The organism is Micromonospora sp. NPDC093243, assembly GCF_044753725.1.
Lineage (GTDB): Bacteria > Actinomycetota > Actinomycetes > Mycobacteriales > Micromonosporaceae > Micromonospora.
The window spans coordinates 230,687-461,372 of sequence record NZ_JBIVNT010000006.1 but is presented as its reverse complement, the minus strand read 5'-3'; the positions used below and the strand labels follow the sequence as shown (position 1 = coordinate 461,372).

The 230,686-nt window shown below is 72.0% G+C and carries 189 protein-coding genes, 1 pseudogene and 1 riboswitch (2 of these 191 cut by a window edge); of the genes and pseudogenes, 83 read left to right on the top strand and 107 right to left on the bottom strand.

What is annotated here, in order from left to right:
- A protein-coding gene (locus ACIP9D_RS22720; RefSeq protein WP_350874905.1) for a molybdenum cofactor biosysynthesis protein crosses the window boundary here: on the bottom strand, nt 1–10 show its 5' portion. The gene continues 515 nt to the left of window position 1, outside the view; only the first 10 of its 525 coding nucleotides appear in the window; it begins with the start codon at nt 8–10; the stop codon falls past the left edge of the window.
- A gap of 136 nt (nt 11–146) precedes the next feature.
- Here ACIP9D_RS22720 and ACIP9D_RS22715 point away from each other — a divergent pair, with 136 nt between their 5' ends.
- On the top strand, nt 147–854 hold the full coding sequence (locus ACIP9D_RS22715; protein WP_350874906.1) for a carbonic anhydrase: 708 nt from the start codon (nt 147–149) through the stop codon (nt 852–854).
- A gap of 58 nt (nt 855–912) precedes the next feature.
- Here ACIP9D_RS22715 and ACIP9D_RS22710 read toward each other — a convergent pair whose 3' ends face one another.
- Together ACIP9D_RS22710 and ACIP9D_RS22705 are read right to left on the bottom strand one after the other, a co-directional pair.
- A complete protein-coding gene (locus ACIP9D_RS22710) occupies nt 913–1,791 on the bottom strand; it encodes a DMT family transporter (RefSeq protein ID WP_350874908.1) in 879 nt (292 codons plus the stop codon).
- 338 nt (nt 1,792–2,129) lie between these two features.
- On the bottom strand, nt 2,130–2,978 hold the full coding sequence (locus ACIP9D_RS22705) for a hypothetical protein (protein ID WP_350874909.1): 849 nt from the start codon (nt 2,976–2,978) through the stop codon (nt 2,130–2,132).
- A gap of 107 nt (nt 2,979–3,085) precedes the next feature.
- Here ACIP9D_RS22705 and ACIP9D_RS22700 point away from each other — a divergent pair, with 107 nt between their 5' ends.
- Nucleotides 3,086–5,788 (top strand): wax ester/triacylglycerol synthase domain-containing protein, encoded by a 2,703-nt coding sequence (locus tag ACIP9D_RS22700; RefSeq protein ID WP_350874910.1) that lies wholly within the window; start codon nt 3,086–3,088, stop codon nt 5,786–5,788.
- Nucleotides 5,779–6,528, top strand: a complete 750-nt coding sequence (locus ACIP9D_RS22695) for an SDR family NAD(P)-dependent oxidoreductase (RefSeq protein ID WP_350874911.1) — start codon at nt 5,779–5,781, stop codon at nt 6,526–6,528. The genes ACIP9D_RS22700 and ACIP9D_RS22695 overlap by 10 nt, the downstream gene beginning before the upstream one ends.
- 85 nt (nt 6,529–6,613) lie before the next feature.
- Here ACIP9D_RS22695 and hpnH read toward each other — a convergent pair whose 3' ends face one another.
- The 10 genes and pseudogenes from hpnH to ACIP9D_RS22645 all read right to left on the bottom strand — a co-directional run bounded on the left by hpnH (nt 6,614) and on the right by ACIP9D_RS22645 (nt 18,327).
- Nucleotides 6,614–7,615: an adenosyl-hopene transferase HpnH gene (gene hpnH / locus ACIP9D_RS22690; RefSeq protein ID WP_350875076.1), complete on the bottom strand. Its 1,002-nt coding sequence runs from the start codon at nt 7,613–7,615 to the stop codon at nt 6,614–6,616.
- 2 nt (nt 7,616–7,617) lie between these two features.
- Nucleotides 7,618–8,589 carry a 4-hydroxy-3-methylbut-2-enyl diphosphate reductase gene (gene ispH / locus ACIP9D_RS22685; protein WP_350875078.1) on the bottom strand — a complete coding sequence of 324 codons (972 nt, stop codon included), beginning with the start codon at nt 8,587–8,589 and terminating at the stop codon, nt 7,618–7,620.
- 48 nt (nt 8,590–8,637) lie between these two features.
- Nucleotides 8,638–9,129: pseudogene (locus ACIP9D_RS22680) on the bottom strand (hypothetical protein); the annotation flags it as partial.
- 47 nt (nt 9,130–9,176) lie between these two features.
- Entirely contained in the window at nt 9,177–11,171 is a 1,995-nt protein-coding gene (shc, locus tag ACIP9D_RS22675; protein ID WP_350874912.1) for a squalene--hopene cyclase, read from the bottom strand.
- On the bottom strand, nt 11,171–12,178 hold the full coding sequence (locus tag ACIP9D_RS22670; RefSeq protein WP_350874913.1) for a polyprenyl synthetase family protein: 1,008 nt from the start codon (nt 12,176–12,178) through the stop codon (nt 11,171–11,173). Before ACIP9D_RS22670 ends, shc begins: the two co-directional genes overlap by 1 nt.
- Nucleotides 12,175–13,548: a hydroxysqualene dehydroxylase HpnE gene (gene hpnE / locus ACIP9D_RS22665; protein WP_350874914.1), complete on the bottom strand. Its 1,374-nt coding sequence runs from the start codon at nt 13,546–13,548 to the stop codon at nt 12,175–12,177. Before hpnE ends, ACIP9D_RS22670 begins: the two co-directional genes overlap by 4 nt.
- Nucleotides 13,545–14,414, bottom strand: coding sequence for a presqualene diphosphate synthase HpnD (gene hpnD, locus ACIP9D_RS22660; protein ID WP_350874915.1), 870 nt, complete (start codon nt 14,412–14,414; stop codon nt 13,545–13,547). Before hpnD ends, hpnE begins: the two co-directional genes overlap by 4 nt.
- Nucleotides 14,411–15,268 (bottom strand): squalene synthase HpnC, encoded by an 858-nt coding sequence (hpnC, locus tag ACIP9D_RS22655; protein WP_350874916.1) that lies wholly within the window; start codon nt 15,266–15,268, stop codon nt 14,411–14,413. Before hpnC ends, hpnD begins: the two co-directional genes overlap by 4 nt.
- Before the next feature lie 43 nt (nt 15,269–15,311).
- Entirely contained in the window at nt 15,312–17,150 is a 1,839-nt protein-coding gene (locus ACIP9D_RS22650; RefSeq protein WP_400450734.1) for a 1-deoxy-D-xylulose-5-phosphate synthase, read from the bottom strand.
- Between the two features lie 301 nt (nt 17,151–17,451).
- Nucleotides 17,452–18,327 (bottom strand): NAD(P)-dependent oxidoreductase, encoded by an 876-nt coding sequence (locus ACIP9D_RS22645; RefSeq protein ID WP_400450731.1) that lies wholly within the window; start codon nt 18,325–18,327, stop codon nt 17,452–17,454.
- A 122-nt stretch (nt 18,328–18,449) separates the two neighbouring features.
- On the opposite strand from ACIP9D_RS22645, the gene ACIP9D_RS22640 reads away from it, so the two are divergent.
- The 4 genes from ACIP9D_RS22640 to ACIP9D_RS22625 all read left to right on the top strand — a co-directional run bounded on the left by ACIP9D_RS22640 (nt 18,450) and on the right by ACIP9D_RS22625 (nt 22,283).
- Nucleotides 18,450–18,917, top strand: coding sequence for a hypothetical protein (locus ACIP9D_RS22640; protein ID WP_350874919.1), 468 nt, complete (start codon nt 18,450–18,452; stop codon nt 18,915–18,917).
- Between the two features lie 244 nt (nt 18,918–19,161).
- A complete protein-coding gene (locus ACIP9D_RS22635; protein WP_350874920.1) occupies nt 19,162–20,025 on the top strand; it encodes a hypothetical protein in 864 nt (287 codons plus the stop codon).
- A gap of 78 nt (nt 20,026–20,103) precedes the next feature.
- Nucleotides 20,104–21,033, top strand: a complete 930-nt coding sequence (locus tag ACIP9D_RS22630) for a diacylglycerol kinase family protein (protein WP_350874921.1) — start codon at nt 20,104–20,106, stop codon at nt 21,031–21,033.
- 134 nt (nt 21,034–21,167) lie between these two features.
- Entirely contained in the window at nt 21,168–22,283 is a 1,116-nt protein-coding gene (locus tag ACIP9D_RS22625) for an aldo/keto reductase (protein WP_350874922.1), read from the top strand.
- Between the two features lie 77 nt (nt 22,284–22,360).
- Here ACIP9D_RS22625 and ACIP9D_RS22620 read toward each other — a convergent pair whose 3' ends face one another.
- Both ACIP9D_RS22620 and ACIP9D_RS22615 read right to left on the bottom strand, forming a co-directional pair.
- Complete coding sequence (locus ACIP9D_RS22620; protein ID WP_350874923.1) at nt 22,361–23,878, bottom strand: hypothetical protein; 1,518 nt, start codon at nt 23,876–23,878, stop codon at nt 22,361–22,363.
- Nucleotides 23,879–23,898: 20 nt separating this feature from the next.
- On the bottom strand, nt 23,899–24,444 hold the full coding sequence (locus ACIP9D_RS22615; protein WP_350874924.1) for a hypothetical protein: 546 nt from the start codon (nt 24,442–24,444) through the stop codon (nt 23,899–23,901).
- A gap of 151 nt (nt 24,445–24,595) precedes the next feature.
- Between ACIP9D_RS22615 and ACIP9D_RS22610 the strand changes: the two genes are divergently transcribed.
- Nucleotides 24,596–24,922, top strand: a complete 327-nt coding sequence (locus ACIP9D_RS22610; RefSeq protein ID WP_350874925.1) for a hypothetical protein — start codon at nt 24,596–24,598, stop codon at nt 24,920–24,922.
- 71 nt (nt 24,923–24,993) lie between these two features.
- On the opposite strand, the gene ACIP9D_RS22605 is transcribed toward ACIP9D_RS22610, so the two are convergent.
- The 4 genes from ACIP9D_RS22605 to ACIP9D_RS22590 all read right to left on the bottom strand — a co-directional run bounded on the left by ACIP9D_RS22605 (nt 24,994) and on the right by ACIP9D_RS22590 (nt 29,879).
- Nucleotides 24,994–25,899, bottom strand: a complete 906-nt coding sequence (locus tag ACIP9D_RS22605; protein ID WP_350874926.1) for a siderophore-interacting protein — start codon at nt 25,897–25,899, stop codon at nt 24,994–24,996.
- Nucleotides 25,896–27,956: an iron ABC transporter permease gene (locus tag ACIP9D_RS22600; protein ID WP_400450845.1), complete on the bottom strand. Its 2,061-nt coding sequence runs from the start codon at nt 27,954–27,956 to the stop codon at nt 25,896–25,898. Before ACIP9D_RS22600 ends, ACIP9D_RS22605 begins: the two co-directional genes overlap by 4 nt.
- A gap of 74 nt (nt 27,957–28,030) precedes the next feature.
- Nucleotides 28,031–29,011 carry an iron-siderophore ABC transporter substrate-binding protein gene (locus ACIP9D_RS22595; protein ID WP_350874928.1) on the bottom strand — a complete coding sequence of 327 codons (981 nt, stop codon included), beginning with the start codon at nt 29,009–29,011 and terminating at the stop codon, nt 28,031–28,033.
- A 34-nt stretch (nt 29,012–29,045) separates the two neighbouring features.
- Complete coding sequence (locus ACIP9D_RS22590; protein ID WP_350874929.1) at nt 29,046–29,879, bottom strand: ABC transporter ATP-binding protein; 834 nt, start codon at nt 29,877–29,879, stop codon at nt 29,046–29,048.
- Nucleotides 29,880–30,500: 621 nt separating this feature from the next.
- Here ACIP9D_RS22590 and ACIP9D_RS22585 point away from each other — a divergent pair.
- Nucleotides 30,501–31,016, top strand: a complete 516-nt coding sequence (locus ACIP9D_RS22585; protein ID WP_350874930.1) for a winged helix-turn-helix domain-containing protein — start codon at nt 30,501–30,503, stop codon at nt 31,014–31,016.
- A 149-nt stretch (nt 31,017–31,165) separates the two neighbouring features.
- Here the strand turns inward: ACIP9D_RS22585 and ACIP9D_RS22580 are convergent, their stop codons facing one another.
- Nucleotides 31,166–35,536 (bottom strand): S8 family serine peptidase, encoded by a 4,371-nt coding sequence (locus ACIP9D_RS22580; protein ID WP_350874931.1) that lies wholly within the window; start codon nt 35,534–35,536, stop codon nt 31,166–31,168.
- A gap of 334 nt (nt 35,537–35,870) precedes the next feature.
- On the opposite strand from ACIP9D_RS22580, the gene ACIP9D_RS22575 reads away from it, so the two are divergent.
- Complete coding sequence (locus ACIP9D_RS22575) at nt 35,871–36,422, top strand: winged helix-turn-helix domain-containing protein (RefSeq protein WP_400450725.1); 552 nt, start codon at nt 35,871–35,873, stop codon at nt 36,420–36,422.
- 58 nt (nt 36,423–36,480) lie between these two features.
- Here ACIP9D_RS22575 and ACIP9D_RS22570 read toward each other — a convergent pair whose 3' ends face one another.
- Complete coding sequence (locus ACIP9D_RS22570) at nt 36,481–37,377, bottom strand: diiron oxygenase (protein ID WP_350874933.1); 897 nt, start codon at nt 37,375–37,377, stop codon at nt 36,481–36,483.
- A 48-nt stretch (nt 37,378–37,425) separates the two neighbouring features.
- On the opposite strand from ACIP9D_RS22570, the gene ACIP9D_RS22565 reads away from it, so the two are divergent.
- The 3 genes from ACIP9D_RS22565 to ACIP9D_RS22555 all read left to right on the top strand — a co-directional run bounded on the left by ACIP9D_RS22565 (nt 37,426) and on the right by ACIP9D_RS22555 (nt 39,377).
- Nucleotides 37,426–38,154 (top strand): TetR/AcrR family transcriptional regulator, encoded by a 729-nt coding sequence (locus ACIP9D_RS22565; protein ID WP_350874934.1) that lies wholly within the window; start codon nt 37,426–37,428, stop codon nt 38,152–38,154.
- 70 nt (nt 38,155–38,224) lie between these two features.
- Nucleotides 38,225–38,521: a DUF4873 domain-containing protein gene (locus ACIP9D_RS22560; RefSeq protein WP_350874935.1), complete on the top strand. Its 297-nt coding sequence runs from the start codon at nt 38,225–38,227 to the stop codon at nt 38,519–38,521.
- Complete coding sequence (locus ACIP9D_RS22555; protein ID WP_350874936.1) at nt 38,511–39,377, top strand: SDR family oxidoreductase; 867 nt, start codon at nt 38,511–38,513, stop codon at nt 39,375–39,377. Before ACIP9D_RS22560 ends, ACIP9D_RS22555 begins: the two co-directional genes overlap by 11 nt.
- Nucleotides 39,378–39,414: 37 nt before the next feature.
- On the opposite strand, the gene ACIP9D_RS22550 is transcribed toward ACIP9D_RS22555, so the two are convergent.
- Nucleotides 39,415–39,975 (bottom strand): isochorismatase family protein, encoded by a 561-nt coding sequence (locus tag ACIP9D_RS22550; protein ID WP_350874937.1) that lies wholly within the window; start codon nt 39,973–39,975, stop codon nt 39,415–39,417.
- Between the two features lie 177 nt (nt 39,976–40,152).
- On the opposite strand from ACIP9D_RS22550, the gene ACIP9D_RS22545 reads away from it, so the two are divergent.
- Nucleotides 40,153–40,662, top strand: coding sequence for a VOC family protein (locus ACIP9D_RS22545; protein WP_350874938.1), 510 nt, complete (start codon nt 40,153–40,155; stop codon nt 40,660–40,662).
- Nucleotides 40,663–40,770: 108 nt separating this feature from the next.
- On the opposite strand, the gene ACIP9D_RS22540 is transcribed toward ACIP9D_RS22545, so the two are convergent.
- The 10 genes from ACIP9D_RS22540 to sigK form a co-directional block, all read right to left on the bottom strand.
- Nucleotides 40,771–42,012, bottom strand: a complete 1,242-nt coding sequence (locus tag ACIP9D_RS22540; protein ID WP_350874939.1) for a DUF1501 domain-containing protein — start codon at nt 42,010–42,012, stop codon at nt 40,771–40,773.
- Between the two features lie 9 nt (nt 42,013–42,021).
- The gene (locus tag ACIP9D_RS22535) at nt 42,022–43,323 is read right to left on the bottom strand and encodes a DUF1800 domain-containing protein (protein ID WP_350874940.1); all 1,302 of its coding nucleotides are present in this window, start codon (nt 43,321–43,323) and stop codon (nt 42,022–42,024) included.
- Between the two features lie 73 nt (nt 43,324–43,396).
- A complete protein-coding gene (locus ACIP9D_RS22530; protein WP_350874941.1) occupies nt 43,397–44,611 on the bottom strand; it encodes an OFA family MFS transporter in 1,215 nt (404 codons plus the stop codon).
- 121 nt (nt 44,612–44,732) lie between these two features.
- The gene (gene nrfD, locus ACIP9D_RS22525) at nt 44,733–45,830 is read right to left on the bottom strand and encodes an NrfD/PsrC family molybdoenzyme membrane anchor subunit (RefSeq protein WP_350874943.1); all 1,098 of its coding nucleotides are present in this window, start codon (nt 45,828–45,830) and stop codon (nt 44,733–44,735) included.
- Nucleotides 45,827–46,870: a 4Fe-4S dicluster domain-containing protein gene (locus ACIP9D_RS22520; RefSeq protein WP_350874945.1), complete on the bottom strand. Its 1,044-nt coding sequence runs from the start codon at nt 46,868–46,870 to the stop codon at nt 45,827–45,829. Before ACIP9D_RS22520 ends, nrfD begins: the two co-directional genes overlap by 4 nt.
- Before the next feature lie 2 nt (nt 46,871–46,872).
- Nucleotides 46,873–50,145, bottom strand: a complete 3,273-nt coding sequence (gene fdh / locus ACIP9D_RS22515) for a formate dehydrogenase (protein WP_350874946.1) — start codon at nt 50,143–50,145, stop codon at nt 46,873–46,875.
- Between the two features lie 90 nt (nt 50,146–50,235).
- On the bottom strand, nt 50,236–51,813 hold the full coding sequence (locus ACIP9D_RS22510; protein WP_350874948.1) for a molybdopterin-dependent oxidoreductase: 1,578 nt from the start codon (nt 51,811–51,813) through the stop codon (nt 50,236–50,238).
- A 2-nt stretch (nt 51,814–51,815) separates the two neighbouring features.
- Nucleotides 51,816–52,448, bottom strand: a complete 633-nt coding sequence (locus tag ACIP9D_RS22505) for a fasciclin domain-containing protein (RefSeq protein ID WP_350874950.1) — start codon at nt 52,446–52,448, stop codon at nt 51,816–51,818.
- A 219-nt stretch (nt 52,449–52,667) separates the two neighbouring features.
- Nucleotides 52,668–53,399 carry an anti-sigma factor gene (locus ACIP9D_RS22500; protein WP_350874952.1) on the bottom strand — a complete coding sequence of 244 codons (732 nt, stop codon included), beginning with the start codon at nt 53,397–53,399 and terminating at the stop codon, nt 52,668–52,670.
- The gene (gene sigK, locus ACIP9D_RS22495; protein ID WP_400450715.1) at nt 53,396–54,013 is read right to left on the bottom strand and encodes an ECF RNA polymerase sigma factor SigK; all 618 of its coding nucleotides are present in this window, start codon (nt 54,011–54,013) and stop codon (nt 53,396–53,398) included. Before sigK ends, ACIP9D_RS22500 begins: the two co-directional genes overlap by 4 nt.
- Nucleotides 54,014–54,336: 323 nt before the next feature.
- Between sigK and ACIP9D_RS22490 the strand changes: the two genes are divergently transcribed.
- From ACIP9D_RS22490 to ACIP9D_RS22465, 6 genes are all read left to right on the top strand, one after another.
- The gene (locus ACIP9D_RS22490) at nt 54,337–57,369 is read left to right on the top strand and encodes a S8 family peptidase (RefSeq protein WP_350874954.1); all 3,033 of its coding nucleotides are present in this window, start codon (nt 54,337–54,339) and stop codon (nt 57,367–57,369) included.
- Nucleotides 57,370–57,460: 91 nt separating this feature from the next.
- Nucleotides 57,461–59,923, top strand: a complete 2,463-nt coding sequence (locus ACIP9D_RS22485) for an AAA family ATPase (protein WP_350874956.1) — start codon at nt 57,461–57,463, stop codon at nt 59,921–59,923.
- 210 nt (nt 59,924–60,133) lie between these two features.
- Nucleotides 60,134–61,681: a multiple monosaccharide ABC transporter ATP-binding protein gene (mmsA, locus tag ACIP9D_RS22480; RefSeq protein WP_350874958.1), complete on the top strand. Its 1,548-nt coding sequence runs from the start codon at nt 60,134–60,136 to the stop codon at nt 61,679–61,681.
- Complete coding sequence (gene mmsB, locus ACIP9D_RS22475; RefSeq protein WP_350874960.1) at nt 61,678–62,976, top strand: multiple monosaccharide ABC transporter permease; 1,299 nt, start codon at nt 61,678–61,680, stop codon at nt 62,974–62,976. The genes mmsA and mmsB overlap by 4 nt, the downstream gene beginning before the upstream one ends.
- A 43-nt stretch (nt 62,977–63,019) precedes the next feature.
- On the top strand, nt 63,020–64,120 hold the full coding sequence (locus ACIP9D_RS22470) for a sugar-binding protein (RefSeq protein ID WP_350874962.1): 1,101 nt from the start codon (nt 63,020–63,022) through the stop codon (nt 64,118–64,120).
- A gap of 110 nt (nt 64,121–64,230) precedes the next feature.
- Nucleotides 64,231–65,463 (top strand): ROK family protein, encoded by a 1,233-nt coding sequence (locus ACIP9D_RS22465; protein ID WP_400450709.1) that lies wholly within the window; start codon nt 64,231–64,233, stop codon nt 65,461–65,463.
- Between the two features lie 33 nt (nt 65,464–65,496).
- On the opposite strand, the gene ACIP9D_RS22460 is transcribed toward ACIP9D_RS22465, so the two are convergent.
- Together ACIP9D_RS22460 and ACIP9D_RS22455 are read right to left on the bottom strand one after the other, a co-directional pair.
- Complete coding sequence (locus tag ACIP9D_RS22460; RefSeq protein WP_350874964.1) at nt 65,497–66,558, bottom strand: PQQ-dependent sugar dehydrogenase; 1,062 nt, start codon at nt 66,556–66,558, stop codon at nt 65,497–65,499.
- A gap of 227 nt (nt 66,559–66,785) precedes the next feature.
- Entirely contained in the window at nt 66,786–67,484 is a 699-nt protein-coding gene (locus ACIP9D_RS22455) for a TetR/AcrR family transcriptional regulator C-terminal domain-containing protein (RefSeq protein WP_350874966.1), read from the bottom strand.
- Between the two features lie 115 nt (nt 67,485–67,599).
- Between ACIP9D_RS22455 and ACIP9D_RS22450 the strand changes: the two genes are divergently transcribed.
- Nucleotides 67,600–67,827 carry a hypothetical protein gene (locus tag ACIP9D_RS22450; RefSeq protein WP_350874968.1) on the top strand — a complete coding sequence of 76 codons (228 nt, stop codon included), beginning with the start codon at nt 67,600–67,602 and terminating at the stop codon, nt 67,825–67,827.
- Between the two features lie 92 nt (nt 67,828–67,919).
- Here the strand turns inward: ACIP9D_RS22450 and ACIP9D_RS22445 are convergent, their stop codons facing one another.
- The 3 genes from ACIP9D_RS22445 to ACIP9D_RS22435 all read right to left on the bottom strand — a co-directional run bounded on the left by ACIP9D_RS22445 (nt 67,920) and on the right by ACIP9D_RS22435 (nt 70,162).
- On the bottom strand, nt 67,920–68,753 hold the full coding sequence (locus ACIP9D_RS22445; RefSeq protein WP_350874970.1) for a cytochrome c oxidase assembly protein: 834 nt from the start codon (nt 68,751–68,753) through the stop codon (nt 67,920–67,922).
- Nucleotides 68,753–69,304, bottom strand: a complete 552-nt coding sequence (locus tag ACIP9D_RS22440; protein WP_350874972.1) for a DUF2243 domain-containing protein — start codon at nt 69,302–69,304, stop codon at nt 68,753–68,755. Before ACIP9D_RS22440 ends, ACIP9D_RS22445 begins: the two co-directional genes overlap by 1 nt.
- Nucleotides 69,305–69,460: 156 nt before the next feature.
- Nucleotides 69,461–70,162 carry a GAF and ANTAR domain-containing protein gene (locus tag ACIP9D_RS22435; RefSeq protein WP_350874974.1) on the bottom strand — a complete coding sequence of 234 codons (702 nt, stop codon included), beginning with the start codon at nt 70,160–70,162 and terminating at the stop codon, nt 69,461–69,463.
- A 318-nt stretch (nt 70,163–70,480) separates the two neighbouring features.
- Here ACIP9D_RS22435 and ACIP9D_RS22430 point away from each other — a divergent pair, with 318 nt between their 5' ends.
- The 3 genes from ACIP9D_RS22430 (at nt 70,481) to ACIP9D_RS22420 (ending at nt 71,776) form a co-directional block, all read left to right on the top strand.
- Nucleotides 70,481–70,837 (top strand): STAS domain-containing protein, encoded by a 357-nt coding sequence (locus ACIP9D_RS22430; RefSeq protein WP_350874976.1) that lies wholly within the window; start codon nt 70,481–70,483, stop codon nt 70,835–70,837.
- Between the two features lie 268 nt (nt 70,838–71,105).
- Nucleotides 71,106–71,264 carry a hypothetical protein gene (locus ACIP9D_RS22425; protein WP_350874978.1) on the top strand — a complete coding sequence of 53 codons (159 nt, stop codon included), beginning with the start codon at nt 71,106–71,108 and terminating at the stop codon, nt 71,262–71,264.
- A gap of 104 nt (nt 71,265–71,368) precedes the next feature.
- On the top strand, nt 71,369–71,776 hold the full coding sequence (locus ACIP9D_RS22420; RefSeq protein ID WP_350874980.1) for a four-helix bundle copper-binding protein: 408 nt from the start codon (nt 71,369–71,371) through the stop codon (nt 71,774–71,776).
- Nucleotides 71,777–71,901: 125 nt separating this feature from the next.
- Here ACIP9D_RS22420 and ACIP9D_RS22415 read toward each other — a convergent pair whose 3' ends face one another.
- The gene (locus ACIP9D_RS22415; protein WP_350874982.1) at nt 71,902–72,426 is read right to left on the bottom strand and encodes a YetF domain-containing protein; all 525 of its coding nucleotides are present in this window, start codon (nt 72,424–72,426) and stop codon (nt 71,902–71,904) included.
- Nucleotides 72,427–72,686: 260 nt separating this feature from the next.
- Between ACIP9D_RS22415 and ACIP9D_RS22410 the strand changes: the two genes are divergently transcribed.
- From ACIP9D_RS22410 to ACIP9D_RS22395, 4 genes are all read left to right on the top strand, one after another.
- Nucleotides 72,687–75,119 carry a nitrate reductase gene (locus tag ACIP9D_RS22410; RefSeq protein WP_350874983.1) on the top strand — a complete coding sequence of 811 codons (2,433 nt, stop codon included), beginning with the start codon at nt 72,687–72,689 and terminating at the stop codon, nt 75,117–75,119.
- A 3-nt stretch (nt 75,120–75,122) separates the two neighbouring features.
- The gene (locus ACIP9D_RS22405; protein ID WP_350874985.1) at nt 75,123–75,581 is read left to right on the top strand and encodes a hypothetical protein; all 459 of its coding nucleotides are present in this window, start codon (nt 75,123–75,125) and stop codon (nt 75,579–75,581) included.
- Nucleotides 75,582–75,765: 184 nt separating this feature from the next.
- Nucleotides 75,766–76,605, top strand: a complete 840-nt coding sequence (locus ACIP9D_RS22400) for a manganese catalase family protein (RefSeq protein WP_400450843.1) — start codon at nt 75,766–75,768, stop codon at nt 76,603–76,605.
- A gap of 169 nt (nt 76,606–76,774) precedes the next feature.
- Complete coding sequence (locus tag ACIP9D_RS22395; RefSeq protein ID WP_350874989.1) at nt 76,775–77,383, top strand: hemerythrin domain-containing protein; 609 nt, start codon at nt 76,775–76,777, stop codon at nt 77,381–77,383.
- A 114-nt stretch (nt 77,384–77,497) separates the two neighbouring features.
- Here the strand turns inward: ACIP9D_RS22395 and sthA are convergent, their stop codons facing one another.
- Nucleotides 77,498–78,901, bottom strand: coding sequence for a Si-specific NAD(P)(+) transhydrogenase (gene sthA / locus ACIP9D_RS22390; protein WP_350874991.1), 1,404 nt, complete (start codon nt 78,899–78,901; stop codon nt 77,498–77,500).
- A 175-nt stretch (nt 78,902–79,076) separates the two neighbouring features.
- Here sthA and ACIP9D_RS22385 point away from each other — a divergent pair, with 175 nt between their 5' ends.
- Nucleotides 79,077–79,718 carry a CG0192-related protein gene (locus tag ACIP9D_RS22385; RefSeq protein WP_350874992.1) on the top strand — a complete coding sequence of 214 codons (642 nt, stop codon included), beginning with the start codon at nt 79,077–79,079 and terminating at the stop codon, nt 79,716–79,718.
- Nucleotides 79,719–79,767: 49 nt separating this feature from the next.
- On the opposite strand, the gene ACIP9D_RS22380 is transcribed toward ACIP9D_RS22385, so the two are convergent.
- Nucleotides 79,768–80,517, bottom strand: coding sequence for a glyoxalase (locus ACIP9D_RS22380; protein ID WP_350874994.1), 750 nt, complete (start codon nt 80,515–80,517; stop codon nt 79,768–79,770).
- Between the two features lie 166 nt (nt 80,518–80,683).
- Between ACIP9D_RS22380 and ACIP9D_RS22375 the strand changes: the two genes are divergently transcribed.
- The 6 genes from ACIP9D_RS22375 (at nt 80,684) to ACIP9D_RS22350 (ending at nt 85,513) form a co-directional block, all read left to right on the top strand.
- The gene (locus ACIP9D_RS22375; protein ID WP_350874996.1) at nt 80,684–81,610 is read left to right on the top strand and encodes a hypothetical protein; all 927 of its coding nucleotides are present in this window, start codon (nt 80,684–80,686) and stop codon (nt 81,608–81,610) included.
- Nucleotides 81,607–82,062 carry an ABA4-like family protein gene (locus tag ACIP9D_RS22370; protein WP_350874998.1) on the top strand — a complete coding sequence of 152 codons (456 nt, stop codon included), beginning with the start codon at nt 81,607–81,609 and terminating at the stop codon, nt 82,060–82,062. Before ACIP9D_RS22375 ends, ACIP9D_RS22370 begins: the two co-directional genes overlap by 4 nt.
- Nucleotides 82,063–82,115: 53 nt before the next feature.
- Nucleotides 82,116–83,339, top strand: a complete 1,224-nt coding sequence (locus ACIP9D_RS22365) for a sensor histidine kinase (protein ID WP_400450840.1) — start codon at nt 82,116–82,118, stop codon at nt 83,337–83,339.
- Nucleotides 83,336–83,962 (top strand): response regulator transcription factor, encoded by a 627-nt coding sequence (locus tag ACIP9D_RS22360; RefSeq protein WP_350875002.1) that lies wholly within the window; start codon nt 83,336–83,338, stop codon nt 83,960–83,962. Before ACIP9D_RS22365 ends, ACIP9D_RS22360 begins: the two co-directional genes overlap by 4 nt.
- A 148-nt stretch (nt 83,963–84,110) precedes the next feature.
- Nucleotides 84,111–84,680 (top strand): sigma-70 family RNA polymerase sigma factor, encoded by a 570-nt coding sequence (locus tag ACIP9D_RS22355; protein ID WP_350875004.1) that lies wholly within the window; start codon nt 84,111–84,113, stop codon nt 84,678–84,680.
- An 80-nt stretch (nt 84,681–84,760) separates the two neighbouring features.
- Nucleotides 84,761–85,513, top strand: coding sequence for a zf-HC2 domain-containing protein (locus ACIP9D_RS22350; protein ID WP_350875006.1), 753 nt, complete (start codon nt 84,761–84,763; stop codon nt 85,511–85,513).
- 46 nt (nt 85,514–85,559) lie between these two features.
- On the opposite strand, the gene ACIP9D_RS22345 is transcribed toward ACIP9D_RS22350, so the two are convergent.
- Complete coding sequence (locus ACIP9D_RS22345; protein ID WP_350875008.1) at nt 85,560–86,921, bottom strand: hypothetical protein; 1,362 nt, start codon at nt 86,919–86,921, stop codon at nt 85,560–85,562.
- Between the two features lie 6 nt (nt 86,922–86,927).
- Nucleotides 86,928–87,386 carry a hypothetical protein gene (locus ACIP9D_RS22340; RefSeq protein ID WP_350875010.1) on the bottom strand — a complete coding sequence of 153 codons (459 nt, stop codon included), beginning with the start codon at nt 87,384–87,386 and terminating at the stop codon, nt 86,928–86,930.
- Nucleotides 87,387–87,488: 102 nt separating this feature from the next.
- Here ACIP9D_RS22340 and ACIP9D_RS22335 point away from each other — a divergent pair, with 102 nt between their 5' ends.
- Complete coding sequence (locus ACIP9D_RS22335) at nt 87,489–88,325, top strand: copper resistance protein CopC (protein ID WP_350875012.1); 837 nt, start codon at nt 87,489–87,491, stop codon at nt 88,323–88,325.
- 83 nt (nt 88,326–88,408) lie between these two features.
- Nucleotides 88,409–90,856, top strand: coding sequence for a glycosyl hydrolase 2 galactose-binding domain-containing protein (locus ACIP9D_RS22330; RefSeq protein WP_350875014.1), 2,448 nt, complete (start codon nt 88,409–88,411; stop codon nt 90,854–90,856).
- Nucleotides 90,857–90,860: 4 nt separating this feature from the next.
- Here the strand turns inward: ACIP9D_RS22330 and ACIP9D_RS22325 are convergent, their stop codons facing one another.
- Together ACIP9D_RS22325 and helR are read right to left on the bottom strand one after the other, a co-directional pair.
- Nucleotides 90,861–92,438, bottom strand: coding sequence for an alkaline phosphatase D family protein (locus ACIP9D_RS22325; RefSeq protein WP_350875016.1), 1,578 nt, complete (start codon nt 92,436–92,438; stop codon nt 90,861–90,863).
- A 155-nt stretch (nt 92,439–92,593) separates the two neighbouring features.
- The gene (gene helR, locus ACIP9D_RS22320; protein WP_350875084.1) at nt 92,594–94,738 is read right to left on the bottom strand and encodes an RNA polymerase recycling motor ATPase HelR; all 2,145 of its coding nucleotides are present in this window, start codon (nt 94,736–94,738) and stop codon (nt 92,594–92,596) included.
- Nucleotides 94,739–95,258: 520 nt separating this feature from the next.
- Here helR and ACIP9D_RS22315 point away from each other — a divergent pair.
- Complete coding sequence (locus ACIP9D_RS22315; RefSeq protein WP_350875018.1) at nt 95,259–97,649, top strand: alkaline phosphatase family protein; 2,391 nt, start codon at nt 95,259–95,261, stop codon at nt 97,647–97,649.
- On the opposite strand, the gene ACIP9D_RS22310 is transcribed toward ACIP9D_RS22315, so the two are convergent.
- The 3 genes from ACIP9D_RS22310 to ACIP9D_RS22300 all read right to left on the bottom strand — a co-directional run bounded on the left by ACIP9D_RS22310 (nt 97,582) and on the right by ACIP9D_RS22300 (nt 100,103).
- Nucleotides 97,582–98,163, bottom strand: a complete 582-nt coding sequence (locus ACIP9D_RS22310) for a VTT domain-containing protein (RefSeq protein ID WP_350875020.1) — start codon at nt 98,161–98,163, stop codon at nt 97,582–97,584. The two genes, ACIP9D_RS22315 and ACIP9D_RS22310, sit on opposite strands and share 68 nt — an antisense overlap.
- The gene (locus ACIP9D_RS22305) at nt 98,160–98,921 is read right to left on the bottom strand and encodes an MBL fold metallo-hydrolase (RefSeq protein WP_350875022.1); all 762 of its coding nucleotides are present in this window, start codon (nt 98,919–98,921) and stop codon (nt 98,160–98,162) included. Before ACIP9D_RS22305 ends, ACIP9D_RS22310 begins: the two co-directional genes overlap by 4 nt.
- A 105-nt stretch (nt 98,922–99,026) precedes the next feature.
- Nucleotides 99,027–100,103: an NYN domain-containing protein gene (locus ACIP9D_RS22300; protein WP_350875023.1), complete on the bottom strand. Its 1,077-nt coding sequence runs from the start codon at nt 100,101–100,103 to the stop codon at nt 99,027–99,029.
- A gap of 218 nt (nt 100,104–100,321) precedes the next feature.
- Here ACIP9D_RS22300 and ACIP9D_RS22295 point away from each other — a divergent pair, with 218 nt between their 5' ends.
- Both ACIP9D_RS22295 and ACIP9D_RS22290 read left to right on the top strand, forming a co-directional pair.
- Nucleotides 100,322–100,924 carry a dihydrofolate reductase family protein gene (locus ACIP9D_RS22295; protein WP_350875025.1) on the top strand — a complete coding sequence of 201 codons (603 nt, stop codon included), beginning with the start codon at nt 100,322–100,324 and terminating at the stop codon, nt 100,922–100,924.
- Between the two features lie 157 nt (nt 100,925–101,081).
- Entirely contained in the window at nt 101,082–103,067 is a 1,986-nt protein-coding gene (locus tag ACIP9D_RS22290; protein WP_350875027.1) for a sigma-70 family RNA polymerase sigma factor, read from the top strand.
- 32 nt (nt 103,068–103,099) lie between these two features.
- Here ACIP9D_RS22290 and ACIP9D_RS22285 read toward each other — a convergent pair whose 3' ends face one another.
- Nucleotides 103,100–103,840, bottom strand: coding sequence for a YoaK family protein (locus ACIP9D_RS22285; protein WP_350875029.1), 741 nt, complete (start codon nt 103,838–103,840; stop codon nt 103,100–103,102).
- 70 nt (nt 103,841–103,910) lie between these two features.
- Here ACIP9D_RS22285 and ACIP9D_RS22280 point away from each other — a divergent pair, with 70 nt between their 5' ends.
- The gene (locus tag ACIP9D_RS22280) at nt 103,911–104,597 is read left to right on the top strand and encodes a GntR family transcriptional regulator (protein ID WP_350875030.1); all 687 of its coding nucleotides are present in this window, start codon (nt 103,911–103,913) and stop codon (nt 104,595–104,597) included.
- On the opposite strand, the gene ACIP9D_RS22275 is transcribed toward ACIP9D_RS22280, so the two are convergent.
- The 6 genes from ACIP9D_RS22275 to ACIP9D_RS22250 are packed head-to-tail and all read right to left on the bottom strand — an operon-like array spanning nt 104,594 to nt 111,957.
- The gene (locus ACIP9D_RS22275; protein WP_350875032.1) at nt 104,594–106,384 is read right to left on the bottom strand and encodes a gamma-glutamyltransferase family protein; all 1,791 of its coding nucleotides are present in this window, start codon (nt 106,382–106,384) and stop codon (nt 104,594–104,596) included. The genes ACIP9D_RS22280 and ACIP9D_RS22275 overlap by 4 nt on opposite strands.
- A complete protein-coding gene (locus tag ACIP9D_RS22270) occupies nt 106,381–107,382 on the bottom strand; it encodes an oligopeptide/dipeptide ABC transporter ATP-binding protein (RefSeq protein WP_350875034.1) in 1,002 nt (333 codons plus the stop codon). The genes ACIP9D_RS22275 and ACIP9D_RS22270 overlap by 4 nt, the downstream gene beginning before the upstream one ends.
- Entirely contained in the window at nt 107,379–108,437 is a 1,059-nt protein-coding gene (locus ACIP9D_RS22265; protein ID WP_350875036.1) for an ABC transporter ATP-binding protein, read from the bottom strand. The genes ACIP9D_RS22270 and ACIP9D_RS22265 overlap by 4 nt, the downstream gene beginning before the upstream one ends.
- Entirely contained in the window at nt 108,434–109,321 is an 888-nt protein-coding gene (locus tag ACIP9D_RS22260; RefSeq protein ID WP_350875038.1) for an ABC transporter permease, read from the bottom strand. Before ACIP9D_RS22260 ends, ACIP9D_RS22265 begins: the two co-directional genes overlap by 4 nt.
- Nucleotides 109,318–110,274 carry an ABC transporter permease gene (locus tag ACIP9D_RS22255; protein WP_350875040.1) on the bottom strand — a complete coding sequence of 319 codons (957 nt, stop codon included), beginning with the start codon at nt 110,272–110,274 and terminating at the stop codon, nt 109,318–109,320. Before ACIP9D_RS22255 ends, ACIP9D_RS22260 begins: the two co-directional genes overlap by 4 nt.
- 6 nt (nt 110,275–110,280) lie before the next feature.
- Nucleotides 110,281–111,957: an ABC transporter substrate-binding protein gene (locus ACIP9D_RS22250; protein WP_350875041.1), complete on the bottom strand. Its 1,677-nt coding sequence runs from the start codon at nt 111,955–111,957 to the stop codon at nt 110,281–110,283.
- 262 nt (nt 111,958–112,219) lie between these two features.
- Between ACIP9D_RS22250 and ACIP9D_RS22245 the strand changes: the two genes are divergently transcribed.
- The 3 genes from ACIP9D_RS22245 (at nt 112,220) to ACIP9D_RS22235 (ending at nt 115,020) form a co-directional block, all read left to right on the top strand.
- A complete protein-coding gene (locus ACIP9D_RS22245) occupies nt 112,220–113,350 on the top strand; it encodes a hypothetical protein (RefSeq protein WP_350875043.1) in 1,131 nt (376 codons plus the stop codon).
- Nucleotides 113,337–114,263 (top strand): hypothetical protein, encoded by a 927-nt coding sequence (locus ACIP9D_RS22240; protein WP_350875045.1) that lies wholly within the window; start codon nt 113,337–113,339, stop codon nt 114,261–114,263. Before ACIP9D_RS22245 ends, ACIP9D_RS22240 begins: the two co-directional genes overlap by 14 nt.
- Before the next feature lie 127 nt (nt 114,264–114,390).
- Nucleotides 114,391–115,020: a class I SAM-dependent methyltransferase gene (locus tag ACIP9D_RS22235; RefSeq protein WP_350875047.1), complete on the top strand. Its 630-nt coding sequence runs from the start codon at nt 114,391–114,393 to the stop codon at nt 115,018–115,020.
- Nucleotides 115,021–115,174: 154 nt separating this feature from the next.
- Here the strand turns inward: ACIP9D_RS22235 and ACIP9D_RS22230 are convergent, their stop codons facing one another.
- From ACIP9D_RS22230 to ACIP9D_RS22220, 3 genes are read right to left on the bottom strand one after another with little or no spacing between them, the layout of a single operon-like run.
- A complete protein-coding gene (locus ACIP9D_RS22230; RefSeq protein WP_350875049.1) occupies nt 115,175–116,638 on the bottom strand; it encodes an NYN domain-containing protein in 1,464 nt (487 codons plus the stop codon).
- Nucleotides 116,625–116,747: a hypothetical protein gene (locus tag ACIP9D_RS22225; protein WP_350875051.1), complete on the bottom strand. Its 123-nt coding sequence runs from the start codon at nt 116,745–116,747 to the stop codon at nt 116,625–116,627. The genes ACIP9D_RS22230 and ACIP9D_RS22225 overlap by 14 nt, the downstream gene beginning before the upstream one ends.
- A complete protein-coding gene (locus tag ACIP9D_RS22220; RefSeq protein ID WP_350875052.1) occupies nt 116,744–118,342 on the bottom strand; it encodes a hypothetical protein in 1,599 nt (532 codons plus the stop codon). The genes ACIP9D_RS22225 and ACIP9D_RS22220 overlap by 4 nt, the downstream gene beginning before the upstream one ends.
- Before the next feature lie 75 nt (nt 118,343–118,417).
- Between ACIP9D_RS22220 and ACIP9D_RS22215 the strand changes: the two genes are divergently transcribed.
- Entirely contained in the window at nt 118,418–118,543 is a 126-nt protein-coding gene (locus tag ACIP9D_RS22215) for a hypothetical protein (RefSeq protein ID WP_350875054.1), read from the top strand.
- Between the two features lie 155 nt (nt 118,544–118,698).
- On the opposite strand, the gene ACIP9D_RS22210 is transcribed toward ACIP9D_RS22215, so the two are convergent.
- From ACIP9D_RS22210 to ACIP9D_RS22195, 4 genes are all read right to left on the bottom strand, one after another.
- The gene (locus tag ACIP9D_RS22210; protein WP_350875056.1) at nt 118,699–119,595 is read right to left on the bottom strand and encodes a hypothetical protein; all 897 of its coding nucleotides are present in this window, start codon (nt 119,593–119,595) and stop codon (nt 118,699–118,701) included.
- Between the two features lie 147 nt (nt 119,596–119,742).
- Nucleotides 119,743–120,276 carry a hypothetical protein gene (locus ACIP9D_RS22205; protein ID WP_350875058.1) on the bottom strand — a complete coding sequence of 178 codons (534 nt, stop codon included), beginning with the start codon at nt 120,274–120,276 and terminating at the stop codon, nt 119,743–119,745.
- A 94-nt stretch (nt 120,277–120,370) separates the two neighbouring features.
- Nucleotides 120,371–121,084: a hypothetical protein gene (locus tag ACIP9D_RS22200; RefSeq protein WP_350875060.1), complete on the bottom strand. Its 714-nt coding sequence runs from the start codon at nt 121,082–121,084 to the stop codon at nt 120,371–120,373.
- On the bottom strand, nt 121,077–121,658 hold the full coding sequence (locus ACIP9D_RS22195) for an RNA polymerase sigma factor (RefSeq protein WP_350875061.1): 582 nt from the start codon (nt 121,656–121,658) through the stop codon (nt 121,077–121,079). Before ACIP9D_RS22195 ends, ACIP9D_RS22200 begins: the two co-directional genes overlap by 8 nt.
- 75 nt (nt 121,659–121,733) lie before the next feature.
- Between ACIP9D_RS22195 and ACIP9D_RS22190 the strand changes: the two genes are divergently transcribed.
- The 3 genes from ACIP9D_RS22190 (at nt 121,734) to ACIP9D_RS22180 (ending at nt 128,064) form a co-directional block, all read left to right on the top strand.
- The gene (locus ACIP9D_RS22190; RefSeq protein WP_350875063.1) at nt 121,734–122,987 is read left to right on the top strand and encodes a hypothetical protein; all 1,254 of its coding nucleotides are present in this window, start codon (nt 121,734–121,736) and stop codon (nt 122,985–122,987) included.
- A gap of 268 nt (nt 122,988–123,255) precedes the next feature.
- A complete protein-coding gene (locus ACIP9D_RS22185; RefSeq protein ID WP_400450681.1) occupies nt 123,256–125,136 on the top strand; it encodes a Xaa-Pro dipeptidyl-peptidase in 1,881 nt (626 codons plus the stop codon).
- Nucleotides 125,137–125,454: 318 nt separating this feature from the next.
- Nucleotides 125,455–128,064, top strand: a complete 2,610-nt coding sequence (locus ACIP9D_RS22180; RefSeq protein WP_350875065.1) for an IPT/TIG domain-containing protein — start codon at nt 125,455–125,457, stop codon at nt 128,062–128,064.
- A gap of 129 nt (nt 128,065–128,193) precedes the next feature.
- On the opposite strand, the gene ACIP9D_RS22175 is transcribed toward ACIP9D_RS22180, so the two are convergent.
- Nucleotides 128,194–132,189: a discoidin domain-containing protein gene (locus ACIP9D_RS22175; RefSeq protein WP_350877420.1), complete on the bottom strand. Its 3,996-nt coding sequence runs from the start codon at nt 132,187–132,189 to the stop codon at nt 128,194–128,196.
- A 228-nt stretch (nt 132,190–132,417) separates the two neighbouring features.
- Here ACIP9D_RS22175 and ACIP9D_RS22170 point away from each other — a divergent pair, with 228 nt between their 5' ends.
- From ACIP9D_RS22170 to ACIP9D_RS22160, 3 genes are all read left to right on the top strand, one after another.
- The gene (locus ACIP9D_RS22170; RefSeq protein ID WP_350877444.1) at nt 132,418–133,398 is read left to right on the top strand and encodes a LacI family DNA-binding transcriptional regulator; all 981 of its coding nucleotides are present in this window, start codon (nt 132,418–132,420) and stop codon (nt 133,396–133,398) included.
- A gap of 249 nt (nt 133,399–133,647) precedes the next feature.
- Entirely contained in the window at nt 133,648–134,940 is a 1,293-nt protein-coding gene (locus ACIP9D_RS22165) for a GTP-binding protein (RefSeq protein ID WP_350877421.1), read from the top strand.
- The gene (locus ACIP9D_RS22160; RefSeq protein ID WP_350877422.1) at nt 134,937–135,200 is read left to right on the top strand and encodes a type B 50S ribosomal protein L31; all 264 of its coding nucleotides are present in this window, start codon (nt 134,937–134,939) and stop codon (nt 135,198–135,200) included. Before ACIP9D_RS22165 ends, ACIP9D_RS22160 begins: the two co-directional genes overlap by 4 nt.
- A gap of 150 nt (nt 135,201–135,350) precedes the next feature.
- Here ACIP9D_RS22160 and ACIP9D_RS22155 read toward each other — a convergent pair whose 3' ends face one another.
- The gene (locus ACIP9D_RS22155; RefSeq protein ID WP_350877423.1) at nt 135,351–136,058 is read right to left on the bottom strand and encodes an SDR family oxidoreductase; all 708 of its coding nucleotides are present in this window, start codon (nt 136,056–136,058) and stop codon (nt 135,351–135,353) included.
- 105 nt (nt 136,059–136,163) lie between these two features.
- Here ACIP9D_RS22155 and ACIP9D_RS22150 point away from each other — a divergent pair, with 105 nt between their 5' ends.
- Entirely contained in the window at nt 136,164–136,541 is a 378-nt protein-coding gene (locus ACIP9D_RS22150) for a MerR family transcriptional regulator (protein WP_350877425.1), read from the top strand.
- Between the two features lie 92 nt (nt 136,542–136,633).
- Nucleotides 136,634–137,995, top strand: a complete 1,362-nt coding sequence (locus tag ACIP9D_RS22145) for a serine hydrolase domain-containing protein (protein ID WP_350877427.1) — start codon at nt 136,634–136,636, stop codon at nt 137,993–137,995.
- An 89-nt stretch (nt 137,996–138,084) separates the two neighbouring features.
- Here the strand turns inward: ACIP9D_RS22145 and ACIP9D_RS22140 are convergent, their stop codons facing one another.
- The 6 genes from ACIP9D_RS22140 to ACIP9D_RS22115 form a co-directional block, all read right to left on the bottom strand.
- Nucleotides 138,085–139,164, bottom strand: a complete 1,080-nt coding sequence (locus tag ACIP9D_RS22140; protein WP_350877429.1) for a glycoside hydrolase family 19 protein — start codon at nt 139,162–139,164, stop codon at nt 138,085–138,087.
- A 143-nt stretch (nt 139,165–139,307) separates the two neighbouring features.
- The gene (gene pdxY, locus ACIP9D_RS22135; protein WP_350877431.1) at nt 139,308–140,159 is read right to left on the bottom strand and encodes a pyridoxal kinase PdxY; all 852 of its coding nucleotides are present in this window, start codon (nt 140,157–140,159) and stop codon (nt 139,308–139,310) included.
- 75 nt (nt 140,160–140,234) lie between these two features.
- Complete coding sequence (locus ACIP9D_RS22130) at nt 140,235–142,118, bottom strand: KUP/HAK/KT family potassium transporter (RefSeq protein WP_350877433.1); 1,884 nt, start codon at nt 142,116–142,118, stop codon at nt 140,235–140,237.
- 331 nt (nt 142,119–142,449) lie between these two features.
- Nucleotides 142,450–144,264: a serine hydrolase gene (locus ACIP9D_RS22125; RefSeq protein WP_350877436.1), complete on the bottom strand. Its 1,815-nt coding sequence runs from the start codon at nt 144,262–144,264 to the stop codon at nt 142,450–142,452.
- Between the two features lie 10 nt (nt 144,265–144,274).
- Complete coding sequence (locus tag ACIP9D_RS22120) at nt 144,275–145,582, bottom strand: DUF1343 domain-containing protein (protein WP_350877438.1); 1,308 nt, start codon at nt 145,580–145,582, stop codon at nt 144,275–144,277.
- 10 nt (nt 145,583–145,592) lie between these two features.
- Nucleotides 145,593–147,410: a glycoside hydrolase family 3 protein gene (locus tag ACIP9D_RS22115; protein ID WP_350877440.1), complete on the bottom strand. Its 1,818-nt coding sequence runs from the start codon at nt 147,408–147,410 to the stop codon at nt 145,593–145,595.
- Between the two features lie 221 nt (nt 147,411–147,631).
- Here ACIP9D_RS22115 and ACIP9D_RS22110 point away from each other — a divergent pair, with 221 nt between their 5' ends.
- Nucleotides 147,632–148,099 (top strand): hypothetical protein, encoded by a 468-nt coding sequence (locus tag ACIP9D_RS22110; RefSeq protein ID WP_350877442.1) that lies wholly within the window; start codon nt 147,632–147,634, stop codon nt 148,097–148,099.
- Nucleotides 148,100–148,187: 88 nt separating this feature from the next.
- On the opposite strand, the gene ACIP9D_RS22105 is transcribed toward ACIP9D_RS22110, so the two are convergent.
- The 3 genes from ACIP9D_RS22105 to ACIP9D_RS22095 all read right to left on the bottom strand — a co-directional run bounded on the left by ACIP9D_RS22105 (nt 148,188) and on the right by ACIP9D_RS22095 (nt 150,768).
- A complete protein-coding gene (locus ACIP9D_RS22105; protein ID WP_400450673.1) occupies nt 148,188–149,270 on the bottom strand; it encodes a hypothetical protein in 1,083 nt (360 codons plus the stop codon).
- Entirely contained in the window at nt 149,267–149,839 is a 573-nt protein-coding gene (locus ACIP9D_RS22100) for a sigma-70 family RNA polymerase sigma factor (RefSeq protein WP_350873927.1), read from the bottom strand. The genes ACIP9D_RS22105 and ACIP9D_RS22100 overlap by 4 nt, the downstream gene beginning before the upstream one ends.
- 125 nt (nt 149,840–149,964) lie before the next feature.
- A complete protein-coding gene (locus tag ACIP9D_RS22095; protein WP_350873926.1) occupies nt 149,965–150,768 on the bottom strand; it encodes a DeoR/GlpR family DNA-binding transcription regulator in 804 nt (267 codons plus the stop codon).
- Between the two features lie 139 nt (nt 150,769–150,907).
- On the opposite strand from ACIP9D_RS22095, the gene ACIP9D_RS22090 reads away from it, so the two are divergent.
- The 5 genes from ACIP9D_RS22090 to ACIP9D_RS22070 are packed head-to-tail and all read left to right on the top strand — an operon-like array spanning nt 150,908 to nt 156,036.
- On the top strand, nt 150,908–152,230 hold the full coding sequence (locus tag ACIP9D_RS22090) for a four-carbon acid sugar kinase family protein (RefSeq protein ID WP_350873925.1): 1,323 nt from the start codon (nt 150,908–150,910) through the stop codon (nt 152,228–152,230).
- Nucleotides 152,227–153,693, top strand: coding sequence for an FGGY family carbohydrate kinase (locus ACIP9D_RS22085; RefSeq protein ID WP_350873924.1), 1,467 nt, complete (start codon nt 152,227–152,229; stop codon nt 153,691–153,693). Before ACIP9D_RS22090 ends, ACIP9D_RS22085 begins: the two co-directional genes overlap by 4 nt.
- A complete protein-coding gene (locus ACIP9D_RS22080; protein ID WP_350873923.1) occupies nt 153,690–154,580 on the top strand; it encodes a hypothetical protein in 891 nt (296 codons plus the stop codon). Before ACIP9D_RS22085 ends, ACIP9D_RS22080 begins: the two co-directional genes overlap by 4 nt.
- Complete coding sequence (locus ACIP9D_RS22075) at nt 154,580–155,383, top strand: TIM barrel protein (RefSeq protein ID WP_350873922.1); 804 nt, start codon at nt 154,580–154,582, stop codon at nt 155,381–155,383. The genes ACIP9D_RS22080 and ACIP9D_RS22075 overlap by 1 nt, the downstream gene beginning before the upstream one ends.
- Nucleotides 155,380–156,036 (top strand): aspartate/glutamate racemase family protein, encoded by a 657-nt coding sequence (locus ACIP9D_RS22070; protein ID WP_350873921.1) that lies wholly within the window; start codon nt 155,380–155,382, stop codon nt 156,034–156,036. The genes ACIP9D_RS22075 and ACIP9D_RS22070 overlap by 4 nt, the downstream gene beginning before the upstream one ends.
- Before the next feature lie 75 nt (nt 156,037–156,111).
- On the opposite strand, the gene ACIP9D_RS22065 is transcribed toward ACIP9D_RS22070, so the two are convergent.
- The 12 genes from ACIP9D_RS22065 to ACIP9D_RS22010 form a co-directional block, all read right to left on the bottom strand.
- Nucleotides 156,112–157,500, bottom strand: a complete 1,389-nt coding sequence (locus ACIP9D_RS22065) for a GH1 family beta-glucosidase (RefSeq protein WP_350873920.1) — start codon at nt 157,498–157,500, stop codon at nt 156,112–156,114.
- The gene (locus tag ACIP9D_RS22060) at nt 157,497–159,380 is read right to left on the bottom strand and encodes a hypothetical protein (RefSeq protein WP_350873919.1); all 1,884 of its coding nucleotides are present in this window, start codon (nt 159,378–159,380) and stop codon (nt 157,497–157,499) included. Before ACIP9D_RS22060 ends, ACIP9D_RS22065 begins: the two co-directional genes overlap by 4 nt.
- Nucleotides 159,380–161,917: a glycosyl hydrolase 2 galactose-binding domain-containing protein gene (locus tag ACIP9D_RS22055; RefSeq protein WP_350873918.1), complete on the bottom strand. Its 2,538-nt coding sequence runs from the start codon at nt 161,915–161,917 to the stop codon at nt 159,380–159,382. Before ACIP9D_RS22055 ends, ACIP9D_RS22060 begins: the two co-directional genes overlap by 1 nt.
- Nucleotides 161,914–164,544, bottom strand: coding sequence for a glycoside hydrolase family 38 C-terminal domain-containing protein (locus ACIP9D_RS22050; protein ID WP_350873917.1), 2,631 nt, complete (start codon nt 164,542–164,544; stop codon nt 161,914–161,916). The genes ACIP9D_RS22055 and ACIP9D_RS22050 overlap by 4 nt, the downstream gene beginning before the upstream one ends.
- A 40-nt stretch (nt 164,545–164,584) precedes the next feature.
- Nucleotides 164,585–165,178, bottom strand: a complete 594-nt coding sequence (locus tag ACIP9D_RS22045) for an SIS domain-containing protein (protein WP_350873915.1) — start codon at nt 165,176–165,178, stop codon at nt 164,585–164,587.
- Nucleotides 165,175–166,146 (bottom strand): ROK family protein, encoded by a 972-nt coding sequence (locus ACIP9D_RS22040; RefSeq protein ID WP_350873914.1) that lies wholly within the window; start codon nt 166,144–166,146, stop codon nt 165,175–165,177. The genes ACIP9D_RS22045 and ACIP9D_RS22040 overlap by 4 nt, the downstream gene beginning before the upstream one ends.
- A 6-nt stretch (nt 166,147–166,152) precedes the next feature.
- Entirely contained in the window at nt 166,153–166,947 is a 795-nt protein-coding gene (locus tag ACIP9D_RS22035) for a carbohydrate ABC transporter permease (protein WP_400450666.1), read from the bottom strand.
- A 133-nt stretch (nt 166,948–167,080) separates the two neighbouring features.
- The gene (locus ACIP9D_RS22030; RefSeq protein WP_396695382.1) at nt 167,081–168,040 is read right to left on the bottom strand and encodes a carbohydrate ABC transporter permease; all 960 of its coding nucleotides are present in this window, start codon (nt 168,038–168,040) and stop codon (nt 167,081–167,083) included.
- Nucleotides 168,040–169,395, bottom strand: coding sequence for a sugar ABC transporter substrate-binding protein (locus tag ACIP9D_RS22025; RefSeq protein ID WP_350873911.1), 1,356 nt, complete (start codon nt 169,393–169,395; stop codon nt 168,040–168,042). The genes ACIP9D_RS22030 and ACIP9D_RS22025 overlap by 1 nt, the downstream gene beginning before the upstream one ends.
- Before the next feature lie 207 nt (nt 169,396–169,602).
- Nucleotides 169,603–170,742 carry a LacI family DNA-binding transcriptional regulator gene (locus tag ACIP9D_RS22020; protein WP_350873910.1) on the bottom strand — a complete coding sequence of 380 codons (1,140 nt, stop codon included), beginning with the start codon at nt 170,740–170,742 and terminating at the stop codon, nt 169,603–169,605.
- Complete coding sequence (locus tag ACIP9D_RS22015; RefSeq protein WP_350873908.1) at nt 170,726–172,546, bottom strand: hypothetical protein; 1,821 nt, start codon at nt 172,544–172,546, stop codon at nt 170,726–170,728. The genes ACIP9D_RS22020 and ACIP9D_RS22015 overlap by 17 nt, the downstream gene beginning before the upstream one ends.
- Nucleotides 172,543–174,357, bottom strand: a complete 1,815-nt coding sequence (locus tag ACIP9D_RS22010) for an MBL fold metallo-hydrolase (RefSeq protein ID WP_350873907.1) — start codon at nt 174,355–174,357, stop codon at nt 172,543–172,545. The genes ACIP9D_RS22015 and ACIP9D_RS22010 overlap by 4 nt, the downstream gene beginning before the upstream one ends.
- Before the next feature lie 109 nt (nt 174,358–174,466).
- Between ACIP9D_RS22010 and ACIP9D_RS22005 the strand changes: the two genes are divergently transcribed.
- Both ACIP9D_RS22005 and ACIP9D_RS22000 read left to right on the top strand, forming a co-directional pair.
- Complete coding sequence (locus tag ACIP9D_RS22005; RefSeq protein WP_350873906.1) at nt 174,467–175,300, top strand: PIG-L family deacetylase; 834 nt, start codon at nt 174,467–174,469, stop codon at nt 175,298–175,300.
- 165 nt (nt 175,301–175,465) lie between these two features.
- Complete coding sequence (locus ACIP9D_RS22000) at nt 175,466–176,041, top strand: sigma factor (RefSeq protein ID WP_350873939.1); 576 nt, start codon at nt 175,466–175,468, stop codon at nt 176,039–176,041.
- 113 nt (nt 176,042–176,154) lie between these two features.
- Here the strand turns inward: ACIP9D_RS22000 and ACIP9D_RS21995 are convergent, their stop codons facing one another.
- Nucleotides 176,155–176,865, bottom strand: a complete 711-nt coding sequence (locus ACIP9D_RS21995) for a YcnI family protein (RefSeq protein WP_350873905.1) — start codon at nt 176,863–176,865, stop codon at nt 176,155–176,157.
- A gap of 203 nt (nt 176,866–177,068) precedes the next feature.
- Between ACIP9D_RS21995 and ACIP9D_RS21990 the strand changes: the two genes are divergently transcribed.
- The 4 genes from ACIP9D_RS21990 (at nt 177,069) to ACIP9D_RS21975 (ending at nt 179,630) form a co-directional block, all read left to right on the top strand.
- On the top strand, nt 177,069–178,511 hold the full coding sequence (locus ACIP9D_RS21990; protein ID WP_350873904.1) for a PepSY-associated TM helix domain-containing protein: 1,443 nt from the start codon (nt 177,069–177,071) through the stop codon (nt 178,509–178,511).
- The gene (locus ACIP9D_RS21985; protein ID WP_350873903.1) at nt 178,508–178,711 is read left to right on the top strand and encodes a hypothetical protein; all 204 of its coding nucleotides are present in this window, start codon (nt 178,508–178,510) and stop codon (nt 178,709–178,711) included. Before ACIP9D_RS21990 ends, ACIP9D_RS21985 begins: the two co-directional genes overlap by 4 nt.
- A 13-nt stretch (nt 178,712–178,724) precedes the next feature.
- Complete coding sequence (locus ACIP9D_RS21980; protein ID WP_350873902.1) at nt 178,725–178,883, top strand: hypothetical protein; 159 nt, start codon at nt 178,725–178,727, stop codon at nt 178,881–178,883.
- 63 nt (nt 178,884–178,946) lie between these two features.
- Nucleotides 178,947–179,630: a hypothetical protein gene (locus ACIP9D_RS21975; RefSeq protein WP_350873901.1), complete on the top strand. Its 684-nt coding sequence runs from the start codon at nt 178,947–178,949 to the stop codon at nt 179,628–179,630.
- 64 nt (nt 179,631–179,694) lie between these two features.
- Here ACIP9D_RS21975 and ACIP9D_RS21970 read toward each other — a convergent pair whose 3' ends face one another.
- The gene (locus tag ACIP9D_RS21970; protein WP_350873900.1) at nt 179,695–181,113 is read right to left on the bottom strand and encodes a protein kinase domain-containing protein; all 1,419 of its coding nucleotides are present in this window, start codon (nt 181,111–181,113) and stop codon (nt 179,695–179,697) included.
- A gap of 43 nt (nt 181,114–181,156) precedes the next feature.
- Nucleotides 181,157–181,309 carry a hypothetical protein gene (locus ACIP9D_RS21965; RefSeq protein WP_350873899.1) on the bottom strand — a complete coding sequence of 51 codons (153 nt, stop codon included), beginning with the start codon at nt 181,307–181,309 and terminating at the stop codon, nt 181,157–181,159.
- Between the two features lie 164 nt (nt 181,310–181,473).
- Between ACIP9D_RS21965 and ACIP9D_RS21960 the strand changes: the two genes are divergently transcribed.
- The 5 genes from ACIP9D_RS21960 to ACIP9D_RS21940 are packed head-to-tail and all read left to right on the top strand — an operon-like array spanning nt 181,474 to nt 185,686.
- Complete coding sequence (locus tag ACIP9D_RS21960) at nt 181,474–181,989, top strand: Rrf2 family transcriptional regulator (RefSeq protein WP_350873938.1); 516 nt, start codon at nt 181,474–181,476, stop codon at nt 181,987–181,989.
- Nucleotides 181,986–183,005, top strand: coding sequence for a sulfate ABC transporter substrate-binding protein (locus ACIP9D_RS21955; RefSeq protein WP_350873898.1), 1,020 nt, complete (start codon nt 181,986–181,988; stop codon nt 183,003–183,005). Before ACIP9D_RS21960 ends, ACIP9D_RS21955 begins: the two co-directional genes overlap by 4 nt.
- Entirely contained in the window at nt 183,002–183,850 is an 849-nt protein-coding gene (cysT, locus tag ACIP9D_RS21950) for a sulfate ABC transporter permease subunit CysT (protein ID WP_350873897.1), read from the top strand. Before ACIP9D_RS21955 ends, cysT begins: the two co-directional genes overlap by 4 nt.
- Nucleotides 183,843–184,676, top strand: coding sequence for a sulfate ABC transporter permease subunit (locus tag ACIP9D_RS21945; RefSeq protein WP_350873896.1), 834 nt, complete (start codon nt 183,843–183,845; stop codon nt 184,674–184,676). Before cysT ends, ACIP9D_RS21945 begins: the two co-directional genes overlap by 8 nt.
- The gene (locus tag ACIP9D_RS21940) at nt 184,673–185,686 is read left to right on the top strand and encodes a TOBE-like domain-containing protein (protein WP_350873895.1); all 1,014 of its coding nucleotides are present in this window, start codon (nt 184,673–184,675) and stop codon (nt 185,684–185,686) included. Before ACIP9D_RS21945 ends, ACIP9D_RS21940 begins: the two co-directional genes overlap by 4 nt.
- Before the next feature lie 56 nt (nt 185,687–185,742).
- Here the strand turns inward: ACIP9D_RS21940 and ACIP9D_RS21935 are convergent, their stop codons facing one another.
- Nucleotides 185,743–187,143, bottom strand: coding sequence for a PLP-dependent aminotransferase family protein (locus tag ACIP9D_RS21935; protein WP_350873894.1), 1,401 nt, complete (start codon nt 187,141–187,143; stop codon nt 185,743–185,745).
- Between the two features lie 28 nt (nt 187,144–187,171).
- Here ACIP9D_RS21935 and ACIP9D_RS21930 point away from each other — a divergent pair, with 28 nt between their 5' ends.
- Complete coding sequence (locus ACIP9D_RS21930) at nt 187,172–188,158, top strand: DMT family transporter (protein WP_350873893.1); 987 nt, start codon at nt 187,172–187,174, stop codon at nt 188,156–188,158.
- A gap of 72 nt (nt 188,159–188,230) precedes the next feature.
- Here the strand turns inward: ACIP9D_RS21930 and ACIP9D_RS21925 are convergent, their stop codons facing one another.
- Nucleotides 188,231–193,708 (bottom strand): carboxyl transferase domain-containing protein, encoded by a 5,478-nt coding sequence (locus ACIP9D_RS21925; RefSeq protein WP_350873892.1) that lies wholly within the window; start codon nt 193,706–193,708, stop codon nt 188,231–188,233.
- 343 nt (nt 193,709–194,051) lie between these two features.
- Nucleotides 194,052–194,287, top strand: a riboswitch (cobalamin riboswitch).
- 204 nt (nt 194,288–194,491) lie between these two features.
- Between ACIP9D_RS21925 and ACIP9D_RS21920 the strand changes: the two genes are divergently transcribed.
- Together ACIP9D_RS21920 and ACIP9D_RS21915 are read left to right on the top strand one after the other, a co-directional pair.
- A complete protein-coding gene (locus tag ACIP9D_RS21920) occupies nt 194,492–196,813 on the top strand; it encodes a ribonucleoside-diphosphate reductase subunit alpha (protein ID WP_350873937.1) in 2,322 nt (773 codons plus the stop codon).
- Nucleotides 196,814–196,850: 37 nt separating this feature from the next.
- The gene (locus ACIP9D_RS21915; RefSeq protein WP_350873891.1) at nt 196,851–197,870 is read left to right on the top strand and encodes a ribonucleotide-diphosphate reductase subunit beta; all 1,020 of its coding nucleotides are present in this window, start codon (nt 196,851–196,853) and stop codon (nt 197,868–197,870) included.
- Nucleotides 197,871–197,959: 89 nt separating this feature from the next.
- Here ACIP9D_RS21915 and ACIP9D_RS21910 read toward each other — a convergent pair whose 3' ends face one another.
- The 4 genes from ACIP9D_RS21910 to ACIP9D_RS21895 all read right to left on the bottom strand — a co-directional run bounded on the left by ACIP9D_RS21910 (nt 197,960) and on the right by ACIP9D_RS21895 (nt 200,106).
- Nucleotides 197,960–198,283, bottom strand: coding sequence for a plasmid stabilization protein (locus tag ACIP9D_RS21910; protein ID WP_350873890.1), 324 nt, complete (start codon nt 198,281–198,283; stop codon nt 197,960–197,962).
- A gap of 138 nt (nt 198,284–198,421) precedes the next feature.
- The gene (locus tag ACIP9D_RS21905) at nt 198,422–198,916 is read right to left on the bottom strand and encodes a hypothetical protein (RefSeq protein ID WP_350873889.1); all 495 of its coding nucleotides are present in this window, start codon (nt 198,914–198,916) and stop codon (nt 198,422–198,424) included.
- Nucleotides 198,909–199,484 (bottom strand): NADAR family protein, encoded by a 576-nt coding sequence (locus ACIP9D_RS21900; RefSeq protein ID WP_350873888.1) that lies wholly within the window; start codon nt 199,482–199,484, stop codon nt 198,909–198,911. Before ACIP9D_RS21900 ends, ACIP9D_RS21905 begins: the two co-directional genes overlap by 8 nt.
- 67 nt (nt 199,485–199,551) lie before the next feature.
- Nucleotides 199,552–200,106 (bottom strand): hypothetical protein, encoded by a 555-nt coding sequence (locus ACIP9D_RS21895; RefSeq protein ID WP_350873887.1) that lies wholly within the window; start codon nt 200,104–200,106, stop codon nt 199,552–199,554.
- A 232-nt stretch (nt 200,107–200,338) separates the two neighbouring features.
- On the opposite strand from ACIP9D_RS21895, the gene ACIP9D_RS21890 reads away from it, so the two are divergent.
- From ACIP9D_RS21890 to ACIP9D_RS21870, 5 genes are all read left to right on the top strand, one after another.
- On the top strand, nt 200,339–200,680 hold the full coding sequence (locus tag ACIP9D_RS21890; RefSeq protein WP_350873936.1) for a metalloregulator ArsR/SmtB family transcription factor: 342 nt from the start codon (nt 200,339–200,341) through the stop codon (nt 200,678–200,680).
- 513 nt (nt 200,681–201,193) lie between these two features.
- Complete coding sequence (locus ACIP9D_RS21885; RefSeq protein ID WP_350873934.1) at nt 201,194–201,631, top strand: DUF6069 family protein; 438 nt, start codon at nt 201,194–201,196, stop codon at nt 201,629–201,631.
- Nucleotides 201,632–201,645: 14 nt separating this feature from the next.
- The gene (locus tag ACIP9D_RS21880; protein ID WP_350873886.1) at nt 201,646–202,788 is read left to right on the top strand and encodes a sensor histidine kinase; all 1,143 of its coding nucleotides are present in this window, start codon (nt 201,646–201,648) and stop codon (nt 202,786–202,788) included.
- On the top strand, nt 202,788–203,396 hold the full coding sequence (locus ACIP9D_RS21875) for a response regulator transcription factor (protein WP_350873885.1): 609 nt from the start codon (nt 202,788–202,790) through the stop codon (nt 203,394–203,396). The genes ACIP9D_RS21880 and ACIP9D_RS21875 overlap by 1 nt, the downstream gene beginning before the upstream one ends.
- Nucleotides 203,397–203,663: 267 nt before the next feature.
- On the top strand, nt 203,664–205,940 hold the full coding sequence (locus tag ACIP9D_RS21870; RefSeq protein WP_350873884.1) for a penicillin acylase family protein: 2,277 nt from the start codon (nt 203,664–203,666) through the stop codon (nt 205,938–205,940).
- Nucleotides 205,941–206,092: 152 nt separating this feature from the next.
- Here the strand turns inward: ACIP9D_RS21870 and ACIP9D_RS21865 are convergent, their stop codons facing one another.
- On the bottom strand, nt 206,093–207,652 hold the full coding sequence (locus ACIP9D_RS21865) for an acetolactate synthase large subunit (protein WP_350873883.1): 1,560 nt from the start codon (nt 207,650–207,652) through the stop codon (nt 206,093–206,095).
- Nucleotides 207,653–207,783: 131 nt separating this feature from the next.
- The gene (locus ACIP9D_RS21860; protein ID WP_350873882.1) at nt 207,784–208,803 is read right to left on the bottom strand and encodes an aldo/keto reductase; all 1,020 of its coding nucleotides are present in this window, start codon (nt 208,801–208,803) and stop codon (nt 207,784–207,786) included.
- Between the two features lie 157 nt (nt 208,804–208,960).
- Here ACIP9D_RS21860 and ACIP9D_RS21855 point away from each other — a divergent pair, with 157 nt between their 5' ends.
- A complete protein-coding gene (locus ACIP9D_RS21855; protein WP_350873881.1) occupies nt 208,961–209,548 on the top strand; it encodes a TetR/AcrR family transcriptional regulator in 588 nt (195 codons plus the stop codon).
- A 27-nt stretch (nt 209,549–209,575) separates the two neighbouring features.
- On the opposite strand, the gene ACIP9D_RS21850 is transcribed toward ACIP9D_RS21855, so the two are convergent.
- Entirely contained in the window at nt 209,576–210,250 is a 675-nt protein-coding gene (locus ACIP9D_RS21850; protein WP_350873880.1) for a response regulator, read from the bottom strand.
- Nucleotides 210,247–211,965 (bottom strand): ATP-binding protein, encoded by a 1,719-nt coding sequence (locus tag ACIP9D_RS21845; protein WP_350873879.1) that lies wholly within the window; start codon nt 211,963–211,965, stop codon nt 210,247–210,249. The genes ACIP9D_RS21850 and ACIP9D_RS21845 overlap by 4 nt, the downstream gene beginning before the upstream one ends.
- A gap of 72 nt (nt 211,966–212,037) precedes the next feature.
- On the opposite strand from ACIP9D_RS21845, the gene ACIP9D_RS21840 reads away from it, so the two are divergent.
- Genes ACIP9D_RS21840 through rraA form a run of 4 tightly spaced genes read left to right on the top strand, consistent with a single transcriptional unit; the run spans nt 212,038 to nt 215,747 of the window.
- Nucleotides 212,038–213,045 (top strand): tripartite tricarboxylate transporter substrate binding protein, encoded by a 1,008-nt coding sequence (locus ACIP9D_RS21840; protein ID WP_350873878.1) that lies wholly within the window; start codon nt 212,038–212,040, stop codon nt 213,043–213,045.
- A 5-nt stretch (nt 213,046–213,050) separates the two neighbouring features.
- Nucleotides 213,051–213,701 carry a tripartite tricarboxylate transporter TctB family protein gene (locus tag ACIP9D_RS21835; protein ID WP_350873877.1) on the top strand — a complete coding sequence of 217 codons (651 nt, stop codon included), beginning with the start codon at nt 213,051–213,053 and terminating at the stop codon, nt 213,699–213,701.
- A complete protein-coding gene (locus ACIP9D_RS21830; protein WP_350873876.1) occupies nt 213,701–215,206 on the top strand; it encodes a tripartite tricarboxylate transporter permease in 1,506 nt (501 codons plus the stop codon). Before ACIP9D_RS21835 ends, ACIP9D_RS21830 begins: the two co-directional genes overlap by 1 nt.
- A 58-nt stretch (nt 215,207–215,264) precedes the next feature.
- Nucleotides 215,265–215,747: a ribonuclease E activity regulator RraA gene (gene rraA, locus ACIP9D_RS21825; protein ID WP_350873875.1), complete on the top strand. Its 483-nt coding sequence runs from the start codon at nt 215,265–215,267 to the stop codon at nt 215,745–215,747.
- A 64-nt stretch (nt 215,748–215,811) separates the two neighbouring features.
- Here the strand turns inward: rraA and araA are convergent, their stop codons facing one another.
- The 10 genes from araA to ACIP9D_RS21775 form a co-directional block, all read right to left on the bottom strand.
- The gene (gene araA, locus ACIP9D_RS21820; RefSeq protein WP_350873874.1) at nt 215,812–217,326 is read right to left on the bottom strand and encodes an L-arabinose isomerase; all 1,515 of its coding nucleotides are present in this window, start codon (nt 217,324–217,326) and stop codon (nt 215,812–215,814) included.
- A complete protein-coding gene (locus tag ACIP9D_RS21815) occupies nt 217,323–218,078 on the bottom strand; it encodes an L-ribulose-5-phosphate 4-epimerase (protein ID WP_350873873.1) in 756 nt (251 codons plus the stop codon). The genes araA and ACIP9D_RS21815 overlap by 4 nt, the downstream gene beginning before the upstream one ends.
- A complete protein-coding gene (gene araB / locus ACIP9D_RS21810) occupies nt 218,075–219,814 on the bottom strand; it encodes a ribulokinase (RefSeq protein WP_350873872.1) in 1,740 nt (579 codons plus the stop codon). The genes ACIP9D_RS21815 and araB overlap by 4 nt, the downstream gene beginning before the upstream one ends.
- A 50-nt stretch (nt 219,815–219,864) precedes the next feature.
- A complete protein-coding gene (locus ACIP9D_RS21805) occupies nt 219,865–220,923 on the bottom strand; it encodes an ABC transporter permease subunit (RefSeq protein WP_350873871.1) in 1,059 nt (352 codons plus the stop codon).
- On the bottom strand, nt 220,920–222,005 hold the full coding sequence (locus ACIP9D_RS21800) for an ABC transporter permease (RefSeq protein WP_350873870.1): 1,086 nt from the start codon (nt 222,003–222,005) through the stop codon (nt 220,920–220,922). Before ACIP9D_RS21800 ends, ACIP9D_RS21805 begins: the two co-directional genes overlap by 4 nt.
- Complete coding sequence (locus tag ACIP9D_RS21795; protein WP_350873869.1) at nt 222,002–223,579, bottom strand: sugar ABC transporter ATP-binding protein; 1,578 nt, start codon at nt 223,577–223,579, stop codon at nt 222,002–222,004. Before ACIP9D_RS21795 ends, ACIP9D_RS21800 begins: the two co-directional genes overlap by 4 nt.
- 132 nt (nt 223,580–223,711) lie before the next feature.
- Nucleotides 223,712–224,704, bottom strand: coding sequence for an ABC transporter substrate-binding protein (locus ACIP9D_RS21790; protein ID WP_350873868.1), 993 nt, complete (start codon nt 224,702–224,704; stop codon nt 223,712–223,714).
- Between the two features lie 703 nt (nt 224,705–225,407).
- Entirely contained in the window at nt 225,408–226,253 is an 846-nt protein-coding gene (locus tag ACIP9D_RS21785) for a hypothetical protein (RefSeq protein ID WP_350873867.1), read from the bottom strand.
- A gap of 254 nt (nt 226,254–226,507) precedes the next feature.
- Nucleotides 226,508–227,512, bottom strand: a complete 1,005-nt coding sequence (locus ACIP9D_RS21780) for a LacI family DNA-binding transcriptional regulator (RefSeq protein WP_350873933.1) — start codon at nt 227,510–227,512, stop codon at nt 226,508–226,510.
- 866 nt (nt 227,513–228,378) lie between these two features.
- Nucleotides 228,379–230,686: the 3' portion of a beta-L-arabinofuranosidase domain-containing protein gene (locus ACIP9D_RS21775; protein ID WP_350873866.1), read on the bottom strand. 791 nt of this gene lie beyond the right edge of the window; the window shows 2,308 of its 3,099 coding nt (coding positions 792–3,099); its start codon lies beyond the right edge, outside the window — the gene reads right to left on this strand; the stop codon is at nt 228,379–228,381.

The window sequence follows — 230,686 nt, the reverse complement described above, 5'->3', positions numbered from 1 at the left end:
CCCGGGTCACCCGCCCGACGGTAGTCGCCCGCCGGACCCGCCGGGTCGGAACCCCGACCGAACCGCGGCGGACGTGGGCCGCACCACACTGGACAGACGGCGATCGATGGTAGGAAGGACCCGAATCCTCACCTCAGGAGATCATCGTGACGCGTCCATCCCTCTCCCGCCGCTCGCTGCTGGCCACCGGCGGCGCAGCCGTCGTCGCCCTCGGCGCGGCCGCCGCCGCCCCGGCGGCCGCCGCCGCACCGGCCGAACCCGCCCCGGTCACGCCGGCCGAGGCGCTGCGCCGGCTGCTGCGCGGCAACCACCGCTTCGTCACCGGGCACAGCCGGCACCCCCACCAGAGCCTCGACGACCTGCACGAGCTGGCCGCCGGCCAGCACCCGTTCGCGGTCACCATCGGCTGCGCGGACTCCCGGGTGGCCCCCGAGCTCCTCTTCGACCAGGGGCTGGGCGACCTGTTCGACAACCGGGTGGCCGGCAACATCGTCGACGACCTGCTGCTCGGCAGCGTCGAGTTCGCCGTCGAGGAGTTCGGCAGCCCGCTGATCGTCGTCCTCGGGCACGAGCGCTGTGGCGCGATCACGGCCACCATCGACGCCATCCGCTCCGGCGGCACCGCACCGGGCCACATCGGCGTCATCGTCGACAGCCTGCGCCCGATCGTGGAGCCGGTGCTCGCCGGGCCCGGCGACCCGGTCGAGAAGGCGGTCCGGGCGAACGTCCAGGCGCAGGTACACACCCTGCTCGACCGCAGCCCGATCATCTCCGAGAAGGTGCACGAGGGCGCGCTGAGCGTGGTGGGCGCCCGCTACGACCTCGACAACGGCCGGGTCGCCCTGGTGGGCTGAGCACCCGATCACGCCGGTCGGCGGTTCGCCCGCCGGACCGTCGACCGGTGGCCCGAGATCAGCCGCCCTTCACGTGGGGGGCGCGCCGGGCGAGCAGGAACACCGCCAGCACCACCACGAGGAGGGAGCCCACCTGGCCGAAGATCGGCAGCGGCCCGCTCCGGATCGACTCGTCCAGCCAGACCAGACCGACGGAGATGGCCACCAACGGGTCGGTGACGGTGATGGCGGCCAGCGCGGGAGCTCCCAGCGGGCCGGCCTGGTACGCGTTCTGGCTGAGCAGCACCCCGAACGGGCCGAGCACCAGGATGGCGTACGCCTGCCAGTGCAGGAACACCTCGAGCGGGCTCTCGGTCAGGTGGAAGGCCAGACTGCTGATCAGGCCGGCGGTCACGCCGTAGCAGATGCCGGCCGCGATGGCGAGCGGCATCGGCCGCCAGCGCCGGTCGAGCTTCACCGTCGAGAGCACGCAGAGCCCCACCGAGACGACCACCGCCACCCCGAGCAGCAGGGCCGACCAGAAGGACTCGAGCCCCCGCCCCTGACCGCGGCCCGGCTCGGCGATGATCAGGAAGGCGGCGAGCCCGAACAGGCAGAGCGTCGACTCGAGCAGGATCTTGCGGTCCGGACGGTCGTGCTCGGCCGCGGCGAAGAGCAGGACGTACCAGACCAGCCCGGTGACCAGCAGCGGCTGCACCAGGATCAGCGGGATCAGGCTCAGCGCGGCCACCTGCAGGGCGAACGCCGCGATCGCGAGCACCACCGACCAGCGCCAGATCGGAATGCGGACCAGCCGGGCCAGCAGGCTCGGCCGGCCGGGCTGCTCCTCGGGCACCAGACGGCCCGCGCGGAACTGCAGCACGCCGGAGGCACCGAATGCCGCCGCGGCGGCCAGCGCGATCGGTACGCCGGCGAACAGCTCTCCCGCCGTGTTCACCGCATGCCAACCGGACCGGTCACCCTGGTTCCCCCTCCGTTGCCGTTCGCTCATCGACCCGCGGGCTCCGCCGCCGCGGGCGCTGCCCGCACGGTGGACGAGGCAGGTCGCCCGGCCGCGGCTTCCCGATCCGGCGGGGGCTAAACGGCCGTGCCCTCCCGGCCGCGGTTGCCCGAGAGACGGCCCGCACCGCCGGCAGTGCCGGCAATCTCCCCAAGAATACGCAAATTGGTCATTAGGCTGATGATTGTTCCGAAGGGGCAGCTAATCGGGCCCCTCCGCCGCGTCACCGCCTGGGAGCACCCGACATGTCAGCGATCGCCCCCGCGCGCTCGGCGTCAGCGCCGCTCGTCGGCAGGGCGCTGCGGCGCATGCGGCTGGGCGTGCCGGGCGAGAGCGACCGCACCGGCGACCGCGAACGCGAAACCCAGCACCGCGATCGGGGTGAATCCCGGCCGGACCCGGTCACCCAGCAGCAGCCAGCCGGTGAGCGCCGGCGCCACGGTCTGCCCGACGATGGCCGACGCCGAGGCCACCGTGACCGAGCCGCGCTGCAGCGCGGCCGCGTAGAGCAGCACCCCGGTCAGACCGGCGAGCACCACCGCGTACGTGGCCGGGCTGGCGAGCACCGAGCCGACGCTGTCGACCCGGCCGAGCAGCCGGGCGCCGAGCGCCGCCGAGCCGAACGACAGCCCGGCCAGCACGCCCGGCAGCGCGGGGCCACACATCCTGGGACTGCCGAAGTACGCGCCGACGGCCACCGAGACCACCGCCGCGAGCAGCCCCCAACCGGCCGCCGCGGAGACCTCGCCCGGCGGTCCGGAGTTCGCGGAGAGCACCAGCAGCACCAGCCCGGCGATCACCCCGGCGATCGCCGTCCAGTCCAGCACGGTCAGCCGGACCCGCAGCACGAGCATGGCGATGAGCGCCACCATGCCGAGGTTGGCCGCCCCCACCGCCTGCACCGCGAAGATCGGCAAGGTCCGCAGCGCGGTGAAGGTCAGCAGCGAGGACGCGCCGTCCAACACCAGTCCCATGGCGTACGGCCCGTTGCGCACCAGGCGCAACAGCAGCCGCGGGTCGAGGTGCGCGGTGGCGGACAGCCGGCGCGCACCGATCGACTGCAGGATCGCAGCGGTCGCACTGCACAGTGCGGCGATGATCGCCAGCACGAAACCCACAGCCATGTCAGGATCCCGGAGTCGACGGCGCCGGACTCGGCCGGCGAAGGCACCTGCGCATACCCGTCTTCGCCCAGGTATCGCACCGATCGGCCAACTCCGGCAGGCGGACCATGAGCGCACCTGACCGTCCGGGCGTCCCGGGCCCCGTCGAACCGATCGCCCGGCGGGTGCTGGTCGTCTCCGCCGACATCGGCGGTGGGCACGACGCCACCGGCCGGGCACTGGAGGAGCGGATCCACGCGATCTGGCCGGGCAGCCGGGTGGGCTGGGTGGACACCCTCGAGGTGATGGGCCCCGGGGTCGGCCGCGGGTTCCGGCGTACCTACGTGACCAATGTCGCGATGACGCCGTGGTTGTACGAATTCTTCTGGTCCTCGCTGTGGCGGCACCGGTGGTTCGCCACCGCCGCGAAGTGGTTCACCGGCGCCTGGGCCGGCTACCGGCTCGCCCCCGTGGTCGAGGAGTTCGACCCGGACCTGATCGTCTCGACCTACCCGCTGGGCAGCGCCGGCCTGGCCTGGCTGCGCCGCCGTCGTGGCCTCGGCGTGCCGATCGGCGCCTGGGTGTCGGACTTCGCCCCGCACCCGTTCTGGGTCTACCCCGACCTGGACCTGAACGTGGTGGTGCACCGGGCGGCGGTACCGGTGGCGGCTGCCGCCGCGCCGGGTGCCCCGCTGGGTGTCTGCGCGCCGCCGGTGCTCGACATGTTCCGTCCCGGCGACCGGGCGGACGCCGCCCGGCGCTGCGACCTCGACCCGGACCGGGCGGCCGTGGTGGTCGCCTGCGGCTCCTACGGCTTCGGCGCGGTGGAGGAGGCGATCCAGGCGCTGGTCGGCATCGGCGACGCGGTGCAGGTGGTGGCCGTCTGTGGTCGCAACGAGCAGCTGGCCGCTCGGCTCGCGGCGCTGGACGCCCCACCGGGGCGGCTGCTGGTGCGGGGATGGGTCGACGACATGCCCACCCTGCTGCAGGCCGCCCGGCTGCTGGTGACCAACGCCGGCGGAGCCACCGCGCTGGAGGCGCTGGCCACCGGCACACCGATCGTGATGTACCGCCCGATCGCCGCGCACGGCGCGGCGAACGCGGCGCTGATGGCCGCCGCCGGGCTCGCCGAGACGGCGCACACCCCGCAGGCACTCGTCGCCGGGGTGCGCACCCGGCTCGGCCAGCCGGCCCGGCCGGTCGAGGCCCCGGCGGAGGCGTGGCTGCCCGACCTCGGGCTGCCGGCGGTCGCGCAGGCCCGGCAACCGACCGGCACCAGCCCGGGCGCCGGTCCGCCCCGGCGGAGTTCGGCGGCGGGTCGGCGGGCCAGCTGGCCACTGCGCGCACAGGACGCCTTCTTCCTGCACGTCCAGACACCCCACGAGGCCCAGCAGATCGGCACCGTCCTGGAGCTGGACCCTCGTCCGGACGGCCGGCCACTCACCCGGGCGGAGCTGACCGCGCTGCTTGCCCGACGGCTGCCGGCGATCACCACGCTGCGCCGTCGCCTGGTCGACCGGGGCTGTTGGCGCCGGCCCGGCTGGGTGGTCGAACGGTCCGTCGATCCGGAAGCCCACGTCGAGGAGGTCCGCGTCCCCGCCGGGGGCGACGGCAGCGCCGAGGTCGACCGGTTCTGGTCGGAGCCGCTGCCGCTCGATCGTCCGCCCTGGCGGATACTGCTGGTCGGCGACCTACCGGAGGGGCGGACCCGAGTGGCGATCAAGCTGCATCACAGCCTCGGCGACGGGTTGTCCGCGATCGCCGTGCTGCAGCGACTGCTCGATTCGGGCGAGCCGGCGACCCGGGCGGGGCGCCCCGCGCCGGCCGGCGTCGGCCGCACGCCCGCGGCCGTCCGGCTGGGCACCGGCGACGACCGCGGCGGACGGGACCGGACCCGGGAGGCCGCCCGGCTGCTCGGGCGGACGGTACGCGGTCTGGCCCGGCTGGCCACGCAGGGGCCGACCCCGCGTACGCCGCTCAACCGGCCGATCGACTCGCCGCGCCGGCGTCTGGTGACAGCGTCGCTGCCGGCCGCCGACGTGCTACGCGCGGCGCGCGGCTGCCGGGCCCACTCCAGCGAGCTGATGCTGGCGCTCGCCGCCGGCGCGCTCGGCGCGGCCCACCCGGCCCCGACGCCGGACCGGCTGCGGGTGATGTTCGCGGTCTCCCGCGACCCGCGCCGGCGGGCACCCACCCACGGCAACTGGACCGGGGCGGTCACCCTCGACCTTCCGGTGGGCCGGATTCCGCCGCAGGAGCGGATCGCCGCCGTGCGCCGGGCGCTGCGGGCCGCGCTCAGCAGCGGCGAGGCCGAGGCGGCCGGCCTGGTGATGCGGGCGATGGGCGCGCTGCCCGCGCCGGTGCACGCCGCGCTGGCCCGGCGCGTCTACACCAGCCGCCGGCTCAACGTGGTCGTCTCCTACATGCCGGCGCTGTTCCACCCGCGGCTGCTCAGCGACGCACCGATCCGGTCGGCCACCCCGGTGGTCGCCCTCGCCCAGGGCGTGCACCTCGGCGTCGCGGTGCTGCGCAACGAACGCGCCTTCGAGGTCGGCGTACTGCTCAACGAGGGGTTGGCCGACACCGGTGACGCCGTCGTCGCTGCCATGGTTGCCGGCCTGGCCGAACTGCTCACCGAGATCGACGGCGGACGGTCCGAACGTGGTCGCGGCGACGGCACCCGGGGCGAGGGCGGCCTCGCGTCGGCCGGCGCGCGCGTCGAGCCGGCAGGCGTCGGCCTCGACCGTGTGGACCTGGGCGGCCCGGGCGGCGGCCGGTCCGAGCGGCGGGTGCCGGGTGCCGTGCCGCCCGGAGTGCCCCGATGCGCCTGACCGGCGCGGTGGCGCTGGTGACCGGCGCGTCGTCGGGGATCGGGGCGGCGGTGGTGCGACGCCTCGTCGAGGCCGGCAGCCATGTCGTCGCGGCCGGCCGGGATGCCGACCGGCTGGCCCGGCTCGCGGCGCAGACCGGCGCCACCGCACTGGTGAGCGACCTGAGCCGGCCGGGGGCCGGACGTGAGCTGGCCGAGTGCGCGCTCGCCCGGCACACCCGGGTCGACGTACTGGTCAACAACGCCGGCGTCGGCTGGGCCGGGCCGTTCGTCGGGATGGCGGACGCGCTCACCGACGAACTTCTCGCGGTCAACCTGCGGGCGCCGATCGAGCTGACTCGGGCGTTGCTGCCCGGCATGTGTCACCGCGGCGGGCACGTGGCGTTCGTCGGTTCGATCGCCGGTCGCCTGGGCGTGGGCAACGAGTCCGTCTACTCGGCCAGCAAGGCCGGCCTGGACGCCTTCGCGCAGAGCCTGCGGCTGGAACTCGCCGGCCGCCGGGTGGGCGTGAGCACGGTGGTGCCCGGCGTGGTGGACACCGAGTTCTTCACCCGCCGGGGCCAGCCGTACCGGCGACGCCGGCCTCGGCCGCTGGCGCCGGACCGGGTGGCCGAGGCGTTGGTCGACGCGATCGCCCGCGACCGCGCCGAGGTCTACGTGCCCGGCTGGCTGCGCCTGCCGGTGGCGGTACGCGGGCTGCTGCCGGGGATGTACCGCCGGATGGCCAACCGGTTCGGCTGAGCCCGCACCCGGTCACCGCGGCGACGGCCGGGCGGCTGACCTGCCGTGTCCCGGCCGGCGGTGCCCGGCCGGGTGGACCGCCGGCTCAGGTGGTGGCCCGCGCCGCCCGCAGCGACTCGCGCAGCGAGGACATGGTGGCCAGCACCGCGGTCGGCTCGTAGCCGCAGTGCGCCATGCAGTTGGCGCAGCGCGCGTCCCGGCCCCGGCCGTAGCTGTCCCAGTCGGTCTCCTCCACCAGCTCCCGGTAGCTGCCGGCGTAGCCGTCGGACATCAGGTAGCAGGGCTTCTGCCAACCCAGCAGCGAGTACGACGGGATGGCCCACGCGGTGCACGGGAAGTCCACCTTCCCCTCGAGGAAGTCCAGGAACAGCGGCGAGTGGTTGAGTCGCCAGCGTTTGCGCCGGCCACCGCCGAACGCCTTGCGGAACAGCTCGCGGGTCTCCGTGACACCGAGGAAGTGCTCCTGGTCCGGCGCCTTCTCGTAGGCGTACGCCGGGGAGAGCATCATCTCGTCCACGCCCAGGTCGTCGTTGAGGTAGTCGAGCACCTCGATGATCGTCTGCGGGGTGTCGGTGTTGAAGAACGTGGTGTTGGTGGTGACCCGGAAGCCGCGCCGCTGGGCGTCGCGTACCGCCTCCACGGCGGCGTCGAAGACGCCGTCCTTGCACACGGAGGCGTCGTGCCGCTCCCGCAGCCCGTCGATGTGCACGGTGAAGGCGAAGTACGGCGATGGCCGGAACTTCTCGATCTTCTTGGGCAGCAGCACCGCGTTGGTGCAGAGAAAGACGAACTTCTTGCGCCGCACCAGCTCCGCGACCAGCTTGTCGATGTCCGGGTGCATGAGCGGTTCGCCACCGGCGATCGAGATCATCGGCGCGCCGCACTCCTCCACCGCGGCGAGCGCCTGCTCCACCGGCATCCGCCGCTTGAGCAGGTCGGCCGGCTGCTGGATCTTGCCGCAGCCCGCACACTTCAGGTTGCACGCGAACAGCGGCTCCAGCTCCAGCAACAGCGGGAACCGCTTCCGTCGACGTATCTTCTGTTCGGCCAGGTACCTGGCGACCCGCAGGCTCTGGCGCAACGGCATACTCACGGCTGGCGTACCTCCTTCGGCAGGGTGAAAACCACGTCCTCCACGGCAGCGGTGTGCTCGCTCACCTCCTTCGCCCCGAGCGCGGTGAGCGCGGCGACGACCTCGTCGACCAGCCCGGGCGGCGCCGAGGCGCCGGCTGTGATTCCGACCGTCGACGCGCCGGCCAGCCAGCGCAGGTCGATGTCGCCGACGCCGTCCACCAGGTGGGCCCGCGCCCCGGCCCGTTCGGCGACCTCCACCAACCGGCGCGAGTTCGAGGAGTTGGCCGAGCCGACGACCAGGACCAGGTCGGACTGTGCGGCCACGGTGGTGATGGCGCGTTGCCGGTTCGTGGTGGCGTAACAGATGTCGTCCGATCCGGGCCCGGCCAGCGCCGGGAAGCGCCGGCGCAGGGTGTCCAGGATGCCGTCCGCCTCGTCCGCGGCGAGGGTGGTCTGGACCAGGTACGACACCCGGGCCGGGTCGTCCACCTGCACCGTCTCGGCGGCGGCCGGGTCGGGCACCAGCCGGATCCGCTCGGGCGCCTCCCCCAGCGTGCCGTCGGTCTCCTCGTGACCCGGATGCCCGATCAGCAGCACCGTGTCACCCCGGCCGGCGAACCGGCGCGCCTCGGCGTGCACCTTGGTCACCAGCGGGCAGGTGGCGTCGATGACCGGCAGTCGCCGCTCGGCGGCCTCCGCGCGTACCGCGGGCGCCACGCCGTGGGCGGAGAAGACGGTCAAGGCGCCGTCCGGCACCTCGTCGAGTTCCTCCACGAAGACCGCGCCCTGGGCGCGCAGGTCGGCCACCACCCGGGCGTTGTGCACGATCTGCTTGCGGACGTAGACCGGTGGGCCGTGCCGGCGCAGCGCCTGCTCCACCACCGCGATCGCCCGTTCCACCCCGGCACAGAAGGAGCGGGGCGAGGCCAGCAGCACCTGCCGCAGGCTGCCGGTCGCCGCGGCCCACTCGGTGAGCGCCTCCGCCACCACCGGCAGCACCCGCAGCGCGCTGCGGACCCGGCTGAGGGTGGCCGGCCGGTACAGCGACCCGGTCGCGGTGTCGGCGACCACCCGGACGCAGGCCGTCGGCCGGTCCGCGCAGCCGGCCAGCAACCAGGCCGACTCCTGGTCGGCGACGAGCGCGCCGTCCCCGGCCAGCCGGGCCCGGGCTGCGCCGTCGACCAGCCGGTCGGTGCTGACCACCGGGCCGACGTGCACCCGCAGTCCGCGGCGGCGCAGCGCGGCGGCGAGCAAATCGGCGTCGGGCATCGTCAGCTCGCCCGCCGGTGCGTCGGGAGCCAGCGGGTCCGCGCGTACCGTGCTGGCCACCACCACGTCGCCGGTGGCCAGGCCGGGAGCCAGTCCACCGCCGACGCCGGCGACGGCGACCGGGGCGGTGCCGCCCGGGCGGCGAGCGGCGGTCGAGCGGGCGCGGCGCGGCCCGACGCCGGTACGGCACAGCGTCAGCCGGCCGTACGGGTCGAGGTCGCCCAGCCCACGGCGCAGCGCCGCTGCCTCCGGCCGCATCGGCGCGTACAGCGTCCAGGCGGGAGCGTCCGGGAAGGCGGGCCGGATCACGCGGTCACCGTGGCCTCTAGACCGCCGGCGGTCGCCTCCAGGCCGCCGGTCGTGGCCTCCAGGCCGCCGGCCCGCGCGTCGAGGATCCGGCCGAGCGCGCTGATCGGGAAGACCAGCCGGTACAGCCCGTAGTTGATGTAGAAGTCGCCGGGAAAGCCGGTACCGGTGAACTGCGGCTCGTCCCACCCACCGTCCGGCCGCTGGGTGCCGACCAGCCAGCGCACCGCCCGGCCGGCCGGCTCGCCGGTGCCGTGCCCGGCCGCGTGCAGGGCGAGCAGCGCCCAGGCGGTCTGCGACGCCGTGGACTCACCCCGGCCGATCCAGGCCGGGTCACGGTAGGAGCGCAGGTCCTCGCCCCAACCGCCGTCGTCGTTCTGGTGCGCCAGCAGCCAGTCCACGGCCCGGCTGATCGCCGGGTGGTCGCGCCGGACGCCGGCCGCCACCAGGGCCGGGACCGCGGCGCCGGTGCCGTAGACGTGGTTGGCGCCCCACCGGCCGAACCAGGAGCCGTCCGGTTCCTGGGCGCGCAGCAGCCAGTGCACGCCGCGGCGCACCGGCACGGTTCCGGTGAAGTTCTCCGCCGCCAACGCCTCGACGATGTGCGCGGTCACGTCGGCGCTGGGCGGGTCGATGACCTCACCGAAGTCGCAGAACGGCAGGTCGCCGAGGATCGCCCGGGTGTTGTCGGCGTCGAACGCGGCCCAGCCGCCGTCGCGGCACTGCATGCCGAGCAGCCAGCGGCTGGCGCGCAGCACCGCGCCCTCGGCCGGTACGCCGGTCCGCCGCAACGCCATGATCACCTCGGCGGTGTCGTCGGTGTCGGCGTACCCGTCGTTGTCGAACTCGAAGGCCCAGCCGCCCACCGGGGTCTTCGGCCGGCGTACCGCCCAGTCGCCGCGGACCCGGATCTCCTCGTCGAGCAGCCATCGGCCGGCCCGGTCGAGCGCGGGATGCCCGGCCGGCAGCCCGGCGTCGGAGAGCGCGATGACGGCGAGCGCGGTGTCCCAGACCGGGGACTGGCACGCCTCCAGCCGGCGGACCGGGCCGTCCGGGGTCTCCTCGCGCACGGTGAACCGCTCCAGCCCGGCCAGGCCGGCGCGCAGCACCGGATGGTCCAGCGGATAGCCGAGCAGGTGCAGTGCCATCAGCGAGTAGACCCAGGGCGGCTGGATCCCGCCCCAGGACCCGTCGGCCTCCTGGCGGGCCACGATCCACTCGGCGGCCCGGCGCAGGGCGTGCCGGCGCACCGGCCCGCGGGCGACCCGCTCGTACGAGCTGGCCAGCCGGTCGAGGCGGTACAGCACGCCGGAGCGGGTGCGCAGCCGGGGCCGTCGCGACGGCGGCGTGGCGGTACGCAGCTCATCGACGGTGAAGCCGAGCGGACGCACCGGACGCAGCGCCCGGACGATGGAGAGCGGCACGATGGTCTGCCGGGCCCAGCAGGCGAAGTCGTAGACGTTGAACGGCACCCAGGACGGCAGCAGCACCAGCTCGGGCGGCACGGCGGGCAGCTCGGACCACGGCCAGTGGCCGAAGAGGGCCAACCAGAAGCGGGTGAACACCCGGCTGGCCGCCAGCCCACCGTGCGCGCGGACGAAGGCCGCGGCCCGCGCCATGTGCGGCGTCTCCAACTCGTCGCCGGCCAGCCGCAGCGCGAGGTACGCCTCGATGGTGGTGGAGAGGTCACCGGGGCCACCGTGGAACGTCGCCCAGGATCCGTCCGGACGCTGCTGGGAACGGATCCAGCGGGCCGTCTCGGCGGTCTGCTCGGCCGTCCGGATGCCGAGGAACTGCCGCAGCAGCAGGTCCTCGGCGTCCATGGTGACGTTGGTGGCCAGCTCACCCTTCCACCAGCCCGCGTCCTCCTGCAGGCCGAGCAGGTGGTCACGGGCACGGCGCAGTGCCTCCCGCGCCGCGGCGGGGTCCGGCGGGTCGGCGGCCCGGTCCACGCCGACGGACGTCGTGGTCTTCGGGGAGAGCAGCTCGGTCATCAGTGATCCCGCCCGGGAATGAAGTCGGCCACGTCGGCGAGTTCGGCGCGCACGTCGTCCGGCAGGTCCAGCGCCTCCAGCTCGGACCGGGCCAGCTCGGTCTCCTGCCACGCCCGCTGCTGCGTCCACTCGCGGGCCCCGCTCGCCTCGACGAGTCCGCTCGCCCGGGCCACGTCCTCGTCGGTCAGCGCCGCCGGCGAGCGGTACAGCTCGGCCAGGGCCTCGCCGGCGGCGTCGCCGCCGGTGAGCGCCCGGACGACCGGGATGCTGCGCTTGCGCGCGCGCAGGTCCGACCCGACGGGCTTGCCGGTGCGCCGCGGGTCGCCCCAGATGCCGAGCACGTCGTCGACGAGCTGGAAGGCCAGCCCCAGGTGGTGGCCGAACCGGGACAGCCCGTCGACCAGCCCGGGTGGACCGCCGCAGACCAGCGCCCCGAGCGCGCACGAGCCGGAGAGCAGGGCCGCGGTCTTGTTGCCGACCATGGTCAGGCACTCGTCGAGGGTCACGTCGTCGCGCTTCTCGAAGGTGAGGTCGGCCATCTGCCCGGCGATCAGCGCCCGCACGTCCTGGGCCAGCCGCAACGCCGCCGGGTTGCCGCCGGGCACCTCGACGAGCGCCTCGTAGGCGAGTCCGATGAGGGCGTCGCCGGCGAGGATCGCCGGGCCGACACCGAAGACCGTCCACGCGGTCGGCCGGTGCCGGCGCTCGGTGTCGCCGTCCATCACGTCGTCGTGCAGCAGCGAGAAGGTGTGTGCGAGCTCCACCGCGACGGCCGCCGGCACGCCCGCCTCGGGCTCGGCGCCCGTGGCCCGGGCCGACAGCAGCGCCAGCGCCGGCCGCAGGCCCTTGCCCTGGCTGGCGGCGGGTGAACCGTCGGCGTCGCAGTAGCCGAGCTGGTAGGCGGCGACCAGCCGATTGCCCGGGTCCAGACGGTCCAGCAGGGCCCGGATGGCCGGCTCGACATAGGTCTGGATCTGGTCGCTGCCGCGGCTGCGTACAACGGTCATCGTGCGGCCTCCGTGTGGTGTCGAGGCCGGGACACGAGCTGCCGGGCGAGGGTGTCGGCGGCCTCCTGGCCGCTGCGCACCGCGCCCTCCATCGTGTCCGGCCATCCGGTGTCGGTCCATGCGCCGGCCAGTACCAGCCCGGGCAGCCGGGTGGTCGGAGCCGGCCGGTACGCCCGGGTGCCGGGGTTCTGCCGGAAGGTGGCCCGCGGCTCCCGGCTGACGAACGCGTCCCGCACCGCAGTGGTCCGGGCCGCGGGTAAAAGCTCGGCCAGCGCCCGGCGCTGCGTCTGGACCAGCTCGGCGGCCGGCTGGTCGATCTCGGCGTCGGCCGCGGACAGCGACACCACCAGGTGCTGCTCGTCGCCGGCGTCCGGTGCCGACCGGTCGAAGATCCACTGTGCCGGGGACTCGACCGCGGCGGCCATCACCAACCGGGTGACCCGGCGGGCGTAGCGCAGGTGCACGTTGACGATCGGGGACGCGCCCAGCCGGTGCCACTCGCCGGCGCCCGGGGCCGCCGCCGGCGGGACCAGCGCGGCGGCCACCTGGTGCGGCACCGCCAGCACGACGCCCTCCGCGGCGAGTTCACCACCGTCCACCCCGACCCGGAAGCCGCCCGGTTCCGGATGGATCCACCGGACCCGGGCCCGGGTGCGCACCCGGGCGCCGAGCTGGTCCAGCACCCGCCGGGCGGCCACCGCGTGCAGGTCGACCAGGGGAACCACGGGGCGTCCGATGTCGCCGGCGTCGGCGGCCTCGAGCAGCCCGGTGCGGAACACCCGGGCGGCCAGCGCCAGCGATGCCTGCCCGCAGGGCACGTTCAACGCCGCCACGGTGATCAGATCCCAGAGCCGGCGCACCGCGCCGTCGCTCTGGCCGTGCGCGGCGAGCCAGTCGCCGAAGCTGTGCCGGTCGGTGTCCGGCAGGTCCGGGTCGACCTGGCGCAGCGCCGCGCAGGCGCGTACCGCGGCGAGCCGCTGCGCCGGGCTGAGCAGCCGGTAGCCGGCGAGCGCCGGCAGCAGGTGGGCCGGTGCGGGCAGCCGGCGTCGGGTCAGCCACTGCGGCGCCCGGCCGGGGAGCAGCACCGGCACCGCGAAGCGTGGTTGCACGACGGCGCCCGCGGTGGTGCCGAGCCGGTCCAGCAGGCCGCGGTAGGCGCGGTAGCAGCGCAGGAAGACGTGCTGACCGGTGTCCACGGTGAGCCCGTCGCGGCGAAACGAGTAGGTGGCCCCGCCCAGCTCGGGGCGGCTCTCCAGCAGTGTCACCGGCAGGCCGAACTCGGCGAGGCGGATCGCCGCGGCGATGCCGGCGAGACCGCCGCCGACGACGACCACCCCGCCGCCCGGCGGCGTCTGCGCCGACGCGCTCATCTGGTACGCCCGACGAGCGCGCGGGCGGCCACCCAGGCCTTCTCCCGCCCGGGCAGCGACACCCGGCTGTGGGTGACGGCCAGCGGGTCGGCCGCGATGCGGGCGAGCAACCTGCGGTAGATGCCGGCCATCGCGGCGGTGCAGGCGGCGCTGCGCCGGTCGAGCAACGGCAGCAGCCGCAGCCCGGTGTCGTACCAGCGGGCCGCCCGGGCGGCCTCGAAGCGGACCAGGTCGATCAGCCGCCGAGGCGGATCGGTGAACCCGGTGGCGCCCAACTCCAGCGTGCAGCCGAACCGCGCCAGGTCCTCGGCCGGCAGGTAGATCCGCCCGTCGGCGCGGTCCTCGACCAGGTCGCGCAGGATGTTGGTCAGTTGCAGCGCCACGCCGAGCGCGTCGGCCAGCGGGGCCGCCGGTCCCGGCTCGGCGGTGCCGAACACGCCGAGGGAGAGCCGGCCGATGGACCCGGCCACGCAGCGGCAGTACCAGTGCAGGTCGTCGAAGGTGTCGTAGCGGCGGCCGGTGACGTCCGCGGCGCAGCCGTCGATGAGTTCGTCGAAGGCGGCCAGCGGGATCGGCATCCGGGTCGCGGCGTGGCCGAGCGCGGTGAGCACCGGGTCGTCGCCGCCGTCGGCCGGCAGGCGGTGCAGCGCCGCCCGGGTCTGCGCCAGCCGGTCCAGCTTCTCCTCCGACGGCAGCTGACCGTCACCGATGTCGTCGATGCGCCGGGCGGTGGCGTAGATGGCCGAGAGGGCGCGGCGCTTGGCCCCCGGCAGCAGCCGGATGCCGTACGCGAAGTTGGCGGCCTGGCTGCGGGTGATGTCCTCGCAGCGACGGTAGGCCGCTTCGACGCCGACGGTCGCGGTCATCCGGCGCTCCGCACGGTGGCGCTGGCCCAGCGGCGCAGTACCCGCCGGCGCTGGGGGCGCACGGCGGTCCGCAACGGGTCGTGGTCGGCCGCCGCCAGCGCGTCCAGCGTCGCCCGGCCGCCGGCCAGGTAGCCGCTGACCGCGACCCGGGCCCAGCCGCGCAGCGCCGAGACCAGCGGGGCGCCGGAGTCGAGCCAGGCTCGGGCCCGCTCCGCCTCGAAGGCGATCAACTCCCGCAGCGGCCGGGTCGCGGCGGGTCGGGCCAGGTCGGCCTCGCCGACGCCGAACCTGTCCAGGTCCTCCGCCGGCAGGTAGATCCGCCCGCGCCGGTGGTCCTCGGCCACGTCCTGGAGATGTTCGATGAGTTGCAGCGCGGTGCAGACCCGGTCGGAGAGTTCCCCCTGCGTCGGCCCGGCCTGCCCGAAGACGTGCAGCACCAGCTCACCGACGGGGTTGGCGGAGAGGGTGCAGTACTCGACCAGCTGCGCGAAGGTCGCGTATCGGGTGACCCGCTGGTCGACCCGGTTGGCCTCGACGAGGCGGACCAGCGCGTCGAGCGGCAGCCCGCACTCGGCCACGGTGGGCGCGAGCGCGCGAACCACCGGATGGCTCACCGTCCGGCCGGTGTACAGCGCGCGCAGTTCGGCCTCGATCCGGTCCAGCTCGGCGATCCGGTCGACGCCGGGAGCCAGGGGTTCGTCGCCGACGTCGTCGACGTACCGCGCGTACCCGTAGACGGCGATGAGGTGGCGGCGGTACCGGGCGGGCAGCACCCGCAGCGCGACGGGGAAGTTCTCCTCCGCCCGGGCCTGGGCGAGCCGGTGCACCGCGGGGACAACGGTCTGTTGACTCATCCCAGGTTCCCTTCCTCTCGTGCGCGGGGTCGACGGTCGTGGTTCATCCGGGCAGCGGGCTCAACGGCTTTTGCGCCCGGTTCCGGTTCCGCACCCGCGCGTCCAGGTCGGCGGGGAGGGTGGACACCTGGTGCAGGACCGCGGCGCAGATGCCGGGCGGGTCCAGCCCGTGCTCGGCGAGCAGACCGGCCCGCTCCCCGTGGGCGATGAACGACGTCGGCAGGCCCAGCACCCGCACCGGGGTGCCGACGCTCTCGTCGGCGAGCGCCTGGGCGAGGGCGGAGCCGATCCCCCCGTCGCGGATGCCGTCCTCGACGGTGACCACCAGGGCGTGCTCGGCGGCCAGACCGGCCAGCGCCGGGTTGACCGGCCGGACCCAGCGGGGGTCCACGACGGTGCACTCCACACCGGCCTCGGCCAGCAGGTCGGCCGCGCGCAGCGCGGGTGCCGCCATCGCGCCCACCGCGACCAGCAGCACCGGCGCGGCCGTCGCGGTACGCAGCACGTCCACCCCGCCGGTCCGATAGAGCGCCGGGATCTCCTCGCCCACCCGGGCCTTGGGGAACCGCAGCGCGGTGGGGCCGTCCTGCTCGGCGACCGCCTCGCGCAACTCCTCGCGCAGCGTCGCCTCGTCGCGTGGCGCGGCCACCCGCAGGCCCGGCACCGCGCCGAGCAGCGACAGGTCCCACATGCCGTGGTGGCTGGGCCCGTCGGGGCCGGTGATGCCCGCGCGGTCGAGCACCAGGGTGACCGGCAGCCGGTGCAGGGCCACGTCGAGCAGGACCTGGTCCACCGCCCGGTTGAGGAAGGTGGCGTAGACCGCGACCACCGGGTGCTTCCCGCCGAAGGCGAGCCCCGCCGCCGAGGTGACGGCGTGCTGCTCGGCGATGCCGACGTCGACGGTCCGGTCGGGGTAACGCGCGCCGAAGCCGGTGAGACCGGTCGGGCCGAGCATCGCCGCGGAGACCGCGACCAGGTCGGGCCGGTCCTCCCCGATGGCGACCAGCTCGTCGGAGAAGGCGTCGGTCCAGGTCCGCCCCGGCGCGGTCGCCGGCAGCCCGGTGCCGGGGTCGACCACGCCGACGGCGTGCAGCCGATCGGCCTCGTCGGCCTCGCTGGGCGCGTGCCCGTACCCCTTGCGGGTGACGCAGTGCACCACGACCGACCGGTCGGCGGCGTCGGCGGCGCGCAGCGCCGCCTCGACCTGGTCGACGTCGTGGCCGTCGACGGGGCCCAGGTAGGTGAGGCCCAGCGCCTCGAAGAGGCTCGTCCGGCCGGCCGGGTCCGCCGCTGTTGCGGCCCGCAGGCCGGTGAGGTGCGTGGCCAGGCCACCGACGGTCGGGGCGTACGAGCGGCCGTTGTCGTTGAGCACGATCACCACCCGCCCCGGTGAGGTCGCCAGGTTGTTCAGCGCCTCCCAGGCGAGCCCGCCGGTGAGCGCGCCGTCGCCGATGACCGCCACCACCGCCCGGCGCGTCCCGTCGAGCGCGTACGCCCGGGACAGCCCGTCTGCGTAGGAGAGCGCGGTCGAGGCGTGCGAGTTCTCCACCAGGTCGTGTGCCGACTCGGCCCGCCGCGGGTATCCGGAGAGGCCGCTGCGCCCGCGCAGCGCGGCGAAGCCCTGCTGACGGCCGGTGAGCAGCTTGTGCACGTACGCCTGGTGGCCGGTGTCGAAGATGATCCGGTCGTCCGGAGAGCGGAACACCCGGTGCAGCGCCAGGGTCAGCTCGACCACGCCGAGGTTGGGCCCGAGGTGTCCGCCCCGCCGGCAGACCGTCTCCACCAGGAACGCCCGGATCTCGTTCGCGAGCAGCCGGAGCTGGTCGCCGGTGAGCCGGTTGAGGTCTGCGGGCTGGTTGACATCGTCAAGCAGGGACATCATCTCTCCGTCCGGGCACACGCAACTCCACGGCGACAACCGGGTGGATCGCCGACCGGCGGGGCGGCCGCCGGCGTGGGTCGTGCTGCGACGCTCGTCCACCGCACGCTGCGGGTGCGGTGGCCCGCGCCGCGAGTGCTACGGGTAGGGCCGGGGACAACGGGCCGCTTGGAACCTGCGCAAAATCACCTTAACCCTACTGATCACTCCTACCGCCTGAAATCGGTTCGAATACCTCGACCAGGACCGCGGCGAGAGCGGACCGAACAGGGGCGGAGCGAAGGGCCGGCCGGGCTCGGCCCCGTCAGTGTTCGAGGGCGCGGGTGACCACGGTGACGTCCTCGCCGCCGAGGCCGCGCTCCATCGCCCGCTGCCACTGCGCGGCGAGGCTGTGGGCCACGGCGAACCGGTCGGCCTCGACCTCGCGCAACGCGAGGTTCACGTCCTTGACGGCAAGGCTCAGCGGGTACTGCGCCGAGTAGTCGTTGCGGCCGATGCGCTCCAGCTTCTCCGCGGCCCACGGGCCGACCAGAGGGCTGCCCTGGAAGGCGCCGAGCACCGCCGCGTGGTCCAACCCGAGCGCGTGACCGAGCGCGATCGACTCGGCTAGCCCCTCGGCGAGGAACGCGAGCAGCAGGTTGTTGGCCAGTTTGAGCCGGGAGCCCGCGCCGGTCGGCCCGACCCACACGGTGCGTTGGCCGACCGCGTCGAAGACCGGTGCGACGCGCTCCTGGACCTCCGCCGGGCCGGACGCGAGGACGACCAGCTTCCCCTGCTCGGCCGGGCCCCGGCTGCCCGCCACCGGGGCGTCCACCAGGACGACGCCGGGTCGCTGCTCGGCGACGAGCCGGGCGAGGTGTTCGGTGCCGGTGACCCCGATGGTGCTCATCTGGGCCCAGATCGCCCCGTCCGGCAACGCGGACAGCATGCCCTGCCCGTCGGCGATCGCCAGCACGGCGTCCGCGTCGGTAACCATCGTGATCACCACGTCCGCGCGGCGGACCGCGTCGGCCGGGCTGTCGGCCACCTCCGCGCCCTGCTCGCCGAGGCGACGGGCCGGCTCCGGACGGCGGTTCCAGACGGTCGTGGGCAGACCGGCCCGCAGGATGTTGGCCGCCATCGGCTGGCCCATCCCGCCGAGCCCGAGCACCGCCACCCGCTGCGTTCGCGCCATCCGCACCACCCCTCGTCTCCGGCAGCGTAAGCTGCGCACCGGCCGGCGGTGGCGGGAACGACCAGGGTGGTACGCCTTCGTACCCGCGCTCCCGCGCCGAGTGGTAGTCCTGTCCTAGCCTCGGCGGCATGGCCGCCACCCCCGCTCGCCGTCGTCGCTCATCCCGGCTGTTCCAGGGCGCGGGCACGCTGCTGGTCGCGGCGCTGTCGGCGGCGTCGTGGTACGCATGGCTGGGCTGGAACGACAGCTACCGGCTGGACCCGGCGACCGGGTCGGTGAGCGGCCCCTACCAGACCCGGCAGGTCGTCGGGGCCGCACTGACGTTGCTGGTGGTGCTGGTCGCGGCGCTGCTGGCCGGCGTACGGCCGGTGCCCGCCGGAACCGCGCTCACCCTCTCGTTCACCGCCGCCTGGGCGTCGACCTGGGCGACCCGCTCGGGGCTGCTCGCGATCGGCGTCGTGCTGTCACTGGTCGGGCTCGCCGTGGGCAGCGCGATGGTGTCGGGCGTGGTGCATCTGGTGCACCGGGTCTGGGCGACAGACCCCCGGTCGGCCGGACCACCTCGCGGGCCTCACGGCGGGCGCGCCCACCGGTAGGTGCCGGCCACCAGGCGGCGGACCACAGAGGAGCCGGTGACGGGTCCTCCCCTGCCGACGCCGGCTGGCCCGGCTCGCGCCTCGGTGACCACCGACCGACCGGGCCGAGGGCGACGTCCATCCCGGACGCCGACTTGAGTACGCTGCCGCGCCGCCCTGGGACAGTTGCCGGGCGGCCCTAGAATCGACGCGGATCGCTCGCGGCGGCGGGGCCCGGGTGGCTACCGCGGAGGGCGGTGCGGACATGAGGCCGGAGCAGCGGGACGCGTTGTTCGAGCAGGCACGTGAGCGATCGATGCGGCAGCAGTCCTGGGCGGAGGCCGACCGACTGTGGGCCGAGGTGATCGACGCCTATCAGCGGGCCGTGCAGGCCCCCGGGCCGGGCGACCGTCGCGACCAACAGCAGTTGGCCCGGGCGCTGTGGCGCCGCGGGATGCTGTCGTCGGCGCGGGGCCGTCCCGCCGAGGGCGTGACCCTCGGTCGCGAGGCGGTCGGCATCTTCGAGCAGGTCAACGACGCGGCGGTGGCCGAGGATCGGAACGCCACCGGTCCGCGCCGGGACGAGGCGCTGGCCGAACTGATCACGGCCATGGTGGACCTGGCCGAGGCCGCCTTCGCCGCCGGTGAGCCGGCCACCCGCGTCGAGTTGTTGGAGCAGGCGCTCGCGACCGGGCTGCGGACGGCCGGGCCACCGCCGGGCGCCGGACCGAAGACCCGGGAGGCCATGGGCACGGCCTACCACAACCAGGCGACCGCGCTGCTGCACCGTGCGCTCACCGCCGCCTCGCCGGCCGCCGACGCGCGGGAGGCGGCGATGGCGGCCTCCCGGGCGAGCGAGCTGCGCCAGAACCTCGCCGATCCCGGCCGACCGCTCAGCCTCTGGGAGCTGGCGAACACGTACGCGGTCTACGCGCAGTGCCTTGCGCTGATTCACGACTTCGACCGGGCCCGGATGGTGCTGCAGCTGGGCAACGGGCTGGCCGGCTTCCTGGGGCCGGCCGGCGCGGAGATCGTGGCCAAGCTGCGGGTGGCGGCCGGGATGGTCGAGCGGGAACAGGCCTCGACCGCCGGCGCGGGCCAACGGCGCCGCTGGGGCTGGCGGCGGTGAGCCGGTCGGCCGGTCCGCGCTGACCGGCATCCACGGATCGCGCGGGCGAGCCCTCCACTGAGGATAAAGTCGGGGCTCATGCGGACGAAACAGGAGCTGAGCGCGGCCATCCGCCAGGACCGTCGTGCGGTCCTGGTCGTCAACGCCCACTCCCGTTGGGGACGCCACCTCTACGAGCGGGCCTGCGAGCTGCTGGCGACGGCGGGCTTCGACCTGCTCGCCCGGTATCCGGTCGAGCAGCCGGGTGAGCTTGAACGCGTCCTCGCGGCGGCGGCCGACCTCGGGCCGGACCTGCTGATCGCCGGCGGCGGCGACGGCACGCTCAGCGCGGCGGCGCGCCTGCTCGCGCACCGCGACATCGCGCTGGGCCTGCTGCCGCTGGGCACCACCAACAACTTCGCCCGCACGGTCGGCATCCCGCTGCAGCTCGACCAGGCCGTCGCGGTCCTCACCGGCGGCAAGGTGGTCGACGTCGATCTCGGCCTCGCCGGCGACATCCCGTTCACCAACCACGTCGGCGTCGGCCTCTCCGCCACCATCATGCTCCGGACCCCGCCGCGGCTGAAGCGCCTCACCGGGCGGGTCGCGTATCCGCTCACCGCGCTGGCCCTGCTCGCCCGGCAACGCCCGCTGCGCGTCAGGATCCGCGCCGCCGGGTCGGAGCACGCCTTCGTCACCCACCAGCTGTACGTGGCCAACGGCGGGTTCCACGCCGGGCGGCCGATCACCGCCGACGCCGACGCGGACGACCGGCTGCTGGTCGCGTACGCCGTCGGCGGCCCGACCCGGGGTGGCCTGCTGCGTGACACCCTCCGCAACGCCACCACCGGGCACCGCCGGACGTTGCACGAGGAGCCGTTCCTGGCCGTAAACGAGTTGTGGCTGGAGACCGACCAACCCGCTCGCGTCGAGGTCGACGGCGAGCTGCGCGGCCGGACGCCGATCCGGGTCGGCCTGGCCGCGAACGCGCTGCGCGTGATGGCTCCCGCCGACACCCGGGACCGCTGAGCCGGCTCCTTCGTCAGCGCGGTGCGGCTCGCGACGACCGGCCGAGGCTTTGGACTTGCCGGTCCATTTTTGTCGCGTCAGGGTGGTGGACCAGGTGGTCCTGTCCTGGGCCGCCGACGAACAGTCTGACGAGCATGCGGAGTTGTCTGGTCATGAACGACTACTACCTGCTGGGCCGGTCCGGGCTGCGGGTCAGCCGGCTGGCCCTGGGCACCATGAACTTCGGCACCGGCGGCTTCCACGCCGCGTACGGCAAGACGGAGGCGGCGGCGGAGCCGATCTTCCGGCGCTACGTGGAAGCCGGGGGGAACTTCATCGACACGGCTGATTTCTACACCGCCGGGGAGAGCGAGCAGATCCTCGGTCGGTTGATCGCTTCGGCGGGGCTGCGGGACCGGCTGGTGTTGACGAGCAAGTTCACCAACACCGTGGACCCGGCGGATCCCAATGCCGGCGGCAACGGCCGTAAGCACATGATCCGGGCGGTGGAGGCGTCGCTGCGGCGGCTCGGCACCGACTATCTCGACCTGTACCTGCTGCACACCTGGGACCGGATCACGCCGGTGGAGGAGGTGGTGCGTACGTTCGACGACCTGGTGCGGGCGGGGAAGATCCGCTATGCGGGGCTGTCCGACGTGCCGGCCTGGTACGCGGCGCGGGCGCAGAGCCTGGCCGAGGCGCACGCGATGGCACCCATGATCAGCCTGCAGTTGCCGTACTCGCTGATCAACCGTGGCATCGAGGCGGAGTACGCGCCGATGGCCCAGTCGTTGGGGATGGGACTGACCGCGTGGAGCCCGATCGGTGGTGGGCTGCTCAGCGGCAAGTACCGGCGGACCGCCGACGGCGTGGCCGGTGAGGGGCGCCTGAGTTCCGGCGGCGGGCAGCCGATCAGCGACCGCGACTGGCAGGTGATCGACGCGCTGCAGAGCGTGGCGGACGAGCTGGGCCGCAGCATGGCACAGGTGGCGATCAACTGGGTGGCCAACCAACCGGGCGTCGGGTCAGTGATCATCGGGGCGAGCAGCGCCGAGCAGGTCGACGGCAACATGGCCGCCCTCGACTTCGAGATCCCGGCGCCGGCGCGTCGGCGACTGGACGAGGCGAGCGCGCCCGCGTTGAGCGCGCCCTACATGATGTTCACCCCGGCGTACCAGTCCTGGATCGTCAGCCCGGGACTCGGCATCGGCGACAAGCCGGCCGGCTACGCGCCACCGGTGTTCAACGGCGCGGCCCAGCCGGTCGACTGACCCGGTCGGAACGGCCGTCGGGCGCCCGCACCGATCGACGCGCGAGCCGGGCGGAGTCCCGACTCCGCCCGGCTCCGTCAGCCGCGGCAGATCTTCGCGTCCGGTTGGACGTCCAGCTTGTTGAAGACGTTGTCCACCCGACCGATGCCCGCCTGCTCCTCGATCGGCCCGGCGTTGACCAGGTCCAGGAAGGCGTTGATCGCCTTCACCAGGCCGGCGGGAATGCGGTAACCGACGCCGTATTCCAGGAAGAGGCCGAGCTGGGTGCTGCGGCACAGCTCGATCGGCGCGCCCAGGGCGGAGCCGACGGTCAACCCCGCCGTGGCGGTGACCGTGCTGTACAGGCCGGCGGTGAACCCGAACGCGCCCAGGCCGACCCGGAACGCCGCCTGGTAGTGGACGATGATCCCGCTGACCCCGACGGACGGCCCGAAGATCGAGTCGGTGATGCTGTTTCGGACGGTGAGCTCCCACGGCTTGGTCACGCCGAAGGCGCCGTCGGCGTAGCCGAACCCGAGGGAGCCGCCCAGCGACCACTCGCCCGCCGCCTTGATGTTGCCGTCCTTGGCGCTGAACGCGGTCTGCACCCCGATGAGCTGGTTGGCGGTGACCGCGAACGGTACGCCGAGGATCTCGCCGATCGGCACGCTGAAGTCCAGCGGGATCGGGATGCGCTTGTTGATGTTGCGCCCCGCGTTCGTGGCGCCGGCGATCTCGATGCGCAGCCCGGCCAGACCGTCGATCCGCAGCTCCGCCCGACGCACGGCGCCACCGCGGATCTCCAGGTGGAACCGGGCCGACGGGCTCTTCATCAACAGGGTGACCGTGCCGGCGATGCGGATGCCGCCGCCGTCGTGGCTGAACCGTGCGCCGACCCCGTCGGCGCAGCAGATCGGCGTGACCGCGAAACCGCCGACCTGCTGCCGACCGGCGGCGGCAACCGAGGCCGGCGCGCCGTCGCGACGGGCGCCGGCGGGGTGGGCCGATCGGGCGGTGCCGGCCCCGGGGAGCGCCGCCGTCGTCACCGTCACCGGGGGCGTCCCCGGCTCCGTCCGGGCCGCCATGCTGGTCGCGGACGCCGCCGCCCCGCCTCCACCCGACTCGCCGTCGTACTCGGCCCAGAAGGGGGTGCCGGCGTCGTACCGGGTGGGCGAGTCGAGGGAGACCGGCCGCTGTCCGCCGAAGGTGCCGTCCCGGATCACCTCGGTGATGTCCACCGGCCCGAGGATGACCGCCAGGTCGCCGCCGTCCGGGCGGACGTCGAGCACCCGGCCGACCGCCCGTCCGGTCAGGAACATCACCCTGCCCCGGGCGAGCTGGTCGGCGCCGCTGGCGTCGGGGTCGATGCGCCAGGTGAGGGCGTCGTCGGAGACGCCGCGCACCGATCCGCTGCCACCGCCCACGAAGACCACCTCGGGCTGGTAGGTCACGTCCTCGGCGGGCCTTGGGGCCGCACCGTACCGCTGGTCGCCGCCGCTGGGCGCGTCCGGTGGCGTGCGACCCGGTTCCGCGCTGTCGCAGGCCGCGGGTACCAGCAGGGTCAGGGCGAGCAGCGCCGCGGTCGCGCGGCTTCGCCGGATCGCGAATGGCCGCACGTCGACTCCCCCGCCGCTGCTCAGAGCCGGCCCGCGACCGTACGGGCCAGCTCCGCCAGGGGCGCGCGGTAGGTGGCCGGGTCGTCGGTGCGGACCAGTCGGACGGCGACCCACACGCCGCCCTTGTTGACGAAGACCGCGCCGTCCTCGGCGTACGCCTCGTCGCCCGCCCCGGGGATCGGGGTCAGCTCGTGCCCGAGTTCCCGGTCGATGTCGAGGATCTTCTTCGCGCCGTCGCCGACGTACACCTCGAGCTGCGCGGTGGGTCCGCTCACCGGACCGGTGTACGAGCAGCTCTCCCGGGCGGGCACCGCGTCCTCGAGCGGGGTGCCGGCGACCTTCTCGGCCTCCTGTTTGGGCACCAGGGCGCAGGCGTCGACCGTCGGCGCGGTTGACGGTTCCGCCGGCGCGGCCTCGGTCGACGGATCGCCCGCCGCCGCCCTGCCCTGGTTGCCGCCGGCCGCCGTGGCGCCCGCGTCGGAGCCGTCGGTCATCGCGCAGCCACCGGTGGCGGCGGCCGTGAGCACGGCGGCGAGGGCGGCGATGGCGAGGCGGTTGCGGGTCATGACCCGAGGCTAGGGCGGGACAGCCGGCGAGGAATCGGGTGTTTCCCTATGCTTCGACGTCCCGAGGTGAATCCTTTCGCTGCGGATACTTGCGGTCGCAAACAACGTAGACCACGATCCAGAGGTATCCATCGATGCTCTGGAGGTACTCATGCTGCGAACGCGCGTACGGATCGGCGCGGGTCTGGTCGCGTCCACGGTCATGGCCGTCGGGCTCGGCGTCGCCGCGTCGCCCGCCTCGGCGCAGCCGTCCGGCCTCACCTTCTACAGCACGTCCTTGACTGTGGAGGTGTTGCACGTGGACACCCCGACCGGCGAGTGCACGCCGCTGCCCGCGACCGCGAGTGGCCACGTCGGCTGGAGCGGCTTCACCGACGTCGTGCTCTACCGGAGCACGGACTGCTCCGGGTACGCCACCAGCACCGGGACCCTCCGCACCTACCGGGCGGGCGAGTTCGCGAGCTTCCGGGCGCACTGACGGCAGCGCCCGCGGGCCGGTGAGGCCGGCGGCCCGGGAACGGACCTGGTGCGACCCGGTCCGGGCCCGGGTCACGCGGGGTCGGCGCGGCCGATCCGCCAGTAGCCCATGAAGGCCACCGCACGCCGGTCCAGCCCCCGCTCCCCCACCAGATGGCGGCGCAGCGACCGGATCACCCCTGCCTCCCCGGCGAGCCACGCGTAGAGCGGCGCCGCTGGCACCGGATCGGGCACGTCCCAGAGGATCTCCGTGTCCACGTCGATGTCGGCGACCGGCGCGACGGCCACCGGGTCCGGCGCGGCCAGCAACTCCCCCGCGGCCGCGGCGACGGCCGGAACGAGCTCGCTGCCGTGCGCGCCGACGCCACGGGCCAGCCAGGTCAGCGCGACGCCGGGCGGCGCCGTCAGCGCCAGCGCGTCCGCCGAGTCCGGCACCTCCAGCAGCACCCGGCCGCGCGCGTCGAGCGGCAGGCGTTCCAGGATGGCGGCGATCGCCGGTACCGCGGTCTCGTCCCCGGCCAGCAGCAGCTGCCCGGTCGAGGGCGGCCGGAACTCGACGCCGCCGTGGTCCCCGTCGAAGCCGGCGTCCGGGCCGAGGATGGCGATCTCGTCGCCGGGGCGGACCCGACGGGCCCACCGGGTGGCCGGGCCGCTGTCGCCGTGCACGACCAGGTCGACATCGACCTCGGCCGCGTGCGGTCGCACGGCGCGGACCGTGTAGGTACGGATCGGGTTGCGCTCCGGCTCCGGCAGGGCCCGCCACTGCGCGTACCAGTCGGGCCCGTCCGGCAGGCGCACCCCGTGCCGCCCGGGCAGCGGAAGCGCGAGTTTGATCCGCTGGTCGTAGCCGTTGTCGGCGAAGCGGTGCAGGTCGGGCCCGGTGAAGGTGACCCGGACGAAGGACGGGCTGAGCTGGCGTACCGCCCGGACCTCGACGGCGAACACGCGCCAGGGTGCGATGGGCAGGGTCTCGGTCATGGTGCCTCTCTTGGTCGACGCGGCGCTACCGAAGATGGGCTCGCCGCGGCGCGGGAGCGCCACAGCAGCCAGACGAAGTAGGGGGTGCCGATCAGTGCGGTGACCAGGCCGGCGGGGACCTGCGCGGGGGCGATCACGGTGCGGCCGAGCGTGTCGGCGATGCTGACCAGCGCCGCGCCGAGCAGCGCGGCGACCGGCAGCACCCGGGTGTGCCGGCCGCCGACGAGCGCCCGGGCCATGTGCGGCGCGACCAGGCCGACGAAGCCGATCACGCCGACGGCGGAGACCGCGGTGGAGGTGAGCAGCGCCGCGGCCCCGAGGGCGACCAGCCGGGTGCGCTCCAGCCGGACGCCGAGCACCCGTGGGGTGTCGTCGTCGAGGGCGAGCAGGTCGAGCTCCCGCCGGGCCGCGACCACCGCGGGGGTGAGCACCAACAGGGCGATCGCCACCGGCAGCACCTGGGTCGCGGTACGGCCGTAGGTGGAGCCGGAGAGCCAGGTGAGCGCCTTGCCGGTGTTCCACGGGTCGAAGGCGACGATCAGGAACGTGATGACGGCCATGCCGCCCTGCCAGGTGCCGAAGCCGATCAGGACCAGCCGGTCGGAGCTGAGCCCGCCGCGCCAAGCGGCGCCGTAGACGAGCGCGAAGGCGAGGATCGCGCCGAGCCCGGCGACACCGGAGACGGCCCACACGCCGGCGAGCGGAACGAAGGTGAGCAGGGAAACCGCGCCCAGGCCGGCGCCGGCGGTGATGCCCAGGATGCCCGGCTCGGCGAGCGGGTTGCGGCAGACCGCCTGCACGGTGGTGCCGGCGACCGCGAGCGCCGCCCCGGCCAGCACCGCCGCCGCGACCCGCGGCCACCGTTGGTCCAGCACGAAGGTGTACGCCGGCCCGGTGCTACCGCTCAGCCAGTTGACGATGTCGCCGAGCAGCACCCAGGTGTCGCCGGCGAGCATGCCGACGAGCACCGCCGAGACGGTGAGCACGGCGGCCGCGGCCACCACGGTGCGGTGGAACGTCGCGGAGCGGACCGCCGCGTGTCCGCCCGGCGGACGGCGGGTGGGGCCGGCGTCCCGGTGCCGCCGGGCGAGCCAGATCAGGACGGCCGCGCCGAGCAGGGTGGTGACCACGCCGGTGGGGATGTCGACGCCGGCCTGCCCGCCCATGACCGCGCGCAGCAGCACATCGGAGCCGAGGACGACGAGGACCCCGGCGATACCGGAGAGCGGCAGCAGGATGCGGTGCCGGTGCACGCCGGGCACCAGGGGGGCGAGCAGCCGTACGATCACCGGCGCGCAGAGTCCGACGAAGCCGACCGGGCCGGTGAGGGTGACCGCGGCGGCGGAGAGCAGCACGGCCAGCAGGGTCACGATCAGCCGGGTGCGCCGCACGTCGAGGCCGAGCACGGTCGCGGTGTCGTCGCCGAGGGCGAGGATGTCCAGCCGCTGCCCGAGCAGCAGCAACGCCACCACCGCGACGCCGATCACCGGGGCGAGCTGGGTGAGCGCGGTCAGGTCGCTCTGCACGAGCGAGCCGTTGCCCCAGGCGAAGAGGCCGATGGTGGCCTGCTCGAACAGCAGCAGGAGCAGGGTGGTGACCGAGCCGAGCGCCAGGGCGGTGGCCGAGCCGGCGAGGATGAGCCGGGTGGTGCTGGCCTGACCGCCACCGGACATGGCCAGCACCAGCGCCGCCGCCGCGAGGCCGCCGCCGAGGGCGAGGCCACCGGCGGGCAGCACGGGCAGGGAGATGCCGAACGCGGCGACGGTGACGATCGCCAGGTGGGCGCCGGCGTTGACCGCGAGGGTGTCCGGGGAGGCGAGCGGGTTGCGGGCGATCGACTGGAGGGCGGCGCCGGCGAAGCCGAGCGCGACGCCGATGGTCAGCCCGGCGAGCAGGCGTGGCAGCCGGGCGGCGACCAGGACCCGGGCCGCCTCGTCGTCGGTGCCGGTGACGAGCCGCACCAGGTCGAGGGCGCCGACCGTGGAGGTGCCCTGGGTGAGGTGCACGGCCGCGACGACGAGCACGAGCAGGGTCGCGGCCAGGAAGACCCCGAGCACGCGGGGAGTGACGAGGCGCCCGGCCGGGGCCGGCCCGACGGCCGGCCCCGGGCGCGGGGGTGCGGTCAGCGTGGTCACACCGTGTAGGTCTTCACGAGCTGGTCGATGTACTGCTTGCCGGAGAGCGGGCCGCCGAAGGTCCAGATGCCGTTCGGCAGCCGGTGCAGGTTGCCCTGCTTGACGAAGGGCAGGGACGTCCAGATGGCGTTGCCGGCGAGGCCGTCGGCGAAGACGTCGGTGCCGTCCGAGGCGTTGTAGAAGAAGTGCAGATTCGGATCCTTGAGCCCGGTGAGGCCCTCGACGTCGGTCTGACCCAGGCCCCACGCCGCGTCGGTCTTGCCGGTCCAGGCGTTGGTCAGGCCGAGCTGGATGCCGATCTGGGAGACGAGCGAGCCCTGCCCGAACATCCGGATGCTGACGGTGCTGCCCTCCTTCCAGCCGTCGGCGATGACGAACGGACGGCCGGCCGCACCCGCGTCGGCGATCTTCTTCTTGCCGTCGGCGAGCGCGGTGTCGAAGTCGGCGAGCAGCTTCTCGGCCTCGGCGGTCTTGCCGACCGCCTTGGCGATCATGTTGAGGTCCGCGCGCATCCGGCCGAGGTTGTCCGCGGCGTCGCTGCCCTTGGCGACCAGCACGGGGACGTACTTCTCGAGTTGGGTGACCAGGTTGGCGCCCCGGTCGTCCTCCATCACCACGAGATCCGGTTGGAGGGCGACGATGGAGTCGACACTGGGCTCGCCGCGGGTGCCGACGTCCTTGACGCTCGGGTCGAGCTTGGCGGCACTGACCCAGGTGGCGTAGCCCTTGGGGTCGGCGACGCCGACGGGCATGACGCCGAGACCGACGAGCATCTCGACCTCGCCCCACTCCAGGCCGACCACCTTGGTCGCCGGGGCCTTCAGGGAGATCTCCTTGCCGCGGCTGTCGGTGACGGTGACCGGTCCGGCCGGCGCGGCGGAGGTCTCGGGAGCGGCGGTGTTCTCGGTGGTGCCGCAGGCGCTGAGCAACAGCACGGCCGCCGCGGCGACGATGGCGGTGACACGGATACGGGTCATGGCAGTCTTTCTGGTGAGATGTGCGAGCGGTCGTTCAGACCGGGATGCGGGTGGCGTGCCGGCCCATCGGACGGGTGTTCACCACTCCGTTGACCGGATCGGTGCTCACCTCGATACGGATGCCGTACGTCTCGGTGAGGGCCTGTTCGGTGAAGACGTCGGCGGGGCTGCCCGCGGCGCGGACCCGGCCGTCGTGCAGCAGCACCACCTCGTCGGCGACCGCGGCGGCCTGATTGAGGTCGTGCAGCACCACGCCGACCGCGACGTCGTGGTCGTCGGCGAGATCCCGGACGAGGTCGAGGATCTCCACCTGGTAGCGCAGGTCGAGAAAGGTGGTGGGCTCGTCGAGCAGCAGCACCGGGGTGTCCTGGGCCAGGCAGGTGGCCAGCCACACGCGCTGCAGCTCGCCGCCGGACAACTCGTCCACCGGGCGGTCGGCCATCGCGGCGACGCCGGTGACGTCCATCGCGCGGGCGATGACGGCGGGGCCCTGCGGGTCGTCGGCCCGCCAGCGCCCCCGGTACGGGTGCCGGCCGTAGCCGACCACGTCCCGGACGGTGACGCCGTTGGGCACCGGCCGGCTCTGCGCGAGCAGGGTGACCCGGCGGGCGAACTCCCTGGCCGGCAGGCCGGCCGCGGCGGTGCCGCCAGCGAGGTGCACCGCGCCGGCGGTGATCGGATGCAGCCGGGCCAGGGCCCGCAGCAGGGTGGACTTGCCGCTGCCGTTGGGGCCCACCAGAGCCGTGACGACGCCGGCGCGCAGGGTGATCGCCGCTTCGTGCACCACGGGCACCCCGTGGTAGCCCAGGCGAAGGTTGCTCCCGCGCAGGCTCTGCTCACCGTCGGTCGACGGCGCTCCACTCGACATGAGGTTAGGCTAACCTAAGCTCATGATCGGTTGTCAAGGCGGCCCAGTTCGGGCACCCGCGCCTCCGATCGCGGCGCCGACCGGCGCTGCCCGCGCTGCGGCAGGTGGACCTTGGCGTCCTCGTAGCTGGCGTCACCGTGTGTCGGGGCCGGGGCGTAAACGAGCTTGAGCACACCCGTCTTGAAGGTCTGCGACGAGATGAGGCTCAACGGAATCGAGGGCTCTACAGCGCGGTGACCGTCTCCACCAGATCGCCCTGCGGTTGCTCAAGTTGCGCCAGCTGAACCTGCGAAACCTGCCGCCCGCCGGGCGCGACCCGATTCCGATCGACGTGTCCACCTCATCCGGACTTGTCGCCGCCGAGCCTAGAGTAGGGACGGCACGCCGGGGCGCAGCGACGCGTTGACCACCGCAAATTCCCAGCAACCCGGCCAAGCCACCGCGAATAGCTTATGTCACCATCGGCACTCCTCTTAACGGACATTCAAATGCTTACATGCAACTATTTTTAACCCGTCCGAGATGAGTCGCCACTATGGTCAGAACAGATTGATAAGTTTCTTGGTCGGCAGCATGGAATAGCCGTCCGGAATTGGTGGGGGAACCGGAAGGGGTTGGGGAATGCGGGGTATCCCGGTCGCGTCCCTGGTCATCGGCATCGCGTCATCGCCGGCAGAACGCCGACAGCTGGCGCAACTACTGGGCGGTAGCAATGCGTTCCTGATCGTCTCCAGCGTCGATCAGGCGCGGGAGTTCCTCGGGGTGGTCGAGAGGCACCCCACGACGGCGGGCTCCGCCCCCGTCCAGACCGTGATCACCGAGGCCGCGGCGATGGTGGACACCCCGCCGCCGCCCGGCCTGACCGTCGACTCCGACCGGCGGGTGCTGCGCTGGCGGGACCAGGAGATCGAGTTGACCCGCCTGGAGCACGACTTCCTGCTCTGTCTGGTCGGCGCACCCGGTCAGGTCTGGACCTACGAACGACTGCACCTGAAGGTCTGGGGCAACAAGCACCTCGGCCGCGGCTCCGACATGCACTCGGTGGTGCGGCGGGTACGCAGCAAGCTGGCCCGGCTGGACGCCGCCGCGACCATCCACGCGGTCCGTGGGGTCGGTTTCCGCCTCGCGCCGGTCTGACCGCTCTCCCGATCCGTCCGAGGGGGACGTCGCCGCAGCGGCGTCCCCCTCGCCGGTCGTGCCGCCGCCGCTCGCCGCCGGTGAACACGGTCCGGCCCGCCTGGTCACAGCGACCAGGCGGGCCGGATCTGTCAACTAGCGATCAATTGTCAACACCGGATGGGAGCCAGCGCGAAGTTCTCCACCGTGGGCGCGCTGGTGTCGATCCTCGCCTGACGGGTCTGCGGCTTCCAGCCGTCCTTGGCGACGATCATCGTCAGCGGGTTGTTCCGACGGTCCATCCAGTAGGCGTACTTACCTTCGGCATCGGTGGCGAAGGTGAACGACATCGCCCACGAGTCGACCTGGACCACCGCGCCGGGGAGCGGCGAACTCGCACCCTGGCAGCTGGTCCCGGTCACCGTGCCCATGAGCTTGCCCCAGGTCTTCGGAGGATTCGCGGTCATCGTCACCGCCACCGGCGGCACCGAGTACGGCGTGTTCTCCTTGATCGCGACCGAGCCGGAGTAGGTGCCCGGCTGGTCGACGTTCGCCGTCATGCCGACGGTTACCGTGACCTTCTCACCCGGCGCGAGCGTCGCCGCGGTCTTGTCGATCGTCATCCAACTGACATCGGCCGCCGCCTCGGCGCAGCCCTCGAACCCGGGCAGCACCTCGCTGTCCGGCATCGCGCTGAAGCTGCCGGACGAACCACCGACCTTGTAGAAGCCGCACGCCGCGCCACCGCGGTACCGCGGGGTGTTGGCGTTCGGCAGGTTGGACCACGCGTCGGTGGCCGGGTCGTAGGCGAAGCCGACGTTGGTGATGGCTCCACCCTGCGAACCGCCGACGACGAGGAGCTTGCCGCTCGCGACAGCGAATGAGCTCGCCCAGTTGTCGGCCGGCGCATCGGCGATGGCGGTCCAGGCGTTGGCACCCGGGTCGAAGGCGTAGCTGGCCTTCTGCGAGGCCGACCCGTCGTTGCCGCCGGTGCAGTAGACGATGCCGTCGATCCCGCCGCAGGAGGCGAAGGCCACCGACTTCGGGTACTCGGCCATCGTCTCCCAGGTGTCGCTGCCCGGGTCGTACCGGACGACGGTGCTGGACATCGGCGTACAGGCCGACGTGGTGCAGCCACCGATGGCGTACAGCTTGCCGTCGACGACCGCCTGTCCGGCCGCGGCGCGCGGCGCCGGGTTGTCGGCCTTCTCGGTCCAGGTGTTGGCTGCCGGGTCGTACGACCAGGTGGTGCCGTCGGGGCCGGCGGCCGCCCAGCCGCCGGTGGCGATGATCTTCCCGTCCAGGACGCCCACCGTCACGGCGTTGCGCGCGCCGGGAAGGTCGGCGATCGCCGTCCAGGTCTGCGCGGCCGGGTCGTAGACGTAGTTCTTCGTCGTGGACGCCGATCCGTCGCCGCCGGCGATCGAGTACACCTTGCCGTCCAGGTTGACCACCCGGTTGTCCATGATGTTCGACGGGTAGTCGGCGATGTCCGTCCACGGGTCGGCCTGCGGGGCCACCGTGGCGGGCGCCCCCGTCACCGCCCTGCCGGACGCCTTGGCGGCGACCGACGTCTCGACGGTGAGCCGCTGCACCGGTGCGCCGCTGGCCGCGAGCACCTGCTGCTTGTTGATCCGCGCCCCGTCGGCCCGGAGAATCTCGAACCCGCCGTCGCGCTCACTGAACTCGACGTCGACCGGGGCCCCGCCGGTGTTGGTCACGGTGAACGTCTTGTTCACCTTGCCGGTCGGCATCTGGACCGTTCCGCTCACCGAGGTCGGCTGCACGGACAGTCGGCCGGCCGCGAGCTGGAAGTTCGCCGCGGTCGCCCAGTCGGCCTGGACGTCGACCTGCTTGCTCTGGCTGACGTAGTTGCCGGCCGCCGCGGTGAACTTGTGGGTGCCGGTCAGCGACGAGAAGAACCAGTAGAAGCCGTCGGCCAGTCCCGGGTCGTCCGGGGTGGCCTTCGTGGTGGCCTTCTCCGCCGGCCGGTCGTTGCTGGTGACGGTGGCGCCGTTGACGTAGCCGTTGTCGTTCTTGTCACGGACGTGCCCGAGCACCAGGCCGCCGTCGACCGGAACGCAGGTGACCTGGCTGCCGATCAGTACGTTGTCGACCTCCCACCACCACTCGTACGAGGCGTCGTAGTAGTGGAACCGCACCTGCACCTGCGCCTGGCCGGCGGCCTGCGGGATCGGGATCTCGGTCACCCGCGGTCCACGGGCGTCGGCCGCCTGCCGGAGCACGTTCGTCCAGGTGGCACCGCCGTCAAGGCTGAGGTCGACGTCGGCACGGTCGTCGCCCAGCCAGTTGAAGTCCTGGTTGAACCGGACGACCGGGGCCGTCACGTCGGTCAGGTTGACGATCGGGCTGACCAGCGAGGTGTCCTGGTCCCCGCCGGGGCCGTAGTTGTCGCTGTCGATCATCGCGAAGTTGCCGGTGCCGCCGGTCAGGTTGCCCCGGTTGCCGTCGTCGGTGAACTTCCAGACCTGGCCACTGTCGGCGTGGTCCACCACCGACCAGCCGGCCGGCGTGGTGGTGCCGTCGAAGGTCTCGTACTCCCCGTCGGAGCCGAAGGTGTAGCCGGGCGCCGTCGTGCAGGCGGTGGTCTCCACCGGTACGGCGACGTTCAGGGTCTTGTTGCCCGAGCCGACCACGACCTCCTTGGTCACGGTCTGGTAGCCCGGGTACTGCGACTCGACCTTGAGGCTGTAGGTCGCCCCGGCCGGCAGCTTGAGGCTGTAGCGACCGTTGACGGGCGTGGTGTAGTCGGACACGCCCGACGGACCCTCCACGGTCACCTTCGCGTACAGCGGCCAGCCGTGTCCGGAGCCGTCGGTCACCGATCCGCTGACCGTGACGCTCGGCACCGCGGTGAGCGCGACGTTTACCGTCGTGGTCGCGTCCGCGGTGATCGTCGCCGGCGTCGTCTTGCCGCCGTAGCCGAACGCCGCCACGGCGACCTGGTAGTCACCGGCCGGCAGGAGGGTGGAGAACTTTCCGTCGGCACCGGTGGTCACCTGGCGGTCGGCCGGGCCGGTGATGGTGACCGTGGCGCCGCCGATCGGCGAGCCGGTGGCCGCGTCGGTGACCGTGCCGGCCAGGGTGCCGGTGTCACCGATCGGGGCGGAGTTGAGCAGCGCGAGGGCGTCCAGTCGGCCCTCGCCGTAGACGTTGTTGTCGTCCGTGGTGCCACCGCACTGGGCGTCGGCCTTGTCGACCGCGGCACCGTCGAGCAGCGCTCGGGTCGCGTCGATCTCACCGACCAGCGCCGGCGCCGCCGACCACAACAGCGCGATCGCGCCGGCCAGGTGCGGGGCCGCCATCGAGGTGCCGTTGAAGCTGGCGTACGCGCCGCCCGGAACGCTCGACCGCACGTTCACACCGGGAGCGGAGATGTTCGGCTTGATCCCGCCGTTCTGCCCGGTGCCGCGGCCCGAGAAGCCGGCGACGTTGTTGTTGATGTCGTAGGCACCGGCCGAGTAGTTGCTGACCAGGCTGCCCGGGGAGCCGCTGCTCTGGCACCCCGGCCCGCTGTTGCCGTTGGACCAGACCCCGAAGATGCCCGAGTCGGCCCAGGCCAGGGTCACGTCCTCCATGAACGGGTCGTTGGAGGGCAGCTGGCTGCCCCAGGAGTTGTTGATGATGTTCGGCCGCTTGCTGGCGTCCGGGTTCTGACCGTTGAGGTCCGTCGGCTCGAGCATCCACTGGCCCGAGGTGACCAGGGCGGCGTCGCTGGGGCAGCAGCCGTTCGCCGCGATCCACTTGACCTTCGGAGCGACACCGATCTGGTTCGCGCCGTCGGCGCCGGCCATCGTGCCCATCGTGTGCGTGCCGTGGCCGTTGCCGTCACAGGGGGTGGCGCAGGTCCCGGCGGCGTTGAACCAGTTGTAGTTGTGGTCGAACGTGCCGTCGCCGTTGTTGCCGCGGTAGGAGTTCACCAGCGCCGGGTGGTCGAACTGGACCCCGGTGTCGATGTTGGCGATGGTGATGCCCTCGCCCTCGACGCCGTACTGGGACCAGACGTCGTCGGCGTTGATGTTCGCGATGCCCCACTCCAGGGCGTTCACGGTCTTCTCGTCGGTGCCCTTGCTGACCTCGGGCACCTTGTAGGCGATCGGGGCGTAGAGGGCGTCGACCTCGGCGCGGGCGGCGAAGTTCTGCGCCATCGCCAGCGAGCCGCTGCTGACCCTGATGGCGTTGGTCGCCCAGAAGGTCTGGTACTTGGCGCCCGCGCGGTCGAGCTCGGCCCGGATGCCGGCCTGGCTGTCGTCGGCGGTCTTGCGCAGCGCCTGGGCGACGGCGGTGCCGCGCTCGGCCCAGTCCTTGACGGCCTTGGCCTTGCCCAGGTCCGCCCGAGCCTTGAAGCGGATCCAGAAATCCCCCTCGCTCTTGGCCTGGAACTGCTTCGCGAGCTCCGGTCGGATCTTGTCCGCCGGCGACGCCGCGCCCGCTCCCGTCCCGGTCGGCGCGGCCTGCGCGCCGGTTGCGGTACTGGCCAGAGCCGTTGCGGCGAGGACCATCGCCGCGCCGGCGCTCACCAGTGATCTGGCTGTGCGCCTCCAGTGTGGACGTCTGAACATCGGTGCTGCCTCCTCCAGAACGACCCAGAGTGAAATGAGCCATGGCGAAGGTGCAGGAGGTTCGTCTCGACGGGGTAAGCCGAACGGACGAGCCCCCTTTGTGCCCCCCCATGCACCGCGCGGGTCACGCCGGTTGCCCGTCTGGACACTATGATCGAGAAGAAAGGACGATCAAGAACTTGCCGTAAGCAACTTGTCGCTAACGGTTGCCAGGCTGGCGGCACGCCTGCCAGTCATTGTCACGACCATGACGAGAGCTGGGCAGTATGCCCGTCGATTCCGGGTGGGGGCTGTGGTCGACGACGACGAAATGACGCCGGACGGACCCGATCCGGCCGACGAGCCGTTCCCCCTGCTGATCGCGGTGACGGCGTCACCGACCGAGCGGATCCGGCTGGCGGAACGTCTCGACGGCATCGCGCCACTGCTGTTGGTGGCCGACCTCGACGAGCTACGTCGGCTGATCACGGCGCCGCAGCAGGTCCCCGACGCGCCGGCCGGGCCGGCGACCGCTCTCCCGGCCGCGTCGCCGGACAACACTCTGGTGATCGACTCGGGCCGGTCCACCGCCCGGTGCGGGGAGCGCGAGATCGAACTGACCCGGCTCGAGCACGACCTGCTGACCTGCCTGACCACCGAGCCGGTCCGGGTCTGGAGCTACGCCGAGCTGCACCGGTCGGTCTGGCGGGACGAGGGACGGGAACGCAAGGCGGACGTGCAGTCCCTGGTGAAACGGCTGCGGCGCAAGCTGCACCAGCTCGGCACCGACGCCACCATCGACGCGGTGCGGGGTGTCGGCCTGCGGCTGGCGGCTCACCAGCAACCGCGACTCGGGCGGGCCTGACGCCCGGCCGATGCGGGCGCCCTCGCGGGTGGAGCGCCGCAGTGGGTGGCGACGACAGTCAGATCAGCCCGGCACGGGACCACAGCAGCCGCCCCGGACCGGCCACCAGGCCGAGACCGGCCAGGTGGGCGTGCACTCTGCCGGCCGACCAGCGCAGGGTGGCCCGCCAGTGCGGATTCGCGCGAGCGGCGGCCCGACCGACCGCCGGCGGGATGCCCACCGCCGCGTACACCTCGGGGTGGACCAGACGGTTGGCGATCGTGTGGGCGGAACGCCCGATCAACAGCCGGGCGTACGCCATCGCCGGCGGGCCGGCCGCCGTCACCTGGCGAGCCAGCTCCTCGCGGGCGAACCGGACGTGTCGAGCCTCCTCCACCACGTGGATGCGCGACACCATCCGGATGAGCGGCTGCAGCGAATCGTCGGCCATGATCTCGCGTTGGAACGCGTCGAGGATCTCCTCGGCGATGAGGATCGCGGCGTACATCCGCGGGCCGCTGGCGGTGGCCTTGAGGAACCGTCCGAGCAGCTGGTCCATCGGATCCGCCCGGTAGACCGGACAGCCCATCGCCTCGATGAGCCGGCCGAACATGATCGAGTGTCGGCACTCGTCGGCCACCTCGGTCAGTGCGTACTGGGCGTGCCGGCTGGTCGGGTCGGCGTCGTAGTAGTCGCGGATCAGCATCTGCATGAGGATCGTCTCGAACCACAGCCCGGCGCTCGCCGCGCTGGCCACCTCGTGCTTGGTGAGTTCGACGCGCTGCTCCTCGCCGAGGCGTTCCCACAGCGGCGTGCCGTAGAGGCTGCTGCGGTGCGGTGGGAGCCAGTAGGCGCCGGCGACGTGCGGGGCGTCCCAGTCGATCTCCACGATGGGGTCGTAGCTGGTCCGTAGCGAGGACGTGAGCAGCCGCTCGGCGACCGCCTCGCGCTCCGTGCCGGCTGGTGTCGCCTCCATTACGCCTCCATATTGACGTGACGGCCGGTAACTGTTACGAGTAGTAGCATGCGATCGCCGCTCAAGGATGTCAATGGATCCGATCCGGCCGGGCCACCCCCCGACGACACGGGAAAGGCGAAGGGCAACGGCCGACGGGACCGCTGGGCCGACCATCGTGAGCAACGAAGGCGGGAGCTGGTCGCGGCCGCCGTGCAGGCGCTGTTGCGCCACGGACCGACGGTCGACATGGACCAGGTCGCCGCCACGGCCGGCGTCAGCAAGCCGGTCCTCTACCGCTACTTCGCCGACAAGTCGCAGCTCTGGGTCGCGGTGAGCGAGGTGGTGGCGGCCCGGATCATCGATGCCGTCGCGCCCGCGGTGGAGCAGGTCCGCGAGGAACGCGGTCTGGTCCAGGCGACCATCGACGCCTACCTCGGCGTGATCGAGTCGCAGCCCACGCTCTACCGCTTTCTGATGCACCAGTCCGGCCACCCCGGCATCCACCAGGTGGTCGCCGGGACCAGTCGGCAGGTCGCCGCCGGGTTGGCCCGGGTGATCGGCGATCGGCTGCGCGCGTTGGGTCTCGACGCCGGCCCGGCGGAACCGTGGGCGTACGGCCTGGTGGGCTTCGTCCAGGCGGTCGGCGACTGGTGGACCACCCACGGCCAGCCGATCCGTCGGGCGGCCCTCGCCGACTACCTGACCGCCCTGCTGTGGAGCGGGATCGAGGGCGTACGGCGCAGCGCCGACCTGCCGCCCGAGCTCACCCGCGCGCACGAACGGATCGCCCGGTGAACGGGCGTCGGCGAGCGAATCGCCGGCCCGGCCCGCCGGAGTCGCAGGCCGGGCGAGGCGAGGTGGCGCCATGAGCTACCACGGCCCGGCACTCGTCTCGGGCACCCCGGTCCGGGTGCGGCTGAGTGGGCGGTGGGAGCCGGTCGACGGCCGCTACCACTGGGGCGGACGGATCGAGCCCGCGCCCCCGGTGGCCCGGTTGCTGCGATCCGGCCAGCGCGACGTCGAGCTGAGCATCGCCGGGAGGGTCCGGCCGGCCCGGTTGGCCGAGGTCGACCCGTGGGGCGGCGTACGCGTCACCGGCGTCGGTGAACCGCCCTGGCCGCCGACGCCCGAACCGGACCGGGAGCGCGCCGATGCGGTATGACCTGACCGGCCGGACCATCCTCATCACCGGTGCGGCGCGCGGCATCGGGGCGCAACTGGCCCGGCAGGCGGCCGCCCGCGGCGCCCGGGTCGCCCTGGTCGGTCTGGAGCCGGACCTGCTCCGGCGGCTCAGCACCGACCTCGACGGGCACTGGCACGAGTGCGACGTCACCGACCAGCGAGCCCTGGACGCCGCCGTCGCCTCCACCGTGGCCCGATTCGGGGGCATCGACGTGGTGGTCGCCAACGCCGGCATAGCCAACCTCGGCACCACCGCCGTCGGGCCGGTCGACGCGCTGATCCGTACCGTCGAGGTGAACCTCGGTGGCGTGATCCGGACGGTCAGCGCCGCGCTGCCTCACGTCAGCGCGGCCCGTGGCCACGTCCTGGTCGTGTCGTCCGCCGCCGCCTTCGCGGCGATGCCCGGGATGGCGGCCTACAGCGCGTCCAAGGCGGGCGTCGAGCAGTTCGCCAACGTGCTGCGCCTGGAGACCCGCCAGCACGGTGTCACCGTCGGCTCCGCGCACCCGATCTGGATCGACACCGACCTGGTCCGCGACATCCGCGCCGACCTGGCCTCGTTCCGGCGGACCCTGCGCCGGCTGCCCTGGCCGCTGTCCACCGTCGTGCCCGTCGAGCGGTGCGCCGCCGCGCTGCTGCACGGCATCGAGCGCCGCCGGCGCAAGGTGTACGTGCCTCGCTCACTCGCGCTCGTGCAGGCACTTCGGCCGGTCGTGTTGAGCGGGCCCGCGGACGCGCTGGTCACCCGGCTCGGCGGCCGGACCCTGGTCAGCCAGATGGAGGACGAGGTACGCCGGCTCGGCCGCTCCTTCGGCCGGACCTCGGTGGGCGAGTGACCATGCGGGTGCACGTGCCACCGCGAGGTCGCGGGACTCAGGAGGCGGCGGCGAAGTCGACCTCCTTGGTCTCGACCGTCCCGGCCGAGCGTCCCGGCGCCGTCTGGTAGGCCCAGTAGAGGTTGGTGTGCGCGACGACCTGCTCGGGCGGGGGCGCACCCCAGGCGGTCATGTCCTCCGTGGTGTGCGCGTCGCTGACCAGCGTCGCGTCGTAGCCCCTGACGAGCGCGCCGTGCAGGGTCGCGCGGACGCAGCCGTCGGTCTGGGCGCCGACGACGACGAGCCGGCCGACCCCCCGCTCCGACAGCACCGTCTCGAGAGCGGTGTCCTCGAAGGAGTCGCCGTAGTTCTTCTCGACCAACGGCTCGGCATCGCCCGGAGTCAGCTCCGGCACGATCCGCCAGGCGTCGCTGCCCCGCACCAGACCCTCGTCGGAGTGCTGGATCCACACCACCGGAACCTGTTCCTGCCGTGCCTTCTCGACCAGACTGCCGACGTTCGTGACGACCGCGTCGCGCAGGTGGGCTCCCTCGACGACGCCCTGCTGCACGTCGATGACGAGCAGCGCGGTGTTCGGCCGGTTCTGAAGAGTGGTCATGAATCCTCCTGCTCGTGCCGGACGGTTCCACCACGGTAGGCGGGCCACCGACAGAAATCCGCCCCGGCCGCCGGCCCGAGCTGCTCCGTCGCGGCAGCACTAGCCGATTCCGCACGGGGTAGGACCTGACGAGCAGCGTTACCGAAGCGACCATGCACGCTGGTGAGGAGAGACAGGATGGCAACCATGCCAAACCCCTCGAACGGGTCCATCGGCCTCCGGACGGCCGCGCACGTCGGGGTCGCGGTGAGCGATCTCGACCGTTCGGTCGCGTTCTACCAGACTCTGCTCGGCACCGAGCCGGTCGTCCTGGACGAGACGATGCGCGGGCCCGGGTTCGCGCAGTCGCAGGGGCTGCCGACGACGCAGCTGCGGTACGCCACCTTCAACCTCGACAATCTCGGGATCGACCTGATTCAGTTCCAGCAGCCGGTCGGCGAACCGGCGCAGGTGGCCGCCAACCGGCCCGGGTCGATGCACCTGTGCTTCCGGGTGGACGACCTGCGATCGGTCTTCGACCGGATGCGCGAGGCCGGCTTCGACTTCCTCGGGGAGCCCTACACGTTCGCCGAGGGCGAGGTCTATCCCGCGGACGCGCTCGGTACGGAGGTCGCCTACTTCAACGACCCGGACGGAACGAATCTCGAACTGATCGCTCCCAAGGGTGGCTTCGCCCGCAGCACCTGAACGCGGCGCTGCGGCGGCCGGCGACCGGTCGCCGCGCGGCCCGTACCGGCGGCACGGCCGCCCGGCAACGCGCCGCGACCGGCGGCGATGACGACAGCCGCGACGGCCTCAGAGGATGTCGGTGAGGCGGCCCCGCCAGCCGGCGAGGACCCGGTCGGGGTCGGTCTGCAGCACCTGCTCCAGCAGGGTCGCGTAGACGTCCCGGAAGTCGGTGGTGAACCTCAGGTCACCGTCGTCGAGGTCGGTGAGGCTCGGTGGCTCGCCGTACACACCGCCGCGCACGCCGGACCCGAGCAGCAGCACGTTGGAGGCGGTGCCGTGATCGGTGCCGTCGGAGGCGTTCGCGCGTACCCGGCGGCCGAACTCCGAGTAGACCGCGACCACGACCTTGCGGCCCGCCTCGGTCCGCGCCATCCGGTCGACGAACCCGCTGAGCGCGCGGTCCACCTGCCCGAGCAACACTTCCTGCAGCTGCCGCTCGTCCGCGTGGGTGTCGAAGCCGCCCAGCGACACCGAGAAGACCCGGGTCGAGACGCCCGCCTCGACGCACTGGGCGACCAGATCCAGTTGCCCGTCGAGCGGGGTACGCGCGCCGCCGGTCGCGGTGGCCGGCTCGGCCGCGCCCTCCTGCTCCTCGCCGTCGGAACCGTCCGCGTCCCGTACCGCGCGGATCATGGCGTCGACGGACCGCAGGTCGGCGAAGCACGTGGCGGCGCGGACCCGGGCCGGCGACTCGCCCGACGCGGGGGCGGCGAACGCGGCCAGGGTGGCGTCGGAGAGGCCCATCGGGGCCTTCCGTTCGGTCAGCGGCACCGACGCTCCCGCACCGCGCGCACCGGCCAGCAGCGGCGGAAGCGCCGGCTCGAAGGAGACCGCCAGCCGGGGGTCGCCACCGGCCTGGTCGAGCCACCTGCCGAGCCACCCGGTCGTGCCGGGGCGTTCCGGCTCCGCGCTGTGCCAGATGTCCATCGACCGGAAGTGGCTGCGGTCCGGCTTCGGGTAGCCGACGCCCCGGACCACCGCCAGGCGCCCCTGGCCGTGCAGCCGGTGCAGTCCGGCCAGCGCCGGGTTGAGGCCGACCTCGTCGTCCAGCCGTTTGACCTGCTCCGCCGGGTACGCCAGCTCGGGGCGGGCGTCGTGGTAGGCCGGGTCGGCGTACGGGATGACGGTGTTCAGGCCGTCGTTGCCGCCGTACAACGTGACCAGCACCAGCGTGCGGGCCTCCGGGTCGCGGTCACCCGCCGTGGCGAGCAGGTCCTCCCACCGGTATGCGGCCGCGCCGGCCGCCAGGGCGGTCGCGCCGACCACTCCGCTCGCCACCAGGAACCTTCGTCGGGTCAGGACGTCCATCGCTCCTCCTCAGCTGACCGCGTACTCGGGACTGACCAGGCCGGCCACGATCAGCCGGCGCGGTTCGCCGGTCAACGGCGTCAGCGCCGCCCGGGTGCGCTCGCTCCAGCCGTCGACCACGAGCAGCCGGGCCAGAGCCTCGGGGCGACCCTCGGGCGGTGCGGCGCTGAGCCGGGCCAGCACGGCCGGCGCCGCGGCGCTCGCCAGGGCGTCCGCCGTGCGCAACCGAGCCTGCAGCGACGAGGTGGTCAGCCAGGCGGTGCCGGCCGGCCAACCGCTGACGCTCGGCGGCCGCAACGGCACCTGGTCCATCGCCGTCAGGCCGGCGAGCAGCCGTCGTCGGCGCTGCTCCGGTAGGACCGACGGCCGGACGCCGAGCTGACGTGCCGCGCCGACCAACCACTCGACGGGCTGCTTGACCAGGGTGTCCCGGGTCTGAGCGAAGGCCGGCGCGGTGAAGATCCGGCGCAGCGTGGTGACCGTGTCCGGCCCGGCGAGCTCCGCGGGCGTGGGCTCCTGCGGGCCGGCGAAGCGGAACCAGAGCCGCCCCGCGACGTGGCGTGCCGCCTCGGGCCGACCGGCCAGCAGGCGGGCGTAACCGGCGGCGTCGAAGGCGTCCCGCTGACCGAGGATCGTCTTGACTCCGGCGTCGTGTCGGCGCCGCTCGAGCCGGGCCGCCCCGGTGCGGCGATCGACCACCCAACCGGTGAGGGCGCGGGCGCCCTCCTTGACGTCCGCCTCGGTGTAGCCGCCCTCGATGCCGAGGGTGAAGAGCTCCATCAGTTCGCGGGCCAGGTTCTCGTTGGGCGCCTTGCGGGTGTTCTTCTGCCCGTCCAGCCAGAGGATCAGGGCCGGATCCCGGACCATCGCGTCGACCAGCGGCGCGAGCGGCCCCCGCCCGAGCCGGCGCATCGTCTCGAGCTGGCGCAACATGAGCGGGGCGGAGCGGACCTTTTGCGCGCTGGTCGCCCAGTGCCCGTGCCAGAAGAAGAGCAGCTTCTCGGTCAGCTGGTGGTCGGCGGCGACCATCCGGGTGAACCACCAGTCGGTCAGCTTCGTGAGCTGCTCGCGGCGCTGCTGGTTCGCCCGTTGGCGATCTTCGCGGCTGGACTCCTTGCCGAGCTGCGCGGCCGGATCCGGGCCGAGCGGCGGGGTGGGAGTCGTGCCGGCGCCGGCGTCCGGGCCGCCGGGCGTGAGCAGCCGGTCGAGGGTACGGGCGAGCCCCGCGCGCTCGGCCGCGTCGACCTCGTCGGCGGTCGGCCCGAACGTGGCCCGACGCAGCAGGTGCGCCACCGCTTCGCGCTCTGTCATGAGGCTCGACGCTAGGGCATCGATGTTCGAGGAGGGTAAGAGCGCGGTCCGGGAACCGTCCGGTCCGGTCGGCTCAGGGGCCGGTGACCTCGTTGTGCGGTCGCGGTCGACCCGGTGCCGTCGGCAGCCGGGTGATCGGCGGCAGGATCAGGCCCACGAGGGCGACGATCGCGATGACGGTGAACGGCAACGTGTAGCTCTCGCCGCTCGCCTCGAAGAGCAGCGAGGTGACCAGCGGGCCGACCACGCCGCCGATGCTCCAGGCCACGATCATCGCGCCGTACACCGCGCCGGCGTTGGGCGTGCCGAAGTAGTCGGCGGCGGTGGCGGGCATCGTGCCGAAGCCGCCCCCGTACGCGAGATAGACCAGCGCGGCCAGCACCGCGAAGACCGCGAAGGCCGCCGCGTGCGGCAGGATGAAGAAGCAGATCGCCTGCAACAGGAGCATCCCGATGAACGCGGGCATCCGCCCGGTGCGGTCGGAGAGCCATGCCCACGCCACCCGGCCGGCGCCGTTGAACAGGCCGAGGACGCCGACCAGGGTCGCGGCGGTCGCCGCGGTCGCCCCGGTGATGTCCTGGGTGGCGTCGGACGCCTGGGAGATCAGCGCGATCCCGCAGGCGACGTTGATGGTGAGGATCCCGGTGAGCAGGTACCACTGCCGGGTACGCAGCGCCTCGCGCAGCGTGTAGACACGGGTGCCGGCGACGGCGCGGCCCTCGGCCTTCGGGGTGAAGCCGGGCACCTGGTACGCCGCCGGCGGGTTGCGGAAGAAGGACGCCCCGAGCAGGATCGCGATCAGGTAGGCGATGCCCAGCGGCAGGAACACGCTGGTGGGGTCACTGGTCCGGTTGAGCAGGGACTTCGCGACCGGTGCGACGATCACCGCGCCGAAACCGAACCCGGCGACCGCGATCCCGGTGATCAGGCCGCGGCGGTCCGGGAACCACTTGGCGAGCATCGCGATCGGGGTGATGTAGGCGGCTCCCAGGCCGATCCCGCCCAGCACGCCGTAGGTCAGCACCAGCAGCCAGAGGTCGTCGCTCGACGACGTGAGCGACGCCAGCATGTTGCCGACCGCGTAGAGCACCCCGCCGCCCAGGGCGACCGGTCGTGGTCCACGCCGGTCCTGGATGCGGCCACCGACCAGGCTGCCGATGAAGATGGTGCCGATCGCCACCTCGAAGGGCAGCACCGCCTGCGCCTTGCTCCAGCCGAACTCCTGCTGCAGCGGCATGTTGAACACGCTCCACGCGTACACGGCGCCGAGCGCGAGCTGGACGAGCACTGCGGCGGCGACGAGACCCCATCGGCCCCGCGTCGGTGTGGAACTTCCCTGATCGCTTGCGGTGTGGGCCATGAGCTGAGTCCCCCGTTCGTCGGCTCACGGGCTGGCGCCTGCGGATGAGCTACGTCCGTTTCTCGGCCGGCGACCGGTCCCCTTCCTGGTCGCGCCGTTCCCGTTGCGGCACGACGGTGTACTTCGGATCGCGCGCCGACGTCACGCCCGCCTCGAAGACGCCGAACCGGGTGGCGACCGACGAGGCCAGCAGGGCGGCGCCGGAGAGCGCGGAGAGCGCGCGGCTGCGCCCGCTCAGCAACGCCGCGGTGGCGCCGACGGCGAGCAGCGCCCGTCCCGCCCGCATCAGGCGGCCGCTGCGCCCCTGTCGGTAGGGCTCGCTGGTCAGCCCCATTCGTTCCAGCCGGTGGCCACCGGCCAGCTCGATGGCCGCGGCCGCCAGGGCGAGCCGGCGCACCGGGGCGGTCTCCGCGGCGGGCGCCGCGATCAGCCCGACCCCGCAGGCGGCGGCGAGCGCGCTGCCGGCGAAGACGAACGGCAACGCCGGGTAGGCGTCGTGCCAGGACGGTACGGCGGTGTCGGCCAGGAGCACCCCGGTGTAGGTGGCCAGCGCCGGTGCGGTGGCCGCGGCGACCAGGCCGGCGACGTCGCCGACCGGCGGGGCCAGCCGGCGCGCCAGGCCGAGCGCGCCGTGCCGTGGGAGCAGCGGCGCCACTTCGGCGACCGCCGCGACGCCGGCCAGCGGCCCGAAGGCGGTGAGGATCCAGGTGCCGACCGACATCGGCGAGGTCAGTTTGGCCACCCGAAGCATGTGGTGGAACCGGTCCGGCCGCCCGAGGTCGTGGACCAGCAAGTAGGTGCTGGCGGCGATGCCGCCGAGGGCGGTCCCCCGGCTCACCTGGCGCAGCCTGGGCCGCCCGGTCAGCTGGGCCCCGGCGGCGATCAACGCGCTTCCGGCGGCGAGGCCGCCGGTGAACAGGTAGCCGGCGATGTCGTGCTTCCACACGGGCGGTTTGAGGATCGGCCGGCCGTAGTAGGAGGTGAAGTCGACCGGCGGGACGGTGACCTGTTCGCCGCCCGCACCGCGCCCTCGCCAGCCGCGACCGGTCCCGCGCCGGCGCTGCCCGTCGGCGGGCCTGTCGATCCGGAACTCGGGGAGCCGGGCGCCGGCCGGCTCGTTCGGGTCGGCTGGCGTCGGGCCCGTCATGGCCGACCGCCGATGAACGCGACGGCTGCGGCGGCGGCCATCGTCACCGCTGCCAGGCCGGCGCGTTTCCACATTTTAGGCAGGTCACGGGTGGTCACGACCGGATCCGGGGGCAGACCGTACACCTCCGGCTCGTCCAACAGCAGGAAGAACGCCCCGTCACCACCCACACCATCGTTCGGATCATGACCGTACAGACGCGCCTCCGACACCCCCCGCCCATGCAACGTCGCCACCCGCGCCGCCGCCCGCCCCCGCAACTCCTCCAACGGCCCGTACTGGATCGACTCCGTCGGACACGCCTGCGCGCACGCCGGCGTCATGCCCGCGCCGAGCCGGTCGTAGCAGAGCGTGCACTTCCACGCCCGACCATCATTCTTACGCTGATCGATCACCCCGTACGGACAAGCCGAAATGCAGTAACCACACCCATTACAGATGTCCTCCTGCACCACCACCGTCCCGAACTCCGTCCGGAACAACGAACCCGTCGGACACACATCCAAACAAGCCGCATGCGTGCAGTGCTTACACACATCCGACATCATCAACCAACGGAAATCGCTACGACCCTCGACACCGGTACCGCGCCCCGGCGGCTGCGCACCCGGCATCCCCAGGAACTCCGAGCCACCCACCATCCGCGCCGCGGCCCCCGGCGAACCCGATGGGATACCGGGATCGGTACCGGTGTGGGTGGCGGTTTCGGCGCCGAAGGTCGCGGTGGCCGCGCTGACCGGCGGACCGGCCGGGGTGTCCTCGAACGCGGGAGTGGCCCAGCCGGACGGGCGGGGCTGCTCGACGAAGGCGACGTGCCGCCACGAGTTCGCGGTCAACGCGCCCGTGTTGTCATACGACATCCCCAACAGGTCCAGCCCGCTCGCCGGCACGTCGTTCCACTCCTTGCAGGCCACCTCGCAGGCCTTGCAACCGATGCAGACACTCGTGTCGGTGAAGAACCCCATCCGCGGCGGGGCATCCTCGTAGCCCGCGTCCGGTGCCGGGTCCAGTGGCCCGTACAGGCTGTTGGCGTGGACCATCGTCAGGCCTCCTGGTCGCTGTCGCTGGCCGCGTCGTCGGTCGTGACCATCGGCGGGTAGTGCGGGTTGAGGTTCCCCGACCGCCGCCGGTAGTCCACGACGACGTCCAGCAACTCCCGTCCCCTGGGCCGCCGGCCCGGCCGGATGTCGCAGGTGCCGACCTTGCTCTCCTGGATCAGCACGTTCGGGTCCAGGGTGATCCCGAACAGGTCGTTGGCGGAGTCGCCGGTGACCAGGCCCTGGTAGCCGAAGTGGTAGGGCAGCCAGATCTGGTGGATGATCCGGCCCTCGACCCGTAGCGGGGTGAGCCGGTCGGTGACCAGCACCTTGGCCTCGATCGCCGCTCGGGTGGTGATGAGGTGCGCCCAGCACAGATGATTCAGTCCCCGTTCGACCGCCAGCTCCGGCGAGACCTCCACGAACATCTCCGGCTGCAACTCCGCCAGCGGCCGCACGGTACGGCTCATCCCGCCGGCCGTGTGGTGTTCGGTGAGCCGGCTGACCGTGAAGACGTACGGGAAGACGTCGCTGTGCGCCTCGGGCGGGCTCGGATTGAGCGTGTTGATGGGATGGGTGTAGACCTTGCGGGTCGGGTTGGACTGCTGCCGGTAGAGCGGGTTGCGCACCGGCGACTCGGCCGGCTCGTAGTGCGTCGGCAGTGGCCCGTCGAGGACGCCGGTCGGGGCGTACAGCCAACCCTTGCCGTCGCCCTGCAGCACGAACGGGTCGTCGCCGGCGATCGCCGCCACGCCCGCCGCACCCGAGGGAGGCCGGAACGAGGGCGCCTTGGTCTTTTCGAAGTCCGGCACGTCGTAGCCGGTCCACTCGCCCTTCTCCGCGTCCCACCAGACGTACTTCTTGCGCTCGCTCCACGGCCTGCCGTCCGGGTCGGCGGAGGCGCGGTTGTAGAGGATCCGCCGGTTCGCCGGCCAGGCCCAACCCCACTCGGCGGCCACCAGGTCCTGCTCCGAGCCGGGCTTGCGGCGGGCGGCCTGGTTGACGCCGTCGGCGTAGACCCCCGTGTAGATCCAACAGCCGCCGGCGGTGGAGCCGTCGTCCTTCATCTCGGTGAAGGAGGCGAGCGGTCGGCCGCTGGCCACGTCGTACCCGTTGATCTCGTAGAGCACCGACTCGGCGCTCGGCTCGGCGAGCGGGCCGTGCGTCGGGTAGTTCCAGTTCAGGTCCAGCAGTGCCCGGTCGCGGGGCAGGGGCGACGTGGCCAGCCGGTCGCGGATGATGCGGCCGAGGTGGTAGAAGAACCACAGCTCGGAGCGCGCGTCGCCCGGTGGCTCGACGGCCTTCTCCCGCCACTGCAGCAACCGCTGGGTCTGGGTGAAGGTGCCCTCCTTCTCCACGTGCGAGGCCGCCGGCAGGAAGAACACCTCGGTGCGGCACTGCTCGGGCACGATCTCGCCGGTCTCGGTCTCCGGGCCGTTCTGCCAGAACGTCGCGCTCTCGATCATGAACAGGTCGCGGACGACCAACCAGTCCAGGTTCGCCATGCCCAGCCGCTGCGCGCGGCCGTGCGCGGAGCCGACGGCCGGGTTCTGACCGAGCAGGAAGTAGCCCTTGACCTTTCCGTCGATCATGTTGAGCACCTGCTGGTAGGTGCCGTGGTCGCCGGTCATCCGGGGCATGTAGCCGTAGCAGTAGTCGTTCTCGGCGGTGGCCGCGTCCCCCCAGTACGCCTTGAGCAGGTTCACCCCGTAGGCGCGGGCGTTGCCCCAGAAGCCCTTCTGGCCCGGATGCCGGATGCTGTCCACCCACTCGTCGAAGGTCGGGTGGTCGGCGTGGTGCGGCATCGGCAGATAACCCGGCAGCAGATTGAACAGCGTCGGGATGTCGGTGGAGCCCTGGATGCTGGCGTGCCCGCGCAGCGCCATCACTCCCCCGCCCGGACGCCCCACGTTGCCCAGGAGCAGCTGGATGATCGCGCCGGTACGGATGTACTGCACTCCGACGGTGTGCTGGGTCCAACCCACCGAGTAGACGAGCATGCCGGTCCGGTTCCGGCCGGAGTTCTCCGTCCAGGCCTGGGCCAGTTCGAGGAACTTCTCCTGCGAGATGCCGCAGATCCGCTCGACCATCTCCGGCGTGTAGCGGGCGAAGTGCCGCTTGAGGATCTGGTAGACGCAGCGCGGATGCTGCAAGGTCTCGTCCCGCTCGGTCTGACCGTTGACCGGCGCGCCGTGCGATTCGTGCTCCAACCCCGCCGCGGTTTCCCGTTGGGTCTCGGTGTCGCGGGTCCCGTTCTGCTCGTGCCCGTGGTACTGCCAACTGGTCTGGTCATAGCTGGCGTTCTTCTCCTTGAACCCGGAGAAGAGCCCGTGCAGATCCTCGGTGTCGCGGTAGTCGTCATTGACGATGGTCGCGGCGTTGGTGTAGGAGACCACGTACTCGCGGAAGTCGAGTTCGTTCTCCAGGATGTAGCGCACCACCCCACCGAGAAGCGCGATGTCGGTGCCGGCCCGGATCGGCAGGTAGCTGTCGGCCAACGCGCTGGTCCGGGTGAACCGGGGATCGACATGGAACACCTTCGCGCCGCGCCGCTTGGCCTCCATCACCCACTGGAACCCGACCGGATGCGCCTCGGCCATGTTCGAACCCTGAATCACGATGACGTCGGAGTTGGCGAGGTCCTGCTGGAACTGCGTCGCGCCGCCACGACCGAAGCTGGTTCCCAGACCGGGAACGGTGGCGGAGTGTCAAATACGCGCCTGGTTCTCGATCTGCAACGCGCCCATCGCCGTGAACAACTTCTTGATGAGGTAGTTCTCCTCGTTGTCCAACGTCGCGCCGCCCAGACTGGAGATCCCCAGCGTCCGGTTCAGCGGACGGCCCTCGCCGTCGACGTCCTCCCACGTCTCGTCCCGGGCCGCCAGGACCCGATCGGCGATCATGTTCATCGCCGTGTCGAGGTCCAGGTCTTCCCACTCGGTCGCGTACGGCCGCCGGTAGCGCACCGTCGTCTGACGCAACGGGCTGGTCACCAGACTCTTGCTGGCGGCGCCCTTCGGACAGAGCCGGCCACGGGAGATCGGACTGTCCGGATCCCCCTCGATCTGAGTGACCTGCCCGTCCTCGACGTACACCCGTTGGCCGCAACCCACTGCGCAGTAGGGGCAGATCGACCTGGCCATGCTGTCAGCGGTTTCGGTGCGCGCGGTGAGCGACGTGGACTGGGCGGACTTGGCCGCGGCGCCCCGACCCAGCGGGTCGGTGCCGGTGAGCTGGCGGTAGACCGGCCAGCCCTCGATCCAGGTGCGCACCCCCATCGCTCCGCCTTTCCGACGAAAACGCGGAAAACATGAACAGTCTGACACTAGACGAATTGCCCGACTCGCGCGGCGGGATGCACGTACGGGTCAGGTGATCGTCACGGTCACGTTGTGCCAGCCGGTCGCGCCGCTCGGAAAGGGTGCCGCACGCTCTTCGGTCTGGGTGGCTTCGGCGGCGTCGGTGGCCCGGACCCGGATGGTGTGGCTGCCGGGCGTGGCGTCCCACCGGTAGGACCACTGCCGCCACAGGTCCGGTGAGGGGCCGTCGGCGAGCCGCGCCTGACGCCACGGCTCGTCGTCGACCTGGATCTCGACGGCGCTGATGCCGCGCCGCTGGGCCCAGGCGACACCGGCGATCGTCACCAGGCCGGCTGGCCGGCGGGCGAAGGGTCTGGGGGTGTCGACGCGGGACGCGGTCTTGACGGGCGCATCCGCCGCCCAGCCGCGGCGCACCCAGTACGCGTCGTAGGCGGCGAAGGTGGTGACCTCCAGCTCGGTGAGCCACTTGCACGCGCCCACGTAGCCGTAGAGGCCGGGCACCAGCATGCGGACGGGAAAGCCGTGCTCGAGGGGAAGCGGTTCGCCGTTCATGGCGACCACGAGCATGGCGTCCCGGCCGTCGAGCACGGCCCGCAGCGGGGTACCGATGGTCATCCCGTCGACGGAGCGGCTGACCAGCTGGTCCGGTCCGACCTCGAGGCCGGCCTCGCGCAGCAGCGGGGCGAGCGGTACGCCGGTCCAGCGCGCGGTCCCGATGTAGGGCCCGCCGACCTCGTTGGAGACGCAGTTCAGGGTGATGTCGCGCTCGATCAGCTCGCGGGCGAGGAGCTCCTCGAACCGCCAGCTGCGGGGCCGCCGCACCGCACCGCCCAGGGTCAGCCGCCACCGGTCGACGTCCACCTGCGGGACGGTGAGGGCGGTGTCCACCCGGTAGAAGTCCCGATTGGTCGTGTGGAACGGGGAGACACCGTCGACATCCGCCCGGACGCTCGCCGGTAGCGGCGGGGCGGGGCTGGCGGGCGCGGGGATACGTACCGTGGCGCGGGAGCGGGTTCCGACGCCGCGGTTCACGCCGAGAGCCTGCCCGGTGGCGGCGGCCGCGGCCGCGTTCAACGCGGTCGCGCCGGAGGTGGCCAGGAACTGCCGTCGGTTGAGCAGCCGCGGTCGGCCGGTCGGCGAGACGGCGACGGTGCCGGCGGAGCGGACCAGCGCCAGCATGGCGAGCAGGCCGGCGACGGCACCGGCGATCGTCGGGGTGGCGTCCACGGCGACGGCGGTGGGACGGGTCAGGACGGCGACGACGCCGATGACGGTGAACGCGGCGAGTCCGATGACGCCGTAGCGGCGGCGGCGCAGCGCCGCAGCGCCGATGATGACGCTGGCGGCGGCGAGGGCGACGTGCACGGCCGCCACCAGGACGAGTTTGTCGGCGGTGCCGAACGTGCGGATGGCGAACGCCTTGACCGGTTGCGGGGCGAGGTCGATGGCGGCGGCGCCGACGGCGAGCACCGGATCCGCGGCGGGGTTGAGCACCCCGGCGGCCAGGTGGGCGACCGCGACCGCGGTGCCGGCGGTGAGCAGGCCGACGACGACCGCCCGCAGGCCGATGGAGGGGGGCGGCCCCGGCCGGCCGTGGGCCGGCCGGGGTCCGATCGCGGTGGTCATGGTCAGCTCTTGGGCATCAGCACGGTGTCGACGAGGTACACCGTGGCGTTCGCGGTCGAGACGTTGCCGCAGACCACCATGGACGTGCCGTTGACGGTGAACGAGGAGCCGCTGCCGGTCACCGTCAGGTCGGCGCCCTGCAGGGTCTCGTGCGTGCCGGCGAGGGTTTCCGGGGAGAGCTGGCCTGGTACGACGTGGTAGGTCAGCACCTTCTTCAGCATGGCGTCGTCGGCGAGCACCTTGTCGAGGTCCGCCTTGGGAATCTTGCCGAACGCGTCGTTGGTCGGCGCGAACACCGTCACGCCCTGCGCGGTGTTGAGCGAGTCGACCAGGTTGGCCTTCTTGACCGCGGTGACCAGGGTGGACAGCACCGGGTTGCCGGACGCGGCGGTCGCGACCGGGACCTTCGCCATCGCGTCGAAGCTGCCCGGGTTAGCGGGGTCGGTCGGGACCGCGGAGCAGCCCGGGCCGAACTGCGCGGACATCATCGACGGCGACGCCGAGGCCATCGGCGCGCCGGCCGACGTGCTCGGCGCGGTGGTGGCGTCGTCGGCGGCGCTGTCGGTGTCGGCGCCGCAGGCGGACAGGGCCAGGATGGCGGTCGCGCCAACGGCGGCGAACATTCGCCGGTACATAGGTGCTCCTCAGATCGGGGGTTGGTGCTTTCACCGAGGATTCGGAGTGACCCGGTTGCCGGATGGGTGCGAATGCCGAATTTTCCGGACGGAGCGTGTGGACGGTCGAGTGGCAGCGACTGTCCCGTCCCGGCGCGGGCGGCGCGGCGACGGGCGCGACGAGCGGGCGCCCGGACGCCGCGCCCGGTTGCGCCCACGCCGTACCCGCTGCCGCCCGCGCTAGCGCAGCGGCAGGAGCGCGACGACCCGCGTGGGCGTGGGCGACCCGCCGACGGGTTCGTTCGAGAGCCCGAACGTCGACGCGCCGTCGATCGGGCCGACGACGCTGGTGGCAGTCGTCGCGTCGGCGGCGAGCAACCCGACGGACCGAGGTTCGTCGTCACCACGGATGAGCCACAGCTGATAGGCCCGGCCCGCACCGGGCGCCGGCAGATCGCGCAGCACCGCGACGCCGCGGTCGCGTTCCTGGGACACCACCAGCACCGTGCGGCCGCCGCCCTCGACCGCGATCTGGTGGACCCGGGCGTCACGTGCGGTGAGGACCTCGGCGACCCGGCGGGCGTTCTCGTCGACGACCTGACGCTGTTCGGTCCCGTTGTCGGCGACGGTCCAGGTCACCGCGCTCGCGCCGGCGGCCGCGACGATGGCGGCGGCGACGGTGGTCAGCCAGCGCGGCCAGCGCCGGCCGGACGGTGACGGGCGGTCGGGTTCCGAGACGACGCGTTCCTGCGGGGTACGTCGGGCGGCGGCCAGCGTACGGTCGCGCAGGGCGACCGGTACGGGCTCGGCGGTCGTGTCGTCGGCGAGGCGGGCGGCGGTCTCCCGCAGCTCGGCCACCTCCTGACGGCAGGTGCCGCAGCCGGCGAGGTGCCGTTCGAACGCCGCCCGTTCGAGGTCGTCGACCGCATCGAGGGCGTACGCGCCGGCGAGGGTGTGGATGTCGGCGCTCATGCCCGCTCCCCCACCTGAACGCCGAGGCAGTCGCGCAGCCGGATCAGCCCGTCGCGCAGCCGCGTCTTGATCGTCGGTAGCGGCGCGGCCAACCGCTCCGCCACCTCCCGATAGGTGTACCCGCCGTAGTAGGCGAGGGTCACCGCCTCCCGTTGCAGCGGGGTCAGCCCGTCCAGGCAGCGGCGGACCTGTTCCCGGTCCAGCCGGGCCGCCACCCCCTCCGCCACCTCGTCGTAGGGCACGCTGCCGTCGCGCGCGGCGGCCCGCTGCGTCCGCTCGGTACGCGCCTGCTCCGACCGGACCCGGTCCACCGCCCGGCGGTGCGCCATCGTCAGGACCCAGGCGGTCGCGGTGCCGCGCGTCGGGTCGAACCGGGCGGCCGTCCGCCACACCTCCACGAGGACCTCCTGGGTCACTTCCTCGGCCATGCCGGGATCGCGCAACACCCGCCGGGCCAGGCCGAGCACCTTGCCGACCACCGCGTCATAGAGGGCGGCGAAGGCGGCGTCGTCACCCCGGGCCACCCGGCCGAGCAGGTCGTCGACGTCCAACGGTCGGGCGCCGACGACGACCGGATCCCACCGGCGGGCCCGCCCGCCGTCAGCATCTCCCACTGCGCCCCTCCATGATCCTGAGCCCTGGCAGGGATTCGGAGCGGCGCCGCGACCGGATGGGTGGGCCGGCAACCTTTCCCCGTGCCGAGGCACCCGACGCGGTGTGCGCCCGCCCGGTGGGCCGCTGAAATGACGCGCAAAGTACCGCTGAGGTTACGAGCTTGTTTCCGAGATGACGGTTGGGTTACGAGCGCTTCTCGATGATGGATGCCGATCCTACGTTTTCGGCCACCGTCACCAGTCGGGGCGGCACCGAACGTGGAGGGCAACACGTGCCAATACCGAATGCGCAACGCCCCGGACGGACCAGGCGCGGGGTCAGCATGCTGGCCGCCGCGACCCTGGTCGCGGCCGGCCTGACCAGCCTGGGCGGGGGCACCGCCGTCGCCGCCGCGCCGGTCGGAAGCGGGCCGACCGCCCGCTACCTCGTCCAGCTCGACGACGAGCCGTTGGCCACCTACGCCGGCGGCGTCGCCGGGATCGCGGCGACCAGGCCGACCCGCGGCGCCAAGCTGAACCGCAACTCGGGCACCGCCCAGGCGTACCGGGAGCACCTGCGCCAGCAGCGCACCGACGTCCTGAAGTCCGTGGGCGTTCCGGCCGGTCAACCCCGGGTCACCCTGGAGACCGCGTTCAACGGCTTCGCGGTGGACCTGACCGGCCCGCAGGCGGCCCGGCTGCGGGCCACCCGGGGCGTGCGAGCGGTGTACGAGAACCGCACCGTGCACGCCACCACCTCGCACACCCCGGACTTCCTCGGCCTGACCGGCCCCCGCGGAGCCTGGCGGCAGCAGTTCGGCGACGTCGCCCACGCGGGCGAGGGCATGATCGTCGGGGTCATCGACAGCGGCTTCTGGCCGGAGAGCGCGAGTTTCGCCCCACTGCCCAGCCCGCGGCCGGACCAGGCGATCATCGACGCCAAGTGGAAGGGCACCTGCGACGTCGGCACCGAGGCGCCGATCACCTGCAACAACAAGGTGATCGGGGCACGCTGGTACAACGACAGCGGGATCGCCGAGGCGTTCCCCGACGAGTTCTCGTCCCCCCGCGACCGCAACGGCCACGGCACCCACACCGCCAGCACCGCCGCGGGCAACCACGGCGTACCGGCGAAGTCGGGCACGCAGGACCTCGGCACGATCTCCGGCATGGCGCCGGCCGCCCGGCTCGCGGTCTACAAGGCGCTCTACGACACCGGCGCCGGCTCGGCGAGCGGGTCGGAGATCGACATCGTGCACGCCATCGACGACGCGGTCGCCGACGGTGTCGACGTGATCAACTACTCGATCGGCGACGACAGCGAGCGGTTCGGCGCGATCGACGCGACGTTCTTCAACGCCGCGGCCGCCGGGGTCTTCGTCGCCGCCGCCGCCGGCAACGCCGGCCCGACGGCCAGCACCGTCGACAACTCGACCCCGTGGGTGACCACGGTGGCCGCGAGCACCACCGACCGGCAGCACACCCGGACGCTGACGCTCGGCAACGGCACCACCATCACCGGGTCGGGCATGGGTGCCAGCGGCGTCGGACCGGCGCGGCTGGTCTTCGCCAGGGAGAACGGCCCCAACCCGAGCGACACCTACGCTGCCGAACTCTGCGCCGACGACTCGCTGGACCCGGCCAAGGTCAAGGGCGCCATCGTGCTCTGTCTGCGCGGCGAGGTCCCGCGTACGGACAAGAGCGCCGAGGTGGCCCGGGCCGGCGGGGTCGGGATGGTGCTCTACAACGACTCGCTGAACTCGCTCAACGCCGACGTGCACACCGTGCCGACGGTGCACATCAACGAGGTCGACCTGGCCACGGTCGGCGCGTACGTCGCCACCGGCAACGCCACGGCGAGCATCTCGGCCGCCACGCTGGAGACGGTCGAGGCACCGGGGGTGGCTGCCTTCTCCTCGGCGGGTCCGTCCAACCTGAACGCCGGTGACCTGCTCAAGCCGGACATCAGCGCCCCTGGCCAGGACATCGCCGCGGCATACTCGCCGTCCGTCGGCGGTAACGACTTCGCCCTGGAATCGGGCACCTCGATGGCGGCGCCGCACATCGCCGGCATCGCCGCCCTGCTGCTGGCCAAGCACCCCGACTGGTCCCCGGCGACGGTGCGCTCGGCGCTGATGACCAGCGCGGTCGACACCACCGACGAGGGAAACCCGATCAAGATCGGCAGCTACGACGCCACCCCGCTCAACTACGGCGCCGGTCAGGTCCGCCCGGGCAGCGCGTTCGACCCGGGCCTGGTCTACGACTCCGGTCCGCAGGACTGGTTGCGCTACCTGTGCGGAGTCGCCGAGCGCGGCACCGAGTACAACGTGGAACTCGACGGCTGCGACCAGATCGGCGTGCTCGACACCGCCCAGTTGAACTACCCGTCCATCTCGCTGGGTCGGATGGTGGGCAAGCAGACGGTCAGCCGGACCGTCACCAACGTCAGCGACAGGACCAGCACCTACACCTCCTCGGTGCAGGCGCCGCCGGGTTACACCGTGAAGGTCACCCCGGCCAAGCTGACGATCCGCCCCGGCCAGACCGCCCGATTCTCGGTGCAGGTCACCAACGCCGGTGGCGCGTTCGACACCTGGGTCGACGGCGCGCTGACCTGGCGCGACCAGTTCCAGCACCGGGTGCGGACCCCGCTGGTCGTACGCAACGCCGGGCTGATCGTTCCCGACGCGATCACCGGCGCCGGCACCTCCGGCAGCGTCCGGATCGCCGCCGAGGTCGGCTACCGGGGCCGGTTGGTCTCCGGGCTCATCGGCCTGACGGCGGGCACCAGCAGCACCGTCGCCCTGCACGGCGACGGGCCCTCCTGGGACTGGAGTTCGTCGAACAACCTGCCGGTGCCGCTGCCCGCGTCGATCCACAAGAGCACCGTGCACGTGCCGGCGGGCACCCGGACACCGCAGGTGCGGGTGACCTCACGGCTGCCCGTCTGCTCCCACATCGACTGGGAGGACGAGGAGGGGGTGATGGCGTGCACGGAGTTCAGCGTGAACGTCTACGACCCGGCCGGTAAGTTCGTGACCGCCACCGCCAGTGGCCGCGCCGGTGCCACCGTGACGCTGCCCGACGGCGCCGGGGACTACATCCTCGTCGTCGAGCAGGAGTTCGTCGAGAACCTGCCGGCGGGGCAGGACGGCGACACGTACACCATCACCACCTATCTGCCGGGCGCGCCGGGGTCCGCCAGCGGCAAGCTCACCATCGACCCGAAGCAACGCAGCGTGCAGGCGGGTGCGACGGCGAACCTGACGTTGCGCTGGTCCGGACTCACCCCGGGGCGCCGCTACATCGGTTACGTGGAGTTCGGCAACGGCACCGGTCCACTCAAGACCGTGCCGATCACCGTCCAGTCCTGACGGTGCCGCCGGGCCGGACCGTGTGACCCATGTCACCGGTGGTCCGCCGGCCGGCCGTCGGACGCCGCCGGGGTGATCTGCTCGCCCCACGGTGATCGACAGCGGCGAGGACAACGTGCGGGGCGGCGGGGTTCCATCCCCGATCCGCCCCGCACGCCTGCGCGGACCCGTCGAGTTCGTCGGGCGGACGGCGGAGCTGGCGCTGCTGCGCCGGCTCGTCGAGGCCCCTCCGTGCCTGGTGCTGCTGGAGGGCGAGCCCGGCATCGGCAAGAGCCGGCTGGTCGCCGAGTTGCTCACCGGTCTGCCCGGGCGCCACCTGGTCGGCGAGTGCGACGACGTGCCGGAGCCCTTCCCGCTCGGCGTGCTGCTGGACGCCGTCCGGGCCGGCGCGGATCATCTCGGCCCGCTCAACCCGGTGGCCGGCGCCCTCGCGCCGCTGCTGCCCGAGCTGACCGAGGTACTGCCCGCCGCGCCCGCGCCGCTGACCGACCCGGCGGCCGAACGACACCGGCTGCTGCGGGCCGTCGCCGCGGTGCTCGCCGCGCTGGCCCCCGCCGTGCTGGTGCTGGAGGACCTGCACTGGGCCGACCCGGCGACCTGCGACCTCCTCGCATACCTGGGCAGCCACCCGGTGGACGGCCTGGCCGTGGTGCTGACCGCCCGTACCCCGGCGCCCGGTGGCAGCACGCCGATCCACGAGGCGCTGGCGCGTACCCCGCCGTGGGCGGTCACCCGCGTGCCGCTGGGCGCGCTGGCCGCCGAGGACGTCCGTCGGCTGGCCGCTCGGACGCTGCGGCTGGACGATCCGCCGCCGGAACTGACCGCCACCCTGCTCGAGCGGACGGCCGGGATCCCGTTCGTGGTGGAGGAGGTGCTGCGCACCCTCGCCGAGCGGGGTGGTGACCCGCTGGCCGACGAGAGCGTCCCGTTCGTGCTGCGTGACGTGCTGCTCTGGCGGCTGCGCCCGCTCGACGAGGCCAGCCGGGAGGTACTCGGCGCGGCGTCCGTGCTGGGCCTCGTCCCGGACCAGCGCATCCTCGCCGCCGCGCTCGGCCAGGACCGGGCCGCGGTCCGCGCGGCGCTGACCGCGGCCCACCGGGCGGGGCTGCTGCACGACACCGGGGAGGGGCTGCGCTTCCGGCACGACCTGGCCCGGCAGGTGGTCTACGACATGGTGCCCCGGGACACCCGGGAGTGGCTGCACCTGCGCGTCGCGCGGGTGCTGGAGCGGGAACTGCCCCGGCCGGTCGCCCAACTCGCGCACCATTACCGGCTGGCCGGCAGCGGCGCCGACTTCGTCCGCAACGCCGAGGCCGCCGCCGACCTGGCCACCGAACGCGGGGACGACGCGACCGCGGCCGGCTTCCTGCTCCAGACCATGGCCGTCGCCGAGCTGCCCCGACCGGTACGGGCGCGGCTCGCCGGCAAGCTGGGCCGGTCGGCCATCGACGGGCTCAGCCAGGCCGAGGCGATCCCGGTGCTGGAGCGGCTGCTCGCCGACCGGCGGCTGCCGCCCGGTGCCCGGGGCGAGCTGGGTCTGGTGCTCGGGCGGATGCTGCGCCAGCAGGGTGAGGCGCTGCGCGGGTACGCCGAGATCGAGCGCGCGGTGCCGTTCCTGCGGGCGCCCCGGCGCCGGGCCCCGGCCCTCGCGGTACTGGCCGCGCCGGACACGGTGGTCGGCCGGCACGTCGACGACCACCTCGCCCGGTGCGCGGAGGCGGAAGCCGCCGCGGCCACCAGTGGGGATCCGGCGGCGCACCTCGCGGTCCGGATCGCCCGTGCGTCGCTGCTGCTGGAGCTGGGCGATCCGGCGGCCTGGGCGGTCATCGCGGAGCTACGCGCCTCCGTGGAGCTGGCGGAGCGACCCCGGGAGCACGCGCGGGCCTGCCTGAACTGGGCGCAGGGCGCGCTGCACGCCGGGCACCTGGAGCAGTCCGCCGCGCTCCTGGCCGCCGGACGGGAGCTGGTCGAGGAGACCGGCTACGAACGGCTCGCCGCCCTGGTGGAGGCGACCGAGCTGTCGCTCGACCGGGCCGCCGGGCGGCTGGACGGGCTGGCGGAGCGCCTCGCCCGGCTGGTCGCCGCCGCCGGGCGGATGCCGGTCACCCTGCTCGACGCCCGGGCCGAGCTGGCCACCGTACTGGCGCGCACGGCCACCGGCGGCGACGTGGCGCGGGCCGAGCAGGCGCTGCGAGAGGTGGTCGCCGACGCGTGGCGGGTAGGTGCGATCTGGCCGCTGGTGCAGGCGCTCTCGGCGCTGGCCCGGCTGACCCTCACCCGCCGCCCGGAAGAGGCCGTTCAGCACGCTACCGACGCGTTGTCGCTGGTGCGGGGCAAGGGAATCTGGGCGTGGGCCGCCGAGGCCGTCCTGGTGCTGGCCGAGGCAGCCGTGGCGGCGGGAGAACCGGAGCGGGCCGCCCCGGCGGTGGCCGACCTGGCCGCCGGCATCCAGGGTCGGGACGCGCCGGTGGCGCTGGTCGCGCTGAGCCGGTGCCGGGAACTTCTTCCCGCCGTGCGGGCCATCGACGACGTACAGGGTGTTTCCGGAATGTGACGGAGAGTACGCGGCCGAGGGCCCTCCGGAGGCTCTCCGCACGTGGCGCGGGCAGCAGCCCGGAGTAGCCTCTATTTCCTGGTTGTTACTGAAATGTTGGCCCCCGCGCTTGCACAAGATCCTCCGGCTGAATAGGTTGCCGTCGGCAACAAAAGCAGGTGCGGGCTAGACCCCTTCGGAGAGATCATGACATTGGCGAGGTGGTGACCGATGAGCGAGGCTCCTGTCCTCTTGGAGATGCGCTCCATCACCAAGGAGTTCCCCGGGGTGCGGGCCCTCTCCGACGTGAACCTTGCGGTACGCGCCGGTGAGATCCACGCCATATGCGGCGAGAACGGCGCGGGCAAGTCCACGCTGATGAAGGTCCTCAGCGGGGTGTATCCCTACGGCAGCTACGACGGCACGATCGTCTATCGAGGGGCGGAAAGTCGCTTCTCGGACATCCGGAGCAGCGAGCACGCGGGCATCGTGATCATCCACCAGGAGCTCGCGCTGATCCCGCACATGTCGATCACCGAGAACATCTTCCTCGGCAACGAGCCGCGCAAGCGGGGTGCGATCGACTGGAAGGCCGCCAACCGGATGGCGCTGGACCTGATGGCCCGGGTCGGCCTCGAAGAGGACCCGGACACCCTGATCAAGGACATCGGGGTCGGCAAGCAGCAGCTGGTGGAGATCGCCAAGGCGTTCGCCAAGGACGTCAAGCTGCTCATCCTGGACGAGCCGACCGCGGCCCTGAACGAGGAGGACTCGCGGCACCTGCTCGACCTGCTGCGGGGCTTCCGCGAGCGCGGCATCACCTCGATCATCATCTCCCACAAGCTGAACGAGATCGAGGCGATCGCCGACCGGATCACCATCCTCCGCGACGGCCAGACCGTCGAGACGCTGGACGTCAAGGCCGACGGCGTCGACGAGGACCGGATCGTGCGGGGCATGGTCGGTCGGGAGCTGCACAGCCGGTTCCCGGACCACACGCCCAAGATCGGCGAGGTCTTCTTCGAGGTCCGCGACTGGACCGTCCGGCACCCCATCTCCGCCGAGCGGCTGGTCGCCAAGAACTCGAACTTCGTCGTACGTCGCGGCGAGATCGTCGGCTTCGCCGGCCTCATGGGCGCCGGCCGTACCGAGCTGGCCATGAGCGTCTTCGGCCGCTCCTACGGGGTGTACGAGTCCGGGACGATCATCAAGGACGGCAAGGAGATCGTCCTGAAGTCCGTCGCGGACGCGATCGCCAACGGGCTCGCGTACGTCAGCGAAGACCGCAAGGCGATCGGCCTGAACCTGCTCGACGACATCAAGATGTCGACGGTGGCGGCCAAGCTGTCGAAGATCACGCATCACGGTGTGCTCAGCGAGGTCGACGAGTACCGGGCGGCCGAGGCGTACCGCCGGGACCTGCGGATCAAGGCCCCGACGGTCGACGAGGGCGTCGACAAGCTCTCCGGTGGCAACCAGCAGAAGGTCGTGCTGGCGAAGTGGATGTTCACCGACCCGGACCTGCTGATCCTCGACGAGCCGACCCGCGGCATCGACGTGGGCGCCAAATACGAGATCTATGGCATCATTCAGCGGCTCGCCGACCAGGGGAAGGGCGTCGTCGTCATCTCCTCGGAGCTGCCTGAGCTGATCGGGATCTGCGACCGCATCTACACGGTGTCCGAAGGCGCCATCACCGGCGAAGTCGCCCGCCAGGACGCGAACCCGGAAACCCTCCTCAAGCTGATGACCTCGACTAAGAAGATGCAGACACGATGAGCCGACTGAAGGAACTCCAGAAGAACCTCTTCGGAGGCACCACCTCCAACGCCCGCCAGTTTGGGATGATCTTCACGCTGGTCGCGATCGTCGTCCTGTTCCAGATCTGGACGGACGGGCTGACCCTGCGGTCGGACAACCTGATCGCGCTCTTCCAGCAGAACTCGTACATCCTCATCCTGGCCATCGGCATGCTGATGGTGATCGTCGCCGGGCACATCGACCTCTCGGTCGGCTCGATCGCCGCCTTCACCGGCATCCTGGTCGCCAAGGCGATGGCCGAGTGGAACCTGCCCTGGCCCGTGGCGATCCTCTTCGGCCTCGCCATCGGCGCGATCATCGGCGCCTGGCAGGGGTTCTGGGTGGCCTACATCGGGGTGCCGGCGTTCATCGTCACCCTGGCCGGCATGCTGCTCTTCCGCGGCGGCAACCAGTTCATCGGTAACGCCAACACCATCCCGGTGCCCGAGGGCTTCCGGGTGATCGGCTCCGGGTTCCTGCCCGAGGTCGGGCCGAACACCGGCTACAACAACCTCACCCTGCTGCTCGGCCTCGCGGGCTGCGTCGCGGTGGTGTGGCGCGAGCTGTCGGCGCGCAAGACGCGCCGGGACATGAACGCCGATCCCGCGCCGATGTGGATCTCCATCCTGCGGATGGCGGTCATGGTCGGTGTGCTCGTCTTCGTCTCGCTCCGCTTCGCCAGCGGTCGCGTCGGCACGAGCTTCCCGGTCTCCGGCATCATCCTCGTGGCGCTGGTGATCGCCTACTCCTTCTACACCCGCAACACCGCGGGCGGCCGGCACATCTACGCCGTCGGTGGCAACTTCCGGGCGGCCGAGCTGTCCGGCGTGAAGCTCAAGCGGGTCAACTTCTACGTCATGATGAACATGTCCGTGCTGGCGGCGCTGGCCGGCATGATCTTCGTGGCCCGTTCGGCGGCCTCCGGACCGCAGGACGGCAACGGCTGGGAACTCGACGCCATCGCCGCGGTCTTCATCGGCGGCGCGGCCGTCTCCGGCGGCATCGGCACCATCAGCGGCTCGATCGTCGGCGGTCTGGTCATGGCCGTGCTCAACAACGGTCTGCAGCTGATGGGCGTCGGCACCGACCGGGTCCAGATCATCAAGGGCCTGGTCCTGCTGCTGGCGGTCGCCCTCGACGTCTACAACAAGCGGCAGGGACGCTTCTCGATCATCGGAAGCCTCACCCGCTCGTTCCGCCGCGACACCCCCGCGGCACCACCACCGACGTCCGACGCGGACCGCGAGCCCGCCAAGGCACCAGTGGCCGGCTGACGCCGACCACTTCCCTCACCACCAAGAAAGGCACCCAACCCTCATGCGCAACATCATCGGCAAGGCGGTGGCCGTCGGCGCCATCGCGGCGCTTGCCCTCACCGCCTGCGGCTCCGGCCGCGACGAGGGCACCAGCGGCTCGGGCTCCGAGGCCAAGGGCTTCCCGGCCAACTCCCTGATCGGTGTGGCCCTGCCGGCCAAGACCTCGGAGAACTGGGTCCTCGCGGGCGACCTCTTCACCAACGGTCTCAAGGAGGCCGGTTTCCAGGCTGACGTGCAGTACGCGGGCGCGTCGACCACGGTCGCCGACCAGCAGGCGCAGATCACCGCCATGGTCACCAAGGGCGCCAAGGTCATCGTCATCGGCGCGACCGACGCCGCGCAGCTGTCGACCCAGGTCGCCGCCGCCCACGCCGCCGGCGCGAAGGTCATCGCCTACGACCGGCTGATCGTCAACTCGCCGGACGTCGACTACTACGTCGCGTTCGACAACTTCAAGGTCGGCCAGCTCCAGGGCCAGGCCCTGCTGGACGGCATGAAGGCCAAGAAGCCGAACGGCCCGTACAACATCGAGCTGTTCTCCGGCTCGCCGGACGACAACAACGCCAAGGTCTTCTTCGACGGCGCGATGGACGTGCTGAAGCCGGAGATCGACAAGGGCAACGTGGTCGTCGCCTCGAAGCAGACCGACGTCAAGCAGACCGCCATCCAGGGCTGGAAGGCCGAGGGTGCGCAGGCCCGTATGGACCAGCTGCTGACCTCGACCTACGGCAACAAGGAGCTGGACGGCGTCCTCTCCCCGAACGACACCCTGGCCCGCGCGATCATCACCTCGATCAAGGGTGCCGGCAAGCCGGTCCCGGTGGTCAGCGGCCAGGACTCCGAGGTTGAGTCGGTCAAGTCGATCATGGCTGGCGAGCAGTACATGACGATCAACAAGGACACCCGGAACCTGGTCAAGCAGACCATCGAGATGGTCAAGGCTCTGCAGGCCGGCAACAAGGCCGAGGTGAACGACACCAAGTCCTACAACAACGGCGTCAAGGTCGTCGACACGTACCTGCTCCCGCCGGTCGCCGTCACCAAGGCGAACGCGGCCGAGGCGTACGCGAACGACCCGAAGCTCTCGCCGCTCACCAAGTAAGCACCGCAGTACGACGTCGGGTCCCGGAGCTCTCCGGGACCCTTCGTCGTACTCGGGCACGTGAACGACGTGGGCAACGGACGAGAGGCGGCTCGAAGGTGCGGCAACGTGTGCTGTCCGGGCTCCCCCGGGACGGTCGAGACCCGGGCTCACCGACCGCGCCGCCGCTCGGCGCCAGCCAGGAGGAGACCCGTCGGCAGAACCTGGGCGCCGTGCTGCGCCACGTCCACCTCCACGGGCCGACCACCCGGGCCGAGTTGACCAGCCGGCTCGGCCTCAACCGCAGCACCATCGGAGCGCTCGCCGGCGACCTCGCCGCCGTCGGCCTCGTGACCGAAGAGGCGGCACCCACCACGGGCCGACGCGCCGGCCGCCCCTCCCTCGTGGTGAGCCCCCGCTCCGGCCGGGTCTACGCCACGGCGTTGAGCATCGAGGTGGACCGGCTGCGCGCCGCCCGCATCGGTCTCGGCGGCCGCATCCTCGACCTGCGTGAGACCGACCGTCAGCCCGGCATGTCCGCCGTCGACGCCGTCGGCGCGCTGGCCGCCCTGGTCCGTGACATGGAACGCCTCGTCGAGGCGGACAGGGTCTGCGTGGGCGGTGCCGTCGCGGTGGCGGACTCCACCCGCTCCCCCGACGGACGGATCCGGATCGGCGGGCCCGACGACGCACTTCGCGCAGAGGTCGCGGACCGGTTCGCCGACGGTCCCGCCGTCGTGGTCGGCGACCTCGCCGACATCGCCGGTCTCGCGGAACACGCCCGGGGCGCGGCGGCCGGCAGTGACGATCTCGTCTATCTGCACGGTGGCCCCGGCGTCAGCGCCGGCATCATCGTCGGCGGCCGGCTGGTCGTCGGCCACCGAGGGCACAGCGGCAAGGTGGGCCACATGGTCGTCAACCCGGACGGGCTGCCGTGCTGGTGTGGCTCACGCGGCTGCTGGGAGACCGAGATCGGCGAGGCGGCGCTGCTGCGGTACGCCGGCCGGCACGCGGACGCGCCGGGCGCGGTCGCCGAGGTGCTGCGCGCGGCGGTCAGCGGTGAGCCCACGGCCAGCGCCGCGGTCGACCACGTCGCAGACTGGCTCGGCTTCGGTCTGGCCAACCTGATCAACGTGATCAACCCACACACCGTCGTGCTCGGCGGCTCCCTGCGTGCGCTCCACGCCGCCGGGGCGGGCACCGTACGCCGTCGCCTGGACGAACTGGCCCTGCCCACCTCGGCTCCGCGCCAGGTGCGGCTGCGACCGGCGGCGCTCGGCCGCGACGCCGCCCTGATCGGCGCCGCCGAACTCGCCTTCGACCAGTTACTGGCCGACCCGCTCAACGTCGGCGTACCCGGCTGACCGCCGCGGCCGCCCGACACCGGACGGCGCCGCTCACCACCACCAGCCGAGCCGAGGCGGGAACCGCAGGATCCGGTCGTCGCCGGCGGCCGGGGTGCCCCGACCATCGCGGTTGCTGGTCACGACCCAGAGCGATCCGTCCGGCGCGACCGCCACCGTCCGCAGCCGACCGTAGGTGCCGACGAGCTGCGCCGTGGGGGTGCCGGCACCGCCGGCGCCGTCGAGCGGCACCACCCACAGCCGGGTGCCGCGCAGAGCCGCGACGTACAGCGTCCCGCCCACGATCGCCGCGCCGCTGGGCGAGGACTCCGCGGGTCGCCACGTGACGATCGGGTCGCGGAAGCGCGGATCGCCGGCGACTCCCTCGACGACGGGCCAGCCGTAGTTGCCGCCGGGCACGATGCGGTTGACCTCGTCCCAGCTGCTCTGACCGAACTCGGTCGCGTAGAGCCGGCCCCGCCAGTCCCAGGCCAGGCCCTGCACGTTGCGGTGGCCGAGGCTGTAGACCAGCGACCCGGCGACCGGGTTGTTCGCCGGCACGCCGCCGTCGGGTCGCATGCGCAGAATCTTGCCGTTGCGACTGCGCGGATCCTGCGCCGTGGCGGCCTGCCCGGCGTCGCCGACGCCCGCGTAGAGCATCCCGTCGGGGCCGAACGCGATCCGACCGCCGTCGTGCACCGCGGCTCGGGCGAGCCCGGTGAGAATCGGCTGCTGCAGCCACGGCGCGCTGAGCCGGAAGCGGACGATCCGGTTGTCGACGCTGGACGTGAAGTACGCGTACACGTAACGGTCGAGGCGGTAGTTCGGCGAGACGGCCAGCCCGAGCAGCCCGGCCTCGCCGGTCGCGGCGACCCCGGCGATCTGCGCGACCGGCCGGGCTGCCGAACCGCGACGGACCTGCAGCACCCGCCCGCTGTTGCGCTCGCCGACGAGCGCGCTGCCGTCCGGCAGGAAGGCCAGTCCCCAGGGCGCTTCGAGTCCGGTGGCCAGGACCGTCGGTCGGGTGAAGTCGTACCCCCACCAGCCGTACGCGTCCGCACTCGCGGACCCGTGGGCGCTGGCCGAGGCGGGCAGCCCGGCGACGCTGACGCACACGGCGAGGACGATTCCAGCGACAACACCGCGTCTTCTCACGCCACACCCCTGGACCAACTCGACAGCCGCCGGTCGATACCGGCGCCGCCCGCCTCGCCGGGAGAGACGGGCACGCGACCAGCGTCCACGCCCCGCCGTCACGGCATCGTCACCGCGGCGGCCAGGGCATAGACGCTCCTGTGCCCGTGGCGGGGCGGGCGGTGCAGCTCCCCCGGCGCGGTCGGCGCCTAGCGTGGTGCGGTCGCCAGAATGGCTTCGAGGCCCCGTCGGAACAGTTCGTCGTCGCTCCACCGGGCGTCGTCGAGGTGGCCGGAGGCGTCGAGGGTCGGATAGGTGGTGGGGTCGGCCGCGATGTGTCGCCGGGCCGCCGCCCGGGCCTGCGGGTCCGCGGTCCGGTGCCAGGTGGCTTCGGTGACCGCCGCGCCGATGACGTAGTTGGCCAGCAGGCGGGTGGTCACCGCCAGCTCCAGGGCGGTGAAGCCACCGCGGACCAGTGCCGCCTGGAGGAACTCGGTGCGGGCGAGCACGTTGGGTCCGAGCATCGGGCGCCCGATCAGACCCGGCGCCCAGGGGTGCCGGAGCATCGCCGCGCGCCAGTCACGGATCAGGGTGCGTACGTCGTCCCGCCAGTCGTCGGTGACGGCCGGGAGGCGTACCGCGCCGAAGATCTGGTCGACGGCCAGGTCCAGGACGTCATCCTTCGTCCGTACGTGCCAGTAGAGCGCGGTCGAGGTGACGTCGAGCAGCTGGGCGAGGCGGCGCATGGTCAGACCGTCGGTGCCGTGCTGGTCGAGCAGCGTCACCGCCGCCTCGACGATGCGGTCCCGGCTCAGCGGCGGCGTACGACGCGGGCGGCCGGTCTCGGCGCGCAGCCACACGGACGTGCCCCCGCCGGGCTGCCCGGTCGGCTGGCTCTCCTCTGTCACCCCGTCACCCTAGTACACTGCTCAGTTAGGTTAACGGCGTTAAGTTAGCTGATCGGCGTACATGGCGCTGTCGACGTACCGGCGCTGTCATCACGGCACGGAGGGGGTCCCGCGCATGCCTCTGATCCGGATCCAGCTGGAGAGTGACCGGACCACCGCCCGCCGGGTCCTCGAGCTGCATCGCGCGGGAAGGATCCACCGCGAGTCCCGGGACGCCGCGCGAGCGGAGGCCTGGCGTCTCGGCCGGACGCCGGCGGGTGAGCCGGTCTTCGTCGGAGTCACCAACGGCGTGCCGGTTCGGCTGCTCTACGACGTGGAGGTCTACCGGGGCACCGTCCCCTGACGGCGGTGGCGGCAAGGCCAGCCCTCCGGTCAGGCGGTCGGCCTTGAGGGCGAGTTTCACCGACCCGTGACGGGCCCGGGCGATGGCGGCGGTCAGATCTGCGCGGGCCGGTAGCCGGGTGCGCTGTCCACAACGGGCCGGGGCCTACGACCTGGACGCCAGGTGGCGACGAGCGCGGCGGCGAGCAGGAGTTCGGCGATGTCGCCGCCGTAGTACATGATCTCCGCACCGCCCTGGACCTCGGCGACCGGAGCGTGGATGTCGACCCAGTACCCGCCGTACATCAGCTGTGAGATGACGGCGTGCCCCGCGATCGCGAAGCCGAGGTAGACCAGGCGGGTACGGACACCGGGCCGGGCGGGTGCGGGGTCGGGTCCGGCGATGACGTAGGCGAACAGGCAACCGCTGAGCAGGAAATGGGCATGCAGCAGCCAGTGCCCGGCCGGCTGGGTCGCGACGTGGTAGAGCGGGGTGAAGTAGAGCGGCACGAGGCTGCCGGTGGAGAGCAGCAGGGCGGTGGCCGGGTGCGCCAGTAGCCGGGCCGGGCGGCTGCGCAGCACGGCGGTCAGTGCTCGACCGCGGCGCGCGGGCAGGTTCCGCAGCAGCAGGGAGACCGGGGCGCCGAGCACCAGAGCGATCGGCGCGTACATGCCGATGAGCAGGTGCTGGGCCATGTGCGCACGGAAGTCGGTGTGGGCGAGCGGCGCGACGGGCGGCAGGAGCGCGACGGCCAGCAGCGCGAGCCCGGCCACGAAGCTGGCCGTCCGCCACCGGCTCCAGCCCAGGACCGGATTACGGCCGCGGGCCCGATAGGCCAGGTAGCCGTACAGCTGTGCGCAGAGGAGCAGGGCTACGACAGGAAGCAGCCACTCGGGGAGACTGCCACCTGCCCCGTGGTCGTGCCCGGTGTGCGTCCCATGGCCCATCAGGCGGGCCGATCAGCCTGCCGGGCGGCGGGATCGTAGGGCTTTCCGCTGCGCTGGAGCAGGTAGCCACCGATGAGCAGCAGCGCGCCCAGCACGAGGAAGCCGATGTCCCACCACAGCTGGTGGGGGCCGCCGTGCACGTGGTGGATGCCCAGGATGTGGTGGTCCAGCACGCCTTCGACGAGGTTGAACAGACCCCAGCCGGCCAGGATCCAGCCCCACAGCACCCGGGAGGTCCACACGCGGCGGCGGTTCTCGGTGACCCGGGCGTAGAGGACCGCCAGGCCGACGAGTACCGAGACCCAGCACACGGTGTGGAAGATGCCGTCCCACAGGGTGTTCATCTCCAGCCCGGAGACCGTCTTCGGGTTGTAGTACCGCACCCCGATGTTGTCGGTGTTCGTGCTGGTCAGCAGGTGGTGCCACTGAAGGAGCTGGTGCAGCAGGATGCCGTCGACGAAGCCGCCGAGTCCCACGCCCAGCACTATCCCCGGCAGTCGGAGGCTTGCCGGCGCCCCACCCACCCGGGCCTCGCCCACGGTGTTCGTCATCGTCGCGTCTCCATCGCTTCGCCGCCGCTCGGCAGTCTTTCGCCCGTTCCCGGTGAGAAGCTGACGAAACGTCGCCGTGCGGTCGCCGCGCCCGGTACCGACCCGCCCGGCACGTCCGCCCGGATGTGCGACCCGCCGGGGTGAGGTGTGAGCGAGCTACGCCGACGCCGCCCGGTCGACGAGAGCCTGCGCGACGTCGCGTAGCTTGCGGTTGGAATCCTGGGACACCTTCGCGAGGATGGCGAACGCCTGCTCGGCGCCGCACCGCCGCTCCCCCATGATGATGCCCTTGGCCTGTTCGATGACGGCCCGACTCTCCATGGCCAGCTGCATCTGCTGCGCGAGGGTGGCCGTGGCGTCGTACAGGTGGGCGTTGCTCACCGCCACCGCGGCGTAGCTGGCGAACGTCCTGGCCACGGTGATGGCGTCGTCGTCGAACGCGCCGGGTTCGCGGCCGTAGATGTTGAGCGCCCCGACCACGGCTTCCTGGATCGGCAGGCCGATGGAGAGCGAGCTACCGGCGACGGAGCGGGCGTGCTCGGCCCACCCCGGCCACCGCGTCTCGGCGGCCGTGTCCGGCACCGAAAGGACGTGCCCGGTCGTGGCGGCGTCCAGGCACGGGCCCTGGCTGTGCTCGTACTGCCACTCGTCCAGCTCACGGGCGACCTCGTTCGTGAAGGCGGCGGTGCGCGCATCGTGCCCCCGCAGGAGCGTCACCGACACCCCCTCGGCACCCGGGATGTTCTGCTCCGCCAATTCGGCGACCCGGCCGAGGACCCCGTCGAGGTCCAGAGCATCCAGTTTGATCTGACCCAACTCAGCCAACGCACCGGTCGGGTCGAGGGGTGGCTGCGCCACGAGGTCACGTCCTCGGCTAACGACACACTCACGGGTGATCAGGAGACGGCCCGGGGCGTCCTGGGTGGCGGCTCACGGTCGCGAGCCGCTGCACGAACCCACGAGACGGGATTCGGGACCGACGTCGACGCTCGACGCTGGCTCGCCGCAACCGGAACGGAGCGGCCACAGGTCTCCGAGCCTATACCCGCGCGCGCCCTGCCCGGCTGCGCCCGGCGGCCGGGCCGCGTCGCACCTGGCACAACCCCCGGCGCCGCCCTAAGCTGGTTCCCGGGTCAAGCCACGTGCCCACCTTCTCCTCGACCGAGAGGCCGGCACGTGAGCACCTCGCTGACGGCAGGCGAAGAAGCCTCCCCGCACCCCGACACGGTCATCGTTCGCGTGACCGGCGACCTCGACCTGGACACCTGCCCCTCGCTGCTGCTGAGTCTGCTGGCCGCCGTGGGCGAGCATCCCACCGTCTGTTGTGACCTCAGCGAGGTCACCTTCTGCTGCGCGGCCGGGGTGTCCGCACTGCTCACGGTCGCCCACGAGGCCGAAGGCTGCGGGCACCGCTTCGTCGTCCGCGGCGCCCACGGCGTGACCGCGCGCGTCCTGCGTGACACGGGCGTCGACGAGTTCCTACGCCTCGGTTCCCGCGGCCGCGGAGCACGAGGTGGCACGACGGCCGGTTGACCGGCGGGGCGAGGCGACGTTTCCGGTCCCTGCCCGTGAACTCGACAACCGACGCATGATCGGGGACGCCCACCCGTACGAACACAAACCGCGAGCCGGTCGCTGGTGCGGTGGGCGACGGAATCGTTCCAGTAGTGCGGCCTTCGACGCTCGTTGGCGGTTCGGAGGTGGATGTGACGGCGCACGGGCGTTAGCCACGGGCGGGCGGGGGAAGGCAACTGGTCCACGGGGGTTGGATGGAGACCCCGACACGCATCGGGAGGCTGACATGGCCGATCGCGAGCAGCTGCACGACCTGCGCCAGCGGGCTCACAACGCCGGCATCGAGGGCAACTCGAAGATGACCGAAGGCCAGCTGCGGGATGCCTTGAAGAGGGTCGGTAAGGGCAGCGATCCCCAGATGGCCAAGCGGCAGGCCAAGGGCTGAGCCAGTTGCACCGAGGACGCCGGCACTCGATTCGAGTGCCGGCGTCGGTGCTTTCGGGGACCACAGACACACCCGAGCCGAACAGCGATGGAAGGAGACTCGCCATGCCGAGTAGCAGCCTCTCGATGCTCGAGGCGTATCCGAAGTCGATCAACCTGGATCGGACGAAGCTGGCCGCGGCGATCGACGCGTTGAACTACTGCGCCCAGACCTGCACCGCCTGTGCGGACGCCTGTCTGAGCGAGGACGTGGTCACCGAGCTGACCAAGTGTGTCCGCACGGACCTGGACTGCGCCGACATCTGCACCACCACCGCCCGGGTGCTGTCGCGGCACACCGGATACGACGCCAACCTCACCCGGAGCCTGCTGGAGGCGTGCGCCACCGCCTGCAAGTCGTGCGGGGACGAGTGCGCCCGGCACGCGCAGATGCACGAGCACTGTCGGATCTGCGCGGACGCCTGTCGCGCCGGTGAGAGCGCCTGCCGGGACCTGCTGGCCACCATGAGCTGACGTGCGAACCGCCGCCGACGTTCCGCTGCACCGCCGCGGCGGATCCTGGTCGACTCTTCGCTCTCGTTCCGCCAGGCGGATCGTGGCCTCCGGCTGCCCCGGCCGGCCAGACCGGAGCGGACGGGTCACGGCGCCCTCCGCCTGCCAGGCTTGTGGTGCCGGGTGTTGCCATTGCGGACGATGACGCTGAACTGCCCGTCGGACTCCATCCGCACCTCGTGCACGTCGGCGAGGTCCTCGACGCCCTGCTCGCGGAGCTGACCGCGCAACTCCTCCTCCGTCACCAGCTCGCGGCGCATGTTGCGGCGCAGCATCCGGCCGTCGCGCACCAGCACCAGAGAGCCGGGGTGAATGATCCTCGCGGCGGCCGGCCAGCGGTACGCGAGCGCGTCCAGCAGGTACGACCAGCCGATGATCACCGCGACGAGGAGGATCCCGTCGGTCACCGAGGTGTAGTCGTCGGACATCCCGTTCTGGGCGGCGTCGGCGATGAGCACGATGACGAGCAGGTCGGTCACGCCCGTGGTGCCGCTCTCCCGCTTGAGCAGGACCCGCAGCATGAAGAACAGGGTCAGGTAGATGGCACTGCCCCGCGCGACGATCTCCAGCAGCGGGGTGTCGGGAACGACGACCTTCCCCCAGTCCGTCACCTCCGGGGGCTACCCGGGTGGCCGCCGGCCATGCGAGGCCGGCTCGGCATACCGCGGCACCGGCGCCACCGGCGTCGAGACGCACCACCCCAGTTCGCACGTTCCGCACTGCCCCACCCCAATGGGTGTGACGATCGGGATTCCGGAGAAGTAACCGATTCGGGGAAGCGGGCAGAGCGGTGACGCTGGTGACGCCGGTGGACGGGGACAGCGCCGGGTGACAGGGCGGGCCACGGGTGCCCCGGGGAGAGGAGAGGGTCGTGGTCGATCGGATCGCCGATCCGTGGGGTGAGCGCACGCCGTACGGGCCGGGAGAGCAGTGGCCGGTGCGGGTGGACCGCTTCCTCGCCGACGGCCGGAGCGAGTCGGACGTCGAGCGCTGGGCGCAGTCCGCCTCGGTGCTGCACTCCAACGGCGACGCGATGGACATCGCGGTGGCGGGCGGCCGGATCGTCGGGGTGCGAGGTCGGGCGGTGGACCGGGTGAACCGGGGCCGGCTCGACCCGAAGGACCTCTACGGCTGGCAGGCCAACCACAGCCCGGACCGGTTGACCCGGCCGCTGGTCCGCGACGGCGGCCGGCTGGTGGAGACCGACTGGGACACCGCGATGAACCAGGTCGTCGCCCGGTCGAAGGAACTGCTCGACGGCCCGGGCGGCTGGGGGCACTTCGGCTTCTACACCACCGGACAGCTGTTCCTGGAGGAGTACTACGCCCTCGGCGTCATCGGCAAGGCCGGCCTCGGCACGCCGCACATGGACGGCAACACCCGGCTCTGCACCGCAACCGCGGCGGCGGCGTTGAAGGCGAGCTTCGGCACGGACGGTCAGCCCGGCTCGTACACCGACATCGACCACTGCGACGCGATCGCCCTGTGGGGGCACAACGCCGCGGAGACCCAGACGGTGCTCTGGATGCGGATGCTGGACCGCCGGCGCGGGCCGAACCCGCCGACGATGCTCGCTGTGGACCCGCGCGCGACCTCGGTGGCCCGGGAGGCCGACCTGCATCTGGCGGTGCGCAACGGCACCAACATGGCGCTGATGAACGGCCTGCTCCGCGAGATCATCCGCCGCGGTTGGTACGACCGCGACTACCTGGCGGCCCACACGATCGGCTTCGAGGAGCTGTGCCGCGTGGTCGACGGCTACCCGCCGAAACGGGTCGCCGACATCTGCGACGTGCCGGCCGCCGACGTGGAGCGCGCCGCCGAACTGCTCGGCGCCTCGCAGCGGCTGCTCTCCACCGTGCTCCAGGGCTTCTACCAGTCCAACCAGGCCACCGCCGCGGCCTGCGCGGTCAACAACCTGCACCTGATCCGGGGCATGATCGGCCGCCCGGGCGCCGGCATCTACCAGATGAACGGCCAGCCGACCGCGCAAAACACCCGGGAGGCCGGCGCCAACGGCGACCTGCCCGGGCTGCGCAACTGGGAGAACACCGCGCACATCGAAGAACTGGCCCGGCTCTGGAACGTCGACGTCGACATGATCCCGCACTGGGCGCCGCCGACACACGCCATGCAGATCTTCCGGTACGCCGAGCAGGGCTCGATCAAGCTGCTCTGGATCACCGCCACCAACCCGGCGGTGTCCCTGCCCGACCTGTCGCGCATCCGGCGGATCCTGAAGCAGCCGGAGCTGTTCGTGGTGGTGCAGGATCTCTTCCTGACCGAGACCGCGGAGCTGGCCGACGTGGTGCTGCCGGCCGCGACCTGGGGCGAGAAGACCGGCACCTTCACCAACGTCGACCGGACGGTGCACCTCTCCGAGAAGGCGGTCGAACCACCCGGCGAGGCCCGCCCCGACCTGGACATCCTTCTCGACTACGCCCGCCGCATGGACTTCCGTGACCGTGACGGCAGACCGCTGATCCCCTGGCGAGGGCCGGAGGAGGTGTTCGAGGCGTGGAAGGAGTGCAGCCGTGGCCGGCCCTGCGACTACACCGGCCTCAGCTACGACCGGCTGCGTGGCGGCTCCGGCATCCAGTGGCCGTGCACCGACGAGCACCCCGACGGCACCGAACGGCTCTACTCCGACGGCGTCTTCCCCACCGATCCGGACTACTGCGAGACCTACGGGCAGGACCTCGCCACCGGCGCCGAGTTCACCGAGCCGGAGTACCGCGCCAAGGAACCGAACGGCCGCGCTTTCCTGCACACCGTCGATTACCAGCCGTCCCCGGAGGTGCCCGACGACGAGCATCCGATGCTGCTCACGACCGGCCGCACCGTCTACCAGTTCCACACCCGTACCAAGACCGCCCGCGCCCCGCAGCTGGATGCCGCTGCCCCGGAGGTGTGGGTGGAGCTCAACCCGGACGACGCCGGCCGGCTCGGCATCACCGAGGGCGACCTGGTCGGCGTCGCCTCACCCCGCGGCGGCATTCAGGCCCGCGCCCGGCTCAGCGGCATTCGCCCCGGCGTGGCGTTCCTGCCGTTCCACTACGGCTACTTCGACGTCGACCCGCACGACCGGACACCCCGGGCTGCGAACGAACTCACCCTCACCGCCTGGGACCCGGTCTCCAAGCAGCCCATCTTCAAGGTGGCGGCCGTCGCGGTCACCAAGTTGGGCGACGGCGGCGGCGTGCCGTCACCGGCGCCCACCGTCGGCGGCAGCGCCCCCGTCGTCGGCTCGGTGCCGGACACCGTCGGCGGGCCGGCCGCGCAATCCGTCAGCGAAAGGAGATGAGCCGTGCACCTCGCCCACTACCTCGGCCTGCTCCACCGTGCCCAGACCAACCTCGCCAGCGCGTTCCGGCAGGTGGGCGACGCCCACGCCGAGGAGCCGGACATCTTCCACCTCTGCCAGCAACAGGCGCGACGCTGCGACGCGCACGCCGAGCGGCTGCGGCCCTTCACGGCGCGGTACGCGCAGGACGTCGCCACCGAACCCGACCGGCTGTACTCGCAGCTGTTCACCGGCACCCGGACCGGCGGCCTCGGGCTGCTGCGTGACCTGCAGGACCTCTACCTGATGGCCGCCGAGTGCGACATCACCTGGACCGTCGTCGGCCAAGCCGCCTACGGCGCCCGCGACGAGGAACTCCTGGCCGTCGTCAAGCGCTGCGAGGAGGAGACCGCCATTCAGCTCAAGTGGCTGCGTACCCGGATGAAACAGGCCGCCCCGCAGGCCCTGGTCGTGGCCGAGTGACCGGCGCCGCCCGTTCCCGACCGCCGGCCCACTTGGTCATCGGTCGGTGAACGGTCGCGTCCTGCCGCTCTCCCGCGCCCGAGCCGACGCGGCGGGGCCACTGGCCCGGCGGGGCCGCCGGTTGGCCCGGCCAGGCCAGGCGACCGGGTACGAGCACGGTACGCACTTCCACGAGGAGGACACCGTGTTCAGCCACGTCAAGGACCTACAGTTCGAGGCCAAGCCAGACGCCCCCGACGCCGCCTTCGCCCGCCGCCTGCAGGAAGTGCTGGGCGGCAAATGGGGCGAGATGACCGTCGCCAACCAGTACCTCTTCCAGGGCTGGAGCTGCCGGCTCCCCGGCAAGTACAAGGACCTGTTCCTCGATGTCGGCACCGAGGAGATGGGGCACGTCGAGATGATCTGCACGATGATAGCCCGCCTGCTGGACAGCGCGCCGCTGTCGGTCCAGGAAGCGGCAGCCGAGGACAACCCGATGCTCACCGCGATCTACTCCGGGTCGAATCCGGCGCACTTCATCCACTCCGGCGGTGGTCCACTGCCGGTGGACAGCAACGGGGTGCCCTGGAACGGCGCCTTCATCACCGCCAGCGGCAACCTGCTCGCCGATTTCCACCTCAACGTCACCGCGGAGGCCCAAGGACGACTTCAGGTCGCCCGGCTGTTCAACATGACCGACGACCCCGGCGTCAAGCAGATGCTGCGGTTCCTGCTGGCCCGCGACACCATGCACCAGAACATGTGGCTGGCCGCGATCGAACAGCTCAAGGCGGACGGGCTCGAGGAAATGCCGGTCCCCGAGGCGTTCCCGGATGCCGAGCAGGAGACCGAGTTCGCCTACCAGTACATCAACTTCTCCGAGGGCGAGGAGGCGGCGGAGGGACGCTGGGCCTCCGGCCCGGCCCCGGACGGCAAGGGACAGTTCAGCTACCAGGCGAGCCCCACGGCCCACGCGGACGCACCCATGCTGCCCCCGGCGGACCCCCGGCTCTACGGCACGATGCCGGGACCGTCGCGGGGCTGACCAGCACGAGCAGCCGGGCGGGGGAACGTCCCGCCACGCCTGGTCCGCCGCCACGGTGGCGGGCCAGGCCCCGTCCCGCCGCGAGGCCCCGGCAGGCAGCGATCAGCTGGGTGGCATGAACGCTCGCGGCGCGGGAAGGCGCGGTTCACGCGGATACGGAGGTGGGGCGATGACTGCGAGTCGTGAACAAGATGTCTTGGATCTCCTGGTCGAGCAGCACAACGAGATCAAGAGCCTGTTCGGCCAGGTGGCCCGGGCGCAGGGCGCCGAAAAGCGCGAACTGTTCGAGAGCCTGGTACGGCTGCTCGCCGTGCACGAGAGCGCCGAGGAGATCGTCGTCCACCCGACGGCCGCACGGAAGATCGAAGACGGCAGCGCGCTGGTGGAGCCGCGCAAGCGCGAAGAGGACCAGGCCAAGCGCGACCTGGCGGCGCTGTACGACCTCGGCACCGAGCACCCGGACTTCGACGCGAAGCTGACACAGCTCGCGAACGCCGTCATCGGCCACGCCAGCCACGAGGAGACCGAGGAATTTCCGGCCCTGCGCCGCAGCGCCTCCCCGGGACAGCTGCACCGGCTCGCCGGCGCGCTCCGGGCCGCGGAGGCCACCGCGCCGACCCGCCCACACCCGCACAGCGGGGAATCCGCGAGGGCGAACCTCGTCGCCGGACCACCCATGGCCCTGTTCGACCGGGTCCGCGACGCGGTGCGCGACTGGCGAGAGTCGCACCGGGACGAGACGGAGTCGCGCGAGCACGCACAGCGGCGTCAGGCGTGACGACCGGACCGACCCGGTCCGGGAGCGCGTCCGCCGGCGTGCGGCGGGCTGGCCGACGCCGCGTTCGCCGAAGGTCCGGATGCGGATGTCGTCAGCCAGCCATCGCGCCGGCTACTAGCCGTCGATCCGGGTGATGTTGCGGATCTTGTTGGAGGCGTCCAACGCCGCCACCTTGTACGCCTCGGCCAGCGTCGGATAGTTGAACACCGCGTCGACCAGGTAGTCGACGGTGCCGCCGCAGCCCATCACCGCCTGCCCGATGTGGACGATCTCGGTGGCCCCGGTCCCGAAGACGTGCACGCCGAGCAGCCGGCCGTCGTCCGGCGACACGAGCAGCTTCAGCATGCCGTACGAGTCACCCACGATCTGGCCGCGGGCCAGCTCGCGGTAGCGCGCGATGCCCACCTCGAACGGCGTCGAGCTCTCGGTGAGCTGTTCCTCGGTCTTTCCGACGAAGCTGATCTCCGGGATCGTGTAGATGCCGATCGGCTGCAGCTCGTGCATCTCCCGGACCGGCTCGCCGCAGGCGTGCTGCGCGGCCAGCCGGCCCTGCTCCATGGACGTGGAGGCCAGCGCCGGGAAGCCGATCACGTCGCCGACGGCGTAGATGTTCTCCACCGCGGTGCGGTAGCTCGCGTCGACCTTGATCCGCCCGCGCCGGTCCGCCTCCAGGCCGGCCGCCTCCAGCGCCAGGTCGTCGGTCTGGCCCTGACGGCCCGCCGAGTACATCACGGTGTCCGCGGCGATCTTCTTGCCGCTCTTCAGGATGCAGAGCGCGGCGGTCTGGTGCTTCTCCACGGCGGCGACCTCCTCGCCGAAGCGGAACGTCACCGAGAGGTCGCGCAGGTGGTACTTGAGTGACTCGACGACCTCCTCGTCGCAAAAGTCGAGCATTCGGTCGCGGCGTTCCACCACGGTCACCTTCGTACCGAGGGCGGCGAACATGGAGGCGTACTCCATGCCGATCACGCCGGCGCCGACCACGACCATGCTGCGGGGCACCGCCTGGAGGTTGATGACGCCGTCGGAGTCCACGATCGTCCGGTCGTCGAAGTCGACGCTCTCCGGGCGGGCCGGTCGGGTGCCGGCGGCGATGACGAGCTTGTCGAAGGTGACCCTGGACTCGCGCCCGGAGCCGCCGTCCACCCAGACCGCGTGCGCGTCCGCGAACCGCCCGGTGCCGGTGATCATCACGACCCGGTTGCGGGCCAACTGGTTACGGATGACGTCGGTCTGTCGGCTGATCACGTGCTGGGTCCGGGCGGCCAGGTCGCTGACCGTGATCTCTTCCTTGACCCGGTAGCTGCTGCCGTAGAGGTCCCGCTGGCTCAGGCCGGTCAGGTAGAGCACCGCCTCGCGCAGGGTCTTGGAGGGGACGGTGCCGGTGTTGATGCAGACCCCACCGATCATGTCGCGGCGGTCCACGATGGCGACTCGCCTGCCCAGCTTGGCGGCGGCGATCGCGGCCTTCTGACCGCTGGGTCCGGAACCCAGCACCAACAGGTCGTAGTCATACACGAGCGTTAGCGTCGCAAGATGTCGCGGCGCGCGCCAGACCCCGTTCTCCCGGGCATCCGGCCGCTTGGCGCGCACGCCTTCGCACAGACGCCACCCGATCTCGCTCGGCGGGAGTGACGGCAGGCGGCGCCACCGGCCCGCGCCTGCCGCGGCGGCGGTCCCTATGATCCGGCGTATGGCGTTGCTGCACCGGGCGGAACTGCACCCGACGAAGATCGAGCTTCTGACCGCGTGGCTTCCCGCACGCCCCTGGTTCCAGGGCGAGGCGGGCGTCGGCCTCGAACGGGTCGCGGCGTACCGCTTCGACGACCCCGCCGGCGAGGTCGGGATCGAGACCATGCTGGTCCAGGCCGGCGCCGGGCCGGTGCACCAGGTGCCGCTGACCTACCGGGGCGCGCCGCTGGACGGCGCCGAGGCGTGGCTCGTCGGCACCTGCGAGCACTCCGTGCTGGGCCGCCGCTGGGTGTACGACGCCTGCGGCGACCCGGTCTACGCCTCGGCGCTGGCCACCGCGATCCTCACGAACGCCGGTCAGGCGGAGGAGTACTTCGAGCAGGACGGCCGACGCGAGCCTCGCGCGCCGAGCATGGCGATCACCGCGGACGGACCGCAGCAGGCCGACGTCCCGCGGATCGGCTCGATCGAGCATGTGGCGGACGGCGACCCGACCCGGATCGTCACCGACTCGGTCGAACTGACCGTCGTCCGGCGGATCGGTGACCACGCCGCCCTGCCCGGCAGCCGGCTGGCCGGCACCTGGGAGACCCAGCCCGCTCCCCTGCCGCTGGCGTACGCCGCGCCGCGTCGGACTTCCTGACCCGGCGAACGGTACGAGCGGCGCCGCACCCCGGGCCCTCGTCCGCTGATCAGCTCACCTCCGGCAGCCACGGCCCCAGCACGGCAGGGTCGGCGACGGTCGCCCGCACCTGCTCCCGCTCCTCGGCGGTCAACGGGAGCGTCTGGAGTCGCGTGCCCCAGTCCGGCACCCGCTCCGGCTCCCCCAGCCCGATGGACAGATCGATCAGCCCGGCGAGCGCCAACGCCTGCTCGACGACCGGTGCGCCGTCGCCGTGGCGGCGCAGCCCCGAGTTGAGTGCCCGGAAGGCGGCCCGGTCGTCGGTCTTGAACTCGCGCAGGATCCGCGCGTTGTCGAGGACCCGGGCCAGCCCCTGCAACCGCTTCGAACCGCCGTACTCCAGCTCCGCCGGCTCGCCGCGCTGGATGAAGATGATGCTGTTTCCCGACGGGTCGATGAGGGTGAAGCGCGACGCGCCGGGCCGGTAGCGGGTTATCCGGGGTTGGCCCTTGACGAGCACCTTGCCGTAGGCGCCGCGCATCGCGTCGGTGAACGCCGCGTGGTAGGCCGCGACCGCGTCGACCATCACCAGGCAGCCGCCGGTGTTCTCTTTCGCCGGGTCCAGGTCTTTCGGCGCGGGACCGTAGTGCAGGTGGAGACCGCTCCAGCAGAAAGCCAGGTACACGTACGGCTTCGTCTGCTCGTAGGTCACCTCGAACCCGAGCGCCCGCCAGAACGCCAGGGTCTCCTCCGGCGACACACAGTGCAACAGCGGCACCATGGTCTCGTTGGGCTGGACACGATCCTCGTTGGTCGTCATGGCCGCTCCCGGTCCGGTCGACAGGCCGGCCATTTTGCCAGCGCCGACGAAGAGGCACGACCGCCTTTCCTCCTACCCGGGGAGGAGGTGGCGCTCGGACCACCGGTCGCAACCGGGGCTCGCGGTCGGACGCTATCGGCGGCCGGGTTCACGAGCATCTACAGGCATGACCATCAACCTGCGCCGGGCGGCACACTGGCACCGCCCACTGATGCTCTTCGTCGCCGCGATGGCGGTGCTCGCCGTCGTCTCCGCGGTCGGCGTTCTCGTCGACTCGCGCGTCCTCACCGGCGCGCCGATCTGGCTCAAGCCGTTCAAGTTCGCGGTGTCCTTCGTGGCGTACGGCACCACCCTCGCCTGGATGCTCTCGCTGCTACCGCGGCGCAGCCGGATCGCGGAGTGGGCGGGCACCGTCATCGTCGCGATGGCGGTGATCGAGATGGCACTGATCGTCGGGCAGGTCGTGCGCGGGCAAACGAGCCACTTCAACGGAACCAGCTCCCTGAACGCCGCCCTCTTCACGGCGATGGGTGCGGCGATCATGGTGCTGTTCGTCGCGCACCTCCTCCTCGGGATCGTGGTGCTGATCCGGCGCATTCCCGACCGGGTCGCCGCCCGCGCGGTCGCGTGGGGGCTCGGCCTGTCCCTGCTGGGGATGCTGGCGGCGATACCGATGGTGCTGCCGATGCAGGAGCCGGGGATCGACGGGATCTCCGGGGCGCACGCCGTCGGCGTACCGGACGGCGGATCGGGACTGCCGTTGGTCGGCTGGAGCACCACCGGTGGAGATCTGCGCATCGGGCACTTCGTGGGCCTGCACGCCCTGCAGGCGCTGCCGATCCTGGCGATCCTGCTCAACCGGTTCCTGACCCGGCTGGACGAGCGCACCCGGGCGGGGCTCGTGGTCGTCGCCGGTGCGGCGTACGGCGTACTCACGATCCTGCTGACCTGGCAGGCCCTGCGCGGACAGCCGCTGCTGCGCCCGGACGCGCTGACGCTGGCCGCGGTGGCGGCCCTGGTGCTCGCGACCGCGATCGCGGCGGGCCTGGTGGTGGCGCGCCGACGTCGCCCGGAACTGGCGCTGGCCGCATGACCACGACGTTGTTCACGCTGACGTTCGCGTTCGCCGCGCCCTTCTGGGCGCTGATGATCCTGCTGCCGCGCTGGTCGTGGACCGCTCGGATCATCAACTCGCCGCTGATCGTGCTGCCGGTCCTGGTGATCTACGCGGTGCTGGTGATCCCGGCCTACCGCGAGGTGCTGCCGGCGGTGCTCTCGCCCACCCTGGACGGCGTGCGCGAACTGCTCAGCAGCGCCGACGGCGCGGCGGCGGCCTGGGCACACCTGATCGCGTTCGATCTGTTCGCCGGCCGGTGGGCGTGGCTCGACAGCCGGGAACGCGCGGTGCCGGCACTGATCATGGCGCCGGTACTGGTGCTGACGATCCTGCTCGGACCGCTCGGCCTGGCCGCCTACCTCGGGGTCCGGAGCGGGTGGCCGCGTCCGTCGGTCGCTCGTACCCCCGAGCCGCAGCGCCTAGGCTGATCCCCGTGGGACGGGCGGGGCGACTCTTCGACGTGCGGGACTCGCTCGTGCGGATGGTGCTGCTCGACCTCAGCGGCGTGGGTTACCTGGTCTTCGGCACCCAGGCCGGGCACCCACCGACCGCGACACAGTGGATCCTCGCGGCGGTCGGGTTCGCCGCCGCGCTGGCGCTGCACCGCCGGCCGCTGGTCAACCTGGTGACGCAGGCCGCGCTGCTGGCGGTCGCGATCCCGCTGATCGACGACATCATGATCAACCAGGTGGGTGCCAGCTGGGCGTTGCTCGAGGTGACGATGCGGGCGCGTCGGTCACGGACCATCTGGCTCTGCAGCGCACTGCTGGCCGGGGTCGACCTGACCGATTCGATCGGCGACCCGATCGGCCGGGTCGCCTCGGGCGTTTTCGGGCTGACCCTGGAGGTCGGTCTGCCGTTGCTGCTCGGCCTGGTCATCCGGACCAACCGGGAGCTCGGCCGGCAGGCCGTGCAGCGTGCGCAGGAGGAGCAACGGCGGCGGGAGTCGGAGAACCGGGCCGCGCGCGCCGACGAACGCAGCGCCATCGCCCGCGAGTTGCACGACGTCGTCGCGCATCACGTGGCATCCATGGTGCTGCGCGTCGGCGTGGCCCGGCACGTGCTCACCGACCTGGAGCCGCGGGTGGGCGAGGTCTTCGACGACGTGCACGGCACGGGGACCGCCGCCCTGGCGGACCTGCGCCGGCTGGTCGCGGTCCTGCGCGACCCCGACGGGGTACGCGGTGATGCGGCGCTGACCGCCATCGAGCCGTCGGCGCTCCCCGCGGCGCTCGGCGCGGCGGTCGATCGCGCCCGCCAGGCCGGTGTCACGGTGGAGACCGACATCGACCCGGCGATCGGTTCGCTCGACGCGGTTCGCGGCCTCGCGGTGTTGCGCCTGACGCAGGAGGCGCTGACCAACGTGGCCAAGCATGCCGGCACGGCCGCGCTGGCCCGCCTGGTGGTCGCCGTGCGCGACGGGGCCCTGCACTGGGAAGTGCAGGACGACGGGCGCGGACAGGCGCCCGCGGCGGTGCCGCCCGGGGGCGGTCACGGCATCACCGGTATGCGCGAGCGGGTCGAGGTCCTCGGCGGCCGGCTGGAGGCGGGCCCGACCGGCGCCGGCTGGCGGGTCCGCACCGTCCTGCCGGCCCCGGTCGTCACCGCCGGTTCCGTGCCGACGGCTACCGCCTCCCCCACCGGCGCGCCGGTCGCCCGCGGGCTCGAAGCACCGTCCGGTTCGCCCGCCCCGGAGCCGGCGTGATCCGCGTCCTGCTGGTCGACGACCAGCACCTCATCCGCGCCGGGCTGCGCATGCTCTGCGACGCCCAACCCGACATCGAGGTGGTCGGCGAGGCCGACAACGGCCGCGAGGCGATCTCCCTCGCCGCGCGGCTCCTGCCCGACGTCGTCGTGATGGACCTGCGCATGCCGGGCGTGGACGGGATCACCGCGACGAGCCGGATCCTCGCCGAACACCCCGCCACCCGTGTGCTGGTGCTGACCACGTTCGGCGACGACGATCATCTCTATCCGGCGCTGACCGCCGGTGCCTGCGGGTTCCTGCTCAAGGACGCACCCCCCGCCGACCTGCTCGACGGCATCCGCCGAGCCGCCGTGGGTGACAGCCCGTTCAGTCACGAGGTGCTGCAGCGCCTGGTCCAACGCGCGGTGCACGCCCGCGCCGAGGCGCCGCGGTCGGTGCAGGGGCTGACCGCCCGCGAGCAGGACGTGCTGGACCTGGTCGCCGACGGCCTGTCCAACGCGGAGATCGCCGACCGGCTGCACATCGGCGTCACCACGGTCAAGACTCACATCACCAACCTGATGGCCAAGACCGACAGCCCCAACCGGGTACGCCTGGCCCTGTTCGCCCGCGGGGCGTGACCCGCGCTGATCGCTCCGATTCGGTCGCGGCCCCAGCAGTGCGGTTGGCGGCGCCTTCGTTGCGGTACGCTTCCGCCCAGCTACTACTACGAGCTGTCGTGGCTGCTGTCGGTTCCGGCCGGGCAGCGGTCTCGCGTGGAGGTGCCGGATGGCGGACGACGACGCGGAGATCACCGCGTGGGCGCTGGCCGCCGGTCGGGGCGACCGGGAGGCGGCCGCCCGCTTCGTCCGGGCGACGCAGCAGCAGGCTCGGCGCTTCCTCGCCGGGCTGGTCTCCCCCGCCGAGGCGGACGACCTGACCCAGGAGACGTTCCTGCGGGCCGTGCGGGCGCTGCCGTCCTTCGCCGGTCGGTCGTCGGCGCGCACCTGGTTGCTGGCCATCGCACGCCGGGTCGCCGCCGATCACCTACGCGCTGTGATGGCTCGCCCGCGAACGGTGTGGATGCCGGACGGCTACGACACGCCGGACGTGTCGCGCAGCGGCTTCGACCAGCAGGTGGTGCTGGAACAACTCGTCGCCGGCTTGCCGGCCGAGCGGCGTGAGGCGTTCGTCGCCACCCAGGTCCTCGGCCTCTCCTACGCCGAGGCGGCCGAGGTGTGCGGCTGCCCGGTCGGCACCATCCGCTCCCGGGTGGCCCGCGCCCGGGAGGAGCTCGTCTACGCCGTGCGGAGCCGGTCGGGTTCCGGCGGGCGACGGGGCGGCGACGCGACCGGGTGAGCCCGGCGCGTCCCTGTTGACCTGCCTCGACCTGCGGAAGTCGCGGGAACCAACGCGCGCTGTGCGCCGACTATCCGTACATGGGGTGTGAGCAGTGGCGCGAGATGCTGTCCGCGCAGTTGGACGGCGAGGAGACGGCCGCCGAGCGCGCGGCGGCGGAGACCCACCTGACGGAGTGCCGGGACTGCCGGACGTGGTTCGACCAAGCGGCGGCGGTGACCCGGCGGGCCCGGCTGTCGGTCAGCGTCCCTGGCCCGGACCTCACCGACGTCGTGCTGGGCGCGCTGCCCGCGCGGACGCCACGCCGCCGCCACCGGCTGGTGCTCACCCTCCGCGCCGCCCTGGGGCTGGTCGGGGCACTGCAGCTGCTGGTGGGTCTGGCCCAGATCGGCCGGGGCGCGACGGGTGCGCACGCCCACGCGGCGGCCGGCGCACTGGCCTCCGGGCACCTGTGGCACGAGTCGGCGGCCTGGAACGTCGCCGTCGGCGCCGGGTTCCTCTTCGTCGCCACCCGGCGTACGCCGCCCACCGGTCTGGTGCCGATGTTGAGCGCGTTCGTCGCCACGCTGGTGCTGTTGTCGGTCAACGACATGGTGACCGGGCGGGTGGACACGAGCCGACTGGTCAGTCACGGGTTCCTGCTCGCCGGCTACGCCATCGTCGTCGCCCTGTCCCGCCCGGGGCTGCGCCCGGGCGGCCCGGCCGAGCGGGACCACTCCGGTGGCGCGCAGTGGCATCTCCCGGGCGAACCGCAGCCCGAACCGCCGGCGCTGCGGCTGCTTCCGTCGCCGTACCCCGGTTCCGCCCACGCCTCCGGCCGGCGCGCGGCCTGATCCCTCGCGGAGCGGTTTCGAGCCTCGGCGGCAGTTCCCGCGGCGTTCAGCCGGCGTAGAGCAGGAGCAGGCCGGCGACGGTGTAGGCGACCATCAGCGCCAGCAGCGGCAGCTGCCCGGTGACCGCCCGGAGTCGGGGGAACAGGTGCAGCGCCCGGTCGTGGGCGAGCAGGGTGCCCAGCAGGTGGCCGAGGATGATGACGGTGATCTGCAGGGCGGCGACGCCGTCCGGGGTGATCAGGCCGGTACGGGGTTCCCAGCCGGCGGTGCCCACCCAGTCGGCGCCGGTGCCCAGTGGGTCGGAGAGCATTGCGATCGTACGTTGCCCCTCGAGGATCAGCAGCGAGTAGTAGTGCGCGATGAGGTAGCCGACGGCGATCGGCACGATGGAGTGGGCCAGCTCGCCCGGCACCCGCCCGGGCGCGACCGGGTCCACGCCGCCGGCGGCTCGCGCAGCGGAGCCGCCCAGGCGGGCGGCGCCGCGGGTGGCGGCCAGGTAGGCCAGGGCGACCGCGCCGATGACCACGATCAGCCCGCCGGTGCCGGTCACCACCGCCGGTAGGCCGCTCTCCTGGCCGAACCGCAGCCAGCCGGGAGCGTTGGAGAGGCTGTCGAACATCGTCGAGCCGAGCAGGATGGTCACCACGGCGACGAGCCCGGGCTCCGGGCGCAGCCCGGCGATGCCGTCGAGCGGGTTGCGCCAGACGAGCGTGCCGTCGGCGGTGCGGCCGACCGGCGCGAGCCGGCCGATGAGCGCGCTGTACACCTCGAACGGGTCCGCGCGCGCGAACCAGTTCGCGCCGTAGAGCGCCGCGCCGGCGAGCAGGAAGATGGTGTAGCCGACGAGCCAGGCGCCGATGACCGGCAGGGTGGCCCGCTCGGGCGCGGCCAGCTCCAGCCAGACGAACGCGAACAGCCCCACGGCCGCCGGCCACAGCCCGACCGCGGACGGCAGGGCGCGCAACCCCGCCTCCGGGTCACGACGGAGCAGCCCGACGGCGACCAGATACACCGTCCGCAACGGGCTGACCGCCCGCCAGACCGGGCCGAGCAGCAGCGACGCGGGCACCAGACCCACCCAGACCAGCACGTAGAGAACGCCGGCGGTCGGGTTGTCCGGGGTGTCCGGGCCCCCGAGGAGACCGACACAGAACCAGCCGGCCAGGAGCAGGCCGAGCCCGCGCAGCACCCAGCGGGTGGCGGCGGCGTCGACGATCCGGGTGAGCGGCGCGGGCACCGGCCGACCGGCCGTACCGCTGGCGTCCAAGCGGGGTTCGCGCCAGAGCACCCCCAACGCCAGGAAGGTGATCACCAGGGTGATCGCGGCCGCCACGACCAGCTGAGCCAGGGAGAGCGGCAGGTCCTGGCGTCCGCCGACGCCGTGGGCCAGCACCGAACGGGCGTCCACGGCGGGTCAGCGGACGACGAGCTGGAAGAGCACCAGCTCGGTCTCGTGCGTCTCCACCTCGAACAGGCCCGTCCGGTCGGCGCGGAACTCCACCGACCCGGCCTTTCCGGCCGGCAGTCGGGCACCCAGGTCGTAGCCGTGCACGTGCAGCTCGTCGGGGACGTCCGAGATGACCGTGATCCGCACCAGGTCACCCTTGGCGACGGTGACGCGGCCGGTCGGCGGGTCGACGCGGCGCTTGGCGACCGTCACCGTGATCTGCTTGTCGACCGGCGACGCCGCCGGCGTGGTGACCGCCGGAGTGGGTGAGGCGGCCGCCGCCGTCGTCGTCGGGGCGGCGACGCTGGTGCTGGGGGCGACCGGCGAGGCGGTGGCGGCTGGCTCGTCCGCGCCACCCCCACAACCGGCGAGCAACAGGCTGGCGAGCGCGGCGGCGATGGCGACGCCAGGGGTACGCACGGACACGGGCGGGCTCCGAACGACGCGAAGGGGCGGATGTTGATCTGACCGTCGGGATCATGAACTTTACGTCTTGTTCGACGTCCGGGGAATGACCATCATGAACGAATGCAATCGACGACGACCACTCTCCGTCACCTCCTGGCCCGGGTGGCGGCAACACTGGCCGTCGTGCTCGCCGGCATCGTGCTGCCGGCGACACCGGCGTCCGCGCACGGGCAGCTCGCCACCTCCACCCCGCTGACCGGCAGCGTGGTCAAGCAGCCGCTGACCGAGCTGAAGCTCTACTTCACCGAGAAGCCCGCGGCGAACGCCCATTTCACCATCAGCGGCCCGGGTGGAACCCGGGTGGACAGCAACTGGTCCCAGGGGGAGCCGAAGCGCCTGGACAAGCCGGTCCAGGAGTACTTCCTGGTCAACGGCACGTTCGAACCCCGGCTCTACCACGTCGGGTTCCCCGCCGTGGTGTCGGTGGCGCACTGGCCGGCCACCGGCCGCTACACGGCGAGCTACCTCTCGGTGGCCTCGGACGGCGAACCGGTACGCGGCGCGGTCACCTTCGACTACCGAGGTCCGACGACCTCGGCACCGGCCGGCTGGGTGCCACCGACCAACGATCCCGCCCCCGAACTGCTCGCCCTGGTGGAGGGCGGCCACAGCACGCCCGCCAGCTCCGCGACGGCCGGAGCGCCGGCGGCGGCGTCGGACACCCCGGCCGCCGCGGACGCCGCGACCTCGTCCTCCGGTGGTGGCATCGGGCCATGGCTCGTGCCCGGCATCATCCTGGCCGTCGTCGCCGCCGTCGTCGTCGTCGCCGCACGCCGCCGTCCCTCCCCCACGCCGGCCGCCAGGCGGGGGTCCCCCGCCACCGGCGCGCGGCGGCCCGCCAAGATGAGCGGGCGCACCGGCACCGCCGGCGCGAAGGGGCGCCCGCGCCGGCGCTGACGCGGACGCCGCGTCGAGGCGCTGGCGCGGCCCGTACGGCTTCGGTTCGGACCAGGGAAAAGGGCGGTGACATCGTGATCCCGATGCACGATGGATGGTTGCTGGAGGCGGTGCCCGGGCCGCAGGTCCCGGAGGGGATCGCCGGGCGCACGGTACCGGCCGCCGTGCCCGGGTGCGTGCACACCGACCTGCTCGCCGCCGGGTTGATCCCCGACCCGTTCCTCGACGACAACGAGCGCGGGCTGGCCTGGATCGGGCGGACCGACTGGGTCTACCGGACCACGTTCCGGCACGAGCCGGGTGCCGACGACCGGGTCGACCTGGTCTGCGCCGGACTGGACACGCTGGCCACGCTCACCCTCAACGGCGTCGAGGTCGGGCGCACCGAGAACATGCACCGCGGCTACCGGTTCGACGTCCGGTCACTGCTGCGACCCGGGGACAACACCCTGGCCGTACGGTTCGACTCCGCCTACCGCTACGCCGAGGCGCACCAGGACCGGCTCGGCGACCGGCCGAACGCCTACCCGGAGCCGTTCCACTTCATCCGGAAGATGGCCTGCAACTTCGGCTGGGACTGGGGGCCCACGCTGGTCACCGCCGGCATCTGGCAGGAGATCGGCCTGCACGCCTGGTCCACCGCCCGGTTGGCGACCGTACGGCCGTTGGTGACGCTCGACGGCGCCGACGGGCGGGTGGAGCTGCGCGTCTCGATCGAGCGGGCGTCCGGCGAGCCGGTGACCGTCCGGGCCGCGGTGGGCGGCGCCACCGTCGACGCGACGATCCCGGCCGGCGAGGTCGCGACCGAGCTGGCCCTCACCGTCCGCGAGCCGGCGCGCTGGTGGCCGCGCGGATACGGCGAGCAGGCCCGGCATCCGCTGGAGGTGACCCTGCTCGGGCCGGACGGCCGGACGCTGGACAGCTGGTCCCGACGGATCGGCTTCCGCTCGGTCCGCCTGGACACCGCGCCCGACGCGCACGGCTCGCCGTTCGCGCTGCACGTCAACGACGTGCCGGTCTTCGTCCGCGGGGTCAACTGGATCCCGGACGACGTCTTCCCCACCCGGATCACCCGCGATCGGCTGGCCGAGCGGCTGGGCCAGGCCGCCGCGGCGAACGTCAACCTGCTGCGGGTCTGGGGCGGCGGCCGCTATGAGTCCGACGACTTCTACGACCTCGCCGACGAGTTGGGGCTGCTGGTGCAGCAGGACTTCCTCTTCGCCTGCGCCGCGTACCCGGAGGAGGAGCCGTTCGGCGCCGAGGTCGAGGCGGAGGCGCGCGAGCAGGTGATCCGGTTGGCCGCCCACCCCAGCCTGGTGCTCTGGACGGGCAACAACGAGAACATCTGGGCCTGGCACGACTGGGACTGGCAGGAGCCGCTCGCGGGCCGCACCTGGGGGCGCGGTTACTACCTCGAACTGCTGCCCCGGATCGTCGCCGAGCTGGACCCGACCCGACCGTACTGGCCGGGCAGCCCGTGGTCCGGTGGCGAGGACCTGCACCCGAACGACCCGGCGCACGGCACCACCCACATCTGGGACGTGTGGAACACCCACGACTACACCCGCTACCGGGCCTACCTGCCCCGGTTCGTCGCCGAGTTCGGCTACCAGGCGCCCCCCGCGTACGCCACGCTGCGCCGGGCATTGTCGGACGAGCCCCTCGCGCACGACTCCCCCGGGATGGCCCACCACCAGAAGGCCGCCGACGGCGACGCCAAGCTCCGGCGGGGACTGGACGCCCACCTGCCCGTGCCGCGCGACTTCGACGACTGGCACTGGCTCACCCAACTCAACCAGGCCCGGGCCATCCAGCTCGGGGTGGAGCACTTCCGGTCGCACCGGCCGGTCTGCATGGGCACCATCGTGTGGCAGCTCAACGACTGCTGGCCGGTCACCTCCTGGTCGGCCGTGGACGGCGACGGCCGCCGCAAGCCGCTCTGGTACGCGCTGCGCCGCGCGTACGCCGACCGGCTGCTCACCGTGCAGCCACGCGGCGAAGGGCTGGCGCTGGTCGCGGTCAACGACGGGCCCACCGACTGGCGGGCCGGCGCGGCGGTGACCCGGCTGACCCTGAGCGGCGAGCCACGGGCGAAGACCTCGCTGGAGTTGGACGTGCCCGCGTACTCCTCGGTCACCCTCGTCCTGCCCGCGGAGCTGGCCCGACCCGACGAGGCCCGGCACGAGCTGTTGGTCGCCGACGCCGGGGAGCCAGCCGGGCGGGCGCTCTGGTTCTTCACCGAGGACAAGGAGACCGCCTGGCCGCCGGCGACGTGGGACGCCGTGGTCGAGCAGATCGGCGACGCCCAACGGGTGCACATCACCGCCCGCACGGTGTTGCGCGACCTGGCGCTCTTCCCCGACCGGCTCGACCCCGCGGCGACCGTGGACGACGCCCTGGTCACCCTGCTACCCGGTGAGTCCGCCACCTTCACCGTGCGGGCGGGTGTCGCGCTGGACCCGGCGGCGCTCACCACCCGACCGGTGCTGCGCTGCGTCAACGACCTGGTGGGGCAGGGACGTCCCACCTGACGGCCTACGCCGACACGTGCGCCACCCCGGGCCGGCCGCTCTGCACGTGGACGCGGGCTCGCGTCGAGATCGGGGCGCCCGGGGCGTTGACGAACGGTACGACCCGGTAGTCGGTGTGCATCTCGTGCCGGCCGAGATGGCACACCTGGTAGCCACGCTGGGCGTTGTGGAACTTCATGTGCGGGTTCTCGGCCAGCCAGGTCACTCCGAGCTGGTCCATGTCCGCGCCGTTGCCACCGGAGCTGATCGCGGTTCCGAGGAACTCGGTACCGACCGTGCGCGAGGCCGGGTCGGCGAAGTCCAACTTGAGATCGGCGGCCACACTGCGGTGCGCGTCGCCGGTGATGATGAGGAAGTTCTCGACACCCCGGCTCGCCACACCGTCGAACAGCCGCTGACGCGCCGCCGCGTACCCGTCCCAGGTGTCCATCCCGAAGGTCTCGGGCGTGCCGGCGGTGTGGTCGGCCTCCATGGCGAAGATCTGGTTGCCGAGCACGTTCCACCGTGAGGTGGACGCGCCGAGGCCGGCCAGCAGCCAGGCCTCCTGCTTGGCGCCGAGCATCTGCCGGTTCGGGTCCCAGCGCAGCGACTGGTCGGTGAGCTGCTGGTCGCGGAACCGCCGGGTGTCGAGCACGTCGAGCTGCAGCAGGTCGCCGAACTTCAGCCGCCGGTAGACCTGCATCTCCGGGCCCCGCGGCATCGACGACGCGCGCAGCGGCAGGTTCTCGTAGTACGCCTGGTAGGCGGCGGCGCGGCGGAGCCGGAACACCGCCGGGTCCTGGTCCGGCTCGGTGTCCGGCTGCGAGTGGTCGCCGGCCCAGTTGTTCTCCACGTCGTGGTCGTCCGGGGCGACCACCCAGGGCGCGCTCGCGTGCGCCGCCTGCAGGGCCGGGTCGAGCTTGTACTGGGAGTAGCGGATCCGGTAGTCGGTCAGGGAGAACGTCTCCGTCGCGGGGAGGTGCGCCCGGCCGATCGAACCGGCACCGCCGCCCTCGTAGATGTAGTCGCCGAGATGGACGACCAGGTCCAGATCCTCCCGGGCCAGGTGCTCGAACGCAGTGAAGTAGCCGTCGGTGTAGGCCTGGCAGCTCGCGAACGCGAAGGTCAACGACTGGAGAGCGGCCCCGGGGCGCGGTGCGGTGCGGGTCCGGCCCACCGGGCTGACCTGGTCGGCGACCCGGAAGCGGTACCAGTACTCGCGGTCCGGCCGAAGGCCGTGCACCTCCGCGTGCACCGAGTGCCCCCACTCGGCCGTGGCACGTTCCACCCCACGGCGCACCACCCGGCGGAACCGCTCGTCCTCCGCCACCTCCCACCGGACATGCACCGCGCGGTCGGGCATCCCCCCGAGCCCGTCGAGGGCGAGCGGGTCCGGCGCCAGGCGGGTCCAGAGCACGACGCCGTCCGGCATCGGATCGCCGGAGGCGACACCGAGCCTGAACGCGTAACCGGTCAGCGTGATCCGGTCGTTCGCGGCGGACGTCGCCGAAGCCGGCTCGGCGGCGAGGATCGCCGCGCCCGCGGCGACACCACCCAGGGCGAGGAAGTGACGGCGGGGCAGCATCGGTGGTGACTGCGACATGGCGGGTGCCTCCGGACAGCGATTGATCTTGCCGTTGTCCCGATCCCAACTGTCCGGTGTGACACCCGCCGGAACGCGCGATGAACAGAGCCGATAATGACCGGGTCGATCGGTTCACCGGGGACGCGCGGCGGCGACCCCGGTGTCGACCGACGTCACGAACTGGTGAGGATGACGAGTTGCTGGGTCGCTCGGGTCATCGCGACGTAGCGGTCCACCGCCCCTTCGATGCCCTCGCCGAACGCCTCCGGGTCGACGAGAACGACCAGGTCGAACTCGAGCCCCTTCGCCAGCTCCGGGGTCAACGACCGGACGCGGGACGTCGCCTGGAAGGTGGCAGCGCCGATGACGCAGGCGATCCCCTCGGCGTGCTCGGCGAGCCAGGTGTCGAGGATCGGCCCCAGCTCCGAGGCGGATCCGTGCACGACGGACCGGCCGCTGGTGCGAATGGACGTCGGCACGTTGGCGTCCGGGAGCACGGCTCGGATGACCGGCTCGGCTTCCGCCATGACCTCCTCCGGCGTCCGGTAGTTGATGCTCAGCGCGGCCAGGTCGATCCGGTCGAGCCCGATCCGCCGGAGCCGCTCCTGCCACGACTCCGGGAACCCGTGCCGGGACTGGGCGCGATCCCCGACGATGGTGAAGCTGCGGGACGGGCAGCGCAGCAGCAACATCTGCCACTGTGCGTCCGTCAGTTCCTGAGCCTCGTCCACGACGATGTGCGCGAACGGGCCGGCGAGCCGGTCCGGATCGGCGTCGGGCAGTCCGGCCTCGTCGACCAGGGCGTCTCGCAGGTCCTGCTGGTGCAGCATCGTCATCAGGCCTTCGCCGTCGTCGTACGCGTCGGATGCGATCAGGTCGTCGACGACCCGGGCCATCTGCTCGCGCTGGACGGCGACGGCGGCCTCGCGCCGATGCCGGCGTCGGGACGCCTCCGCGTCGCCGAGCCGCTGCCGCGCCGCGTCCAGCAGCGGCAGGTCGGAGACCGTCCAGGCCCGGGCGTCGCCGCGTTGCAGCTTTCGGACCTCGTCCGGGCTGAGCCAGGGAGCGCACTTGCGCAGATAGGCGGGGACCGAGAACAGATCTGCAACGAGGTCGGCCGGGTCGAGCAGCGGCCAGGCCCGGTGGAGGGCCGTGAGAAGCTCCCTGTTGCGCAGCAGCGAGCTGCGAACCAGGTCCTCCGGCTCGTCGCCGTCGTACTTGTTCAGCAGGATCGTGAGCAGCTCCGCCAAGATCTCGTCCCGCGCCTCGTTGTGCGGGGTGCCCGGCCCCGGCGCGTCGAACGCCTCGGCCCAGTCGTCGGCGCTCAGCCGGAGATCGGACTCGTCGGTCGTGACCGTCATCGGTTTGGCCGGCGGCTCCTCGTAGAACCTGACGGCCGCTTCGATCGCCTTGACCAGGTCCGCGGACGACTTCAGCAGGGCCACCTCCGGGTCGGTCTCGATGGTTGCCGCGGCGCCCTCGGGGACGAGGTCCCGCAGGGTGCAGGTCTGCACGTCCTCCTCGCCGAGGCTGGGCAGGACGTCGGCGACGTAGGCGAGATAGGGCTGGTGCGGGCCGACGAACAACACCCCGCCCCGACGGTGGCTGAGCCGCGGGTCGGCGTAGAGGAGATAGGCGGTGCGGTGCAGCGCGACCACGGTCTTCCCGGTGCCCGGACCGCCGTCGACCACGAGCGCGCCGCTCGATCCCGCGCGGATGATGGCGTCCTGGTCGGCCTGGATGGTGCCGAGCACGTCCCGCATCCGGGTCGACCGGTTGCTGCCCAGGCTGGCGATGAAGGCGGACTGGTCGTCGAGCGCGGCGTGCCCTTCGAGCCCGTCCGCGGTGAACACCTCGTCCCAGTAGTCACTGATCCGGCCACGGGTCCAGCGATACCTACGGCGGCTCGCCAGCCCCATCGGGTTGGCGTGGGTCGCCCCGAAGAACGGCTCCGCCGCGGGAGAGCGCCAGTCGAGCAGCAGCCGACGACCGGTGCCGTCGGTGAGGCCGAACCGTCCGACGTAGACGGGCTCGGCGTCGTCCGCGCTGACCATGCGTCCGAGGCAGAGGTCCAGGCCGAAGCGACGCAGGGCGCGCAGGCGGCTGGTCAGCCGGTGGATCTCCTCGTCCCGGTCCATCGCCCGCCGGCCGATACCCCCCGGCGCCCTGCGCACGGCATCGAGCTGACCGGACAGCTCGGCGATCGACCGCTCGAGGCTCTCCGCGACGGCCGCGAAGTGCCGCTCGTCGACGGCGATCAGCCTCGGGTCGGCCTTGGCCGAGAGGTTCTCGGGCAGATCAAACGCGCTGGTGGTCAGCGGGTTCACGGCATCAGCTCCGATCTCGGGCCGCCTGCGGCGGCCGCTTGTTCCCGTCTCCGCGGTGCTGGCTCGGCAATCCCGCGTGTGCACGCGGACGCTGCGGGCTGTTCTCTGCTGACCGGGTCGAGTGGCAACTTCGCGGCCACCGCTGTCCCCACCGGCCCCAAACGTCGACAACACCATGCGTACTTCGCAACTCCCCCGTTTTTGCAGGTTTCTGACCTCGGCCAGCGATTCTGCGGCATCACCCGGGTCTTGCCGCAAGCCCCCGGGTGGGCTATACCTTGAAAGTGGAGGGGAGCAGGTCGCCCCTCCCTTCGACCGTCAGCTGGACGGAAACCTCCTCGCAACGCGCGCCACGCCGCTACGCCGCGTCGGCCGGCCCAGGAGTGAACTCACCTCGGTCCATGACTGCAATGGCGGACCCGGGCGTGCCGCGCCGAGCGGCCGCGCCGCAGGACACACCGGCCGTCGCCGCGGCGATCTTGGTGGGCCGGGTGTGGCATTGTGGCGAGCTATGAAGCCGCAGGTGGATGGCGAGGCGCGGCGCGCCGTGCCGCAGCCCCTGCGGGTCGCCGTGCGGATGCTGCGCGAGTACCGGCCCACCGTCGCGCGGGTCCGGGCGTTGGTCCGCAGCATGGCGACCTCGTTTGTGGTGCTCAGCACGACGCTGTGGCTGCTGCCCGGGGTCACCGCCAGCGGCCTGGTCGCGATGCTCTGGCTGGTCGCCCTGGTCACTGGCGTCGGCGCGGTGCTGCGCCCGCTGCTGCTGGCGCTGGCCACCGCGCTCGGCGGGCTCTGGGCGCTCGCCATCGGCGTAGGCGTGCAGGCCGTCGTCATGTACGTGGCACTACGTCTCGACCCCGAAGCGCACGTGGCCGGGTTCGCCGTCGCCTTCGTGGCCGCGTGGCTCGCCGTGGCGCTCGCCGCGATCGTAAACTGGCTGGCCGACGCCGGCACCGACGACACGTTCGTCAGCGAGATGCTGCGACTGATGACCCGGGTGCGGCGTGCGCCGGAGCGGCGCCGGAGCTTGGCCTTCCGACGCCGCCGGCCCGGCGACGCGACCCCGTCAACCGACGAGCAGCCCGCCGACGGCGTGCTCGTCATCCAGCTCGACGGCGTGGCCGCGCCGCTGGTGCAGTGGGCGGTGCGGGCCGGAAACCTTCCCACGATCGGCCGGTGGCTGCGCTCCCGCAGCCACCGGATGACCCGCTGGCACACGGGCCTGCCGGCCACCACGCCGGCGGCCCAGGCGGGTCTGCTGCACGGCGAGGTCCGTCGGGTGCCGGCCTTCCGCTGGTACGAGAAGGCGACGGTGAGCAGCGACGGCACGCGCTCGCCCGGCCGGCTGATGGTGACCAGCCGACCCCGGGACGCCGCCGAGATCGAGCAGCGCCTGTCGACCGGTCACGGGCTGCTGCGCGACGGCGGCGTGAGCATCAGCACCGCCTTCTCCGGCGACGCCCCCACCAGCCTGCTCACCGTGAGCCGCGCCGGGCTGCCAGGGCGGTCCAACTCCGGCTACGCGACCTTCATGACCAGCCCGTACGGCTTCGCCCGGGCGGTCGTGCTGGGCGCCGGGCAGCTGCTCCGGGAGCTGCACGAGGGTCGGCGACAGCGGATCCGCGGCGTGCAGCCCCGGGGCGATCGCGGCGGCTCCTACCTGGCGCTGCGTCCGCTGGCGAGCCTGCTCAACGACCTCAACGTGTCGCTCATCGCCGAGCAGATGGCCCGCGGCGCGCCGGTGATCTTCTGCGACTTCGTCGACTACGACGAGGTGGCCCACCACGCCGGACCGGCCCGCCCGGAGGCGATGGCGGCCCTGGAGGCGCTCGACCACACGCTCGGCATCCTGCAGCGGCTGGCGGCCGAGGCGGGGCGGCGCTATCACCTCGTCGTGCTGAGCGACCACGGGCAGAGCCAGGGCGCCACGTTCCGGCAGCGGTACGGCGAGTCGCTGGCGCAGGTGGTCGCCCGGCTCGCCGCCCCCGCGGTGCGCCCACCGGCCCCCGCCGATCCGACGGACGCGACCCCGGTCACGGCGAGCGCCGAGGCTGCCGGTCGCGTCGAGCAGTGGGGCCGGGTCAACACGTTGCTCACCGAGGTGGCCGGCCGCGGCGGGATGACCGGCGCCGCGACACGGGCGGCGGTGCGGTCGCACTCGGTCGGTGGCGAGGTAGCCCTCGGGCCGGCCGCGCGGGAACAGGAGGAGGCCGCCCGTGCCGACCCCCAGACCGTGGTGGTGGCGTCCGGCAACCTGGCGATGATCTACCTCGCCCGACATCCGGGCCGACTGGTCCGGGAGCGGATCGACACCGTCGTCCCGGGGCTGATCGACGGCCTGAGGGCGCATCCGGGCGTCGGGTTGGTCGTCGTCGACTCCGCCGCCGGTCCGGTGGCGCTCGGGTCGCGCGGTGAGCACCGACTGCGCGGCGGGCACGTCGAGGGCGACGACCCGCTTGCGCCGTACGGCCCGCGAGCGCGCCAGGACCTGCTGCGCCACCAGGAGATGGACCACGTCGGCGACCTGGTGGTGATCAGCGTCGTGGACCCGAGCCTGGAGGAGGTGGCGGCCTTCGAGGAGCTGGTCGGCTGCCACGGTGGGCTGGGCGGCTGGCAGACCGAGGCGCTGCTCATCCATCCGGCCGACTGGCCGCAGGACGGCGAACTGGTCGGCCCGGAGGCCGTACACGCCCAGTTGCTCGGGTGGCTGCGCCGGCTCGGCCTCCGCCAGCCCGACGAGGACGCCGACGACGCGCCGCGCGGCCACGCGCCCCGCGCGCCGGACGATCACGCGGACGGCGATCGGGGCGAGCGCTCAGGTGCGCGGCTGCCGGCTATGGCGTCACCGGCGGATGAGCCGGCGCGCTCCGGCGTCGGCCCACCCAGCTCAGCCCCTGGCTGACCAGCACGACGAGCAGGACGGCGGCGACCACGCTCTGCCACGGTTCGGGAAAGACGGCGCGCCCGAGCACGCCGATCGCGGCGTAGAAGGCCGACCAGGCGAGGCTGGCCGGGGCGTTGGCGATGGCGAAGCGTCGCGAGGTCAGCCCGGCCACCGCCGCCGCGAGCAGCACCGGAAGCCGGCCGCCCGGAATCAGTCGGGACACCAGGAGCATCGAGACGCGCCCCTCACGTACGCGCGCCGACAGCCGCTCGAAGCGTTGCGGTCCGCGTAGCAGGTGCAGCCGTCGGGCGATGCGCTCGCCGCCCCAGTCGAGCAGCAGGTAGGTCGCCAGGTCGCCCACGTACGCCCCGAGGGCGCCGGCGAGCACGACGAGGGCCACGGTCGGCAGGTCCTGGTGCGCGGCGAGGGCGGCGGCGCCGCTGACCGCGGCGCCGGTGGGTACCACCGGGACCACCGCCCCGAACATCACGACCAGGGCCAGCCAGCCCAGCGCGCCGAGGCTCGCCGTCATGGCCGCGGAATCGTCAACGACTCGCCCGGGCGCAGCACGCGTACCCGGGTGCCGGGGGCGGTCGCCCTGGCGTGGCCGGCGAAGTCCTCTCCGGGCTGGTGGAACAGCTCCGGGCGGAGCCGGTCGCACCCGACCGGCCAGAAGGTGCCGAAGTGGATGGGTACGGCCCAGGCCGCCGCCGCCCGGCGCACCGCCTCGGCCGCGCCCGCCGGGTCGAGGTGGCCGGGGCCGAGGGTGGGACCCCACCCGCCCACGGGGATCAGCGCCAGGTCGACCGGCCCCAGCTTGGCCATCTCGTCGAAGAGGCCGGTGTCCCCGGCGAACCAGGTGCGGGCCTGCCCTTCGATCAGGTAGCCCAGCGCCGGCGCGCGGTGCCGGGACCAGGGCCCGCGACCGGGGTGGTGGGCGGCGGGTACGGCCGTGACGCTGAGCTGCCCGATGGTGGTCCGGTCGCCGGCCGCCAGTTCGACGCACCGGCCGGCGGTGCTGCCCAGTGCCTGACGGACGAGGCGTCCCGCCCCGGCCGGGACCACCAGCGTGGTGTGCTCGGGCAGCCGGCGCAGCGACGCGAAGTCCAGATGGTCGGCGTGCAGGTGCGACACGAGGACCGCGTCCGGGGCGCCGGGCAGCTGCGGGACGGTCCCGCGGCGCCGACGCAGGTGGGCGAGGCGGTTACGCAGCAGCGGGTCGGTCAGCAGCCGGGTGCCGGAATCCTCGATCCACACGGTGCTGTGCCCGTACCAGGTCAGCTGGAGCACACCGCCACCCGCGCCGCGTCTGTCACGTCTGCCACCGTATCCGGCACCCAGGCGGCGGCACGAGGGCGCCCGCGCCGGTACGCGGACCGCCCGGTGCGAGTGGGGTCACGAGGCCTGCGGGGTGACGAGGTAGTCGTCGGCGTCGGGACTCCACCGCAGTTGGACGGCGCCGGCCGTGGCCGCCGCCTTGCAGAACTGCAGGAAGCTGCGGTAGCCGAGTTTCTGCTCGCTGAAGTCGGGCCGCGCCCGTCGGAGCTGGTCCTTCAGGCCGGAGAGCGCCAGGGCCCCGTCGTTGCCGGCCAGGTCGACGACCACCGACCGGAGCAGCCCGAACGCCACCTCCCGGTCGTCGTGCTCGGGCAGCGAGACCTCGGGGTCGCCCTTGGCGGGGCCCTCGGCCAGCTCGATCACGTTGTGCTCGGCGAGGTGCCGCAGGAGTTCACCGAAGGTACGGAAGCCGTAGTCGGACTCGCTGAAGGTCGGGTCTTTCCGGAGCAGGGTCCGCTTCAGCCTCGACGCGGTCACCTCACCGCCGGAGCTGCCCTGCAGACCGGCCACGGTCTGGGCCACCAGAGCGGCGAGCGTGTCGACGTCGCGTACGGGTTGCTCGACCAGCGGTTGGGGCTCGGGTTCCTGCTCCACCTGCTGCGGCTCCAGCTGCGGCGGGCGGGCGGGACGGCCGCGACGGGCGGGCGCCGGCGGGATCTCGACGCCCTCCAGGCGGTCGTAGTAGAGGAACTCGTCGCAGGCCGGCGGCAGCAGCGCCGAGGTCGACTTTTCGACCCCGACGCCGATGACGCGCTTGTTGAGCTCGCGGAGCTTGTGCACCAGCGGGGTGAAGTCGCTGTCGCCGGTGCAGATCACGAAGGTCGAGATGTACTCCCGCTCGAAGGCCAGCTCCACGGCGTCGACCGCCATCTTGATGTCGGCCGCGTTCTTGCGCGAGGCGCCCATCCGCTGCGGGATCTCGATGAGTTCGACGTGGCTGCGGGTGAGCATCCGCCGGTCCTCGCCGAAGTACGACCAGTCGGCGTACGCGCGGCGCACCACCACCCGCCCTCGCTCGGCGAGCGCGTCGGCGATGGGACGGAAGTCGAAGGCCATGCCGCCGTGATGGTCGCGGAACCCGAGGGCGAGGTTCTCGTAGTCGAGGAACAGGGCGATGCGGTCTTCTTGATCCACGGCAGCCAGCCTAGCCCGGTGCCGGTTGGGCCGCCGCCGACTCGCGGGCGGCGCCGCCACCCCGGTCGGTCGCGCTCGGGCCGGCCGGCCCCGAGAGCTCGCCGGTCGCGGAAGAATTGTTCGGCAATCATGTCGAGCGAGTCCCTCGCGGCTTCGACTCGTAGGTGGAGGGCAGGCCCGTTCAGTGGCGGGCCGCCGGAGACCAAGGAGCGGATCTGATGACGACGGTCATGACCGGAGCGACGATGTCGCTGGACGGCTACATCGCGGACGCGTCCCACGGTGGGTTCGAGTACCTCTTCCAGTGGTACGGCAACGGCGAGGTCGAGACGCCGACGGCCAACCCCGACATGACGCTGCGCACCTCGGCGGCGAGCGCCCGGCACCTGCGGGAGCTGAACGAGCGGACCGGGGCGCTGGTCGTCGGCCGGCGACTGTTCGACATGACCAACGGCTGGGGCGGCCGGCACCCGATGGACGTACCGGTGGTCGTCGTCACGCACACCGTGCCCGAGGGCTGGGAGCGCGAGAGCGACTCGTTCGTCTTCGTCACCGACGGCATCGAGAGCGCGATCGGTCGGGCGAAGGCCATCGCGGGCGACAAGCACGTCGGCGTCAACGGCGGCACCATCGCGGCGCAGGTCATCCAGGCCGGCCTGCTCGACGAGGTGCACGTGGACCTCGTCCCGGTCCTGCTCGGCGACGGCATCCCGCTCTTCGCCGACCTGAAGATCGCACCCGTCCAACTGGAGGGGCCCACGAGCGTCGTCGAGGGTGACGGCGTCACGCACCTCGCCTACCGGGTGCGCACGCCGGACTGACGGCGGGCGCGGGGCGGACGGGCCGGCACGGCCGACACCGGACGGTGGAAACTGTTATGCCGGCCCGGCCGGCCGGTCTCCTGATGGGGAGGCGTTGGCCGGATTCCACCAGCCACGCCACCGGGTAGCGGTGCGAGCACGTGAAGGAGTGGAGACGATGCGCGGAACGAGTCGGGGTGGCGCCGACGCGGGGCTGGTGGTCGCCGCCCGCAACGGCGACCCGCGGGCGCTCGACGCACTGGTGGCGGCGTCTCTCCCGCTCGTGTACAACGTGGTCGGCCGGGCGCTGCGGGGGCACGCCGACGTCGACGACGTGGTCCAGGAGACGCTGTTGCGCGTCGTCCGGCACCTGACCGACCTGCGGGATCCGGCCGCGTACCGGTCCTGGCTGATCGCCATCGCCGTCCGGCAGGTGCGGGACCGTGAGCAGTACCGTCGGGCGGCGTTGGACCACACCGCCGACCTCGACGTCGTCCACGGGGTGCACGATCCGGCCGCGGACTTCGCCGGGATCACGATTCTCCGGCTCGGTCTGACCGACCAGCGCCGCGAGGTGGCCGAGGCGACCCGCTGGCTCGACGACGACGATCGGACTCTGCTGGCCCTCTGGTGGCTGGAGGCCACCGGGGAGATCGACCGGACCGAACTCGCCACGGCGCTCGGCCTGACCGAGGGCCACGCGGCGGTCCGGATCCAACGGATGAAGGAACAGCTGCAGGCGTCGCGGATCGTCGTCCGTGCGCTGCGGGGTGGCGCCGCCTGCCCCGGGCTGCGGGAGCTGACCCGGACGTGGGACGGCCGGCCGAGCCCGCTGTGGCGCAAGCGCCTGGCCCGGCACGTGCGGGAGTGCGGCGAATGCGTCCGCTGGACCGCCGACCTGCTCCCGATCGACCGGCTGCTCGCCGGGCTTCCGCTGCTGCCGATCCCGCCCGGAATCGCCGAGAACCTCGCGGTGGGCCTCGCGCCGGAGAGCGCCCAGCACGCCGCGACGGCCATTCCCCACGCCGGCGCGACGAGCCCACCCGCCCCGACGCCCAGCCCCCAGGTGATCGAGGCGACCGGGCGCGCCGCCGCCGGACCATCGGGCGGTGGCGCGTCCGGGGGCGCCCACGCGGTACGCCCGGGCGGGCTGAGCCGGCTCATCTCGTTCGGCTCGAACCCGGTGCTGGGCCCGATCTCCGTGGCCGCCGCGGTCGCCGTGCTGGTCGTCGGGGCGATCGTCGTGGCCCAGCCGACCGGGTCGACGCCCGCCCCGGCGGCGACGCAGGCGGTCGGGGCGCCGCCGTCGACCACCTCGCTGGCCAGCCCGTCCACGGCCGCCACGCCGGGCGCCCCGACCACGCCACCGGCGGTGACCCCGAAGGCGAAGCCGACGACGGCCCGACCGGCGGCCCCGCCTCCCGCGGTGACCTCGAAGAGAAAGGGCGTCGGCGTCTGGACCTTCAACGGGGTCAGCCAGGCGCTGGCCAACTCCAACGCGAGTTGGTACTACACCTGGAACGTGGACCACCCGGGCGTCACCAGCCCGAAGGGCACCGAGTTCGTCCCGATGATCTGGGGGGCGAAGAGCGTCACCGCCAGCAACCTGCAACAGGCGAAGAAGAACGGCCGCTACCTGCTCGGGTTCAACGAGCCGGACATGGGCGGTCAGGCGAACATGAGCGTGGAGCAGGCGTTGGACCTGTGGCCGCAGCTGGAGGCGACCGGTCTGCCCCTGGGCAGCCCGGCGGTGGCCTGGGGCGGGGACCGCCCGGGTGAGTGGCTCGACCGCTTCATGGCCGGCGCGAAGCAGCGCGGCCACCGGGTCGACTTCATCGCCCTGCACTGGTACGGCGGTGACTTCACCACCGCCAACGCGGTCAACCAGCTCAAGTCCTACCTCCAGGCGGTGCACGACCGCTACCGGCTGCCGATCTGGCTCACCGAGTTCGCCCTGATCGACTTCTCCGACGGCGTCCGCTTCCCGAGCCAGCAGCAGCAGGCCGCGTTCCTCACCGCGGCGACCCGGATGTTGAGTGGGCTGCCCTGGCTGCACCGGTACGCCTGGTTCGGCCTGCCCGCCACGGCGAAGGACCAGACCGGGCTCTTCCGTACCGGCAGCGAGGCGACGGCCGTCGGTCGCGCCTTCCAGGGCGCGCGCTGACGGGCGGAGCGCCGGCGTATCCGCCCGGATCCCTACCGCGTGACCGGCACGTCGTGCGACGGCTTCTGCGCCATCCGTCTGGACACGGCGATCACGACCACGAGCGGCCCGATCAGCAGGGCCGGCGACCAGGCGGGTAGGTGCAGGGCGACCAGGGCGCCGACGGCGGCGCCGGTCATCAGGGCCAGCAGGATCTGAGCCTTGGGCCGCAGGTTGCGCCACGGGGTTCGGACGGCGACGCCGGCGATCAGGCTGGTGAGGGTGCCGGTCAGGTAGGTGGACGAGAGTCCGGGCACCCCGAATCGTTGGACGGCGCTGCTCTGTACGCCCAGCGCCGCCGCCGAGAGCATCAGCAGGGCGAGGTCGACGTCCTCCGTGTGGGTGGCGAACTCCCAGACGACGAGGAGCACGACGAACACCAGGAGTTCCAGGACGAGCGCCCGGGTGACCGGGCGGGGCCAGACGGGGTCCTCCGGTTGCGCCGAGCCGGCGAGGCGGGCGCCGGCGAGCACGCCGACGATGAAGCTGATGATGGCGCAGCCCGAGGTCAGGGCGAGCTCCGCGTTCCCCCTGCCGGCCGAGAGCCCGAGCAGGACCATGTTGCCCGTCATCACGCTGGAGAAGGCTCCGCCGAGGGCGAGGAAGCCGATGGCGTCGGCGCTCCCGGTCACGAAGGTCAGCACCACCACCAGGGCGTGCCGTCGACGCAGGAGGAGTGGCTTCTCCTTCGCGGTGGCCCGGGCGCGGATGACGTGCGGCAGTGTTTTCAGCACTTTCGGCTATCCTCCACAGATTGTCCTTCGTATACACTTTTCCCAGCGAGATCACGGAGAGGCGATCAGGTTGGCTGAAGACCTGCGGGACAAGCTCGGCGCTCAACACCTGCCGCTACGCGACCAGGTCCTCGCCGCACTACGGACCGCCATCATCAACGGCGACTACCTCCCCGGTGAGCGGCTGACCGAGGACCGGCTGGCCGAAGACTTCGCCGTCTCCCGCAACCCGGTCCGGGAGGCGCTGCGCGTCGCGGAGGCCGAGGGTTTCGTGGTGATCCTGCCCCGACGCGGGGCGGTCGTCGCCTCTCCCAGCAGCGGGACCATCGCGGACATGTTCGCGGTACGCGAGCGCCTGGAGGCGCTGGCCGCCCGGCTGGCGGCCGAGCGGTCGACACCGGCCGACGTGGCCGCCCTGCGGACGCTGCTGGAACAGGGCCGCGAGGCGACGGAGCAGCAGGACCTGCGCCGGGTCGCCGAGCTGAACAGCGCCCTGCACCTGCGGATCCTCCAGATCAGCGGAAACCCCTGGCTGTCGTCGATCGCCAAGGCGCTGTACCTCCATGTGCAGTGGGTCTTCCGGCTGGGAGCCGCCGAGCGCGCACCGCACTCGTGGGCCGAGCACATCCAGCTGGTCGACGCCATCGAGTCAGGTGACGGTGAGCGGGCCGAGCGAGCCGCCCTCGCCCACCTCGACGCCGCGTCCGCGGCCGCCTACGAGAACGCCGAGGGCGGCTACGGGGCAGCCGGCGGTTAGCGGCCGGCCGCGTAGCCCTGCATGCCCCGCGGGTTCGCGCCCGCCGCGAGCACTCCGGTAGCCGGATCGCGGGTCACCGCGCAGAGCCGGCCGAGGCTCCACGACCCGGAGAGCCGTACCTCGTGCCCGTACGCCCGCAGGGCCGCCAGCACCTCCTCGTCGAAGCGGTCCTCCACCACCAGGACGCCGGGCTCGGAGTCGCGCGGGTAGAACGACCCCGGCAGGCTGATGGTGTGCCAGGCGGGCGCGTCGATGGCCTCCTGCAGCGGCTGCCCCTCGACGAGGTGGCGGAGCAGGAACGGCAGCTGCCACTGGTCCTGCTGGTCGCCGCCGGGAGTGCCGCACGCCAGCACGGGCTCCCCGTCGCGGTGCACCATCGTCGGGCTCAGCGTGGTACGCGGTCGGCGCCCCGGGGCGAGCGACGAGGCGAGCCCCTCCTCCAGCCAGAACATCTGCAGCCGGCTGCCGAGGGGGAAGCCGAGCTCGGGGATGGTGGGCGAGCTCTGCAGCCACCCGCCGCTGGGGGTCGCGGAGATCATGTTGCCCCACCGGTCGACCACGTCGACGTGACAGGTGTCGCCGCGGGTGACGCCGTCGGCCTTGACTGTCGGCTCGCCGGTCGTGGCGTCCGCCGCGTCGGCGCGGCCGCCGGCGCCCCATTGGAGGTGGCCGGCGAGACGCGGCCGCAGGCCGTCGGGACGCCCCGGTCGTAGCTCCGTCGAGGCGTCCGCCCCGATCAGGTCCGCCCGCTCCCGCGCGTACTCCCGGGAGAGCAGCGCCTTCGCGGGCGTGTCGAAACCGTCGCCGTACCAGGCCTCGCGGTCGGCGAAGGCGAGCTTGAGCGCTTCGGCCTGGGCATGGATGCCGGCCGCGGTCGACGAGTCGTACGCGCGGGCGTCGTCGAGCGCGTCCAGGACCGACAGCGTCTGCAACAACACCGGGCCCTGGCCCCAGAAGCCGGTCTTCGCCACCGAGTAGCCGTGCCAGTCGAGGGTGACCGGTTCCTCCCAGGTCGCCGAGTAGGCGGCCATGTCGGCGCCGGTGACGAGGCCGGCGTGCGGACGCCCGCTGGAGTCCTGGAACGGCCGCCGGTTGAACCGCTCGATCGCCTCGGCGACGAAACCCTCACTCCAGGCGCGGCGGGCGGCGTCGATCTGTGCCGCGCGGTCGGCGCCGGCCGCCTGCCCGGCGCTGACCAGCTTGCGCAGCGTCCGGGCATAGGCGGGGTTGGCGAACAGCTCGCCCTCCGCCGGCGGCCTGCCGCCGCGCAGCCACAGCTCCGCGGAGGTGGGCCAGTGCTCCTCGAAGAGGGTCCGCACGGCCGCCACGGTGTCACCGACCCGGCCGATCAGCGGGTGACCGGCGCCCGCGTATCCGATCGCCGGCTCCAGCACCTCTTCGAGCCGGAGCGTGCCGTGGTCGCGCAGCAGGAGGAGCCAGGCGTCCACGGCGCCGGGCACGGCCGCCGCGAGCGGGCCCGAACCGGGGATGAGTTCCATCCCGAGGGATCGGAAGTGCGCGATGGTGGCGGCGGCCGGCGCCGGCCCCTGCCCGCACAGCACCTTCGGGGCCGGGTCCTGCGCCGTCGCCACGATCGCGGGAACCTCACCGGCCGGTCCGTTGAGGTGGGGTTCGACGACGTGCAGGACGAACCCGGCGGTGACCGCCGCGTCGAAGGCGTTTCCACCGCGCTCCAGGGTCCCCATGGCCGCCTGGCTGGCAAGCCAGTGCGTCGAGGACACCATTCCGAAGGTTCCCTGCAGGGTCGGTCGGGTGGTGAACGTCATGACAACACCTCACTCGGGTCAGTGGCCCGGACATCGGGCCGGGTACCGTCCGGCTGCACCAGGTGGCAGGCGGCCATCCCGCCACCGATCTCCACCTGCGGCGGCACCTCGGCCGCGCATTTGTCGAACGCGAGCGGGCAGCGGGTGCGGAAGCGGCAGCCGGACGGAGGGTCCAACGCGGACGGCAGGTCGTCGCCGAGCAGGACCGGCTGGCGCTGGCGCTGGCGGACCGGGTCGGCCACCGGCGCGGCCGCCAGCAGCGCCTGTGTGTAGGGATGCGCGGGCCGCGTGAAGATCTGCTCGCGTGAGCCCTGCTCGGCGAGCTGACCCAGGTACATGACGGCGATGTCGTCGGCCAGGTACTCCACGGCGGACAGGTCGTGGGTGATGAAGAGGCAGGCGAACCCGATGTCCCGTTGCAGGTCGGCGAGGAGGTTGAGCACCGACGCCTGCACCGAGACGTCGAGTGCGCTGGTGGGTTCGTCGGCGATGAGCAGCATCGGCTCGGAGATCAGGGCCCGGGCGATGCTCACCCGCTGGCGTTGCCCGCCGGAGAGCTCGTGGGGGTACCGGTGCGCCACCTCGGGGCGTAGGCCGACCCGTTCGAGTTCCGTGGCGACCCGGGCCTCGCGGTCGCGTCGCGGCATCCGCCGCCCGGACAGGCGCAGCGGCTCGGCCACCACGTCGCCCACCAGCATGCGCGGGTCCAGCGAGCCGGCGGGGTCCTGGAAGACGATCGACACGTCGCTGCGGTGCCGTCGCAGCTGCCGCCGGGACAGGTGCGTCACGTCCGTCCCCGCTATCCGGACCACGCCCGCGGTCGGCTCCACGAGCCGCACCACGCACCGGCCCACCGTCGACTTTCCGGAGCCGCTCTCCCCCACCAGCGCCGTGACCCGGCCCTTGGGGATCGTGAGGGACACACCGTCCACGGCTCGCACCGGCCCGAAGTGCATCACCAGGTTCTCGAGTTCGAGGGCGGGTGGCTGCGCCGTCATGGGTTCACCTCCTGGGGCTGGGCCCGAGGCGTCGGGCAGGGGTGCCAACACGCCGCCAGATGCTCGCTCGCGGCGAGCGCGGTCCCTGGTCCGACCGCCGCGAGAGGCGGGGCGGAGTCGAGGCACTGCGAGTCGGCGGCCGGGCAGCGGTCCGCGAACGTGCAGGCGTCGGGTTGGCTGGACAGGACGGGCACGAGACCGGGGATCTCCTGCAACCGCTGGGTGCCGGCGTGCCGGCCCGGGGTAGGAGAGGCCGACAACAGACCCGCCGTGTACCGGTGGCGCGGATGCGCGAAGAGGTCGTTGACCTGAGCCCGTTCCACCACGCGCCCGGCGTACATGACGACGACGCGGTCCGCGATGTCGGCGATCACGCCGAGGTCGTGGGTGATGATGAGGATGCTCGTACCCAGCCTGTCGCGCAGGTCGCGGAGGACCTGGAGGATGCCGGCCTGGACCGTGACGTCCAGGGCGGTGGTCGGCTCGTCGGCCACCAGCACCTTCGGGCCGCAGGCCACCGCCATCGCGATCATCACCCGCTGGCGCATGCCCCCGCTGAGCTGGTGGGGGTAGTTGTCGACGCGGGCGGCGGCGGACGGGATGCCCACCAGCGAGAGCAGCTCGACGGCGCGCGCCCGCGCGGCCCGCCGGGACATCCGTTCGTGAACCTGCAGCACCTCCCCGATCTGGCGCCCGACGGTGAGCACCGGGTTCAGGGACGTCATCGGCTCCTGGAAGATGTAGGCGATCTCCTTGCCGCGCACGCGGCGCAGCACCGACTCGCGGGTGCCGACGAGCTCGGTGCCCTCCAGCCGTACCGAGCCGGAGATCCGGGCGCTCTCCGGGAGCAGGCCGGCGAGGCTCATCGCGGTGACGCTCTTTCCGCAGCCCGATTCGCCCACCATCCCGACGATCTCGCCGGGAGCGAGGTCCAGGCTCACCCGGTCGACCGCCGAGACGGTCCCGCTCTCGGTGCGGAAGGAGACCGTGAGATCGCGGATCTCCAGCACGGAGGTGCCGACCGTGGCGGCGCTCGCCGGTTCGACGGTGGTCATCGCCGGTCTCCCTTCGGGTCGAGGGCGTCCCGAAGGGCGTCGCCGAAGACGTTGAAGGCCAGCGCCAGCCCCATGATCACGACACCGGGGAGGACCGCCGCCCACGGGGCCCGGGCGGAGAACTGCTGGGCGGTAGCCAGCATGGTGCCCAGGCTGGGCGCCGGCGGCTGGATGCCGAGGCCGAGGAAGGAGAGCACCGCCTCGCCCAGGATCGCGGCCGGAATGGCGACCGTGGCCTGCACCAGGATCACCGACGTCGCGTTGGGCAGGATGTGCCGGGCGAGCACCCACAGGTCGCTGGCGCCGTCCACGACGGCCGCGGCGACGAAGTCCAGCGACTTGAGCCGCAGCGTGTCCGAGCGCACCACGCGGATCACCCCCGGGATCTGGGCGATCCCGATGGCCACCGCGGCGTTGCCGAGGCTCGCGCCGCGGATGGCGGCCAGCCCGACCGCCATGATCAGGAACGGGAACGCGAGCAGCAGGTCGGTGAAGCGCGAGATCACGGCGTCCCAGGCCCGGAAGTAGCCCGCCGCGAGTCCGAGCGGTACGCCGATGACCAACGAGGTGGCTACCGCGAGCAGTCCCACCTGCAGCGACGCCCGAGCCCCCAGCATGATGCGGGACAGTACGTCCCGGCCCAGGTCGTCGGTGCCGAGCAAGTGCCCCGGGGTGCCCGGCGGCGAGAACGTGTGCGCGAAGTCGGTCTGCTCGACGGAGTAGGGGGCGATCCAGGGTGAGAGCAGGGCGACGACGGCCGCGAGCGCCAGCACGACGAAGCTCACCACGGCCAGCGGGTTCCTCCGCAACCGAGTCAGCACGCGGGTGCGTCGGGTGATGCCGGCGGGGGCGGTCTCCGCCATCGGAACGGTGAGGACGGTCATGCCGGGTCCCCCGTCACGCGGATTCGTGGGTCGATGACCGAGTAGAGCAGGTCGACCAGGAAGTTGATGACGATGTAGGCGGTCGCGGTGAGCAGGACGACGGCCTGGATGACCGGGTAGTCCCGCTGGAAGACCGCGTCGATGGTCATCTTGCCGAAGCCCGGTAGCCCGAAGATCTGCTCGGTGACGACCGCACCCGAGATCAGGCCGCCGAGCTGCAGGCCCACGATCGTCACCACCACGATGAGGCTGTTCCGCAGCGCGTGCTGGGTGATGACGGCTCGGGGTCGCAGACCCTTCGCCTTCGCCGTACGGACGTAGTCCGAGGAGAGCGACTCCAACATCGCCGAACGGGTCTGTCGCATGATGATGGCTGCCAGACCGGTGCCGAGGATGACGGCCGGCAGGACCACGTGGTGCAGGTTGTCCAGCGGGTCGTCGAGGAAGGGCACGAAGCCGGAGGCCGGGAAGAGCCCCGTCGCCACGGAGAGGTAGAGGATCGCGAGCAGCCCGAGCCAGAAGTGCGGCACCGACAGGCCCACCAGGGCCAGCCCGTTGGCCAGCCACTCGGCGGGGCGCCCGCGTCGTACCGCCGCGAGCACCCCGGCGCCGACACCGAGCACCGCGGCGATGAGGATCGCCAGGACGGAGAGCTCGGCCGTCACGGGCAGGGCGGTGCTGAGCATCGAGGAGACCGGGATCCCGGTCCGAATCGACTCACCGAAGTCGCCCTGCGCCATCCGTTCCACGTACTGCGCGAACTGCAGGGGCAGCGGCTGGTCCAGCCCGTAGTGATGCCGGATGGCCGCCAGCGCCTCCGGGGACCGGTCCTCGCCCGCGAGGGCGAGGGCCGGATCCCCGGGCAGTGCCCGCACGCCGAGGAACACCACGACTGTCGACAGCAGCAGGGTCAGCGCTGACTGCCAGGCGCGCGTGAGCAGGTATCGAAGCACGACGACCTACTTGGTGAACCCGGCGAAGGCCGCGCGGATCACGCCGTCCGGGAACACCTGCAGACCCTGGATCTGCTTGGAGAAGGCGGTCAGGTTCCGCTGCCGGTAGAGGTAGATCAGCGCGTCGTCCTGCTGGAGGATCGTCACCGCCTGCCCGTACAGCTTCTTGCGCTCCTCCAGGTCGTTGGACTGACGGGCCTGGGTCAGCGCGGCGTCGAGCTGAGGGTTGCTGTAGCCGGAGACGTTCTGGCCGCCGCCGGTGCCGACGAAGTTGGTGATGTTGGCGTCGGGGTCGATCCGCCCGCTCCAGCCCAGCTGCAGCAGTTCGAAGTTGCCGCGGTCCTGCTCGTCGAGGAGCGAGGAGTACTCCACCGGATTGATCTTGAGGTCGAACCCGCCGTCCTTGACCATGGCCTGCAACGCCTGGGCCAGACGCAGCGTGTCGGGCGTGTTCGAGACGAGCATCGTCACCGGGTAGGGCGTCTGGACGCCGGCCTCACCGAGCAGCTGCTTGGCCTTGGCCGGATCGTGCGCCGGGCACGTCTGCGCTTCCGGCGTCGAGAACGGGCTCGCGGGCGAGATCGGTGAGCAGGCGACGGCTGGAATCCCGTTGAAGACGGCCTGGACGAGTGCCTTCCGATCGATGGCGTGCTCGAAGGCCTGCCGGACCTTGGCGTTCTGCGCGGTCGGGCGGTTGATGGGCTTCGGCGTGGTGCGCACCCCGTCGACGTTGCCGATGTTGAAGGTCAGCCCCTGGTAGCCGAGCGACTGCGACTGCAGGACGGTGAGCGAGCTGTCCGCCTGCAGGGAGGCGACGTCCTGCGTGGAGACACTGTCGGCGACCTGGGCGTCGCCGGAGCGCAGGTTGGCGGCGCGGATGCTGGCGTCGCTGAGGATGCGCCACGAGATGGCGTCGAGGTGGACCTTGCCGGCGTCGTAGAAGTTGGGGTCCTTCACCACGTCGATGGAGTTCTGCGGCACCCGCTTGGCGAACTTGAAAGGCCCGACGCAGACCGGCGCCGAGGCGAAGTCGTCGCCGAGGCTCTGCATCGCCTTCGGGCTCATGATCATGCCGGCCCGGTCGGCGAGGGCTCCGACCAGGGGCGCGAACGGCTGCTTCAGGCGCACCACGACGGTGTGCGCGTCGGGGGTGTCGACGGTCTCGATGGGGCCCAGCTCGCTCTTGCGCGCCGAGCGGGCGTTCGTCAGGTGCCGTTGCAGGGTGGCCTTGACCGCGGCGGAGTCGAGCTGCGTACCGTCGGCGAACTTCGCGTCCTGACGCAGCGGGATGGTCACCGTCTTCCCGTCGCTGCTGGTGGTCGGCAGCGCGGTCGCCAGTTGAGGTACGACCTGCGCCTGCTCGTCTACGTCGTAGAGCTTCTGGCACATCGCCTGGAAGACGTAGCGCGAGTAGAGGCTGCGCGAGAGGGTGGGATCCAGCGCGTCGGGCTCCGCGGAGAGGGCGATGACGAGCTTGCCGCCGTTCTTCACCGCGGCGGGGTCCGCCGGCGTACCGAAGGAGTCCTGGCCGGCCGGCTGGTTGTCGCCGGACTGGTTACCACCCCCGCTGTCCGACACCGGGGAGCAGGCGACGACGGCGCAGATGACCGCTGCCGCCGCCACGGCGGCCCGCAGTGGACGCAGCCGCGGCGGGCTCGTTTCGCTGAAGGAGAGGTTCGTCATGGGGGATCTCCTCAAGTGGGCGATTCCGGGGAGCGTATGTTGTATACGATGACCGACGCAAGACCCTCATGGATGCCTGTCGAGCACCCAGCAGGCACTGGCTTGCGGCAGCACGCTCGTCCGGAACGCGGCGTCGCCGGGTGCGCCCGCGCCACGCGGGCAGTCATCGACTTCACTTCAGCCGCGAGTCACGCGAGACTGGTGGGGTGACGATCAGCAGCCTCACCGCATGAACCGGGCGGCCAGGACCCTCGTCGCGTGGATGACCGTGATACCGCTGTTCGCCGCGCAACTGCTCGTCGCCACCACACCGAGGTTCCACTCGCGGGGCTTCTCGCGGGACGCCAGCGACCTGCCGACACTGGTCGACAAGGGCTTCGCCTTCTTCGCCCCGCTCGACACACGTACGGCCCCGTTGATGGAGTCGGTGATCCCGCTGCTGCGCGGCGGCGCGATACTCCTGGTCGCGGTGCTGATCTACCTGCTCGGCGGCCTCGTCACCCGAAGGACCAGCCTGATCGCCGCGGCGGTGACGGGCGCGTCGGCCGTCCTCGTCGCCGCCGCGATCGCCGACCTCCTCGGGTGGGCGGTGTACGTCCTCCGCCTTCAGAGCGCGTCGGACGGATTGTCGCTGCTCTTCAGCGCCAACTACTCGCTCAGCGGCGGCTGGACGTCCGACGTGCTCTTCCTCGGTTGCTGGGTGGCGGTGGCCGGCGCGATCCTGTTCGTCTGCGGCCGTTGGACGCAGGACGGGCCGTCGCCGGCGGCGGAGACCTCCCAACCCAGCCCGCTGATCGGCGAGCGCCGAGGACGCAGCGGGAACGTCGCCCTGGCCGGCGTCCTGCCCGTCCTGGTCCTGGCCCTGATCGAGGGCGTGCGGATCGTGCGCCATACCGACAAGCCCTACACCCTGTTCGAGTTGCTCGGCCGGTTCCTCTATCCCGCGCTCTCGCCGCCGCCCCCGCGCGAGGACCTGGCCTACCGGCTCGCCCACCCGGAACTCGACCCGGCAAGACTGACGATGGACCGGTGGGTGCCCAACTCGGTGGCCACCGTCGTCCTGCTGGTGCTGCTCTGGCTCCTGCTCCGGTCGGTGCTGGCCGGCCTGCCGGCCTCCGGTCACCGCGCCGGCATCGTCGTCGTCTGCTGGGGTGGCACGCTCGCGGCGTGCGCCCTGACGGCACCGACCGTCGTCCTCGCCGAGTGCGCGTTCTCGGTCTCCCCCACCGGCTGCGCGCCCTGGATGAGCCTGAACAGCGAGCTGACCAACGCGCTGCGATTCGGCGCGGCCTGGGGTTGGCTCGTGGCACTGCTGGTCCTGCTCGCCCGCCGAACCCTGCGCACCGAGACACCCTTCGCCGCCCTGGAGGCCCCGATCCATGAGCCCGCGTAAGAAGGGGCCCCGCCGCCGCCCGGCCCGCGCCGAGGCCCGGCCGACTGCCGCACCGTCGCCCACGCCGGAGCGGGTGGCCTGGTGGAAGCGGCCGGTCACCTGGCTGCTGACGATCGTGATCGGTGCCGTCGGCGCCTGGCTCGGCGCTGTCGTCCTGGGCACGCTCAATCAGTGGAAGTCCGCGGACGAACTGGCCGAGGCCCTGGCGGGGAAGGGGCCGCTGGTCGTCCTCGACGTGCGGCACGTCCCCTATCCCGAGGAGGGCGCCCGCGGCTTCGTCTACCCCGCCGGCTCCGACCTGTCCAAGCTGGACACTTCGACGTCGGGCGACCCGGCCACCGACCTCGCGGCGGTCGACCTGGGCCGGAGCACCTGGGAGGTCACCCTCGTCGGCACCCGCGACGATGCCGTCGAGGTCGTCGACATGCGGTCCGTCCTGGTCGCACCCTGCGCCCCGCCCCTCACCGGCATCCGCGAGCCCAACGAGTCCCAGGGAGCCTCCGAGAAGATCGTGCTCGTGACGCGGGTGGACCAGCCCAATCCACGGATGCTGGTCGAGAGCACGACCGACGACCCGCCGAGCCGCCCGTTCTTCGCGGACAACAAGATCAGCCTGCCCAAGGGCGAGAAGAACGTCATCCAGGTCAGGGCGCTCAGCGAGAAGATGCACTGCCGGTGGCGACTGGAGCTGCAGTACCTCGCCGACGGGCGTCGGCAGACGACGACCATCTCGGCTCCCGGCGACAAGCCCTTCGAGGTGACCGGCGCCGCGGACGACGCGGCCTACAGCTGGGTCTACCTCAATCCGATCAACGACTGCGTCAGCAAGGACGGCAGCAAGAAGGGTCGATTCCGGATCACCGGGGCCGAGTACGCGCAGATGGTGCGCGCGGGCCGCAGCTGCCCCTACTGATCCGCGCCGCCAGCGGGGCCGTGCGCCGGCGGCCGCTGCGGGAGAATGCCCGGGTACGAGCGCAGGACTGCGCGGCGGCACCACGCGGCGGGAGCGGTGCCGCCGGCCGGACGAGAGGCGGGCTCGGATGACGGAATCGAATCGCCACCAGCGGCTGCGCCGCTACTGGGACAAGCATGCCGGCTCCTACGACCGGCAGATGGATTTCGCCGAGCGGCGTCTCTTCCGCGACACCCGCGACTGGGTCTGCGCCAGGGCCTTCGGGGACGTCCTCGAGGTGGCGGTCGGCACCGGCCTCAACCTGCCGCACTACCCGGCGGGGGTGCGGTTGACCGGGGTGGAGTGGAGCCCGCAGATGCTCGCCGCCGCTCGGCGCAGGGCCACGGAGCTGGGCCACGACGTGGACCTTCGGCTCGGCGACGCCCAGCGCCTCGACCTGGCCGACGCGTCGTTCGACACCGTGGTCTGCACATTCTCGCTGTGCGCCATCCCCGACGAGCACCGGGCGCTCGACGAGATGAGACGCGTGCTGCGTCCCGGCGGCCTGCTCCTGCTGGCCGACCACGTACGGGCCGCCCGCTGGCCGGTACGCCTCGTGCAGCGCCTCGCCGAGCTGGTCACCGTGCCGATGGGCGGCGAGCACTTCCTGCGCCGCCCCGCCGACCAGGTCCGCGGCTGGGGCTGGCCGGTCGAGGCACACGACAGGTTCACTCTCGGCCTGATCGAGCGTCTCGCCGCCCGCAAACCCGTGGGCTGATGAGAAAGCGAAAGCCCCAGCCACGAAGGCTGGGGCCGGGTATTGAGTCAGATCGGACCACGGTTACGTCAATTCGCCGTTGCCATCCACTGCTCCCCTAACTCGCCATGTTAGCGCCTGGCATCGTCCTCGTCAACGGCGCTTGGTGTCACCGTCACGGGCGGCGGGTCAGCGGCGCGCCCGCCCGACCCCACCGGGACTCCTGGACGACGACCTGGTGGTCCCGCCAGCTGATCAGCCGGGACTGACTCAGGATGCGCAGGATCCGGTGGCGGTCTCGGCTGTCGAACCCGAAGACCGGATCGGCCTTGTCGCGGTCGCGGTCCTCCATGAACCGCAGCACCTCCAGCTCCGGGACCGGGTCGGTGGCGGAGATGAACGACCGGTACATCTCGTGGTAGGCGTGCTCGAACGGCCGGCAGAGAGCGGAGACCGGCGCGATGGCATGGCGCTTGCCGTCCACCGCCACCACGTCGATCACGCCGGCGGCCCGCGCGTAGGTGAGCGCGCCGCCGATCCGGCCGGCCGCCCGCTGGTCCTTGCCCTGGCCGACACCGCCCCGGTTGAGCAGCGACTCGACCTGGTTGTACGGGATGCTGCGGACCTCCCGCCGGTAGCACTCGGCCGAGACCGCGCTGTACACCCGCCACAGCGGTTCCAGATAGCCGAGCGTCAGATCGGGCGGGACGATGGTGTACCTGTTGTCCGCGCCCAGACGGATCGCCTCGACGGTCAGCAGCGCGTCCAGCGCGCGGTCCAGCAGCGTGCCGTCGTCGGTCCGGAAGGGGCCGGTGCGCAGGCTCGCGATGGTCAGCCCCTGCGGTCGGGCGAGCAGGCTACGCACGACGTGGTCGACGGCGCGTACGTCCGCCATGCGGCCCAGGCCGAAGTCCAGATAGGTACGCCAGGATCCCTTCGCGACCCAGTCGTTGCCGGCCTTGACCGCGGCGTCCTGCCGGAACACCTTCTCGGCCAGCGAGTCCACCAGCGAGCGGTACTGGGCGTCGTCCTCGTTGGGCAGGATCCCCCAGCGGGCCAGCGTGGCCGTGCGGTTGCCCTTCTCCGGCCCGCCGAGGATGGTGCCCCGCCGCTGGAGCTCCAGGAGGCCGAGCAGAGAACGGCTGCCGGTCTCCTGCCTGCGATCGAGCAGGCGGGTGATGTCGTCGATGTCGACCGAGTTCAGCCCGGGCGTGGCGAACGTCTGCCGCAGCTCGGTCGCGAGCCGGTTCGGGTCACCGTAGATGACCAGGACCTCGCTGCTGTCGTCGCGCAGGCGCTGGATCAGCGGGATGAAGTCCTGGTCGCCGGTGACCAGGATGAAGCGGCGACACCCCTGGTGCAGGTAGTCCATCGCGAGCACCGTCAGCTTGATGTCGGCCTGTTCCTTGGTGCTCCGCACCTCGTCGGCGACGATGAACCGCTCCCGCATCGCCGTGGCGATGGACGGGTCGAACCGGGCCGCGGCCATGTGGACCTGCAACTGACCGCCGCACTCCCGGTTCGCGTACGCCCACAGGTCGTCGACAATCTGACGGGTCACCGACTTGCCCCGACCGATGATGGCGCCGGCCAGGTTCTCCCAGTCGACCAGCAGAACGCCCACCTCATTGACCGCCACGGACCGCCTCCTCGACGCGTCGTTGCTCCGGTATGTCGCCGCCCACCGGCTCCCAGGTCTCCCGCAGACCGTTGATCGTGCTCTCGGCGTCGCCCAGGCTGCGACTCATCTCGTCGATGAGCAGCCGGAGCAGGGTGACGGGGTACTGGTAACGCTCGGGGTGTGCTTCTTGGCCAACCGCTCCACCGCCGCGACCCGGGCCCGCATGTCGGGTCGCAGCGGCGCGATGACCACGCTCACCGCCCGCGACAGCGCCTCCTCGATGTGGTGCCGCTCCACGAAGTCGGCGAGCAGATAGCACTGCACCTCGACGGGGCGGGCGTCACTGGCGTTCAGCGCCGGTCGTAGCGAGACGTCCAGGCGGCGCGATGCCCCGACGTATTGGGACAGCGCGGGCAGCGGGCCCCTCGACGGGTCGGCGCGCAGGAGCTTGTCGACCACCTCGACCAGTGGGAACACCGAGTCGGCGACGCCGTCGTGGAACTGGCCCGGTTCGATGAGCGTGGAGAGCTCGTGGAGGTCCTCGGAGGTGAGGAAGGGCAGCACGTAGGCCCACGAGCGAGGAAAGCGCGGCAGGATCTGCCGGCCGGTCAGCTCGAAGCGCACGTCGGAGTAGCCGTGCAGGATGCCGAACAGCATGGCGGAGCAGAGCCGGCGCAGCGACCAGGCGGACCCGTCGCGGTGCGCGTCGGCCAGCCGGGACGAGTAGAGCTCCAGGGGCAGATCGAGGAAGCGCTGCAACCCGCTCAGCGACTTGTTCAACGCATGGTGTTCGGAGAACCCCTGGGTGGTCCTGAGGCGGCTGTAGCCCTTGCTGAAGATGTCCCGGGCGTGGTGCATCAACGCGCTCTTCGTGATGTCCGGCACCTGGCTCCGGTCGTCCTCGACCACCTCCATGAGGAAGGCCTCGAAGTACTCGGACAACACGTCGCGGTAGAACGTCGCCCACTGGAAGATGTGCGACCTGCTGAGGTTGTCGAGCTCCTCGGTGAAGCGGTAGTTCATGTACGCCGGGTCAGGGTCGCGGACCGGCCCATTCGACCGCACGGTCGTGCCTCCCCGCGGCCGCGATCTGATCAGCTGCACAGGCGACGGGGACGGAGTCGCCGGCCGCGCTCCGTTGACCGCCGCCAGGTGGACCGGGGCCGGGGTGTCGACCAGGACCGTGGTGTCGTCGTCGGTCAACGGGTCGCGGGTCGGCGTGGTGCCCGACGCCACCGGCTCCGGGGGCGAGACGCGCGACAGCGCCTGGTCGAGAAGCTCGACGAGCTGGCGCCGGCGCTTGGGCAGGAAGCGGTCGACGACGTCGTACAGCTCGGACGAGTGCTCGCGCAGCGCGTCGTCGCCGAGTTCCGCAACGAGCGCACGGACGGCGTCCTCGGCCTCGCCCGGCTTGACCTGGTGCAGCAGGCCCCGGATCTCGGCCAGTCGCGCGGCGATGTCGCCGCCGACCGGCCCGCCGAGCCCTCGCGGCGGGCCCGACCTCGCCGGTACGGCCTGGGACGGCGCGATCGGGGCGGCCTGCGGTGGCGCGGCCGGTGGTGGCGACGGCACGGGGCGGGCCGGTGCGACGGCCCCCACCCGGGCGGCGGCGGCCCGGTCCGACGGCGGCACGGGCCTCGGCGTCACCAACCGGCTCAGCGGCGCCGGCGGAAGCGCGGAGCCGACCGGCACGTGCGCCGGCGGGGCGGGCGGCTGGCTCACCGGGCCGGCCCGGCGGGCCGCGAGCGCGGCGACGAGCCCCTTTCGCCGCTTCGGCAGGAAACTCGCGAGAGCCGCTTGGATGTCCGCATCAAGATCCGTCAGATCCGCCTCGGACAATTGCCCGATGAGCCGCTCGAACCGCTGCGCCGCCTCGGCGGGCCGAACCGCGCGATTCAGCTGAATGATCTCGTCAAGATCTGAATGTCGGTCCCCCACACCGTCATGCTACGTAAGGAATGCCCATGTTTGGATTCGCTGGTACGGCAGAGGAAATCCGCCGGATGGACGAGGTGTGTGCCTGCCCAGCAATCGACGCATATCGCCTGCTCTTCGCATCGGGAAGCGCCCGGTGCAGATCAGGTGAGTCGCAATGTCGACATATTCTCGTGCGAGCCGCGATCGTCGCTCCAGCGCACCACACATCGCACCTGCTGCGCGCTGCCCATCTGCGCGACGAGCGCGAATCGCACCTCTCCACCGGGTGCTATCGCATCGATCGACGGATCACCGGGCTGCGCGAGAGCGACGCTCCAGAGGTCGCCGCGATCCGTCGGATCCTTCTCGAGCACGAAGGTCACACCTCGCGCCGGGCGGCTGCCGGTGTTGTGCAGCACCAGGTAGCGGTTCCGCAGGCTGCTGGCCCAGCGGTGCGAGTCGACCCGCACCCGGTCCTCGGACTGCACCCGGGGCCAGACCTCCGCGCCCGGCACCGTCGACGGCGCGCTCAGCGTGGCGGCCCGCGTGCCGTGCGCCGAGACGGCGGCGACCAGGATCTTCTCGACGTGGTCGCTCAGCTGGGCGTCGTCGGCGTACCCGAGGACCAGCGCCGTCGGGCGCAGCCCGTCGAGGTAGGTCTGCAGGGCCGCCATCTGCGCGATGTCGAGACCGCCGGGATCGACCGGCCGGCGGGACCGCAGCACCCCCACGTACTTGCCGGCGGCGCCGAGCCGCTCGATCTCCTCGGCCGTACCGGACGCCGCCACGGCCGTCGGCGTACCCAGCCGGGAGCCGAACATCGCGATACACACATCGCAGCGGTCGACGATCTGGTCGTTCAACTCGGCCTGCGGCGGACGGCCGAACGCGGCGGCGGCGTGCACACTCCACATGATCGGGACCACCGCCGCCCCGAAGTTCTCGCCATAGATCCCGTTCCACTTGGTGATCGCCTGCTGGACGATGCGGATGTCCGCCGCGGGGATGTCACCGGGGCACGAGATCAACAGCCGGATCGCCAGAGCGCTGTACGGCACCGGGACCTCCACGACATCGGGTAGGGCTCCGAACTGGTCGCTGCCAACGTAAGCGACCCCGGGGCTGCCCGGTAGCCACCGATCTCGTCACCGCAGGGCGCCGGACCCGCGCGGTGCCCGGACCGCGCGGGCAGGGGCGCCCCCGTTCTAGCTCTCGGCGTAGACGAGGTCCATCGTGTCGGTACGCCCGGACCAGCGGAGTTCGAGGTGCCAGCAGCCGGCCTGCGGCAGGTCGGTGATCGACGGGCCGGGGCCGCCCCGGACCTCCCGGCTCACCCGCGTGTCGGTCCCGTCCAGCGTCGCCGTGATGCTGAGATCGGGCGACGATGTCGGGTCGGGCGAGGCAGTCGCGGGACGGGAGACCCACAGGATCTTGTTGTTGGAGCCGTCCGTCCTGTCCACCCGCAGCGGGTTGCCGAAGAGCACCGCGACGATCTCGCCCTTCGCGCCGAGGACGTGCGCGACCCGGGCATCCCCACTGAACCCCCGGTCCGCCCAGTCGGGCAGCGGCCCCGTCTCGATCCGTGACCCGCAGCCGCCGGCGGCGCCCGCAGCCGGGTTCGCGGCGGCCGCGGTGACCGTGGTGGCCGGAGCGCTGCCCGGCGTCTCCGACCGACCGGTGGCCGTGCAGCCGGCCAGCAGGACCACCGAACCCAGCACCACTCTGCCCCATGCCCTCATCTCGCACCCTCCGGTAAGCGTCGAGCCACTCGATGGCCCGACTCGTGCCTGCCGATGTGAGGACACCGGCCCGGCCCTCCGGGTTCCTTCCGCCCTACCCCAGCGACTCGGCGATCTCGATCGCCTCGGCCTTGGCGAGGTCGCCCTCGAGGCGGTAACTCACGCCGGCCTCCTGCCAGATCAGGGTCGAGGCAGCGAGCCGCGCGGTCTCCACCCGGACCTCGCCCGCGCGATCCACGTAGGTCAACGCGTGCGGTCCGGCGACCCATGCGGCGAAGTCACCGTGGACGGTGACCAACTCGGCCGCGCTGGAGCGCTTCACGAAGACCGGGTCGAGGTGACCGTCGAAGGCGTCGACGCGCAGCGCGCCGCCCCGGTAGAGCAGCGTCGCCACCCGGTATCGACCCGTGCCGTCGGGGTCGGCGACCAGCACCTGCTCAGGTGGACCCAGCCGGGCCGGTACGCGGATCGGGAAGCGCACCGCCCGTTGCGCCTCGTCCAGTCCGGCGGGCCGCTGCGACGGCAACGGCGACACGGTACGGCTCGGGGGCGGCGGCCCCGGTGACGTCACGATGGTGACGCCGGCGAAGCGCAGCAGACCCGCCACGGCGTCGGCGACGGCGGCCCGCCCCGGCGGCAACAGCGCGACGAGCAGGGCGACAAGGCCGGCCGCAAGGTAGTAGCGCCACCGCCGTCGGCGCGGCGCGGACGCGGCGAGCTGTGCGCGTACCCGGGCGGTCACGTCGGGCGCCTCGGGGGTCTCCAGCCACGCCCGTAGGTCGCGCAGCTCCCGCTCGAGGTCATCCACGGTGGACCTCCTGGAGGTCGAGCAGGCCACGAAGCTTCGCCAACGCCCGAGACGTGCGCGACTTCACCGTGCCCCGAGGCCAGCCCAGCATCGTCACCGTCTCGTCCTCACTGAGGTCGAGGAAGAACCGGCACACGATCACCTCACGGTCCTTTTCCGGCAGCCGGCGCAGCGCCTGCACCAGCAGGGCGCGGCGCTCCGCGGCGAGCACCGCGCCCACCGCGCCGTCGCCGGTCACCTCGGACCCCGGTTCGGCTGCCGCGGCCCGCAGCACCAGCCCGTCGCGTCGGCTGCGCGACCGGTGCAGGTTACGCGTCTCGTTGGCCACGATCGCCAGCAGCCAGGAGCGGAAGGACGACTCGCGCCGGTAGCGGGAGAGCTTGCGGTACCCCTTCACGAAAGCCTCCTGGATGACATCCTCGGCATCCGAGCCCGCGCCGAGGAGCACCGCGGTCCGGTACGCGGACGCGGTGTGCCGGGCGACCAGGAGTTCGTAGGCCTCCAGGTCACCTGCCTGGGCGCGGGTGACGAATTCGTCGTCGTCCAGTGCAACCTCCGGTTGATCCACCCTCATGACACCGCCCGCGGCGGGCGGGTTCCCACCCGGCCGAGGGAACCCTGCCGGGTCTCGCGGTGTCACCCCGACATGATGGCCAACGCACCGATCTCCCGCCGTACCGTCCTGACCGCGCTCGCGGGTGCCGGCGCCGCCGCGGTGGTCGGCTGCGATGCCGTCCGGAGGCCGACCACGGCCCCGGCGACCGGCGTCCCCGACGTGCTGCTCGTCGAGGTGGACGACGGGCTGACCGTGTTACGAGGTCCGGACCGGCAGACTCTCCCGCGCTCGGTGGCCACCGCCGACGGGCGGGCGATCTACGCGACGGAGGCCGCCGGCGCCGACACCGCCTTCTGGCGGATCGACACCGGCTCGGGCCGCGCCTCCGCCCGGGTCACGCTGCCGGGGCGCTGGACACCACAGGCCGTCTCGACCAGCGGCACCACGGTGGCGCTCACCCCGGACCACGTCGGCGTGACCACCGGCCGGCCGGCCGGGCGCGACGTGACCCCGGTACTGGTCGCCGACGCCGGCGGGGTCCGGCACCGGCTCGAGCTGCGCGGCAACTTCGTGCCGGAGGCGTTCACCCAGGACCTCGCCGGGCTGTTCGTCCTCGAATGGCTCCCGGCCGCGGCCCCGGACCGCTACCGGGTCCGCGTCGTGGACCTGGCCACCACCGCGCCGGGCCCGCTCAACACCCGGACCAAGGCGCCGGTGCCACCCGGCGCCGAGGAGGAGATGCGCGGCGACGGACGCCAGGCGGTGCTCGCACCGGACGGCGCCGTCCTCTACACGCTCTACACCCATCAGCCCGGCCACCAGCACACCCGCGATCTGGTCAGCGGCCGGCCGGGCGACGCGCACGCGTTCGTGCACACGCTGAACCTCACCGAGCGGTGGGCGTACTGCATCGATCTGCCCCATCCGTTCGGGGCGGGGTCCGCGAGCGGTCACGCCATGGCGATCAGCCCGGACGGACGTCGGCTCTTCGTCGTCGACGTCACCTCGGGCACGGTCGCCGAGATCGCCACGGATGAACTGGCGGTACGCCGGACCGCCACCCTGGTCACGGGGACCGGTGACGCGTACGCCGCCGCGGACCAGGACCGGCTCTTCGTCGGCTCCGGCCCCGTGCTGCGTACCGTGGATCTCGCTCGCCTCGGCCCGGCAGCCGAGTGGCCGGTCCGCGAGCCGGTCACCGGCCTCGTGCTGAGCCCCGACCTCGGCCGGCTGCATGTCGGCCAGACCGCCGCCGTGAGCTGGCACGATTCCGCCACCGGCAGGGAACTCGGACGCGTCGCCGTGCCCGGCCTGGTGGGCCTGCACGGCCTCGCCGCCGGCGCCTGAGTCGCCGCAACCCCCGGTGGGCGTTGCCGGTGACGACGTTCCGGGCGGAACGCGGTCAGCTGGCCTCCCCCAACCTCGGCGGGCTTGCGGGACCGATTCACCGGCCTCCACCGGTCATCCCCGTCCCGGCCACTGTGGACGTGGGGTTCGTTTCAGGCCGAAGGTCATCGACGGGGATGCCGACCCGGACTTAGCATGGGCACGAATGGATCTTCGGGATCCACCCCCGGCCGGCTCCGGCCGCCAGCCCGACCGAAGGGAGACGCGCGTGCGTCGACCCCCCTATCTGGCACTACTCGGCGTCGGCGTGTCCGGCGCGTTGGTCCTGAGCGCAGCCCCGGCATCGGCGGCCCCACCCGCGGCCACCCCACCGCCAGGCATCGTGGTCAGTGACGGCATGACCCAACCGGTGTTCTCGCTCGCCGACGCGATCGAGGAGCGGGTGTACGTCCAGACCACCGTGGACACCGACCACGACGGCCGCCGCGACCGGGTGGCGATCGACATCTCCCGGCCCCGGGAGACCGCCACCCAGGGCTTCAAGGTGCCGGTCATCTTCGAGCACAGCCCGTACCGCAAGGGCACCTGGGGTGACGTGCCGTACCCGAGCGTGCTGGTGGACGACCTGCCGCAGAACGGCCTGACCCAGCGCTCCGGGCTCCGCGCGCTCGACCTGGGAGTCCAGCGCGCCCAGGCGAAGGCCAACCTGCCCGGCTCGCTGGACGACTACTACGTGCCGCGGGGGTACGCGGTGGTGCTCGGCCAGAGCGTCGGCACCGGCGACTCGGACGGCTGCCCGACCAGCGGCGACCAGGCGGAGACGCTCGGCACCAAGGCGGTCGTCGACTGGCTGAACGGCCGGGCGAAGGGCTACGACGCGGCCGGCGCGCCGGTCACCGCCGGCTGGACCACCGGCGCGGTCGGCATGACCGGCGTCTCGTACAACGGGACGCTGCCCAACCAGGTGGCCACCACCGGGGTCGAGGGGCTCAAGACCATCGTCCCGGTCTCCGCGATCAGCAGCTGGTACGACTACTACCGGGCCAACGGTCTGGTCGTCGCGCCCGGGACGTACCAGGGTGAGGACACCGACATCCTGGCCCAGTACACGGCCGGCCAGGCGCGGGCCGAGGGGCCCTGCGCCGACGAGATCGCCGAGATCACCGAGGAGCAGGACCGGGTCACCGGCGACTACTCGAAGTTCTGGCAGGACCGCGACTACCTCGACGCCCGGGACGTGGAGGCGAGCGTCTTCGTCGTGCACGGCCTCAACGACTGGAACGTGAAGACCGAGCACTTCGCCGGCTGGTGGGACGAGCTGGCGAAGCGGCACGTGCCGCGCAAGATCTGGCTGCACCAGGGCGGGCACGGTGGCCCCGGCAGCAACGCGTCGGTGACCCTGCCCGACGGCCGGACCTGGACCTACAAGCAGACCGAGAACCGCTGGTTCGACTTCTGGTTGTGGAACGTGCGCAACGGGATCATGGACGAGCCGACCGCGGTGCTGCAGCGGGAGGACCGGGCGTACACCACGTACGCCAACTGGCCGGACCCGGGTGCCCGTGAGGTGGCGGTGAAGCTGGCCGCGTCGAGCGCCGGCGAGCCGGGCACGCTCACCTCAGGCAAGCAGCCCAAGGCCAAGGTGGAGCAGACCTTCGTCGACGAGGGTCGGACCATCCACCCGGACGTCCTGGTGGCGAACCCGGACGCGGCAAGCGCGAACCGGCTCGCCTACCGCTCCCCGGCGCTGGCCCGGGACGTCCGCGTCTCCGGCCGTCCGGAGATGCGGCTGCGGATGGCGATCGACAACAAGCCCGACGCGAACCTCACCGCATACCTGGTCGACTACGGTCCGGCCGGTTCGACCGCCGCGCCCACCGTGGTGACCCGGGGTTGGATGGACCCGCAGAACCGTAAGAGCGCGTCGCGCAGCGAGTCGGTGAAGCAGGGCAAGCTGTACGACTACCGGTGGACCCTGGAGCCGAAGGACTACATCTTCCAGGCGGGTCACCGGATCGGCGTGGTGGTGTTCTCCAGCGACCAGGAGTACACCCTGCTGCCGCTCGGCGGCACCGAGCTGCGGGTCGCGCCGAACGACAGCGAGCTGCGCCTGCCGGTGGTGGGCGGACGGGCCGTTCTCGGGTTCTGACCGGTCGGGTTCGGCCGGCGGCGTAGCCGACCCGCGGGTTGGTGGAGGCGCTGTTCAAAGGTGGGGCGGTCCGACACGTCGGGCTGCCCCACCTGCTCGTCGGGGCCGCGCCCGAGCAGGGCGGGAACGAAGGGCGCTCGCTTCTGGCTCGGACAGGAGTGGCCTCCTGGGGGCCGGTGGGGCAAATGCCCGTTTCGTAACGTTTTGCGTACTCCGTCGTTCAGTCGATGACGGGCGCTCCATGCCGGCTGCGCCCAGTTCGCGACGTGAACGGGGGAAGCGGTGGGTTCTGTCCTGCGAAGATTCACGACGGCGTCGGTGGCGACGCTGGTCGGTGCGGTAACCAGCGTCGGGTTGGGGGTTCCCGCCCAGGCGCAGCCCGGAAGCGCCAGCGCGAGGGGCGTCGTCGTCGATCTGTCGGCGGAGGTCCTCGGAGTGGCGGTGGTCAGCGCCGACGCGGTCATCGGCACGGCGACCGCGCCGCCGGGCGGTGGCACGGACACCTCGACCCTGCTCGCGATCTCGGTGCCGGGTGCGGTCGGGGTGAGCGCGAGCGGAACGGTCGCCGAGGTGACCGCGACACGAGCAGCGGCGGTGTCGTCCGCCCTGTCCAGCGTGAACGGCCTCAACCTCGATGTGCTCGGTATCGACGTGTTGGACGCCGCCGAGGCGACCGCGACCGTCTCGTGTCCGCTGGTCGGCGCGCAGGTCGCGGACACCACGCTGGTCGATCTGGAGCTGTTCGGTTCGGCGGTGACGCTGGTGGCGAACGGCCCCAGCGTGGACGCGAGCGCGGCGGTGACGGTGGCGGGCGTGGCCGATGCCGCCCTCAACGCCTCGCTGACCCGTACCGAGGTCACCACCGCGGCGGGTGCGACGGCCGCCGCCGTGCGAGCCACCCTCACCCTGACCGGCACCGTCCTCGGCGCGCCGGTGACCATCCCGGTCGGCACCGTGATCGTGGCCGAGGCCACCTGTGAGCGTCCGCTCGCGCCCCAACCGCCGGTGGCGGCGGCGATCACGCCGGACGAGGGTCCGCAGTCGGGTGGGCAGACGGTGACGATCACCGGCAGCGGCTTCGTGCCCGGTGACACCACCGTCACCTTCGACGGAGCCCCGGCGACCAACGTCGTCGTCGCCCCCGACGGAACCTCACTGACCGCGGTGACACCGCCCGGCGCGGTCGGACCCGCCTCGGTCGTGGTCAGCACCGGCGGCGGCTCCGCCGCCCCGCTGACCTACACCTACCTGCCCGACGGCAGCACCGCGGTCATCACCGACCTGACACCCACCACCGGACCGACCGCCGGCGGCACCACCGTCACCCTCACCGGCACCGGCTTCACCGGAGCCACCGGAATCACCTTCGACGGCGTACCCGGCACCGGCTTCACCGTCAACCCGGCCGGCACCACCGCAACCGTGGTGACCCCGCCGAACGCCGCCGGACCCGCCGTGGTCGAACTGGTCTTCCCCGCCGGGGAAGCCACCGCACCCACCTTCACCTACGTCGCACCCACGATCACCTCGATCGTGCCCGACGAAGGACCCACCACCGGCGGCACCACCGTCACCATCACCGGCACCGGCCTCACCGGAGCCACCGGCGTGAACTTCGGCGGCACCCCCGGCACCAACCTGGTGGTCGACCCCAGCGGCACCTCACTCACCGTCGTCACCCCACCCGGCACACCCGGAACCGTCGACGTCACCGTCCTCATCCCCGGCGCCAACGCCACCGCACCCGACGGCTTCACCTACGTGGCCGCACCGCCGACGGCGGCGGCGATCACGCCGGACGAGGGTCCGCAGTCGGGTGGGCAGACGGTGACGATCACCGGCAGCGGCTTCGTGCCCGGTGACACCACCGTCACCTTCGACGGAGCCCCGGCGACCAACGTCGTCGTCGCCCCCGACGGAACCTCACTGACCGCGGTGACACCGCCCGGCGCGGTCGGACCCGCCTCGGTCGTGGTCAGCACCGGCGGCGGCTCCGCCGCCCCGCTGACCTACACCTACCTGCCCGACGGCAGCACCGCGGTCATCACCGACCTGACACCCACCACCGGACCGACCGCCGGCGGCACCACCGTCACCCTCACCGGCACCGGCTTCACCGGAGCCACCGGAATCACCTTCGACGGCGTACCCGGCACCGGCTTCACCGTCAACCCGGCCGGCACCACCGCAACCGTGGTGACCCCGCCGAACGCCGCCGGACCCGCCGTGGTCGAACTGGTCTTCCCCGCCGGGGAAGCCACCGCACCCACCTTCACCTACGTCGCACCCACGATCACCTCGATCGTGCCCGACGAAGGACCCACCACCGGCGGCACCACCGTCACCATCACCGGCACCGGCCTCACCGGAGCCACCGGCGTGAACTTCGGCGGCACCCCCGGCACCAACCTGGTGGTCGACCCCAGCGGCACCTCACTCACCGTCGTCACCCCACCCGGCACACCCGGAACCGTCGACGTCACCGTCCTCATCCCCGGCGCCAACGCCACCGCACCCGACGGCTTCACCTATGAGGCCGCACCGCCGGTGATCGACACGCTCAACCCGGGTCAAGGGCCCGCCGCCGGCGGCACCACCGTGACCGTCGGGGGCTCCGGATTCGTTCCCGGTCAGACCACCGTCACCATCTGCGGTCGGACCATACCGGCGAGTCAGGTGAGCGTGGCCGCGGACGGGCGCTCGTTGACGTTCCGTACGCCGGCGTGCCGAGCGGGTGACACCACCGTCACGGTGACCACCCCGGGTGGAACGTCGAACTCGCTCACGTTCCGCTACGTCGGTCAGATCCTGCCGGTGACCGGCAACTCCATCGGCACACCGCTCACCTTCGGCGCGATGCTGGTCATCATGGGCGCGTTCCTGGTGCTGCTGAACCGCCGTCGACCGCGTAACACCTCGTCGATCTGACGACAGGAGCCGTCTGGCCAGGGCTGCGCAGCCCTGGCCAGACGGCTCGACCATGTCCAGCCCTGCCGAGGCGGGACGCCCGCCGGCTGCGGGAGGGCATGCCTTCCACAGCCGGCGGCGGACGTACTCCTAGTCGCCGGCCGTGTTGTAGGCCCGCGCCGTCACCCGGGCCTGGCGCGGCAACTGCCGCCCCGCCGGCCACGAGATCTGCACCCGACGCGTCTCGCCCGGCAGCAGCCAGAAGTAGTTGTCCTCGTATCGGGCGGGCAGGACCCGGTCGCCGTGGGCATCGTCGACGCTCAGCCGGACCAGCGCCGCGACCACTCCCCCCTCGTTGCGCACCGTCGTGGTGACGGTGGTCCGACCGCCGGCGGTACGTGCGCCGCTGGTCGTGGTCGCCAGTCGGGTCCGCGGCAGGTCGTTGAGCGCCCGCATCTCCTCGGCCTGTCCGTACCGCCAGTAGGTGTTCTCGGCGAGCAGCCGGTCGCGGCCGTCCCGCAACTCGAGCCGGACCAGGTGCAGCCCCGCACCGTCCGGGGCGGCCAACGCGAAGACCGGCGCGGTGGACGACGGCCGGACGTCCACCCGTTGCTGCTGGGGCGTACCCAGCAACCGGCCGCGCAGGTCGTAGCGGCGCGCGGTGACGGTGGCGCCGGTGACCGCCGCGGCGGTGTGGTTGACCGCCCGGACCTGCCAGGTGCCGGGGTCAGCCTGCACGTGCAGCGGCTCGCAGCCCTTGCGGGCGCCGAAGTAGGCGCCGTTCACGTCGAGGTCGTAGTCGTACGTCTGCCAGACCGTGCTGTGCCACGCCGGGTGCGACATCCACAACAGCAGGCCGGTGGCGTCCTGCCACAGGTTGGCGTTCCACGCCTCGAACATGGCGCGGTGGCTCTCGTAGTTGACGAACTGGGCCCGGATGGCGAACTCCTCCAACGAGCCGGACTCGCCGAGCCGCGCGTCGATCGCGGCCTGGTAGGTGCCGACGCGCTGGTTGCCGATGGTCGACCAGTCGTGGTAGTTCCACACCTCGCCAATCGGCCATTCGGGCGCGTCACCGACGAGGTTGCGCATGCTCTCGACCACCGGGATCACGGGCATGCCGATCTCGGTGTGGAAGCCGAACGCCCCGGTGTCGTACGTGTTCCGGTTGTTGTACGTCGCCGGCTCCACCCAGTGGTACGGGCCGTGGCCGCTGACAATGCCGCCGGCGGAGTTGGGAATGTAAAGAATCTCCGGGTGCTCGGTGGCGGCCGCCTGCTTGAGTCCGGCGTCGACGATCGGCGGCGGGTCACCCTCGTTGGCGCCGCACCACACCACGATGCTCGGGTGGTGGCGGAAGCGCCGGATCGTGTCGGCGGCGATGTCGACGTAGCCGGGCGGGTTGGGCAGGAACTGCCCCGCCTGCCAGAAGTCGTTCCACACCAGGATGCCCTGCTCGTCACAGGCCTGGTAGAGCTCCTCGCGGTTGCTGCTGCCGAGCCAGTTGCGGATCATCGTGAAGTTCATGTCACGGTGCATCTCGACGGTGTCGACGAGCCGGTCGGGCAGCACCCGGCGCAGCAGCTCGTCCCAGCCCCAGTTGCCGCCCCGGGCGAACACCGGCACACCGTTCACGCTGATCTTCAGCTGGGTGACCGCGTTGCTGACCGCCTTGACGTCGGTCCACCGCTGCCCGTCGTCAGAGACCTGGATGACGAAGTCCCGGGCGTACGCCTGCTCCCAGACGATGGTGACCTGGTCGAAGTCGACCGGCTCGCCGAGGTCGACCTGGATCCACTGGTTGTCCTCGTACTTCGAGGACCACCGGGTCCGCGGGTTGCCGTCGACGGCCCGCTCCGGGCCGTTGTCCCCGTCGGAGGACGAGGCGGTGGCGGTGGCGTGCAGGGCCAGGTCGACGTCGGGCGACGCCTGCCGCTGCACGGAGAGCGCCCACATGGAGACACCCCACGAGGTCACCCGGGCACCGGCCTGGATGCGCAGGTGTCGGGCGGTCTGCGCGGGGAAGGTTTCGACCTGGGTCGCCCGGCTGCCGAGCGGCGTCTCGTTGCTGACCGACTTGACGTCGGTCCAGCCATCGCCGTCGTCGGAGACCTGGACGCGGTAGTCCAGCGCGTACGCCTGCTCCCAGACGACGGTTACCCGGTCGAAGTCGACCGCGGCGCCGAGGTCGACCTGGATCCACTGGTTGTCCTCGGACTTCGAGGCCCAGCGGGTTCCGGGGTCGCCGTCGACGACGTTGCCGGCCACGTTGGTGTCGTTCTCCGCCGACGACGCGGTGGCGTCCCGGCGCAGGGCGAGGTCCGGACCGGCCCCGTCGGCCACCGACAGTGACCACATCGAGATGCCCCACCCGGTGGCGCGTTGGCCGGCCTGGATGCGAACGTGCCGCGCGTGCTGCCGGTCGAACGTGACCGTCTGGGTCGCGGCGCCGCCGACGAACTCCAGCGGCGGCGCGGCGGGCGGCGAGATCACCACCGGCTGGTGCCAGTCGTAGTCGAACTCGCGGATGCCGAAGCGGAGTTGTCGCCGGTCGCTGACCTCACGGCGGACGGTGGTGGTGAGCTTCAGGTCGTACAGGTTGGGCTCGCCGTAACCGTTGGGCCACCACAGCCGAGGGTCAGCCAGTCGCAGCGCGCGGAAACGCTCGGGCGTGAAGGTCACCGTGGTGTGCCCGCCGGCGGGCACCGTCACCGTCGACTCGACCCTGACCTTGTCGAACTCCGCTCGGACGGTGACCGTGGTCGCGGTGTCCGCCGTGTTGCGCACCGGTACGGCGATGGTGATCTCGGCGGTGTCGGTGTCCGGCAGCTTCGGCAGCGCGGTCGTGACATGCGGGTCGCCGATCACCACCGCGCCGGTGCTGCGCAACCGGACGTGGTCCCAGATGCCGCTGACCCGGTCGCGTACGGCCGGCATCCAGTCCCATCCCGACACCGCCAGGTAGGTCGGGGCGTCGAGGTAGTGGTGGGCCGACTGGAGGAAGGTGCGCCCGTCGGGGCCCTTGTCGCCGGGGGTGCCCGGGTGCGGCATCGGGGTGACCCGGACGGCGAGGACGTGCTCGCCGCGACGACCGGCCACGGCGTCGGTGATGTCGAAGGCCGCCCGGGCGAACGGGTGCGCGACGCTGCCCACCTGCACACCGTTGACCCAGGCGGTGGCCTCGTGGTTGATCCCGTCGAACTCCAGCCAGATCCGCCGGCCGGGTGACGTGTCGAGCCCGCGGGGCAACCGCAGCGCCCGCCGGTACCACCAGGCGTGCCGGGACAGCGCCTCCGGGATGCGCAGGTTGTTGAAGCCGGAGACCGGGTCGGGCAGGTGCCCCTGCTCGACGAGCGTCCCCAGCACCGTGCCGGGTACGGTCGCCGGCAGCCAGGACCGGACGTCGACCCCGCCGGTGGAGAGCGTGGCGCCGTCGGCGCCGCCGGCGAAGTCGTCGATGGTCAACGACCAGCCGGATTCCAGTGGCACCGTGCCGTCGGCGGCCACGGTGAGCTCGGGCGCCGGCCTGGTGTTGCCGCCCTCCCAGCTGGTCCAGCCCCGGGCCGACGGCCGCTGCTGGAGGGCGGTGCCGTAGACCTGGAAGCCGTTGAGGCCGACCGGGTTGCTGTTCGAACGCTCGGTGGCGGTCATCCGGATCCACCGCGCGGTGACCGGCTCCGGCAGCTTGATGGCCTGGACGCCGCCCTGCCCGTCGGCGGTCTCGTACACCGGTCGCCAGGCCCGGCCGTCGGCGGAGACCTCGATCCGGTACGCGGTCGCCGCGCTGGAGAGGATCTCGTCGCCGTCGGTGTCGGTGTAGTTGCCGTCGAACGGCCCGTCGGCGAGGGTGGCCTCGAAGACCAGGGTGACGGCCTCGACGCGACACGGGGCCTGCAGGTCCACCGAAATCCACTGCGGATCGCCGGTCGCGGCCCGCCAACCGCTGCCGCGCACCCCGACCTGGGGCAGCCCGTCCACGGCGAAGGACGCGGGTGTCGGGGCGTAGTCGGTCGAGGAGACCGCCACCGGTCGGTACCGGGCGAGATCGGTGGCTGGTGGCGCCGCGGGCGCGGCCGACGCGGCGGCTGCGTCCGGCAGGACGGCGGTCACGCCGAACGACGCGAGCAGGGTGGCTCCGGCCGACATGAACGTTCGCCGCGACACGGATGGTGATTCGGACACTGGTTCCTCCCAGGACCTGGCAACGTTGTCAGATCGTCGCGGGATGTGTCACGGGTGTCAAGACTTCGTGTCTGCCGTAAATCACCCGCGTTTCCGCACCTTTCCGGCACCCACGCGAGTCATGGAGGGCGGCGTGACCGGCGGTATGGTTCTCGCGTGACCAGCGCCCCCGGCCGCGCGAAGCGGCCCACCATGGTGGACGTGGCGGCGCGGGCCGGGGTGAGCCTGAAGACCGTCTCGCGGGTCGTGAACAACGCCCCCTACGTGCAGCGGGAGCTGGCGGAGCGGGTGCTGGCGGCCGCGACCGAGCTGGGCTTTCGCCGCAACCACCTGGCCAGCTCGCTGCGCTCCGGCCGGACCACGGCGACGATCGGTCTGCTGATCGAGGACATCGCCAATCCGTTCTACGCCACCATCGCCGGCGCCGCCGCCGAGGTGGCCCGCCAGCACGACACGATGCTGATCATCGCCAGTTCGGAGGAGGAGCCGGAGCGGGAACGGGAGCTGTTGTCCGATCTCTGCGCCCGCCGGGTCGACGGCCTCCTCGTGGTTCCGGCCGGCGACGACCACTCGTTCCTCCGGGCCGAGGTGGAGCTCGGCATTCCGGTGGTCTTCCTCGACCGGCCCGCGGGCGGGTTGCCCGCCGACACCGTCCTGCTGGACAACCGGGGCGGCGCCCGGAGCGGGGTCGCCAGGCTGATCGAGGCGGGGCACCGCCGGGTCGCCATCCTCTTCGACTCGACCAGCGTCTACACGATGCGCGAGCGACTCGCCGGCGCCCGGGAAGCGCTGGCCGCGGCCGGTGCCACGGCGGACGACGACCGGCTGATCCGGGGCGGCGTGCGCGACCCGGAGACGGCAGCCCGGGTGGTCGGCGAGCTGCTCGACCAGCCCGACCCGCCGACCGCCTTCTTCAGCCTCAACAACCGGATCACGCTCGGCGCGGTGGAGGAACTGCACCGGCGCGGCAGCGATGCCGCCCTGCTCGGCTTCGACGACTTCGACGTGGCCCGCCTGCTGCCGTACCCGCTCACCGTGATCGCGTACGACACCCGCAAGCTGGCACGCACCGCCGCCGAGCTGCTGTTCGGGCGGATCGAGGGCGACCGTTGCGCACCACGTAGCCTGCTGATCCCCACCGAACTGGTCGCCCGGGGCCTGCCCGCCAGCTGAGCCGCCACCCCCGCGCCCACCTCCGCTCCCACCCCCACCCCCGCTCCCACTCCCGGTGATCAAGAGGCTTGCGTCATATCCCGGCCGGATCCTGACGCAAACCTCTTGATCAACTACGTGGGAGTGCGGCCGCGTCTGGATTCGGAGCCTCGCCGCGGCGGGGTGCGCCATACCGCCACAGGCCCCCTTCACCTCTCCGTGCGACTCTGCTTAGAATGACAATCGTTTTCAAGTAGAGAGGACTGAGATGTGACGTCACCAGTCGCACCCCTCGACGCCGCCGCCTCGGCGGCCGCCACCCGCCCCTCGCTGACCGTGCTCAGCGGCTTCTGGCCGACGGCGACGTACGCCATCGCCCGTACCCTGCTCGCCGCGGACCCGTCCCTGCTGCTGGTGCGGCACGACCTCGCCGACGTCCGCCAGGGCGGCGTGCACCGGGTGGTACGCGACGCGGCGGGCATCCTGGAGGACGAACGGATCACCCTGGCCCACGGCTGCGTCTCCTGCACCCTGCGCGAGGACGTGCTGCCCACCCTGGCCCGGCTGGCCCGCACCCACCCCCACCGGGACCTGGTGCTGATGCTGCCCGAGGTGGTCGAGCCGGAGGCGGTCGCCGCCGCCTGCGCCCACTGCCTCGTCGACGGGTCGCCGATCACCGATGAGCTGCACATTGACTCGTACGTCACCGTGGTCGACGCCGAGCACCTGCTCGACGGCCTCGCCAGCACCGACGACCTGAAGACCCTGGGCGTCCACGCCGCCGACGACGACCACCGGGCGCTGGCGGACGTCGTGGTCCGACAGATCGAGTACGCCGACACGCTCGTCCTGTGGGGACGGTCCCGCGAGGGGGCGTACGACGACAGCCGGCTGTCTGTGTTGCTGCAGCGATTGGCGCCGTGGGCGGCCCAGGTACGCGTCGACGGGGACCTCGTCGACGCCGACGAGCTGACCCGCCAGCTGCGCGACACCCGCCGGCACCGGCCGGAGACGCCCGCGGTGCTGGCCCGGGGTCTGGAGGGTCACACCCTCGGGGTACACGAACCGCACTCCGACTGCGGGGTGGTCTCCGCGGTCTTCCGCGCCCGCCGACCGTTCCACCCCCGGCGACTGCACGACGTGCTCGAGGACGTCAACGCCGAGGTCGTCCGCTCCCGCGGTCACCTCTGGCTGGCCAGCCAACCCGACGCGGTGCTCGCCTGGGAGTTCGCCGGCGGGGGCCTCACCATCGGATCCTTCGGCCGCTGGCTGGTCGCCCTACCCGACGCGTACTGGGACGAGGCGTCCGACCACCGGCGGCTCGCCGCGGCGCTGGACTGGGACCCCTACTACGGCGACCGCCACCAGCACCTGGTCTTCATCGGCCTGGACCTCGACCCGGTGGACCTGCACCGCACCCTGACCGCCTGCCTGCTCAGCGACGCCGAACTCGCCGACGGCGAGGACGTCTGGCGGACCTACGACGACCCGTTCGCAGACTGCTTCCCGCTCGCCGACCTCGTTGCCGACCGCACCGACAGCCCTGGAGACCTCGCCGCATGAAACCCGGAATCCACCCCCGCTACCAGCCGGTCGTGTTCCGCGACCGCGCCGCCGACTTCGCCTTCCTCACCCGCTCCACCGCCACCAGCGACCAGCGCGTCGAGTGGCGCGACGGCAACACCTACCCCGTCATCGACGTGCAGATCTCCGCTGCCAGCCACCCGTTCTGGACCGGCCGGCAGCGGCTGCTCGACACCGCGGGCAGGGTGGAGAAGTTCCGCGCCAAGTACGCCCGACGCGGGCCACGGCAGCCCGGCTGAGCGCGCGGCGACGGAACCGGCGGCCCCGGCACCGTGCCGGGGCCGCCGCCTGACAGCGCACCCGGGCCCCCGGCGGGTACCTCAGGAGGTCTCGCGGGCCACGGCGCGGCCGTTGGTCCGCGTACCGAACCGGTTGTGATCGCCGGCCTCTCAGCCGGCTGCGGGAATCGCGTAGAAGGCGCTGGGGTCCGCGGCGAGCGAGGCCTTGACCTGGGCGCTCCACTCGTCGGCGACGACCTCCAGCTTGCCGGCCTCGACGCCGTCGAGAGCGAGTCGGGCCACCACCGCCGGGTCGATCTTGTCGCCCTCGAACTCGGCAGACATGTCGGTGTCGGCGAGACCCAGATGCAGACCGGTCACCAGGGTGCCCTGTGCGGCCAGTTCGAGTCGGATGCCGTTGGTCAGGCTCCAGCCGGCCGCCTTGCCCACGCCGTACGCGTTGGCCCCGTCGTAGGAGAACCAGGACATCGCGGAGAGCACGTTGAGGATCGCCCCACCACCGTTGCCCGCCAGCACCGGCGCGAAGGCCCGCGCCATGCCGAGCGGACCGTAGAGGTGGGTCTCCAGCTCCAACCGGATCCGGTTCAGGTCCCCGTCGATCAGGTTCGTCCAGGTGTTGATGCCCGCGTTGTTGATGAGCAGGTCGACGTCGGGCGCCGCCACGGCGGCCGCCTCGACGGACCGCGGGTCGGTGACGTCCAGGCGCAGCCGCTCGACCCCGGGGAGGTCGATCCGCTCCGGATCGCGCGCCGTGGCGTAGACCTTCGCCGCGCCCCGCTCGAGCAGTTCCCGGGCGAAATGCCGGCCGAGGCCACGGTTGGCGCCCGTCACGAGCGCTACCGAACCAGAGATCCGCATGACTACCTCCAAGGCTTGGCTTCCGGTACGCGAGCTACGCTAAAACCTCACGTGGACGTGAGATGCAAGTCGTGTGGCCGGCGTCACCAGCCAGGAGGAGGAACCGTGCGGATCGGTGATCTCGCCGCGGAGACCGGCGTGTCCGTACGCGCGCTGCGCTATTACGAGGAGCAGTCTCTGCTGATCCCGGCGCGCACCAGCGGCGGCCAGCGCCACTACCCGGACAGCGCGGTCGACCGGGTGCGCCTGATCCAGACGCTGTACGCCGCCGGCCTGCCCAGCAGGACCATCCTCGACCTGCTGCCCTGCGTCGACGCGAAGGTGAACACCCCGCAGTCCCGCGCGCTGCTGCACGCGGAACGCGACCGCATCGAGCACCAGATCAGCCAGCTCACCGAGGCCAGAGACCGACTGAACGCGGTCATCGTCTTCAGCGAGAGCCCGGCCAGCGGCTGCACCCGGACGGACGCCACCGCGCCGTAGCCGACGCGAAGCGCCACCCGATGCGTAGCCGGGGCAGCGGCGCACGCTCGCCGTACTGGCGTGGCACATCGTCCGCTGTCATCATCACCGGCATGCCCGTTGCCCGTCGTACGCTGCTCGGGGCCGGCCTGGCCGCCGCGACCACCGCCGTCACCGGCTGCGGCGGCAACGACGAGCCCGGCTTGGGTCAACCCGGTGACGCGGCCGCCGTGACCGATGCCGCCGGGAACAGGGCCGGGTTCGGCTCGGCCCGGAGCAGCCCGCCGGGCACTCCCGCCGCCGGCGGCGACGCGGCGCCGGGGAGCCAGGCCCGCTACGCGCCGGACGTGACCGCCCTGCTTCGGCGGCATCTGCCCGCCACACCGCAGGCCCTCCGGCACCGCGGCTTCCCCGGCGCGGTCGCTCTCGTCCTGGTCGACGGGAAGACGACGGTGCACACCGCGGTCGGGGAGGCGCTGCGCTACGCGGCCGGTCCGAAACTCCTCGCGACGAGACAGCGCGTCCCGATGCGCCCGGACTCCATCTTCGACCTTGCCTCGGTCACCAAGGTCTACACCGCCATCCTGCTGCTGCAGCAGGTCGACAAGGGGCGCGTCGAACTCGACGCGCCGGTCCGGAACTACCTGCCCGGCTTCACCGGCGCCGGCAAGGACCGGGTCACCGTCGAGATGCTGCTCACCCACACCGGCGGCCTCCCGGTCGGCGCCAAGGTCACCGGCCTGGCCGACAACACGGCCCGCTGGAACAGCGTGCTCGCCACCCCGCTGATCTCCGGCGCGACGCCGGGGCGCACGTTCCGCTACTCCAGCGTCGGTCTCATGGTCGCCGGCAGGATCGTCGAGAAGGTCACCGGCCAACGCCTCGACCGAGCCCTCAAGGCCAACCTCACCGGGCCACTCGGCCTTCGGGGCACCGGCTTCAGCCCCGACACCTGGCTGTCGACCAGCGCCAGGGCCACCCGCCTGGTCGCCACCGACGCCCGGTCCTCGCGGGGTCTGCTCCGCGGCACCGTCCACGACGATGTCGCCAACCACCTCGGCGGCGTCGCCGGGCACGCCGGCGTCTTCGCCTCCGCCGCCGACCTCGCCGTCATCGGGCAACTCCTCCTCGACGGCGGCACCTACCAGGGCAAGCGCATCCTCGCCGCCAGCACCGTCCGGCGGATGCTGACCAACCACAACGCCGGCAAGCCCGCCGTCGACCCCGAGCGCCCCAACCGCACGTCCGCCCACGGCCTCGGCGTCGTCCTCGACCAGCCCTGGTTCATGGGCCGGCTCGCCTCCCCCCGCGCGTTCGGCCACACCGGCTTCGCCGGCCCGTCGCTGCTGGTCGACCCCGACCGCAAGCTCGTCCTCGCCCTGCTCACCAACCGAGCCCACCCGAACTGGAGTTGGGCGGACCCCGATCCGGTCCGCGCCGCCGTCGGCGACCTGCTGGCCAGAGCCGTCAGCTGAACGCAGCACCGGCCACCGCGACACGTCGACGCTGCCCGCACGGCGGGCCTCGCCACCCTGCCTGACGGGTGGCGAGGCCCGGTCGCGGATCAGCAGTAGAGGTTGGCTCCGGCTCCGACGCCGAGGATGCCGACGAACTGCTGGTACTTGGTGACGCGGCTCTGCACCTGCGCGGGGTTGCCGCCGTTGCACTCGATCGAGCCGTTGATGCTGCGGATGGTCTCGCCGAACCCGGCACCGGTGACCATCGCGTTGTGGGCGGTCATCGTGCCAGGGCCGTTCTGGGTCATCCAGTACCAGATGGCGGTCTTCCAGGCCACCGCGGCGTCGTTCTGCACCAGCCACGGGTTGGTCAGCAGGGGCAGCCCGAGGGCGTTCCCGGCGGCGTTGTAGTTGAAGTTCCAGCTCAGCTGGATCGGCCCGCGACCGTAGTAGGCGGCCTGGCCGGCGGGGCAACCGTAGGGCTGGCCGGGGTCGCAGTAGTGCGGGTAGTTCGCGGTGTTCTGCTCCACGATGTGGACGAGCCCGCCGGTCTCGTGGTGCACGTTCGCCAGGAAGGCCGCCGCCTCCTGTCGTTGGACCGTGGCGCTGCCGGTCTTGGTGAACGCCGAGTAGGCACTGAGCGCGGTGACCAGCCCGGAGTACGTGTAGAAGGAATTGCGGCCCGGGAACATCTGGTTGAACTGCGCCTCGCTGACCACGAAGCCACCGGGGTTGGTGGGCGGCGGGGTGGTCGGCGGTTGGCCCCCGCAGGTGAAGGGCTCCCAGTACCAGGTGCTGATGACGGGGTCGTAGCCGGGATTGTCGTGCTCGGCGATGTAGTACTGGCCGTTGGTGTACCGCACGACGCTTCCGGTGGCGTACCAGGTGCCGGCGACCCAGTTCGGGTAGGTGCAGCTTCCCCCGGGCGGCGGCGTGCTGCCGCCTCCGCAGGCTCCGAGGTCCTGCCAGACGCCGGTGGTGCCCGGCGGCGCCTCGTTCTGGGTCCACCACTTGGCCTGGTAGTTGCGGCCGTTGTGGGAGACCTGGACGCCTCCGGTGTAGACGGCCGACGACTGCCACGGCGCCGCACAGGCCGCGGCCGATGCGGGGGTCGACGGGATGATCGCCACCAGCGCGCCGGCGACGACCAACGCCGCAAGCGCGACCAGGGCGCGAAGTCTCGACATGTGATCACTCCTTTCTGGGAACACCACGGCCGACGGCCAGGGGGTTACATCGACAGGAGTGACTGTAACATCTTCTGTTCACAATCCTTACTATTGATTCGGCGGGGACTCTCCTCGCGCCTCGGCAGCCGTCGCGGGGTCGGTCAGCGCAGCCGCCGGGCGGTGAACCTGGCCGGCGGATCGGCGATCGCGTCCTGAGCGGCAACCAGCTGGATCTCCCGGGTGCCCGCCGCGAGGGTCGCCTCGAGAACGGCGAAGACCGAGGCGATGGTGCGTTCCAGTGCCGTCGCGGGCGAGCCCGTCGTCCACAGATGCGCGAGGTACAGCGCCGCGGTGACGTCGCCGCCGCCGTTCGGGTTGATCGGCAGCAGCGGCGTGGTCACCGCCCAGGCACCCTCGTCCGAGACGGCCACGACCTCCAGCGACCCCGTGGGCACGTCGTCGTGGAGCACGCTGGTGACCAGGGCGTGCCGCGGCCCCGTCGCGCGCACCACGTCGACCGCCGCCAGCACCTCCGTCAAGGAGTTCGTCCTACGGCCGGCGAGGAAGTCCAGCTCGAAGTGGTTCGGGGTGATGATGTCCGCGCGTGGGACGACGACGTCGCGCAGGTACTCCGGGATGCCGGGCCGGACGAACATCCCGCGTCCGACGTCGCCCATCACCGGGTCGCAGCAGTACACCGCCTCCGGGTTGGCGGCCTTGACCTTGTCCACCGCGTCCAGGATCACCGCGCCCATCGTCGGGTCGCCCTGGTAACCCGACAACACCGCGTCGGCGCTGCCGAGGACTCCGCGATCGGCGATACCCGCGATGACCTCGGCCACGTCGTCCGGGGCCAGCAGCGGCCCGCGCCACGCACCGTAGCCGGTGTGGTTGGAGAAGTGGACCGTCAGCACCGGCCAGACCTCGTGGCCGAGGCGCTGGAGGGGGAAGGTGGCCGCGGAGTTCCCGACGTGGCCGTAGGCGACCGAGGACTGGATGGACAGGATCTTCACCAGCCCATCATGGCGGTTCCCGCCGCCGCCACCCCTACCACCTGCCACTTCTGTCGGATGACCCACTTCGGGCACCTAGATCTCGATGCGCGAGCCCATGATGACCGTTCGTTCCCGCGGTAGGCAGAAGTGCTCGGCCGCGTCGGCGGTGATGTAGGAAGTGGCGATGAAGAGCCGCTTGCGCCAGGGCGCCATCGTCGGCCTGTCGCCGGCCCGAAGCTCGATCTTCGACAGGAAGTAGGACGCCTCCTCCAGCTGGAGCTGACCCTCCGTGGCGGCCGGGTCGAGCGTCCGCAGCAGCTCGGGCACGTCCGGGGACTCCATGTAACCGAAGCGGGCTGTGACGTGGGTGATCCCGTCGTCGGCGTAGCCGAGGTCGTCGACGGTGATCCGCCGGTCCGGAGGAACGCGGGGCACCGGCTCGGTCTCGATGGAGAGGATCAGGACGTGCTCGTGGCGCACGTGGTTGTGCTCGACGTTGGCCCGCATCGCCAACGGCGCGGTCTGCTTGCCCCGGTTGAGGAAGACGGCGGTGCCCGGGGCGCGCAGCGTCGAGGACCTGCTGTCGCGCAACTCCTCGACGAAGTCGCGGAGCGATCCCTCGCTGCGTTGGCGATCCTCGGTGACGATCGCGCGGCCCCGCTGCCAGGTGGTCATGATGGTGAACGCCGTGAGGCCGATGAGCAGCGGCAACCACGCGCCGTGGAGCAGCTTGGTGACGTTGGCCCCGACGAACAGCAGGTCCACCGCCAGCAGCGGGATGGCGCCGAGGCCCAGCAACCACAGCGGAACGTTCCATCGCCAACGACCGACGTAGAAGAAGAGCAGGGTGGTGATGGTGATGGTGCCGGTCACCGCCATACCGAACGCGAAGGCCAGTGCCGTCGAGCTGCGAAACGCGAACACCAGGGTGAGCACGGAGACCAGCAGCAGCCAGTTGATCCATGGGACGTAGATCTGGCCCACCGTGGACTGCGAGGTGTGCGTGATGCGTAGCCGGGGCAGATAGCCGAGCTCAGCCGCCTGCGACGCGACGGAGTACGCCCCGGTGATCACGGCCTGGGAGGCGATCACCGTGGCGGCGGTGGCCAGCAGCACCAGCGGAAGCCGCCCCCAGCCGGGCACGAGCAGGAAGAACGGGCTGCTGATGTTCCCCGGGTCGGCCAGGATCAGCGCGCCCTGACCGAGGTAGCTCAGCACGCACGCGGGGAACACCAGCGACAGCCACGCCCGGGTGATCGACCGGCGGCCGAAGTGCCCCAGGTCCGCGTACAACGCCTCGGCCCCGGTGACCGCGAGCACGATCGCGGCCAGGGCGAAGAACGCGATGCCGAAATGGCCGGCCAGGAAGTGCAGCGCGTACGTCGGCGACAGCGCCTTGAGGATGGCCGGGTTCTCGGCGATACCGGCGATACCGGCGATGCCGATGGTCACGAACCAGAGCATCATCACCGGCCCGAACAAGCGGCCGATGGCTGCGGTACCGCGCCGCTGCACCAGGAACAGCGCGATGATGATCACCGCGGTGATCGGTATGACGAGCTCCTGCAGCGAGGGCTCGACGACCTTGATGCCCTCGATCGCGGACAGCACCGAGATCGCCGGCGTGATCATGCTGTCGCCGAAGAACAGCGCGGCACCGAAGATGCCCAGCGCGGCCAGTACCGGAGCGGCTCGCTGGCCGCCGCGGGCGTTCATCCGCCGCAGCAGCGTGATGAGGGCCATGACGCCGCCCTCGCCGTCGTTGTCGGCGCGCATCGCGAGCAGCACGTAGGTGACGGTGACGATGATCATCACCGACCAGAACACCAGGGACACCACGCCGAACACGTTCTCCGTGCTGACCGGGACGGGATGCGGATCGCTCGGGTTGAACACGGTCTGCAGGGTGTAGATGGGGCTGGTGCCGATGTCACCGAACACCACCCCGAGCGCACCGACCACCACCGCGAGGCGCACCGTCTCACGTGGAAGCGGAGCGCGGGGCCGCAACGACCGTGATGCCGGTCCCCGAACCGGCCTACCCGGTTGCTGCCCTTCGCTCACGGCGATCCTCCCCGCGCCGGCCACCAGCCGCCGCGCGCCCCACCCGTCCTCGGCCGGCTCGACATGCGGACATTACCGGCAGAAACGCGCCATACGTGGCCGGTCCCGTCGATTCATGCAGGCCTTGGTGTCGGCGGGCGTCCCGGACGGACGGGTCGGGTCCACCGCCACCATCGCCCGGTGCGGCCGCCGCCGGCGTGCACGCCGGCGGCGGCCGTCACGATGCCGAGCAGGGCAGACGCGGTCAGGTGCGCGCGGGCGACCAGTCGTCGGCGACGAGTCGAGCGGCGTCCGCGCCGCCCTCGCCGTGGAAGAGCAACCCGTCCCGGTCCACCGCCAGAATCCGGTCGACGTAGACCCCACGGCCCTGGCCCGAGCCGTCGGTCGTGCTGCTGAAACGCAGATGGCTCGCCTGGTCGGGCAGCGCCACCGAGACCTGCCACCAGTCCCGCCCGCCGTAACCGGTCACCGTGCCGTCGGCGGTCCACCGCCGGTCCCCGTGGCGCAGCAGCATCCGGGCGGGGGCCCAGGTTTCGCCCCCATCGGTGGAGACCTCGAGCCGCGCGCTGTCGTAGCGCGGCTCGGTGTCGTACCAGAGAAGGAAGCTGGCCGTGCCACCCCGTGCCGCTCTACGCAGTGGGGCGGTGAGCGTGGCGGTCACGCGGTCGCCCGGGTCCGCCCGCCACGCGCTGCCCGAGCGGGGTCGCACCGGCATCGCCTCGGCGAGATCGCGCGCGACCGCGCTCCGGGCGACGTTGTTGCTGCCCCAGCCGCGATCGGGATGCACCCGGTTGCTCAGCAGGATGACGAACGAGTGCGAGAGCGGATCGACGACGAGGGACGTGCCGGTGAAGCCGGTGTGTCCGAACGTCACCGGGGAGGAGAGCCCCATCATGTACCAGTGCTTGTTGAGCTCGAAGCCGAGTCCCCGGTCGCTCTCGGGATAGGCCGACTCCAGCGGCGCGTTGTAGTTGACCAGCATCTCCCGCACCGTGCCCGCCCGCAGGATCCGTCGCCCGCGATACTCGCCGCCGTTGAGCAGTGACTGGCAGAGGCGGGCCAGGTCGGCCGCGGTGGAGAAGACTCCGGCGTGCCCGGCCACTCCCCCGAGCGACCAGGCGTTCTCGTCGTGCACCTCGCCCCAGACCATGCCGCGCCCGGCGTACGGCTGGTACTCGGTCGCGGCGATCCGGGAGCGCAGCTCCGGCCCCGGGTTGTAGCCGGTGTCGACCATGCCCAGCGGCCCGGTGACACCGTCACGGACCAGCTCGGCGAGCGGCCGGCCGGTCACCCGTTCCACCAGCACGCCCAGCGCGATCAGGCCGAGGTCGGAGTAGACGTACCGGCTGCCGGGCGTCGCACCGGCCGCGAGGGGCGTGGCGAGCGCCGCGGCGAACCGGGCCTCCGGCGTCGGGTACCGGCTCCACAGCGGCGTGAAGGCGGGCAGGCCCGACGTGTGGGTGAGCAGCATCCGGACGGTGACCGACTCCTTGCCGCCGGCCGCGAACTCCGGGACGTACCGGGCGACCGGCGCGTCCAGGGCCACCCTCCCCCGCTCGACCTGCTGCAGAAGGACGATCGTGGTGAACAGCTTCGACACCGATGCCAGGTCGAAGATGGTGTCGGGCCGCATCGGCAGCTGCTGGTCGGCGGGGAGCTCCACGCCGACCAGCTCGGGGGGCGGCCCGACGGAGGCGTAGCGCACCGCGGCGCCCACCGCGGTGTGCTGGACCACCACGCCGTCCTTGGCCACCAGCGCCACCGCGCCCGCGTACGTGGGATGCCCGGGGTGGTCCGGCGTCGGCTGAAGGTAGGCCGCCAGGTCGGCCGGGATGCGATCGACCTGCTCCGGGAGCAGACCGACCTCGCGGGCGTTCCCGGGGCGCAGCGTGTCGTGCCTGAACTGGAGGTCGGCGGGGGTGACGGTCGGCGGCCCGGACCCGGCCGGTGGCGGCGCGGCGACGGCCGGCGCGGACGTGCCCAGGACGAGCACGGCCAGGCCGAGCGCGAGCGGGCGGCGGGCGGCGGCGTGGAGCAGGCGACGCGACGACGTGGTCAAGGCGCACTCCTCAGTAGAGCAGGTAGGGCTTGCGCAGCCGGTTGAAGGCGGCGAGTTCGTCGGCCCAGGCGCCGACGACGTCGTCCACGTCGGCTCCGGCGTCGATCTGGGTACGCAGCCGGGGTGAGCCGGTGAGCTTGTCGATCCAGTACGGGCGGACGGTGTCCCACGAGTCGCGGCGCCAGGCGAACGCCGGATACTTGTGCGCCTCGACCAGCATCGCCACGCCGGTACGGATCGGGTCGTACACGGCCCGGTCGACGACCTTGACCTCCACGCCGGCACAGAGCTTGTTGAGCAGGTCCGGCTTCTGCCCGGCCGAGGTGGGCGAGAAGTACGCCTCGCGGAACTCGACGCCGGGCAGGTCACGGGCGTTGAGCCGGTCACTCCAGTGGTGGTCGAAGTCGGTCGCCAGCCCGCCGATCAGCTCGAACGGACGGCAGGTGCCCCGCCCCTCGGTCATCGACGCGACGCCCTCGAAGAGGCCGGTGCCCGGGTAGACCAGCGCGGTGTCCGGGGTGGGCATGTTCGGGCTGGGCATCACCCACGGCACGTCGGTGTCGGCGGCGAGGTCGTCGCGCCGCCAGTGCCGGCACCGCACCACCTCCAGCTCGACCGGCCGCCCCGCCTCCACCGGCAGGAACGTGCCGTTGAAGAACCGGGCCAGCTCCCCGACCGTCATGCCGTGCTGCTGGACGATCTCCTTCAGGCCCACCCCGGAGGTGTACGGCGGGGTCATCATCGGACCGCGGGCCCGCCCACCGATCGGGTTGGGTCGGTCCAGCACGACGTAGCGCTTGCCCACCCGGGCCGCGGCGACCATCGAGGTGTACATGGTCCAGATGTAGGTGTAGAAGCGGACGCCGACGTCCTGGATGTCGAAGACGACGGTGTCCACCCCGGCCTCGGTGTACATGCTCTCCCAGCGGGCCAGCGAGGCGCCGTACGCGTCGTAGACCGGAATGCCGGTGCGCGCGTCGACGCCGGTGCCCTCGCTCCCGCCGGCCTGCGCCGAGCCGCGGAAGCCGTGCTCGGGACCGAACGCCGCGGTCAACCGCACCCGGCCCGAGCCGTGCATCAGATCGACGAGGTGCCGGTAGGCCGCGTCGACGCCGGTCGGGTTGGAGACGACGCCGACCCGCTCGCCGGCCAGCTCGGCGAACCCGGAGGCCACCAGCCGGTCGAGGCCGGTCTGGACCCGGCGGACGCCAGGGTCGGCCGCCGCGGGGGTCAGCGCCGCGCCGACGCCGAGTGCCCCGGCGCCGGCGCCGAGCGCGCCGGTGCCGACCGCGCCGGCCAGGAAATTCCTGCGCTGCATGGGTTGCCTCCTACCAGGTCAGGCCGTGGCCGTAGGGGTAGAGCACGGTGCCCGCGCCCTCGGCCGTGGGGATCGTGACGGGCAGCCGACCCCGAGGGGACAGCTCGCCGTGCAGCGCGCGCACGAGCGCGTCCATCGCCGCCCGGGTGTACGAGTAGGTCGCGAGGTAGGTGCTCACGCCGGGCAGGTACGCGATGTCGTACGGGTCCCGGACGGCCACCACCACCACGGGCTTTCCGGTGCCGAGCAGCGCCGCGACGAGCCGGCGCTGCGTGGCGCGCGGGTCGGTGACGGTGGTGTCCCACGCCTTGTTCACCAGCACAACGGTGAGGTCGTGCTCGGCGGCCTGGGTGGCGGTCGCGGCGATCACCGCGTCGGAGGGCAGGGTCGCCGGCCGGGCGGTGGCCCGGGCGCCGCGGGCGGTGAACCCGCCGGCGACCGTCGCGACCGGGGCGAAGGCGGCGCTGTCCCAGCCGGTGACCAGCACGGACCGGTCGGCGCGGGGCAGCGGCAGCAGCCCGGCGTCGTTGCGCACAGCGGTGAGCGTCGGGTCGGTGACCCGGGCGACGGCGGCGAGGTGCTCGGCCGCGCCGACGGTGCGTACCGCCTCGTCGACGTCGACCAGCGGTGAGCGGGCCAGCCCCTGGCGGTACTTCAGGCCGAGGATGCGCCGGACCGACTCGTCGATCCGCCGCTCGGTCAGCTCGCCGGTGGCGACGGCCCGCAGCACCGCGTCCCGCGCCAGCGCGAGGTCCGGCGGCATCAGGAGCTGGTCGGCGCCGGCCTTCAGCGCGAGCACCGGCACCCGCTCGTCGCCGTACTTGGCGCGCACCCCGGCCATGTTCAGCGCGTCGGTGACGATGACCCCCCGGAAGCCGAGTTCACCGCGCAGCACGCCGGTGAGGATCCTCGGCGACAGCGTCGCGGGATCGCCGGAGGGATCGAGCGCGGGGACCACGATGTGCGCAGTCATGATCGATTCGACGCCGGCGCGGATCGCCCGCCGGAACGGCGGCGCGTCGATCCGGTCCCACTCCGCCCGGCTGTGGTCGATCACCGGCAGACCGGTGTGGCTGTCGGTGGCCGTGTCGCCGTGGCCGGGGAAGTGCTTCGCCACCGCGCTCGTGCCGGCGCCGTCCTGGAAGCCGGTGACCTGCGCCGCCGTGAGGTCCGCCACCAGCGAGGGATCGGCGCCGAAGGACCGCACGCCGATCACCGGGTTGCCGGGGTCGACGTTGACGTCGGCGATCGGCGCGTACGGCTGATGCACACCGACCGCACGCAGCTCGCGCCCGGTTATCCTCGCCGCCGTCCTGGCGGCGTCGGGCGATCGCCCGGCGCCCAGCGCCATCGCACCGGGGAACTGCGCGGCGGGGGCGGGCATCCGCAGCACCACGCCCTGCTCCTGGTCGGTGGAGATGAGCAGGGGCACCCGGCCCTTCGCGCCGTCGCCGACGGCGGCGCGCTGAAGGCCGTTGGAGAGGGTGGCGATCTGTCGGGGGTCGTCCAGGTTGTGCGACCAGGAGAAGTAGCAGACGCCCCCGAGGTGGAACCGGTCGACCACCTCGGCCGGCGTCTCGACGCCGAATGCCGCCCGGTTCGCGGCGCGGTCGGCGGCCGTGGGCTCGACGGCATCACCGCCGTAGACGTAGGTGGCGAAGAGCTGGCCGACCTTCTGTTCCAGGCTCATGTGCCGCAGGGTGGACGTGACCCAGCCGTGTTCGGCGGCCCGGCCCGCCGGCGCAGCGGCGCCGTGGGCGGGAGGCGGCGCGAGGCTGGCCGTCAGGGTGGCCACCAGAGCGGTCGCGGCGACGAGACGGGTACGCATAGACGGCCACCTCTCAGTCCGATGACTGAAACTTAGCTACATGCCTATGGATCGTCAAGAAGGTTAGCTACAGAAGTACGGCCGGAATTCGACCTGGCTCGAATCACTTGGGCGGCGGGCGCGGACCGATGTCGACTGTGCCGGTCCCGAGCCGCCGCGGACGACCAGGTGACTGTTTCCGCCACTCGCCGCCGCGCGGCACCGAGAGAACGGAGGCACCCTTGACCACCTCGCGATCGCGCATCCTGGCGATGCTCGCCGCGCTCGTGCTTCTCACCACCGCGAGCGCGTTCCTCGCCAGCCCGCCGGCGCAGGCCGCCACCGGCACCTGTTCGGGCTCCAAGATCGGTGGCTTCGATCTCTACGGAGACGTGGCCATCAACGGCTCGACGAGGTACGGGTACGTCGAGATCTACTACAGCGGCGGATACAACTGCGCGCGCACCGTGTCGAGTGCGAACACCTGGGGCGTCAGCAAAGTCATGTCGGTCGAGCTGTGGGTCTGCTCGTCCGGCACCAGCAACTGCCGGCTGCTGTCGGCGGACGACCGGGACCACGGCACCTACCGGTACTACGCCGGCCCGGTGACCGCCTACGCCAGCGGAAAATGCATCTGGGTCATCGGCAACATCTACTACCCACCGACGGACTCCAACGCGGGGAACAACAAGTCGGGTTGGTGCGGCTGACATCCGACGTTGCGCCGCTTCGTCGTGCCGGGCAGCCGATGCTGCCCGGCACGACGACTGTCGCCCCCGTGGCGCGACGGCTGTCCGGTCAGTCGCAGCCCAAGGCGCTGTCGTACCCGGCCGGCGGCCCTGACGCGGCGACCTCGTCGGCGATCCGCCAGAACACCTCCGGCCAGTCGCCCTGCTCGTTCATCTCGTGCAGCACCCGCCACTGGTGGCTGCTGCGCAGCGCGTCGGCGGCCCGCTGGAGAGCCGCGTCGTCGCCGGTCCGCTTGGCGCGCAGCCACTCGGCGATCCAGGCGCAGCCGACCCTTGAGGTGACCTCGGCGCCGAACTGGTAGGAGTCGTTGGTACCGAGGTCGCCCAGCGCGGCGGCGTCGAAGCCCGGTGGCAGCGGCACCTCGGCCAGCACCTTCGCCGCCTGGGCGTCCACCCGCTCCGGCGTGACGATCTCCGGCGGGAGCGCGGCCAGCCAGGTGCGCACGTCGACGCGCACGACGGCGGTGATGACCCGGTCGAACTCGTGGCGGCTCCAGCGGCCGCCGGTACGCAGTTCGACGAAGACACCGTCGCGGGGGCGGAGCATGACCGCGAAGTCGCCGGCGCTGTAGCGGAACAGCTCACCCGGCCAACTGTCCACCCGCACCGGCTCCGGTGGGCTGACGTTGAGCCGGTCCGCGTAGAAGTCGTGGTAGTACTCAGCCGGATACCAGTTCATCTCCAACTGTCGCCCGCCGTTGCTGAACGCGATGGTGCCCTGCTGCTCGGCGAACCCGTAGACGGTGGTCGCCCGCCAACCGGGCTGGTTGATCAGCAGCCGCGGGTTCTTCTCGGCGGCCTTCATCGCCACCGGCGAGTAGACGACGGGCGTACTCGCGCTGGGCCTGTCGACGGGTGCGGCCTGCCGGTCGACCGGAGGCTCGCGAAGCATGGTGGACGCGGCCACGACGCCGGTGAGAACCGCGGCCGCGGTCAGCGCGCCGGCGAAGCGGCGAACCATGGCGCGGCGCGCTCGGGAGCGCGGTTGGGATGGTTCGACGACGCGACCGGGGGTCGGCTCGGACACGATTTCCTCCAGGAGGCTCTGCCTCGCCCCGTCGAGGTGTCCGATGACATCGGGTCGGTAGGGATCGGCGTCTCGGACCATCCGATCGAGGTGCTCCTCGGTCATCTGCCCTCCTTCGGGGTGGGTGCGGTCAGGACGTCGAGTACATGTCCGGGTGGGCCGGGGGCGTCACCGACGAGTTCACGCAGCCTGGCTCGCGCGCGCGACAGGCGGGTACGGACCGCGGCCGGGCTCACCCGCAGGACCGCGGCCACCTCACGCGGCTGCAAGCCCTCCCAGACGTGCAGCATCAGCACCTCCCGGTCCAGCTCGCCCAGCCGGGCCAGCGCGGCCTGGACGGCGAGCCGTTCGGGAACCTCGCGGCCCGGGTCGACGGCGCCCACGGCCGCTATCTGCTGCCGTAACCGCTCACCCAGCCGCTGCCGGCGGGTGCCACCCCGGTGGTGGTTCGCCAGCACCCGGCGGGCGACGCCGTACAGCCACAGCCGGGCTTCGGCGTCGGCCGGCAACTCGTGCCTACGGCGCCAGGCGACGAGGAACGTCTCGGCGATGACGTCTGCGGCGTCCTCGGGATGCTCGACGCGGCGCAGGGCGTACGCCAGCAGAGGTTCGAAGTCCTCGGCGTAGACCCGTCGGAAGCGGTCCTCGTGCTCGATGCCGGAGCTCACGTCCATCCCATGTCCGGTCGGGCCCCAATCGTGACAGGCCCGGTCGGAAGTACGGGGCGATCGATCCGAATCTTCCAGACCCCACGGGCCTGCGACGGGCCACCGAATCAGCCCATCTTGTGCGGCCCCGCCTAACTGCCGGCGATCAGCAGGCTGGCGACCGGGGCCAGCTGGGCACGGTCGGCCTCGGTCACCCCGTCGTCGGTGATGACGGCGTCGAGTTGGACGTAATCGCAGATCGGCACCGGCGCGGTCTGGCGCAGCTTGGACGAGTCCGCCAGCAGCACGACCCGGTCGGCGGCGGCGATGAAGGCCCGCTTCGCCTCGGCGTCCAGGGGGGTGCTGCAGTACGCGCCGCGGTTGGTCAGACCGCTGGCCGCCAGGAAGAAGGTGTGCATCCGGAGCCGGCTGACCGCGGTCACGGTGTCTGGTCCGGTGAACGCCTGGGTGGCCGGGTGGAGGAGCCCACCGAGACCGATGAGGGTCGCGTCGGAGCGTTCGCCGAGTGCCGCCATGGCGGGCAGCGAATGGGTCACCACGGTGACGTCGCTGGCGGGCGGCAGAAGTCGAGCCAGTTCGAGCGTGGTGGTGCCCGCGTCGATGCCGATCGTGGCGCCGGGCTCGACGAACCGCAACGCCTGGTGGGCGATGGCCTGCTTCTGGCGTGACTGTGCCTGGGAACGGGTGCCGAACGGGGAGCCGGGCCGTACACCGCCCGGTGGGAAGGCGCCGCCGTACACGAGTTCGGCCAGGCCGAGGTCGGCGAGTCGCTGCAGGTCGCGCCGCACGGTGCGGTCGGACACCGACAATCTGGCGCTGAGCTCGGGTGCCGACACGTAGCCGGTACGGCGCATCCAGCGCAGGATCTCCTCCCTGCGCTGTGGGGCGGACGTGTAGCGCATCTGCTCCTCGCCTGCGGGCTGTGCACCTGTCACGGCTAGACCGTACCGGCGCCGGACCGCGCCTCGCCCCCCTGGTGACCGTTGTCGGACGAAAGTTGTCCAACCCTTGACATCTTTGGTCGTCGGTCGGAGAGTGAGTTCTCTAGCCGGTGACCGGAACGGAGGACGTGGCGTGGAGAAATCCGCCGCATGGCGGGCGGAGATCGCGGCCGACCGGCGTCCGAAGGTGATCGTCGACGACGACCCCACCGGGACCCAGTCCGTCAGCGATGTCGAGGTGATCCTGCGACCGGACCGGGCCGCGTTCGACCGCTTCTTCGCCTCGACGCAGCGCGCGACCTTCGTACTGTCCAACAGCCGGGCGCTCACCGAACGCGCCGCGACCGCGCTGGTCGGCGACATCGCCCGCACGGTAGCGGCGGCCGGCGGGGCGGTCGGGCGTCCACCGACCCTGATCCTGCGTGGAGATTCGACGCTACGCGGTCACGTGATCGCCGAGGCCGAGGCAGTGGCGCCGCACACGCCGGTGCTGTTCGTGCCCGCGTTCCTCGACGGCGGCCGCTTCACGCGCGACGGCGTCCACTATCTGCGGACCGAGAACGGGGCAGTTCCGGTGGCCGACACCGAGTTCGCCCGAGACCCGGACTTCGGTTACCGCAGCCGGCATCTCAGCGACTGGGTGAGGGAGGTCAGCGGCGGCCGCCGACATGCGGTGACCGTGCCGCTCGCCCGGCTGGCTGAGCGCGGAGCGGACGCGGTCGCCGAGGCGTTGCTGGGCGCGGCGCCCGAGGCGGTGGTGGTCCCCGACTGTGTCAGCGACGCCGATGTGCTGGCTATCGCGGCCGGCCTGATCAGGGCGCAGGCCCGGGGCGCCCGGGTGGTGGTCCGCTGCGCCGCCTCGCTCGCCGCCGCCCTGGCTGGCCTGTCCACGCGGCCGCTGGCGCGTCTCGAACTACCAACCCCCGGCCGGGTCCTGATCGCCTGCGGCTCGTTCACCACCGCCAGCACCCGGCAGCTGCGGGCATTGGGCGCCCTATGGCATCGGCGCGTGGACATCCCGGTCAGTGCGCAGCACGGCGAGGATCAGCTGCTGGCCAAAGCGGTACGCGAGCGTCTCGACCGGGAGGGCAGGGCGCTGGTGGCCACCGACCGGACGCCTCGGCACGGCACCGTCCCCGCCGCACCCGAGCTGCTCATGGAGAACCTCGTCGGGACCGTGCGGCACCTCGCGGCCGAGGTGGACCTGGTCGTCGCCAAGGGAGGCATCACCTCCGCCCGACTCGCCACCGAGGCGCTGGGCGCGACCAGCGCCCGGGTGCGCGGGCAGATCCTGCCCGGCGTGCCGGTCTGGGATCTGCACACGTCCGGGAAGAACTCGTCCTACGTGATCGTGCCCGGCAACGTCGGCGCCGACAGCACCCTGCGGGACATCCTCGACCGGATCGCCACGGCGCCCGCCGGACGGTCTCCACACGCCCAGCGGGACGACCGGTGAGCGAGGCCGAGCCGCTGCTGGCCGGCCTGGACGTGGGCACCACGCACACCAAGGCCGGCGTCTACCGCACCGACGGCAGCCCGGTGGCCCAACGCCAGGCCCCCACCCCGCCCGACGCCGAGGCGCTGCGCGACACCGCGCTGCGACTGCTCGCGGACTGTGTGGCGGTCACCGGTGTCCCACCGGTCGCCCTCGGAGTGGCCAGCATGGCGGAGACCGGCGTACCGCTGGACGCCGCCGGCGCGCCGGTCGGAGAGCTGCTGCACTGGCGGGACCGCCGCGCGGGCCGGCAGGCCGAGCAGCTGGCCGAGGCCGTCGGACCGGCGGACTTCTTCGTCACCACCGGGCTGCACCCGAGCGCGAAGCTGCCGCTGGCCCGCTGGATCTGGCTGCGCCAGCACGACCCGGACGTCCTGCGGCGGATGGCCTGCTGGGCGAACGCCGCCGACCTGGTCGTGACCGCCCTCACCGGCACGGCCGCCACCAGCCCGACGCTGGCCGCCCGTACCGGCGGGTTCGACATCGCCGCCGGACAGTACCGGCCCGAACTGCTCGACCTGGCCGGACTGCGACCCGAGCAGCTGCCGCCGGTGCTCGCCGCCGACCAGGTCGCCGGGCGGGTCACCGCCACCGCGGCACGGCAAACCGGGCTGCCCGCCGGGACCCCGGTCGTCGTCGCCGGGCACGACCACCTGGTCGCCGCCTGGGCCGCCGGGGTCCGGGCCCCCGGCCAGGTGGCCGACTCCATGGGCACGGCGGAGGCGGTCCTCAGCCCCGTCGTCGCGGTGCCGCCCCCAGCCGTGCGGGCCACCGGGAACTCGGTCGGCCCGTTCGTCGACGGCCGGTCGTTCTGCCTGATCAGCGGCCTGTCCAGCAGCGGCGGACTGGTCGAGTGGCTGCTCGACCGGATCGCGCCTGCCCGACAGCCGGACCGGCACGAGTGGTTCAGCGACCTCGTCGGCCCGCCGCCCCGCCCGCCGACCGGCATCACCGTGCAGCCGTACCTGCACGGAAGGGCCAGCCCCGAGCCCGATCCACACCGGACGTTGGCTTTCCACGGCATCCGCCCGGAGCACACCCTCGCCGACATCGGTCGGGCCGTCCTGGAGGGGCTCTGCATGCAGGTGCGCTGGATGATCGAGACCCAGGTGAGCATCAGCGGTCACCAACCCGACTCGGTGCGGGTCTTCGGCGGGCCCACCGCCAACCCCACCTGGATGTGGGTCAAAGCTCAGCTGACCCCGGCCCCCGTCGTCGTGCTGCCTGGGCACTGTGGCGCGGCGCTCGGCGCGGCCCAGCTCGCCGGACGGGCGCTCGGCATCCCGCAGACGCCGCCGCCCGGACCATCGCCACGACCGACGCCCGGGGCCGCGCCCGAGTGGGAAGCGGCGTACCGGTCGCAGTTCCTGCCGTTCGCAACCGCCGCCGTCACCCCCTCTCCCGACAGTGAGGAAGCCCTGTGACCGTCACACCGCCACCGACCCTGGACCGGCTCGCCCGCGCCACCGGAACGTTCACCATGGTCGCCATGGACCAGCGGGAGAGCCTGCGCACCATGCTCAACGAGCAGGGCCGGCCCGCCGACGACGCGGCGCTCACCTCGTTCAAGCTCGAGGTCGCCACGACGCTGGCGCCACACGCCTCGGCGTTCCTCATCGACCGGCACCACGCGTACGCCGAACTCGTTCGAGACCGGCTGCTGCCGACCGACTGCGGGCTGATCCTCGCCGTCGACGCGCTGTCCCAGCCGCCCGGCGAGCCGGTGGACGACACTGCCATCGACGGTGACGTCGACCTCGACCAGGCCCGGCGGGACGGCGTGGTGGCGTTGAAGCTGCTGGTGATGTGGAAGCGGGACGGCGGCGAGGAGCGCCGGGTGGCGATGGCCGCCCGCTTCGTCGAGCTCTGCCGGCGGGCGGGACTGCTCTCCGTACTCGAACCGGTCGCCGTCGCCGCGCCGGGGCAGCGGGACTTCGACCTCGACGCGGCCATCCTCGACGCCGCTGCCGCCCTCGGCCCGCTCGACCCGAGTCTCTACAAGGCCCAGGTGCCCCGCCAAGGGCGTGGGGATTTCGGACAACTCGTGGCCGCCTGCGAGAAGCTGGACCGGCAGCTCGCCCGGCCCTGGGTGGTGCTCTCCAACGGCGTGGAGACGGCGGACTTCCCGGCCGCCGTTGAGGCCGCCTGCCGCGCCGGGGCGTCCGGGATGCTGGCCGGTCGGGCGCTGTGGCGCGACGCCCTCGCCACGGCCGACCCGACGGTGGCGCTGCGCGAGGAGTCCGTCGCCCGGCTCCGGCGGCTGGTCGAGACCGTCGACCGGCACGGCCGCCGGTGGACCGAGGCCGGCTGATGCACCCTGTCGTCAACCTGGGCCTGCTCTTCACGGAGCTGCCGTGGCGGCAACGGTTCGCCGCCGCGGCCGAAGCGGGCTTCCACCGGGTGGAGTTTCCCTGGCCACCGCTGGCACCCGACGAGGTGACGCGGTTGGTGCGCGCGGCCGGGGTGCAGGTCGGGTTGTTGAACATGGACGCCGGTGACCTCGCCGCCGGCGAGCGCGGTTACGGCAACGATCCACGACTTGTCGTGCGCTGGCGCGACCAGCTGCGGCAGGCGCTGGACCTGGCCCGCGACCTCGACTGCCCGCTGGTGAACGTCCTCGCCGGACGCCGACTGCCCGGCATCGACGGGTCCGACCAGCTGCGCTGCCTGACCGGCAACCTGCGCTGGGCCGCCGACCTCGCCCGGCGGTACGGCCGGACCCTCGTCGTGGAGCCGATCAACGACCACGACATCCCCGGTTACCTGCTGCCCCGCGTCGTCGACGTGCTCGCCGTCCTGGCACAGATCGACCACGAGGCGGTCAGGCTCCAGCTGGACGTCTACCACGTCGCGGCGATGGGCGACGACGTCACCGGCGCGGTCGCGGCGGCCGGCAGCAGGCTCGGCCACGTACAACTGGCCGACCACCCGGGCCGCCACGAGCCGGGCACCGGCGACCTGGATGTCCACGCGCTGCTCTCGGCGCTGACCGCGGCCGGCTACCAGGGTGGGCTAGGTCTGGAGTACGAGCCCACCCTGACCACGGCGGCGAGCCTCCGCGCCGTCGCCGCGCGGTACCCGCAACTGCGAGCGACCGAGGAGCGAGCCGCATGACTCGGATCTGCCTGCTGCACACGGTCACCGGCCTGCCCGCCGTCTTCGCGGACCTGCTCCGGACCGAGGTGGGTCCGGTCGATGTGGTCAACATCGTGGACGAGACGCTGCTCCGCGACACCGTCGAACACGGGATGCTGCCGCGTACCCGTCGCCGGGTGGCCAGCTACGCGGGGTTCGCGGCGGAGTCCGGCGCCGACGCCGTCCTGGTCACCTGCTCGTCGATCGGCGAGGCGGCCGAGCAGGCGCGTGCCGAGGTGGGCATCCCGATCTACCGGGTCGACGAGCCGATGGCCGAGCAGGCCGTCACCCTCGGCCCGCGCATCGGCGTACTGGCGACCCTCACCGCCACCCTGCAACCCACCCGAGACCTGCTGCGCCGCAAGGCCGGCGAGCGCGGCGAGCCGAGCGAGATTCGCGAGTCGGTGTGTCCCGGTGCGTTCGAGGCACTGCGGGGCGGCGATCCCGACAGGCACGACCAGCTCGTCGCCGCCGAGGTACGCCGCCTCGGCGGCGAGGTCGACGTGCTGGTGCTGGCGCAGGCCAGCATGGCGCGGGTGGTCGACGCGCTGCCCGCCGATCAGGTGCCGGTGCCGGTGCTGAGCTCGCCCCGGTCCGGCGTACGGCAGCTGCACCCGTTCGCCATCCGTTGACCGCCGTCGCGGCTGATGGCCACGCCGGCCGCCCGGCACCGGGCGGCCGGCTCGGTGCCCTCGACCAGGGTCACCTCACGCTATCCCGTCGAGGTCGTCGGTAGCGTCGACGACCCGGTTCGCGGCGATCACCGACGCGTAGTAGCGGGCACTGTCCTTGACGGTGCGCCGCTGGGTCGCCCGGTCGACGTGGATCAGCCCGAAGCGCTGGCCGTACCCCTCGGCCCATTCCAGGTTGTCCAGCAACGACCAGTGCAGGTAGCCCAGCACCTGTGCGCCGGCGTCGATCGCCCGGGACATGGCGAGCAGGTGGGCGCGCAGCGCGCGTACCCGCCCGGTGTCGCGCACCCGCCCGTCGGGGCCGGGCTCGGCGTTCCAGACGCCGCCGTTCTCGGTGATCAGCAGCGGGATGTCGTAGTCGCGGTGCAGGCGTACCAGCAGGTCCTGGAACACCTCGGGGACGTCCTCCCAGCCGCTGTCGGTGACCGGGACGCCCGGCTGCGCGGGCAGCACCCGCCAGGGCAGGCCGTCCGCGGGTGCGGCGCTGATCCGTCGGCGGGTGTAGTAGTTCACGCCGACGAAGTCGGGGCGGGCGCCGATCAGGTCGAGGTCGCCGGGCCGTACCCAGTCCAGCGGGCCGACCAGCTTCTCGAAAAGCTCGACGGTGTCCGCCGGATACCGACCGCGCAACACCGGATCGAGGAACCACCGGTTGGTGTAGCCGTCGGACCCCCACGCCGCGGCGGCGTCCGCCGGGTCGTCGGTGACCGGGTAGTTGGGAAAGAGGCTCAGTGGGATGCCGACCCGGGCGGCCGGCCGGCGCTCGCGGATGCGTTGCGTCGCCGCGCCGTGCGCCAGCAACAGGTGGTGCGCGACGAGCAACGAGGTGCGCAGATCCTGCTCCCCCGGCGCGTGCAGGCCGAGCCGGTAGCCCAGCACGGACACCACCCACGGCTCGTTGACCGTCAACCAGGTGTCGACCCGGTCGCCGAGCGCGTCGAGGCACACCTCGGCGTACGCCGCGAAAGCATCGATGGTCTCCCGACTGGTCCACCCGCCGCGATCCTGCAACGCCTGCGGCAGGTCCCAGTGGTACAGCGTCGGCACCGGCGTGATGCCTCGCTCCAGCAGGCCGTCGACCATCCGGTCGTAGTGCGCCAGGCCGGCCGGGTTCACCGTTCCGGTCCCGTCCGGGACGATGCGCGGCCAGGCCAGCGAGAACCGGTAGGCGTTCATGCCGAGGTGGGCCATCAGGTCGGCGTCGGCAGGCCACCGGTGGTAGTGGTCGCAGGCCTCCTCGCCGGAATCCATCCCGCGCGCCGCCGTGAAGGTGTCCCAGATGGAGGGTGCGCGGCCGTCCTCGCGGGCGGCGCCCTCGACCTGGTAGGAGGAGGTCGCGGCACCCCACAGGAAGCCGGGCGGGAAGCCGTTCGTCGGTTGCTCGCGGTGCTTGTTCGGGCTCACCAGCTGACCTCCGGAAGGTTGATTGCCGCCTCGCAGCCGAGCAGCAGCACGCCGACGCTCCACGCGTGCGACAGCGTCAGCAACATGCCCTTCGCCTGGAAGCAGGCCGTCTGGTAGTAGCGTTCGCTGGCCATGCCCCGGTAGGCGTTGAAGTCGCCGTCGGCGCGGGCGATGAACTGCCGGAAACAGGCCAGGTTCTCCCGGGTCCGATCGAGGTAGTGCGGGTCGCCGGTGGCCGCGGCGAGCTCGACCATCTCCGGCACGCAGATCAGGCCGTACGAGTGCAGGTGCTGGTTGCTCGGCGAGGCCTGGTCGGCGCCGCGGCTGCGGAAGCCGTACCGGCCGAGCAGGGTGTGCTCGTCGAAGGTCACGTCGTAGCTGTAGCGGAAGGTCAGCATCCAGTCGGCGGCGCGACGCGCCAGCTCCACCCAGCGGCGTTCGCCGGTGGCCCGCCACAAAGCGACGTACGCCAGGATCGCGGCGTAGCCGTCCTCCGAGGTCGGCGCAAGGTCGACGTCCTCGGGCGCGCCGTGCAGGAACTCCTCGTGCACGAACCGGCCGTAGTAGTCGCCACCGCGCCGGGCGGCGGCCAGATAGCGCGGGTCGAGCTCGCCCGCCTCGGCGAGCGCGGCCACCCAGGTCAGTCCGGCGGCGCCTTCCCAGGACAGCACCGCTCCGTCGGCGGCGTGCAACAGGCTGCCGAGGTTGCCGTCGGCTCGCTGGTTGCGTACCGCGACGTCGAGGTTGCTGCGTACCGCGTCCAGCCAGCCGGCACGGGTCGTGCCGGCGGCCTCTTCGCCGCGGACCGCGCGGTGCAGGAAAAGGGTCGCCTCGGCGAGGGTACGGGCGTGCAGGCCGCTACGGACCGGCGTCCAGCTCTGGCCCCAGCCACGCTCGGCGGTCCACTGCCCCCAGAACGTCCCCGCCGGGGCGAGGTTGGCACAGATGTGGTCGATGACCGCCGCGCCGGCGGCCACGTGGTCGGCGTTGCCGCTTCGTCGGCCGGACGCCAGCAGCGCGTGCGCGTACGGGATGCCGCTGATCCAGGCGACGTGCATCGCGCCCCGGTCACCCAGGCCCTTGACGTTGTCGTTGAACTCGCGGTCGAACGCCGCCGTCTCCAGCAACACGGCCGGGTCCGGGCGGAAGTGCCACCGGTGCAGCCCGTACGCGGCCAACTCGGCAGCCTCCGCCACCCCGACCCACGGCTGCAGCGGGGTCGTGGCGGACCGGGCGTGCCGCTCGCGCAGCACCGGCGCGTACGCGTGCCGATCGTCCGGCAGCCGATAGAGGCACACCTCGACCGTCTGCCGCTCGCCCGGCTGCCAGACGTGGGTCTGCGCCAATGGCGTCGCGGGCTGCTGGCTGCCGAGGTAGCTGACCGGCGCCTCGACGTACGGGAAGTCGGCGTGCACCAGGGCGGCGTCGGCGTCGTGCGCGAAGCCGATCCCGGCCATGCCGAGCGGGCTGTGTTCGTCGACGGCCAGGGCCAGCCCGCCGGCCGCCCCCCAGGCGAACACCGCGGGGGTGGCCGCCCGGTCGGCCCGGAAGCTCCACGCCGGCGAGACGAACCGCTGCGGGTCCGCGGGCTCGTCGACGGTTCGCGCGAAGCGCGGGAACAGCCACGCGTTCTCCGCGGGGCGGTTCTCGCCGTAGAACAGCCCCGGGATGAGCCAGTACGGATCGTCGGCGTCGGGCAAGGTGGCCGACACCCGCAGCCGCGCCTCGGCCGGCACGGCGCCCCGATGGGTGGCGGTGATCGTGACGGTGACGCCGCCGGCGGAGGTGAGCGTCGGCGCGGCGCGCACCCGCACCTCGAACAGCTCCGGATCGAGCCCGCTGACGGTCAGTCGTGCCTCGTCCAGCCAGGTCGGCTCCATCAGTCGGTCTCCGTCACTGTCTGGGCGGCCAGGTTCCAGCCGTCGAGGCGTACTCGCCGTTGCTCGGGTGGCACGCCGTCCCACCGGCCGTGCAGCACGCGTTCCTCGCCGGGCAGCAGGTCGATGGCGTTGTCGTCCCAGCTCAGCCAGCCCGGTTCGCCGGCCGGGCGGGCGTCGAGCACCCGCAGGAACGGGACGGCCGGCCCCGTCTCGTGGCGCACACGCAGCGTCCAGGTCGGACCGTCGGTCTGCAGCTCGGTGGTGATCCGGGCCGGCGGCAGGGTCAGCAGCGCGCCGAAGTCGACGCCGGCGGTGAGCAGGTAGCGGTTGGTCCGCACGTCGGTGTCCGCCTGCACCGACAGGTCTAGCAGGAAAGGCCCGCCGCTCAACTCGGCCACCGCGCACCGGATCTCACCGAACCGGTGCGGTCGCCCCTCGGCGAGCGGGGCCGACCATTGCGCGTCCGCCACCGCACGGCCGTCGAGGCAGCGCACCCGGGCGGTGACGGTCACCGGGCCGGAGTCGTTGTCCCACCACGCCCACACGGTGGCGGCGAATCGGTCGCCGCTGATCCGGGGCGCGGGCAGGGCCGCGCAGACGTGCAGCGGCCGGTAGGCGCGACGTACGTAGTGGTAGGCAGCCTTCGGCTCGCCGAAGTAGTCGACGGCGGCGGTGCACCAGCCGTTCGGGAACGACTCGTTGAGCTGCCAGGGCAGCACCCCGCAGTTCGCCGGCCGGCGCCGGTTGGCCTCGACGGCGTAGCGCAGCCCGTCCGCCTGCAGGAACTGGCTGGCCCGGGAGAGCGCCGCGAGGTCGTGGAGTTCCCCGCCGAACGCCTGCTGCACCAGCGGTTCGTTGTTCCACCACCGGCCGAGGTGGTCCCAGACCGGGTTGCCGGTCGTCGGGACTTTCCGGTCCGGCTCGGGCACGACCGACTCGATCGCGCGCACGTTGCTCATGCCCGCGACACCGAACTCGCTGAGCAGCAGGCCGCGGCCTTCGTCGTAGAGCTGGTAGTGGTCGGACAGGCCCTGATGCTCCCACGGTCCGTGCACGTCGTGGTGGTCGGGCCCGCCCCGAACGCTGTCCAGCGTGTTGCCGAACACCGGACCGGACGGTGACGTCGGGAGCCACTGGCGGTCCGGGTCGAGCCGCGCCACCGCGTCGCGCAGGGCTGCCAGCACGGGGGAATCCTCGTCGGCCAACGGCACGCCGTCGGCCCGCTGCAACTCGTTGCCGCCACACCAGATGGCCAGGCTGGGGTGGTTGCGCCGAGCGGGAACGATCCGCTCGGCCTCGGCTGCCATCCGGGCGACGAATGCCTCGTCGTCGCTGGGCACGCTACGCATCCCCGAGCTGGAAAGGGCGAACTCCTGCCACACCAGGATGCCGTAGGCGTCGCACAGGTCGTAGAAGGTATCGCTCTCGATGAGGCCGCCGCCCCACACCCGCAGCATCGTCACACCGGCGTCCCGAGCCAGCCCGAGCAGGTGCCGCAGCCGGGCTTCGTCGACGGCGCCGTAGAGGGCGTCGGCGGGTACCCAGTTCCAGCCCTTGATGTCGGTCGGGCGGCCGTTCACCACGAGCCGATAGGGCAAGGCGCTCGGCGGGGCGTCGGCGTCGCGACGGAAGTGCACGTCCCGGAAGCCCACCGGGGTCTCGTGCTCGTCGCTGCGCCGTCCGTCGCGGTCGCGCAGCACGGTGCGCAGTGCGTACCGGTAGGGCTCGCCCCACCCGTTCACCTCCCACCGCCGAGGCGACTCGACGTCGATGGCGACCTCGGTGGTCGCCGAGCTCAGCGGCACGGTCGCCGCGGCGACCCGGACGCCGTCCGGGTCGTGCAGGCTGCACTCGGCCGTCGCGCCGGTGGCGTCGCCGTCCACCTCTAGCGTCATCGTCACCCGCCCGACCGCGCCCGTCACGGTGGGGCGGGCCCACACGTCGGCCAGCCGCAGCGGCCCGGTGGTCCGCAGCCGGGCCGGTGCCCAGAGACCCTGGTGCACCAGCCGGGGGCAGAAGTCCCAGCCGTAGCCCATCCGTCCCTTGTGCACGCGAACCGCCGCCGTGTAGCCGACCTGCGGTTCGCTCTCCGGCGCGGGATCGATGACCACGGCCAGGCTGTGCTCGCCTGGATCGAGCCGCCCGGTCACCTCGACCACGAGCGGGACGAAGGTGCCCTCGTGCGTCGCGACCCGTTCGCCGTCGAGGTAGACGGTTCCCGCGTAGTCGATGCCGTCGAACTCCAGGAAGGCCCGCTCGCTTGCGGCGAGCCCGGGCGTGCTCAGCCGGGTGCGGTACACCCAGGTCCGCTGCGGCACCCACTCCGACAGCAGGCTCTGCGTGCCGACGTACGGATCGGGGATCTGCCCGGCGGCCAGCAGGTCGGCGAGCACGCTGCCCGGCACCCGGGCCGGCACCCACCGCTGCCCGTCGTCGCGGTTGTCGCGGGCGTGCAGTTGGGCCCGGTGCAGCTGCCAGTCGTCACCGAGGAACCCCCGCAGCTGCCAGCCCGCGTCGAGGCTGGTCACCTGGATCATGCCACCTCGCCCGCTCGCGCCGCCTCGTCGGCAGCCACCGGCTCGCCGGTTTCCGCTGGCTCGTCGGCCGGACCGGTCGCTTCGGTCGCTCCGGTCGCGTCGCTCGCGTCGGTCGCCGGCGCGGGGCGTTCCAGCAGATCGGTCTCGACGACGGACCGGGTGGGGTCGCCGGGGACCAGCAGCGTCTTGATCTCGTGCGGGCCGAAGGCGGCGGTCAGGGTACGGCCGAGGAACGGCAGGTCGATGGTGGCCTCAGCCGCCGCGCCGGCCGTCTCGTAGCCCCGTACGACGTAGTCGTCCGCGCCGTCCTCGGCCCGTTTGACCACCGTGATCACGACGTTGTCGGCGTCGGACACGGCGGCGAAGGAGTGTTGCTGCGGCAGCGGCCCGGAGTGGTACGACTCCAGCAGCGCGACCGGCCGCTGGTCGAGTTCGGCCGCGACGCGGACCGTGCCGGCGGCCCGCCAGTCACCGGCGTGCGGCAGCAGCCGGTAGGTGAACCGCTGCACACCCTGGTCCATGACCTCGTAGTCGCCGTCCGCCGGCAGCGGCTGCGGCGTGTGCCAGGCGTACGCGGGGCTGCGCAGCGCGGTGAGGCCGATCTCGCCGCCGGTCACGTCGACGCCGTACTTGGCGTCGTTGAGGACCGACAGGCCGGCCGGGCGGCCGGACAGCTCGCCCGACACGTCGACCCACGAGTGGCTGACCGTCTCGTGCCCGTCGGCGGTGCGCTCCAGATGGCCGTACGGGATCGCGTGGGTCGCGGTGACGTCGGTCAGGGCGGTCGGGAAGCGCAGCTTGAGCATCCGGAGCCGCTCGTGCCAATCGATCGTCACCCGGACCTCGAGGTGCCGCGCCCCGGCGGCCAGCACGAACTCCTCCGTCAGGGTCGACTCGCCGTACTCGCTGCGCACCCGCAGCACCTGCCGGACCGGGCCGGACTCGACCAGGCGTACCGACACAGGAGCGAAGGCGCCGATCACGTCGCGGTAGGAGACCACGCCGTGCCCCCAGGTGTCGGTCTGGTCGTCCAGCACGACCGCGTGCCCGGCGCGAGCGGCGTCGTCATCGATCAGCTCGGCGCCGGTGGCCTTGCACACCAGGCTGGACAGCCACCCCGTCGCCGGGTCGACCACGACGCGTAGGTGCTCGTTCTCCAGCACCGGCTCGGCGCCGGCCGGCTGCTCCGCCGGCACGCCGTGGTCGGGATACAGCCGGTAGAGCCGGTAGCCCAGCGGAGGCAGCTCCACCGGTACGACCAGGCGCCGTCGCCCGCCGGTCAGCGTCACCGACGGGGCGACCTGCACGGCGGTCCGCGTCTGCGCGTCGTCGACCGCGACGATCGCACCGTTGCCGAGCGCGCTGCCGAACTCGACCTCGACGGTGTCCCGCACCGGCCACGGGTGGGGGTTGAACACCGCCAGCGGGGCCATCCGCTCCTCGTCGGGGATGTCGATCTGCCGGCTGATCCGCTGGATCGCCTGGTTCTGCAGGCGGGCCGCGATCGAGCGGGCCTCGCCGAGCTGGTCGCGCGCGTCGTCGTACGCGCTGGGCAGCGCGGTGCCGGCCGCGGTGTCGTGGAAGTGGTTGAGCAGCACCTGCCGCCAGGCGTGTTCCAGCTGATCGGTCACCCGGGGCATGCCGGCCACCGCCCCCGCGACCGCCGTCCACTTCTCGGCGGCCTGCAGCGCGTGTTCGGTGTGCCGGATCAGCTTCTTGATGCCGGAGTGCGCCGAGTAGCAGCCCACCCCGTGCGGCTGGATCTCACCGGCGTACTCGGGCAGGCTCCCGCCGGCGACCGCCGCGTCGAAGAACGCCCGCACCGTGGAGAAGAGCATCTGCGGGTACTGGTCGCTGCGGTCCAGCTCCAGGATGCTGTCGATGTTCGCCCGCGTCGGGCCGCCGCCGTGGTTGCCCACCCCGTAGAAGCACATCAGCGGGTCACTGGTGTGCGGCAGCTGAGCCAGCGCCTTGCCGACGTGCACACCCAGGTGACCGGCCGGGCTGCAGTACTCGTGCGGGATCCGGTAAGCCAGCACGCGCGAGCCGTCGGCCGCCTCCCACCAGAACGTCGGCCCGGGCAGCTGCGCCTCGTGCGGCTGCGGACGCATGAAGACGTAGCTGTCCATACCGGACTTCGTCAGCAGCTGCGGAATGGTGGCGTTCTGCCCGAAGGGGTCGACGTTGCAGCCGACCGAGGCCATCTTCCCGAAACGGTCGGCGAGGAACCGTTGCGAGTAGAGCGCGTGCCGGACGAAGCCCTCTCCCCCGGGAATGTTGCAGTCCGGTTCGACCCACCAGCCGCCGACGATCTCGAACCGGCCGGCACGTACCTGCTCCTGCAGCTGCGCGAACAGCTCCGGATCGTGCTCCTCTATCCAGGCGAGATAGCCGACGGAGTCGCAGGTGAAGACGAAGTCGGGATACTCGTCGATGCGCTGCAGGGCGGCGCGGAAGGTGGCCCTTGCCTCCTGGTAGCCCTCCTGCCACGGCCACAGCCACACCGCGTCGATGTGGGCGTTGCCGATCATGTGCAGGGCGCCGCGGGTGGCTCGTCCGGCGGGCGGGGCCGGCTGGCGGGGGATCGTCGGCCGGCGGGTGCCGGACTGCGGGTTCGCGCTGTGCATGGGGAAAGTCGATGCCTTTCGGTGTGCGGCGCCGATGTGGTCAGGCGGTCGCGGCGGCCCAGCGGTCGATGTGCTCGCTGAGCAGATGCAGGAGCAGGACGTGCGCCTCCTGCACCCGGGCGGTGCGCTCGGAGGCCACCGCGAGCACGCGGTCGGCGTACCGGGCGGCCGGCCCACCGCCGGTGTCGGGCTGGCCGGTGAACAGGACCGTCAACGCCCCGGCGTTCTGGCCGGCGCGCAGGCCGGCGACGACGTTGGGCGAACGGCCGCTGCTGGTGAAGGCCACCACCACGTCGCCCGGGCGGGCCAGTGCGGTGACCTGCCGGGCGAACACGTCGTCGAAGGAGTAGTCGTTGCCGATGCAGGTCGTGACGGTCGGATCGGTGGAGACCGCCACCGCGGGCAGGGGGCGCCGCTCGCGGCAGTATCGGCCGATGAGTTCGCCGACCAGGTGCTGGGCGTCGGCGGCCGACCCGCCGTTACCGAAGGCGTAGAGGATGCCGCCGCGGTCCAGGCGGGCATTGACCTCCTCCCCCAGGGATTCCAGGTCGGGGATGAGCTTGCGGACCGACTCGATCACGGTGAGGTGTTCGTCCAGGTGCTGGACGAGGGGAGAGTGGTCATCGGGGATCATGCGGCTGCTCCATCGTCGAGGTAGAGAAGGGCCGATGCCGCCGCGCCGACGACGCCGACGGTGTCGCCGTGCGACGACAGCTCCACCCGGGCCGCGGCACCGGCTGGTCGCATGGCCTGGGTGAGTGCGGCGCGGCGTACCGGTAGCAGGAGGTCGTCGCCGGCGCGGGTGACTCCGCCGCCGAGGACGACGAGTTGCGGCTCCACCACGTTGATCATGACCGCGATGGCGCGGCCCAGCGCGGCGGTGGTCTCGTCCCAGAGGTGGCGGGCGAGCGGGTCGCCCTGACGGGCGTGCGACGACACGGTTTCGGCGGTCACCACGTCGAGGCCCCGCATGGACGACGCGGCACCGGTGCTCAACGCCTCGCCCGCCCGCCGTGCGATCGAGCTGCCCGAGGCGTACGCCTCGATGCAGCCCCGCTGCCCGCAGCCGCAGACCCGGCCGTTCCAGTCGATGACGACGTGGCCGAACTCGCCGCCGTTGCCGGCCGCGCCCCGGTAGACCTGCCCGTCGAGGATCAGGCCGCCACCCACGCCGGTGGACACGGTCAGGTAGAGCATGTGCGCCACGTCGCGCCAGGGCCCGAAGCGGTACTCCCCCAGTACGGCGGCGGTGCCGTCGTTCTCCAGGAAGGCCGGACGGTTGTAGGCGGCGGAGACGAGGTCGACGATGGGCACGTCGTCCCAGTACGGCAGCCCGGGCGGGCCCTGGACCCGCCCGGTCACCGGATCGAGCGGGCCGCCGCAGCCGATACCGATCGCGGCCATCTCGGCCTGACCGTGCCCGGCGGCGGCCAGCGCCTCGTGCCCGAGGTCCAGCAGCCGCTCGATGACCTTGTCCGGCCCCTCCTCGACTCTCGTGGGTGTGCGGACGAATGAACGGACCTCGCCGGTGCGGCTGACGACCCCGGCGGCGAGCTTGGTGCCACCGATGTCGAGGGCGAGGACGTGGTCACGGAAGGGCACGTGGCCTCAGCCCTTCCGGCCCTGGGTCGCGATGCCCTCGATGATGTGCCGCTGAGCCACGGCGAAGATAATGATCATGGGTAGGGTGGCGATCAGGCTCGCCGCCATGACGATCTCCCAATGTTGTTCGCCCCCGTTGCCGAAGGTGTCGATGACCGCCTTGAGGCCGCGGGGCACGGTGAACAGCGATGTCTCCTGCAGATAGATCAGGGGCCGGATCAGGTCGTTCCAGCTCGCCTGGATCTCGAATACGAAGACGATCGCCAGCGCCGGCCGGGCGAGCGGCAGTGCGATGCGCCAGAAGAGCCCGAAGAAGCTGGAGCCGTCGACGCGAGCCGCCTCGAACAGCTCACGGGGCAGGCCGAGGAAGAACTGGCGCAGCAGGAAGATGTAGAACGCCGAGCCGAAGATGTTCTGCGCCCACAGCGGCACCTGCGTTCCGGTCAGGCCGAGCTTGTTCCAGATCAGGTAGACCGGGATCATGGTGACCGCCTGCGGCAGCATCATCGTCGCGAGCACCAGCCCGAACAACACGTTGCGCCCAGGGAAGCGGAAGTACGCGAAGCCGAACGCCACCAGCGCGCTGCTGATGGTGACCGTCGTGGCCGCGGCGAGCCCCACCACCGCGCTGTTGCCCACCCAGGTCAGCACGGGCGCGTAGTCCCAGACGTCGGCGAAGTTCTCCAGACGCAGGGTGTGCGGGATCAGGGCATTGTCGAACACCTCGGTACGCGGTTTGAGCGAGGCGCTGATCAGCCAGACGAAGGGGTACGTGAACACCACGCTGGCGAGGCCGAGCACGATCAGGTACGGCGCTCGTCTCCACCAGCGCTCGTCACGCCTGCCGGAAGCCGGCCGACTGCCTTCGGTCCGTTCGTGGCCCGGGCCGCCCGTGGTGGGGACGGCCGTCAGGCCGGGAGGCGATGTACTCATCTCAGTCCTTCTCGCCTTCGTAGTAGACGAACCGGCGCGAGACCCGTACCTGCACGGCGGTGATGATCAGAATGATCAGGAACAGCAGCCAGGCCAGCGCCGAGGCGTATCCCATGTGCAGGAACCGGAAGGCCTGCTGGAACAGGTAGATCACGTAGAACAGCGCGGCCTCGTTGGAGTAGGTGCTGTTCTGCTGGGCGCCGAAGAACATGGTGTACGCCTGGTCGAACATCTGCAGTGCGGAGATCGTCTGCACGATCAGGGTGAAGAAGAGCGCACCGCTGATCATCGGCACCGTCACCTTGCGGAACTTCGTCCACGCGTTCGCGCCGTCCATCTCGGCGGCCTCGTAGAGGTCCTTCGGCACCTGACGCAGCGCCGCAAGGTAGATGACCACGGTTCCGCCGAGGCTCCACAGCATGGTGATGACCAGACCGGGCTTGACCCAGTTGGTGTCGGTCGTCCAGTTGGGCCCGGTGATTCCGATCAGGCGTAGCGTGCGGTTGAGCAGGCCCTCCTGACCGTTGAGCAGCAGCAGGAACAGCGCGCCCACGGCGACCGTCGGGGTCATCACGGGCAGGTAGAAGACGGTCCGGAAGAAGCCCGACGCCCGCCCGACCCGGTTGAGCACCATGGCGAGGAGCAGCGCCACCACCATCGACGACGGCACGTACAGCACCGCGTAGATGAGCGTGTTGCCGAGGGACTTGGCAACCTTCGGGTCCGTGACGAGCTCGCGGTAGTTCGCCAGGCCCACGCCCTCCGGGGCGTCGATCGCGTTGTAGTCGGTGAACGACAGCACGAGGCTGGCGATCATCGGGCCGAGGGTGAACACCAGGAACCCGATGATCCACAGTGAGATGAAGCCGTAGGCGGCGCGGATCTCCCGCCAGTTTCTGGTTGGGCGTGCGCCACCCGGAAGCAGCTTCCGGGTGGCCACGTTCGCGGTTGTCACGGCCATCACTTCGCCGCGCTGAATGCCTTGCTCGCGTCCGCCTGCGCCTGCTTCATCGCCGCGTCGGGCTTCTGCTGGCCGGCGAGGGCCCGGTTCACCGCGTCCTGCCAGGCCGCCTTGATCTCACTGCCGGCCTTGGAACCGGGAATGGCGAACGCATAGCCGGTGGACGCGTAGTAGTTCTCGATGGCCTTGTGGAATCCGGTCTGGCCGGGCTTGACGTACTTGGCCTTGATCTGATCGTCCGCCGAGGGGTTGGCGGTGAAGAGGCCGGTGAAGATGGAGTTGTTCTTCTCCACCGTGGCCTGCCGGGCGGCGCCGGCCTTCAGCCAGGTGTCGGTGCTGGTCATGACCTTCATCCAGTTGATGGCCGCGGCCGGGTTCTTGGCACCCTTCGGCAGGCACCACGCGCTGCCGTTCTCGAAGCTGATCGGCGAGCCCTGCTTGTCGGTGAACGGGACCGACTGCAGGTCGAGCTTCGGCGAGGACTGGACGAGGACGTTGACGTACCAGCCCTCCCAGGGGAACGCGCCCGCCTGGTTCTTCACGAACTGGTTGCCGGCTCCGAAGAGGTCCCAGGTGTCGCGGAACGCCTTGAATTTCGACCAGCCGCCCTGCTCGTTGATCAGGCTCAGCGCGTACGTCAGCGCCTCGATGATCCTCGGGTCGTCGAGGTTCGGCGAACCGTCGGCGTTCACCAGGTCCGCGCCGTTGGCCTTCGCCCAGAGGGGTAGGAACTCGGGGAGCTTCGGGTCGAACCCGATGCGGGCGATCCCGCCACCGCTGGCCTTGTACAGCTTCGTGGCGACGGTGTGCAGCTTGTTCCAGTCGGTGGTGCTCACGTCGGCCAGGGTGAGCCCGGCCTCCTGCAGCGCCTTGCCGTTCACGAGGATGTTGCGGGTGTTGTAGAACTCCGGGACCCCGTAGACCTTGCCGTCGATCGTCACCTCCTTGATCGCGGCCTCGCGGTAGTCACCGGTCTTGATCCCGGCAGAGGCGAGGTGGTCGTCCAGGGGTTGGATGGCGCCCTGCGCCGCGTAGCTGCCGACCAGGTCGCGGTTCAGATACACCAGCGACGGGGCGTTGCCGCTGGCCACCGCGGACAGGAACTGCTGCGGATCGAAGTCGCCCTCGTTGATGGCGAGCTGCACGTTCGGGTAGGCGCTCTTGAACGCGTCGATACGCGCCTGCCCCACATCGTCTGGCTTGCCGAAGCCCTGGGTCGACAAGGAGCCGGTGTCGCCCTTGTCGCCGCTGCCGGTGTCGTTTCCACTCCGGCTGACACCGCCGCAGGCGCTCGTCGCGCCGAGCGCGAGAGCCCCTACCGAACCGGCCAGAAGACCCCGCCGGGTGATCGTCATGCGTCACTCCTCAAAGACGGCGGATGTCCGAGACAGGCACGCGTGGACCCCGTGGTGACCTGGGCTTCACCGCGTCGGCGGAGCCGTGGTCACCCGGCGGCCGGGCCCGGGACATCGAATGTGGCATCGTTACCACAGTGATCTGCAACATATGGCGGTCCCGCAGGAACTGTCAAGGGTTGGTTGCGGCAGTGTTACGTACGCGAGTCAGCGCGGCGAGGGCGCGGTGGCGCCCGGACGCAATCCGCTGTCCGCGCCCCGGATGCGAACACCGCGCGGGGCCGCGGTCGAGCCGCGGATGACAACCGAGGGCTCGATATGCCGTACCGTCGCCAGGGTGGGCGCGGATCCACCGAGGCGGTCGATGACCAACTGGGCGCAGGTGCGGCCGAGGTCGTCGGTGTGCTGGTCCACAGTGGTGATCCCGGGCGAGACCATGGACATCCACGGCACGTCGTCGAAGGCGACCAGCGACAGGTCGTCGGGCACCCGCAGCCCACGCCTCTGCAACGCCTGGAACGCACCCTCGGCGAGCATGTTGTTCGCGGCGAAGAGGGCGGTGACGTCGGGACGCCGGTCCAGCAGGGCGTTGACGGCGTCCCGGGCCGCATCGGGCTGGAACCTCGTCGGCACCACCAGGGTCGGATCCATCGGCAGCCGGGCGGCCCGAAGCGCGGCGCGGAAGCCGGCCAGGCGGCCGGCGCCGGTGGTCCAATCGGTCTCGTCGATGAGCAGCGCGATGTTGGTGTGCCCGAGGTCGACCAGGTGACTGGTGATCTCCTGCGCCCCCTGGACGTTGTCGACCAGGACACCGTCGGAGGTCAGCCCGTCCACCATCCGGTCCGCCTGCACGACCGCGACCCCGTCGTCCATCAACATCCGCACTGCCTGCCCGGACACCGGCGTGACGATCGCCGCCGACACCCGTACCGCCAGGAAGGTCCGCGCGCCCTCGACCTCGGCCTCCGCCTGGCCGTCGTTGTTGACCACGATCACGTGATAGCCGGCCGCGCGCAGTTGCTCTTCGATGCCGGCCGCGAGGTTGGCGTAGAACGGGTTGCGGATGTCGGAGATCAACACCCCCACCGCCCGACTGGTGCGGTTGCGCAACGCTCGGGCGTTGCCGTCGGGGACGTAGCCGATCTGCTCGGCGACCGCGAGAACCCGGGCGCGCACCTCGGCGGCGACGTAGCCGTTGCCGCTCAGGGCGCGCGAGGCGGTGGACGGCGAGATGCCCGCGGCCCGCGCCAGGTCCTGGATCGTTGGGCGCTGACGCTGGCGCTTGCGCTGACGGGGTCCGGCCTCCCGTGGAGATCCGCCGCCACCGTCTTCAGGTATCCGCGCCATGAGACGGAATTCTATGCGGCGGGACCAGGCCGTGCGTCTCGCGATAGGCCGCCCAGGCAGCCGCGATCGCCGACCACGTCGCCGGGGTGAGCAGGTCAGGGTCCAGATCCATCCGATCCGCGTAGTACAGCGCCGGCACGCCCAAGGTCGGCGCGGCGCCGGCGTACGCCACCAGGTCGGCCTGGCCGGGCAGGCACCAGCCGTCGGTGTCGATCGGCAGCTCCGGGCAGGCAGCCTGCACCACCCGGGCCCGGTAGGTCATCTGCGCCACGACCGCGGACCCGGGATCGCCCGCCGGCGGTGTCCGCCCCACCGGATGGTCGAGGTGCAGCACGTCGTTGAGCCGGATCATGTCGGTGACGTCGAGGAAACCCGGATCCGGGGTGTGCGTGACGATCAGCGAGTCCGGCTTGACCTGCTTGGCGGTCCGGTAGGCGACCCCGAGGAGTTCGTGCAACAGGTCGAAGCCCCACGACGGGCCGGCGTGGCGCAGGGCCGTACCGGACGGTGTGCGCCCGGTGAAATCAATCTTGAGCCCGTCGGCGTTGAGCCCGTCGGGGTGGAGCATGTGGCGGACGGCGTCCTGGATGATCGACCGGCCGAGCGGGCTCTCCGGGTCGAGCGCCACCGGAATCCCGTCGGGATCGCGCACGCACGCGTCGTCGGGAGCGCCTTCCGGGTCCCACGCCTTCCACCAGAGCAGCACCCGTTGTCCCGCGGCGTGCCGCGCCGCGATGAAGCCGGCCAGGTCAGGCCACTTCAGCGGGTCGGACCGGCAGGTCGCGTACTGCGCCTGCCACTTGTCGTCGATCACGATCGTGCCCGGTACGACTCCGTTACGGGCCAGTGTGTCGAGGAGATTGTCGTACAGCTCCTGGCGGGACAGGTCGGGCGCGCGTGAGCCGTTCTCGCCGGCCAGCGCGCACTGCGCGCCCCAACCGCAGAAGATCGGCTGGCGCCAGTGCTCGGCCAGCGGCCGCGGCGTGGCCGGCGCCGCCAGGCCACGCGCGACGAGTTCCGCCCGGTACCGGCTCAGCCCCTCGTACGGATCCGCCGCCCCGAAGAGCAGCAGCACCGTCGGGGTAGTGAACGTGCCGTCGACCATGGTGTGGCCCTGGTACTCACAACGCAGGCTGAACCCGCCCGGGGTCGGGTCGTAACCGAACTCCACGAAGGTGCGCCGCCCTGCCGCCAGCCCGACCATCAGCCAGGGCCCCGCGGGCAGGTGCCGTTCGTCGTCGACGGGCTGGCGGGACAGGCCGAAGCACGTCGGCGCCGGCGTGAACAGCCAGCGGCCCACCCCGGGTTCGCCGCCCTCTCCGTTCGCGCTGATCACCGCCGGCTCGGCCGCCGGTCTGGCGATGCGCCACGGGTGGTCGGGGTTGGGCGAGAAGACGGTGTGGTGGGCGGCGCCGCTGGGCAGCATCCCCTGCGGCAGGCGCGCGCCGCCGAGCAGGTGCACGGTGGTGATCCGGCCGTGGCCGTGCACGGTCGCGGCGAAGGTGATCTGGTTGGGGTGGAACTCCACGACCTGGGTGCGCCCGGACCAGCGGGTACTGGTGCAGGTGATGGTCAGTCGCACCAGATCGTCGTGGCGCTCGTGCGCGATCGCCTCGACCCGGACCGTCTCGTCCGGTCCGTCCAGCGCGTGCACGGAGGAGAGCAGTCGCAGTCGTCCCCAGGACTCGCCGTCCGCCGCCGTGACGTCGGCCAGCAGCCGCCGGCGGTCGATCCGGGCGGTGTAGTGCGGGGTACGGATCTCCAGTTGTCCGGGCGCCTCCACCACGGCGACTTCGGCGCTCATCGGACGTCCACCAGCGCCTCGGCCTGCTGACCGAAGTTCCGATCGCCGGCGGTCAGGTTCGCCGCCACCCGGGCCCTGCGCTGCGTTGTGCCGGGCGGAGGCAGGACGTCGAACCGTACGCAGGCTTCGCCCAGCGCGTCGACCTCGACCGCGCGCTGCCCGGGCGACACCTGCCAGCCGGCCGGCACCGCCAGGTCGACCCGCAACCCGCACCGGCGCCGGAACGGGTTGCGGACCTCCACCTCCAGCTGCACCGGCTCCCCACCGGTCACCGTCGAGCGGTACGGCAGGATCCGCGCGCCGAAGCCCTCCGCGCCGAAGTCGACCTCGTCGAGCGGCAGCAACGCCCGGTGCAGCCGGGCGAGCTCCTCACCCTTGCTGAGCAGCATGTCCAGGTAGGCATCGTCCACCCGGCGGGGCGCCCAGTGTCCGCTGATCATGAGATCTGGCGCCAGCCGGCGGTACAGCAGCGCCGAGTCGACGAAGTCGTCAATACGGAAGCGGTTGTGGTACTGGAAATTGAGCACCTCGGTACGCTCCCCGTCCACCCAGCCGCCGTCCTGCTGGTCGCCGGTGGCCACGACGGCGTTGCCGTCGACCTGGAACGCGATCGCCACGGCGTACAGGGTGTGGCCTGGTAGTGGCCACATGGTCAGCTCGTACTCGTGCCAGCGCACGGGAACGCCGGTGGGCACCACCCGGTCGACCGGCAGCGGGTCGTACCAGAGGCAGGGCAGGTCGTACCGGAACGGGTCGCGCAGGATCGGCGCGATCGAGTCCGCCGCCCAGATGTGGGTGCCCTCCACCTCGTGTAACAGGTCGAACCCGGCCACGTGGTCGTCGTGGTAGTGGGTGGGCACGGCCACCTCGATCCGATCTATGCCGTACGAGCGCTTCAGGGCGTCGAGCGACGCGAGCCAGGGCCGGCGCGACGACCGGTCGCTGCCGGTGGGCAAGCCGGCGATCATGTCGAAGCCGTAGTCGATCAGCAGCGCCGCGCCCGACTCGGACAGCAGCGCGTAGCTGGTCGCGAAGGACGTGCGGTTGCGCAGCAGGTGCGGGGAAATCTCCTCGTACGGCTGCCGAAGCCGGGCGGTCAGGTCCCAGGGCTCGTCGCGCCGGAAGTCCACCAGCGCCTGCAGGTTGCGTCGGGTCTCCGCGAGCGCGGGCAACGGATCGGTGATCGGACGGCCGTGCGAGGGCAGGATCAGCTCGGGGTCGCGGTCGGCGAGCAGGTCCAGCGACAGCACCGAGGCGGCTGCGCCTTCCAGGCCGCTGTAACTCCACTGCAGCGCCGACACCGACCAGACCGTGCCGGGCCCGTGCAGCAGGTCGCCGGTGAACGCCATCCGCCGCCCGTCCAGCTCCGCCAGGTAGCTGACCGAGCCCAACGTGTGGCCGGGCGTGGGCAGGGCCACGAGGGTGACGCCGCCGAACCGGACGGGCCGGTACTCCGGCACCACGCCGTGCACCGGCACGTCCTCCAGCAGCGAAAAGCGGTCCTGCCGCAGGTCGTAATTGTTGTCGATGGTCCGCGTCTGCCAGTGCGTGCCGACCTTGGCGAAGAGGTCACGCTCCGACGACGGCACCCAGATGCGCGCCCCGGCGCCCGCCGCGCGAGCCAGGCCCTGGCCCTGGTCCCGGTGGTGGTGCGTCATGAGTACGTCGGTGATCCGCTCGACCCCGTAGTCGGCGAGATGATCAAGGACGGCGCCCGAGCCGAAGTCGATGGCGATGGCGTCCGACCCGCTGATGATCAGGTAGACGTTGCAGGTGTCGTGGTGCACGTACACGCGGTCCGTCAGGCGCATGTGGCAACGATTTCACAACTAGCCACCCCGAGGGAAGTGGGCAAACCAGGATGACACGCTCCCCGGCCTCGAGCCATCGCCGCCACGACGACCCTCGTAGGGTGATGGCATGGCTGAGCGATCTCTGACCCTGATGGCGGTGCACGCCCACCCCGACGACGAGGCGACGAGCACGGGTGGCGTCCTTGCCCGCTACGCGGCCGAGGGGATCACGACGGTGCTGGTGACTTGCACCGACGGTCGTTGTGGCGACGGCCCCGGCGGGGTCAAGCCGGGCGACCCGGGGCACGACCCGGCCGCCGTGGTGGCGATGCGCCAGAGCGAGCTGGAAGCCAGCTGCGCGGCGTTGAAGGTCACCCACCTGGAGACGCTCGGCTACGCCGACTCCGGGATGATGGGCTGGCCGACCAACGACCTGCCCGACGCGTTCTGGAACACGCCGGTGGCGGAGGCGGCCGACCGGCTGGCCGAGCTGATCCGGCAGTACCGACCGGACGTCGTCGTGACCTATGACGAGAACGGCTTCTACGGGCACCCGGACCACATCCAGGCCCACCGGATCACCATGGCGGCTGTCGAAAAGACGGGCATCCCCGCGAAGGTGTACTGGACCACGGTGCCGCGTACCGCGTTCGCCGAGTTCGGGCGGGTCATGAAGGAGCTCGGCGTCGAGTGGGCCGAGCCGGACGCGGCGGCGGTGGAGGCGGAACCGCAACTGGGCCTGCCCGACGACGAGATCACCACCTGGGTGGACACCACCAGCTACGGCGCGCAGAAGTTCGACGCGTTGGCCACGCACGCCAGTCAGACCGAGAACATCTTCTTCCTGCAACTCGGCAGGGAGCGGTTCACCGAGCTGATGGGCATGGAGACCTTCGTCCGGGTCCGCGACAGCACGGGCGCGCCGCTACCCGAGGACGACCTGTTCGCGGGACTGCGCTGACTGTGAGGCTGGCCGGGTCGTCCGGAGAGCGAAGACCCTCTATCGGACTTCTCGGCGGAGCTCGGAACTTTTCCGCTCTCCGGTCCGACTACTGCTGCATGCGAGCGATCATTGCGACGCAGGCCGGCGGCGCCGGTGGGTAGCGGCGTCCTGGCGTCCGGTCAGCTGAGGCGAGCCCGTGGCGACACCACGGACGACGATGCCGCGGTGACGGCGTGGGCGCTCGCCGCGGGTCGAGGCGACCGGGAGGCGGCCACCCGGTTCATCCAGGCGACCCAGCACCAGGTGTGGCGCTTCGTCGGTCACCTGGCGAGCCCGGGCGAGGCTGACGACCTGACTCAGGAGACGTACCTGCGGGCGCTGCGGTCGCTGCCGACGTTCGCCGCGCGCGCGTCGGCACGGACGTGGCTTCTCGGCATCGCCCGGCGCGTGGTGGTCGACCAGATCCGGGCCGCCACCTCCCGCCCGCGGACCGTGCCGTTGTCCGAGCGGCATGACCTGGCGGACACCGGCGGCGGGTTCGACGGAATGGTCGCGCTCGAGGGTGTTCTGCTGACCATCGACGCCGATCGGCGGGAGGCATTCGTCGCCACGCAGATCACCGGTCTCTCGTACGCCGAGGCCGCGGAGGTGTGCGGCTGTCCGGTCGGCACGATCCGCTCCCGGGTCGCCCGGGCCCGGGAGGACCTCGTGGTGGCCCTGAACGCCGGCCAGGCGTCGCCGCGGGGGCGGGCCGGCTGAGCATCGCGCCGTCGTGACCGGCAGCGCACAAGGCGCGGCCGGGACGACCGTCCCGGCCGACGCGGATGATCGGATGCCGGCCGGCCGCTGCGGCCGGCCGGCATCGACGAGGCTCAGCGGGCCTGTGCCGCGCGCCGGTAGGCGAGCAGACCGGCGACGAGCCCGGCGAGGCCGAGCAGGATACCGACGATCCCGTAGACGCTCCCGGTGCCGCTGTCGCCGCTGTCCTCGGCTGACGTCGCCGCGGCGGGGACCGGCTGGGCCGAGCCGGCGGCGGGCTCGGTGTCGGCGGCGGTGAGCTTGAGCACCGGTGCGGGATGCTCCGGCTCCTGGCCCGGGGTGGGCTCGTCGATCCAGCGGACGATGTCGCCGTCGGAGTACGTCTGCAACGCCTTGAACACCAGTTGGTCGGCCTCCGGCAGTGGCCCGAGGGACACCTCGAACTCCTGGAACTGCTTCGGCTTGATCACGGCGCCGAAGCTGGCGGTCCAGGTGATCCTGCTGACCGCTTCGGTGATCTCGCCGTCGTGGTTCTTGATCGGCGTGGTCAGTTTCGTCGTCTCGGTGGTGGCCGTCCAGCCGGCCACCGGCCTGAGCGACACCGAGGCGATCGGGGTGACGGTCGGAAGGTTCACCTCGACCTTCGTCGTGTCCGCACTGTCCTTCTCGTTGGGGACGCGGAACGAGACTTTCATCCAGCCGCCCTGCGTGGCGGTGCCCGGGTTGACCGTGACGTGCGCGGACGCCGGACTGGCGACCGCGACAGTGAGGGCCGCCGCGCAGGCGGCGATGGCGGCCAGGCGCGCGAGCAGGGACCGATTCATGGCGCTCGTCCTCGTTCTTCGGATCATGGGGAGGCCGGCGGGTCCGGCCATCGTGTGTCAGTCGGACGGGACCACGAACTAGTTCCCGGTCTCCCCCGAACGGTCATTTCCGGACAGCGCAGGCGAACGAGCGGGAACTGATCGACGACACCGTCCGACTACCGCTGTCGACGCCCTGTCCCGGAGGAGATCGGACGGTCCGCATGACCACCACGACAGACAGACGCTCGGCACCGGCTTCCCGGCCCCCGGCCCCGGCTGCCGACAGCCGGAGCTGGTCCGGGCTGCTGCTGCGCATCCACTTCTACGCCGGAATCCTGGTCGCCCCGTTCCTGGTGGTCGCGGCGCTGACCGGGCTGGCCTACACCGTCACCCCGCAGCTGGACCGGGTGATCTACGGCGAGCAGTTGCGGGTCGACGAGGTCGCTGGGCCGGCGCGTCCCCTGGCCGAGCAGGTGGCCGCCGCGCGGGCCAGCCACCCGCAGGGGACGCTGGCAACCGTGGCACCCGGCGAGGGGGGTACGACCACGCGGGTCGTCTTCGACGTGCCGGGGCTGGGCGAGGACCAGCACACGGTCTTCGTGGACCCCTACACCGGCCAGGTGAAGGGAACGCTGACCACCTGGTTCGGGTCGACGCCGGTGACGACCTGGCTGGACGACCTGCACCGCAACCTGCACCTCGGCGTGGTGGGCCGCCACTACTCGGAGATCGCCGCCAGTTGGCTCTGGGTTCTGGTCCTCGGTGGGGTCGTTCTCTGGTGGCGTCGGCAGGGTTCGGGGGTCGGCCGGCTGCGCCGGCTCGTCCGTCCTGACCTGACCGCCCGTCCCGGGGTGCGCCGCACGCGCGGCTGGCACGCGGCGACCGGGTTGTGGTTGGCGGTCGGTCTGCTGTTCCTGGCGGCGACGGGGCTGACCTGGTCCCGCTACGCGGGTGAGAACTTCGGCGCGGGCCTGGACGCGTTGAACTCGCGGAGCCCGGAGCTGTCCACCGCCCTGCCGGGCGCTGCCGGGCCAGGGGGCGGGACCGGCCACCACGGTGGCGGCACGACCGCCGCGAGCGACCCGACCCCGGTCGACCCCGCACTCACCGACTCGGTCCTCGCGATCGCCCGGGGCGCCGGACTGCACGGCCCGGTCGAGATCACGCCCCCCGCCGACGCGCAGTCGGCCTGGGCGGTCACCCAGGTCGACAACTCGTGGCCGGTGCGCAAGGACCGGGTGGCCGTCGACCCGGGCACCGCCAGCGTGACCGCTCGTAGCGATTTCGCGTCCTGGCCACTGCTGGCGCAGCTCAGCAGCCTGGGCGTCCAGGCACACATGGGGCTGTTGTTCGGGCCGGTCAACCAGATCCTGCTCGCCGCCCTCGCGGTCGGGCTGCTCTGCGTGGTCGTCTGGGGTTACCGGATGTGGTGGCAGCGGCGGCCTACCCGCACCGACCGGCGGGCCCCGGTGGGTACCGCGCCCGTCCGAGGCGCCTGGCAGCGCCTGCCGGGCTGGGGCATCGCGCTGGGCGTGCCGGTGGTCTTCGCCGTGGGATGGGCGTTGCCGCTGTTCGGGGTGACACTGCTGGGCTTTCTCGCCCTGGACCTGGTGGTCGGTGCGTGGACCGCGCGTCGCGCCCGCGCCGCAGCGGCCACGACGTGAGCCTGGCCGACCTGATCGCCGAACCGCTACGCGCCACCCGAGCAGCCGAGCCGGCGGTCCGCGAGCGGGTCGCCGAACTCGCCGAACTCGTGGGCCTCACCTCGGATCTGCTCCCCCGCCGGCCGCACGCGGTCTCCGACGGCAACTGCAACGTGCCTCGCCCGGGCCCTCGTCCACCGGCCCGACTACCTGCTCTGTGACGAGGCCACGGCGATGCTCGACGCGTCCACGCAGGCCCACGTCGCCGCGGTCATCGCCGACTACCAGCGCGCCCAGCACGCGGGGGTCCTGGTCATCACCCACGACCAGGCCCTGATGAGCCGCTGGGCCGACCGGGTCGTCGACCTCGACCCCAGCCCTGTCACCGCTTAGCGGTGGCGGGGAGTTGGACAATGGTCGTTGTCCGGCGGTGTGACGGAGCCCGGGAGGCCCACGGTGTGGATCTACGCAAACGCGGTCACGGCCACGTTCCACCGAGACCTGGCAGACCTGCTGGACGAGCTACGCGCCCGCCGCGTCGGCGATCCTCCGGTGACGTTGCAACGGACCGCCGAGTGGAGCGATGTCGACTACACCTTCGGCGGCAGCGTCAGCGTGACGTCGGCCGCCGGCGGAAAGGATCGCCACACGGTCGCGGTACGGCCGCACGTCTGGTTCGCGACCCATGCGCTGGTCCCGGGCCGGGCTGCCGAGCGGCGGCTGGACCCGAACTTCCACGGCACGGACGACGTGACCTGGCTGCTGTGTCAGCGGGTGGGTGGACGCGACCTCGCGGTGGGCGACGACGGCCCGCAGTTCGTGCTCGACCTCGCCGGGAGCCGGGAGGCGCAGCAGGCGGCGGCCCCCACCGCCAGGGACATCGAGGCCTGGCAGGAGCAGCGCTGCCAATGCGCCCCGGCGTCCGGGCATGACGAGCCGTGCGAGGGGCCCCGCGACCTGATCCGCGTGCTCGACGGCGACACCGTGCGCCTCGGTTGTTACGGTCACGCGGTCGATGCGCTGAGGCGCGACTCGTCGGCCCGACCCGAACCGGGCCCGACACCGGGATACACGAGGGCGGCACTGGAAGCGGCGGCACGAGAAGTAACCGACCTCGCCGGGGCGCGACACGCCCGCTGACGATCCGGCGACCGCCGTACCTGCGGGTGGATCGGCCGCGGGAATGGAGCCCACCCGATCGGGCTCATCGGGGCGTCTGCTCCACCGCCGGCTGGCCCGGACGCCCGCCACGCGCGCCGACCGTCGACGCCACCGTCGACGTTGGTCCGACCGTCGCGCTGTTCGTCGGCGACGCGGTCGGTTCCTGGCTGTTGCCCGCCGATCCGGTGGGACTCGGCGCGCCGCCGCCGGTGCTGCCACCGGAGGGCTCGGGTCGCTGCGAGGGGGTGGCGGATGCCCGATCGTCGGGCGTACGAGCGGTCGACCCGGGCGCCTGACCCGGCCCATCGGCTGACCTGCTCACCGCCGGCTCGGCGCCACCGGCCCCCGGGCTGGGTTTCCCGCTGGCCGGTGTCGTCGACGGGGACTCCGTCGGCCGCCCACCGGGTCCGGGCATCAATCCCGTCGGATCAGCGAACGCCAGGACGGCGACCAGCGCGGCCAGCGATCCGAGGAGCACCATGGCCACCGTCCGCCCTCGACGGGCGCCACCGGCCGGGGCGCCACCGGCCGGAGCCCCACCGGCCGAGGCGACGCCGGCCGGTCGCAGGTCGGCCTGTTCCGCCGCCGGCCGCCCTGGCGCTGCCGCGAGCGGGGCGGTGACCTGCGGGTCGGACGAGCCCACGAGGGCCTGCGCCGCGGCGGCCATCGCCGCCGCCGTCGGATACCGATCGGTGGGCTCTTTCGCCATGGCGGTGGCCACCAGGTCGCGAGCCTCGGCCGGAACGTCGTCGGGCAGCGGCGGCGGGTCGTCTTCGAGGTGACGCAGGGCGACGGCCAGCGGGTTGTCCCCCTGGTACGGGGGCCGGCCGGTGAGGCACTGGTAGACAACGGCACCCAGGGCGTAGATGTCGATCGCGGGGGTGGTCTCGTTCCTGGACACCTGCTCGGGTGCCATGTAGAGGGCGGTGCCGACGACCTGGTTCGCGCCGGTCAGGCTCGCCGCCTCGGGCAGCACGGCCACGCCGAAGTCGACCAGCACGACGTGCCCGTCGGGTTCGATGATCAGATTGCTGGGCTTGACGTCACGGTGGACCATGCCGACGTCGTGCGCGGCCTGCAGGGCGCGGGCGGTCTGCGCCGCAACCGACATCGTCTCGGCCGTGTCGAGTCGGCCGGCCTCGGCGATCCGCTGCGACAGCGGCTGGCCCTGAACCAGCTCCATCACGATGTAGGCGAGACGCGGGGCCTCGGGCCCGGACGTCTCGCCGTAGTCGTAGATCTCCGCGATACCCGGGTGGCGCAACGACGCCATCGCCCGGGCCTCCCGGCGGAACCGTTCACTGAAGCCGACGTCGCTGACCAGCCGGGGGTGCAGCATCTTGACGGCCACCGGCCGCTTCAGCGTCTCGTCGACGGCTCGCCACACGTCGCCCATCCCGCCGCCGGCGATTCGACCGGTGAGGCGGTAACGGTCTCCGACGAGTTGCCCGACACTCGACATACGTTCCTGGTACCCCAGGTTTCTCCGCCTCAAGCAGGTGCCGCTAGCGCAACGCCGTGTCGCACAGCTCGCGGTCGGCGCGCAGGCGGTAGGCGCAGGGCCAGTAGGCCTGGCAGTCGCGGCACCGACGGGGGTCGTCGGAGCACTGTTGATGGCGCTCGGCCAGCGTCTGCCACTTCTCCGCTTCCAGATCCATGACGGTCAGGTACCCACGCGACGCCCGGCCACTCATGTCCGCACCATGACCCGGGCCACCGGCGACGCCGGCAGCATCACCGGCGACATCGTGGCCGGGGTGGCCGCGCGGACGTGGCCGGCTCCTCCGAACCGCTATTGACGGGTCGACACGCCTAGGCCACTATTCCTACATGTCAGGTAGGATACATCGAGAACGGGGGGCGGGCCCTGTACGTCTCGGCGCGGACCGACTACGCCATGCGGGCGATGCTCGCGGTGGCGGCGCGGCACCCGGAGATCGTGAAGGCGGCGACGCTCGCCGCCAGCCAGGACATCCCTCCCCCATTCCTGCGGAACATCCTGCTCGACCTGCGCCGCGCCGGCCTGCTGCACAGCCTTCGGGGCGCCGACGGTGGCTACTGCCTCATCCGTGGACCGGCGGAGGTCACGGTGGGCGACGTGCTGCGCGCCACCAACGGGGCGATCACCACGGTCCGGGGTCTCTCCGTGGACGCCGCCAGCTACCAGGGTGTCGCCGCGGGACTGGGTGAGTTCTGGGGCGCGGTGCACCGGTCCGTCGCGGACATCGTCGACAACGTCACTCTCGCCGACCTGCTCGGGGCCAGCCACGAGCAGCCGTCGTCGTTGGCAATTTCGTTCTGCGCGGAGACGCGCCAAAGGAGGTTGGGTTCCCCATGAAGCACAGAGGTAGGGCGACCGTCGCTCTCGCGCTCGTGGCCGGGCTGGCACTGTCGGCCTGCGGGGGTGGGGCGTCGGCGGGCGACGCGACGACGCTGAGCATCGTCGGCTACGCGGTGCCCGAGGCGGCGAACAAGGCGATCGCCGCGCAGTGGAACAAGACCGACGCCGGCAAGGGGGTCAGGTTCCAGACCTCGTACGGCGCCTCGGGTGACCAGAGCCGGGCGGTGGTCTCCGGCCTCAAGGCCGACTACGTCCACTTCTCCGTCACGAGTGACGTGACCCGGCTGGTCGACGCCGGTCTGGTCGAGCAGAGCTGGGACGACGGCCCCAACAAGGGCATCGTCTCGTCGTCGGTCGTCGTGCTGGCCGTACGCAAGGGGAACCCGAAGAACATCCAGAGCTGGGACGACCTGATCAAGCCGGGCATCGGGATCGTCACGCCGAACCCCGGCTCGTCCGGCGCCGCCCGTTGGAACGCGCTCGCGGCCTGGGGGCACATCACCGCCAACGGCGGCAGCGACGCACAGGGCGAGGAGTTCCTGACCAAGCTCTTCGCGAACGTGGTGGCGCTGCCCAACAGCGGCCGCGACGCCACGACAGCCTTCCTCGGTGGCACCGGCGACGTCCTGCTCGCCTACGAGAACGAGACGATCCTCGCCCGTCAGAACGGTGAGGAACTCGACTGGGTGCTGCCCGCGACGACCATCCTGATCGAGAATCCGGGCGCGGTCCTGAAGAACGCGAACCCGAAGGCGAAGGAGTGGCTCGACTTCGTCCTGGGCCCGCAGGGCCAGCGCCAGTTCGCGCTGACCGGCTTCCGCCCGATCATCGACGGCGTCGAGACCACCGGAGTCAAGGGCGCGATCGATCCCAACAACCCGTTCCCGGCGCCGCGGAAGCTCCTCACTGTGGAGAAGGACTTCGGCAGCTGGTCCGATCTGTCCAAGAAGTTCTTCGACGAGAAGGACGGCATCGTCACCAGGGTCATCGCGGCCTCCGGGAAGGCGAAGTGAGCTCGACGGCACTCGCTCCGGGCCGGCCGGCGGACACCCGCCGGCCGGCCCGGGCCGGCCTGCCGCTGAGCCGGGTCTCCGGCCTGGGGCTCGGAGTGGCGATGCTGTGGTTCAGCCTGCTGGTGCTCATCCCGCTGGCCGCCGTGGTCGTGACCGCGTCGCAGGGCGGCTGGAGCTCGTTCTGGGAGACGGTGACCAACGAGCAGACCGCGGCCGCGATCCGCCTCACCGTCGGCACCGCGTTCCTCGTGACGCTGGTCAACGTCGTGATGGGCACGCTGATCGCCTGGGTTCTGGTACGCGACCGGTTCTTCGGCAAGCGGCTGCTGGAGATCCTCATCGACATCCCGTTCGCGCTGCCGACGATCGTGGCCGGCCTGGTGCTGCTGTCGTTGTACGGCCCGGGCAGCCCGATCGGGATCGACATCGCCAACACCCGCGTCGCCGTGTTCCTCGCCTTCCTGTTCGTGACGCTGCCGTTCATCGTGCGCACCGTGCAGCCGGTGCTGGCCGAGCTCGACCCGGAGGTGGAGGAGGCGGCGGCCTCGCTGGGCGCGAGCCGGCTCACCACCTTCCGGCGGATCATCCTGCCGAGCCTCACCCCGGCCGTCGCGGCGGGCGCCGCGCTCTCCTTCGCCCGCGGAGTCAGCGAGTACGGCTCACTGGTCCTGCTCTCCGGCAACCTGCCCATGCGTACCGAGGTGGCGTCGGTGCGCATCCTGAGCAGCATCGAGAACGACAACCCGGACGGGGCGGCGGCGGTCGCCGTCGTACTGCTCGCCATCTCGCTCGCCGTCATCGTCGTGCTCGACGTCATCCAGCGCAGGGTGGTGCGCCGTGGCTGACCGTTCCCTCACCATCCGGGCCGGCCGGCGCGGCCCTGGCCGTCACCTGCTGCGCCTGGTGGTCACCGCCTATCTGTTCCTCCTCGTCGCGTGGCCGCTCTACCTCGTCGGGCGCAACGCGTTCGCGGCCGGGTTCACCGACCTGAACGCGATCCTCACCGACCCCGATGTGGTCCACGCGCTGCGGCTCACCGTGGTCATCGCGCTCGTCGCCGTCGTGATCAACACGGTCTTCGGCGTCGGCGTGTCGATCCTGCTCGTCCGCTACGAGTTCCCGGGCAAGCGGCTGCTCAACGCGCTGCTCGACATGCCGCTGTCGGTCTCCCCCATCGTCGTCGGCCTCGCCCTCGCGCTGGTCTACGGCGGTCGCAACGGCTGGTTCGGGCCCTCGCTCGAGGCGGCCGGGCTGCAGATCATCTTCGCTGTGCCGGGCATGGTGATGGCCACGGTGTTCGTGGCGCTGCCACTGGTCATCCGGGAAGTCGTGCCGGTTCTGCAGGAGGTCGGCGACGAGCAGGAGCAGGCCGCCCGCAGCCTCGGCGCCAACGCCGTGCAGACCTTCCGCCGGATCACCCTGCCCTCGATCAAGTGGGGCGTGATCTACGGGGTCGTGCTGAGCCTCGCCCGGTCGTTGGGCGAGTTCGGCGCGGTCAAGGTCGTGTCCGGCAACGTGCTGGGTCAGACCCGCACCGCCACGCTCGTGGTCGAGGAGAAGTACCTGAACTTCGACAAGGGCGGCGCGTACGCCACCGCCTTCCTCCTCGCCCTCGTCGCGGTGGCCGCCATCGTCGTCGTATCCGCCATCAGGCCGAAGGAAGACCGTTGAGTATCGAGATCGCTAGTGTCGGCAAGCGGTTCGGCGGGTTCGTCGCGCTCGACGACGTGTCGGTGAGCATCCCGGCGGGTCAGCTCACCGCGTTGCTCGGCCCGTCCGGCGGCGGGAAGTCCACCCTGCTGCGCATCATCGCCGGGCTGGAGCGGGCGGACACCGGACGGGTCGAAATCGACGGCATCGACGCCACCAACCTCGCACCCCAGAAGCGCAACGTCGGCTTCGTGTTCCAGCACTACGCGGCGTTCAAGCACCTCTCGGTGCGGCGCAACGTCGCCTTCGGACTGGAGATCCGCAAACGCGGCAAGGACGAGATCCGTCGGCGCGTCGACGAACTGCTCGCGCTGGTGCACCTGGAGCAGTTCGCCGACCGGCTGCCGTCGCAGCTCTCCGGCGGCCAGCGTCAACGCATGGCCCTGGCCCGCGCGCTGGCCGTCGAGCCGACGGTGCTGCTGCTCGACGAGCCGTTCGGCGCCCTGGACGCCAAGGTTCGCAAGGAGCTGCGTGACTGGCTGCGTCGGCTGCACGACGAGGTGCAGGTAACCACCGTCTTCGTCACCCACGACCAGGAGGAGGCGCTGGAGGTCGCCGACGAGATCGTGGTGATCAACGAGGGCCGGGTGGAGCAGATCGGGTCACCCGACGAGCTGTACGACAACCCGGCAAACGAGTTCGTCATGCGCTTCCTCGGCCCGGTGACGCAACTCGGCGACCAGCTGGTGCGCCCGCACGACCTCCAGATCCGCACCGGCGACCCGGATCCGACCGACGTCTCCGCCCGGGTCACCCGTGTCACCCGCATCGGCTTCGAGATCCGGGTCGACGTCACCACCGCGGCCGCCCAGGACGTCGCCGTCACCCTCACGCGCAACGAGTTCCTCGCCCTCGGCATCGCGCCCGGCACGGCGGTGTGGCTCCGGATCACCCCGAACAGCCCCACCACCACCGCGGCCGACTCCGGCCAGTCGCCGTCCGCCGCACCGAGCCTCGCCGTGTCCCGCTGAGCAGCGACGAGGCCCGACATCAGGAGACGGCGAGGTCGAGCAGCCGGAGCAGAGGGTCAGGGCGTTCGCTGTCCGAGGGCGCGGGTGAGGCGGCGGACGGCCTCGTCCATCAGCTCGGGTGGGGCCGCGGCGTAGGTGAGGCGCAGGTGCTGTGCCGGGGGCTCGGCGGCGTGCCATGGGCGGCCGGGGAAGACGATGACGCCTTCGGCGGCGGCCGCGGCGGCCAGCGCGACGTCGTCGGCGCCGTCGGGCAGGCGGACCCACAGGTGCAGGCCACCCCGGGGGATCGTCGCCGGGACGAGTCCCGGCAGGTGGCGGCGTAGCGCGGTCAGCAGCGCCTCGCGCCGCGTCCGCAGCGCAGTGCGCAGGGCCCGGCGGTGCCTCGTCCAGGCCGGAGCGGTGACGATCTCCAGCGTGGCCTGCTGCAGCGGGCCGGCGACGAAGAAGTCGTCGAGCAGTCTCGCCGAGCGCAGCCGGGCACCGGCTGGGCCGCGGGCGCCGATCGCGGCGACCCGCAGGCCAGGGGCGGCGGACTTGGTCAGCGAACGCAGGTAGACGACGTGCCCGTCCGGATCGTCGGCGGCCAGCGGTGGCGGGGCTTCACCGTCGATGGTGAGGTCCCGGGCGTAGTCGTCCTCGATCAGGAACGCTCCGGCGTCGCGTACGGCTCCGGCGACCTGGGCTCGGCGGTGAGCGGCCAACGTCGCACCGCTCGGATTGGCGTAGAGCGGTTGGCAGTAGAGCAGTCGCGCGCCGGTGCGCGCGAACGCGGCAGCGAGTTGGTCAGGGAGGACGCCGTCGGCGTCGGCGGGCACCGGCACCACCCGCAGCCCGGCCGCCCGGGCAGCGGCCATCGCCCCCAGGTAGGTCGGGGACTCGACGAGCAGGGTGTCGCCGGGTACGGCGAGCGCGCGCAACGCGGACGACAGCGCGGCCTGCCCGCCCGGGCAGATCACCATCTCGTCGGCGCGCAGTCCGGCGCCGGTCTCACGGGCGAACCAGGCGCGCAGGTCCGCACGCCCCTCGGCCGGCCCACGCTGCCAGGCGGCGGGCTGACGGGCAGCGCGGGCGAGCGCGGCACCGAGCGCCGCAGCCGGCTGTAGATCCGCATCCAGGTAGCCGCCGGACAGCGGGATCGCTCCCGACGGCGCCACCGCGAGCAACGCCTGCATCTCGTCCTCGCCCGGCCTGCGGGCGCCGAGCGCCACCGTCTGCCAGGACAGGTCCGGGGCGCGTCGCTCGTCCGGGAGCGCGGCCACGAAGGTGCCCTTCCCCGATCGCGTCTCGATCAGCCCCTGCGCCACCATCTGCCGGACCGCCTCGGCGACGGTCACCGGCGAGGCCTGGTGCCGGGCGGTCAACTCGCGCACCGAGGGCAGCCGGCTTCCGGGCTCCGCGACGGCCACGAGCCTGCGCAGATCTTGGATAACGCGGGCCACTGCGTTACCGTTTTCCATGAGGGACGAGAGTAGCGCTACTGGCGCCATGACGGTAACGGCCGATCGGGCCGTCGGCCTGACCCTCGGCGCACTCGGTGTGCTCGCCTTCAGCATGTCGCTGCCGGCCACCCGCGTCGCCGTGCAGGAACTCGACCCGTGGTTCGTGGCCTTCGGCCGGGCCGTCGGTGCGGCGTTACTGGCCTGGGTCTACCTGGGACTCAGCGGCGCGCCACGACCCACCCGGACCCAGTGGCGGCGGCTGTCGATCGTCGCCCTGGGCGTCGTCGTCGGCTTCCCGCTCTTCACCTCGCTGGCGCTGACCACCCAGACCTCCGCGCACGGCGCGGTCGTCATCACCGTGCTGCCCGCCTTGACCGCCGTATTCGCCGTACTGCGGGCCGGCGAGCGCCCGCCACCACTGTTCTGGATCGCCAGCGTCGGCGGGCTGGTGGCGGTGCTCGCCTTCCTGGTCACCAGTGGGGCGGTGCACGGCGCACTGGCGGCCGCCGACCTGTTCCTGCTCGCGGCGGTCCTGTTGTGCGGCCTGGGATACGCCGAGGGCGGCGCGCTCGCCCGGGAGATGGGCGGCGCCCGGACGATCTGTTGGGCACTGCTGCTCTCGCTGCCCGTCACCCTGCTCGTCACGCTCGTCGCCGCGGCAGCCCACCCGCCGGCCGCCGGCGCCGCCGCCTGGTCGGCGTTCGGCTACCTCACCGCGATCTCCATGTTCCTGGGCTTCTTCGCCTGGTACGCGGGGCTGGCCCGGGGCGGCATCGCACAGGTCGGCCAGATCCAGCTCGCACAGCCGGTACTCACCCTGCTCTGGTCCGTACTACTGCTCGCAGAGACCGTCAGCCCCGCGGCGATCGGGGCGGCGCTGGCGGTGCTGGCCTGCGTCGTACTGACTCAGCGCACCCGGGGCGCGGCGCAACCGGCCTGGACGCCGCCGGCGACGCCTCACGCCGTGCCCCACCGCGCCCGCGCCTGGCGGCGGCAGAGCCGCCGCCAGGACGTCGGGCCCGGAGCACGCTGACCCGACGACGTCACGCCCTCGCCCGCGCCTGACGTACGAGCGGGCTGGCTTGCACCGTCGCGGGCGAGGTCCTCACGGTTGGGCCGGGGTGCGCAGGCGGGACTCGATGGCCTCGATGATCCGTGGCCGCAGTTCCGCGGCCCGGATCACCGCGTCCACGGAGCCGACCTCGACGGCGCGCTGGATGTTGTGCACGCGATCGAACTCCGTGGCCACCTCGCCGAGCTTCTCCGCGCGTACCGACGAGCGCAGCTCGTCGAGTTCCGCGGTCAACGCGGCGCGCTCGGTGCCGGTCGCGGCCGCGGCGCGCGCCTCCAGGTCGCGCACCCGCGGGTCGGCCGCGGTACGGGCGTTGACGTCGCCGGCGAACACCACCGCGGCGGCCGGCGCGCCGCCGAGCACCGAGGCGAACGAGCCCTCCAAGGCGAGCACTGTCATGTTCGGGTTCAGCGCCTTCGAGAACACCACGAACGCTCCGCCGTGGTAGCGCGAGATCACGCAGAAGACGATGGGCCCGCGGAAGTTCACGATCGCCCGGCCGATCTCGGCGCCGTACTCCAACTGCAGCTTGCGCATCGACTCCGGCGAGCCGTCGAAGCCCGACAGGTTCGCCAGCACCACCAGCGGCCGGTTGCCGCTGGCCGCGTTGATCGCCCGCGCGGCCTTCTTCGACGAGCGCGGGAAGAGCGTGCCCGCCGTGTAGGTGTCCGGGCCGTCGGTGGGCGGGAAGCCGCGCCGCGGCACCGACCGCGACTCGATGCCGACCAGGCTCACCGGGATACCGCCGAGGTGGATGTCCTGCACCACCGCGGTCTCCGCGTCGGCCATGCCCGCCCAGCGTTCCAGCACCGGGTGGTCCTGATCGGAGAGGGCGCGCATCACCGTTCGGATGTCGAACGGCTTCTTGCGGTCCGGGTTGGCCTCGGCGGAGAAGATCTCCCCGACCGTGCTGAACACGCTGCCGGGCACGTCGTGCGGGAACGCGGAGATGTCGCGGTCGACGGGGTCGGTGGTGATCGCCCGCCGTGGCGCGTCCTCGCCGGGCGCGACGTACGTGTGGTCGTAGTGCGACATCATCACGTCCCGCGCGGCGGTCAGGTTCGGCGCCCAGTACTGCGCCTGCCCGTTCGGCCCCATCACCCGGTCGTAGCCGCCGATGCCGAAGTTGTCCTCCGCCGAGACGCCACCGGAGAAGTCGAGCGACTGCTTACCGGTGAGCACCATCGCCGAGTCCGGCGTCATCACCAGGATGCCCTTGGTGTGCATGAGCATCGTCGCCTCGGCGTTCCAGTACGGCTGGGCCCCGACGTTGATGCCCGCGACGACGATGTTGATCTCACCGCCGGCCTGGGTGAACTCGACGATCCGCTTGAGCGCCGCGGCCACCCAGTCCATGTTCTCCGTGCCCGAGGTCATCGAGATCCTGGCCCCGGCCGACAACGCCCACCACTCCAGCGGCACCCGCATCCGCTCCGCCAGGTCCAGCGCGGCGATCACCCGCCGGCACTCCGGCTCCGACAGGGCGCCCAGCGACTTCGTCGGGTCACCCAGCAGCACGACCCGGGTGACACCCTGCGGATGCCGCTCGGTCGGCGTGGTGAGCACCCCGGCGACGATCGCGGCGCTGTTGCGACCCCTCGGCCGGTCCACCGGCACCAGCGCGTGGTCGTCGTCGAGGTCGTGCTCGACGAAGTCACCGAGCCGGCCGGTCAGCTCGTACGGGTACACCGTGTTGCGGCTGCTGGCCCGCAGCACCTTCAGCCGGTAGTCGTCGAGCGGCTCGACCGGTTCCACCGGCGGGGCGCCGATGGTCATCAGCTCGGCGCCGCCCGCGGCGTCGAAGGAGATCCGCAGCGCGATCTTCGTCAACTCGCCGGTCCGGCGGTCGCGCTGGCGGGCGATGAACAGGATCTCCTCCAGCCCGGCGCCCGCCGTCGTCGGGCGTACCCGCCCGGCGATCATCTGCATCTCCTCCGGGGTCAGCTCGCTCGGCGGCCAGACGTAGATCACGATGCGGTTGGTGTTGAAGCGCGTCTTCGACGGCCGCCGCGACTGGGCGCGGCGGATCGAGTCGAGGCAGGCGGCGATGGCGTCCTCGGTGGTCGGCAGCGCGACCAGCCGACCGTCCTGCTCCCGCAGCTCGGTCAGGTCACGCACCTGCGCGAACGCGACGAGACGCTCGTCCGACCGGTTCTCCCGCGCCACGCACTGGAAGAGGTAGACCTCCTCGTCGGAGGACGGCAGCCGCGTGAGGTCGAACTTGTGCAGCCGCTCCAGCTGCATCCGCTGCGCGATGTAGGGGTGCAGGCCGCGGATCAGCCGGTCCTCGCTCATCCCCGCGCCCGACGGCCGGAAGGTGAAGTGGTGGTGCATCACCGCTCCGCCGCGACCCGCGACGGTGGTGGTGAGCCGGCGGACCTGGGGCGGCAGCGGGTGCGCGGCGATGACCTCGAGCAGCGCGTCCGCCATCGCGTCGAAGTCCTCCGGCTGGTTCTCCCAGCCGAGGTAGATGTCGGCGTCGACGTCGTCCGCGCCGCCGGCCAGCTCGGCGAGCCCGCGCAGCGCGCTGCCCAGCGCGTCGAAGCTCACCGCGGCGGACATCACGCTCGAGTCCGCGCGTTCGGCGACGACGAAGGTGCACCCCGCGACCGGGCGCGTGTGGACGCTGGTGAGCGCCTTGTTGCCGTAGTACCGGCGGGTCAGCACCTCCAGCATGACCGCGTTGTCGAGGTGGTCGCGGACCAGCCGCTGGCCGAGCAGCCGCACCAGCGGCTCGGTGCTGCGTACCATCTGCGCGATGCGCTCGGCGCGGTCCGGCGCGTCCGGATGCGCGTCCAGGTGGCGCAGGTGCCCGCGGACCTCTGCGTAGACGCGGGCACGGTTGCGGCGCAGCAACGGCTGGGCGAACCAGGCGAACACCACCCCACGGGCGAGGTCGGCGACCGCGGGGAAGCGGACCTGGGTCGCGGCCACCAGCCGCTCCAGCGCGAGACCGGCCGGCTCGCGCAGCGTGTCGTCCGGCGGGGTCTCCCCCAGCCAGGCGCGCAGCAGCGTCGCGATGACCGTCGCGTCGGCGGACGCGCGCTGCTGGGCAAGGAAGATCCGGAACACGGCGGCTTCGAGTTCTCCCGAGCGCTCCAGGTCGGTGACACCGTAGTGCCCGAGCGCCTTGGCGAGCTTGGCCTGGAAGGCGGCCGGCAGCCCGGCCCGCTCCACGTCGAGGCTCTGCAGGTAGGTGTGGAAGTACTCGCGGGCGCTGTGCACGTGGGCGCCGCTCTCCTCACCGGTCGGCCGGTTGCGGCTGAGCTCGGTGAGATCGGCGAACACGTCGACGAGTTCGAGTTCCGCGGCCAGCGGTCGGTGGCCGTCCTCAGTGGCCGCCCGCCGCGCGGCGAGGTAGTCGTCGAGCACCCGACGCTCGTCGTGCGGATCGACGTCGAAACCGAGCAGCAGGCCGCGCAGGTCCTCCTGACCGCGGCGGCTGCGCTGCAGCACCGGGATCTGCTCGGGTACGGCGGGCAGGTCCAGTTCGACGGAGACGGCGGCCGGGCTGCTGGCGGCCTCGGCGGCCTCGCCGGCGAGCGGCTCCAGCCGCAGCAGCGGCGCGCCCGCCTCCACCTGGCTGCCCACCGAGACAGCGCACTCCTTGAGCCGCGCCTTGAACGGCGCCCGCAGCACCGTCTCCATCTTCATCGCTTCCAGCACCAGCACCGGGGCGCCCGCCTCGACCTCGGCGCCGACCTCCAGCGGCGTGGCGACGACCAGCGCGGGCATCGGCGAGCGCAGGACGCCGCCCTCGTCCCGGCTGACCCGGTGCGTCACGCCGTCCACCTCCACCAGGTGGGTCGGCCCGTGCGTGCCGGTGAGCAGGCGGTACCGCACGCCGTTGACGACGATCTGGCCGGTGTGCCGGTCGAAGCGGTCGAGCTCGACGTCGGCGGTGCGCACGGCGTCGCCCGCCTCGATGCCGACCCGGAAGCGGTGCGCGCCGACCCGCGCCACGCGCATGCGGTAGGTGATGCCGCGCAGCTTGAGGTCGAGCGGTCGGCCGCTGGCGTGTTGCACCTGCGGGCGTCCGCCGGACGCCGTGGACAGCAGACGCTGCCGCTCGACGCGCTCCTCCTCCTCGTACGCCTCGATGGCGGCCGCCGCGAGCGCGACCGCGGAGTGCCGGTGCGCGACGAGCCTGCCCTCGCCCCGGACGCGGTCGATCCAGCCGGTGTCCGCGCTGGCGTCGATCACCTCGGGCTGGTCGAGCAGGTCGAGCACGAAGCTCTTGTTCGTCGCGCCACCCTCGATGATCACCGTGGTGTTCTTCATCGCCCGGCGCAGCCGGCCGAGCGCCTCGTCGCGGTCGCGGCCGTACGCGATGATCTTGGCGATCATCGAGTCGAAGTCCGCCGGGATGGTGTCGCCCTCGCTGACGCCGGTGTCCACCCGGATGCCCGGGCCCGCCGGCAGGTCCAGTCGCGCGATGCGACCCGGGGAGGGCGCGAAGTCGCGGTCGGGGTCCTCGGCGTTCAGCCGGGCCTCGATGGCGTGCCCGCGCTCGACCGGCGGCTCGCCTTCGAGGCGGCCACCGGAGGCCACCAGCAGCTGCGCCTTGACCAGGTCGAACCCGGTGGTGGTCTCGGTGATCGGGTGCTCGACCTGCAGGCGGGTGTTGACCTCGAGGAACGCGAACAGCTCGTCGGCGGGGCGGTAGAGGAACTCGACGGTCGCCGCGCCGCGGTAACCGACAGCGACGGCGAGCCGTTCCGCCGACGCCTTCAGCTCGGCCGCCTGCCCGGCACTGAGCACCGGCGACGCCGACTCCTCGATGACCTTCTGGTTGCGTCGCTGCACCGAGCAGTCGCGCACGCCGAGCGCCCATGCGGTGCCCTCGCCGTCGGCGATCACCTGGACCTCGACGTGCCGGGCGCCGGTGACCAGGCGCTCCAGGAACACGATGCCGCTGCCGAACGCCCGCGCGGCCTCCTGGCTGGTGCGCAGGTAGGCGTCGGCCAGTTCAGACTCGTTCGTGACCACGCGGATGCCACGCCCGCCGCCGCCCGCGGTCGCCTTCAGCATCAGCGGGTAACCGATCTCGGCCGCCGCCGCCAGGGCGGCGTCCAGGGTCTCGACCGCGCCGCGGCTCCACGGCGCGACCGGCACGCCGACCTCCTCGGCGAGCAGCTTCGCGCCGATCTTGTCGCCCAGCTGGCGCATGGCCTCCGCGCTCGGCCCGACGAAGGTGACACCGATCTTCTCGCACAGCTCCGCGAACGCCGGGTCCTCCGCGACGAAGCCCCAGCCGACCCACGCGGCGTCGGCCCCGGTCTCCACCAGCGCTTGCTCCAGCACCCTCAGGTCGAGGTACGGGCGCGCGGACGCGGGACCGAGGTCGTAGGCGATGTCGGCCTCGCGCACGAACGTGGCGGCCCGGTCGACGTCGGTGTGCAGGGCGACGGTCTCGATCCGTGCCCCGGTCTCCGCGGCGATGTCCCGCACGGCGTGAATGAGCCGCATGGCGGCCTCACCACGATTGACGATGGCGACACGACTGAACACTCGACCGAGCCTTCCGATAGACCGACAACGCGCGCGGCGCGACACGGCAGCCGCCGACACGGTTTCACCCTTCCGGCTACCGGCGGGCAGCGCCATGTCGAAAGTTGCGGAGACTGACAGCGTGCTTTGTAGGGAACCTACAAAGCGCAGCGAGACACCGGGTCTCCCCCCGGTCGCGGCGGCCCGCACCTTCATAGCAGTGTCACGCCGCGACGCGTCGACACCATGCCTCACGCCGTCGGGGGCGACGCCCGCGACAGCGTCTCTCTCGCCTCCCCCGACTGTGTCCCCAGCAACACGCCGACACGACATCTGGTGTGCGCGCTTCCCGCCTCCCCCATATATAGTCCGTGACGCAACTGGTTCAGCCGGGCATCCAACCCGGCTGAGGCAAGAGGGAACCCGGTGGAAGTCCGGGACTGCCCCGCAGCGGTGAGTGGGAACGAACGCCGTCACACAGCACTGGGCGACAACCGGCATCAGCCGACCGCCCGGGAAGCGACGGTCAGTAGGAGGTCGCGATTCTCTTCGCGGCCGTGCCCGCGAGTCCGAAGACCTGCCAGTCGCGCCGCGCCGGTGAACCGTGCGCGGCGGTCCGAGGCCGCGCGGGACGGTCGACGGCTGCGACGTACGCCCTCGCGTGCGTCTCCGCCTGCCTGCGCGTGTGCTCCGGACCTCGTCGGATGCGAGCACGAGGAGCGACAGGTGACGGTCACACAGTTGGTGGCGGGCGACCCGGCGGCGGAGCACGAGCTGACCGTGCCGGGGCAGCGGCGTACCCCCATGCAGGTGCGCAAGCGCAACGGCGCGCTCGAACCGGTCGACGTGAACAAGATCGTCCGTGCCGTGGAGCGGTGGGCGGACGACCTGACCGACGTCGACCCGTTGCGAGTGGCCACGCGGACGATCAGTGGCCTCTACGACGGGGCGACGACGGCCGAGCTGGACCGGCTCTCGATCCAGACCGCGGCCGAGATGATCGGCGAGGAACCCCAGTACTCCCGGCTCGCGGCCCGGCTGCTGGCCGGCTACGTCGACAAGGAGGTACGGGGGCAGGGCATCGCCTCGTTCAGCCAGGCGATCCAGCTCGGTCACGAGCACGGGCTGATCGGTGACCAGACGGCACAGTTCGTGTCGCTCAACGCCCGCAAGCTCGACGACGCGATCGACCCCGCGGCCGACCTGCGGTTCGAGTACTTCGGGTTGCGTACGGTCCACGACCGCTACCTGCTGCGCCACCCCACCAGCCGGTTGGTGGTGGAGACGCCGCAGTACTGGCTGCTGCGGGTCGCCTGCGGGCTGTCGCGCACCCCTGCCGAGGCGATCGGGTTCTACCGGCTGATGTCGTCGCTGGCGTACCTGCCGAGTTCCCCGACGCTGTTCAACTCCGGCACCGCGCACACACAGATGTCGTCCTGTTTCCTGGTCGACTCGCCCCGCGACGAGCTCGACTCCATCTACGACCGGTACGCGCAGGTGGCGAAGCTGTCGAAGTTCGCCGGCGGGATCGGGATCGCCTGGTCGCGGGTCCGTTCCCGGGGTGCGCTGATCCGGGGCACGAACGGGCTCTCCAACGGCATCGTGCCGTGGCTGCGCACGCTGGACGCGAGCGTGGCCGCGGTCAACCAGGGCGGCCGGCGCAAGGGGGCGGCCTGTGTCTACCTGGAGCCGTGGCACCCGGACGTCGAGGAGTTCCTCGAACTGCGCGACAACACCGGTGAGGACGCCCGGCGTACGCACAACCTGAACCTGGCGAACTGGATCCCGGACGAGTTCATGCGCCGGGTCGAGGCCGACGAGATGTGGTCGCTGTTCGACCCGGCCGAGGTGCCCGAACTGCCCGACCTGTGGGGCGACGAGTTCGACGCCGCGTACCGGTCCGCCGAGGCCGCCGGCCGGTTCGTGCGCCAGGTCAAGGCCCGGGACCTGTACGGGCGGATGATGCGCACGCTGGCCCAGACCGGTAACGGGTGGATGACGTTCAAGGACCCGTCGAACCGGTTGTGCAACCAGACCGCCGAGCCGGGCAACGTGGTGCACCTGTCCAACCTCTGCACCGAGATCGTCGAGGTCTCCAGCGACGGCGAGACCGCGGTCTGCAACCTCGGTTCGGTGAACCTCGCGGCCCACCTGGCCGGCGACGGCATCGACTGGGCGCGGCTGCGCGAGACCGTACGGACCGCTGTGGTCTTCCTCGACCGGGTGATCGACATCAACTACTACCCGAGCGTCGAGGCGGCGGCGAGCAACCCGCGCTGGCGACCGGTCGGGCTCGGCCTGATGGGCCTGCAGGACGCCTTCTTCGCGCTCAGGCTGCCGTTCGACTCCGAAGCGGCCAGGGAGCTCTCCACCCGGATCTCGGAGGAGATCTACCTGACCGCCCTGGAGACCTCCGCCGGCCTGGCCGAACAGTTCGGTCCGCATCCGGCGTACCAGCAGACCCGGGCCGCCCGGGGCCAGCTCCAGCCCGACCTGTGGGGGATCACCCCGGCGCAGGCCGAGCGCTGGGCCGCCGTCAAGGAACGCGTCGCGACGCACGGGCTGCGCAACTCGCTGCTTGTCGCGATCGCGCCGACCGCCACCATCGCCTCCATCGCCGGCTGCTACGAGTGCATCGAGCCGCAGGTGTCCAACCTGTTCAAGCGGGAGACGCTGTCCGGCGAGTTCCTGCAGATCAACACGGCGCTGGTCCGGCAGCTGAAGGACCTCGGGATGTGGACCGAGGAGATCCGGACCGAGATCAGGCGGGCGGAGGGGTCGGTCCAGGGCATCGAGGCGCTGCCGGCCGAGGTACGCGAGCTGTTCCGGACCGCGTGGGAGCTGCCGCAGCGGGCCCTGATCGACCTCGCCGCCGCCCGTTCCCCCTTCATCGACCAGAGCCAGTCGCTGAACCTGTTCATGAGCGCGCCGAGCATCGGGAAGCTCTCCTCGATGTACCTGTACGCGTGGAAGTCCGGGCTGAAGACCACGTACTACCTGCGTTCCCGGCCGGCCACCCGGATCCAGCAGGCCACCGTCGCGATCAGTCGCCCGGTGGTGGTCACCGACGAGGAGGCCCTCGCCTGTTCCCTGGAGAACCCCGAATCATGCGACGCCTGCCAGTGACCCGCTCCCCCAGCCGCAACGACAGTAAGGCACTGCGATGACCAGCACCGCGAAGACCGCCATGTTGCTCGACCCGGGGATGGATCTGACCCTGCGGCCGATGCGCTATCCGCACTTCTTCGACCGGTTCCGCGACGCGATCAAGAACACCTGGACGGTGGAGGAGGTCGATCTGCACTCCGACCTCGCCGACCTGGACCGGCTCTCGCCCGCCGAGCGGCACCTGGTCAGCCGTCTCGTGGCGTTCTTCGCCACCGGCGACACCATCGTCGCCAACAACCTGGTGCTCAACCTCTACCAGCACGTCAACTCCCCGGAGGGACGGCTCTACCTGTCCCGCCAACTCTTCGAGGAGGCCGTGCACGTCCAGTTCTACCTGAACCTGCTCGACACCTACGTGCCGGACGAAAAGGAACGCTTCGCCGCGTTCGACGCGATCGAGAACATTCCCTCGATCCGTCGCAAGGCCGAGTTCTGCTTCCGCTGGATCGACTCGATCTTCGAACTGCGGGAGCTGAGGACCCGCGAGGACCGACGGGCGTTCCTGCTCAACCTGATCTGCTTCGCCGCCTGCATCGAGGGGCTGTTCTTCTACGGCGCGTTCGCGTACGTCTACTTCCTGCGCTCCCGCGGTCTCCTGCACGGGCTCGCCTCCGGCACCAACTGGGTGTTCCGCGACGAGTCGATGCACATGGCGTTCGCGTTCGACGTCGTCGACACGGTACGCCAGCAGGAGCCCGACCTGTTCGACGACGAACTGCGTCAGCAGGTGCGCGAGATGCTCACCGAGGCGGTCGAGTGCGAGGTCCAGTTCGCCGAGGACCTCCTCGAACAGGGCGTCTCCGGGCTCTCCCTGCCCGACATGCGGGAATACCTCCAGCACGTGGCCGACCGGCGGCTCGCGCAGCTCGACATCGCCCCGATCTTCGGGGCGAAGAACCCGTTCGCCTTCATGGAGCTGCAGGACGTGCAGGAGCTGTCCAACTTCTTCGAACGGCGGGTGTCGGCGTACCAGGTCGGCGTGACCGGCACGGTCAGCTTCGACGACGACTTCTGACCGGTGCTGGTGGGTGGGCGCCCGGCCCACCCGCCAGCATCGCCGGTCGGCCTCGCCCGGGGCGGGCCGAGGGAACGGCCGGGAGGCGTTCAGCGGGACAGGGCCTTCTCCAACTCTGCCTTGGACATGGATGAGCGGCCCTTGATGCCGCGCTTCTTCGCCTCGTTGTAGAGCTGCTCCTTGGTACGTCCCTGGGCGCCGCTGTGCGAACGCTTGCCACCGCGATGCCCGGACGAGACGTCGTTGAGGGAGGAGCGGCTCGCGGTACGGGACTCGCCGGAGCGGGCCCGCTCCTTGTTGACGGTCCGGGCGGCGATCTCCTCGGCCCGGTCGGTGGAGACGCCGCGCTTCTTCGCACTCGCCTTGATGTGCTCGTACTGCCGCTCCCGCTTGGGGCTGGACCCTGCTGGCATCGGTTGCCTCCCGGGCGACTCGAAGGGACGGAACCCGGCGACCCGTCCGACGCACCGCCGGTCAGGTCGTCGGCGCTGACGCGACCAGCGGAAAGATGCCCTGCGTATCCAGCCGTAAAACACGTCGCTCGAACGGAGTCAGCCGGCGGGGTCGAGCCTCGGCGCAGTCGGAGGACGGAGAAGGTGATCACGGCACAGCCGACGCACCGTCGCCGCGAGCTCCTTATTGCCGCGCCCCCAGCCCTGATCCCACTCGTCGGCCAGCGCGTGCAGGTCCGTGAACGGGCTGCGCCAGACCTCCTCCAGGTCCAGGTGCCACGACACGAACGCCGACGTCTGCTCGCTGACGGTCCGCTCATCGACCGCACCGTCGAGCAGTCGTTGCGCCAACGCGGAAAACCACGCGTCGGAGGCCTCGGCCGCGCTGGGAACGGGTACGCCGACCTCGGCGAGCGCCGCGGGCAGCAACTCGCCGATCAGCGGCGGGTTGGTGCCGTCGAGACCGGCCAGCTCCCGCAGCGTCGGCCCGTCGTGCCCGTCCGCGAGCCAATCCGCCGCGTACCACGGCACCCGCTCGACATCGGCGCTGCCCAGGGCGTACTCGGCGGCGACGAGGTCCGGCGACTTACCCACCGGAGGCTGCCTCTGCACGCAGCATCGCGTGGGTCTGCATGAGCGCGAAGCCGAGCAGGTTCAACCCGCGCCACCGTGCGGGATCGACGGCGTCCGGGTGGTCGACGGCCAGACCGATGCCCCACACCCGGTCGAGCGGGCTGGCCTCCACGAGCACCCGCTCACCGGTGTCGAACAGATACCCGCGTAGCTCCCGGTGCTGGCCGAACTTCGCCAGGTTGCCCGCCACCACGATGTCGTAGCGGTGCTGCTCCCACACCTGCTCGTCGAAACCCGTGATCTGCCGGCCGAGCGTCTTCGCCGCGTGCGGGTGCACCACCGTCAGGATCCTGGCGGCTGTCGCCTCGTCGCCGAACAGGATGGCTTTGCGCCACATCATGTAATGCTCGGCGGTCGCGAATTCCAGCCCGTCGACGCTGAACGGCGCCGGCCACCACTGGCTCAGGCAACCAGCCCCGATGCTGCCGTCGCGCTGCGGCTGGTGGCCCCAGAAGAACAGAAACTTCACCCTGGAGCCGGCACGCATCGCGTCGGTCAGTTCGGCGACGCTGCGCACGGACGCGACCATGCGGGCCAGTCTGCCGCACCGCCGGCCCGAGACGCATCGCCAATACCGCTGACGCCGGCGTCGGGGCCTAGCTCCCCGCGTCGGTCGACTCTGGCGGTGGCAGCGGCAACTCGACGGCGGCCACCGGCCCGACCGGCACGTCGGAGTGCGCCGGCGGCAGCTTGTCGGCGCGCGGCGAGCGACTGTGCACCCAGCCCCGTCCGGTCGGGTCCGAGCGCCTGCTCACCTCGCAGGTCACCATCTGGATCGGCGCCGGCGGCGCGGTCAACCGGCCGGCCCCCCAGCGCACCCAGAGCGCGATCCGCCCCGCGTCCGCTTCGGCGAGCAGCTTCTCCCAGGTGCGACGGCGCGTACTGTGATCGATTTCGACGACGACCGGCGGCCCGTCCGGGCGGGCACAGGCCACGTCGAGCACCGACTGCTGTGCGGACATCGGCGGCGGGAGCCGCAGCACGCTGGGCGCGCGCCGGTAGACCCGCCAGCCCTGCTCTCCCGCCCACTCGACCACCGCGTCGATCAGCCGGGCGGTCACCTGGTCGGTGGTCAGGTCGGTGAAGGTGACCGCATCGAGTCGGTCGGTCAGCGACTCCGCCAACCGCTCCCCGTCCGCATCGACCACCACCGCCGCAGGGTAACCGCGCCACCGGCCGTCCCCGCCGGTGGGGCAGCGCCCCTCCCGGGCTCCCGGAACGCGACCTGAGCGGACTGCCGAGGTTGCCGGTGACCTCGCCCCGGCCTCCCGGAACTCCCGGACAGCGTCCTCACGATCGCCGTCGGTGTGATGCTTCCGGTTCCACCGGCTTATCGATGGTTCTGGTGGAACGATGGTAGGCGTGGGAACTGCGAAAACTGCCATGCCTGCTATTTCGCCGCTGGCCGGCGAGCCGATCAAGCGCGCCGATGCCGAGCGGCTCGCGGGGGTGCTGAAGGCATTCGCCGATCCGGCCCGACTGCGGCTGCTCAGCCTGATCCAGGCCGCTCCGGAGGGCGAAGCGTCCGTGACTGACCTCACCGCGCCGCTGAATCTCTCCCAGCCGACCGTGAGCCATCACCTTCGGATCCTCACCGAAGCGGGCCTGCTCGAGCGTGAGAAGCGCGGCGTCTGGGCGTACTACCGCCTGGTGCCGGACGCGATCGCGGCGATAGCCGACCTCCTGACGCCGCCTCGCAAACGAGCGACGAAGAGGACCCGCTGAGCGGCACCTCGAGGACCGCGCCGCCGTAGCGGGTCGGCACGGTGATCCGGTCGCCAGCACCGCTCGCCTCGCGGCGTCCTGTCCGCGTGCCGGCGAGCGCTTTTCGCGTACCCGGTGTCACCCACGCCGGCCGACCCGCCCGCCGCCCAGCGGTGGCCGCACCGCCGGCTCTTCCCGCCTACCCCGCCCGCCCTCCGGCGGCGGGGCCTCAACCGCGTCAATTGTTTGGCGGGTTCCACCCGGTCGCTGACCATCCTCTGCCCCGCCTGTCGAGCCGCGTCCAGAGCGGGGCGACCGACGCTGGGCCGCACCCGACCCCGATGCGGGCACCGTCTGCGTCACTCCGGCGCCCGCGCGGGATCGCCGTTCGCGCGGGCGGCTCCGCCACGGGTGCAAGGACATTCGTCCTACGGATCAGGTGACATCTCAGCCTGCCGCGCGCCCCGGCCGCCGCCGTAGCGTCGGGGACGCAAGAAGGTGGAGCACCGGCCGGACAGGAAGAGGCGAAGGGCCATGACACAGACAACGAGCATCGCCGATCACGCGGCAGAACACGGCCGGAGCCTGCGCGGCGGGGTGACGCTGGTCGCCGCGTCCGCCGTCGCGCTGGCGGTCTGGGCGATCAGTGTGCCGATCGCCGGACTGGACCTGACGGTGGGATCCGGCTCGACGGCGCAGACGGTCGGCCCGGCGTCGGTCGCCGTCGTGCCGCTGCTGGTGGGCGCCGCGGCCTGGGGGCTGCTGGCGTTCCTCGATCGATCGTTCCGCCGCGGCCCGCGCGCCTGGCGGATCACCGCCTGGGTGGTCTTGGCGTTGTCCCTGCTCGGGCCGGTCTCCTCCGGTGCCTCGGGCGCAGCGCTCGCGAGCCTGTCGGCCATGCACATCGCCGTGGGAACAGTGCTCATCTTCGGCCTCGCGCCGACCTCGAACGCTCGGATGCGGTCCCGTTGAGTGTGGACGCGTCGATGAGGACGCACGACGAGACCCTTGACTGCGTCCGGACCGAGCCGGCCTTCGCGTGGGTCGCACGCCATCCCGGCCCGTGGTTCGCGCTCATCTGGACGCCGGTGCTCCTGCTCGCACCGGTCGTCGATTCGCTGGCCGACGGGCAGGTCCTGCGCACGGCCCATCTGCTGCTCCTCGGCGCGGCCTACGCCCTCACGGTGTGGCTGCCGTTCCGGGTGGGCCTGCGCGACGGACGCACCTCGGAGGCCGCCCTGCTGGTCGTCACCGTCCTGTGCACCGCGTACCTCGTGGTGTGGCGCACCGACCGGGAGTTCGTCTTCCCGCTGCTCGCGATCGCCGCGGCCGTCGCCGTGCGGCAGCGGTGGGCGCTTGGCATGATCGCCTCGCTGACGATCAGCGGTGCCGTCGCCGCCGGGCTGGAGAGCGGCTCCCTCGACGTGGCCCTCTTCCTGGGTTTCTCGACGTTCTTCGCCGGAGTGGGGACGTACCTGGTGCAGTACCTCGTGGGCGTCGTCGGGGAGCTCACCCGTACCCGGGAGCAGTTGGCGCGGGTCGCCGTCTCCGCGGAGCGGCTACGGTTCTCCCGGGATCTGCACGACCTGCTCGGGCACACGCTGTCGGTGGTGGTGATCAAGGCCGAAGCGATCAGGCGCCTCCTCGGGCGGGATCCCGAGGCGGCCACCGAGCACGCGCGGAACATCGAGACCATCGGCCGGCAGGCCCTCACGGAGGTGCGCGAGGCCGTGACCGGTTACCGCTCGGTGCGCCTGCGCGAGGAGATCGCCAACGCCAGCACGGCGCTGTCGGCCGCCGACATCCAGGTCGACGTCACGCCGCCGGCGGTCGAACTCGACGCCGAGGTCGACGCGTTGCTCGGTTGGGTCGTCCGCGAGGGCGCCACGAACGTGCTGCGGCACGCCGGGGCCACCAGCTGCCGCATCACGGTGACGTCCGACGGGGAGCACGCGAGTGTGGAGGTCGTCGACGACGGGCGCGGCCGCGCGGCAACCGACGGGAGCGGCCTGCGCGGCCTGCGGGAACGCGTCGAGGAACTGGGCGGCGAGCTCACCGCGACCGCGACGCCGTCCGGGTTCCGCCTGACGGCGTCCGTACCCGCGCAGGCTCGGTCGGGTAGACGCTGATGCCCACGACGATCCTCATCGCCGAGGACCAGGCGATGTTGCGCTCGGCCATCGCCACCCTGCTCGACCTCGAGGAGGACCTGACGGTGGTGGCGAGCGTCGGGCGCGGTGACGAGGTGCTGGCTGCCGCCCGGGACACCCGCCCGGACGTGGTGCTGCTCGACATCGAGCTGCCCGGCCGCAGCGGCCTGGATCTCGTCGGCGACGTGGCGCAGGCCCTGCCGGACTGCGCGGTCATCGTGGTGACGACGTTCGGCCGTCCCGGCTACCTGCGGCGCGCCATGGAGGCCGGCGCGAAGGGGTTCCTGGTGAAGGACGACCCGGTCGAGGAACTCGCCGCCTCGATCCGCCGGGTCCTCGCCGGCGAGATCGTGGTGAACCCGCTGCTGGCCGCGCAGGCGCTGAGTGCCAGTCCGAACCCGCTCAGCGAACGGGAACGGGAGGTGTTGAGCGCGTCCACCGGCGGGGCGACGATCGCCGACATCGCCGGCCGGTTGCACCTGTCGCCGAGCACGGTGCGGAACTACCTCTCGGCAGCCATCGGCAAGACCGGAACCCGCAACCGCGGCGAGGCGTTGAGCCTCGCCCGCGACCGCGGCTGGCTCTGAGCGAGCAGCGATGCGGCTGTGCCGCACCGGCTCGCCCGAACGTGGCATTGATCGAGGCCTTGCTCCCCCCAACGTATACAACATACGCTCCTCGCGTCGAGCATTCGAGGAGCTGCCCATGACGGACCTCTCCTTCAGCGCGGTGAGCCCGCGTCCACAGCATCCACTCCGGGCCGCTGCCGGGCACCCCGCGGGCGCGCCCCACCACCCCACCGATCGCGCTCACCGCGCACGATCGGTCGACCTCCCGAGAAGGTGGACCAAGCCATGAACCACCCGCAGAACGAAGGGCTGAGCCGGCGCCGCATCCTGGGCGGTGCGGCCGGACTGGCCGCCGGAGCCGTGGCGGCGGGACTGCCGGCCGGCGGCGCGTCCGCCGCGCCCGCGCAGCACGCCCCCGACCTCGCCCGCTGGCGTCGGCAGGCGGCGCACGTGACGATCACCCGCGATGACTGGGGCATCCCGCACGTGGTGGGCAAGACCGACGCCGACGCGGTCTTCGGCATGATGTACGCCCAGGCCGAGGACGACTTCAACCGGGTCGAACGCAACTATCTGGTCAGCCTCGGCCGCCTCGCCGAGGCCGAGGGCGAGACCGCGATCTGGCAGGACCTGCGCCAGCGGCTGTTCATCGACCCCGAGGTGCTGAAGCGGGACTACGCGAAGAGCCCGGCCTGGTTGCGCAAGCTGATGCAGGCCTGGGCCGACGGGTTGAACTACTACCTGGCGACCCACCCCGAGGTGCGGCCCCGCGTGATCACGCGCTTCGAGCCGTGGATGCCGCTGAGCTTCTCCGAGGGCAGCATCGGCGGCGACATCGAGCGGGTGCCGCTCACGCAGCTCGAAGCCTTCTACACCGAGCGTCCGGTGGAGATGACCGAGGAGGAGCGCGGTCTGCTGTTCCGCGAGCCCAAGGGCTCGAACGGCATGGCGATCGCGCCGAAAAACACCCGGGACGGCCATGCGCTGCTGCTGATCAACCCGCACACCAGCTTCTTCTTCCGCTCGGAGCAGCACGTGACCAGCCGCGAGGGGCTGAACGCCTATGGCGCGGCCACCTGGGGGCAGTTCTTCATCTACCAGGGCTTCAACGCGCACACGGGCTGGATGCACACGTCGAGCGGCGTGGACAACGTCGACGAGTTCGCCGAGACCGTCGTGACCGGGGCCGGAGGTCGCCGCTACTACCGCTACGGCACCGGTCTGCGGCCAGTGACGACGAAGACGATCACCCTGTCCTACCGCTCCGCGGACGGCGCACGGGCCCGGCGCAGCTTCACCACCTTCGCCACCCACCACGGCCCGATCGTGCGCGAGGCCGACGGCAAGTGGATCGCGTTCGCGTTGATGAACAAGCCCCTCGAGGCGCTGCAGCAGAGCTTCCTGCGCACCAAGACCCGGGACTACGCCGACTACCTTCAGGTGGCAGGCCTCAAGGCCAACAGCTCCAACAACACCCTCTTCGCGGACTCGAAGGGCGAGATCGCCTTCCTGATGCCGCAGTTCATGCCCGTCCGCGATGACCGCTTCGACTACCGCAAGCCCGTCGACGGCAGCGACCCGGCGACCGACTGGCGCGGGTTGCACACCCTCCGGAGCCTCCCGCAGGCGGTGAACCCGAAGACCGGCTGGGCCTTCAACACGAACAACTGGCCGTGGACCGCGGCCGGGCCGTACAGCCCCAGGGCCGCCGACTACCCCCGCTACTTCGACCAGGCCGGCGAGAACCCGCGCGGACCGCAGGCCATCCGGGTGCTGACGGCGCGGCGCGACTTCACCCCGCAGACGCTGATCGAAGCCGCCTTCGACACCTACCTCACCGCCTTCGCCCGGCTCGTGCCGGGACTGGTCGCGGCGTGGGACAAGCTGCCCGAGGGCGACCAGCAGAAGGCGGCGCTCGCCGAGCCGATCGGGCTGCTGCGCGGTTGGGACTTCCGCTGGAGCGCGGAGTCGACCGCGACGTCGCTGGCGGTGTTCTGGGGCGAGGCGCTCTGGGCGCCCCTGGCCCAGGCGGCGCGAGACGCCGGCATGTCGATGTGGGACTACCTGGCCGAGCGTGCCACCGATGCGCAGCGACTCACCGCGCTCGAAGCAGCGGCGGACCGGCTGACCCAGGACTTCGGCAGCTGGCAGGTGCCCTGGGGCGAGATCAACCGCTTCCAGCGCAACGACGGCGCGATCACGCAGACCTTCGACGACGCCAAGCCCAGCCTCCCGGTGCCCTTCACCTCCGCGCAGTGGGGTTCCCTCGCCTCGTTCGGAGCGAGGCGCTACCCGGGAACGAAGCGCTACTACGGCACCAGCGGCAACAGCTTCGTGGCGGTGGTGGAATTCGGGCCAAGGCTGCGCGCCTGGGCGGTGACGGCGGGTGGCGCGAGTGGACATCCGAACTCGCCGCACTTCAACGACCAGGCCGAACGGTACGCGAGCGGCGAGCTTCGTCCCGTCTACTTCTATCCCGAGGACCTGACGGGCCACGTCGAGCGGAGCTACCGGCCGGGTGCTGCCGTTCCCCGGCAGGCCCCGGCGGGGGACGGCAGCTAGTCGCCGACCGGGAGCCCGTCGGCGACCGGTGGTAGGACGTCGCGTCGACGCCGAGACGGTCCGGCCGGCCAGCCGGTCGGTGCGCGCCTCGGCGTCGACGGGCGCAGCCCCCGCCCCGGTCGTACGTCAACGAGCGTCGTCGCGACGGGAGATCAGGCGGCGGGTGGGATCACGGCCTGGATGAGGTGCGGGCCGGACTCGGCGAGGGCCGCGCTGAACTGCTCCGCGAGTTCCTCGGCGGTGGTGGCGCGGGTGGCGGGCACGCCGAACGACTCCGCCAGCCCGACGAAGTCGACCGCCGGATCGGCCAGGTCGAACAGCGGGTTGGTGTCCGGGCCACCGGCGCTGGGCCGGCGGCTGAAGTGTGCCCACTCCTGGCGCAGGATGGCGTACGCGTGGTTGTCGAGGATCACGGTGGTGATGTTCAACTGCTCGCGCGCCTGGGTCCAGAGTGCGGTGACCGTGTACATGGCACAGCCATCGGCCTCGAGTGCCACCACCGGCCGATCGGGCGCGGCGACGGCGGCGCCGACGGCCAGCGGCAGGCCGTCACCCATCGCGCCGCCGGTCTGCATGAGCACGTCGTGCCTCGGTGCGCCTGCGGTGGCGGCCGCCAGCGCGGTACCGGAGCTGACCGTCTCGTCGATGACGATCGCCCGTTCGGGGAGCAGCGCCGCGACGACCTCGACCCAGTTCTGCAGGGTGAGCGGGCCGCTGGGCAGAGCCGGTCGCCGGGGCTCCGCGAAATCGGGCGCCGAGCCGGGGGCCACCAGGTCGGCGAGTTGGCCGAGCGCGGCGACGGCATCCTGGCCGACCTCGGCGAGGACGTGCGCCTCGGCGCCCTCCGGGACGAGGCAGCTCGGCTGGTCGGGGTAGGCGAAGAACGCGACGGGGACCTTGGCGCCCGCGACGATCACGTGGCGCACCCCGGCCAGTTGTTCGAGCACCTGCTCCGGGTAGAAACCCAGCCGGGGGAACGTGGGCAGGCCCGCCCCGTGCTCGACCCGGTTGGAATAAAGCTCCTGGAACACCCGGACGCCGGTGGCGGCGGCGATGCGGCTCGCCGCGCACAGGCCCGCCTCGCGGAGCGCCGGCCCTCCGATGACCAGGGCGGTCGCCTCGCCACCGCGGATGACCTGCGCCACCTGGTCGATTACCTCCTGGGACACCGCCGGCGTCGGCCTGGGGGCCACCGGTGTGCCGACCACTCCGCCGTCGGCCCACGAGACGTCCGCCGGCATGATCACGGTCGCGATCTGCCCGGGTGGCGCCACGGCGTCCGCCAGCGACGCGGCGGCGTCGGTCCCGGCGCCGGCGGCGTTCTCGGTACGGCGGACGGGACCGCGCAGCCAGCCGCCGAGCGCGGCGATGTCGGAGGTCAGCGGCGGGTCGAACACGTTGTGGTAGGTCGGATGGTCGCCGACGATGCTCACCACCGGCGAGTTCGCGCGCCGGCTGTTGTGCAGGTTGGTCAGGCCGTACGCGAACCCCGGACCGAGGTGCAGCAGGGTCGCGGCGGGTTTTCCGGCGATGCGGGCGTAGCCGTCGGCGGCGCCGGTGACCACGCCCTCGAAGAGGGCGAGCACCCCCCGCAGCCGCGGCACCGATTCCAGGGCCCCGACCAGGTGCAGCTCGGTGGTGCCGGGATTGGTGAAGAGGACCTCCACCCCGCCGTCGGCCAAGGTCCGCAGCAGTGCTTCAGCCCCGTTCACGGCATCGCCCTTCGTTCGGACCACTGGTCGCCAGCATAGGCGGTCAAACACTGCCAAAGCGGCGCATTCGACCGGCACCGGTCAGCGGAACCGGTGCCGGTCGACGGCGCGAGGGCTTCGGGCGCGAGCGATCAGCGGCGCCGCAGTGCCGCGTCGAGCAGGGCGGGCGGAGTGTCGAACTTTTCGTGTGCGGCGAGGTCGGTGCCGGGCGCGACGATCGCGTCGATCGCGTCGAGCACGTCGGCGGAGAGCACGGTGTCCGCGGCGGCCAACTGTGAGTGCAGGTGATCCAGGGTGCGAGGGCCGATGATCGCGCTGGTCACCGCCGGGTGGGCGGTGACGAAGCCCAGGGCGAGCTGGATCATCGTCAGGCCGGCCTCGTCGGCGATCTTGGCCAGCTGCTCGACCGCGTCAAGCCGGGCTTGGTTGGCGGGGATGGCGGTGTCGAAGCGCTGCGGCATGAATGTCGAGCGGTTGGTGGTGACGTCCCGGCCCGCACGGATCGCGCCCGAGAGCCAGCCCGAGGCCAGCGGGCTCCAGGCCAGCACACCGAGACCGTACTGCTCCGTCACGGGCAGGACGTGGGCCTCGATGCCGCGCTGCAGAATCGAGTAGCTGGGCTGCTCGGTGACGTAGCGGCTCAGGTGGTTGTCCCGGGCGGCCCACTGGGCCTGGACGATGCGGTAGGCCGGAAAAGTCGAGGAGCCGAAGTAACGGATCTTCCCGGCGCGCTGAAGGTCAGTCAGCGCCGACAGCGTCTCCTCGTCGCTGGTGCGCGGATCCCACCGGTGGATCTGGTAGAGATCGACGTGGTCGACACCGAGGCGACGCAGGCTGTTGTCCAACTCGGTGACCAGCCAGCGGCGTGAGCTGCCCTGGTGATTGAGCTTGTCGCCCATCGGCATGCTGGCCTTCGTGGCCAGCACGATGTCGTCGCGGCGCCCGGCGATGGCCCTGCCGACCATCTCCTCCGACTCGCCCTGGCTGTACATGTCGGCGGTGTCGATGAGGTTGATGCCGGCTTCCAGGGCCGCGTCGACGATGGCGGTGGCCTCGTCCTGGGTGGTGCGGCCGATGTCGCCGAAGTTCATCGCGCCGAGCACGAGCGAACTGACCTGCACACCGGTGCAACCCAAGGTGCGGTACTGCATGGGGTGTTTCCTTCCCTGTCGCTGAGGGGTGGCGGTGGGCACGTGGCTTGGTTGCCGACCCCCTGGTCTGGCATCATGAGCCAAACGGAACCTTGCTCCGTTAACGATACGGAACGTTGTTCCGTTTGCCAAGCCCAGTGGCGGAGGGAACAGAGCGGTGATCGACGACGGGGGTACCGAACGCGCGCCCCAGCGCAGAAGGGCGGACGCGGTACGCAACGAGAAGACCCTGCTCGACGCGGCCGCCGCGGTCTTCGTCACCGCCGGCGTGGAAGCGCCGGTACGGGACATCGCGGCCAAGGCGGGCGTCGGTACCGGCACCATCTACCGACACTTCCCCACCCGGGCCGACCTGATCATCGCCGTCTACCGGCACCAGGTCGAGGCCTGCGCCGAGGCCGGTCCGGCCCTGCTGGCGAGCAGCGCGACCCCGTACGCCGCCCTGGCCCGATGGATCGATCTCTTCGTCGACTTCCTGGTCACCAAGCGCGGGCTCGCCGGCGTGCTGCGGTCCGACGACGCCGGCTTCGACGCCCTGCACGCCTACTTCCTCGACCGCCTCGTGCCCGTCTGCACGCAACTGCTCGACGCCGCCGCCGAGGCCGGCGAGACCCGCCCCGGCATCGCCGCCTACGAACTCATGCGCGGCGTCGGAAACCTCTGCATCGGCGCCGACAACGACCCCCGCTACGACCCACGGCACCTGGTCGAACTGCTCGTCGCCGGACTGCTCCGGCCCCGGTAGCCGCCGCGGCCCGACCCGACGGGGCCGTCAGGAGAGCCAGCTGTAGCGCCGCTCCGGGCGGCCGGCCGAGCCGTAGCGGAGACCGACCTGTGCCCGGCCGGTGTCGGCGAAGTGTTCCAGGTATCGCCGGGCGCTGACCCGGGAGATGCCCACCGCGTTGGCGCACTCGGCGGCGGAGAACGTGCCGGCGTGCCCCTGCAGGGCACGCTTCACCAGCTCAGCGGTCTCCGCGCTGAGCCCGCGCGGCAGCGCCGAGCTGGCGATGTGCGAGCCGCTGCGGGACAGGACCCGGTCCACGTCGGACTGGTCGCTGACCACCGTGGCGCGCAGCGAGTTGCGCCGCGCGGCGTACTGCTCCAGGCGGGTCCGCAGCTCGTCGAAGCCGAACGGCTTGAGCAGGTAGTTGACCGCGCCGTAGCGAACCGCCTGCCGCACCGCCTCGGCCTCGCGGGCCGCGCTGATCACCAGCACGTCGCAGTCGTGCCGGGCGGCTCGCAGCCGGGTCACCACGTCCAGGCCGAACATGTCCGGCAGGTAGAGGTCGAGCAGCACCAGGTCCGGGCGGAGTTCGTCGACGGCCGCGACCGCCTCCTCGCCGGTACTGGCCGTGCCCACCACCTGGAAGCCGTCGATCCGTTCGACGAAGCCACGGTGGATCCGGGCCACCATGAAGTCGTCGTCGACCACCAGTACGTCGATCACCGACTCGCCTCCAGCGCGCCGGTCACCGACATCCGGGCCGTGAACATCGCACCCTCCTCGGTGTTCGTCACCGCGACCTCACCGCCGCGACGGTGACAGACCAGCCGGGTGAGCGCCAGCCCGATGCCCCGTTCGCCGCCCCGGGCCGCCTTGGTGGTGAATCCGTGGGTGAAGACCTCCCGGGCCAGTTGCGGGGCCACCCCGGGACCGGAGTCGCGGACGACGATCTCCACCGAGGAGGCGTCCCGACGCAACTCGACCTCCACCCAGGCCGGTCCGTCCGTGAGGTCGCCGCCCTCCTGACCGACGTCGGCCGGGCCGCCGGGCAGCGGGGTCCGGCTCTCCCGGCCGCCGGCCACCGCCTCGACGGCGTTGTCGACCAGGTTTCCCAGCACCGTCGCGACGTCCGCGGCGACCGCCGGCTCCAGGCGGTCCAGGCCGGTCCGTTCGGAGATCCGCAGCTCCACGCGGCGCTCGGCGGCCAGCGCCGACTTCGCCATGAGCAGGGCCGCCACCGCCGTGTCCTGGATCCGGCTGGTGACGGTGAGGTCCAGGGAGGCCCGGTGCCGGCTCAGCGCGTCGACGTACCGGACGACCTCGTCGTGCTCACCGATCTGGATCAGCCCGGAGATGGTGTGCAGCTGGTTGGCGAACTCGTGGGTCTGGGCGCGCAGCAGCTCGGTGGTGCTCCGGAACGAGCCGATCTCCTGCTCCAGGCGGGCCAGCTCGGTGCGGTCGCGCAGGGTGGTCACCGAACCCAGCCGGCGGCCGTCCTTGCTGACCGTCATCCGGTTCATCACCAGCACCCGGCCGGCGCGCACCACCACCTCGTCGCGGGCCTCTGGGTCGTTGTCGGCGCCGGCCAGCACGTCGCGCAACCGACCGGAGATCCCCAGTTCGGCGAGGCTCCGGCCGAGGCAGTGCTCGGGCAGGTCGAGCAGCCGCCGGCCCACCGCGTTGACCAGGGTGATCCGCAGCTGCGGGTCGAGTGCGATCACCCCCTCGGCGATGCCGTGCAGCAGCGCCTCCCGGTGCTCGGCCAGGCCGGCGATCTCCCGTGGCTCCAGGCCGAGGGTCTGCCGTTTGATCCGGCGGGCCAGCAGCCAGGACCCCACGAGGCCGAGCACGCTGGCGATGCCGAGGTAGGTGAAGAGGTAGGACGAGGCGCCGACCAGCCGGGCCGACCAGCTCGGCGAGGCTTCACCGATCATCACGACGCCGAGCTGCTGGCCCAGGTTCCACTCCCGGTCGCCGAGCACCGGCACCTGGGCGACCAGCTCCCGGGAGTCGCCGACGGCCAGCTCGCCGGACCAGCTCCGGCCTCGTGCCACCGCCCCGTCGCCCAGCATCAGCGGGCTGCCGACCAGCGTCGGGTCGGTGGAGCTGACCACCCGGCCGCGGGCGTCGGCCACGGTCACCGAGGTCACCCGGGACTGGGTCAGCACGTTCTGCACCAGCGGCGCGACGAGTTCCGCCGGCGCCGGCGAGTTGAGCTGCTCGCGTAGCAACGGGCTGCCGGCGAGCTGCTCGCCGAGGGCGGCCACCCGCCGCCCCTCCACGCGGTTGAAGGTCGCCGCGGACTGGGCCAGCGAGACGGCGGCCACCGCCACCAGCACGACCACGATGATCGCGAGCTGGAGTACGAGCAGCTGCCCGGCCAACGTACGGCGAGGCGTGACCGCGACCACAAAGACCTCAATTTCCGCTGCTGACACAAGGCAGACGTGGCGTCTGCCCGGGGGCCATCATCTTGCCGCCGGACTCCTTCGAAACGGAAGAGAAACATGATGGCAACTCGGAGAAACCTGCTGGTGATGGGCGTGGCCGCCGCCACGGCGTTGGCGCTGGCCGCCTGTGGCGCCACGGCGGACAAGAACGGCAGCGGGTCCGGCGGCGACGGTGAGCCGGCCACCGGACTACGGATCATGGTGCCGAACACCCCAGGCGGCGGGTACGACACCACCGCCCGCACCGCGGCCAAGGTGATGGAGGACGCCAAGATCGCCAGCGGGGTGCAGGTCTTCAACCTGCCCGGTGCGGGCGGCACCGTCGGCCTCCAGCGGATGGTGAACGAGAAGGGCAACGGCAAGCTCGCCATGCAGATGGGGCTGGGCGTGGTCGGCGCGTCGTACACCTCGAAGTCGTCGGCGACGCTCACCCAGACCACCGCCCTGGCCAAGATGATCGAGGAGGCCGGCGCCATCGTAGTGCCGAAGGACTCGCCGTACCAGAGCATCGGTGACCTGGTCACGGCCTGGAAGGCCAACCCCAAGGCCATCGCGGTCGGCGGCGGCTCCTCCCCCGGCGGCCCGGACCACCTGCTGCCGATGCAACTGGCCAAGACCGTCGGCATCGACCCCCGCCAGGTCAACTTCATCTCGTACGACGGCGGCGGCGAGCTGCTGCCGGCCGTGCTCGGTGGCAAGGTGGCCTTCGGCGCGAGCGGCTTCGGCGAGTTCCTCGACCAGGTGCAGGCCGGCCAGCTCCGGGTCCTCGCGGTCACCAGCGAAGCGCCGATCGACGCGCTCAAGGACGTGCCGACGCTGAAGTCCGCGGGCATCGACCTGGTCTTCACGAACTGGCGGGGCATCGTCGCACCGCCCGGCATCAGCGACGCCGACAAGCAGGTCTGGATCGACGCGCTGACGAGGATGCACGAGTCCGCCGAGTGGAAGGCCGAGCTGACCAAGCGGGGCTGGACCGACGCCTTCGTCACCGGCGAGGCGTTCGCCGCCTTCCTCACCGAGCAGGACAAGTCGGTGGCGGACCTGCTCAAGCAGCTCGGGCTGGCGTGAGCGGCATGACGACCCGACCGGACCGGGGCGGCGACCCGCCGCCCCGGTCGGCCGCCGACACCCCGGCGGTCGTACCCCCGGTGCCGGCACAACCGAGCGGCCCGGAGGCGACAGCCCCGGCCACCGACCCGCCGGCTGCGCCCGTCGCGGAGATCGTCGCGGAACCGGCTGCCCGACCGGACCGCGCCCAGTACGGGGTGTGCGCGTTCCTCGTCCTGGTCGGCGGGCTGGTCATCGTCGACGGGATCCGGACCGGGCACGCGATCAGCACCGCGGACCCGATCGGCCCGAGGCCGCTGCCGATCCTGCTCGGCGTGCTGCTGCTGATCGTCGCCGCGATCTACGCGGTGGACGTGGCCCGTGGCGGCCGCGGCGAGCCGGAGGCCGGCGAGGACGTCGACCTCACCACGCCGATCGACTGGCGGACGGTGCTGCTGCTGATCGGCGCGTTCCTGGTCAACGCGGTGCTCATCGACCCGCTCGGGTGGGTGATCAGCGGGACGCTGCTCTTCTGGGGCTCGGCGTTCGCGTTGGGCAACCGGCACCACGTGCGCAACCTGCTGATCGCCGTCGCGCTGTCGTTGATCACCTTCTACACGTTCGCCATCGGGCTCGGCGTGAGCCTGCCCGCCGGTGTGCTGCAAGGAATCCTGTGATGGACAACCTCGGAAACCTGCTCGACGGGTTCGCCAACGTGGTGACCCCGATGAACCTGCTGATCGCGCTGCTCGGGGTGACCATCGGCACCGCCGTCGGCGTGTTGCCCGGGATCGGCCCGGCGATGACGGTGGCGCTGCTGCTGCCGGTCACCTACGGCATGGAGCCCACCCAGGCGTTCATCATGTTCGCCGGCATCTTCTACGGCGGCATGTACGGCGGTTCCACCACCTCGATCCTGCTGAACACCCCGGGCGAGTCCTCGTCGGTGGTCACCGCGATCGAGGGCAACAAGATGGCGAAGGCGGGTCGGGCCGCGCAGGCGCTGGCCACCGCCGCGATCGGCTCGTTCGTCGCCGGGACCATCGCCACCCTGCTGCTGGTGCTGGTGACCCCGCCGATGGTGCAGTTCGCGATCAGCCTCGGCGCGCCGGACTACCTCGCACTGATGCTGCTGTCGTTCGTGGCGGTCACCGCGGTGCTCGGCGCCTCCCGGATACGCGGCTTCGCCTCGCTGCTGCTCGGCCTGGTCATCGGCACCGTCGGGATCGACGCGGTCAGCGGCCAGCAGCGGCTCACCCTGGGCATCCCGCAGCTCGCCGACGGCATCGACGTGGTCGTGGTGGCGGTCGGCATCTTCGCCGTCGGCGAGGCGCTCTGGATCGCCGCGCACCTGCGCCGACGCGCCGCCGAGGTGATCCCGGTCGGACGGCCGTGGATGGGGCGTCAGGACTGGAAAAGGTCCTGGAAGCCGTGGCTGCGCGGCACCGCGTACGGGTTCCCGTTCGGGGCGCTGCCCGCCGGCGGCGCGGAGATCCCGACCTTCCTGTCGTACGCCACGGAGAAGAAGCTGACGAAGCACCCGGAGGAGTTCGGTCGGGGCGCGATCGAGGGCGTCGCCGGCCCGGAGGCGGCGAACAACGCCTCCGCCGCCGGCACGCTGGTGCCGATGCTGGCGATCGGCCTGCCGACGAACGCGACCGCCGCGGTGATGCTGGCCGCCTTCCAGCAGTACGGCATCCAACCCGGCCCGCTGCTCTTCGAGCGGGAGTCCACCCTGGTCTGGACGCTGATCGCCAGCCTCTTCGTGGGCAACCTGCTGCTGCTGGTGCTGAACCTGCCGCTAGCGCCCGCGTGGGCCCGGCTGCTGCGCATTCCGCGGCCGTACCTCTACGCCGGCATCCTCTTCTTCGCCTCGATGGGCGCGTACGCGGTCAACGCCCAACCGTTCGACCTGTTCCTGCTGCTCACCCTCGGCCTGCTCGGATTCGGCATGCGGCGCTTCGGGCTGCCGATCCTGCCGCTGATCGTCGGGGTGATCCTCGGTCCCCGTGCCGAGTTGCAGGGCCGGCGCGCGTTGCAGCTCTCCGGCGGCGAGCTGAACGGTCTGATCGGCGGCTGGGTCTCCTGGACCATCTACGCCACCGTTCTGGTGGTGCTGCTCTGGCCGCTGCTCGGCCGCTTCGTCGGGCGAGGAGTTCGGGAAAGGCTGGTGACCGGATGAGCGTGCTCACCGTCCACAGGGAACTCCGCTGAGCCGCCCCGACCAGGGAGAAAACGACATGCTGACGCCCACCGCCGACCTCTACGACCGCTACGGCGACCTGCTCGGCTCGTGCGACACCCAGCTACGCCAGTTCGGCGGCGTCCGCGCCTTCGCCGGGCCGGCCGTCACGGTGCGCTGCTTCGAAGACAATGCCCTCGTCAGGTCGATCGTCGCCGAGCCGGGAGCGGGCCGGGTGTTGGTGGTGGATGGCGGCGGGTCGGTGCACACCGCCCTGATGGGCGATCTGATCGCGGCGGCCGCGGCGGAGAACGGCTGGGCGGGGGTGGTGATCAACGGCGCGGTCCGCGACGTCGCCGCGCTGGCCACGCTGCCGATCGGCATCAAGGCGCTCGGCGCCAACCCGCGCAAGAGCGCGAAGAGCGGCGCCGGCGAGCGGGACGTGCCGGTGATGTTCGGAAACTGCGTCTTCTCCCCCGGCTCCGAGGTGCACAGCGACGACGACGGTGTCGTCGTCCTGCCGGTGCACGCGCGGCGGTAGCCCTCCGGGCAGGGTCAGCGAGGTCAGTGGAGGGCCGCCGGAACACCGGCGGCCCTCCACCGGCTCACAGCCCCTGGCTCAGGCGGTAGTACGCCTGGTTCCACCGCAGCTCCCGCTGGAAGTCTCGAACGGTGGTGCTCTCGTCGATGACGACCAGTTCGGTCTTCGCGATTTCGGCGAAGTCGCGGAACACGTCGAGGCCCACGGCCGTCGTCATCACGGTGTGGTGGGCGGCGCCGGCGACGAGCCAGCACGCGGTCGAGGTCGCGAAGTCGGGCATGGGCCGCCACACGGCCCGGCCGACGGGGAGCCTCGGCAGGTCGGGCGCCGCGACGTTCTCGACGACGTTCGCCACGAGGCGGAAGCGGTCCCGGATGTCGCTCATCGCGACGACGAGGGCGGGACCGGGATCCGCCGTGAAGACCAGCCGGACCGGGTCCTCCCTGCCGCCGATGCCCAGCGGGTGGATCTCCAGGCGTGCCTTCGACGTCGTGAGCGAGGGCGAGACCTCCAGCATGTGGGCGCCGAGGATGCGCTCCGAGCCGGGTACCAGATCGTAGGTGTAGTCCTCCATGAGGCTCGCGCCGCCGGGAAGACCGGCACCCATCACGTTGGCGACGCGGACCAGGATCGCGGTCTTCCAGTCGCCCTCCGCGCCGAAGCCGTAGCCGTCGGCCATCAGCCGCTGCACCGCGAGACCCGGTAGCTGCTTCAGCGCGCCGAGGTCCTCGAAACTCGTGGTGAACGCCCCGAAGCCGCCCTCCTCGAGGAAGGAGCGCAGGCCCAGTTCGATCGCGGCGCCGTTGCGCAGCGAGGCGTGCCGTTCGCCGCCGGCGCGCAGCTCGGCCACGACGTCGTACAACTCCTCGTACTCCGCGACGAGGGCGTCGACGTCGGCGTCGGCCACCGCGGCCACGGCATCGGCCAGCTCGTTGACACCCCACGTGTTGACCTGCACGCCGAACCGCAGTTCGGCCTCCACCTTGTCGCCCTCGGTGACGGCGACGTAGCGCATGTTGTCGCCGAACCGGGCGAGCTTGAGACTGCGGACCGCCGCCCATCCGGCGGCCGCACGCTGCCAGTCCTCGACCTGCCGGATGACCTGCGGGTTCGACACGTGGCCGACCACCGTCTTGCGCGCGACGCCGAGGCGCGTCTGGATGTATCCGAACTCGCGATCGCCGTGCGCGGCCTGGTTCAGGTTCATGAAGTCGAAGTCGATGTCGGCCCACGGAAGCTCGACGTTCGCCTGCGTGTGCAGGTGCAGCATCGGCTTCTGCAACGCGTCCAGGCCACCGATCCACATTTTCGCGGGGCTGAACGTGTGCATCCACGCGATGACGCCGATGACGTTCTCGGCAGCGTTGACCTCGAGGGCGAGGCGTCGGATGGCGTCGGGGTTCTTGAGGACGGGCTTCCAGACGACCCGGACCGGCACACCGGCGCCGAGCTCCTCGGCGATCGCCCGGGACTGCTCGGCGACCTGGCGGAGGGTCTCCTCGCCGTACAGGTCCTGGCTGCCGGTCAGGAACCACACCTCGTAGGGCTCGAAGGTGGTGGCGAGCGGGCTGCGGGTCATGCGTAGATCTCTTCCTGTGCGGGGGCGTCCTGGGCCGGGGGGACGCGGCGGGCGTCGTCGGCCTGTCCGTACACGTTCTGGTATCGGTCGTACAGGCGGTCGATCGCCTCCGGCGGTATCGGGATGAGCGTCCCCGCCTCGCGGGCGAGATGCACCGTGCGCGCGACATCCTCGACCATGACCGCGGCCTTCACGGCGTCCCTCGGCGTCGCGCCGATGGTGAACGGCCCGTGGTTCTGCATGAGTACGGCCCGCGAGCGGTGGCCGGTGAGGGTCTCGACGATGCCGCGGCCGATCGAGTCGTCACCGATGATCGCGAACGGCCCGACCGGGACCGCCCCGCCGAACTCGTCCGCCATTCCGGTGATGACGCAAGGGATCTCCTCGCCGCGCGCCGCCCACGCCGTGGCGTAGGTGGAGTGCGTGTGCACGACGCCGCCCACGTCGGGCATGTGGCGGTACACGTAGGCGTGCGCGGCGGTGTCGCTCGAGGGCGCCCGGTCACTGCCGGGGGTGCCCGGGACGACCGTGCCGGCCAGATCGCAGAGGATCATGTTCTCGGGTGCCAGTTCGTCGTAGGAGACCCCGGACGGCTTGATGACGAACAGGTCGGCGCCCGGCACCCGGCCCGACACGTTGCCGGACGTCCAGACGACGAGCCCGTACCGGGTCAGCTCACCGTGCAGGCGCGCCACGTCCACCCGGATGGCATCGATCGCCGACTGCACGTCGTCGCTGAACAACCCACTCATGCCCTGACTCCCTCGACGAGCTCGGGGGCGGTCTCCGCCGCCCGGTTGGCGTTGCGCAGCGCGGCGCGACGAAGGGCGCGCAGTCGTTTCATGCCCCCGTTCGCGCCCCGACCGAAGTAGTCGTGCAGCGTGCGGTACTCGGCGTACAGCTGGTCGTAGACCGCGGCATCCGCCTCGTTCGGGAGGTAGACCGAGCGGTGGACCGCGCCCATCGTGGCGGCGGCGGCCCGGATGTCGGCGTACGCGCCGGCGGCGACGGCCGCGTGGATGGCCGAACCGAGAGCGGGGCCCTGCTCGCTCGCGATCACCGAGATCGGCAGCCGCAGCACGTCCGCGTACGTCTGCATCAGCTGCGGGTTCTTCAGCAGCCCGCCGGCGACGATGAACTCCGTCACGGGCACGCCGGCGGCGGCGAAGGTCTCGACGATCACGCGGGTGCCGAACGCGGTCGCCTCGAGCAGCGCCCGGTAGCCCTGTTCGGGGCGGGTCGCGAGGGTCTGGCCCACGATCACGCCGGACAGCTCGTGGTCGACGAGCACCGAGCGGTTGCCCGAGTGCCAGTCCAGTGCCACGAGACCGTGGGCGCCGGCGGGCTCGGCGTAGGCCAGTTCCGTCAGGTGCTGGTGGATGCTCCGGCCCGCCGCGGCGGCCTCGTCGTGCAGGCGTCGCGGCACCTGGTTGTGCACGTACCAGGCGAAGATGTCGCCGACCCCGGACTGGCCGGCCTCGTAGCCGTACAGTCCGGCGACGATGCCCCCGTCGACGACACCGCACATGCCCGGGACCTCGGCGAGGCGGTCGTGGCTCATCACGTGGCACGTCGAAGTGCCCATGATCGCGACCAGCTGGCCGGGCTCGACGGCCTGCGCGGCCGGCGCGGTGACGTGCGCGTCGACGTTGCCCACCGCCACCGCGATGCCCGCGGGCAGCCCGGTCCACGCCGCCGCTCGGGCGCTCAGGGTGCCCGCGACGTCCCCCAGCTGACCGATCTCGTGGGCGAGCTTGTCGTCGGCGAAGCCCGCGAAGTCGGGATTCAGTGCCGCGAGGAACTCCCGGCTCGGATATTCGCCGTTCTGGTAGATGCCCTTGTAGCCGGCCGTGCAGGCGTTGCGCACGTACCTGCCGGTGAGCTGCCAGACGATCCAGTCGGCCGCCTCGACCCAGTGCTCGGTCCGGGAGTAGACCTCGGGGTCCTCCTCCAGCAACTGGAGGCCCTTCGCGAACTCCCACTCGCTCGAGATCAGGCCGCCGTAGCGCGCCAACCACGGCTCGCGCCGGTCATGCGCGAGGGCGTTGATGCGGTCCGCGTGCGGCTGGGCGGCGTGGTGCTTCCAGAGTTTGACGTAGGCGTGCGGTCGTGCGGCGAACTCGGGCAGGTCACTCAGCGCAGTGCCGTCGGCGAGCGTCGGCACCATCGTGCAGGCGGTGAAGTCCGTGCCGACGCCGATCACCTCGCCCGGGTCGATCCCCGCCGCCGCGACCGCGGCCGGGACCGCGTGCTTGAGGACCTCGACGTAGTCCTGCGGCGCCTGCAGTGCCCAGTCCGGGCCGAGCCGCACCGGTCCGGCGCCGGCCGGTGCGGCAGAGAGGACGTCGTCCATGACGCCGTGCTCGTACTCGTGGACTGCTGAGCCGAGCTCCGCCCCGTCCGAGACACGGACGACGATCGCCCGGCCGGACAGGGTGCCGTAGTCGACGCCGATCACGTACCGCTCTTGACTACCGTTGTTGTCCACCCGGACACCTCCGTCAACACGCTGGCGAACCTGCACGATCGATACCGTCCCTACTGGCGTCTTCGTGCGGTCAGTGCCCGCTGCAGCAGCACGAAGACCAGCAGGATGCCGCCGGTGATGATGGTTGTGGCCTCGGGCCGGATCCCGCCGTCCCGGGTGATCAGCACGTTCATCAGTCCGAGAACCAGCGCCCCGATCACCGACCCGAGGACGTATCCCGCGCCGCCGGTCAGCAGCGTGCCGCCGATCACGACGGCCGCGATCGCGTCCAGCTCCCAGCCGATGCCCGTGATGTTCTGGGCGATACCCAACCGCGCGGTGTAGACGACCGCGGCCAGTCCGGCGAAGGTGCCGCTGATCGCGTACGCCCAGAGCTTGGTGCGCACCACGGGCAGGCCCATGAGGGTGGCGGACTGCTCGGAGCCGCCGATGGCGTACACGGTGCGACCGGTCCGGGTCCGGTGGAGCACGAAGAAGCCGACGATGACGACGAGGGCGGCGATCAGCACACCGGGCGTGAGGACCAGGTCGTTGACCCGCTCACCGTCGATGATCTTGAATTTGGTGGCCAGCGATCTGATGGACGAGTCGTCGGCGAGCCGTTCGGGTGTGGTGCTCAGCGTCGAGGCCAGCCCGCGGGCGAGGAACATCATCGCCAGCGTCGCGATGAAGGGCTGCACGTTGAAGTACTGGATCAGCACGCCGGACGCGACGCCGAAGAGCGTGCCGAACCCGATCATCAGCAGCATCACCACCCACGGGTTCCACCCGGCGTTGGCCAGCAGCAGCCCGGCGACGCTGGAGAACGCGATCACGGCGCCGACGGACAGGTCGATTCCGCCGGTCAGGATCACGAACGTCATCCCCACCGCGATGATCACGAGGTGGGCGTTGTTGATGAGCAGGTTCGACAGGGTGTTGTACTGCGTGATGCGGCCGTAGGCGAGTTCGCCGTAGACGATCATCGCAATGAAGATCACGACCGCCGCGAGGGTCGGCAGGGCGGCGAGATTCGTCCGCCAGGTCCGTACCGCGGCATCCCGCATCCGGGGGATCGGTGACTTCGACGGCGTCCCGGAAGGACCGCCGGGAAGAGCGGTGATGGTCATGCGGTCACGCTCGCTCTCGGCGCCTCGGCGCCTGGTACGCGGGCATCCGGTACGCGTCGCTGCCTGAACAGGCCGCGTACCCGCTCCGACTGAAGCAGGCACAGGACGATGATGACGGCGGCCTTGAAGGCCGGCGTCGCGGACGAGGAGACGCCGAGGAACACGATCGTCTTGTCCAGCGTCGCGATCAGCAGGGCACCGACGACCGCGCCGCCGAGGGAGAACTTGCCGCCGGCGAGAGAGGTGCCGCCGATCACCACGGCGAGGATCGCGTCCAGCTCGAGCTGATATCCGGTCCGGGAGACGTCGACGGTCATCACGCTCGCTGTCGCGAAGACGCCGGCGATGCCGGCCAGGACGGCACTGAGCGTGTAGACCGTGATGAGCAGACCGCGGGGTTTGATCCCCGCCATCCGGCTGGCCTTGGGGTTGATACCGACGGCCTCGATCATCAGCCCCAGCGCGCTGCGACGGACGACGAGCGCGACGATCACCACCACGACGACGGCGAGCAGCACCACGACCGGCAGCCCGATCACGTATCCGTTCGCGATCCACCGGAACGGCTCGTTGGTGGCGGCGGTGTTCTGCCCTGACGTGATCACCTTCGCCAGCCCGCGGCCGGCGAGCATCATGACCAGCGTGGAGATGAACGGCTGAAGCCCGACGACCGAGACCAGCAGGCCGTTGACGACGCCCAGCAGCGCGCTGACCGCCAGGGCCAGCCCCAGCGCGCCGAGCGCGACCCCGCCGGAGGCGCCGTCGCCGCTCGCGTTGATGAACTCCATGGAGACCGCGCCGGCGACGACCATGAGGGAGCCGACCGACAGGTCGATCCCGCCGGTCGCCACGACCAGCGACATGCCGACCGCGATCATCAGGATCGGCGCCGACGCCCGGAGGATGTCGACGAGGTTGCCCACCAGGTTGCCGTTCAACGAGTTGACCGACACCGCCAGGAAAGCCGGGTCCTTGACCACGTTCACCAGCAGGAGCAGGACGATCGCGATGATGCCCCAGAAGTACTGCTTGCGGATCAGGCCACGCACCGCCACGCCGGTCCGCCGCTCTGTCGTACTCACGCGGTGCCGTCCTTTTCCTCGGGATCAATGATGGCGCTGTCGAGCGCGGCTTCCTCGCCGTGTGCGGCGATGATCGCGACGACCTCCTCGGCCGTGACGTCAGGCCCGTTGACGATCTCGCCGATCTTGCGGTGGTCCTTCAGGACGAGGATGCGCTCACTGAGCCGCACCACCTCCTCGAGCTCCGAGGAGATGAACACGACGGCGACGCCGCGTTCGGCGAGCTCGGTGACGCTCTCCTGGACCTCCGCCTTGGCGCCCACGTCGATCCCCCGGGTCGGCTCGTCGAGGATCAGCAGTTGCGGGTCGGTGGCGAGCCAACGGCCGAGCAGCACCTTCTGTTGGTTGCCCCCGGAAAGGTTCTTGATCGGCAGCTCCGGATCGGCGGGGCGCACGTTCAGCGCGGTCATGTACCTGCCGACGATGGCGTCCTGCTCACGGCGCGACAGCGGCCGCGCCCAGCCCCGCTTGGCCTGAACGGCCAGGACGAGGTTCTCGCGAACCGTGAGATCGCCGACGATGCCCTCCTCGCGGCGGTTCTCGGTGGAGTAGGCGATGCGGTGTCCCAGTCCGTCGACCGGGTTGTGCAGCGCCGACCTCTCCCCCTCGATCTCCACCTCGCCGCTGTCCGCGCGGTCGGCCCCGTAGAGCAGCCGGGCGAGTTCGGTACGACCCGAGCCGAGCAGGCCCGCGAAGCCGACGATCTCACCACGATGGAGGTCCAGGTCGGTCGGCTCGATCGAACCCGCCCGGCCGATCCCGGTCGCCTTCACGAGGGGGACGACGCTACGGTCGCGATTTTCGGTCTCCCGGTTGGATCCCAGCGACTTCAGCGTGTCGAGGTCCTTGCCGATCATCTTCGAGATCAGCGCGGTGCGGCCCAGCTCGCGGGTGACGTACTCCCCCTCGTACCTTCCGTTGCGCAGCACCGTGAGGCGGTCGCTGATGGCGTACACCTGGTCGAGGAAGTGCGACACGAAGAGGATCGCCACGCCCTGGTCACGCAACCGGCGCATCACCCGGAACAGTCCGTCGACCTCGTTCGCGTCGAGGCTCGACGTGGGCTCGTCGAGGACGAGCACCTTGGAGTCCGTGACCATCGCCCGGCTGATCGCCACCAGCTGCTGCAGGGCCAGCGAGATGCTGGCCAGCGGGCGACGCGGGTCGAGATGCCCGAGCCCCAGCTTGGCGAGCGCTTCGGTGGCCGCCCTGTTGGTGGCCCGCCAGTTCACCCCGAACCGCCCGCGTACCTCGTGTCCGAGCATGACGTTCTCACCGATCGTCAGGTTCGCACAGAGGTTCACCTCCTGGTAGACGGTGGAGATGCCGGCCGCCTGGGCCTCGGCGGTGCCGTGCAGGTTCCGCTGCTGGCCCGCGATCAGGATGGATCCGGAGTCGATCCGGTAGACCCCCGTCAGCGCCTTGATGAGGGTGGACTTGCCGGCTCCGTTCTCGCCCATCAGGGCGTGGACCTCACCCGGGAGGAGCCGGAAGTCGACGTTGTCGAGCGCCTTCACGCCGGGGAACGCGATCGAGATTCCGCGCATCTCGACAATCGGCAGTGAACCTGTCATTCCCTTACCTCGCAACCGCCGCCTGCAACCACCACGACCGACTCTCAGTAGTGGGGTGCTGGAGCCTTCCTCCCTGCGGAAGGCGCCAGCACCGCCGATCCGTGTCCGGGCTTACCGGGCGTGCGCCCGGAGCTAGAACTTCCGCTCGGGGAGGACCTTCGTGGCCGCGTCCGGCGAGTCGAACGTCAGGCTCGGCACGACGATGTACGACTCGACCTTCTCTCCCTTGAGCACCTTGTTCACGACGTCCAGGGCGGTCTCGCCGAACAGCGGGTTGTACTCCGCGACGAAGCTGAGCTTCCCGTCCGCCAGCGCCTGGAGAGCGTTCTTCGTGCCGTCGATCGTGGCGATCTTGACGTCCTTGCCGGGCACCAGACCGGCCTCCTCGGCGGCGAGGACCGCGCCGAGACCCATCTCGTCGTTCTGCGCGAAGACGAGCTGCACCTTGTTGTTGTTCGACTTGAGCACCGTCTCGAAGACGCTCTTCGCCTCTTCCGTCGACCAGTTGGCCGTCTGCGCGCCGAGCTTCTTGAACCCGGGCTTCGCGCCGATGACCTCGTCCCAGCCCTTGTTGCGCTCGTTGACCACCGAGACGCCCGCGGGCCCTTCGAGCACGAAGTAGCTCGCGCCCTGGGGGAAGGTCTCGACGGCCCAGCTGGCGACCGAGCTGCTGACCTTGAGGTTGTCCGGCGCGATGCGCGTGACGTACAGGTCGGTGGCGTCGGGCTCGATACCGCGGTCGATGAGGATGACCGGGATCTCGGCCTCCTGGGCGCGCTTGAGCGAGTCCTCCCAGCCCGAGCCCTCGGTCGCGGACAGCAGGATGACGTCCACGCCTTCGTCCACGAAGGAGGTGAAGGCATCGATCTGCGACTTCTGGTCCAGGTTCGTGGCCGGGGCGTACTTCAACTCGAAGCCCGCCTCCTTGGTGAACGTCTCCTGCATGTTGGCCTCGTTGGCCTGGCGCCACGCGCCCTCGGGGCCGACGGCCACGAAGCCGATCGTGGTCACGCCGTCGTCACCGCCGGCGTCGTCACCGCCGCCGGAGCAGGCCGCCAGACCCACTGCCAGGACTCCCGCGCTGGCGACGCTCAGCAGCCGACGGAAAAGCTTGGTTCTCGTCATCCGGTCTCCTCCTCAAGATCCGCCCGACGCAGTCCTGAGTCGGGTGGCAGTTATGTCCTGCTGGTTACGTCGAGGGTGTTAAGGAGCGGTCAGATGTTATCGCTAACACTCATGAGCCACAACCCGTCCGTCGGCACTCGACTCAGACCGGACCGTGGAAACGTCCAGACGGGGGGCCCGCCCCATGGCCCGGCCTCAGGCAACACCGCCTCAGGCGATCGGGGACGCAACCGGGCGCCCCTCGTTGCGCCAACGCGCCGACGAGCACGTGCTACCCCGCCTCGCGTCCATGGACGACCCGGCACGCTATCCCCGGCCATGAAATGAACGGCGCACCGAGGCGACGCCGGCTCCACCGCCACACCCCTCCGACGGAGGACCTACCGTCCCCAAACTCGTGCGGCACCGCCAAAGCGCCACCGACCGCTGAGCGTGGCTGCTCCCGGTCTCGCCAGGAACGCCGTCGCCGTAACACCCGTCAGATGGAGAGCACCGGCAGAAATCGAACGGGCGCTGTGTTAGCGCTACCAGACGAGCTCGCCGACGTTCTTGCCCCACCGCTGCCTGCGGCGCACCCTCCGCCCGCTATGCCCGGCCGTCGCATCGTTCGGCTCCCCCCACCCGCGTCGCCGAGAACGGTGCGCCGTGGAAGGCGCGTGAGTATCGAAGGGTAGGAATTTCGCGATCGTGCAGCGCCGGCCGGTCAGCGAACTGATCGCGTTCGACGCCCTTCGACGATCCAGCCGGCGATGGTCAGGAGCAGCGCCCACGCCACGCCGCTGGTCAGCATCGTGACGGTGAAGGCGCCGCCGTGGTCGCCGATGGCGGTGCGGACCACGGAGGGCGTGACCGCCGTCGGCGGCAGGAGCGCGAGTACGACGAAGAGCGCAACAGGCTCCGAGTCCGCGATCGCGACGAGCCATCCGAGTATCGCGGCGAACGCACCGTACGACACCGTGGAGAGGAGCGCGATGCTCGCCACGGCGACAGCCGGCAAGCGCAGCAGCGGCGCGATCAGGGTGCCGAGGCCGACTCCGGCGATCGCCGCGATCGGGAACGCGGCCAGCCCCGCGGCCAGGACATGGTGAAAACGGTCATCGGAGAGCAGGTCGATGGGCAACCCCGCGGACTTCTCAGCCCGCCACGCCAGCCAGCGCCGGATATCGCTGGACGAGTGCCATGCAGCAGCGAAGTTGACTGCCGCGAGAAGGACACCGACGGACAGGGCCGCCGCCAGCGCCCATCGCATCCCGCGCAGGCGTGACGCAAGAAAGGCGCCGAGGAGCAGCGCGATGAACTGGCCCCAGAAGAAGCCGGACGTATGGGCCATGAACACGTCGACCATGACCTGCTCGTACCGCTCCTCGCTAGTCTGCGGATCGTTGTAAATCGCGACCTCGTAATAGTTGCCGTTGAACGGCGTCAAGGCGGCCGCGACGACCGCGACGAGCACCACCGCGACGAGCACCCCCACCCACGACGGGGACATCCGCCACCGAAGCCGCGCCCGACCCAGGGCGACAGGAGGATGGGTCTTCTTCTCTGCCACTGTCGCTCCTCCAGGTGTCGAGCCTGTCTCAGTGCAGATTCCGGCGGTGCCGAACCCAGGCGACCGGCCCTCATCGTCTCCTTCCGGCGTGCTCCTCATCGTGCCTCTCGAGGGCAGGCAGTCGAGCGGGCTCCGGGTCAAGGCGGACGTCGGGAAGCCCATCACGCGGAGCACGAACCGGTCTGGTCGACCGGGAGCTGGTCGCCGAGGTCGTGGTGGTGCGCGCCGGGGCGGTGGCGCCACCAGAGCCGCGGTCAGCGGCGGGCCGGACCGGCCACGCTCTCCCGCTCGATGAGGGTCGGCGCGATGGAGTGGCGCAGTGCGGTGACGCCGCCCGACTCGATCTGGGTCAGCAGCATCTCCAGACTCGCCTGAGCCACCGCGGCGAAGTCCGGCTGCACGGTGGTCAGCGGCGGGATGAAGTACGAGGCCTCCGGCACGTCGTCGAAACCGACCACGCTGATGTCGTCCGGCACCCGCCGGCCGTGTTCGTGCAGCGCGCGCAGCACACCGAGCGCGAGATGGTCGTTGGCCGCGAAGACCGCGGTGACCTCCGGCATCCGGGCGAGCAACTGTCCACACCGGTAGCCGGCCGCCGCGGACCAGTCTGCCGGCATCAACGGCGGCAACTCCGCCCCCGCGGCCTCCAACGCCTCCCGCCAGCCCTCGATCCGCCCTGCGCTGTCGAACCAGCCGGGCGGCCCGGACACGTGCCAGACCGTGCGGTGCCCGGCGTCGAGCAGGTGCTGGGTGGCGGCCCGAGCACCGGCGACCTGGTCGACCGTCACCAGGGGCACCGGTCGCCGCGGGTCACCGTCGATCGTCACCAGCGGAACGTCCTTGGGCAGTCGCTCCAGCGCCTCGCCGGCCGACTCGACCGGCGCGATCACCACGATGCCGGCGACCCGGTGCGCCAGGTGCCGCTCCACCGCCGCGGAGATGGACTCGTGGTCCAGGTCGCGCACGCTGCCCACGCTGACGGCGAAGCCCGTCTCGGCCGCCGCCTGTTCGAGCGCGGCGAGCAGTGACGCCGGGCCGTAGAGGGTGGTGTTCTGCGCGACCACGCCGATCACCTGCGACCGGCCGGTGACCAGTGCCCGAGCCGCGCGATTGGGCCGGTAGCCGAGTTCGGCGATCGCCGCCTGCACCCGCAGGCGGGTCTGCTCGCGCACGTTGGGATGCCCGTTGAGCACCCGGGAAACCGTCTGGTGGGAGACGCCAGCGAGGCGGGCCACGTCCGTCATCGCCGGACCGCGCATGGTCATGTCGCTCTCCCCGCCTGCCTGCTGGAACCGTGGCCAGCCGGTGTTCACCGAATCGACCCGGAGTTTTCCGGTGCTCTGTTGCGGACGGCACACTGATGCTGTTTCCGGCTACCGCCGCCAGATCGCCGAGTCTACGCCAGTTGCCGCGCTTACCGCGGCACGGCGGGGCCACCCCGGTGAAGCATGTCGAGGTTCTCACGGAATCGTGGCTGCGACATTCTCGCCCTTTCCGCTGGCGCTGCCAGACGCGACTGGGGGTCTTTGTCGGGCCGATTAACCGAACGGCCTGTTCCGGACCCGGACCGGACAGGTAACCGGCCCTGTCGCGGGCACTTTGCGGCCGGCGGCAGGCCGCCGCCGGCCGCCACCCGGCGGTGAAGGCGCGGCGTCGCCCGCACGGCGGACCAGCGCCGACCTGCGTCCGCGCACCGCAAGCCGGCCGCGGCCACCGGTCGCGCGAGCCCGTCGCGCCGACATTTTCCCGTCACCGTTCCGACGTTGCCGTTCGAACCGCAGCACACTTACCCACGCTTGCCGGGTCCTGCGCGACGGTGATTGGAGAAACAAATCGGCGTCCCACGAAATCGCCGGGGGTCTTACCGGGCCGGCGTTGCCCAGCGGAGCGGCCGCGATACCGTCGGTGGGCCGAATGCGGCCGCGCCAATCGTCGAACTCCGCAGCTAACCCGAATGCGAACTGTCGTGACCGACAAACACGGGATCGTATCCGCCGGTCAGGACGCCACCGGAGCCGGCGTCAGCACAGCGACACCGCGATTCGCCCGTACGCCGCCCAGCCGCGGCCCGGTCGACTCGACCGGGCCGCGGCGTTCGTCGGCGTGCTGGACGACGGGGCGTCGCCTACGGGGCGAGTTCCTTGTTCGATCGGGCGGCGTGCGTGACGACGAGGTCCCGCTCCTCCTCGGTGAAGATCCCCGCCCGGCGGAACTCGGCCGCCACGCGGTTGACCGTCGACACGAACTGGCCGTGATTCTTGAAGGGCGCCTCATCCCAGACCAGGTCGAGGAAGGTCGGGCCGTCGTCGCCGGGCGACGTGATGCCCGCCACCGGTACGTCGTAGTTCGGCAGGTTGTCGTCGCGCTTGCGGTTGGGCACGCCGGTGTCGACCGATCCGAACACCACCGTCGGCTCGACCCGGCGGAAGTACGACGAGGCGGCCTGCGAGTCACTGATGTAGTACGGCCGCAGGGTGAAGTCGTGCGTGGTGAAGAGCGGGTCACCCGCAGCCGTGGTGCTCGCATGGGTGATCGCCGAGCGACCGTAGTCTCCATCCCGCTTCAGGTGGCGGTACAGGGACAGTTCACGGTAGCTGCCACCCCCCGGGTTCCCCAGGATCTGCATGAGCAGGGGACCCCAGAAGATCGACTGCGTGTCGGGGCGGTCCAGCGCCCGCTCGATCCGGATGCTGAACGGCATCCGGATCTCGATGGTGTCGCCCGGCTTCCAGGTGCGGCTCAACGTCAGGTAGCTGCCAGGCTTGGCAGTGGCCTTCTGGTGGACCCCGTTGATCGTGACGAAGAAGCCCCGCTGCACCCAGCTCGGCACCCGCAGCTTGATGTCGAGCCGGCCGCGGCCGTTCACCGTCAGCTTGGTGTGGTCCTCCCGCGGGTAATTCGTCTCCTGGGTGATGACGAAGCCCTTCTGGGCCCAGGTCAGCGTCGACGCCGCGTACAGGTTGACCCACAGCGTCTTGCCGTCGGCCGACTTGAAGTAGATCGTCTCCTGGTACTTGGTGTGGTTCTCCAGGCCCGTCCCGCCGCAGCAGGTCCCGGTGTTGCCGTAGCTACGGGTGACGCCCGGGGTCAACGGCTGGAAGTACGTGACCTGTGGGTTGCTGACGCTCGTCGTGTCGGCCCGCGAACCCACGATCTGGTTGAGCAGCCCCCGCTCGTAGTGGTCCATGTACGCGGGGTCGTGCTCGTGGAGGAACAGATTGCGGGCCAGCTTGAGCAGGTTGTACGCGCTGCAGGTCTCCGCACCGCCCTGGGCGATCGAGTTCGCGATGTTGTCCCGGTTCTGGAACAACTCGGTGTTGTTGTTGGAGCCGGGGAAGTTCCCGCCCAACCCACCGTGTGCGTACCTGCGGTGCGGGACGAGCATTCCGTAGAAGTTCTTGGCGGCCTGGAAGTACTCGTGGTCCCCGCTGTGCTCGTAGACGCGCATGTATCCGACGAACTGCGGTATGTGCTGGTTGACGTGCAGCCGATCCGGGCGGCGCCGGCCGGGGCGGGTGGCCGGCGTGGTGACCAGGATGTCGCGGTTCTCGACGCAGGCCTGAAACAGCGACTCCCGGTTGTCGAAGCACTTGGCGGTGTCCAGGTGCTTCGCGTCGCCGGTGAGCGCGTAGATCTCGGGGAACACCTCGTTCGCGCCGCCGGACTCGCCGGCGATGTAGAGGTCCCACATGTAGTTCAGGTTGTCCCGGGTGATCGGGCCCGTGTACTGGGGGTGGTTCTTGTCCCCGACGGTCAACGCGAGGTGCGCCCAGTTGGCCATCTTGACGACCACGTCGAGGGCCTTCTGGTTGTCGGTGTGGTAGTACGCGTCGAGCAGACCGCGCATGATCTTGTGCTGCGTGTACCACGGCGCCCACGTGTTGGTGGCCGCGTTGCCGCCGTACACGGCCCACCGCGGCGGACCGAGCCGCAGTACCGTGTCCTCGGGCAGCGCGCCCAGATAGCCGGGGTGGGTCGGTACCCAGTCTGCCGCCCCGCTGCTCTGGCTCGCCACGATGCCGCCGTCCCGCCCGTTGGGCGAGGCGTCCTTGATCGCGGTACCGCCCTCCTCCTCGAACCGGTACCAGGCGATCGATCCGCCGGCGGTGCTCCCGGTCGGCGAGTCCTGCATCGACTGGACCTCCGCCGGACTCAGGGCCCGGTCGAAGATGTGGAACTCGTCGATGGTCGCGTCCAGGAACGCGTCGCCGTACTGCGACCGCCCGATCCACCGGTTTCCGGGGTTTCCGAGATGGGACGGGTTGAGGGTCATGTTCGTGTTCTGGCCGGCCTGCTGACCGTTGACGTACAGCGTGCCGGTGTTCTGGGTGAGCGTCACGGCCAGGTGCACCCACTGGTTGGTCGGCAGGGCCGCGTTGCCGTCGATCCGCTGTTCCCCACCGCCGCCGCTGACCGTGATCGCGAACCGAGGC

Bases quoted from the DNA above. Each gene is read 5' to 3' on its own strand.
- ACIP9D_RS22335 (WP_350875012.1), top strand. From the start codon at position 87,489: ATGCAATCGACGACGACCACTCTCCGTCACCTCCTGGCCCGGGTGGCG.
- ACIP9D_RS22540 (WP_350874939.1), bottom strand. From the start codon at position 42,012: ATGGACGTCCTGACCCGACGAAGGTTCCTGGTGGCGAGCGGAGTGGTC.
- ACIP9D_RS22295 (WP_350875025.1), top strand. From the start codon at position 100,322: ATGACGACGGTCATGACCGGAGCGACGATGTCGCTGGACGGCTACATC.
- ACIP9D_RS22030 (WP_396695382.1), bottom strand. From the start codon at position 168,040: ATGGCCGTGACAACCGCGAACGTGGCCACCCGGAAGCTGCTTCCGGGT.
- ACIP9D_RS22445 (WP_350874970.1), bottom strand. From the start codon at position 68,753: ATGGGCCATGGGACGCACACCGGGCACGACCACGGGGCAGGTGGCAGT.
- ACIP9D_RS21980 (WP_350873902.1), top strand. From the start codon at position 178,725: ATGCTCGACGCGTCCACGCAGGCCCACGTCGCCGCGGTCATCGCCGAC.
- ACIP9D_RS22225 (WP_350875051.1), bottom strand. From the start codon at position 116,747: ATGAGTCGCAGCCTGGGCGACGCCGAGAGCACGATCAACGGTCTGCGG.
- ACIP9D_RS22625 (WP_350874922.1), top strand. From the start codon at position 21,168: ATGCGGAGTTGTCTGGTCATGAACGACTACTACCTGCTGGGCCGGTCC.
- ACIP9D_RS22420 (WP_350874980.1), top strand. From the start codon at position 71,369: ATGCCGAGTAGCAGCCTCTCGATGCTCGAGGCGTATCCGAAGTCGATC.
- ACIP9D_RS22500 (WP_350874952.1), bottom strand. From the start codon at position 53,399: ATGAGCGCCGACATCCACACCCTCGCCGGCGCGTACGCCCTCGATGCG.
- ACIP9D_RS22195 (WP_350875061.1), bottom strand. From the start codon at position 121,658: ATGAGGGTGGATCAACCGGAGGTTGCACTGGACGACGACGAATTCGTC.
- ACIP9D_RS22395 (WP_350874989.1), top strand. From the start codon at position 76,775: ATGACTGCGAGTCGTGAACAAGATGTCTTGGATCTCCTGGTCGAGCAG.
- ACIP9D_RS22160 (WP_350877422.1), top strand. From the start codon at position 134,937: ATGAAACCCGGAATCCACCCCCGCTACCAGCCGGTCGTGTTCCGCGAC.
- hpnD (WP_350874915.1), bottom strand. From the start codon at position 14,414: ATGACCGCGACCGTCGGCGTCGAAGCGGCCTACCGTCGCTGCGAGGAC.
- ACIP9D_RS22140 (WP_350877429.1), bottom strand. From the start codon at position 139,164: ATGTCGAGACTTCGCGCCCTGGTCGCGCTTGCGGCGTTGGTCGTCGCC.
- ACIP9D_RS22315 (WP_350875018.1), top strand. From the start codon at position 95,259: ATGAAGCCGCAGGTGGATGGCGAGGCGCGGCGCGCCGTGCCGCAGCCC.
- ACIP9D_RS21795 (WP_350873869.1), bottom strand. From the start codon at position 223,579: ATGACAGGTTCACTGCCGATTGTCGAGATGCGCGGAATCTCGATCGCG.
- ACIP9D_RS22370 (WP_350874998.1), top strand. From the start codon at position 81,607: ATGACCACGACGTTGTTCACGCTGACGTTCGCGTTCGCCGCGCCCTTC.
- ACIP9D_RS21830 (WP_350873876.1), top strand. From the start codon at position 213,701: ATGGACAACCTCGGAAACCTGCTCGACGGGTTCGCCAACGTGGTGACC.
- ACIP9D_RS22005 (WP_350873906.1), top strand. From the start codon at position 174,467: ATGGCTGAGCGATCTCTGACCCTGATGGCGGTGCACGCCCACCCCGAC.
- ACIP9D_RS22045 (WP_350873915.1), bottom strand. From the start codon at position 165,178: ATGATCCCCGATGACCACTCTCCCCTCGTCCAGCACCTGGACGAACAC.
- ACIP9D_RS22630 (WP_350874921.1), top strand. From the start codon at position 20,104: ATGCGGACGAAACAGGAGCTGAGCGCGGCCATCCGCCAGGACCGTCGT.
- ACIP9D_RS21935 (WP_350873894.1), bottom strand. From the start codon at position 187,143: ATGGAAAACGGTAACGCAGTGGCCCGCGTTATCCAAGATCTGCGCAGG.
- ACIP9D_RS22275 (WP_350875032.1), bottom strand. From the start codon at position 106,384: ATGACGTTCACCACCCGACCGACCCTGCAGGGAACCTTCGGAATGGTG.
- ACIP9D_RS21880 (WP_350873886.1), top strand. From the start codon at position 201,646: ATGAGGACGCACGACGAGACCCTTGACTGCGTCCGGACCGAGCCGGCC.
- hpnH (WP_350875076.1), bottom strand. From the start codon at position 7,615: ATGCCGTTGCGCCAGAGCCTGCGGGTCGCCAGGTACCTGGCCGAACAG.
- ACIP9D_RS21815 (WP_350873873.1), bottom strand. From the start codon at position 218,078: ATGAGTGGGTTGTTCAGCGACGACGTGCAGTCGGCGATCGATGCCATC.
- nrfD (WP_350874943.1), bottom strand. From the start codon at position 45,830: ATGACGGGCCCGACGCCAGCCGACCCGAACGAGCCGGCCGGCGCCCGG.
- ACIP9D_RS22235 (WP_350875047.1), top strand. From the start codon at position 114,391: ATGACGGAATCGAATCGCCACCAGCGGCTGCGCCGCTACTGGGACAAG.
- ACIP9D_RS21970 (WP_350873900.1), bottom strand. From the start codon at position 181,113: ATGTCGAGTGTCGGGCAACTCGTCGGAGACCGTTACCGCCTCACCGGT.
- ACIP9D_RS21840 (WP_350873878.1), top strand. From the start codon at position 212,038: ATGGCAACTCGGAGAAACCTGCTGGTGATGGGCGTGGCCGCCGCCACG.
- mmsA (WP_350874958.1), top strand. From the start codon at position 60,134: ATGAGCGAGGCTCCTGTCCTCTTGGAGATGCGCTCCATCACCAAGGAG.
- ACIP9D_RS22640 (WP_350874919.1), top strand. From the start codon at position 18,450: ATGGCCGCCACCCCCGCTCGCCGTCGTCGCTCATCCCGGCTGTTCCAG.
- ACIP9D_RS21860 (WP_350873882.1), bottom strand. From the start codon at position 208,803: ATGCAGTACCGCACCTTGGGTTGCACCGGTGTGCAGGTCAGTTCGCTC.
- ACIP9D_RS22355 (WP_350875004.1), top strand. From the start codon at position 84,111: ATGGCGGACGACGACGCGGAGATCACCGCGTGGGCGCTGGCCGCCGGT.
- hpnC (WP_350874916.1), bottom strand. From the start codon at position 15,268: ATGAGTCAACAGACCGTTGTCCCCGCGGTGCACCGGCTCGCCCAGGCC.
- ACIP9D_RS22385 (WP_350874992.1), top strand. From the start codon at position 79,077: ATGGCGTTGCTGCACCGGGCGGAACTGCACCCGACGAAGATCGAGCTT.
- ACIP9D_RS21885 (WP_350873934.1), top strand. From the start codon at position 201,194: ATGACACAGACAACGAGCATCGCCGATCACGCGGCAGAACACGGCCGG.
- ACIP9D_RS22020 (WP_350873910.1), bottom strand. From the start codon at position 170,742: ATGGCGCGGATACCTGAAGACGGTGGCGGCGGATCTCCACGGGAGGCC.
- ACIP9D_RS22265 (WP_350875036.1), bottom strand. From the start codon at position 108,437: ATGACCACCGTCGAACCGGCGAGCGCCGCCACGGTCGGCACCTCCGTG.
- ACIP9D_RS22330 (WP_350875014.1), top strand. From the start codon at position 88,409: ATGCACGATGGATGGTTGCTGGAGGCGGTGCCCGGGCCGCAGGTCCCG.
- ACIP9D_RS21990 (WP_350873904.1), top strand. From the start codon at position 177,069: ATGACCACCACGACAGACAGACGCTCGGCACCGGCTTCCCGGCCCCCG.
- ACIP9D_RS22635 (WP_350874920.1), top strand. From the start codon at position 19,162: ATGAGGCCGGAGCAGCGGGACGCGTTGTTCGAGCAGGCACGTGAGCGA.
- ACIP9D_RS21995 (WP_350873905.1), bottom strand. From the start codon at position 176,865: ATGAATCGGTCCCTGCTCGCGCGCCTGGCCGCCATCGCCGCCTGCGCG.
- ACIP9D_RS22205 (WP_350875058.1), bottom strand. From the start codon at position 120,276: ATGAGGGCATGGGGCAGAGTGGTGCTGGGTTCGGTGGTCCTGCTGGCC.
- ACIP9D_RS21870 (WP_350873884.1), top strand. From the start codon at position 203,664: ATGAACCACCCGCAGAACGAAGGGCTGAGCCGGCGCCGCATCCTGGGC.
- ACIP9D_RS22025 (WP_350873911.1), bottom strand. From the start codon at position 169,395: ATGACGATCACCCGGCGGGGTCTTCTGGCCGGTTCGGTAGGGGCTCTC.
- ACIP9D_RS21790 (WP_350873868.1), bottom strand. From the start codon at position 224,704: ATGACGAGAACCAAGCTTTTCCGTCGGCTGCTGAGCGTCGCCAGCGCG.
- ACIP9D_RS21900 (WP_350873888.1), bottom strand. From the start codon at position 199,484: ATGGTCGCGTCCGTGCGCAGCGTCGCCGAACTGACCGACGCGATGCGT.
- ACIP9D_RS22520 (WP_350874945.1), bottom strand. From the start codon at position 46,870: ATGGTCCACGCCAACAGCCTGTACGGGCCACTGGACCCGGCACCGGAC.
- ACIP9D_RS21915 (WP_350873891.1), top strand. From the start codon at position 196,851: ATGACCAGCACCGCGAAGACCGCCATGTTGCTCGACCCGGGGATGGAT.
- ACIP9D_RS22650 (WP_400450734.1), bottom strand. From the start codon at position 17,150: ATGATGTCCCTGCTTGACGATGTCAACCAGCCCGCAGACCTCAACCGG.
- ACIP9D_RS21780 (WP_350873933.1), bottom strand. From the start codon at position 227,512: ATGCGCGGTCCGGCGATGACGGACGTGGCCCGCCTCGCTGGCGTCTCC.
- ACIP9D_RS21965 (WP_350873899.1), bottom strand. From the start codon at position 181,309: ATGGATCTGGAAGCGGAGAAGTGGCAGACGCTGGCCGAGCGCCATCAA.
- ACIP9D_RS22050 (WP_350873917.1), bottom strand. From the start codon at position 164,544: ATGCACAGCGCGAACCCGCAGTCCGGCACCCGCCGGCCGACGATCCCC.
- rraA (WP_350873875.1), top strand. From the start codon at position 215,265: ATGCTGACGCCCACCGCCGACCTCTACGACCGCTACGGCGACCTGCTC.
- ACIP9D_RS22670 (WP_350874913.1), bottom strand. From the start codon at position 12,178: ATGACCGTTGTACGCAGCCGCGGCAGCGACCAGATCCAGACCTATGTC.
- ACIP9D_RS22310 (WP_350875020.1), bottom strand. From the start codon at position 98,163: ATGACGGCGAGCCTCGGCGCGCTGGGCTGGCTGGCCCTGGTCGTGATG.
- ACIP9D_RS22145 (WP_350877427.1), top strand. From the start codon at position 136,634: ATGCCCGTTGCCCGTCGTACGCTGCTCGGGGCCGGCCTGGCCGCCGCG.
- ACIP9D_RS22010 (WP_350873907.1), bottom strand. From the start codon at position 174,357: ATGCGCCTGACGGACCGCGTGTACGTGCACCACGACACCTGCAACGTC.
- ACIP9D_RS22610 (WP_350874925.1), top strand. From the start codon at position 24,596: ATGCTGCGAACGCGCGTACGGATCGGCGCGGGTCTGGTCGCGTCCACG.
- ACIP9D_RS21955 (WP_350873898.1), top strand. From the start codon at position 181,986: ATGAAGCACAGAGGTAGGGCGACCGTCGCTCTCGCGCTCGTGGCCGGG.
- ACIP9D_RS22510 (WP_350874948.1), bottom strand. From the start codon at position 51,813: ATGACCACCGCGATCGGACCCCGGCCGGCCCACGGCCGGCCGGGGCCG.
- ACIP9D_RS22250 (WP_350875041.1), bottom strand. From the start codon at position 111,957: ATGACGAACCTCTCCTTCAGCGAAACGAGCCCGCCGCGGCTGCGTCCA.
- ACIP9D_RS22015 (WP_350873908.1), bottom strand. From the start codon at position 172,546: ATGAGCGCCGAAGTCGCCGTGGTGGAGGCGCCCGGACAACTGGAGATC.
- ACIP9D_RS21835 (WP_350873877.1), top strand. From the start codon at position 213,051: ATGACGACCCGACCGGACCGGGGCGGCGACCCGCCGCCCCGGTCGGCC.
- ACIP9D_RS22155 (WP_350877423.1), bottom strand. From the start codon at position 136,058: ATGCGGATCTCTGGTTCGGTAGCGCTCGTGACGGGCGCCAACCGTGGC.
- hpnE (WP_350874914.1), bottom strand. From the start codon at position 13,548: ATGAGCGCGTCGGCGCAGACGCCGCCGGGCGGCGGGGTGGTCGTCGTC.
- ACIP9D_RS22605 (WP_350874926.1), bottom strand. From the start codon at position 25,899: ATGACCGAGACCCTGCCCATCGCACCCTGGCGCGTGTTCGCCGTCGAG.
- ACIP9D_RS22565 (WP_350874934.1), top strand. From the start codon at position 37,426: ATGCGATCGCCGCTCAAGGATGTCAATGGATCCGATCCGGCCGGGCCA.
- ACIP9D_RS22440 (WP_350874972.1), bottom strand. From the start codon at position 69,304: ATGACGAACACCGTGGGCGAGGCCCGGGTGGGTGGGGCGCCGGCAAGC.
- ACIP9D_RS22425 (WP_350874978.1), top strand. From the start codon at position 71,106: ATGGCCGATCGCGAGCAGCTGCACGACCTGCGCCAGCGGGCTCACAAC.
- ACIP9D_RS21890 (WP_350873936.1), top strand. From the start codon at position 200,339: ATGCCTGCTATTTCGCCGCTGGCCGGCGAGCCGATCAAGCGCGCCGAT.
- ACIP9D_RS22070 (WP_350873921.1), top strand. From the start codon at position 155,380: ATGACTCGGATCTGCCTGCTGCACACGGTCACCGGCCTGCCCGCCGTC.
- ACIP9D_RS22350 (WP_350875006.1), top strand. From the start codon at position 84,761: ATGGGGTGTGAGCAGTGGCGCGAGATGCTGTCCGCGCAGTTGGACGGC.
- ACIP9D_RS22555 (WP_350874936.1), top strand. From the start codon at position 38,511: ATGCGGTATGACCTGACCGGCCGGACCATCCTCATCACCGGTGCGGCG.
- ACIP9D_RS22120 (WP_350877438.1), bottom strand. From the start codon at position 145,582: ATGCAGCGCAGGAATTTCCTGGCCGGCGCGGTCGGCACCGGCGCGCTC.
- ACIP9D_RS22560 (WP_350874935.1), top strand. From the start codon at position 38,225: ATGAGCTACCACGGCCCGGCACTCGTCTCGGGCACCCCGGTCCGGGTG.
- araA (WP_350873874.1), bottom strand. From the start codon at position 217,326: ATGACCCGCAGCCCGCTCGCCACCACCTTCGAGCCCTACGAGGTGTGG.
- ACIP9D_RS22105 (WP_400450673.1), bottom strand. From the start codon at position 149,270: ATGACCGAGGAGCACCTCGATCGGATGGTCCGAGACGCCGATCCCTAC.
- ACIP9D_RS22550 (WP_350874937.1), bottom strand. From the start codon at position 39,975: ATGACCACTCTTCAGAACCGGCCGAACACCGCGCTGCTCGTCATCGAC.
- ACIP9D_RS21875 (WP_350873885.1), top strand. From the start codon at position 202,788: ATGCCCACGACGATCCTCATCGCCGAGGACCAGGCGATGTTGCGCTCG.
- ACIP9D_RS21910 (WP_350873890.1), bottom strand. From the start codon at position 198,283: ATGCCAGCAGGGTCCAGCCCCAAGCGGGAGCGGCAGTACGAGCACATC.
- ACIP9D_RS22270 (WP_350875034.1), bottom strand. From the start codon at position 107,382: ATGACGGCGCAGCCACCCGCCCTCGAACTCGAGAACCTGGTGATGCAC.
- ACIP9D_RS22470 (WP_350874962.1), top strand. From the start codon at position 63,020: ATGCGCAACATCATCGGCAAGGCGGTGGCCGTCGGCGCCATCGCGGCG.
- ACIP9D_RS22190 (WP_350875063.1), top strand. From the start codon at position 121,734: ATGGCCAACGCACCGATCTCCCGCCGTACCGTCCTGACCGCGCTCGCG.
- ACIP9D_RS21930 (WP_350873893.1), top strand. From the start codon at position 187,172: ATGACGGTAACGGCCGATCGGGCCGTCGGCCTGACCCTCGGCGCACTC.
- ACIP9D_RS22055 (WP_350873918.1), bottom strand. From the start codon at position 161,917: ATGATCCAGGTGACCAGCCTCGACGCGGGCTGGCAGCTGCGGGGGTTC.
- ACIP9D_RS22290 (WP_350875027.1), top strand. From the start codon at position 101,082: ATGCGCGGAACGAGTCGGGGTGGCGCCGACGCGGGGCTGGTGGTCGCC.
- ACIP9D_RS22705 (WP_350874909.1), bottom strand. From the start codon at position 2,978: ATGGCTGTGGGTTTCGTGCTGGCGATCATCGCCGCACTGTGCAGTGCG.
- ACIP9D_RS21920 (WP_350873937.1), top strand. From the start codon at position 194,492: ATGCAGGTGCGCAAGCGCAACGGCGCGCTCGAACCGGTCGACGTGAAC.
- ACIP9D_RS22100 (WP_350873927.1), bottom strand. From the start codon at position 149,839: ATGGACGTGAGCTCCGGCATCGAGCACGAGGACCGCTTCCGACGGGTC.
- ACIP9D_RS22505 (WP_350874950.1), bottom strand. From the start codon at position 52,448: ATGTACCGGCGAATGTTCGCCGCCGTTGGCGCGACCGCCATCCTGGCC.
- ACIP9D_RS22585 (WP_350874930.1), top strand. From the start codon at position 30,501: ATGCGGGGTATCCCGGTCGCGTCCCTGGTCATCGGCATCGCGTCATCG.
- ACIP9D_RS22545 (WP_350874938.1), top strand. From the start codon at position 40,153: ATGGCAACCATGCCAAACCCCTCGAACGGGTCCATCGGCCTCCGGACG.
- ACIP9D_RS22060 (WP_350873919.1), bottom strand. From the start codon at position 159,380: ATGGAGCCGACCTGGCTGGACGAGGCACGACTGACCGTCAGCGGGCTC.
- ACIP9D_RS22535 (WP_350874940.1), bottom strand. From the start codon at position 43,323: ATGACAGAGCGCGAAGCGGTGGCGCACCTGCTGCGTCGGGCCACGTTC.
- ACIP9D_RS22490 (WP_350874954.1), top strand. From the start codon at position 54,337: ATGCTGGCCGCCGCGACCCTGGTCGCGGCCGGCCTGACCAGCCTGGGC.
- ACIP9D_RS22590 (WP_350874929.1), bottom strand. From the start codon at position 29,879: ATGTCGAGTGGAGCGCCGTCGACCGACGGTGAGCAGAGCCTGCGCGGG.
- ACIP9D_RS22170 (WP_350877444.1), top strand. From the start codon at position 132,418: ATGGTGGACGTGGCGGCGCGGGCCGGGGTGAGCCTGAAGACCGTCTCG.
- ACIP9D_RS22075 (WP_350873922.1), top strand. From the start codon at position 154,580: ATGCACCCTGTCGTCAACCTGGGCCTGCTCTTCACGGAGCTGCCGTGG.
- shc (WP_350874912.1), bottom strand. From the start codon at position 11,171: ATGACCGAGCTGCTCTCCCCGAAGACCACGACGTCCGTCGGCGTGGAC.
- ACIP9D_RS22695 (WP_350874911.1), top strand. From the start codon at position 5,779: ATGCGCCTGACCGGCGCGGTGGCGCTGGTGACCGGCGCGTCGTCGGGG.
- mmsB (WP_350874960.1), top strand. From the start codon at position 61,678: ATGAGCCGACTGAAGGAACTCCAGAAGAACCTCTTCGGAGGCACCACC.
- ACIP9D_RS22115 (WP_350877440.1), bottom strand. From the start codon at position 147,410: ATGCGTACCCGTCTCGTCGCCGCGACCGCTCTGGTGGCCACCCTGACG.
- ACIP9D_RS22700 (WP_350874910.1), top strand. From the start codon at position 3,086: ATGAGCGCACCTGACCGTCCGGGCGTCCCGGGCCCCGTCGAACCGATC.
- ACIP9D_RS22375 (WP_350874996.1), top strand. From the start codon at position 80,684: ATGACCATCAACCTGCGCCGGGCGGCACACTGGCACCGCCCACTGATG.
- ACIP9D_RS22450 (WP_350874968.1), top strand. From the start codon at position 67,600: ATGCCTCTGATCCGGATCCAGCTGGAGAGTGACCGGACCACCGCCCGC.
- ACIP9D_RS22325 (WP_350875016.1), bottom strand. From the start codon at position 92,438: ATGTCGCAGTCACCACCGATGCTGCCCCGCCGTCACTTCCTCGCCCTG.
- ACIP9D_RS22365 (WP_400450840.1), top strand. From the start codon at position 82,116: ATGGTGCTGCTCGACCTCAGCGGCGTGGGTTACCTGGTCTTCGGCACC.
- ACIP9D_RS22240 (WP_350875045.1), top strand. From the start codon at position 113,337: ATGAGCCCGCGTAAGAAGGGGCCCCGCCGCCGCCCGGCCCGCGCCGAG.
- ACIP9D_RS21805 (WP_350873871.1), bottom strand. From the start codon at position 220,923: ATGACCATCACCGCTCTTCCCGGCGGTCCTTCCGGGACGCCGTCGAAG.
- ACIP9D_RS22175 (WP_350877420.1), bottom strand. From the start codon at position 132,189: ATGTCGGCCGGAGCCACCCTGCTCGCGTCGTTCGGCGTGACCGCCGTC.
- ACIP9D_RS22615 (WP_350874924.1), bottom strand. From the start codon at position 24,444: ATGACCCGCAACCGCCTCGCCATCGCCGCCCTCGCCGCCGTGCTCACG.
- ACIP9D_RS22595 (WP_350874928.1), bottom strand. From the start codon at position 29,011: ATGACCCGTATCCGTGTCACCGCCATCGTCGCCGCGGCGGCCGTGCTG.
- ACIP9D_RS22570 (WP_350874933.1), bottom strand. From the start codon at position 37,377: ATGGAGGCGACACCAGCCGGCACGGAGCGCGAGGCGGTCGCCGAGCGG.
- ACIP9D_RS22260 (WP_350875038.1), bottom strand. From the start codon at position 109,321: ATGACCGTCCTCACCGTTCCGATGGCGGAGACCGCCCCCGCCGGCATC.
- ACIP9D_RS22380 (WP_350874994.1), bottom strand. From the start codon at position 80,517: ATGACGACCAACGAGGATCGTGTCCAGCCCAACGAGACCATGGTGCCG.
- ACIP9D_RS22245 (WP_350875043.1), top strand. From the start codon at position 112,220: ATGACCGTGATACCGCTGTTCGCCGCGCAACTGCTCGTCGCCACCACA.